Annotated in this window: 194 protein-coding genes and 2 tRNA genes (1 of these 196 only partly in view); 113 read left to right on the top strand and 83 right to left on the bottom strand. The window is 34.3% G+C overall.

Annotated features, from left to right (window positions below):
* The 11 genes from U6A24_RS11845 to U6A24_RS11895 form a co-directional block, all read right to left on the bottom strand.
* Positions 1-932, bottom strand: partial view of a M12 family metallopeptidase gene (locus U6A24_RS11845; RefSeq protein ID WP_324180183.1) — the 5' portion only. The gene continues 100 nt to the left of window position 1, outside the view; 932 of the gene's 1,032 nt are visible here — the first part of the coding sequence; it begins with the start codon at positions 930-932; the stop codon falls past the left edge of the window.
* 202 nt (positions 933-1,134) lie between these two features.
* On the bottom strand, positions 1,135-1,620 hold the full coding sequence (locus U6A24_RS11850) for a hypothetical protein (protein ID WP_324180184.1): 486 nt from the start codon (positions 1,618-1,620) through the stop codon (positions 1,135-1,137).
* Between the two features lie 114 nt (positions 1,621-1,734).
* Positions 1,735-3,045, bottom strand: a complete 1,311-nt coding sequence (locus U6A24_RS11855) for a lytic polysaccharide monooxygenase (RefSeq protein WP_324180185.1) — start codon at positions 3,043-3,045, stop codon at positions 1,735-1,737.
* A 60-nt stretch (positions 3,046-3,105) separates the two neighbouring features.
* Entirely contained in the window at positions 3,106-4,803 is a 1,698-nt protein-coding gene (locus tag U6A24_RS11860; RefSeq protein WP_324180186.1) for a carbohydrate-binding protein, read from the bottom strand.
* A gap of 34 nt (positions 4,804-4,837) precedes the next feature.
* On the bottom strand, positions 4,838-8,473 hold the full coding sequence (locus U6A24_RS11865) for a cellulase family glycosylhydrolase (RefSeq protein ID WP_324180187.1): 3,636 nt from the start codon (positions 8,471-8,473) through the stop codon (positions 4,838-4,840).
* A 101-nt stretch (positions 8,474-8,574) separates the two neighbouring features.
* Positions 8,575-14,406, bottom strand: coding sequence for an Ig-like domain-containing protein (locus U6A24_RS11870; RefSeq protein ID WP_324180188.1), 5,832 nt, complete (start codon positions 14,404-14,406; stop codon positions 8,575-8,577).
* A gap of 184 nt (positions 14,407-14,590) precedes the next feature.
* A complete protein-coding gene (locus tag U6A24_RS11875) occupies positions 14,591-16,642 on the bottom strand; it encodes a beta-N-acetylhexosaminidase (RefSeq protein ID WP_324180189.1) in 2,052 nt (683 codons plus the stop codon).
* A gap of 9 nt (positions 16,643-16,651) precedes the next feature.
* Entirely contained in the window at positions 16,652-18,619 is a 1,968-nt protein-coding gene (nagB, locus tag U6A24_RS11880) for a glucosamine-6-phosphate deaminase (RefSeq protein WP_324180190.1), read from the bottom strand.
* 244 nt (positions 18,620-18,863) lie between these two features.
* Positions 18,864-20,708 carry an Ig-like domain-containing protein gene (locus U6A24_RS11885; protein WP_324180191.1) on the bottom strand — a complete coding sequence of 615 codons (1,845 nt, stop codon included), beginning with the start codon at positions 20,706-20,708 and terminating at the stop codon, positions 18,864-18,866.
* A gap of 109 nt (positions 20,709-20,817) precedes the next feature.
* Complete coding sequence (locus tag U6A24_RS11890) at positions 20,818-22,410, bottom strand: RagB/SusD family nutrient uptake outer membrane protein (protein ID WP_324180192.1); 1,593 nt, start codon at positions 22,408-22,410, stop codon at positions 20,818-20,820.
* Positions 22,411-22,420: 10 nt separating this feature from the next.
* Complete coding sequence (locus U6A24_RS11895) at positions 22,421-25,414, bottom strand: TonB-dependent receptor plug domain-containing protein (RefSeq protein ID WP_324180193.1); 2,994 nt, start codon at positions 25,412-25,414, stop codon at positions 22,421-22,423.
* A gap of 238 nt (positions 25,415-25,652) precedes the next feature.
* Between U6A24_RS11895 and U6A24_RS11900 the strand changes: the two genes are divergently transcribed.
* From U6A24_RS11900 to U6A24_RS11960, 13 genes are all read left to right on the top strand, one after another.
* Positions 25,653-26,702: a sensor histidine kinase gene (locus U6A24_RS11900; protein ID WP_324180194.1), complete on the top strand. Its 1,050-nt coding sequence runs from the start codon at positions 25,653-25,655 to the stop codon at positions 26,700-26,702.
* Positions 26,699-27,424, top strand: coding sequence for a LytR/AlgR family response regulator transcription factor (locus U6A24_RS11905; protein ID WP_324180195.1), 726 nt, complete (start codon positions 26,699-26,701; stop codon positions 27,422-27,424). Before U6A24_RS11900 ends, U6A24_RS11905 begins: the two co-directional genes overlap by 4 nt.
* Before the next feature lie 12 nt (positions 27,425-27,436).
* The gene (locus U6A24_RS11910; protein ID WP_324180196.1) at positions 27,437-29,377 is read left to right on the top strand and encodes a sodium:solute symporter family protein; all 1,941 of its coding nucleotides are present in this window, start codon (positions 27,437-27,439) and stop codon (positions 29,375-29,377) included.
* Positions 29,378-29,395: 18 nt separating this feature from the next.
* Complete coding sequence (locus U6A24_RS11915; RefSeq protein ID WP_324180197.1) at positions 29,396-31,018, top strand: M1 family metallopeptidase; 1,623 nt, start codon at positions 29,396-29,398, stop codon at positions 31,016-31,018.
* Positions 31,018-31,536, top strand: coding sequence for a DUF2867 domain-containing protein (locus U6A24_RS11920; RefSeq protein WP_324180198.1), 519 nt, complete (start codon positions 31,018-31,020; stop codon positions 31,534-31,536). The genes U6A24_RS11915 and U6A24_RS11920 overlap by 1 nt, the downstream gene beginning before the upstream one ends.
* 17 nt (positions 31,537-31,553) lie before the next feature.
* Positions 31,554-32,360 carry an arginase family protein gene (locus U6A24_RS11925; protein WP_324180199.1) on the top strand — a complete coding sequence of 269 codons (807 nt, stop codon included), beginning with the start codon at positions 31,554-31,556 and terminating at the stop codon, positions 32,358-32,360.
* Between the two features lie 6 nt (positions 32,361-32,366).
* Positions 32,367-33,305 (top strand): carbon-nitrogen hydrolase family protein, encoded by a 939-nt coding sequence (locus U6A24_RS11930; protein ID WP_324180200.1) that lies wholly within the window; start codon positions 32,367-32,369, stop codon positions 33,303-33,305.
* Between the two features lie 5 nt (positions 33,306-33,310).
* Positions 33,311-33,979 carry an FMN-binding protein gene (locus U6A24_RS11935; protein WP_324180201.1) on the top strand — a complete coding sequence of 223 codons (669 nt, stop codon included), beginning with the start codon at positions 33,311-33,313 and terminating at the stop codon, positions 33,977-33,979.
* 12 nt (positions 33,980-33,991) lie between these two features.
* Positions 33,992-34,906, top strand: a complete 915-nt coding sequence (locus U6A24_RS11940) for a DUF4350 domain-containing protein (protein ID WP_324180202.1) — start codon at positions 33,992-33,994, stop codon at positions 34,904-34,906.
* 17 nt (positions 34,907-34,923) lie between these two features.
* A complete protein-coding gene (locus U6A24_RS11945; protein ID WP_324180203.1) occupies positions 34,924-35,466 on the top strand; it encodes a GNAT family N-acetyltransferase in 543 nt (180 codons plus the stop codon).
* On the top strand, positions 35,463-35,924 hold the full coding sequence (locus U6A24_RS11950; protein WP_324180204.1) for a nuclear transport factor 2 family protein: 462 nt from the start codon (positions 35,463-35,465) through the stop codon (positions 35,922-35,924). Before U6A24_RS11945 ends, U6A24_RS11950 begins: the two co-directional genes overlap by 4 nt.
* 86 nt (positions 35,925-36,010) lie before the next feature.
* Entirely contained in the window at positions 36,011-36,994 is a 984-nt protein-coding gene (locus tag U6A24_RS11955; protein ID WP_324180205.1) for a toll/interleukin-1 receptor domain-containing protein, read from the top strand.
* A gap of 161 nt (positions 36,995-37,155) precedes the next feature.
* The gene (locus U6A24_RS11960; RefSeq protein ID WP_324180206.1) at positions 37,156-37,524 is read left to right on the top strand and encodes a superinfection immunity protein; all 369 of its coding nucleotides are present in this window, start codon (positions 37,156-37,158) and stop codon (positions 37,522-37,524) included.
* A gap of 96 nt (positions 37,525-37,620) precedes the next feature.
* Here the strand turns inward: U6A24_RS11960 and U6A24_RS11965 are convergent, their stop codons facing one another.
* The 3 genes from U6A24_RS11965 to U6A24_RS11975 are packed head-to-tail and all read right to left on the bottom strand — an operon-like array spanning position 37,621 to position 40,317.
* Positions 37,621-38,466 carry a DUF2911 domain-containing protein gene (locus U6A24_RS11965; RefSeq protein ID WP_324180207.1) on the bottom strand — a complete coding sequence of 282 codons (846 nt, stop codon included), beginning with the start codon at positions 38,464-38,466 and terminating at the stop codon, positions 37,621-37,623.
* Positions 38,467-38,476: 10 nt separating this feature from the next.
* Positions 38,477-39,586: an AraC family transcriptional regulator gene (locus U6A24_RS11970; RefSeq protein ID WP_324180208.1), complete on the bottom strand. Its 1,110-nt coding sequence runs from the start codon at positions 39,584-39,586 to the stop codon at positions 38,477-38,479.
* A 32-nt stretch (positions 39,587-39,618) separates the two neighbouring features.
* Positions 39,619-40,317 (bottom strand): hypothetical protein, encoded by a 699-nt coding sequence (locus tag U6A24_RS11975; protein ID WP_324180209.1) that lies wholly within the window; start codon positions 40,315-40,317, stop codon positions 39,619-39,621.
* A gap of 272 nt (positions 40,318-40,589) precedes the next feature.
* On the opposite strand from U6A24_RS11975, the gene U6A24_RS11980 reads away from it, so the two are divergent.
* The 8 genes from U6A24_RS11980 (at position 40,590) to U6A24_RS12015 (ending at position 47,706) form a co-directional block, all read left to right on the top strand.
* The gene (locus U6A24_RS11980) at positions 40,590-41,057 is read left to right on the top strand and encodes a nuclear transport factor 2-like protein (RefSeq protein WP_324180210.1); all 468 of its coding nucleotides are present in this window, start codon (positions 40,590-40,592) and stop codon (positions 41,055-41,057) included.
* A gap of 40 nt (positions 41,058-41,097) precedes the next feature.
* Positions 41,098-41,547, top strand: a complete 450-nt coding sequence (locus U6A24_RS11985; protein WP_324180211.1) for a nuclear transport factor 2 family protein — start codon at positions 41,098-41,100, stop codon at positions 41,545-41,547.
* 21 nt (positions 41,548-41,568) lie between these two features.
* Positions 41,569-42,864 carry an alpha/beta hydrolase-fold protein gene (locus tag U6A24_RS11990; RefSeq protein ID WP_324180212.1) on the top strand — a complete coding sequence of 432 codons (1,296 nt, stop codon included), beginning with the start codon at positions 41,569-41,571 and terminating at the stop codon, positions 42,862-42,864.
* 12 nt (positions 42,865-42,876) lie between these two features.
* Entirely contained in the window at positions 42,877-43,386 is a 510-nt protein-coding gene (locus U6A24_RS11995) for a hypothetical protein (RefSeq protein ID WP_324180213.1), read from the top strand.
* A 146-nt stretch (positions 43,387-43,532) separates the two neighbouring features.
* The gene (locus tag U6A24_RS12000) at positions 43,533-44,384 is read left to right on the top strand and encodes an alpha/beta fold hydrolase (RefSeq protein ID WP_324180214.1); all 852 of its coding nucleotides are present in this window, start codon (positions 43,533-43,535) and stop codon (positions 44,382-44,384) included.
* Positions 44,377-44,871, top strand: a complete 495-nt coding sequence (locus tag U6A24_RS12005; protein ID WP_324180215.1) for an RNA polymerase sigma factor — start codon at positions 44,377-44,379, stop codon at positions 44,869-44,871. Before U6A24_RS12000 ends, U6A24_RS12005 begins: the two co-directional genes overlap by 8 nt.
* A complete protein-coding gene (locus U6A24_RS12010) occupies positions 44,864-45,466 on the top strand; it encodes a hypothetical protein (protein ID WP_324180216.1) in 603 nt (200 codons plus the stop codon). Before U6A24_RS12005 ends, U6A24_RS12010 begins: the two co-directional genes overlap by 8 nt.
* A 143-nt stretch (positions 45,467-45,609) precedes the next feature.
* Complete coding sequence (locus tag U6A24_RS12015; protein ID WP_324180217.1) at positions 45,610-47,706, top strand: serine hydrolase; 2,097 nt, start codon at positions 45,610-45,612, stop codon at positions 47,704-47,706.
* Between the two features lie 105 nt (positions 47,707-47,811).
* Here the strand turns inward: U6A24_RS12015 and U6A24_RS12020 are convergent, their stop codons facing one another.
* Complete coding sequence (locus U6A24_RS12020) at positions 47,812-48,288, bottom strand: hypothetical protein (RefSeq protein ID WP_324180218.1); 477 nt, start codon at positions 48,286-48,288, stop codon at positions 47,812-47,814.
* 228 nt (positions 48,289-48,516) lie between these two features.
* On the opposite strand from U6A24_RS12020, the gene U6A24_RS12025 reads away from it, so the two are divergent.
* The 7 genes from U6A24_RS12025 to U6A24_RS12055 all read left to right on the top strand — a co-directional run bounded on the left by U6A24_RS12025 (position 48,517) and on the right by U6A24_RS12055 (position 55,222).
* A complete protein-coding gene (locus U6A24_RS12025) occupies positions 48,517-49,095 on the top strand; it encodes a YdeI/OmpD-associated family protein (RefSeq protein WP_324180219.1) in 579 nt (192 codons plus the stop codon).
* 257 nt (positions 49,096-49,352) lie between these two features.
* Positions 49,353-49,811: a DUF3291 domain-containing protein gene (locus U6A24_RS12030; RefSeq protein ID WP_324180220.1), complete on the top strand. Its 459-nt coding sequence runs from the start codon at positions 49,353-49,355 to the stop codon at positions 49,809-49,811.
* A gap of 12 nt (positions 49,812-49,823) precedes the next feature.
* Positions 49,824-50,408: a hypothetical protein gene (locus U6A24_RS12035; protein ID WP_324180221.1), complete on the top strand. Its 585-nt coding sequence runs from the start codon at positions 49,824-49,826 to the stop codon at positions 50,406-50,408.
* A 16-nt stretch (positions 50,409-50,424) separates the two neighbouring features.
* Positions 50,425-51,111 carry a DUF2490 domain-containing protein gene (locus tag U6A24_RS12040; RefSeq protein ID WP_324180222.1) on the top strand — a complete coding sequence of 229 codons (687 nt, stop codon included), beginning with the start codon at positions 50,425-50,427 and terminating at the stop codon, positions 51,109-51,111.
* Between the two features lie 77 nt (positions 51,112-51,188).
* Positions 51,189-52,199 carry a pirin family protein gene (locus U6A24_RS12045; protein ID WP_324180223.1) on the top strand — a complete coding sequence of 337 codons (1,011 nt, stop codon included), beginning with the start codon at positions 51,189-51,191 and terminating at the stop codon, positions 52,197-52,199.
* A gap of 204 nt (positions 52,200-52,403) precedes the next feature.
* Positions 52,404-54,392: a hybrid sensor histidine kinase/response regulator gene (locus U6A24_RS12050; RefSeq protein WP_324180224.1), complete on the top strand. Its 1,989-nt coding sequence runs from the start codon at positions 52,404-52,406 to the stop codon at positions 54,390-54,392.
* An 11-nt stretch (positions 54,393-54,403) separates the two neighbouring features.
* Positions 54,404-55,222: a DUF1853 family protein gene (locus tag U6A24_RS12055; protein ID WP_324180225.1), complete on the top strand. Its 819-nt coding sequence runs from the start codon at positions 54,404-54,406 to the stop codon at positions 55,220-55,222.
* A 17-nt stretch (positions 55,223-55,239) separates the two neighbouring features.
* Here U6A24_RS12055 and U6A24_RS12060 read toward each other — a convergent pair whose 3' ends face one another.
* Together U6A24_RS12060 and U6A24_RS12065 are read right to left on the bottom strand one after the other, a co-directional pair.
* A complete protein-coding gene (locus U6A24_RS12060) occupies positions 55,240-56,703 on the bottom strand; it encodes a magnesium chelatase (protein WP_324180226.1) in 1,464 nt (487 codons plus the stop codon).
* A 38-nt stretch (positions 56,704-56,741) separates the two neighbouring features.
* Entirely contained in the window at positions 56,742-57,872 is a 1,131-nt protein-coding gene (locus U6A24_RS12065; RefSeq protein WP_324180227.1) for a vWA domain-containing protein, read from the bottom strand.
* Positions 57,873-58,159: 287 nt separating this feature from the next.
* Between U6A24_RS12065 and U6A24_RS12070 the strand changes: the two genes are divergently transcribed.
* On the top strand, positions 58,160-59,299 hold the full coding sequence (locus tag U6A24_RS12070) for a serine hydrolase (RefSeq protein ID WP_324180228.1): 1,140 nt from the start codon (positions 58,160-58,162) through the stop codon (positions 59,297-59,299).
* A gap of 256 nt (positions 59,300-59,555) precedes the next feature.
* Positions 59,556-59,924, top strand: coding sequence for a hypothetical protein (locus U6A24_RS12075; protein WP_324180229.1), 369 nt, complete (start codon positions 59,556-59,558; stop codon positions 59,922-59,924).
* Positions 59,925-59,950: 26 nt separating this feature from the next.
* Here the strand turns inward: U6A24_RS12075 and U6A24_RS12080 are convergent, their stop codons facing one another.
* Positions 59,951-60,190: a hypothetical protein gene (locus tag U6A24_RS12080; RefSeq protein WP_324180230.1), complete on the bottom strand. Its 240-nt coding sequence runs from the start codon at positions 60,188-60,190 to the stop codon at positions 59,951-59,953.
* Positions 60,191-60,298: 108 nt separating this feature from the next.
* Between U6A24_RS12080 and U6A24_RS12085 the strand changes: the two genes are divergently transcribed.
* Genes U6A24_RS12085 through U6A24_RS12105 form a run of 5 tightly spaced genes read left to right on the top strand, consistent with a single transcriptional unit; the run spans position 60,299 to position 67,553 of the window.
* A complete protein-coding gene (locus U6A24_RS12085) occupies positions 60,299-61,072 on the top strand; it encodes an MBL fold metallo-hydrolase (RefSeq protein ID WP_324180231.1) in 774 nt (257 codons plus the stop codon).
* A gap of 18 nt (positions 61,073-61,090) precedes the next feature.
* Entirely contained in the window at positions 61,091-64,306 is a 3,216-nt protein-coding gene (locus U6A24_RS12090; protein WP_324180232.1) for a VPS10 domain-containing protein, read from the top strand.
* 17 nt (positions 64,307-64,323) lie between these two features.
* Positions 64,324-66,276: a S9 family peptidase gene (locus tag U6A24_RS12095; protein WP_324180233.1), complete on the top strand. Its 1,953-nt coding sequence runs from the start codon at positions 64,324-64,326 to the stop codon at positions 66,274-66,276.
* Between the two features lie 22 nt (positions 66,277-66,298).
* Entirely contained in the window at positions 66,299-66,982 is a 684-nt protein-coding gene (locus U6A24_RS12100; RefSeq protein WP_324180234.1) for a DUF2490 domain-containing protein, read from the top strand.
* Positions 66,983-66,986: 4 nt separating this feature from the next.
* Positions 66,987-67,553, top strand: a complete 567-nt coding sequence (locus U6A24_RS12105; RefSeq protein WP_324180235.1) for a cysteine hydrolase family protein — start codon at positions 66,987-66,989, stop codon at positions 67,551-67,553.
* A gap of 90 nt (positions 67,554-67,643) precedes the next feature.
* Here U6A24_RS12105 and U6A24_RS12110 read toward each other — a convergent pair whose 3' ends face one another.
* Entirely contained in the window at positions 67,644-69,083 is a 1,440-nt protein-coding gene (locus tag U6A24_RS12110; RefSeq protein WP_324180236.1) for a serine hydrolase domain-containing protein, read from the bottom strand.
* A gap of 200 nt (positions 69,084-69,283) precedes the next feature.
* On the opposite strand from U6A24_RS12110, the gene U6A24_RS12115 reads away from it, so the two are divergent.
* Together U6A24_RS12115 and U6A24_RS12120 are read left to right on the top strand one after the other, a co-directional pair.
* Entirely contained in the window at positions 69,284-70,357 is a 1,074-nt protein-coding gene (locus U6A24_RS12115) for a sensor histidine kinase (protein WP_324180237.1), read from the top strand.
* The gene (locus U6A24_RS12120) at positions 70,357-71,046 is read left to right on the top strand and encodes a LytR/AlgR family response regulator transcription factor (protein ID WP_324180238.1); all 690 of its coding nucleotides are present in this window, start codon (positions 70,357-70,359) and stop codon (positions 71,044-71,046) included. Before U6A24_RS12115 ends, U6A24_RS12120 begins: the two co-directional genes overlap by 1 nt.
* Before the next feature lie 61 nt (positions 71,047-71,107).
* Here U6A24_RS12120 and U6A24_RS12125 read toward each other — a convergent pair whose 3' ends face one another.
* Positions 71,108-72,211 (bottom strand): helix-turn-helix domain-containing protein, encoded by a 1,104-nt coding sequence (locus U6A24_RS12125; protein WP_324180239.1) that lies wholly within the window; start codon positions 72,209-72,211, stop codon positions 71,108-71,110.
* Between the two features lie 147 nt (positions 72,212-72,358).
* Here U6A24_RS12125 and U6A24_RS12130 point away from each other — a divergent pair, with 147 nt between their 5' ends.
* The 5 genes from U6A24_RS12130 to U6A24_RS12150 all read left to right on the top strand — a co-directional run bounded on the left by U6A24_RS12130 (position 72,359) and on the right by U6A24_RS12150 (position 76,588).
* On the top strand, positions 72,359-72,907 hold the full coding sequence (locus U6A24_RS12130) for a type II toxin-antitoxin system RatA family toxin (protein WP_324180240.1): 549 nt from the start codon (positions 72,359-72,361) through the stop codon (positions 72,905-72,907).
* 25 nt (positions 72,908-72,932) lie between these two features.
* Positions 72,933-73,802, top strand: coding sequence for a VOC family protein (locus tag U6A24_RS12135; protein ID WP_324180241.1), 870 nt, complete (start codon positions 72,933-72,935; stop codon positions 73,800-73,802).
* Positions 73,803-73,926: 124 nt separating this feature from the next.
* Positions 73,927-75,141, top strand: coding sequence for a bifunctional alpha/beta hydrolase/OsmC family protein (locus tag U6A24_RS12140; RefSeq protein ID WP_324180242.1), 1,215 nt, complete (start codon positions 73,927-73,929; stop codon positions 75,139-75,141).
* Positions 75,142-75,215: 74 nt separating this feature from the next.
* Complete coding sequence (locus tag U6A24_RS12145; protein WP_324180243.1) at positions 75,216-75,977, top strand: type 1 glutamine amidotransferase domain-containing protein; 762 nt, start codon at positions 75,216-75,218, stop codon at positions 75,975-75,977.
* Positions 75,978-76,093: 116 nt separating this feature from the next.
* On the top strand, positions 76,094-76,588 hold the full coding sequence (locus U6A24_RS12150; RefSeq protein ID WP_324180244.1) for a GNAT family N-acetyltransferase: 495 nt from the start codon (positions 76,094-76,096) through the stop codon (positions 76,586-76,588).
* Positions 76,589-76,648: 60 nt separating this feature from the next.
* Here U6A24_RS12150 and U6A24_RS12155 read toward each other — a convergent pair whose 3' ends face one another.
* Both U6A24_RS12155 and U6A24_RS12160 read right to left on the bottom strand, forming a co-directional pair.
* Entirely contained in the window at positions 76,649-76,807 is a 159-nt protein-coding gene (locus U6A24_RS12155; protein WP_324180245.1) for a hypothetical protein, read from the bottom strand.
* A gap of 59 nt (positions 76,808-76,866) precedes the next feature.
* Complete coding sequence (locus U6A24_RS12160; protein ID WP_324180246.1) at positions 76,867-78,381, bottom strand: NADP-dependent isocitrate dehydrogenase; 1,515 nt, start codon at positions 78,379-78,381, stop codon at positions 76,867-76,869.
* A 226-nt stretch (positions 78,382-78,607) separates the two neighbouring features.
* On the opposite strand from U6A24_RS12160, the gene U6A24_RS12165 reads away from it, so the two are divergent.
* Positions 78,608-79,057, top strand: a complete 450-nt coding sequence (locus U6A24_RS12165) for a GNAT family N-acetyltransferase (RefSeq protein ID WP_324180247.1) — start codon at positions 78,608-78,610, stop codon at positions 79,055-79,057.
* A gap of 39 nt (positions 79,058-79,096) precedes the next feature.
* A complete protein-coding gene (locus U6A24_RS12170) occupies positions 79,097-79,438 on the top strand; it encodes a VOC family protein (protein WP_324180248.1) in 342 nt (113 codons plus the stop codon).
* A 66-nt stretch (positions 79,439-79,504) separates the two neighbouring features.
* Here the strand turns inward: U6A24_RS12170 and U6A24_RS12175 are convergent, their stop codons facing one another.
* Positions 79,505-81,763, bottom strand: a complete 2,259-nt coding sequence (locus U6A24_RS12175; protein WP_324180249.1) for a fibronectin type III domain-containing protein — start codon at positions 81,761-81,763, stop codon at positions 79,505-79,507.
* A gap of 433 nt (positions 81,764-82,196) precedes the next feature.
* On the opposite strand from U6A24_RS12175, the gene U6A24_RS12180 reads away from it, so the two are divergent.
* The gene (locus U6A24_RS12180) at positions 82,197-83,084 is read left to right on the top strand and encodes a DoxX-like family protein (RefSeq protein ID WP_324180250.1); all 888 of its coding nucleotides are present in this window, start codon (positions 82,197-82,199) and stop codon (positions 83,082-83,084) included.
* 163 nt (positions 83,085-83,247) lie between these two features.
* Here the strand turns inward: U6A24_RS12180 and U6A24_RS12185 are convergent, their stop codons facing one another.
* Positions 83,248-86,508 (bottom strand): M36 family metallopeptidase, encoded by a 3,261-nt coding sequence (locus tag U6A24_RS12185; RefSeq protein ID WP_324180251.1) that lies wholly within the window; start codon positions 86,506-86,508, stop codon positions 83,248-83,250.
* 417 nt (positions 86,509-86,925) lie between these two features.
* Between U6A24_RS12185 and U6A24_RS12190 the strand changes: the two genes are divergently transcribed.
* From U6A24_RS12190 to U6A24_RS12200, 3 genes are all read left to right on the top strand, one after another.
* Positions 86,926-87,408, top strand: coding sequence for a YdeI/OmpD-associated family protein (locus U6A24_RS12190; RefSeq protein WP_324180252.1), 483 nt, complete (start codon positions 86,926-86,928; stop codon positions 87,406-87,408).
* A gap of 142 nt (positions 87,409-87,550) precedes the next feature.
* On the top strand, positions 87,551-88,126 hold the full coding sequence (locus U6A24_RS12195) for a superoxide dismutase family protein (RefSeq protein WP_324180253.1): 576 nt from the start codon (positions 87,551-87,553) through the stop codon (positions 88,124-88,126).
* A gap of 122 nt (positions 88,127-88,248) precedes the next feature.
* Entirely contained in the window at positions 88,249-89,433 is a 1,185-nt protein-coding gene (locus U6A24_RS12200; protein ID WP_324180254.1) for an LETM1-related biofilm-associated protein, read from the top strand.
* 1 nt (position 89,434) lies between these two features.
* Here the strand turns inward: U6A24_RS12200 and U6A24_RS12205 are convergent, their stop codons facing one another.
* Positions 89,435-90,055, bottom strand: coding sequence for a hypothetical protein (locus U6A24_RS12205; RefSeq protein WP_324180255.1), 621 nt, complete (start codon positions 90,053-90,055; stop codon positions 89,435-89,437).
* Between the two features lie 6 nt (positions 90,056-90,061).
* Positions 90,062-90,556 (bottom strand): RNA polymerase sigma factor, encoded by a 495-nt coding sequence (locus U6A24_RS12210; protein ID WP_324180256.1) that lies wholly within the window; start codon positions 90,554-90,556, stop codon positions 90,062-90,064.
* 146 nt (positions 90,557-90,702) lie between these two features.
* On the opposite strand from U6A24_RS12210, the gene U6A24_RS12215 reads away from it, so the two are divergent.
* Entirely contained in the window at positions 90,703-91,998 is a 1,296-nt protein-coding gene (locus tag U6A24_RS12215) for an NAD(P)/FAD-dependent oxidoreductase (protein WP_324180257.1), read from the top strand.
* A gap of 6 nt (positions 91,999-92,004) precedes the next feature.
* Here U6A24_RS12215 and U6A24_RS12220 read toward each other — a convergent pair whose 3' ends face one another.
* Positions 92,005-92,799, bottom strand: a complete 795-nt coding sequence (locus U6A24_RS12220) for a GLPGLI family protein (protein WP_324180258.1) — start codon at positions 92,797-92,799, stop codon at positions 92,005-92,007.
* A gap of 184 nt (positions 92,800-92,983) precedes the next feature.
* Here U6A24_RS12220 and U6A24_RS12225 point away from each other — a divergent pair, with 184 nt between their 5' ends.
* The 14 genes from U6A24_RS12225 (at position 92,984) to U6A24_RS12290 (ending at position 103,620) form a co-directional block, all read left to right on the top strand.
* Entirely contained in the window at positions 92,984-95,137 is a 2,154-nt protein-coding gene (locus U6A24_RS12225; RefSeq protein WP_324180259.1) for a TonB-dependent receptor, read from the top strand.
* A 12-nt stretch (positions 95,138-95,149) separates the two neighbouring features.
* Positions 95,150-95,572 carry a DUF2141 domain-containing protein gene (locus U6A24_RS12230; protein ID WP_324180260.1) on the top strand — a complete coding sequence of 141 codons (423 nt, stop codon included), beginning with the start codon at positions 95,150-95,152 and terminating at the stop codon, positions 95,570-95,572.
* Between the two features lie 107 nt (positions 95,573-95,679).
* Positions 95,680-96,303 carry a hypothetical protein gene (locus U6A24_RS12235; RefSeq protein WP_324180261.1) on the top strand — a complete coding sequence of 208 codons (624 nt, stop codon included), beginning with the start codon at positions 95,680-95,682 and terminating at the stop codon, positions 96,301-96,303.
* 14 nt (positions 96,304-96,317) lie between these two features.
* Complete coding sequence (locus U6A24_RS12240) at positions 96,318-97,706, top strand: 2TM domain-containing protein (RefSeq protein ID WP_324180262.1); 1,389 nt, start codon at positions 96,318-96,320, stop codon at positions 97,704-97,706.
* Positions 97,693-97,995 carry a 2TM domain-containing protein gene (locus tag U6A24_RS12245; RefSeq protein ID WP_324180263.1) on the top strand — a complete coding sequence of 101 codons (303 nt, stop codon included), beginning with the start codon at positions 97,693-97,695 and terminating at the stop codon, positions 97,993-97,995. The genes U6A24_RS12240 and U6A24_RS12245 overlap by 14 nt, the downstream gene beginning before the upstream one ends.
* On the top strand, positions 97,985-98,353 hold the full coding sequence (locus tag U6A24_RS12250; RefSeq protein ID WP_324180264.1) for a 2TM domain-containing protein: 369 nt from the start codon (positions 97,985-97,987) through the stop codon (positions 98,351-98,353). Before U6A24_RS12245 ends, U6A24_RS12250 begins: the two co-directional genes overlap by 11 nt.
* A gap of 12 nt (positions 98,354-98,365) precedes the next feature.
* Entirely contained in the window at positions 98,366-98,674 is a 309-nt protein-coding gene (locus U6A24_RS12255) for a 2TM domain-containing protein (RefSeq protein ID WP_324180265.1), read from the top strand.
* A 45-nt stretch (positions 98,675-98,719) separates the two neighbouring features.
* Complete coding sequence (locus U6A24_RS12260; protein ID WP_324180266.1) at positions 98,720-99,859, top strand: amidohydrolase family protein; 1,140 nt, start codon at positions 98,720-98,722, stop codon at positions 99,857-99,859.
* An 11-nt stretch (positions 99,860-99,870) separates the two neighbouring features.
* Positions 99,871-100,626, top strand: a complete 756-nt coding sequence (locus U6A24_RS12265; protein WP_324180267.1) for a LytR/AlgR family response regulator transcription factor — start codon at positions 99,871-99,873, stop codon at positions 100,624-100,626.
* Positions 100,627-100,750: 124 nt separating this feature from the next.
* On the top strand, positions 100,751-102,373 hold the full coding sequence (locus U6A24_RS12270; protein WP_324180268.1) for a helix-turn-helix domain-containing protein: 1,623 nt from the start codon (positions 100,751-100,753) through the stop codon (positions 102,371-102,373).
* 146 nt (positions 102,374-102,519) lie between these two features.
* Positions 102,520-102,684, top strand: a complete 165-nt coding sequence (locus U6A24_RS12275) for a hypothetical protein (RefSeq protein ID WP_324180269.1) — start codon at positions 102,520-102,522, stop codon at positions 102,682-102,684.
* A gap of 204 nt (positions 102,685-102,888) precedes the next feature.
* Positions 102,889-103,041 (top strand): hypothetical protein, encoded by a 153-nt coding sequence (locus U6A24_RS12280; RefSeq protein WP_324180270.1) that lies wholly within the window; start codon positions 102,889-102,891, stop codon positions 103,039-103,041.
* A 69-nt stretch (positions 103,042-103,110) separates the two neighbouring features.
* Positions 103,111-103,311 (top strand): hypothetical protein, encoded by a 201-nt coding sequence (locus U6A24_RS12285; protein WP_324180271.1) that lies wholly within the window; start codon positions 103,111-103,113, stop codon positions 103,309-103,311.
* Between the two features lie 126 nt (positions 103,312-103,437).
* Positions 103,438-103,620, top strand: a complete 183-nt coding sequence (locus tag U6A24_RS12290; protein ID WP_324180272.1) for a hypothetical protein — start codon at positions 103,438-103,440, stop codon at positions 103,618-103,620.
* A 94-nt stretch (positions 103,621-103,714) separates the two neighbouring features.
* On the opposite strand, the gene U6A24_RS12295 is transcribed toward U6A24_RS12290, so the two are convergent.
* Complete coding sequence (locus tag U6A24_RS12295; RefSeq protein ID WP_324180273.1) at positions 103,715-104,518, bottom strand: lysophospholipid acyltransferase family protein; 804 nt, start codon at positions 104,516-104,518, stop codon at positions 103,715-103,717.
* A gap of 156 nt (positions 104,519-104,674) precedes the next feature.
* Positions 104,675-105,271 carry an NUDIX hydrolase gene (locus U6A24_RS12300; RefSeq protein WP_324180274.1) on the bottom strand — a complete coding sequence of 199 codons (597 nt, stop codon included), beginning with the start codon at positions 105,269-105,271 and terminating at the stop codon, positions 104,675-104,677.
* A 38-nt stretch (positions 105,272-105,309) separates the two neighbouring features.
* Here U6A24_RS12300 and U6A24_RS12305 point away from each other — a divergent pair, with 38 nt between their 5' ends.
* Positions 105,310-106,059 carry a peptidylprolyl isomerase gene (locus tag U6A24_RS12305; RefSeq protein ID WP_324180275.1) on the top strand — a complete coding sequence of 250 codons (750 nt, stop codon included), beginning with the start codon at positions 105,310-105,312 and terminating at the stop codon, positions 106,057-106,059.
* A 29-nt stretch (positions 106,060-106,088) separates the two neighbouring features.
* Here U6A24_RS12305 and U6A24_RS12310 read toward each other — a convergent pair whose 3' ends face one another.
* The 3 genes from U6A24_RS12310 to U6A24_RS12320 form a co-directional block, all read right to left on the bottom strand.
* Positions 106,089-106,250, bottom strand: a complete 162-nt coding sequence (locus U6A24_RS12310) for a hypothetical protein (protein WP_324180276.1) — start codon at positions 106,248-106,250, stop codon at positions 106,089-106,091.
* 425 nt (positions 106,251-106,675) lie between these two features.
* Positions 106,676-107,236: a hypothetical protein gene (locus U6A24_RS12315; protein ID WP_324180277.1), complete on the bottom strand. Its 561-nt coding sequence runs from the start codon at positions 107,234-107,236 to the stop codon at positions 106,676-106,678.
* 200 nt (positions 107,237-107,436) lie between these two features.
* A complete protein-coding gene (locus tag U6A24_RS12320) occupies positions 107,437-108,153 on the bottom strand; it encodes an RDD family protein (RefSeq protein ID WP_324180278.1) in 717 nt (238 codons plus the stop codon).
* A gap of 36 nt (positions 108,154-108,189) precedes the next feature.
* Here U6A24_RS12320 and U6A24_RS12325 point away from each other — a divergent pair, with 36 nt between their 5' ends.
* From U6A24_RS12325 to U6A24_RS12390, 14 genes are all read left to right on the top strand, one after another.
* Complete coding sequence (locus tag U6A24_RS12325; protein ID WP_324180279.1) at positions 108,190-109,149, top strand: stage II sporulation protein M; 960 nt, start codon at positions 108,190-108,192, stop codon at positions 109,147-109,149.
* On the top strand, positions 109,146-110,021 hold the full coding sequence (locus U6A24_RS12330; RefSeq protein WP_324180280.1) for a hypothetical protein: 876 nt from the start codon (positions 109,146-109,148) through the stop codon (positions 110,019-110,021). The genes U6A24_RS12325 and U6A24_RS12330 overlap by 4 nt, the downstream gene beginning before the upstream one ends.
* A 64-nt stretch (positions 110,022-110,085) precedes the next feature.
* Positions 110,086-110,832: a DUF4129 domain-containing protein gene (locus U6A24_RS12335; RefSeq protein ID WP_324180281.1), complete on the top strand. Its 747-nt coding sequence runs from the start codon at positions 110,086-110,088 to the stop codon at positions 110,830-110,832.
* Positions 110,833-110,838: 6 nt separating this feature from the next.
* Entirely contained in the window at positions 110,839-112,050 is a 1,212-nt protein-coding gene (locus tag U6A24_RS12340) for a DUF4350 domain-containing protein (RefSeq protein ID WP_324180282.1), read from the top strand.
* 29 nt (positions 112,051-112,079) lie between these two features.
* Entirely contained in the window at positions 112,080-113,120 is a 1,041-nt protein-coding gene (locus tag U6A24_RS12345; RefSeq protein WP_324180283.1) for an AAA family ATPase, read from the top strand.
* Positions 113,121-113,125: 5 nt separating this feature from the next.
* A complete protein-coding gene (locus U6A24_RS12350) occupies positions 113,126-114,457 on the top strand; it encodes a DUF58 domain-containing protein (protein WP_324180381.1) in 1,332 nt (443 codons plus the stop codon).
* Positions 114,458-114,626: 169 nt separating this feature from the next.
* On the top strand, positions 114,627-115,145 hold the full coding sequence (locus U6A24_RS12355; protein ID WP_324180284.1) for a GNAT family N-acetyltransferase: 519 nt from the start codon (positions 114,627-114,629) through the stop codon (positions 115,143-115,145).
* A gap of 212 nt (positions 115,146-115,357) precedes the next feature.
* Positions 115,358-116,116 carry an NYN domain-containing protein gene (locus tag U6A24_RS12360; protein WP_324180285.1) on the top strand — a complete coding sequence of 253 codons (759 nt, stop codon included), beginning with the start codon at positions 115,358-115,360 and terminating at the stop codon, positions 116,114-116,116.
* 176 nt (positions 116,117-116,292) lie between these two features.
* Positions 116,293-118,218, top strand: a complete 1,926-nt coding sequence (locus U6A24_RS12365) for a S9 family peptidase (RefSeq protein WP_324180286.1) — start codon at positions 116,293-116,295, stop codon at positions 118,216-118,218.
* 463 nt (positions 118,219-118,681) lie between these two features.
* Positions 118,682-119,812, top strand: coding sequence for a helix-turn-helix domain-containing protein (locus U6A24_RS12370; RefSeq protein WP_324180287.1), 1,131 nt, complete (start codon positions 118,682-118,684; stop codon positions 119,810-119,812).
* A gap of 110 nt (positions 119,813-119,922) precedes the next feature.
* The gene (locus U6A24_RS12375) at positions 119,923-120,510 is read left to right on the top strand and encodes a hypothetical protein (RefSeq protein ID WP_324180288.1); all 588 of its coding nucleotides are present in this window, start codon (positions 119,923-119,925) and stop codon (positions 120,508-120,510) included.
* A 94-nt stretch (positions 120,511-120,604) separates the two neighbouring features.
* Complete coding sequence (locus U6A24_RS12380; RefSeq protein WP_324180289.1) at positions 120,605-121,339, top strand: hypothetical protein; 735 nt, start codon at positions 120,605-120,607, stop codon at positions 121,337-121,339.
* Positions 121,340-121,526: 187 nt separating this feature from the next.
* Entirely contained in the window at positions 121,527-121,949 is a 423-nt protein-coding gene (locus U6A24_RS12385; RefSeq protein WP_324180290.1) for a DUF2141 domain-containing protein, read from the top strand.
* 152 nt (positions 121,950-122,101) lie between these two features.
* Entirely contained in the window at positions 122,102-123,052 is a 951-nt protein-coding gene (locus U6A24_RS12390) for a LysR family transcriptional regulator (RefSeq protein WP_324180291.1), read from the top strand.
* 15 nt (positions 123,053-123,067) lie between these two features.
* On the opposite strand, the gene U6A24_RS12395 is transcribed toward U6A24_RS12390, so the two are convergent.
* From U6A24_RS12395 to U6A24_RS12405, 3 genes are all read right to left on the bottom strand, one after another.
* Positions 123,068-123,265, bottom strand: coding sequence for a hypothetical protein (locus U6A24_RS12395; protein ID WP_324180292.1), 198 nt, complete (start codon positions 123,263-123,265; stop codon positions 123,068-123,070).
* 132 nt (positions 123,266-123,397) lie between these two features.
* Positions 123,398-124,198 carry a TIGR00266 family protein gene (locus U6A24_RS12400; RefSeq protein WP_324180293.1) on the bottom strand — a complete coding sequence of 267 codons (801 nt, stop codon included), beginning with the start codon at positions 124,196-124,198 and terminating at the stop codon, positions 123,398-123,400.
* Between the two features lie 89 nt (positions 124,199-124,287).
* Positions 124,288-124,743: a DUF4442 domain-containing protein gene (locus tag U6A24_RS12405; protein WP_324180294.1), complete on the bottom strand. Its 456-nt coding sequence runs from the start codon at positions 124,741-124,743 to the stop codon at positions 124,288-124,290.
* A gap of 154 nt (positions 124,744-124,897) precedes the next feature.
* On the opposite strand from U6A24_RS12405, the gene U6A24_RS12410 reads away from it, so the two are divergent.
* The 5 genes from U6A24_RS12410 to U6A24_RS12430 all read left to right on the top strand — a co-directional run bounded on the left by U6A24_RS12410 (position 124,898) and on the right by U6A24_RS12430 (position 129,315).
* Positions 124,898-125,350 carry a DUF4870 domain-containing protein gene (locus U6A24_RS12410; protein WP_324180295.1) on the top strand — a complete coding sequence of 151 codons (453 nt, stop codon included), beginning with the start codon at positions 124,898-124,900 and terminating at the stop codon, positions 125,348-125,350.
* Between the two features lie 60 nt (positions 125,351-125,410).
* Positions 125,411-125,746 (top strand): PadR family transcriptional regulator, encoded by a 336-nt coding sequence (locus U6A24_RS12415; protein ID WP_324180296.1) that lies wholly within the window; start codon positions 125,411-125,413, stop codon positions 125,744-125,746.
* A gap of 1 nt (position 125,747) precedes the next feature.
* Positions 125,748-127,502 carry a PspC domain-containing protein gene (locus tag U6A24_RS12420; protein WP_324180297.1) on the top strand — a complete coding sequence of 585 codons (1,755 nt, stop codon included), beginning with the start codon at positions 125,748-125,750 and terminating at the stop codon, positions 127,500-127,502.
* Between the two features lie 48 nt (positions 127,503-127,550).
* Entirely contained in the window at positions 127,551-128,270 is a 720-nt protein-coding gene (locus U6A24_RS12425; RefSeq protein WP_324180298.1) for a head GIN domain-containing protein, read from the top strand.
* A 184-nt stretch (positions 128,271-128,454) separates the two neighbouring features.
* On the top strand, positions 128,455-129,315 hold the full coding sequence (locus tag U6A24_RS12430) for a GIN domain-containing protein (RefSeq protein WP_324180299.1): 861 nt from the start codon (positions 128,455-128,457) through the stop codon (positions 129,313-129,315).
* Positions 129,316-129,372: 57 nt separating this feature from the next.
* On the opposite strand, the gene trxB is transcribed toward U6A24_RS12430, so the two are convergent.
* Positions 129,373-130,341, bottom strand: coding sequence for a thioredoxin-disulfide reductase (trxB, locus tag U6A24_RS12435; RefSeq protein WP_324180300.1), 969 nt, complete (start codon positions 130,339-130,341; stop codon positions 129,373-129,375).
* A 166-nt stretch (positions 130,342-130,507) separates the two neighbouring features.
* Between trxB and U6A24_RS12440 the strand changes: the two genes are divergently transcribed.
* The 7 genes from U6A24_RS12440 (at position 130,508) to U6A24_RS12470 (ending at position 135,904) form a co-directional block, all read left to right on the top strand.
* On the top strand, positions 130,508-132,193 hold the full coding sequence (locus U6A24_RS12440; protein ID WP_324180301.1) for a tetratricopeptide repeat protein: 1,686 nt from the start codon (positions 130,508-130,510) through the stop codon (positions 132,191-132,193).
* Between the two features lie 243 nt (positions 132,194-132,436).
* Positions 132,437-133,210 carry a sterol desaturase family protein gene (locus U6A24_RS12445; RefSeq protein ID WP_324180302.1) on the top strand — a complete coding sequence of 258 codons (774 nt, stop codon included), beginning with the start codon at positions 132,437-132,439 and terminating at the stop codon, positions 133,208-133,210.
* 97 nt (positions 133,211-133,307) lie between these two features.
* Positions 133,308-133,703 carry a hypothetical protein gene (locus tag U6A24_RS12450; protein WP_324180303.1) on the top strand — a complete coding sequence of 132 codons (396 nt, stop codon included), beginning with the start codon at positions 133,308-133,310 and terminating at the stop codon, positions 133,701-133,703.
* Positions 133,703-134,044, top strand: coding sequence for a YdhR family protein (locus U6A24_RS12455; protein WP_324180304.1), 342 nt, complete (start codon positions 133,703-133,705; stop codon positions 134,042-134,044). Before U6A24_RS12450 ends, U6A24_RS12455 begins: the two co-directional genes overlap by 1 nt.
* A 31-nt stretch (positions 134,045-134,075) precedes the next feature.
* Positions 134,076-134,693 carry a trimeric intracellular cation channel family protein gene (locus tag U6A24_RS12460; RefSeq protein ID WP_324180305.1) on the top strand — a complete coding sequence of 206 codons (618 nt, stop codon included), beginning with the start codon at positions 134,076-134,078 and terminating at the stop codon, positions 134,691-134,693.
* Positions 134,694-134,761: 68 nt separating this feature from the next.
* Entirely contained in the window at positions 134,762-135,415 is a 654-nt protein-coding gene (locus U6A24_RS12465; RefSeq protein WP_324180306.1) for a DinB family protein, read from the top strand.
* 99 nt (positions 135,416-135,514) lie between these two features.
* Positions 135,515-135,904 (top strand): PaaI family thioesterase, encoded by a 390-nt coding sequence (locus U6A24_RS12470; protein ID WP_324180307.1) that lies wholly within the window; start codon positions 135,515-135,517, stop codon positions 135,902-135,904.
* Between the two features lie 48 nt (positions 135,905-135,952).
* Here U6A24_RS12470 and U6A24_RS12475 read toward each other — a convergent pair whose 3' ends face one another.
* Positions 135,953-136,474, bottom strand: coding sequence for a fasciclin domain-containing protein (locus U6A24_RS12475; RefSeq protein WP_324180308.1), 522 nt, complete (start codon positions 136,472-136,474; stop codon positions 135,953-135,955).
* Between the two features lie 122 nt (positions 136,475-136,596).
* On the opposite strand from U6A24_RS12475, the gene U6A24_RS12480 reads away from it, so the two are divergent.
* The 11 genes from U6A24_RS12480 to U6A24_RS12530 all read left to right on the top strand — a co-directional run bounded on the left by U6A24_RS12480 (position 136,597) and on the right by U6A24_RS12530 (position 146,288).
* On the top strand, positions 136,597-137,151 hold the full coding sequence (locus U6A24_RS12480) for an RNA polymerase sigma factor (protein ID WP_324180309.1): 555 nt from the start codon (positions 136,597-136,599) through the stop codon (positions 137,149-137,151).
* Complete coding sequence (locus tag U6A24_RS12485; RefSeq protein WP_324180310.1) at positions 137,148-137,939, top strand: anti-sigma factor; 792 nt, start codon at positions 137,148-137,150, stop codon at positions 137,937-137,939. Before U6A24_RS12480 ends, U6A24_RS12485 begins: the two co-directional genes overlap by 4 nt.
* Before the next feature lie 137 nt (positions 137,940-138,076).
* Positions 138,077-138,463, top strand: a complete 387-nt coding sequence (locus tag U6A24_RS12490; protein WP_324180311.1) for a hypothetical protein — start codon at positions 138,077-138,079, stop codon at positions 138,461-138,463.
* A 153-nt stretch (positions 138,464-138,616) separates the two neighbouring features.
* On the top strand, positions 138,617-140,767 hold the full coding sequence (locus U6A24_RS12495) for a TonB-dependent receptor (RefSeq protein WP_324180312.1): 2,151 nt from the start codon (positions 138,617-138,619) through the stop codon (positions 140,765-140,767).
* Positions 140,768-140,816: 49 nt separating this feature from the next.
* Entirely contained in the window at positions 140,817-142,076 is a 1,260-nt protein-coding gene (locus tag U6A24_RS12500) for a PepSY-associated TM helix domain-containing protein (protein ID WP_324180313.1), read from the top strand.
* A 19-nt stretch (positions 142,077-142,095) separates the two neighbouring features.
* Positions 142,096-142,839: a PepSY domain-containing protein gene (locus U6A24_RS12505; RefSeq protein WP_324180314.1), complete on the top strand. Its 744-nt coding sequence runs from the start codon at positions 142,096-142,098 to the stop codon at positions 142,837-142,839.
* The gene (locus U6A24_RS12510; RefSeq protein WP_324180315.1) at positions 142,836-143,732 is read left to right on the top strand and encodes a DJ-1/PfpI family protein; all 897 of its coding nucleotides are present in this window, start codon (positions 142,836-142,838) and stop codon (positions 143,730-143,732) included. Before U6A24_RS12505 ends, U6A24_RS12510 begins: the two co-directional genes overlap by 4 nt.
* Positions 143,733-143,753: 21 nt before the next feature.
* On the top strand, positions 143,754-143,882 hold the full coding sequence (locus U6A24_RS12515) for a hypothetical protein (protein ID WP_324180316.1): 129 nt from the start codon (positions 143,754-143,756) through the stop codon (positions 143,880-143,882).
* A gap of 27 nt (positions 143,883-143,909) precedes the next feature.
* On the top strand, positions 143,910-144,335 hold the full coding sequence (locus tag U6A24_RS12520) for a hypothetical protein (RefSeq protein WP_324180317.1): 426 nt from the start codon (positions 143,910-143,912) through the stop codon (positions 144,333-144,335).
* 69 nt (positions 144,336-144,404) lie between these two features.
* Complete coding sequence (locus U6A24_RS12525) at positions 144,405-145,229, top strand: OmpA family protein (RefSeq protein ID WP_324180318.1); 825 nt, start codon at positions 144,405-144,407, stop codon at positions 145,227-145,229.
* Between the two features lie 108 nt (positions 145,230-145,337).
* The gene (locus U6A24_RS12530; RefSeq protein WP_324180319.1) at positions 145,338-146,288 is read left to right on the top strand and encodes a bifunctional helix-turn-helix transcriptional regulator/GNAT family N-acetyltransferase; all 951 of its coding nucleotides are present in this window, start codon (positions 145,338-145,340) and stop codon (positions 146,286-146,288) included.
* Positions 146,289-146,459: 171 nt separating this feature from the next.
* On the opposite strand, the gene U6A24_RS12535 is transcribed toward U6A24_RS12530, so the two are convergent.
* Positions 146,460-147,800, bottom strand: coding sequence for a GntP family permease (locus tag U6A24_RS12535; RefSeq protein ID WP_324180320.1), 1,341 nt, complete (start codon positions 147,798-147,800; stop codon positions 146,460-146,462).
* 140 nt (positions 147,801-147,940) lie between these two features.
* Between U6A24_RS12535 and U6A24_RS12540 the strand changes: the two genes are divergently transcribed.
* Both U6A24_RS12540 and rraA read left to right on the top strand, forming a co-directional pair.
* The gene (locus tag U6A24_RS12540) at positions 147,941-149,065 is read left to right on the top strand and encodes a glycerate kinase family protein (protein ID WP_324180321.1); all 1,125 of its coding nucleotides are present in this window, start codon (positions 147,941-147,943) and stop codon (positions 149,063-149,065) included.
* Positions 149,066-149,115: 50 nt separating this feature from the next.
* Positions 149,116-149,604 carry a ribonuclease E activity regulator RraA gene (gene rraA, locus U6A24_RS12545; RefSeq protein ID WP_324180322.1) on the top strand — a complete coding sequence of 163 codons (489 nt, stop codon included), beginning with the start codon at positions 149,116-149,118 and terminating at the stop codon, positions 149,602-149,604.
* A 201-nt stretch (positions 149,605-149,805) separates the two neighbouring features.
* On the opposite strand, the gene U6A24_RS12550 is transcribed toward rraA, so the two are convergent.
* From U6A24_RS12550 to U6A24_RS12560, 3 genes are all read right to left on the bottom strand, one after another.
* Complete coding sequence (locus U6A24_RS12550) at positions 149,806-151,002, bottom strand: DUF418 domain-containing protein (protein ID WP_324180323.1); 1,197 nt, start codon at positions 151,000-151,002, stop codon at positions 149,806-149,808.
* Positions 151,003-151,021: 19 nt separating this feature from the next.
* The gene (locus U6A24_RS12555) at positions 151,022-151,471 is read right to left on the bottom strand and encodes a DUF1801 domain-containing protein (RefSeq protein WP_324180324.1); all 450 of its coding nucleotides are present in this window, start codon (positions 151,469-151,471) and stop codon (positions 151,022-151,024) included.
* Between the two features lie 103 nt (positions 151,472-151,574).
* Positions 151,575-152,198 (bottom strand): hypothetical protein, encoded by a 624-nt coding sequence (locus U6A24_RS12560; protein WP_324180325.1) that lies wholly within the window; start codon positions 152,196-152,198, stop codon positions 151,575-151,577.
* 233 nt (positions 152,199-152,431) lie between these two features.
* Between U6A24_RS12560 and U6A24_RS12565 the strand changes: the two genes are divergently transcribed.
* From U6A24_RS12565 to U6A24_RS12575, 3 genes are all read left to right on the top strand, one after another.
* Positions 152,432-152,881: a hypothetical protein gene (locus U6A24_RS12565; protein WP_324180326.1), complete on the top strand. Its 450-nt coding sequence runs from the start codon at positions 152,432-152,434 to the stop codon at positions 152,879-152,881.
* 194 nt (positions 152,882-153,075) lie between these two features.
* Positions 153,076-153,150 (top strand) — tRNA-Pro (locus tag U6A24_RS12570).
* Positions 153,151-153,299: 149 nt separating this feature from the next.
* Positions 153,300-154,547, top strand: a complete 1,248-nt coding sequence (locus tag U6A24_RS12575) for a phage integrase SAM-like domain-containing protein (RefSeq protein WP_324180327.1) — start codon at positions 153,300-153,302, stop codon at positions 154,545-154,547.
* A 413-nt stretch (positions 154,548-154,960) separates the two neighbouring features.
* On the opposite strand, the gene U6A24_RS12580 is transcribed toward U6A24_RS12575, so the two are convergent.
* The 18 genes from U6A24_RS12580 to U6A24_RS12665 all read right to left on the bottom strand — a co-directional run bounded on the left by U6A24_RS12580 (position 154,961) and on the right by U6A24_RS12665 (position 166,858).
* Entirely contained in the window at positions 154,961-155,560 is a 600-nt protein-coding gene (locus tag U6A24_RS12580; protein WP_324180328.1) for a hypothetical protein, read from the bottom strand.
* The gene (locus U6A24_RS12585; protein ID WP_324180329.1) at positions 155,514-157,541 is read right to left on the bottom strand and encodes a hypothetical protein; all 2,028 of its coding nucleotides are present in this window, start codon (positions 157,539-157,541) and stop codon (positions 155,514-155,516) included. Before U6A24_RS12585 ends, U6A24_RS12580 begins: the two co-directional genes overlap by 47 nt.
* A gap of 274 nt (positions 157,542-157,815) precedes the next feature.
* The gene (locus U6A24_RS12590) at positions 157,816-158,982 is read right to left on the bottom strand and encodes a hypothetical protein (protein WP_324180330.1); all 1,167 of its coding nucleotides are present in this window, start codon (positions 158,980-158,982) and stop codon (positions 157,816-157,818) included.
* 5 nt (positions 158,983-158,987) lie between these two features.
* A complete protein-coding gene (locus U6A24_RS12595) occupies positions 158,988-159,449 on the bottom strand; it encodes a hypothetical protein (RefSeq protein WP_324180331.1) in 462 nt (153 codons plus the stop codon).
* Positions 159,446-159,673 (bottom strand): hypothetical protein, encoded by a 228-nt coding sequence (locus U6A24_RS12600; RefSeq protein ID WP_324180332.1) that lies wholly within the window; start codon positions 159,671-159,673, stop codon positions 159,446-159,448. Before U6A24_RS12600 ends, U6A24_RS12595 begins: the two co-directional genes overlap by 4 nt.
* 39 nt (positions 159,674-159,712) lie before the next feature.
* Positions 159,713-159,946 carry a hypothetical protein gene (locus U6A24_RS12605; RefSeq protein ID WP_324180333.1) on the bottom strand — a complete coding sequence of 78 codons (234 nt, stop codon included), beginning with the start codon at positions 159,944-159,946 and terminating at the stop codon, positions 159,713-159,715.
* Positions 159,947-159,958: 12 nt separating this feature from the next.
* Positions 159,959-160,492, bottom strand: coding sequence for a hypothetical protein (locus U6A24_RS12610; RefSeq protein WP_324180334.1), 534 nt, complete (start codon positions 160,490-160,492; stop codon positions 159,959-159,961).
* Entirely contained in the window at positions 160,492-160,707 is a 216-nt protein-coding gene (locus tag U6A24_RS12615; protein ID WP_324180335.1) for a hypothetical protein, read from the bottom strand. The genes U6A24_RS12610 and U6A24_RS12615 overlap by 1 nt, the downstream gene beginning before the upstream one ends.
* 10 nt (positions 160,708-160,717) lie before the next feature.
* Positions 160,718-161,251: a M15 family metallopeptidase gene (locus U6A24_RS12620; RefSeq protein ID WP_324180336.1), complete on the bottom strand. Its 534-nt coding sequence runs from the start codon at positions 161,249-161,251 to the stop codon at positions 160,718-160,720.
* 4 nt (positions 161,252-161,255) lie between these two features.
* Positions 161,256-161,672, bottom strand: a complete 417-nt coding sequence (locus tag U6A24_RS12625) for a hypothetical protein (protein ID WP_324180337.1) — start codon at positions 161,670-161,672, stop codon at positions 161,256-161,258.
* Between the two features lie 12 nt (positions 161,673-161,684).
* A complete protein-coding gene (locus U6A24_RS12630; RefSeq protein WP_324180338.1) occupies positions 161,685-162,290 on the bottom strand; it encodes a hypothetical protein in 606 nt (201 codons plus the stop codon).
* A gap of 2 nt (positions 162,291-162,292) precedes the next feature.
* Positions 162,293-162,481, bottom strand: a complete 189-nt coding sequence (locus tag U6A24_RS12635) for a hypothetical protein (protein WP_324180339.1) — start codon at positions 162,479-162,481, stop codon at positions 162,293-162,295.
* Positions 162,450-163,268 (bottom strand): hypothetical protein, encoded by an 819-nt coding sequence (locus U6A24_RS12640; RefSeq protein ID WP_324180340.1) that lies wholly within the window; start codon positions 163,266-163,268, stop codon positions 162,450-162,452. The genes U6A24_RS12635 and U6A24_RS12640 overlap by 32 nt, the downstream gene beginning before the upstream one ends.
* 1 nt (position 163,269) lies before the next feature.
* The gene (locus tag U6A24_RS12645; RefSeq protein ID WP_324180341.1) at positions 163,270-163,542 is read right to left on the bottom strand and encodes a hypothetical protein; all 273 of its coding nucleotides are present in this window, start codon (positions 163,540-163,542) and stop codon (positions 163,270-163,272) included.
* 14 nt (positions 163,543-163,556) lie between these two features.
* Entirely contained in the window at positions 163,557-163,925 is a 369-nt protein-coding gene (locus U6A24_RS12650; protein WP_324180342.1) for a hypothetical protein, read from the bottom strand.
* A gap of 89 nt (positions 163,926-164,014) precedes the next feature.
* Entirely contained in the window at positions 164,015-164,623 is a 609-nt protein-coding gene (locus U6A24_RS12655; protein WP_324180343.1) for a hypothetical protein, read from the bottom strand.
* 38 nt (positions 164,624-164,661) lie between these two features.
* Positions 164,662-165,132: a hypothetical protein gene (locus tag U6A24_RS12660; RefSeq protein ID WP_324180344.1), complete on the bottom strand. Its 471-nt coding sequence runs from the start codon at positions 165,130-165,132 to the stop codon at positions 164,662-164,664.
* Between the two features lie 64 nt (positions 165,133-165,196).
* Positions 165,197-166,858 (bottom strand): hypothetical protein, encoded by a 1,662-nt coding sequence (locus tag U6A24_RS12665; RefSeq protein ID WP_324180345.1) that lies wholly within the window; start codon positions 166,856-166,858, stop codon positions 165,197-165,199.
* Between the two features lie 258 nt (positions 166,859-167,116).
* Between U6A24_RS12665 and U6A24_RS12670 the strand changes: the two genes are divergently transcribed.
* Positions 167,117-167,428: a hypothetical protein gene (locus U6A24_RS12670; RefSeq protein ID WP_324180346.1), complete on the top strand. Its 312-nt coding sequence runs from the start codon at positions 167,117-167,119 to the stop codon at positions 167,426-167,428.
* Between the two features lie 172 nt (positions 167,429-167,600).
* Here the strand turns inward: U6A24_RS12670 and U6A24_RS12675 are convergent, their stop codons facing one another.
* From U6A24_RS12675 to U6A24_RS12740, 14 genes are all read right to left on the bottom strand, one after another.
* On the bottom strand, positions 167,601-167,759 hold the full coding sequence (locus U6A24_RS12675; RefSeq protein ID WP_324180347.1) for a hypothetical protein: 159 nt from the start codon (positions 167,757-167,759) through the stop codon (positions 167,601-167,603).
* 107 nt (positions 167,760-167,866) lie between these two features.
* Positions 167,867-169,468, bottom strand: coding sequence for a DNA cytosine methyltransferase (locus tag U6A24_RS12680; protein WP_324180348.1), 1,602 nt, complete (start codon positions 169,466-169,468; stop codon positions 167,867-167,869).
* 2 nt (positions 169,469-169,470) lie between these two features.
* The gene (locus U6A24_RS12685; protein ID WP_324180349.1) at positions 169,471-169,818 is read right to left on the bottom strand and encodes a hypothetical protein; all 348 of its coding nucleotides are present in this window, start codon (positions 169,816-169,818) and stop codon (positions 169,471-169,473) included.
* A gap of 20 nt (positions 169,819-169,838) precedes the next feature.
* Positions 169,839-170,705, bottom strand: a complete 867-nt coding sequence (locus U6A24_RS12690; RefSeq protein WP_324180350.1) for a DNA adenine methylase — start codon at positions 170,703-170,705, stop codon at positions 169,839-169,841.
* The gene (locus U6A24_RS12695; protein ID WP_324180351.1) at positions 170,705-171,331 is read right to left on the bottom strand and encodes a hypothetical protein; all 627 of its coding nucleotides are present in this window, start codon (positions 171,329-171,331) and stop codon (positions 170,705-170,707) included. The genes U6A24_RS12690 and U6A24_RS12695 overlap by 1 nt, the downstream gene beginning before the upstream one ends.
* A 31-nt stretch (positions 171,332-171,362) precedes the next feature.
* Positions 171,363-171,857 carry a hypothetical protein gene (locus tag U6A24_RS12700; RefSeq protein WP_324180352.1) on the bottom strand — a complete coding sequence of 165 codons (495 nt, stop codon included), beginning with the start codon at positions 171,855-171,857 and terminating at the stop codon, positions 171,363-171,365.
* Between the two features lie 120 nt (positions 171,858-171,977).
* Positions 171,978-172,238, bottom strand: coding sequence for an RNA-binding protein (locus U6A24_RS12705; protein WP_324180353.1), 261 nt, complete (start codon positions 172,236-172,238; stop codon positions 171,978-171,980).
* Positions 172,231-172,503: a hypothetical protein gene (locus U6A24_RS12710; protein ID WP_324180354.1), complete on the bottom strand. Its 273-nt coding sequence runs from the start codon at positions 172,501-172,503 to the stop codon at positions 172,231-172,233. The genes U6A24_RS12705 and U6A24_RS12710 overlap by 8 nt, the downstream gene beginning before the upstream one ends.
* Positions 172,504-172,553: 50 nt before the next feature.
* A complete protein-coding gene (locus U6A24_RS12715; protein WP_324180355.1) occupies positions 172,554-172,820 on the bottom strand; it encodes a hypothetical protein in 267 nt (88 codons plus the stop codon).
* A gap of 9 nt (positions 172,821-172,829) precedes the next feature.
* Positions 172,830-175,718, bottom strand: a complete 2,889-nt coding sequence (locus U6A24_RS12720) for a primase-helicase family protein (RefSeq protein ID WP_324180356.1) — start codon at positions 175,716-175,718, stop codon at positions 172,830-172,832.
* Complete coding sequence (locus U6A24_RS12725) at positions 175,718-175,942, bottom strand: hypothetical protein (protein WP_324180357.1); 225 nt, start codon at positions 175,940-175,942, stop codon at positions 175,718-175,720. Before U6A24_RS12725 ends, U6A24_RS12720 begins: the two co-directional genes overlap by 1 nt.
* A 10-nt stretch (positions 175,943-175,952) precedes the next feature.
* A complete protein-coding gene (locus U6A24_RS12730; RefSeq protein WP_324180358.1) occupies positions 175,953-176,384 on the bottom strand; it encodes a hypothetical protein in 432 nt (143 codons plus the stop codon).
* 280 nt (positions 176,385-176,664) lie between these two features.
* Positions 176,665-176,937 (bottom strand): hypothetical protein, encoded by a 273-nt coding sequence (locus U6A24_RS12735; protein WP_324180359.1) that lies wholly within the window; start codon positions 176,935-176,937, stop codon positions 176,665-176,667.
* Between the two features lie 2 nt (positions 176,938-176,939).
* The gene (locus U6A24_RS12740; RefSeq protein WP_324180360.1) at positions 176,940-177,173 is read right to left on the bottom strand and encodes a hypothetical protein; all 234 of its coding nucleotides are present in this window, start codon (positions 177,171-177,173) and stop codon (positions 176,940-176,942) included.
* A 213-nt stretch (positions 177,174-177,386) separates the two neighbouring features.
* Here U6A24_RS12740 and U6A24_RS12745 point away from each other — a divergent pair, with 213 nt between their 5' ends.
* Positions 177,387-177,788 carry a hypothetical protein gene (locus tag U6A24_RS12745; RefSeq protein ID WP_324180361.1) on the top strand — a complete coding sequence of 134 codons (402 nt, stop codon included), beginning with the start codon at positions 177,387-177,389 and terminating at the stop codon, positions 177,786-177,788.
* On the opposite strand, the gene U6A24_RS12750 is transcribed toward U6A24_RS12745, so the two are convergent.
* The 8 genes from U6A24_RS12750 to U6A24_RS12785 form a co-directional block, all read right to left on the bottom strand.
* Entirely contained in the window at positions 177,774-178,031 is a 258-nt protein-coding gene (locus U6A24_RS12750; RefSeq protein WP_324180362.1) for a hypothetical protein, read from the bottom strand. The two genes, U6A24_RS12745 and U6A24_RS12750, sit on opposite strands and share 15 nt — an antisense overlap.
* On the bottom strand, positions 178,024-178,572 hold the full coding sequence (locus U6A24_RS12755; protein ID WP_324180363.1) for a hypothetical protein: 549 nt from the start codon (positions 178,570-178,572) through the stop codon (positions 178,024-178,026). Before U6A24_RS12755 ends, U6A24_RS12750 begins: the two co-directional genes overlap by 8 nt.
* Entirely contained in the window at positions 178,550-178,717 is a 168-nt protein-coding gene (locus U6A24_RS12760; RefSeq protein ID WP_324180364.1) for a hypothetical protein, read from the bottom strand. The genes U6A24_RS12755 and U6A24_RS12760 overlap by 23 nt, the downstream gene beginning before the upstream one ends.
* A gap of 1,084 nt (positions 178,718-179,801) precedes the next feature.
* Positions 179,802-181,346, bottom strand: coding sequence for a DUF6770 family protein (locus tag U6A24_RS12765; RefSeq protein WP_324180365.1), 1,545 nt, complete (start codon positions 181,344-181,346; stop codon positions 179,802-179,804).
* A 19-nt stretch (positions 181,347-181,365) separates the two neighbouring features.
* Positions 181,366-182,715, bottom strand: a complete 1,350-nt coding sequence (locus U6A24_RS12770) for a M48 family metallopeptidase (protein ID WP_324180366.1) — start codon at positions 182,713-182,715, stop codon at positions 181,366-181,368.
* Positions 182,716-182,815: 100 nt separating this feature from the next.
* The gene (locus tag U6A24_RS12775) at positions 182,816-183,835 is read right to left on the bottom strand and encodes a cytochrome d ubiquinol oxidase subunit II (protein WP_324180367.1); all 1,020 of its coding nucleotides are present in this window, start codon (positions 183,833-183,835) and stop codon (positions 182,816-182,818) included.
* 2 nt (positions 183,836-183,837) lie between these two features.
* On the bottom strand, positions 183,838-185,139 hold the full coding sequence (locus U6A24_RS12780) for a cytochrome ubiquinol oxidase subunit I (RefSeq protein WP_324180368.1): 1,302 nt from the start codon (positions 185,137-185,139) through the stop codon (positions 183,838-183,840).
* Positions 185,140-185,316: 177 nt separating this feature from the next.
* Entirely contained in the window at positions 185,317-188,451 is a 3,135-nt protein-coding gene (locus U6A24_RS12785; protein ID WP_324180369.1) for a starch-binding protein, read from the bottom strand.
* A 390-nt stretch (positions 188,452-188,841) separates the two neighbouring features.
* Here U6A24_RS12785 and U6A24_RS12790 point away from each other — a divergent pair.
* The 5 genes from U6A24_RS12790 (at position 188,842) to U6A24_RS12810 (ending at position 195,358) form a co-directional block, all read left to right on the top strand.
* Positions 188,842-188,916, top strand: a tRNA-Pro gene (locus U6A24_RS12790).
* A 218-nt stretch (positions 188,917-189,134) separates the two neighbouring features.
* Positions 189,135-190,376, top strand: a complete 1,242-nt coding sequence (locus U6A24_RS12795; protein ID WP_324180370.1) for a site-specific integrase — start codon at positions 189,135-189,137, stop codon at positions 190,374-190,376.
* Positions 190,377-191,174: 798 nt separating this feature from the next.
* On the top strand, positions 191,175-192,290 hold the full coding sequence (locus U6A24_RS12800; RefSeq protein WP_324180371.1) for a hypothetical protein: 1,116 nt from the start codon (positions 191,175-191,177) through the stop codon (positions 192,288-192,290).
* A gap of 195 nt (positions 192,291-192,485) precedes the next feature.
* Positions 192,486-194,663 carry a carbohydrate binding family 9 domain-containing protein gene (locus tag U6A24_RS12805; protein ID WP_324180372.1) on the top strand — a complete coding sequence of 726 codons (2,178 nt, stop codon included), beginning with the start codon at positions 192,486-192,488 and terminating at the stop codon, positions 194,661-194,663.
* Between the two features lie 20 nt (positions 194,664-194,683).
* A complete protein-coding gene (locus U6A24_RS12810) occupies positions 194,684-195,358 on the top strand; it encodes an MBL fold metallo-hydrolase (RefSeq protein ID WP_324180373.1) in 675 nt (224 codons plus the stop codon).
* Positions 195,359-196,898: 1,540 nt separating this feature from the next.
* Here U6A24_RS12810 and U6A24_RS12815 read toward each other — a convergent pair.
* On the bottom strand, positions 196,899-199,250 hold the full coding sequence (locus tag U6A24_RS12815; protein WP_324180374.1) for a TonB-dependent receptor: 2,352 nt from the start codon (positions 199,248-199,250) through the stop codon (positions 196,899-196,901).
* Positions 199,251-199,341: 91 nt separating this feature from the next.
* Positions 199,342-200,028, bottom strand: coding sequence for a lipocalin-like domain-containing protein (locus U6A24_RS12820; RefSeq protein ID WP_324180375.1), 687 nt, complete (start codon positions 200,026-200,028; stop codon positions 199,342-199,344).
* Positions 200,029-200,074: the final 46 nt, after the last annotated feature.

Consider the following 200,074-nt stretch of genomic DNA (forward strand, 5'->3'; position numbering starts at 1 on the left):
CGTACTCCATAAATGGTGTAATAGTTCCCGTTCTCATATTGTTCACCACCTCCATTACCAGGATACATTTTATTAATTCCTTCGAGGTCTCCAGAAGACAATCCGCTTCTTTGCGTACTGTAACCGCTACCATCTTTCTTTGTAATGGTGCGTTGATTATTTTTAGAAAAAGCTCTTGAGCTATACATCATAATAGATCCAAAGTCTAGACTATTGGTATACTCATCACCGTCTCTTCCTCGTTGTACATACGTTTGAAAATTGTGTTCTTTTCCTGATTGAATGTTTTGCCATTGAATTGTGATCCAATTATCTCTATCGGCACGGCTCTGTTCATGCCATAAACCAACGGCATGACCAATTTCATGAATTGTGCTTCCGGTAGAACAACCATCGGCCAAATTGATGTTTTGACGACCACCTATCATTCCTACACTAGACGAGCAACCAGATCCTTTTCTAAAACGAACATAATTACTTTGATTGGTACGCTGTATAAATTTTAATGAAGTATTCGCTTCCCAATGGGCTATGGCGTCGGTAACTCGATACTTTTTTGGAAGATCACTATCAATTGTATAATAAACCGTATTGTTGGGCCATCTTCCACCGGTTCTCCCAACACTTTTATTTACCGGGGCCTCTCCTTCTTCAAAAACAAGTTTTTGAGGTGTTTTGGATAACATGTCTTTCTCAAAAATGATATCTCCTTCGTAAACAAATTTTCCATTAACTTCTTCTATGGCCAATTGTTCACCCGCATGATACATATCTAAAACATTTCCTGTTTGATCTGGAAATGCTATCTCTACAGTTTCATTCTTTGCAGATTCGTTCACTGCATTAATGGATTCATCAAACTGTTCGTTACTACATGAGGAAATTAGTAGCCCTATGAGCAACCATTGTACGAATTTCATTTTAGTCTTCATAATTTGAATTTGTGTTAGGTTTAATTTATTAAGGTTTGTGTATTAATTAATTATCTTATAAAAGTATGTCTGATACTCTATTTATAGTAGTGCTCATTTAGAATTCGGCGTCATCTTTTTAGTATTCGATGACATATGACTTTTTTGAGTTAAATTCTATAAAGTTTTGTATATTAACGGTTTAATCACATCTATTGTAAATTCATTGGGGTACTCTGCAATATTTTTCAATGTTGAAGTAATCTACTTTTAACTCCTCGATCTTCTCTACTCCTTTGGTTATTAAAGTATCACCGCGTATTGTATACTCAAATTCAAAACTATTGCCCTCCCATGCTCTATTATTGAAATACTCAAGATATTCTACATATATATTGTTTTTTAAAAAATACTTCCCTCCACCTGCAACAAATATTGCGGTACTATCTTGTCCCTTGTTCAAATCATGTCTTAAAAACGCAAAATGTGTCTCGTTAATAATTTTTATCATTTCCTGTTGTTGGGTATAATCTATGACCACTGTATCATTACCTTTTATAGTAGTGCCAGATATCAATTTCCAGGTTCCTATTATAGGGTGAGATTCGTTTAATACTTTTTTATGCTCTTCCTTTCTTTCAGAACAGGAACTGCCTAAAATTAGTAGTGCTATAAAAAGATTAAAGGTTATTAATTTTTTACTATTCATCTTTTTTTATTATTATCAACACTCAACTCAATAATAGTGCATGGATAACCATGAATTGTGGAGCAACATATCCATGTACTAAGTTTCATATAGCTTATCTGAATTCCAGTTTTTCTATCTAATGATTATTTTAAATGATGCCAAGGCTCCATTATGATCCTCTAGAATGCATAAATAGATTCCTGGCGATAAGCTTTTAGTATTAAAAGAATGTTCGTATTCTCCAGATAATGTAGGTTCATTTTCGAACAGTTTAAGTACCGTTTGATTGGATAAATTGCGAATAGTCATGGTCAACCTTCTTGGGCTATCTACTTGGTAATTTATAATTGAAACATTTTCAAACAAACTTGATACACTTTTGATTGTGAAAGATTCCTTTATCGAAGTCCTGTTTCTTGTAACACTAGTGCAATCTCCAATATTCTTCCATACTTCCCAAGGGCCAGAAAATTGTTCAGGGTTATTGCCCTTTGTCCACCATTTTGCTTCATATTCTATTCCATTATATGAAACTCTATCGCCTCCTACGTAGATAGCCATGGATAACCAGATCGTTAAGCCATCACAACCATCTCCACCATTACCAACACAAGTTCCTGTAGAAGCATAAGTTGATTGATCACAGATCACGGTAAAATTATTTATCAGATTCCCAGAAACCTCACGAGCCTGCCATTGACTTCCGACAATAGTATTTGTAGTATACGAATCTCCCGCATTGGCTGACCCTTGTAATACATTATTCTGAAAATATTGTAGCGTACAATTTGTAGTATTGGTAAAAGTAACACCTACGGTATCACCCGTAATGCAACCATCTTGACCATTAACCAATATATCACTTACCGAATAAAATGCCTCATGACTCTCATTGTAATCTCTTTGCCATACACTTACCAAAGCTGCTCTTTTACCAATATAAGAATCAGGAATAAAAGATTTAACGATAGTAAATGATGTTGCCGGGCTCGGACCGACATGACCAATTTCTAATAGTTCATTCCATCTTAAAGGTTTTGTGGGATCCCATCCCAAGGGAGTGATATAAACTTTATAATATTGTGTTTTATGAGGCGCCGTATTTTCCCATTTAACATCGATATATCCATGATTGACCCTTGTTGCTGACCAGGCTGTAGTTAAAACATCAAGACAACTAAAATCTATTCCACCACCATTACCTCCGCTAGCAATTTGGCCATCAGGAACGTAATCAGAATGTTTGCCGAAATTGGTATCAGGTTGTAATACTCCCATCCAATTATAAATTGCATCCCCACAAGGTTGACATACACCTGTAGAAGGGTTATTATAACAATGGTATATTCGACTAGGAGGCCAAATAACGGTACCGTGAGAAAATACAGGTTTTGAAAGGCTTATTAAAAACAGAAAAAACAGGAATACTTTGATTTTTTTCATAACATTAAAAATTTGGATTAAAAAATAGTTAAGAAGTAAACTTCGAATAGCATTTTTCATTTATTGCTTTGCAAAACGAGTAGCTTTACCTGTCTTAAAATCTCTAACAATATATAATCCTGACTGTAAACCACTTACATCCAAAATCATCAAATCTTCTTTCCCTTTTACTTCTGTTTCCAGAATAAGTTTTCCGTTGATATCATAAATTCCAAGTAAAGATTTCGGTGTTAAACCTCTTACAGTTAAGGTATTTGAAGTAGGGATTGGATATGCAATTAGTTTGCCATCTCTGATTGTTATATCTTTTGAAATAGCCTTCAATCCATCATTAGTGGTACTGCTTATTCTTAACCAATTGATATTCAATCCCCCAGAAAGCGCTTTTATTGCAATTTGTTGTGCTCCAGCAATTAGGTTTACTGTATGTTGAACCGTAGTCCAGTTTTGCCACCCTCCTGTATTGGGAATATCTAGTATACCATATACCGGTACACCACCAGCTTTTTCCAATTGAAGCGTTCTACCAGTATTAGGACTTGAAACCCTGTATTCAACGGTATAGTTGCCAGTATTAGGTATATTTACATCCCATACCATCCAATCGTTGGTATCGATCCAACCTACATTTAGCCCTCCTTCAGAACAAGCTTCGGTTTGGGTTCCAGATTGTACCACTGTATCTTCTGCTTCAATTAAAATTGACCATAAAGGTGTAGTCGTTTTTGATACTTTAGCAGAACTCATGATATCATTAAACCCTTCATTTACCAAACAATCATCATTAGCAGTCATAGTCAAAGAAGCGCCTGTAAAATTATCATGCTCATAAATGGTGATCTGATATCCATCTTGTACTTGTATCGAAGAAATATCATTATCTACAAACCCTAAAGCTTGTAATTGACTCATGGTATAACTCCCTTCATTAAGAGAAACTGCATAACCATCATAATCACAATGCTGAAAAAGGGTAACCGGACCTGAAGGTGCAACGGTTCTTTGATAAACACGAACATAATCAACCAACATTCGAGCCGGAAATGCTGTATTATCAATATTAAATCCCGGCCAATTCCCCCCAATTGCCATATTGAGCAAAATAAAAAAGTTGTTATGAAACTCTGACGTTCCATTCACTCCATTGGCAATACTGGCTTCGTGATAAAGATTTCCGTCTACAAACCATTTGATTGCCAAAGCATCCCACTCAATAGTATACACATGAAAATTTGTAACTGAATTTACAGGAGTAGCACCTGAATAGTTTGCATAGGTATTATTATGATCTTGCCAGTGAATGGTGCCATGGGTTTGTGTTTCAGTATTCACATGTTCCATGATATCTATTTCGCCACAAGCAGGCCAACCCACAGCTGATATATTGTCTCCTAACATCCAAAAAGCAGGCCATGATCCTATGAATGATGGCATAGCAATTCTGGCTTCAACTTTACCATATTTCCAGGATCTTCTTCCCTGGGTTTTCATTCTGGTCGATGTATAATTAAATCCTCCAATACTCTCACGTCTTGCTGTAATAACAAGATTTCCATTTTCGACTGTAGCATTTTCACGTTTGTAATACTGTAATTCATTATTACCCCATCCAGAATTTCCATTTCCTATTTCGAAAATCCAATCATTACTTATTCCGTTGGTGAATTCATCTTGCCATACCAAAGTCCAATTTTGTGCAAATGCAGTATAACACAATATGAAGGCAAGAAAAGTTAATCTTCTTTGTATTCTATTCATTTTCATACTCATAAGTTTTAACGGTTCCTCATTCTTATTTCTTGATTAACCTTCCACTGTAACTCTTGCTATTTATAGAAGTGGTATAGAAATATAAACCTGGTTCTAAATCTTCCAGATTCAATTTGATAGACGAATTAGGTTTCTTAATATCAAATCTTTTTTGTTTAAAAACCTGAATCCCAACCATATTATATATTTCGATTTCGAAATCAATAATTGGAGAATCTTGAGCAAAGTGAACATAATCTTTTACTGGATTTGGAAACGCCGTAAAGATTTTCATATTAGTAGCTATTGTGTTTACACCTTCCAAGCTTCTACTACCAAGCCCATCAAGATAGGCTCTTACAGCATTTGAAAAGTTTTTATTCTCAAATGCATCCCAATTTATTGACCAACTCATTACTCCGCGTAAAGAAGGGTATGTTTGTGTAAGTGTGTATTGCCCTCCAAAGGCATTTCCTTTAATCAAATAATCTAATGCAGTAGTCACGCCCTGAGCACCCGTATGACCGTTACCTGCATTTACCGTAGCCGGAACGCCAATTAAGATTTGATCTGGTCGCAAAGCAGGAAAAAATTTATTCTGATCTCTTGTAATCGGAAAACCTTTGAGTAACATATCTACTAGAGATACATAAAAATCTGAATTTCCCATACCATAAAATTGATCATCTAGTGCTGTAATAGGCCCTGAGTTATAATACTGAACCTGTAAAAATGTAAGTTTATCTCGTAAGGCATGAATCAAAGGTAAATAAGCTCCCGCTCTACGATCTGCTCCTGTAGAAATACCTCCGTAAAAAGAATACCCCAATTGCACAAAGAATGTCTCAGGTGCCATGGTAAGTATGAAATTGTTACCAAAATGATCGCAAACATTTCTAACGGCATCTATTGTATTTACAATTACGGGAGTAGTTGGATTTTCAAAATCTGTATCCCCTAGATTAAAGGATAGTGATTGTCCTTCAAAATCTATATCCATCCCATCAAAATTATATTCCTCGATGATTGAAATCATAGAAGAAATAAATTTATCGCGTGCAGCAGTGGTATTCAATTGCACCTGTCCTTCGGCTCCTCCAATAGAAATGATTACTTTTTTTCCTTGACCTTGTAAGAATTGAATATCTGATTTTAATTCAGCATCTGTATAGCCAATAGCATCAAAATCTGAAGATAATTCGAATCCAATCTCTCCATCGGTAGGTGAAACTTTGGAAACAGCAAAAGACACATTAATCACATCCCAATTTGGCGATACATCCTTTAATTTTATAAGTCCAGAGCCATTTTGAAAATTATGCCAATATCCATTTAAAACTCTTACAGGTAATCCTGTGGTGGGTGGTGGTGAAACAGTTCCAACTGAAATCATAATTGGAGACGAATCTGTCGATGCATTATCATCATCAGTGGCTTTGGTGGTTAATGTATAATTTCCTGAAGACACGTTATTCCAGGTAATACTATATGGAGCAGAGGTGTCTTCTCCTATTTTAACTCCATTTCTGAAGAACTCAACCAAAACAATATCACCGTCGGTATCTGAAGCAGAGGCTGTAATAGCAATTGAGCTTCCCGACGCAAAAGATTGCCCGTTAGAAGGCGAAGTAATAGCCGTTGTAGGAGGTTCGTTACCATCGGGAGGGTTGCCTCCGCTACATTCACCTACTAGTGTCCAGGCATCTTGCCAATACGCTCCTTCTCCCGGAGCATAGGCCCATGCTGCTCCATTACACCATCCGGAAAATGGATAAGGTTTACACTCGTATTTATTGCCATTGTTTTGAACGACACTACCAGCAACATATCCTCCACTTTCTACATATTGTGGTTCGCTACAGCTAGTGCCACCAGTATCACTTTCTACCAAAATAGTAACTGATGAAGCCGTAGTACTTGCATTGTCGTTATCGATTGCAATAGCAGAAATTGAATGATTTCCAGCAGTAGACAACCATGTGGTCTCGAATGGAGATGAACTAGCTGTGGCTATTATATTTCCATCAACCAGAAAATCAACACTATCAACGTTACCATCACTATCAGCTGCATTAGCGGTAATGATAATAGTTTGTCCTTCAGTATATGTAGTCCCCTCTTGCGGAGCGGTAATGGATATTGTTGGCGGTAGATTATCGGGCACCGTTGATTCTTCCTTAAACGTTATTCGATGTAAATTTAGGTCATCACTATCCATTACAACCCTGAGCACTTGTTGACCAGAGGAAAGGGAAACATTAGCAGAAATCGTCTGCCAAACTTGCCAACCTCCTGTATTAGGAACCACCATGGGACCACTAATGTTTTGGTTATCTATTTCTAAATGAAATTGTCTTCCTGAAGATATTGCCGCTACTCTAGCTTCAACCGTATACATTTTTGTCTCCTGAACATTTACTGTATATTCTAACCATTCGCCTTGTCTTACCCAGCCTATATTGAATCCTCCTTCTGAGCAAGGTTCGATATCCACCTCATCGGTGCGATAAGATCCTCCTTGATTTGAAGGGGTAAGATCATTATAAGCCACGGCAGTACCTCCTAAGTCATAGTTTTCGGCTTCAATAGTACCTGGAATTGAAGCCGGAGTTCCTAAATAAGGAGATTGTGCATCCCCGGAACTTCCTCCTGGAAAATCATCTTCTGGGAATTTAATTTTATCCCGTATCCAGCTTCCTGCTTCTTTTAATCGACTTGTAGTCCATGGGCCTCCAGAGCAAGTTCCGGTTTGCCATACTGCACCCGACCTAAAATCGTCAGAATAATTCCAACTGGTCCAACTTATTTTCTTTTGGCGCATCAAATCAATAAAACGTTGAGTCATTTCAAAATCATTGGGTCCGTCTCCGGTAAATTCTTGACTTCCAAATTCAGTTACAAAAACAGGGAGCTGAGAAGAGGCTTGATCTAAAGTGTTCAAATATGCTTCTTGATGACTTTTTGCATAAAAGTGAAACGTATACATTACATTATCAAACTGCAAAGGGTTATCAATAACATCCTGCAAGTTTCCTTCTCCTGACACTCCAAAAGTTGCCCAACCATGAGTTCCAACTAATACTACTGCATCGTTATCAACACCACGAATTACCGGAATAATTTGATCCGCATAGGTTTTAATTCGGTTCCAATTTACGCCTGTGCCATTAGGTTCATTACACACATCATAAATAATATTGTTTTTATCCCTATGAAGATTAGCAATATCGGTAAAGAATCTTTTTGCATTTTCAAGATTTACATTGGGATCTCCCGGGTTAAGTTGATGCCAATCTACCAGAGCATACATTCCTCTTTCAGTCGCTTCGTTTATTAATCGGCTTACTTGATTTGTAAATCCAACAGGGTCAGTTTCATATCCTCCTTCCTGAACATATAAAGAAATTCGAAGAATATCGGCTTCCCAATCATACGCCAAGGCGTCTAACGAAGATTCGGTTAAACAGTCACCCCAGCCATACCATTGTATACCATGGGTGCTCATACCTCTAAGCTGGATTGGCTTGTTGTATTGATTGCAAAGTTGTGTTCCGCACACTTTAAGTTGACCATTTAATGCTACAGGGGTATTTTGCGCCATAGTCGTAATACCAAAAAGCATGCTGAACACAAATGAAATCAAAATAACATAATTGGCTAATGTATTTTGTGTTTTCATAAATAAGGTTTTAAGATTGAGACATCTACATCAAATAGATGTAAAAAGAATCACCCGAAGACACTTTAATTAATATCATCGGGTGATTAAAATATAGGGGCTTAACGTTTAATAAGCTTTCCTGTAGATTTTCCTGTTGAAGTGGAAATTGTATAGAAGTATAAACCTTCTTCTAGTTTACTCACATCAAAGGTGTTTAGATTACTTCCTTTCTGAAGTTTGGTATTTCGATATTGCAATACCTGGATACCTGTTGCATTAAATATTTGTAGATCAAAAGTTGAGTTTGATACTTCACTTTCTATTTGTAAGTTGATCACATCCCCTGTTACTGGGTTTGGTGAAAGTGTCCCGGTCATGGTATTTTGAGTTTGTATAAGACTGGTTCTACCATCCAAGCCATCTAAATATGCTCTATGCGGATTAGAAAAGCTAAATCCAGCTGCAATATCCCAATTAATCGACCACGTCATTAATCCTCTGAAGTCGGCATAACCTGATGGATTTCTAAGTGTATATCCACCTCCAAAAGACTGACCTTTAATCAAATAATCCAATGCTTTGTGGACTTCGGCTGCAGGAGTAAAACCACCACTTGGTGCGGCAGGTCCGTTAGCCGGTAATCCTATCATTACCTGATCCTGACGTAATGCGGGGAATTGAATTCCATTAACCGGAAATCCTTGTAATAGCATTTCTGCCATAGCCACATGAAAATCTGCTGTAGCCTGTGCATACACCTTATCGTCTAATGCCCGCATAGTTCCTGAATTATAATGCTGTACATGAATATAATCCAAGTTATTACGCAGTGCATAAATCACCGGCAGATATGCCCCGAAAGTGCTGCCGTAAGCAGAATAACCTCCTTGAACAAATGCTGTTTCGGGTGCCATTGATAGTATAAAATCAGAACCGAATTGTGCAAGAATAGACTGGAAAGCATCTATCAAGTGAACTACCTTTGGTCCAACAGGGTTTCTAAAGTCTGTATCTCCCGATCCAAGTACAATAGAACTTCCTTCAAAATCAATATCCATCCCATCGAAGCCATATTCTCTAATTATATTGACCATAGAGCTACTAAAGGTCTGCGCATCAGCAGGACTATCTACATCGACTGCTCCGGTAGCACCTCCCATAGAGATTACAACCTTCTTACCTCTACTTTGTAATAATGCTACGTCATTTTTAAACTCTTGTGCATTTGCATATAAGGCAGGATCTGGTGTAAAAGTCATATTGGCTCCACCAGGTACTGTTGGTATAGTAAAAGCAACATTAATTACATCCCATTTATCCGACACCTCTCTTAACTTAGGAAATGAAGAACCATTGTCAAAGTTATGCCAGTACCCTACTAATAACCTTTTTGGCAAATCTCCTCCAGGATTTGGTGGGTTTGTAGATCCTACTGAAATATTTACCGGAGTAGACTCGCTCGTCGCACTATCATCATCTGTTGCTTTTGCAGTAAGTGTATAACTTCCACTCGCAGCGTTATTCCAGGTAAAACTATACGGACTTGTTGTATCCTCTCCTATTTTAGTTCCATTTCTGAAAAACTCTACTTTAGTTATATTTCCGTCACTATCAGATGCCGAAGCATTTATAGTAATTGTACTTCCTACAGTAAAATTTTGTCCTGTACCAGGCTGGGTAATACTTACTGTAGGAGGAACATTTCCTGGAGGATTGCCTCCACCACATTCACCAACCAATGTCCAGGCATCTTCCCAATAGGTTCCTTCTCCAGGAGCATATGCCCATGCAGCACCATTACACCATCCTGAGAACGGATAAGGTTTACATTCGTAAACATTTCCATTATTTTGTACTTGACTACCAGCGATATACCCACCACTTTCTACATATTGAGGTTCGTTACACTCCCCTCCTGTATCAGTTTGAACGGTAATATTTATTGCAGAAGATGTAGTCGAAGCATTATCATCATCGGTTGCCATAGCTGTGATACTATGATTCCCCGATGTTGCAGTCCAACTCGCTGTAAAAGGCGCCGAGGTATCTTCACTAATCATAGTACCATCAATGTAGAAAGAAACTTTGGTTACATTGCCATCTGTATCATTAGCATTTGCACTAATATTTATATCTTGACCGACAGTAAAAGAAGCTCCTTCTGATGGGTCGGTTACATTTACTGATGGAGGAGTATTATCTCCTGTCGAAACAGTAATTGTAACTGGGGTAGAAGTTGTAACTGCACCGTCATTATCCGTAGCTTTGGCTGTAATTGTATGATTTCCCACAATAGCAGACCAATTTGAACCATAAGGAGATGATGTATCAGAACTAATCAAATTTCCATCAACATAAAAATCCACTTTGGTCACACTACCATCACTATCCGAGGCATTTGCCGTGATATTCACATTAGCTCCCGGCGTATACGTTGTTCCTGTAGCAGGAGCAGTAATTGTTACTTGAGGTGCCACATTATCCGGACCACAAGGGTTACCTGCTACCTCGCTAATTGCAGCTAATAAAGAAGTGTTAGGGTCTGTAGTATCATGAGATAACTCCCACATCATAATACCACCCGCACGATCTAATGCCATTTGAGTTTTAGCTTTTATTGTTGGAATCCCATTGTAGTTATTCCCTTGGAAAGAATCGCTATTTGGATCTGCTCCCTGTGCCAATAATGAAGCATAGCTTTGTGCTTGTGGGCGACTATAAAAAGGCACACCCAATATAGCTTTTTCTTTGGGTAATCCACGACCTAACCAATAATCTAGCCCGCCAGTGGCCTGAGCCATAGATCCATGATTAGGACCATCATATGCCATGATATTTAAGAAGTCGACATCATCAAATACTCCATTAAGTACACCATCAGCATTCCATCCCGAAACTACTACAGCAGCCGTAAGTAATTTACCTCTACTGTGCATCGCCTGACCAAGCTCTTGCATCAATAGCTCAAAATGTTGAGGTTCGTTACCTTCACGTGGATATTCCCAATCCATATCTACACCATCAAGATTGTACTGATTTACAAAATTGACTAGATTGTTGATGAAAGCTGTTCTTGTAGATGGATTTGCTGCCAAAGTAGTAAAGGCAGAATCATTACCATCCATCCATCCTCCTACAGCAATCAATACCTTCACTCCTTGTGCATGTCCAAGCGAAACAATTTGTTGCATTTTTGCCACATTATCAAGAGGTCGTAAGCTACCATCGCTATTTGGTAAAAGGAAAGAGTAATTGATATGAGTTAACTTGTCATATTGTATTGAATTCGCATCTCCTTGCCAACTTGGCGAATATCCTACTACCTTAAAGTTACCGGCTCCATCACAACCTCCACCACCATCAGTAGTCACACTAATATTTACAGCAGTTGAAGTCGTTGTTTTATTTGAATCATCTGTGGCTTTAGCAGTGATACTGTGATTACCTAAAGTAGCCGTCCAACTTGTTGAATATGGCGCTGAAGTATCTTCGGCTATCATGTTTCCATCTACATAAAATTCTACTTTTGAAACCGTACCATCGGCATCTGAAGCATTAGCACTAATGGTAATATTATTACCAACGATAAAGGACTGACCAACGCTTGGCGAGGTAATTGAAACTTGTGGAGCAGCTTGTCCATCTCCGCATGGACCTATTAGCTTCCAGACATTTTCTCTATTGGTAACCGGATCATTATTTTGTGTCCACCACTTTGCTTCATATTCATTGCCTTGATAAGAAACTCTATCACCTCCTGTATACACTTGTCCAGGAACATATGCGGGTGCAGTACAAGAACCTCCTGTTCCTGTTATCTCTATTGAAACAGAGGTAGAACCTACGCCATTTTCATTGTCTGTAGCTTTTACATTTATAGTATGACTTCCTGTAGCTGCATTGTTCCAATTATAATTGTAAGGTGCTGTTGTATCTTCACCTAGAAGCACTTCGCCATCAAAAAATTCTACTTTATTGATAGTTCCGTCAACATCAGAAGCGTTTGCCGAAATTGTTATAGCCGTACCTGCAGAAAATGAATCCCCATTTTGAGGAGAAGTTATCGAAACCGATGGCAGTTCATTTCCTCCAGTTCCAGTAACAGTTATAGCAATCGTAGCCGTAGTACTCGCACCTTTATCATCATAAGCTTTTGCTATTATTGAATAACTCCCCGCAGATACATTAGTCCACGAATAAGAATATGGAGCTGAAGTATCTTCTGATAATAATGTTGTTCCTTGATAAAATTGCACCCTAGTGATACTTCCATCTGGATCACTTGCACTTGCAGAAATATTAATAGTAGAACCAGCAGAAAAGGTTTCGCCCTCATTAGGAGATGTTATGGACACCTCCGGTGGTTGATTACCAACACCACCGCTAGCAAAAACTTCATTTAATGTATTCACTAATGGAGATTTTACATTGGACCATCTTTTTAATTTTGTACCAAAAGACTGGGCAGAACCACTAAATTCAAGATCACCAAATACTGTCCAAATTATGGTTCCGGCTAGGTTATTTGTATTAATAAATTTGGCTTTTTCGGTTATTGATTCTTCATCATCATAGCTTAAAAAGAAATTTCCTTTTACCATATAAGGAACTTTGGCTTGATCATCCCATTTTCTGGTCCAGCCAGTGCCTGGCCCCGTTTTTTGTTTAATAAAAAAATGATTTGGAGTACCGTCATACACTTCTAGAGGCCAATTTGTATAATCGGCAGCTGTGCTTATAGGGCCATCGGGTTGTATGGTAACATTCCTCTTTACCGTCGGAGCATTTAAATCTGCTGTCCCATCTGTGACAACACCTCTACCATAAAAAGGAGCTCCAAAATTAATTTTATATGTAGGCACTCCCATACCTATCATTCTAGTTAATAATGTTTGCCAGTTAAAATCTGGAGCTTCAGCCCCATCATAAGGATATACAGGAGCATTATGTCCTGCAATATTTGACCAACCACCATTAAAATCATAGGTCATCATATTGAAATAATCCATGGTATTGGATAGTCTGGACCAATTGAATCCTTCCAGCTTTTTATAATCTGCGGCCATGGCAGCTGTTATTAACTTGTCTGGACCTATAGCCGCTCTAATTTCTTCTACTAGATTTTCAAAATTTGCATAATCTGCATTGGTTCCTGTAAAATTCATTCCGGGAAAAGGTCCTGGATATTCCCAATCTAAATCAATACCATCAAAGCCCATATTAATAAGCTTTTTACAATCTTCTATGAAGCGTGCTCTTTTAACAGGATCTGCCGCCATTTCGGGAAAATGTTTACACATACTCCATCCGCCTATAGAAGCCATTACTTTAACTCCATTATCATGGGCCAGTTCTAATAAACCTTTGGCTCCACTACCTTCTTTAGGTAAAGGTAATGGCAATACACCACTGAGTCCCCATTCTGGATGTGTCCAGGTATTACCGCCAACTGTAACTTGAAATCCCAGAGCTTCGGCTCTTAGTTTTACTTCTTCATTAATCCATTGAATGGGTTCAATTTCACCAAATAAGATATGAAAATCCCAACTACTATAAACATCTCCATATAGTAAATCGGCAGGTTCTTGAACCGCTCCAGGTTGGTATATATTTTTGTTTCTTAAATCTCCACTATGTAGAGAACCGTCGACTGCTACCCCAAAAAAGGAATAATTTAAGATGGTATATTTTGAATAATCAATGTTTAAATGTGTTAATGCTCCTGCAGAAGGTACTCCTGCGTTAGCCGCTTTCCAGGCATCCCAGTTGGTAATATACCCAATAACTTGTTTGTTATGGTTTGCAGTTGTAGCACTACCCCCGGTATTTACCTGTGCCATTAACAGGTTACCAGTAAGAAATAATAAAATGATTGGAAAAATTTTGAACAATTGGGCCGATCTTTTGGGGATAGCATTCCTCAACCAGTCCCTAGTAGCGATTAGTTTCATGAGTTTATATGGTTTGTGTTTATAATTAAGTCTATGTTAAAAGTATTAACCACAAACCCTAATGCGTAATTTTTTATACAGAAGCACTAAAATGATAGCTAAACAACCTCATTTTTATTACTAATGACATATACGTCAAAACTTTAGCTAAAAGAATAGAAATAGGATAATAAAGTATCAGTCATCACAATTCATTTTTTTTCAAATAGGTAAACAACTTCATAAATGTCCCATAAGCAACAATCTCTACATCGGCATACGGTTCTTTTACTTTAGTCATTAGCTTCATAAATTCGTTACTATCTACTTTTGACACTCCTTCTTGTTTTAGAACTTTAAGAAAGAACGCTGAAATATCTTTAAGTGCAGATGATAGTTCCAGCAATTCACTTACCAAAGGTGTCTTTCCATTAAGCTCTAATAATCCCTCGTGATTTTCGACCCATTGATGCAACATAGGCTCTAATAGCTTTTTAGACATTTTAGGGTTAACAACAAATGTATTTACTCTTTCGTCAAACTTGAATGCATCTGGCGCATCGGTTGTACATGCATCGGCAAATAAGGTAAACGGTGAATACGATTTATATTCTGTACCTCCTTTATTACGGCTATATTTTTGTAAAGGCTGACAGACTTTGGCCAATTTTATAAGTGCATCAATATCATATCCATTAGCAATATTTCTCAATATTACATTTCGGTTTTTTAAATGGGTTAATCCCAATTCTTCTAACCGAAAACTTATAACCGAAAGTCTTTTTCGCATATGAGTTATATCCACAACTGAAGCCGGAGACCAGAATCTTTCGGCTATAGCAGCTGTTCTTGGCCAAATCCTGGAATCTATCGTCAATGGGGTTACCAACTCTCCCCACATAGTAACTTCACCTCCTAATACCTTTTTTTGTTCCTCTTTTGTCAAATCGGAAGATTTTGGCAGGGGGTCAACAAGATAATGATGAGCTATATCGTGCATGCGGTCTATATAATACCCTGTAGACAATATAGAATAATGCCCTTTTTTTGCAGCTATTATCAGTGACTCTCCTGGTTGTAAGCCTTCTTCAACTCCTCTCCAAGAATGAATCACTGCCGATGTTGGCATATCGGGAGTCATAATCTCTTCCCAGCCCACTAATTTTTTATCCAATTTTTCTAATATCTTTTGTAATCTGAGATTGAAATAGGTCTGTAAATCATGATTGGATTCAAAACCATGCTTTTTCTTAAAAGCCATAATTTCTGGATTTTCATCCCAATGTTTTCCTTCATTTTCATCACCCCCAATGTGCACATAAGGATCTGGAAATAAACTAGCTACTTCTTTGAACAAGTCAGAAAGCAACTCATAAGTCTTCTCATTGGTTGGATCTAAAGTAGGATCAAATACACCTGCATATCGTTCTATGTTATATTTGGTATCCTTTTTACTTCCCAATTCGGGATAGGCTGTTAATATAGCCGAGGCATGCCCAGGGACATCCAACTCGGGAACCACTCTAATTCCTCTGTCTGCTGCGTATTGAACTATCTCTTTGATTTCTTCCTGTGTATAATACTGACCATCAGATCCTAATTCGTGTAATTTTGGATGAGATTTAGATTCTATTCGAAAACCCTGATCATCTGTTAAGTGCCAATGGAATACATTTAGTTTTACTGCTGCCATAGCATCCAAATTTCTTTTTAGGACCTCTATTGGTTGATAATGCCTGGCTACATCAATCATTAACCCTCTCCAGGGAAACCTTGGAGAGTCTCTTATTACTAATTCGGGCAAGTAAAAATGATCTTTTTTCGGCGTTGCAAGTTGAAGTAGCGTTTCCAAACCGCGTATTGCTCCGATATCTGTTTCAGACTCCAACATGATGTTGTTAACTGAAATATTTAAAGTATAAGATTCGTTTTCTTCTATAGCTAATTTCCCTCTGCGCTTTACATTAATTATCAAAGAGGGTGTATTTTCCTTTTGTTGGGGAAAACCTTTTTCGAAAAATACACCCGTTCTTCCGCTTAATCGTCTTAAAAAACGCGTAGCTGCAGCGCGTAACCGCTTAGTGGATTCTTTAGGTATTGATACTGTAAAATCTTCTTTAACTATAAATTCTGCTTGCCCTAAGTTAATCTCCTTGGGCCATGGCATCAAATTATATGAATTGTAATCTACTGATTGTGCACTTGTAATTTGTATTGCTGTTAATAACAATAATGTGGCTTTAAACAATTTTCTCATTCAATTTTTTTAAAAATGGTATCTCCTAAATGCTTCTATGGCTTCATATTCGGCTAAGCCCAGTTTATGATATCTTTGAGCGGTTTGCTGATTACGTTCTTCGGCTCTGACCCAAAATTCTCGGGAATCATCCCCTTGAAACATAACACCATCTTTTTGAGATTGGTGAAAAAATATAGCCTTACGTTTTTTAAGCACCTCATCGGGACTCAAAGGCACAGCCATTTCTATATCATGAATATCCCATTCTTGCCACGCTCCCCGATATAGCCACACCCAACAATCTTTCATAAATTCTTCTTCCTTTAATTGTTTCAATACATCAAACAAAATATCCAAACAGACTTTGTGGGTTCCATGTGGATCTGCCAAATCTCCAGCAGCATATATCTGATGTGGCTTTACCTTCTTAATTAGTTTTAAAAGTATGTTCTTATCTTCTTTTCCGTATGGTTTCTTTTTAACGGTTCCGGTTTCATAAAAAGGAAGGTTCAAGAAATGAACATAGGCATCTGGTAATCCCAAAAAACGTGTAGCTCCATAAGATTCTCCCCTTCTAATTAGTCCTTTTAAGTTTCTTACTTCAATAGCATCTATAGCTCGTTCTTGCTTCTTTTTTAGCTCCATAATAATAGAACTTATCTCTTCTTTGTCTTTATCGGGGGTCATATTTCGGATTACTTCGGCATACTTCATAGCCTCTGCATCAGATACCGCTATGTTTCCAGAAGTTTGATATGCGACATGAACTGTATGCTCTTGTTCTATTAAACGAAGAAAAGTTCCTCCCATTGATATCACATCGTCATCGGGATGTGGACTCAATATCAGTATTCGTTTTTTATGAGGAGTGTTACGTTCTGGTCTATATGTGTCATCGGCGTTTGGTTTACCTCCTGGCCATCCCGTAATAGTATGTTGTAACGTATTAAACATTCTTATATTTAGCTCGTATGATGAGCCTTCTTCGGCCAAAAGCCCGGACATTCCATAATCATTATAATCTTTATCTGTTAGTTTTAGTATAGGTTTTTGAACTTTTTGACTCAACCAAATAATTGCCTTATTCTTTACTTTATCGGTCCATCGGCAAGGTCCTACTAACCAAGGAGTTTTAATTCGAGTAAGCTCATTGGCTGCTTCTTTATCTAATACAAAAGTGGTATTGTTATGTCTTTGCAAATATGACGCTGGAACGTCAGAGGTAATTTTACCTTCTATAGTTTCTTTAACGATTTCGGCCTTTTTATGCCCCCAGGCCATGATCACAATTCGTTTTGCCTTCTTAATGGTCCCAATTCCCATTGTAATAGCTTTTTTAGGTACATTTTCGATACCAAAAAACGAGGGAGCGGCATCTGATCGAGTGAGATGATCCAACGTAATACTTCGAGTTACCGAATTATAGTGAGAACCCGGCTCATTAAAACCGATATGACCTGTTCTGCCAATTCCTAGTAATTGAAAATCTAAACCTCCAAAAGAGTTAATCTTCAATTCGTAATCGATGCAGTATTGATGTAAATTTTGTTGCAAAACCGTGCCATCTGGAATGTGTATATTTTCTGGCAAAATATCAACATGATCAAACAGATGCTCATACATAAAATAGTGGTAACTTTGTACATTACTTTTATCCATAGGGTAATACTCGTCCAGGTTAAATGTGACGACATTTGCAAAGCTTAGCCCTTCTTCTTTATGTAATCTTACCAATTCGTCATACACCTTGATTGGTGAAGAGCCTGTTGCCAATCCCAAAACACAATGCTCTTGACGGGCTTGTTTTTCTTTTATTAATTGAGCTATTTCATTGGCAATGATTACTGAAGCATAATCTGAGCTCTTAAAAATAACGTTGTGAATTTTTTCAAATCTCGTCTCCTCAAATTTTCCCGCTTCTCTATAAGTAATATCTTTATAATACGGACCGGTATTATTACTATTGGAAGTATTATATCTTATTTCTGTGCTCATTGTGTAACTTAAGTTATGTTGTTTAATAGCTTATAGAAATTGAAGCTATCATCTATATCATTTTTATGAAAAGTTTTTCGACAGATGACATAAAAGCAATTATAAATGACTTAAAAACCAGATCATACGGTATAGAGAAATATTGTATAATGTTTCGAAAAAAGGAAAACCTCAATAATAGTAGCCACATAACTATTATCAAGGTCTCCCATAATCAAAATACTAATTTGTATGAAAAGCGTAATTAGTTACAAGTCGCAATAGTCTTCCACCAGTGTTCTCCGCTACCGGGAGTTACCCAAAGAGGGCCAGTTTGTGCCTCATATAGTACCCCTTGATAAATAGCTTGGTCACCTTGATTATATATTTTTGGATATGGTTCCCAAGACGCAACTCCACTACAGGAACCAGTACCTCCTCCTGATGATTGAACATTAACAATGACTATTGCAGAAGTTGTCGTTGCTCCCAAATTATCTGTAGCCACAGCAGAAATATTATAATTTCCAACGGAAACATTAGACCAATTATACTGGTACGGACTTACAGTATCTTCTCCCAATTTTGTATTTCCTTGATAAAATTCCACTTTGGTTACATTTCCATCACTATCTGAAGCATTTGCAGAAATACTAATGGTTTCACCTTCAGTGAAAGTTGTATTATTGGATGGCGAGGTTATACTAACAGATGGAGCTTGATTTCCTGTACCACCTCCGTCTCCACAGTTCTTAATAAATTCCCATGGTTTTCCGTCTCCGGTATTCGATGAAGGGACATCTCCTTGTGTCCACCACTTTGCTCTATACAGCTTGTTTTCGTAAACTACTTCTTGACTAGCTGAATATGCGGTAGTTGAGACCCATTGTGAAGAATTACAATCGGTACCTCCACCACCACCTCCGTCCCCACCTCCGGTGTAAGGAGATTCTGGGTAATTTTCTGCATTAGCTATAGCTTGAGATTGAGAAACTCCATCCAGTACCTGACTCGCCGTATACAAATATCCGTATGCCGACGAGACTCCGTCACCCAATAACAATTGCCATATCATTATACCATCATTATTAGAATTATTTACTCTAATATGGCCAGAAAGCTCAGCTACGTTTTGATATGTGTACGTATAGTATGGACCCCAAGGTTCATTGGGGTAATGTGTTCCCGCTGCAATGGAAAATCCATATTGATCTGCATAATACTTATAAGCATCATACATAATTTTTCTGTTACTTGCTGCTCCCGTATTATAACCTTGATATGCAATTAAATCAATTTTGTTTCCAACGGCATTCATAACCGGTATCATATGTCCCGTTGTAGCAAATCCATATAAACTAATAGCTTCATTTGGCGAAGTTGCATTATACAAATTGGCATCAGATTCTCCTGTAACCGTATTTCTTTTGTTATAGGCAAAAGGAGATGAAGGATCATCATTATTTAATCCTCCCAGAGCTCCTACTCCCGCAGGAGCACAAGCCAATAAGTATTGTCCCTTTGGCATAATAGCCCTGGAGTTATTAAAAAAATCAATAAATCGCTGCACATTAATAGGCTCTCCTATAGTAGCAAAGCTTCCATTAGGTTCAAAATCCCAGTCAATTCCTTCGAACCCCATATCATCAACAAGATCCTTTATTTGTTGATAATTGATATCGTATGCAGCATTGGATCCCCAATATGTCTCACCACCAACCGATAAAATTACTTTAATACCTTTTGATTTTAATACCGACACAGATTCTTTCAATGTTGCTCCTCCATACGGAGTCTGAATCCCGGTATTTGTAATATCCAGAGACCCTTTTTGATACCTTAGATTTGGTCTTGCAAAAGCCAAAAAAACATGAGTAACATGTTTAGGGATATCTCTTAATTTTGATCCCTGACCGGTAGTCGTCCAACTTTCGGACCATGACGGAAAATATCCCAAAATAATGGGCTGGATAAGAGAAGTTTTATTTGCTTGTGAGAAAGCCGTAGAATTTTCAATTTCTAAAGGGTCTTCAAGAAAATTTTCGTTGGTACAGGAGAAAAAACAAACCTGTAATAGTATAAGTATCGAAATTTTTTTAAGTAGTTTCATAGTTTAAATTAATATTTGTGTTACGCTTGATTTCGTTTTGTTTGAGGCTTTGAAGAAAAAGAGAGAAATAAAACGTATCTCTCCCTTTTAAAACACATAACAAACTGAGTTAAAAATTTCCTCCTGGGACATCCCACCATAATCGAGTTCCTGCATCATCTGGTCCTCCCAATTTAATTACGGCGTCTGCTACCCCATCAGGATTGGTTTGTAGTTCGCTATCCACAAATGGAATCCTACGAATCTGAATATCGGTATCAACAACACCAGCACTTTGATTACTTACTACTGGAAAAATTTTCGGATATCCCGTACGTCTATACTCGCTCCAGGCCTCTTGTCCTTCAGGAAATATAGCAATCCATTTTTGAGTAATAATACGCTCTAGCTTTTCTTCATTACTGGCTCCTTCATCCCAGGCAATTGTGATATTACTTAGTGCGGTAATATTATTTGATGGAGTTACAGGGTCCACATAATCCTTAGGGGTGAGTGTAGAGTTTGCAATATAATTTGATGATCCACTCAAACCATATTGTTGAAAAGAAGTACTAATTCCTTGTTCATAATTAGCCTGGGCCGTTCCTGCACCTGTCCACCCTCTTAAAGCTGCTTCTGCTTTTAAGAAAAATACTTCTGAGGCTGTCATAAGCTGAACACTTGAAGTTAGCACCTGATCTGATAATAATGAAAAATCCACATAGTCTGCTTTCTGTGCAAGTTCATCATCATAACCTGGCAGTAATGGTAAACCGTTTCTTATTCCTTTATGTTCACCCTCAATTACTCCTGAAACATTAAAGTAACTTTCTATCCTAGGGTCTTCATACCCGCCTAAAATAGACTCCATAGAGGCGTTCATTCGTATATCTCCCCAAGAATTATTAATAGTTTTAATTGGGTGATCCAATGTTCCGTTTACAAAAAAACTATCTTCATTGGTTTGAAAAACCCCAACAGGATGATTTAAGGATTTTTCTCCTTCACTTTTTGCTTTGGAAGGGTTTACTTTTGAAATTCGAATAGCCAAACGTAACCGAAGGGAATTCGCATATTTAATCCACTTTTCATAACTGCCTCCATAAGACAAATCAAAAGCTGTAAACCTTGGGCTATCAATATTATTGGATAAGATCTGTACGGCTTCTTCAAGATCAGTAAAAAATGCATCATAAACCTCTTCTTGAGAGTCATATTCACTTGTAGTAGCCGATTCTCCAAATTTTGTATACACTATGGGACCAAAAACATCTGATACTCTGTGCATCGCCGTCACTTTTAAAATTTGTGAAATAGCAAAAAGTTCAGGAAACTTATCCTTGGTTTCATTTTCAATTGTTCTGGCATTATTCATCACATTAGAGTAAGGAACACTCCAGATAAAATTATTCCAACCACTTACCAAATTATATGTGGTATTGTTTGCTCCTGCTACAAAAGGCCTTGGATTCGTCATGTATCCAGAAAACACATCTGCATTTAAGTTCTGCTGTAACTGGTAAGACCATGCCGGGGTGTATTGATAAATATTTTCGAATATCGGCTTATAAAGAGAGCCTACATTCTGAAAATCTACCTCTAATTGCTCCTGGCTAATATTTCTTGGGTTTTCGTCGATATCATCCAACCCTTCGGTACAGGAAGACAACAATAGAGAAAGTGCCATTAAACCAGATAAAAATATGTTATTAGTATTTTTCATTGTAATTTTTTTAAAAACTTAGATTAACATTTAATCCCCAACTTCTAGTAGATGGGAGTCCTAATACGTCAACACCTTGTAACGCATTTCCTGTACTTAATGATACATTAGGATCGTGAGGCGCATCTTTATAAAAGAAGAATAAATTATTACCTATTAATGATGCTTTTATACCTCTGAAAAAGGAATTTTCTGATAGTTTGAAATTGTAACCAACGGCAAATTCGGCTAGACGAACATTGGTGGCACTATAAACATATTCTCCCGTAAATCCATTTCTTCCTCCAGCAAGCCCATAATATTCTTGTGCAGTAAGTGTAGAAACATCACCCGCAAGGTTTACCACTTCGATACTCCCATTGCTTGTCTCTCTTTGAGTATTGTTACTAAGTCCTTCAACAATTGCTTCTGTCATACTTATGGTTTCTCCACCAAATTTTCCATCAATAAGAAAATCAAGACTAATATTCTTGAAAGTGATTGAATTATTCCACCCTAAAGTAAAATCTGGGTTTGCATTTCCTACTTTTTCTAACCCTGCAATAGTGTTATCGGGATTTTCATCATTAATAACGATAGCACCACCTTCAACAACAGGTCTACCATCATTATCACGTTTTACTACCTGGGCATAAATATCCCCATACGAACCTCCTTCTACCAGATATGAAGCAAATGTATTTACTCCAGGTGGCGAAATTACCTGATTATCAATCTGTACATCATCAGATGGATTGCTAATTTCTTTTACCTCATTATCATTTGCCGCAAAATTTATATTTGCAGTCCATTTGAAGTTTTCAGTTTGAATAGGCGCAACAAAAATGGAAGCTTCAAACCCTTGGTTTATAATGTCTCCAGAATTAACACCAACAGTTACTGAGCCTGTTCCAGTAGATACAGGGACTTGAAAATATTGATCTACGGTACTGGTATTATAATACCCCAGATCGAATCCAAATCGATTGTTCCAAAATCGCCATTCTGTCCCTACTTCAAAGGACTTCTGTTGTTCTGGTCGAACCTCTCCCAAGGGTCTTACCGGGTCTAACGGATCCAGTCCTCCACCAAATAATATTCGACGCTCTGGAAATACAGTATTTGCGGGCACATCATTACCAACCTCGGCATATGAACCTCTTACTTTTCCGAAGGTTGCATCTCCCAAACCAAAGATCTCGCTTAATATCCCGGTAACACCTACCGATGGATAGAAGTATGAATTATTATTTGATGGCAAGGACGAAGACCAATCATTACGTGCCGTAAGGTCAACAAACAACTTTTCATTAAAGCCAATAGTTGTGCTAGCAAATAAAGAGTTTACTCTTTTTTCTAAAGATGATTGTGAAATTGCAACGCCAGGATTGGCATTAAAATTCTGAATGGAAAAGACATTTGCAAACTGCAGCCCGCCATTGGTTCCAGAATCTGCATTAAAAATCTCGGTAGAATTTCTAGTCGTACTGGCACCTACATTGGCGGATATAGAAATGGTATTAAATTGTTTATTTATGGTAGCAATTATATCTCCATAGATTTGACGGATATCTTGTTCGTTAAAAATATATCTTCCGTTTTCTGGTGCCAATGTTGCATCAGTAGTAGCATGCACTTCTTTATCATATCCTAAAAAAGTTTGATCATATGTTCCACGAGTTTGTATAGATATCCAATCATTAATCTTGAAGTTTAAACTCATCGAAGCCAGAAGTTTTCTATTAGTATCTTCATTGGCATTTCTATTTAATATCCAATATGGATTTTGTTCAATATCTGAAGTGGCTCTAAACCAACGTTGACTTTGAATATTTCGATCGGGATCCAACTGCTCAAAGTTTCTGTAATCTGAAAGTTGTTCTCCCGGGGAATCAAAATTGTATGCCCCTACCAACGGATTAAAATATAATCCCGAAACTGGTCGATTATCAATAGTTTGAGTCGTTGCCAAAACACTTGCATTGACTGTTAACACCCCGTCAAAGAATTTTGCTGTTTCGCGAATATTAATAGTATGTTGTTTTAAATCATTCGTTGGTAATATCCCAGTAGCAAAGGTATTTGAGTATGAAAAGTACGTTTGTGCATTTTCTGTTCCTCCAGAAGCCGATACCGAAGTAATTGATGTAACTCCGGTATCAAAAAAATCTTCAATGTTACTTTCAGCTTCATCATTCAGATCTATATAGTACGCAGCATTTTCAACAATTACATTTGAAGAGAAATCTACTTTAAAACTCCCTGATCGTCCTTTTTTGGTAGTAATCAATATCACCCCGTTTAATCCTGCACTACCATATAAGGCAGATGCCGATGCCCCTTTTAAAACAGTCAATGATTCGATATCATCTGGATTAATAAGAGATAAGACATCTCCACCATCTCGGTTACCTCCATTAATATCCCCAAATGTTTCTAAAGGTTGGCCTCCTGTTGGATTGGATAAAGGGACACCATCTACTACATATAATGGTTGATTATTACCTAATGAAGAATTACCTCGTAATGTAACTTTTACAGATCCCCCTGTACCAGAAGAACTACGATTGATAACTACTCCTGAAACCTTTCCTGATAAGCTGTTTACAGGGTTGGTTTGCTTTACTTTACTAAGTTCTTCTGCATTAATATCCTGTGCAGCATAGGTTAAAGATTTTCGGCTTTTTTGAATTCCTAATGCCGTTACCACTACATCTTCAAGTTGCTCCAGGTTTTCTTCCATAGTAACATCTATTACATCCGATGTTCCTACCGTTACAGAAACTGAAGTAAGACCAACATAACTAAACTCCAATACATCTCCCAAAGATGCATTTATGGTATATTTACCATCAAAATCTGTTTGTGCTCCAATTGTTTTTCCTTTTACAATTATATTAACTCCAGGGAGCGGCATTGCATTCTCACCACTGGAAGTTACTGTTCCCGAAATTATTTTTTCTTGCGCATGAACCCCTATAAAAAAGGATAAAAAGACAGAAAAAATTAAAATACTTTTTCTCATGTAAATTAAGATTGATTTGTTTATTTATTCTGATTTAAAGGTTTTAGGAATAAAATTGAAAAAGAAATTAAATATCTAAACAGCACAAAAAAAACAATAAACGACATGTTTCTACATATTAGCGTTTTTTGAAATGAATGCTTTTTAAAATATTCTCTAAAGTATTTTGTTTTTAACCAAAAAAACGCATAATTTTTTCACGTTTTTTAACAATTTGTCATAAAAAACTATAAAAACTATGACCGACAAAATAACAAAATATGATGGTTACAGTATTCCCAGAAAGTATCATTTTATTTTCTGGATAGGATACTTCATGATCAATTTTATTCGATGGGGAAGTTATTTTGATGACTACATGTATTCATTTAAGTCAAACTTGGTAGAGTTTTTTATTCATATTCCAATTACCTACTTTCATATTTATTATTTGATTCCAAAGTTTATATTAAAAAAAAGAGTAGTTCTATACTTTATTTCGGCTATTCTTACATTGGGGTTAGTATACATTGTAAGAACAGAGCTAAATCTTTTATTAGTAACCAGTAACATTTGGCCAGAAGCCATTGGAATTCAAAAAGCCTATAGTTTTAATCATATCGTCGCTGTGACAATAGGAGAAGTTTATGTTGTTGCTTTGGCAACTGCAATAAAGCTAACCATGGACTGGATCGCAGAGAGGAGAAAGAATGCTCAACTAAAACAATTACAACTCAAAACAGAATTAAAATACCTAAAATCTCAAATACAACCTCACTTCTTTTTTAATACGTTAAATAACTTATACTATCTAACCATTGAAAAATCTGACAAGGCTTCAGATGTTGTTCTAAAACTATCCGAGATTATGCAATATGTATTGTACGATGTAAAAGAGCCAAAAATTGGTTTATTAAATGAGATTAATTATATACAAAGTTATCTAGAGTTAGAACGATTGCGACATGGAGAAAAAATAAACTCTCAGATTGAAATCAAAGGAAACATTGATGACATTTCTATCCCTCCTTTATTACTTCTTCCTTTTATTGAAAACTGTTTTAAACATGGCAGCAAGAATAATGATTCGGTAAACTTAGATATTCACTTCGAAAATAAAAAAAACCAACAACTCGTTTTCAGTGCGAAAAACAACTTCAATACCAATAATAATAACGAAAAGAAAAGAGGTATAGGTATTGAAAATGTACGAAGAAGATTAGAGCTATTGTATAAAAACAATTACTCTTTAGAAACCAAAATAATAGATAATACGTTTAATGTATTACTAAAAATCCCCATATTATGATTGTCAAATGCATAATAATTGATGATGAGCCTTTTGCGATAAAAATCATAGAATCGCACCTGGCATCATTCAAAAACATAGAACTTCTTGGATCCTTTAATAACCCTATTGAAGCTCTGGAAGTTATCGAGCAAGGAGAGGTAGATGCCATTTTTTTGGATATCAATATGCCTGGCATGAGCGGGTTGGATTTCATTAAAAATAGCAGAAATGATTACCAAATTATTATCACTACTGCTTATCGAGAATATGCCGTTGAAAGTTTTGAACTAGATGTACTTGATTATCTGGTAAAACCAATTCCTTTCAATCGTTTTCTAAAAACTATCAATAAATTAAATCAAGTTATCAACCAGAATCAATCAAAAAATGAAGAATATATAGGCAATAAAGAACCTTTTATATTCCTGAAAGTTGATAAAAAACTAGTAAAAATCCTGTTAAAAGACATTTTGTTTATTGAAAGTCTTAAAGACTACATTAAGGTAATCACCACTCATGGCAACTATTTGGTTCACAAATCTTTAACTGGAATAACCGAAGAGTTACCAAATTCAAACTTTATTCGCGTTCATCGATCATATACCATTGCTATAGATAAAATAAAATCTGTTGAAGGTAATTTGATAGAAATAGATTCGAAAAGAATTCCTATTGGACGCAACTATGTAAAACACGTAAAAGACACTATTTTTAGCAACAACAAAGACTTACACATTTAAAAAATCATCTTCATGATCACACTTTCGACGCTGGACCTTGTTCTAATCTTTTCCTTTTTTGCCATAACACTAGCTATAGGCATTTGGGTTTCCAAAAAATCAGGAAAAAACACAAGCGAATTTTTTCTTTCTGGACGTAATATGCCTTGGTGGCTATTAGGTTTATCTATGGTAGCAACTACTTTTTCTACTGATACCCCAAACCTGGTAACCGATATTGTAAGAAAAGGAGGAGTTTCTGGCAATTGGGCCTGGTGGGCTTTTTTAATTACGGGATTACTAACTGTATTTGTGTATGCCAAATTATGGAGAAAATCGAATGTAAATACAGACATAGAATTTTATGATCTACGGTATGGGGGAAAACCAGCTCATTTCTTAAGAGGTTTTAGAGCGATTTATCTAGGGGTTATTTTTAATGTACTTGCCATGTCTGGAGTTACATTGGCAGCAATAAAGATTAGTCAGGTCATGCTTGGTCTTGATCCCTTATATACCGTTGGTATTGCAGCTCTGATTACGGTGACTTTTAGCGCTGTTGGAGGTTTCAGAGGTGTGGTTTATACAGACTTTGTTCTATTTTTTACGGCCATGATTGGTGCTATAGGAGCAGCCTATTATTGTGTTAACCTTCCAGAAGTAGATGGCATTTCAAACCTAATTGTGCACCCACAAGTAATCGATAAAATCTCTTTACTACCTGATTTTGACAACACAGAATTATTAATTACGCTATTAATAATTCCTTTGGCAGTACAATGGTGGAGTTCTTGGTATCCTGGTGGTGAGCCCGGTGGTGGTGGATATATTGCCCAAAGAATGTTGGCTGCAAAAGATGAAAATCACGCCATTGGTGCTACTTTTTTCTTCAATATTATGCATTACGCATTGCGCCCATGGCCATGGATTTTGGTGGCCTTGGCCTCTTTGGTCCTTTATCCAAAAGATGATACCAATACCATGGAAGCCGCAAAGCATAATTATATTGAAATGCAAAAACTGGAAGGCACCAGAGCTTTAACTGTAGAAGAAAAAGAACGAATGGACACCTACTATTTCGCTTCTGAGGGATTGACTGCCATTAGAGAAGCATTCCCCGAAGAGAAAGTACAAAAGGATAAAATTGGCCATGACCTAGCCTACTCAGCAATGCTTACTCGACTACCATCTGGTTTATTAGGACTTGTTCTTGCTTCATTAATAGCGGCATTCATGTCTACAATCTCTACACACCTTAATTGGGGATCTTCATACATTGTAAACGATTTCTATATACAACAAGTCAATAAAAATGCTTCAGAAAAAGAACTTGTGCTAGTTGGAAGAATTTCAACAGCGGTATTAATGCTCATAAGCACAGTGCTAGCTCTGAAACTCACAAATGCCAAGCAAATTTTTGACTATATCATTATGTTTGGAGCGGGAACAGGATTAATATTTATATTGCGATGGTTTTGGTGGCGCATAAATGCCTGGAGTGAGATCTCGGGTATGTTTGCCTCGGGAATTGTATCTATAATTTTCAATCTAGAATCGGTTAATCTGGTTTTATTTGAAGAAGGACCGTTGCCTGGATGGTCAAAATATCTTTTAGTTGTTGGTATTACTACAATAATTTGGTTGGCCGTAACTTTTTTAACCAAACCCGAAGATTCTAAAGTATTGTTCAATTTTTATAAGAAAACTCAACCCGGCGGACCCGGTTGGAGTAAGACGCTACAAGCCGCAAAAAAGCAAAATATAGATATTAAAACTGATTTTGCACAGTGGAGCGTTCCTTCGGGTATTCTAGCAATGTTGGTAGGCTGTGTTTTAATTTATGGTGTGCTTTTTGCAACTGGGTATTGGATTTACGGAAAATATTTATCAGCCACGATTTTAACAATAGTTGTGATTATAGCGACTTATATTTTAAATAAGTTGTGGAAGAAAATAAAGTCCACTATTTTGTAGGTTTAAAAATTATATTGAATGAATAAAGCAATTCTGTCTCTACTATTTGTGTTTCAATCATTTTTCTTAACAGCACAAGAAAAAACATATACAAGACAGGATACTCCTAGAGGTTCAATTACTCCAGAAAGAGCATGGTGGGACCTTTCATACTATCACCTGGATATAAGCATAGATCCCGATGAGAAATCGATCAAAGGGAAAAATACTATACATTATAAAATAGTAAAGGAACATGATATCCTTCAGATTGATTTGCAACCTCCCTTGAAAATCGAAAAAGTACTTCAGGATGGTAAAGAGTTAAATGTAAAATCTGAAGGTAATGCTCATTTTATTAAGCTTTCCAAAGAACAAAAAAAGGGTAACCTCGATAGTATACAGGTTTTTTATTATGGAAAACCAAGAGAAGCTATTCGCGCACCGTGGGATGGCGGAATCTCCTGGAAAAAAGATGTAAATGGCAAACATTTCATTGCATCATCATGTCAAGGTTTGGGTGCAAGTGTTTGGTGGCCCAATAAAGATCATATGTATGACGAAGTCGATAGCATGCTAATAAGCGTTAATGTACCAAAGGATTTGATAAATGTTTCTAATGGAAGATTACGAAAAGTAGAGGAACATAATAACAATACAAAAACATTCCATTGGTTTGTGAGCAATCCTATAAATAACTATGGCGTGAATATCAATATAGGCGACTATGTTCATTTTGGAGAAAAATATGAAGGAGAAAAAGGCGCTCTTGATATGGATTATTATGTTTTAAAAGATAATCTTGAAAGGGCAAAAAAACAATTTAAAGACGCTCCAAAAACGATTAAAGCTTTTGAACACTGGTTTGGTCCCTATCCCTTTTATGAAGATAGTTTTAAACTTGTCGAAGTACCCTATTTGGGAATGGAGCATCAAAGCTCGGTTACGTATGGGAACAAATATGTAAATGGTTATTTAGGAAACGACTTATCGGGTTCTGGATGGGGTTTAAAATTCGATTATATAATAATTCATGAAACTGGTCACGAGTGGTTTGCCAACAACATTACATACAAGGATATAGCAGATATGTGGATTCATGAAAGTTTCACTTGTTATTCTGAAAGTTTATTTCTTGATTATTATTATGGCCAAAAAGCTTCCCAGGAATATGTAGTAGGGATAAGAAAAAAGATTCAAAATGACATCCCTATTATAGGTACGTATAATGTAAACAAAGAGGGGTCTGTTGATGTTTATTACAAAGGCGCCAATATGCTTCATACCTTGAGACAATTGATTGGAGACGACAAAAAATGGCGATCAATTTTAAGAGGCCTCAACAAAACATTTTATCATCAAACCGTTACCTCTAAACAAATTGAAGATTACATTTGCCAAGAAACAAAAATTGATCTTACCCACTTTTTTGACCAATATCTTAGAACTACCAAAATTCCCACTTTAGAATATTCCTTTAAAGGAGGGAAATTAAAATATAGGTATGTCGATGTTATTGAAGGCTATAATACTCCTGTTCGTATTTTTATCGGGGATAATCCATATTGGATACAACCCAGTGCTGAATGGCGAACAAAAGAATTTAAAGGAGATCGCATAATTATAGACCCCAATTTTTATATCTATGTGAAGCCACTCTGATGAAAATTAAAAAGGTTACTTTTCCCGAAAAATCCATATTATTTAATCATAATTATGATTACTCAGATAGTTATTCAGGAAATCTAGGCAAAAAAAATAGCTTGGTTACCTCTACTGATATAGGAAGAGCTTTCTTTATATCTTCACCAAAATGGATAGGTCTGTTAATGACATTGCGCAATAAAATAGTTTCTATTGTCGGGCTGAAAACCGGGACTACTACTAATCAAAAAGAGTTATCTAAAAAGGATCTTAATTTCAATAAAGGAGATCATATCGGAGTATTCAAAGTATTTAATAAAACTGAAACAGAATTAATCCTAGGCGAGGATGACAAACACCTTAATTTCAGAGTTTCTCTTTTTATTGTACCCAATTCTATGCATAAAGAAAAGTTAATCATCTCGACAATAGTAATATTTAATAATTGGTTTGGTAAATTGTACTTCTTACCTGTAAAGGTTTTCCACAGGTTTATAGTGAAAAGCATGCTAAAGAAAACGATAAAATCTCTTTAACCAAATCATTTCAATTCATGAATGTTTACTTTCCCCAATGGCAAGGATCTGGCAACGGTAAAACAATTGAATCCGGTGCAAATACAATATTAAAACACCTTAACGATCAAGAATTTATAGAGATACCTCTATCTAAAATTGAGGCAGGTGAAAAAGGTATCCAAAAATTTAGAATTAATAATTACGATGCTCTTTTTGATCAGTTGACTCGTTTCAAAAAACATCTAATCAATAAGCAGCCAAAGTCTATTAAAACCATTGGAGGCGATTGTGGATTAGAAATCATCCCTGTATCGTATCTCAATCAAAAATATCCCAATCTTGGTATCATTTGGTTTGATGCCCATGCCGATATCAATCATCCTTGTGATTCGCCAAGTTGTAATTTTCATGGAATGCCTTTACGAACGCTATTAGGCGAAGGTGAAGAACAAATGAACAACCTTATATTCTCTACAATTAATGCTTCACAAATTCATTATATTGGTTTGCGAGATATTGATGCCAAAGAACAAGAAAGAATTGATCTTGATACCATTTATTGTCCTTTAAAGTTGGACATTGATGATCTAATTGATACTCTAAAATCAAAAAAAATAATTAAGCTCTATCTTCATTTTGATTTTGACTGTTTGGATCCCGAAGACTACAACCAAACTTACTATAATATTCCTAATGGTATAAAAATCAAGAATGCAGAAACTTATATTAAAGCTTTAAAAGAAAAGTTTGACATTGTAGGGTCTAGTGTATTAGAATCTATAGCCACTATTCCTTCAGAGTTAAAACCAATTGAAGGAATAGTTAATTTGCTTATGAAATAATAAAGTATGAAAGTAAAAGTTGGCGTTGTTCAGGATAGTCCCATTTTTTTTGATAAAGATCAAACTATCAAAAAAATTGAAGAGATTACCCAAAAATGTGCAAAACAAGGCTGTGAGTTATTGGTCTTTCCAGAGTCATTTGTACCGGGATATCCACGAGGTTTTTCTTTTGGAGCAACCATTGGTAATAGAACAGAACAAGGTCGGAAATTATTTGCAGAATATCATGAAAACAGCCTTGACCTAGAGAGCGAAGACCTTAAAAGACTTGAAAAGCTTGCTAATACTCAAAACATATATTTGGTTATTGGTGTAACCGAAAAACAAGAAAATAACGGCAGCTTATATTGTTCTATGCTCTATATTTCTCCAACAGAAGGACTATTAGGAGTTCACAGAAAAATAAAACCAACGGGAACCGAAAGAATCGTTTGGGGTGAAGCCGATGGAGAATCACTCGTTACTTTCAAAACAAAAATTGGAAAACTGGGCGGATTGATATGCTGGGAAAACTATATGCCTTTGGCAAGAATGTCCATGTACCAAAAAGGAATTGAAATTCACATTGCCCCTACCGCCGACTCGAGGCCAGCATGGACCGCAACAATGCAAAACATAGCACTCGAAGGGCGATGTTTCGTTTTGGGTTGCAACCAATATTATACAAAATCAATGTATCCAAAAAGATTTCAGTCTTTGGTAAAAGACGAGCCAGAAAATATGTGCCCCGGTGGAAGTGTGATTGTTTCTCCCATGGGAAAAATAATAGCTGGACCTCTTTTTGATGAGGCCGGAGTGTTAATTGCCGAACTCGATATGAATGAGATAAATGAGAGTAAACTTGATTTTGATGTTATCGGCCATTATTCACGAAATGATATTTTTAGGTTTGAAGCAAAAAATCAACCAGAAATAAAAATCGAAAACAATACTTCAAAAAAGTAAAAATTATGAAACCAGTCTATTATCTAATTTTTCTTTTTCTAGTGGTAGGGTGTAAACAACAAGCAAGTAATAATGCATCATCTGACACAGAAAAAACCAAACCAGAAGTCAAAGAAACCCTACAAATACCATCTTTAGTAAAAGAACTGACCACTTTTGCAAATATTACTATTAACGAGAAAACAAATCTTGCCGAAGTATTTGTTGTAAAGCAAATTGATGAAGAGGGTGAAATAACATCTATAGATTTGAAAAGTGGGACCACCTTATATAAAAAAGCACTTTCCAATCAGTCAAATAACAGACCAATATTTGAGGTCATAAATTCAAACAACATTATTCTTATGACCAAAAGCAATGGATACACTGGAGCGATATGGTCCAAAATTCTGGTGGATAAGAGTACTCTGGAAATCCTGAAAGTTCAATTTGATCACAAAGGTGAGTCTGAAGGTTATGGTGCAGATTTCACATTAAGTTCTTTTGAAAATAAATTTGTAGGAAATAAAATATCTTTCAGGTCAAAAACTTTTGGTTTGACCCAAGATGACAAGTTATTGGTTCAAGGGGAGCATAAAATAGATGGGATTTCGGGGGCTACAATAACAAGTAAGGCTGCTGTCGAGATGATGAACAACGGATTATTAAAATATAAGGGTTACCTACAAAAATAACACCACCATAAAATGAGACTTTTCTATTTTTTCGCACTTCTAATCTTCTATCATACGTCATTTGCTCAGCAAGTAAGTGACCCCTATTATAAACCCAACATACAAAATCCCGAATATGAGGCAGGAAAAGGTTCAATTGTGTTCATTGATGAAGGTCATTATAACTTTCATACGAAAAGTGGCCGATACAAAGGATTTTCTAACGTTTTGGAAGCCGATGGTTATATAGTAAAACCATATACAGGATTGTTTGAAAAAGAAAAACTGGAAAAAGGAAAAATTCTTGTTATATCGAACGCCTTACACAAGGCCAATGTCCAAAACTGGTATCTCCCAAATCCTTCAGCGTTTACCAAAGTTGAGATAGAAATAGTTAAAAAATGGGTAAATGATGGAGGGAGTTTATTTCTTATTGCCGATCATATGCCTATGGGCGGGGCAGCAAAAGACCTTGCAGCTGCTTTTGGATTTGAATTTACCAATGCATTTGCATTAGACACATTAGGCCGTGGACCAGCTTACTTTACTATAAAAGAAGGTACTCTTATTAAAAATAATATTTCTAGCGGTAGAAATACTGGGGAAAAAGTAAAACAGGTTGCAACATTTACTGGGCAAGCTTTTAAAATACCAAAAGATGCAACCCCAATTCTAGTTTTTAATGAAAGATTTGTTAATAAATTACCCGATACGGCTTGGGTATTTAATTCTAAAACAAAAACGTATAATGTAAAAGGATGGTCTCAAGGTGCTTATAAGAAATATGGAAAAGGAAGAATTGTTGCTTTTGGCGAAGCAGCAATGTTTACAACACAATTAGCTGGTCCTAATAAGAGAAAAGTTGGTATGAATAGTGAGGATGCCAAAGAAAACTATAAATTACTTTTAAATATCATACATTGGTTAGATCACAAATTTGATGAATAGAAATTTATTGTTATATAATGATTGAAACGCTTCTAAAACTAAACACAAAAAGATTAACACTGAGGCAAATAGCATATAGTGATAGTAAAGAAATCCTCTTTTTAAGGTCGAATGAGATCGTAAACACCTATGTAAACAGGCCAAAAACGCAAACTTTGGAAGAGACCATTGCCTTTATTGATAAAATCAACAATGGTATTAAAGAAGATGATTGGCTTTTTTGGGGAATCACTTTAAAAAGTAATCCCAAACTTATAGGCACCATTTGCTTATGGAATTTTTCAGATCACCATAAAATTGCTGAAATTGGGTATGATTTGCATCCTGATTTTCATGGACAAGGTATTATGAACGAGGCTTTGATTCGAGTTCTTAACTACGGATTTCAAGATCTGAAACTCGATCAAATTGAAGCGTACACGCATAAAGACAATGAAGCTTCAAAAGGACTGTTGAAAAAAAATAACTTCATATTGGAAGAGAACAGAAAGGATAATGAAAATGAAAACAATATTGTATTTATACTTCAGAAAAGTAATTTAATCAATAACCAATCATGAAAAAGTATCATTATATCAAATCAATAATCATAATTACCATTTTATTAGTATCGCAATTTGTAAATTCTCAGGAAGAAAAAAAAGATGTATTAGAAACCATCGAAGAGTTTAATACCGCATTTAAAGAAGGAAATGTTGATAAGCTTTCATCGATGATAACCAAAGATTACATACACACTAATAGCAATGCAAAACCTATTGATAAAGAAACTTGGTTAGCCTATCTCAAGAAAAGAAAAGAAGAAATCGACACTCAAAAACTTGAGGTGCATTCATACGAGATGAATGAAACCAAAATTCAACAATATGATAACATGGTCATAGTAAGCGCCAAAATAACTACCTCAAGCACCAAAAATGGCATATTAACAACCAATGAATATAGAGTTACTAATATTTGGGTGCTAGAAGATGGAGCTTGGAAAAGAGCTGGATTTCACGATGGAAAAATAAAATAATTATCCTTGGTAATAATAAAAAATATTTCGTTAAAGGTGCTATCTTTATTATCGATAAACTATAAGTAAAACCACCAATACGATTTATGCAGCTTATTTCTGAATTAAAGATATCAGATAACAAATCACTTCAATTATTTAAAGGAGACCTAACTCAAATACCCTATGACCAAAAGGTAGATTTCTTGGTGCTTTCTGCTTTTCCTGATAATTATTTACCTACAACGACATCTCTTATTGGAGCGTTGTATCGCAAAGGATTGAGCGTAGAAAAATTAGCCCAAGAAAAAGAACTGGATTTAAGGGCCTATTCGCATTGTTGGATATCAAAGGAAATTAGTTATCCAAACATAAAAAGAATATTATGTTTTGAGCCCAAGCCAGATCCATTTGCCAATCCGTATTCGCAAATTGCCGAGATATTTCAGAGCTTAACATTAATATCAAAAAGTCACTCTATAAAATCTATAGGTCTTCCGTTACTAATGACAGGGGAACAAAATTACTCTGTTGACAAAGTAATAGATGAGCTTGTAAACACAAGTCTTTTGTGGTTAGAAAAACAACCATTTGAAACCATTAAAATCGTTGAACTAAGTGATAAAAAAGTAATGCTTTTAAAGAAAGCTATTGAAAAAAAAGCTGAACTTTTCAAAAAAGATATGAATGATAATAATTATGATTTCTTTGTAAGCTATAGTAGGAAAAATGAAAAAGAAATAGAGATTATCAGAAAGGAATTAGGAAATAAGTTTAAACTATTTATCGATACTCAAGAAATTGGGATAGGAACCAATTGGTTAGATAAAATCAATAAGGCCATGGCTGGCTCCAAACGCTTTATAGTCTGTTTATCTGATACCTATATTCAGTCTAAAGTGTGCAAATATGAGTACTCCTTCTGTAATTTGAAATATATTCAAGAAGGAGATGAGGCCGTATTACCTCTATATCTATACTCGGCAGATCTTCCTTTTGAAATGAGTATTCTCAATTTTTACAATGCAAGAGAAGGCAACACAAAAAAGATAAACGATTTTTGCAGGTTGATTCTTCAAAAGTATTCTTGATTCTTAATTAAGAAATCGATTTACCACGTAGCTCCCTCTCTGGCTTTAGATATTTTTTTCAAGGGTTTTTTAAGAAAATTTGGTAGATTAGTATCCAAATGCATAAAATTCATTCTCCCCGCTTATTTTATGTGCTATACGTAATTATAAATACTTTTTCTATGAACTTATTGTTTCAATCCAAATCCGGCTTGTCTGAGCAGGATACCGTTTTGGTTATTATGCTTGTTGTGGGCGTAGTGGCCTATTTCATACCATCTATTATTGCTCTACTACGAATGAAAAAAAATTTAATTGCAATCATCGCGCTAAATTTTTTTTTAGGGTGGAGCCTTATAGGTTGGGTAGTTTCATTAGTTTGGAGTCTTTCTAGTGATAGTAAACCACAAAAAATAATCGTTAATCAGCAAATACCAAAGACTAAAGAAGATAGCATTGACAAGCTAACCAAATTGAAAAAGCTTTTAGATGAAGGCGCTATTACTAAAGAAGAGTTTGATCAACAAAAAGCATCTATTCTCAAGGGATAAATAGTTATAATTATATTCATTTCTTAAAAAGTTAAATTTTCTACCCTGATTTGAAAATACTTAGTTTTAAACCAGGGTAGTTATTATACTACTTAGTTAATCTGAAAGTTTTTGTATTAATTTTTCATTTAACCTTATAAAGTCCTTGTTATTAGCTTGCTTAGAGAGTTGAAGTGATAATTTTGCAACTTGCATTGCTTCTTTTTTTCTATTGAGATCTGCTAAAATAAGTGCTTCACGATGCACTTGAAAAAACAAGGCTTTATCACTTTTTGTCACTTTTTGTATATAAACAAGTGCTTCTTCAAGGTTGGTTTTGGTTTCGTGCAAAAATAACGCTGCCTGAAAATAATCAGCGTTACTTGGTCCATTCATTGTCTTCTTTATATTGTTTAAGACCTTTTCTTTTACAGCCACACGTATAGGTATTTTTACCTGTGTTTGCTCCCACGCTATAATCAAATTTGCATTTTCAAATGTTACCTCATCAAAACCTATGGTAAGTGTCTCTACCATATTTTGTAACGCTTTCTTTTTAATAGTTAAAACAACTTTTGGTTTCAGCTTTACATAAGTGTTCCAGTTTCTACTGTTGTAAGGATAAAAGTTTACTTCCCAATTCTCATCACCGGGTTTTGTAAGAATTGTATAAGTCCCTTTTTCTAAATTCTTATCACCTACAAATACATCATCATCAAAAATTATCTTGGTTGCACTATTGGCACCTGTTCTCCAAAATTCATTAAAAGGCACCAATCCATTGGCACCAAAAATCTTTCGGTTTTTGCGATTTGGTCTAGAATATTGTATTTCGATAGTAGTTAACCCCAGAGTTTGTTTTATCTCTGAAGAAGAACTTAATGCTGGTACTTTTAATTGAGCTACACCTATAGTAGTAGATCCAAAAATAAAAGACAGTATTATGAATGCTTTTTGTAACATAATTCGATTTTTATTGAAGTTCTTTGTTAAAATATTCTGACGGAGAAGTTCCCATCAATTTTTTGAATGATTTATTAAATGTGGTTTTAGAATTAAAGCCCGCTTCTTGTGCAAGCCCATAAAAAGTTAAATTTTTGTATTTATTGTTTTGAGCCAGCGACACAAATTCTTTAATGCGATAATAGTTTACATATTCAAAAAAATTCATGCCAATACTTTCGTTAAGTAACCGTGCCAATTCAGGATTACTTAATCCAAGCATTTCGGCCAACTCGGCTTTAAGAAGTTTATTATTAAGATAAGGCTTCTTTTCCTGCATTAGCATTTCTAATTGTGTTTTTAATTTCTCCAGATCAGAAGTACTAAGCTTTGATTGTGCATATTTTTTGGTAACAGGTACTTGTTTAATTTTAAACAATTCGGGGGCAATCATTTTATAATAAGAAATAAACAAAATGATAAATGCGATCCCTAACCAGATGAATTGCCGGGCCTGTCTTTCTATTTTTGGCAAGCCAATGATACTAATGAAATATATGATAAGCCAAACAACCAAACATAGACCTATTGCCATTAAAAAATTTAAAAAGAATTGTGTCTTTACAGTATAACTTAATTCGTTTTTAAGATTTTCTCGAAAACGCAAAAAATATCGCAGACTAAAAAACCAGTACCCAATATTAAAAATTAGACTTATACCTATGATTAACGTAACAACCTTAAATAGTTCTCCGCTATTCACTTTTTCCTGAATAATTTCTCTAGAAGGTAGCATATAGTAGCCTACTATAAACAAAATATATAAGACCCCAGGAATAAAATGAATTAGATCTTTGAGTGAAAAACGTCTATTTTCTAAAGAAGACCTGGTAAATAAAAATACCGTTGACCCAAAAAATAAGGTAGCAAACTCTGAAAAAGCAATAAGTCTATGGGTTTTCCCAAACACCTCTGATATGTATAAAACCCTTCCGCTTAACCCTAATAACAATACAAAAATCAAAAATGCAACATAACCATTGATATTTTTTCGGTTTTTTTTTGAGAATAAATAAATCCCTAATAAAAATAGGCTTTGAAAAAAAGTAAAGTATACAAATTGATTCAGTAATGTTTGCATGTAAAAAGGATTATTTGAAACTTTAAAAGTACTTACTTAATTACAAATTGATTTACATGTTGTAAACCTTTATGATTCATTTCGAGGCTTTTTTTCTTAAAGTTTTCAAACTTCTCCTTATTATCCCATTGTGTAATAACCATATAATCTGGATTGTAATAATAACCATACGGTGATTTACCGTTCTTAAGTTCGATAATGGTTTTTCCCCCAGAATTAATGACTTTATTCAACCATTCATTTTTGAATTCAGAAAACATTGTATTATTGTTATACCAATAGGCTGTAACTACATTATACTTACTTCTATCCACACTAAAATTCACATCTTCTTTAATCTCATAATAGGTCAAACCAAAAAAAGAAAAGATATCCCTACGTTGCTCATGAAAATCTGGAACCTCTTCATCAATATCAACTAAAAATTTCTCTCGTTTATCAATACTTCCCCATTTACCAAGTATAAATCCTTTTGGATGATGATTACCTGCTACATTTTCATCAATTTTAAAACCAGGTAACGATTGATAACTCATTTTAAAAGCTACTGGAAACGCAGTTTTCTTATATCTCTCAAATAATGAACTCGTTTCGGGTTTGGAAGTTAACACCAAAATATCAAGAACTTCACCTTTCTTGAATGAATATGATGTAATTTTTGATTGCGCATTGGTTTCACTAACCCATGAGCAAAGTAAAAGAGAAAGCATTACAAATTTCAACTGTTTCATAAATACATTGTTTTTAGAATTCATAAATATTATTTCTCTCAAAAGTAGAAGGCTTCAGCTTTATGATAAAGAAAAAACAGGGTGTTTAGGTACACATACGGTATTTGTACTCTTTTCTAAAATTTTCATATCAAAATTTAATGAATGTAATGACCGATAAACAAAAGTACTCCATAAGTTTACTACTCTTTTCCCGTAACTTTTAAGATAAATTTCAAACTTAATTGACAGATATGCTATATTTTAGGTGAGTAAACCATGAATTACTATAAATGAGTACCGTCGTCAATACTTTTTGTGCAACATTATTCTGTCTTTTATTTAGTTTAAAAATAAATTCCCAAAGTACAAATCAAGTACAAAAAGATTCCTTAGTAAATTTGGTAAACACCTACTATTCCCAAAACATAAAAATATTTGCCGCTAATTCTTCTGTAGAAGATATTAACAACGTTTTTGATTTATTTACAAACGACTTTGTTTATGTTCATCCTAAGTATGGCGGCACCTATTCAAGACAAAAATTATATGATGGTTATATTCGTAATCAAAAAAATGGTGGATATGATGGCAGTGTGATAGATATTAAAATAGTTAATATGATTACCGGACTCAATGCTATTGCAGTAGAAAGAAAGTATATAACCAAAACCGAAAGTGGTATTAAAGATGGTGATTATCAAATGACTCTTTTTGAATTTAAAAATGGTAAAATATCTAAGATATTTGAATACTGGTAATGTAACTCATTTTATAACAACTCAATCAAAAACCAAATCAATGAAATCACATTTCGTCTTTTTTGCCTTCTTTGCGATAATATCTTCAAGTGCCTTTTCACAAACAAAACAAGATTCACTAGACATAAAGCAAGTAGCACTAGATTATATCGAGGCACAACACAATTTAAATCCAGAGCAGTTCGAACGTGCTGCACACCCCAGAATGGTGAAAAGAACATTTTGGAAAGATAAAACTTCAAAAAAAGAATACCTTGGTGAAACCTTCACAGACTATATGGTTATGCTTTCCGAAGTTTATAATCGTAATGGAGATCGTTTTCCTAAAAAACCTAAAAAGGAAGTTATATTACTGGATGTATCTGACCGAACTGCATCGGTAAAATTAATTGCCGATGAATGGATCGATTACATGCACATTATAAAAATAAATGATGCATGGAAAATTGTAAATGTCTTATGGCAATACAACGATACCACAAAACATTAAACCAACCTATTTCCCTACATCATGTTACCCAAAAACACACTATCGTCAATTATTTTAATTCTTATTTCTCATTTTGTTCTGGCTCAAACGCATGAAGGCAAGATTGTGAATAAAGAAGTTACGTCGACTCCACTAGCCTTTGTTCAGCAACATAAACTTATTTCCAAGTTTCTTGAACAAGAAGTTGCTATTGATATTTATTTACCTGAATCCTACAATAAAGATTGCAATTTGCATACATATCCATTGATCGTACTACTCGAAAATGAGTTTTTTTATCAGATAACAGGAATTGCCAAACACCTCAGTTCAGTAAGTAGTATGCCAGAATCTATTGTAATAAGTTTCCCAGATGGATTTGAAAAGTTTTACGCACCCAAAATCTATACCAACAACAGCAATTTTTGGCCCAAAAGCTGGACACAAATGCCATTTGATGGAGCTCCTGGAAAATTTGTCGATTTCTTTAAAGAAGAACTTTTTAACTACCTCGAAACTCAATATCGTATTGCAGACTATCGCATTATCGTTGGCACCTCCCCTACTTCAACCTTTCCTTTGCATGCTTTTTGTAAAGAACCTAATTTATTTCAAGGGCATATCGCAATTGCAGCAGGAGATATCATTGGTATGGGGTACACTCCAAATGAAACTTTTATAGATGCCATTATTGATGCAGTTAAGCGAAATCCAGGAACTAGAGCCCATCTTTATGTTACATCGGCTGATGAGGATTCGGATTATGATACAGTAATTGGAAAAAATCTTGAAGAACTTCAGCGCCAAATGCAAGCTTTTACATCTAACCATTTAAAACTGAAAGCCGAAGTGTTCCCAAACGAAAGTCATTATGGTGTGGTCATTCCAGCCTTTATTTCAGCAATGGAGACCTTCTTTCCAAAAAAAAAATGGAACCGGGATTTTAGAGATTTTGAAAAGCAACCGGGTAACACTCTAGACAATATAGATCAGTATTATTTAAAGCTTTCCACAGAATATGGATATGCTGTACTACCTAAGGCCGAAAGATGGAATAGTGGAAATAGCCTAAGAGCCAGTGCCAATAGATTATTACGACAAAAACGTTTTGAGGAGTCTATAGAAGTATATAAACGTTTGGTTGAATATCGACCTAAATCTGCTGAAGCTTTAAGCACTCTTGCTTCGGCACTTGAATACAATAAAAATCTAAAAGAAGCTTTTGTAGTACAAAAGAAAGCCATAGAACTAGCAAAAAAATATGACAAAGAGCATCTAGAATATTATACAGAACATATGGAAGAAATTGCTTCCAAAATAGAAGACTCCAAAGAATAAATCTTAATAATAGTGAACAAAGTATCTATTTATATAGCCATTTTGTTTGTTTGCTTTTCTTGCCATAAGGTGAAGCAATCAGCATCTTACTGGTCTCCTATTTATAAAAATGACAAACAAGGAAATACTGTATTTGGCAATAAAAAGGACCTGATTAATGCTATTCGTAAAGGAGCTTTGGTACGTATTGGTTGGGGAGCAAAAGGGAAAAATCATTCTATTGAACATCTAAGTGACCCTATTTGGATTGCTATACTTGATGAAACCGAAGTAATCGTCCATCTTGATCCCCAGGTCTTATCTGCTATTGACTGGGAAAATCTAACCGCAAATTATGCAGATTCAACATTAATAGAAAAAGAATGGAGAGTAGTTTTGGATACCAAAGGGAACTTTGATGCTATCTGGTACGACCCGGTAACCAGAAAAACTATCGAACACAGACCACAAAATCAAACTATAACATGGTTTGTAAAAGGTATTGATACAAAAACTGATATAAAATCACTATTCGAAGAATAATTCACAAACAAAATAACCCATTAATAATCAATACAATAATCTCTTAAGTAATATTATTTTTAATTTTTTTTGATGCTTCCTGTAACAATTTTCGTGGTTCTGCATCAAAGGGAAAAGTCAAAACATAAAATCATAAAAATAATATTATGAAAACATTCAAAATCACCCTTGTATTATTAACTATTGTAAGTTTCACCTTTGGTCAAACCTCAGCAATTAAGTCCGAAGTGATAGGAACAGGTTCTCCAATTTTATTTTTACCTGGATTCACCACTCCTGGGTCTATATTTAAAGATACTGTTGATCACTTAACCATTCAAAACGAAGCACATCTAATTTCATATGCTGGCTTTAATGGAAACGAGCCAATCAAGATTAACAATGAATCATCATGGTATGGCACCATTAAAAAAGAACTAGTGACTTATCTCAGAAATAAAAACCTGAAAAGTGTTATTATTATAGGGCACAGTATGGGAGGAAATTTGGCCACAGATCTTGCTGCCGAACTACCAGACACCATCAGCAAGATTGTAATCATTGATGCTATACCATGCATGAGAGAACTTATGATGCCAGGGGTACCTGCCAATAGTTTACAATATGAAAGTCCATATAACAAACAAATGCTCGCCATGGAAGAAACTCAATTTAAGCAAACAGCTACAATGATGTCTCAAAACATGACCAATAATAAAGAAAAAGTAGAAACCCTGATCAATTGGATTATGGAAGCCGATCGTCAAACCTATGTCTATGGTTATACCGACCTTCTTAAGCTGGACTTAAGAACTGTATTAGATAAAATAAAAGCACAAACCTTAATTTTGGGAGCCTCGTTCCCATCTGTAGAAATAGCAAAATCCAATTACGAAAAGCAATATGCTAACTTAGCAAACAAAACCATTCAAATGGCTTCAGATAGCAAACATTTTATTATGTTCGATCAACCCGAATGGTATTATAAACAAATTAATGCTTTCCTTTCTAATGAGTAAGAAAAATCAATTGCTTTTTGAGGATATTTACCAACAATGTTTTCCTATGGTACTGCAAATGTGCCTGGGTTTTATGAAAGGAGATAAAGATTTGGCAAATGATCTTTCTCAAGAAGTGTTTATTAATATCTGGAAATCTGTTGATAACTTCAAAGGAAAATCTACTTATAAAACCTGGGTATATCGAATTACGGTAAATACATGCCTTCAATACATCCGAAAAGAAAAGAAAAATAACAAACTAGCCATCGAGAAAGTTGAGCATACTTTAATGGTAGAATCTCAAGAATCAGTAAACGATCAAAATCAAACTTTATATCGTGCTATTGGGAAACTAGAAGAGCTAGATAGATTGATAATCATGATGGTATTAGAAGGACAAGATTATGAGAATATAGCACATGTAATGGGGATTAAACCGACCAATGTAAGAGTCAAGATCCACAGAATAAAAAAACGACTAAAAAAAATATTGAACGATGAATAATGGGTTTGAAGATTTGCAACGTAAGTGGCAAAAAAATAAAGAAGAGCTTAAAAACGATCCAAAAAGCACAACTGAAATGTTGTCTGCAATCAAGGCAAAGAAAAAATCAAGTGTTGAATTTCAATATGGTAATATTATAGTGTTGACAATCACTTTATTCGTAATTTCAGCTTTTTTTTACTATGTGGCTCCCGTAAAACAAGTTCTTAGCAGGATTGGAGTTGGAATGATGATTGGAGGGTTGTTGTTAAGAATTATTATTGAGTTTATAAGCGTTACAAGATCAAAAAAAATAGATATTGTAGATAATGTTCTATCCACTACAGAAAACACTATTTCATATTATAATTTCAGAAAAAAAATTCATGGCCCCATTACTATAATAATTATTGGTTTATATAGCATTGGTTTTTTTATGATCACCCCAGAATTCAGCCTCTATTTTACAACTTGGCAAATGATTTTGATTGATGGTTCTTATATCATAGGCGCAGCTATTTTTATTCCAATCATTAGAAAAAGTATTAAACAAGAAGTAAAAACGCTCTTGGAGATTATTGAATTGAGAAAAAAAATGGTCGATGAGAATTCTTGATAAAGATTTCTTTTAACGAAATGATGAATAAAAAAGAAATGTAAACTGTAACAATAGTTTTAAAAGTATATCTATAGATAAGAAAATGTAGAGAACATTTTCTTATCTATATTTTATACATCTTCATTATTAAACTAATTATTATGGGTTTATTCAATTCTTCTTCCATCTTACAATATTTTGTAACGTTCATTTTTATAACCTTGTTCGTTTTTACAACTTTTGGTAATACATCAGTTTCAAAAAAACATTCGAAGTACTATGAAGACATATCCAATGGAGCCATAGCCTATGCATACCCCATCTCAAATATAAAAATTGATGGTGATATTTCAGATTGGCCAAAAAATCTCACCAAGTATCCTATAAATAAACTCCCTTACGGTAATGCTCCAAAAGATCAAAATGATTTTGATGCTTATTTTCATATAGGTTACAATACTTCAGAACAGGCTATATACGTAATGGTTGTAGTGACAGATGATTCGTATATAGTAGATACTTCAGAAAAATCTGATTGGAATACACAAGATACTTTTAATTTTTATGTGGATCTGCTACATTCGCCTAACGGTTCGGGTGTAGATCTATACCAATATGGAGAAAATTATAAAGACACAAATAATCAGTCGATAAGTTGGGATCCTTCAAAAACAAAGACTAACTGGGATAACGTAAAGATTATATCCAAAAGAAAAGGTAACACTACAATTTATGAATGTAAGGTAAAAGCGACCAATCAATTAACTGAAAATAAAACAATTGGAATCGATTATGTATTTATAGATAAGGATGCCGATGATTCTGAAGGGAGAAATTCATTTATAGCTTGGGGTAATGGAGGTGGAAAAAGTAGCGGTCCAGGAAGATTGGGAGATGTTATTCTGTTGAAAGAAAAACAAAAGACCCAAACCATTACAGGCCAACTAAAATGGAAAAATGATACCATCAAAAAATTTCCAAATAAAATTCGTTTTACAACAATAGATAATCCTATGCTTTGGACTCAGGTTATTATCGACTCTACAGGGAATTATAAAACAGAACTGCCCATAGGAAAATATAGCATATCTCCAGTAAATGACATCATTTATGACGACCCCAATATTATAAGAATTGACACAGAAAACATAAAAACAAATGTAATTGTAAGTGAAAATAATGCTGACAAAAACAATGTTTTAGAATTAGCAAGAAAAACAAAACCCGATATGATTGGGTCAAAAGGAGTTTTACAGGATTTTAATCCCAAAAACTCAAAAAAAATAGATGAATTCATTAAAACATATCAAGACCATTATAAAATACCTGGCGTTTCACTAGCGCTTATTAAGAACGGTAAAATTGCATACCATAAAACCTATGGAGTAAAAAACACATTTACAAAAGAAAAGATAAGTAATACTACGTTGTTTGAAGCAGCTTCAATAACTAAACCTGTATTTGGTTTTGCCGTAATGCGATTGGTAGAACGCGGTATTATTGATCTTGACAAACCATTGCATGAATATCTCCCATTTGAAGAAATTGCTCATGATGACAGGTACAAACTAATAACCGCCAGACATGTACTAACACATAAAACAGGATTTCCAAACTGGGCTTATATGAATGAAGATGGAAAAATTGATATTAAATTTACTCCGGGCACAAAATATGGGTATTCAGGTGAAGGATTCGAATATCTTAAAAGAGTAGTAGCCCATATTACCAAAAAGGATATTGATGATTTATTGAAAGAAGAAGTTCTTACACCATTAGGACTGGAGAACACCTATTTTTCTAAAAATGATTACTTGACCAAAGTAGTTGCCAACGGGCATTTTGATAACATGCCTACCCAAGCTTCTTTACCAAATGAACCCGGCATGGCCTGGAGTATGCATACAGAGGCCAAAACATTTACTAATTTTTTGTTAGGCATTTCAGACAAAAAAGGCTTAAAATCGGAGACCTATAAACAAATGTTCTCACTCGAGACAGAGATCCCAAAAGGGGATAACGACCCCATTCCCGAAGAATATAAAAATTACTTTGGATTAAGTCTATCTATTCAAAAATCTCCTTTTGGATTAGCTTTTGGACATGGTGGCAATAATGGAGATTTTAAGTGCCTTGCACTAATGTATCAGGATTTGGATATGGGATTTGTAATATTTACCAATAGCAACACAGGAGATCGATTGCATGACGACCTTGTAGAGTATCTAATTACAGGTAAACGAAATAAGGATAAGTAAACCACATTTTATAAACTTAATAAGACAAGTCCTAAAAGAAACATACTATATATGATCTTTTAGGACTTTTGTATTCGCTACTCCCTAGCGTTTATTATTGTATTCTCATTTTTTCTTCCACTTTCCCGATCCTCCAACTTCAAACAAGGCAATCCCAATGGCCGGTCCATTAAACTGACCAATTGGAATACCTTTTTTATTAAAGAAATTAATTTGAAATATCCCTCCTGCTTTGGCGATTCCCTGGGCATGATAACTGGTAGTATTTTTCCATAGACTATTCCAACTATCATATGCGGTATACAAAAGTCCCACAGACCTTACCCCGGCAGCACCAACTCCCCAGGATTTTCGTTTAAATATATAGGGTCTATCCATAGGCTCGCAAACCACTTCGCCAAAAATACCAACAAAAATAATACCTCCTGTAGCTGCAATGGGTGCTGGAGCATTTACTCCTCTGATAGATTCCAAAAAATCATTAATCTTCTCATTTTCAAATTTCCCTTCAAAAGCTTTTTTAGTGGCAGCATCAGCTGCATCAACAAGCTGTTCTGTCGTAATTTGGTTATCACTAATCATATTTCAATAATTTTAAGATGATCCTACTCTTTTTTCTTAGGCTTTTCGGATTACACCTAGATCATAAAATGCAACAGCTGCTTGTATATCTTTTTATATAAGCAAAGATCATAACGCAAAACAAATTATAACAGACCAGAAATACGGTTTTTAAAAAACACGTAAAAATACGGGGATCAGATCTGAAATTATTATCTTGAATCAACAATAACAATCAAATACATCTCGATGTCTGAAAAACCAGAACTATACTTCAAAAATGACCGGGAATGGCGAAGATGGTTGCACGACAACTATAACCAATTCCAGGGAGTATATCTAATTTTTTATAAAGTCGAAAGTAATCAACCCAGCATGCGATGGGAAGAAGCTGTAAAAGTAGCTCTATGCTATGGTTGGATCGATTCTACAGTTAAAAGATTAGATCACGAACGACGAAGACAATACTTTTGCCCAAGAAAACCTAAAAGCGTATGGAGTAAAGTCAATAAGAATCATGTTATTGATCTTATAAAAAACCAATTGATGCATCAAAGTGGTCTTACAAGTATCCAAATAGCAAAAGATAATGGTTCCTGGACTGCACTGGATGATGTCGAAAATGGAGTGATTCCTCAAGATTTGCAAAAGGCATTTAATGCCAATCCGAAAGCCTTTAAAAATTACCAAAATTTTGCCCAAGGGTATAGAAAAAGTTATCTATATTGGTTAAATCAAGCCAAAAGACAAGAAACCCGGGAGAAAAGAATTATAGAAATCATTACGTTTTGTAAGGCTAACCAGAAAACCAGGGGAAATTGGGGATAATCTACTACAACAATCCAAAAAAACTCAAAACTAATGGTAGAAGACTACTTCTCCATTAACACCACTTTAAGATATATTTTTTGATAAATCCTTATTTTCGGATGACATAAAATACACATCAAGCTCAGATACAATATAGCTATCGTACGATCAGGGGTGTTTTTAACTTTAACTATACAGGTACAGAAAAAGAAAAAACATAAGAAAGAAGAAGGAAATTCCTGAAAATTAAGCTAGAAACTAATAAATACTACTATATGCATTTAGCTCAAGTAAATATTGCCGAAATGATCGCTCCTATTAATGATCCTGTAATGGCCGATTTTGTAAACAATCTAGATCGTATTAATGCCCTTGCAGAAGGTAGCCCGGGTTTTGTTTGGAGACTCAAAGATGAAGAAGGAAATGCAACAGCCATAAGAGTTTTTGAATATGATTTTTTAATTATTAATATGTCTGTTTGGCAAGATATTGATACGTTATTTGACTTCACCTACAAAACGGCACATGTCGAAATCTTAAAACGTAAAAAAGAATGGTTTCATAATATGAAACAAATGCACATGGCCTTTTGGTATGTAGAAAAGGGACATCATCCCTCGCCAGAAGAAGCTAAAGAAAGGTTAAACTATATTAGAAAACATGGTGAAACCCCTTATGCTTTTACCTTTAAGAGTAGATTTACCATTGAAGATTTAAAAGCGTATAAAAAGTAATTCTTATCAGCCATGAATTCATATTTCTTCAAACTCAAAATTCTATCATTTTCAATGTTTTGCTTTGGTATTACATTACAAGCTCAGACTAAATTTGAAAGGGAGTATAGAATCAAGAAACATGAAGCGCCCAAAGCCGCAGTAGCTTTTATAAGCAAAGGGTTTTCAGAAAAAAAAGTAAAATGGTATGTTGAAGAAAGTCAGGACGGGAAAACTTTTGAAGCCAAAACTAATTACAAAAAAAACAAATATAGTATTGAGTTTGACACATTAGGCAATATACTGGATATTGAAAAAAAAGTATCTTTTCAATCTTTACAGAATGTGTTAAAAAGCAAAATCATCTCTTCTCTCAATTCACTTTTTGTAAAGCATAAAATTCTTAAGGTTCAAATTCAATGGAAGGGAGATCAAGAAAATCTTTTGAAATTAATAAAAGATACGAAAAAAGAGAACTATTCCGAATTGTATGAGATAGTCATCAAAGGCAAAAAGCAGCGTACTTTTAAAATGTATGAAATCCTCTTTGATTCTGAAGGAAAAGCCTTGAAGGTATTGGAAATTATTCAACGCCCTTCAGATAACTTAGAATTGTAGTTAAGTAAGCAAGATTATGAAAAGTGTTCTTTTTCTTTGTTTATTTGTTTTTATTGGGCCGTTATTCTATGGCCAATCTTCATTCTCTTCAGGAATATTACCCAAGGTACGTGTATCTTATAAATTAACAGATCAAATAAAATGGATCAATGGTATAGAATCCAGACAATTATTAATAGATGACACCAATGATGATTCTTTTAATTACGATTATGTTCTTACCGATATTTCTTCTCTGCTGTCATTCCGGATTGGAGCTCATGGCGTACTAAATGGAGGATATTTACTTCGAATAAAGGATGAAAAGCTTTTTCATAGGACCATTCAGCAATACAACTTGGTTTTTAATTATGATACCTTCAGGATTGGACATCGTTTTGCAACAGATCAAACCTTTAATTCTCAAGAATCTGTAGAATTAAGAGGACGCTATAGAATTACTCTAGAAAAACCTCTTTCTGGAAACAATATAGATCAAGGTGAATTTTATTTAAAATTAGGAAACGAATACATTTTTAAATTTCAAGATGACAAATCAGATCTAGAAATGAGAGTATTGCCTTTTTTGGGGTATGAAATTAACACAAAGAATAAAATAGAAATTGGTCTAGATTATCGACTTGACAAGTTATTAAATTCTGGAGCCGAAAATGATTTATGGCTTAGTATTAATTGGTTTTATACAATTAAAAGAGGCGAGTGATTTGTAAAAAGGATTAACCCTTTTTTGTGAAATGTTTAAATGCAAAAACGATATTTTTAGAAATATAAATAAAAGTAATGTCTTCAATTATTAAAATAAAACCTTTAGGTTTTCCATGGGAAACCAGCGATCCATTTTTGTTTTGCGCCTATCACGAAGATCAATACCCAAAAGGAAACGGGAAATTAGGTCCAAATGCTTCACTAGAGGGTCGCAATATTGGTCAAGATTTTGCTCCAAAAGATGGGTGGCGCATGTACCATGGCACCAAAGTACCAGGGTTTCCTGCGCATCCGCACCGAGGTTTCGAAACTGTTACTATTGCCCAAAAAGGTTTAGTAGATCACTCAGACTCGCTGGGTGCTGCGGGACGTTTTGGAAATGGAGATGTACAATGGATGACCTCCGGTAAAGGTGTTCAACATTCTGAAATGTTTCCTTTACTAAACACCGAAAAAGAAAACCCTTTTCTGCTTTTTCAAATCTGGCTCAATCTTCCCAGGGATAAAAAAATGGTTAATCCGCATTTTAAAATGCTCTGGAATGAGGAAATCCCTAAATTAACTTTGAGAGATGAAAATAAAAAGATTATAGAAATTACTTTAATTTCAGGAGCACTTAATAACAAAATCGCTCCTACTCCAGCTCCAGATTCTTGGGCAGCCGACCCCAAAAATGAAGTTAACATTTGGCTCATAAAAATGGACCCTGAAGCCATTTACAGTTTCCCTAAAGCTTCTGAAAAAATTAATAGGTCTTTGTATTTCTTTAAAGGGGAAGAGCTTTTTACCGAGGGATATACTATACCCGAAAATCATGAAATTATTCTGAAAGCAAATGAGGCGTTCCAAATTTCAAATGGTAATTCCGAAGCACATTTATTAATGCTTCAGGGAAAACCTATTGGTGAACCGGTTGTTAAACATGGCCCTTTTGTAATGAATAGTCAAATAGAAATTAGAGAAGCGATACAAGAATATCAACAAACCGAGTTTGGAGGTTGGCCATGGCCAACCTATGATCACGTACATGATAAATCCAGAGGAAGGTTTGCATTATATCCCGATGGAAATGAAATTCTTAAATAGCTAGGCTTTTATCATAAAAAATAGTTACAAGTTATTTTCTTTACATTACATTTTTAAAAGTGTTACTATTATAGTATCTTTATTAAAAAACTGTTAAAAGCCTCTTGCTAGAAACTACGAAAAATGTTTTGCAAATATCCCCTTCTTGTACTTGTAATACTTATTACTATTATAGTTTCATCTTCTTGTTCAAGACACAGTATATTGAATGAAGAGGAAAATGCATGGTTGCAAGAGCAAGATAGTATTACCGTTGCAATATATCCTTATCACCCGCCTTATCAAATTATTAACAAAGAAGGAAATGTTGATGGTATTTTTTCGGAATACATGGAGTTAATCGAGCAAAAGATTGGGTATACTTTTAAAAAAAACATTTACGACACCTGGCCATCTTTAATGGATGATGTAGAAAAGGGAAAAGTAGACATCGTAGTCGAAATGCATCCCACAAAAAATCGTGAAGCGTATTTAAACTTTTATGCACTCCTATTTGAAAGTCCACAGGTAGTTGTTACTCGAAAAAATAAATTCTCTGGAAGGAAGTTATCCGACTTTAAGAATAAAACTATTATTCTTCCTGAAGATTATGCCATCGCAGAAATCATTAAACAAAAAGAACCTGAAATTGTCTTGGCAACGGGAAAAGATGATTTATCTTGTTTGCAAGAATTAAACCATGGAAAATATGATGCCTATATAGGTCCAAGAGCCGTTGTAAATTATATTATTCGCGCTAACAACCTAAACGATCTAGAAATTACCGGTGAAACACAATTCAATTACAATTCGGGAATTGCAGTTTTTAAAGAAAATAAAACGCTCAATGCTATTTTTTCTAAAGCTACCAAAAGTATTACGAGATCGGAAAAACAGGCAATTTTAGACAATTGGATATTTAATGTAGTTACTCCATTTTATCAGAAAACATCGTTTTGGGTGCTCCTTTCAGCAATCATATTATTTGCAACTTTAGTAATAAGCCTAATCAATCGATACTTAAAATACAAAATCCGTCAGAAAACAAAAGAACTAAGAATAGCCAAAGAATTAGCCGAAGAAAGTAATCAATTAAAAACAGCATTTATCCATAATATATCACACGAAGTAAGGACTCCAATGAATGGAATTATCGGATTTTCTGAATTACTGAATGATCCTGGAACAACCCCCGAGAAACAACGAGAGTATTCTAAAATAATCATAGAAAGTAGTCATCAACTAATTCGCATTATAGACGATATTATAGAAATTTCAAAACTACAAACCAACCAGGTAGAGTTACAACTTGAAGAAGTAAATCTTAATGAACTACTTGAAACACTGTTTTCTCAATTTCAGAATTTAGCTATTGATAAAAAGATTGCTATTCATCTAGATAATAAACTAACAGAAGAAGAGGGAACCATTTTAATGGATAAATCCAAAATCAGGAAAATTCTAACAAATCTAATTGATAATGCGATAAAATTTACACAAAAAGGACTTGTTGAAATTTCGAGTGAAGTAAAAGCTAATAAACTTTTTATTACTATAAGGGATACAGGAATAGGGATTAATACCAAAGACCAGGAGATTATTTTTAAAAATTTCTCTCAATCCGAAAAGGAAGTCACCAAAAGCTATGATGGACTTGGTTTGGGGTTATCAATTGCAAAAAAAAATGCAGAATTATTAAAAGGGAATATAACATTTAATTCGATTCTGGGTAAAGGATCCACTTTTACATTAGAAGTACCACATCACCCAATTTTTGATCCTGGAAAAGATAACAGGAATATGAATACCAGCACCACTCAAGAACTACCAATCAAACAAGTAATTTTAATAGTTGAGGATGGAGACGTTAACTTTTTGTTTCTCAAAACAATTTTGCTAAAAATGCTTGGATATAAATTTGTGATTCATCGGGCTGAAAATGGAAAAGAAGCTGTAGACATTTGTGAAAACAATAAAGATATTGATTTGGTTCTTATGGATATTAGAATGCCAGTTATGGATGGATATACCGCCACCAAAAAAATAAAAAAAATGCGCCCAGGTTTACCTGTGGTCGCCCAAACTGCCTATTCTACCGAAGAAGATATACAAAAAGCATTGGATGCCGGCTGCGATGATTTCGTTTCCAAACCTGTTGATCGCAAACTTCTTAGACCAATTATTGGAAGATATTTCTCTAGTTTCTCTCAATAAACTCTTATCAAATGTCTATTGAAGATCAGTACTTAGGTTTTTTACATAGTAAACCTCTTCAAGAAGTTGAATTTCTTCTAGACCTACCTCTTTTCGACTTCCAAGAACTATCCACAACGCTACAAAAATTAGAAGAAGCAAAAATAGTTATTAGAGAAAATGAAGTGCTAGGTAAGCGCATCGAACATTTCTTTGAATATAGCATTGTAAATTCGAAAAGATATGATCTAATATCAAAGAATATTCAGATTTTTGATAATAAAATTACCATTGGAGAATTAGATTTTATCGTAAAAGATCTTTTAAAAAAAGAAATTACGCATATTGAATTGGTATATAAATTCTATCTCTATGATCCCAATATTGATCAAGAATTACATCGATGGGTTGGTCCCAATCGCAAAGATGCTTTTCTATACAAAGTTGAGAAATTAAAAAATCATCAATTTCCATTACTTTATAAAAAGGAAACTTCTTCAATATTAAAAGAATTAAAACTTGAATCACATGAAATAAAGCAAGAAGTATGTTTTTTAGCCAATCTTTTCATTCCTATGTCCAGCAAAGAAAAGAATATCTCGCTATCTAATAATGTGATGGGGTACTGGATAAAACACAATGAATTTACTTCAGAAAAATTTGGTGCTTTTCAATTCTTCATACCCCAAAAACATGATTGGGTGGTTAACCCAAAATCTAATCTTGTTTGGTTTTCCTACGAGGATATAATAATGCATGTAAATGCAAGGTTAGAGCAAAAAAAATCTCCACTTCTTTGGGTAAAAAGAAGTGAAGATACTTTTGACCGTTTTTTTATAGTATGGTGGTAATCATCTTGACAAGAAATCTACAATCCACTAATATAACTTCCGTAAAGATCTTTGAAATGAAAACCTTCAGAAAGCCTATGTTTACTAAGTTTTTTATACTCTACCAATCCCCACAACAGGAATTCTTTCATAAAATAGCTATCATTTTGACCAATATCAGGTTGATATTGTTTTATAAGATTGTTTATAGGTCCTACAGAGTCAAGCTTTGATATATACTCCTTTTCGGGTATATCGTCCAGCAATTCAAATCCACTTTCTTCAAAAAACCAACTTATAAGATCTTGATAAGGACTTTCATAATCTTCTTTCTCTAGTTTTTCGATAGCAGGAAAATACTCTGGAAATAATGATTTTACCGACGCTGCAATTAATGAATGTGCTACCGATGATGCTCCCTCTTGTTCACCTTCATAAACCAATTCTACCTTTCCTGTTATGGCAGGAATTACTCCAATAAAGTCACTCAATCGTAATAGTGTTTTATCGTCACCCGATCGCAAAGCTCTATGCTCTGCGGTGCTGAGTAGGTTTTCATAAGCTGTAATACTCATTCGGGCACTAATACCACTTTTATGATCTATAAACTCACTTTGTCGCGCCTGAAAACTAATTTGCTCTAAAAGATCTTTTGCAATTTCGGGAACATATACCAAATCACTTTGTCTAGAATCTAATTTAGCTTCTTGTTGAGTAATCGTTTTTGCGATTTCAATGTTTTCGGGATAATGAGTAAGAATTTGAGAGCCTATTCTGTCTTTAAGAGGTGTTACGATACTACCACGATTTGTATAATCTTCAGGGTTTGCGGTAAAAACAAATTGAATATCCAAAGGAAGTCTTAACTTAAACCCTCTAATTTGAATGTCTCCTTCTTGTAAAATATTAAATAGTGCTACCTGGATACGTGCTTGCAAATCGGGTAATTCATTTATTACAAAAATACTACGATTTGCTCTTGGGATCATCCCAAAATGAATTACACGATCATCGGCATAACTCAATTTTAAGTTTGCCGCTTTAATAGGATCCACATCTCCAATTATATCGGCAACAGTAACATCGGGAGTGGCCAATTTCTCTGCAAAACGTTCTGATCTATGTAACCATGCTATAGGAGTGTTATCTCCCTTTTCATTAAGTATGGTTGTAGCATATCTCGAAATAGGATTAAAGGGATCGTCATTAATTTCAGATCCTTCTATAATAGGAATCCATTCATCCAACAAATTTATCATCTGTCTAGCCAAACGAGTCTTTGCCTGTCCTCTTAATCCCAATAAATTAATATTATGCCTAGATAATATAGCTCTCTCTAATTCTGGAATTACGGTATTTTCATATCCGTGTATTCCCACAAATGTTTCCTCATTATTTTTTATTCTATCTCTTAAGTTATCTCTTAACTCATCCTTAATCGATTTACTTTTATATCCTATTTTTTTTAACTCTCCAAATGTTTTTATTTCTGATAATTTCATATTTCTTCTTTTCACAAAACAATTAATTCTTAATCGAGTTATCCTCTAATTCTTTTTTTTCGGTTGGTTTCATAATCTTCGAAAATCATTTCTCCTAATCCTTTTAAGCCTGTATAAAAAGCTTTTCCCTGGTTTGCATAGGTGAACTCCCTTACGAATTGCATTAGATAGGGGTCCTGGGCAATCATAAATGTGGTTATAGGAATATGTAATTTTCTTGCCTGTTGCGCCATCATATAACACCTGTTTACAATATGTCTGTCCAGACCATTGCTATTTTTATAATATTGACCATCGGGCATACGCATACAACTTGGTTTACCATCGGTAATCATAAAAATTTGCTTATTGGTATTACGTTTTCTTCGTAACATATCCATTCCTAATTGTAAACCCGCAATAGTATTTGTATGATAAGGCCCGACTTGTAAATATGGTAAATCCTTTATTGCGATGGGCCAGGCATCATTCCCAAAAACCAATATATCTAGTGTATCCTTTGGATATCGAGTAGTAATAAGCTCTGCTAGGGCCATTGCTACTTTTTTGGCTGGGGTAATTCTGTCTTCACCATATAAAATCATGCTATGGCTAATATCAATCATCAAAACCGTGCTCATCTGAGCCTTATATTGCGTTTCTTCTACCACCAAGTCATCTTCGGTAAGATGAAGATCTCCTATACCATGATTAATTTGTGCATTTTTAAGGCTCTCGGTAATGGATATTCGTTCTAAAGAATCTCCATATTGATAGTTTCTAAACTCTCCCGCATGCTCATCTCCTCTACCTGTATAATTTGTTCTATGATTACCGGCTCCGCTACGCTTCAACTTTCCAAAAATCTGATCAAGTGCTCTTTTTCGAATCGCTTGCTCAGTTTTTGCTGTAATGGACATTCCTCCTTTTCCATCAGGTTTTATCTCTTCACGTATGTAACCTTTCTTTTTTAGATCTTCAACAAAATCATCAAGAGTATACTCTTCATCGGTTAACTGATATTCTTTATCAAGCTCCCTCATCCAATCAAGCGCTTCATCCAAATCACCCGAAGTATGAGTTATAATTTCTTGAAAAATATCAAAAAGCTTTTCGAACGGGGACTGTTCTTTTATTTCATAAGGTTTAAAAGCAAAGCCTTTTTTGAACATTTTCTTTTTCTCTTTCATAAGATAAAGTTAGTACATTTTAAATAAGATAAGCACCTAAACAAAGGTTAAGCAACAAGAATTAACATTTGTTTTACAGAATTTTACTTCAAAAAAACATGTTGATTAATATAACCCACAATTCTTATCTTTGAAAACAATGAATACCCAAAACACATAATAACACTCTCTAAAAATTCAATCGCTTACAGTATCTTAATTATGAAAAACCTTTTTAGATAGAAGATGAAAAGTACTATGACGCCGATAAAAAGTTATACCAAGATTAAATTATGTACCCATCGTAAATGAGAATTTTATTAGCCTTGTTAATCGTTGCCCTTGTTGCTTGTTCGAAGGAATCCCCCTTGGATGAAATCCTTAACTCAAATTCGTTTGCCATAGAACGTGTAATGAAAAACCTCAAGAAACATGAGGTACAAATTATCTATACCCAAATAGATCGAGATGATAATGGCAAAATAAAATTTACAGATTTCGAATTCAATGTTAATGACAGCGTTTATTTTTATCCTGCTAGTTCTGTAAAATTACCGATTGCTTTAATGGCATTGGAAAAGGTTAATGAGTTACACGAACAGGGAATTAATATTGACCGAAATACGATTTTCATTACACAAAGTGATACCTTGCATACAACAATTGAGAAAGAAATTATTAAAATTTTTGCTGTAAGCAGTAACAAGGCTTATAATAGGTTGTTCGAATTTCTTGGCCAGGATGAAATCAACAAAAGACTAAAATCAAAAAAGCTTGTTGGAAGAATTTCTCATCGATTATCTGCATTTCATTCTCATAATTTAAAAACTCAGTCAATTACCTTCAAAAAACATATCGAAGATAGTCTACCATTATACCAACAGAAAAGTGTAGAAAATCAACAATTACCTAAATTATCATTAAAAAAACAACTAAAGGGTAAAGGACATGTTTATAACGATTCTTTGATACCCCAACCTAAAGATTTTTCTGAGAAAAATTACCTACCCTTACGATCACTACATGGGATAATGAAACGTATTCAATTTCCAGAATCATTTGAGGATTTTCAACGCTTTATTTTGAAACCAGAGGATCGTGATTATGTTCTTAACGCTATGAGTGCTTTACCCCATGAAAAAGGGTACAATAAGAAAAAGTACTATGATAGTTATGTTAAATTTTTTATTTATGGAGATACCAAGAAAAGCATCCCCGAACATATTAAAATTTATAATAAAGTTGGGTATGCTTACGGATATCTTACAGACTGCGCTTACGTAAAAGATTCAAAAAATGAAATAGAATTTATGTTATCTGCCACGATACATGTTAATAACAATAAAATATATAATGACGATACTTATGAATATGATGAAATCGGCATTCCGTTTTTGGCAGAACTAGGAAGAAAAATATATGATTTGGAAAAGCAACGTAAAAACTAATGCTTCTTCTAAAATTCAGATTTCACTCTTAAAACGAAGTATTCTACATCCAAAAACACAGCTTTTTAAGAGAATCCTTATCATTTTTAACAAAACAATATCATAATAAGGCCTATTTAAGCGTTAACTTTATATTACCCTTAGTTGAGACCATTGTCAAAACGCTTTACAAATACATTATGACAACAAACAAAACCCCAAAATGATCACATAATATGTGAATATCATAATATGTGATTTGCTAAAACCCCATATTATGAAAAATTACATACTACCCCTACTATTGTTTTCCACCTTTTTACTATTCTCAAGTTTTTCTTCGGAAAATTTTTCAACTATACCTCTAGACAAAGTTCAAAATCAAAGTGATCGTAAACTTTCACCAGAAGAAGTTAAGCAACGTGGAATCGATCTTTTGGTTAATGAAATTGTAGAACAGATTGATGAAATTGATCTACGCAAAATGGCAAGATCGGCAATTTTTGAAACATCATATGGTTTTAGATGGAAGATGGTAAATCTTCATACCGGAAAAAAAATAATCATTAAAGTTGATAAAGACTTTAAACTTATATCGGCAAGAACTGGTGATAATATCAAAATTATGATACCAGGGTCCTGTTAAAAACAATTTATATTTTGAAACTTATCTTAGACAGAAAGCATCATCTTTACCTGGGCATAATCCTCTTCATATTCCCAATAAATGATTCTGTCATAGGCATATTTGACAAGAATATACTTCTCACTTACCGATAAGATTCTATCTATCGCTACTAGTTTTTTTGAGGCCTCTGCAACCTCAACATCTTCTGTTACCTCTTTATTTCGAGCATCAAAACCATGTACAATGGTATGATTTTTAAGAGTTAGCTCAACAAACTTTATCATGATCTATGTTTTATTCAAAATTACAAGATTTTCACCTTAACACGCCTTTAAGACTTTGGCATTTTCATTTTATTTACTTTAGACGTTTCACTATCAATCAAACAAAAAGTGCCAAAATTACTTTTTCTAATAACCATCTCTTTCCTAAGTTTTTTTACCAGAACTCAAGAAAATATTTCGATTACATATACAGGAAATATGGGTGTATATATTTCTGGCCCTCAATCTTCGGTTCTAATTGATGGCCTTCATACACAATATGGAGATGATTATTTATTCCCTACAGAAGAATTAGTACATAAAATCACTTCTCAGTTAAGACCCAATGCTATTTTATTTACCCATTACCACGGCGACCATTATAGCAAGAAATTATCTGAAAGTTATCTTAATTCAAACAAAAAATCGGTTTTGTTTGGTGCAAACCAAATTACAAAGAAAATAGAAGCATCTAACAATCAAGTGTATTCCATCCAAACTGAAGATTATACAAAACAAAAATTTGAATTAGGAAGTATAGAAATAACAGGAATAAAAATAAATCATGCTGGAAAAAGACATGTCACCGTAGAGAATGTGGGATACATTGTAAACATAAACAACACTAAGATCTTGCATGTTGGTGATACTAATTGGTTGGAAGAAATAGATTTGTTTGATCAATTAAAATTATCAAAAGAGGAAATTGATATAGCAATTCTACCCTATTGGATGCTTATTCAAGAAAATGCCTCAGAACTCATCAAAAAATATATTAATCCCAAACAAGTTATTGCTACCCATATTTCTCCAAGAATTAAAAATAATGAACTTTCTGAATTAAAAAGAAGATATCCAAAAACGCACTTTTTTACACAGCTCGAACAGCAAATACAACTATAATTAACTCACTTACATAAAATGAAAAAGGTACTATCAATTATTGTATTATTAATTACCTCTACGGTATTGGGTCAAGAATTCTCTATGGATCTCATTAAAGATCTAACACCTAGAAACATTGGTCCTGGTGGTATGAGTGGTCGAGTAACGGCTATCGATGTAGTTACTTCAAACCCCAGTATTATATATGCAGGAACAGCATCTGGTGGACTATGGAAATCTACCTCTGGAGGTATAAAATGGGAACCCATTTTTGATAAGCAAGTTACAGCTTCTATTGGTGCAGTTGCCATACAACAATCCAACCCTTCTGTAATATGGGTGGGTACCGGAGAAGGAAATCCCAGGAATAGCCTTAACGGAGGTTATGGGATTTTTAAGTCACTAGACGGGGGTAAAAGCTGGAAAAGTATGGGACTTGAAAAAACCAGGCACATTCATAGAGTAATAATTGATCCTACCGATTCAAATACCGTTTATGTAGCGGCAATTGGTTCTCCCTGGGGAGAACATCCCGAAAGAGGAGTTTTTAAAACTACCGATGGAGGAGTTACATGGAAAAAAATCCTATTTGCAAATAACAAAACTGGTGCAGCCGATCTAATTATGGACCCAACAAATCCAAATAAATTAATTGCAGCCATGTGGGAACATAAGCGTGATCCATGGTTTTTTAATTCTGGAGGGAAAGGATCTGGCTTACACATCACACATGATGGTGGAAAAACATGGGAAAAACGTACAGAAAAAGAAGGGTTACCAAAAGGAGAACTTGGTAGAATTGGTTTGGCCATTGCAGCCAATAAACCGAATATCATTTATGCGCTAATAGAATCTAAAAAGAATGCCCTTTACAAATCAACAGATGGTGGTTTCAAATGGGATAAAGTAAACGACAAGAATGATATTGGAAATCGTCCTTTTTACTATTCTGATATATTCGTGGATCCACAAAATGAAAATAGAGTATATTCTGTTTTTACTTACGTTAATGTTTCTGAAGATGGTGGTAAAAACTTTTCTCAATTGATGCCAGCTTATGGCGTTGATAATGGTGTACATCCAGATCATCATGCCTGGTGGATACATCCAAACAACGGTAATTATATGATCGATGGTAATGACGGAGGTTTAAATATTACCCGAGATGGAGGAAAAACCTGGCGTTTTATAGGTAATCTTCCTGTTGCCCAGTTCTATCATATTAATGTAGATAACGAATTTCCTTACAACGTGTATGGTGGAATGCAAGATAATGGAAGTTGGAGAGGGCCAGCCTATGTATGGAAAGACCAGGGAATAAGAAATTCTTACTGGCAAGAGATTTCTTTTGGTGATGGTTTTGATGTTGTACCAGATAAGGATGATTCACGTTTTGGTTGGTCTATGAGCCAGCAGGGGTATGTGAGTCGATATGATTGGATGACCGGAAACAATTATACCGTGCGTCCTACTCATCCGGATCCAAAAATAAAGCTTCGCTTTAATTGGAACGCAGCCATTAACATTGACCCATACGATAATAATACTATTTACTTTGGAAGTCAATTTATTCATAAAAGCACCGACAAAGGCCTTACTTGGGAGATTATTTCTCCTGATTTAACAACAAATGATCCTGAAAAACAGAAACAAGATGAAAGCGGCGGACTAACAATGGATGCTACCGGAGCTGAAAATCATTGTACCGTATTGGTTATCGAACCTTCTCCATTAGAACAAAACATGTTGTGGGTAGGGACCGATGATGGACGTGTGCATATTACACAAAATGGAGGTGCCAATTGGACTGATATTTCCAAAAACATAAAAGGACTACCACAAGGAAGCTGGATCGTTCAGATAAAGGCTTCTAATAAAAGAAAAGGTGAAGCATTACTGGTTGCAAATGATTATAGGAGATTTAATTATACGCCATATGCTTTCAGAACAACAGATTATGGTAAAACCTGGAAACGTATTGTGGACCTAAATGATGTAAAAAGTTATACACTCAGTATTGTTGAGGATCCAATTGAAAAAAACCTCTTATTCCTGGGTACAGATGATGGGTTATATATTTCTATTAATGCAGGGAATACATGGACAAAATGGACAAAGGGATTCCCTACCGTATCTGTAAAAGACTTGGTAATTCAACCTAGAGAGCATGATTTGGTAATAGGGACTTTTGGTAGAGCGGCCTGGGTATTAGATGATATCAGACCTCTTAGGGCGCTAGCAAAAGACAATACAATTCTAAATCAGAAATTACAACTTTTTGAACCTCCTACGGCATATCAATCAGCATATCAACAACCAACCGGAACTCGCTTTGGAGGTGATGCACTTTATAATGGAGAGAATCGCGATTACGGGGCTCTAATCTCTTATTATCTGAAAGTAGATGAAAAGAAAAAAGAAGAAACCGAAAAGGGCGATAAAGATGAGAGCGAAGACGAAGTAGAAAATGACGAAAAAGAAGAAGCAAAAGTGAAATGGGATTCTGTTCATCTGAAAATCTATGACGGAGATCGTCTAATTAGAACCTTAAAACGAAAAACTCCAGATTCTACCGGTTTTCATAAAACAAAATGGTTTATGGATGAAAAAGGCGTAGATCGCCCTGCTCGAAAAATCCAAAAACAAAAGAAAGAGCCAAGTGGAGTCTCAGTAAAACCGGGCAAGTACAAATTAATCATGACCTATGGAGATCAAACTTCAGAGACAACGATCGAAGTAAAATCTGATCCTAGGTTAAAGGTATCTCAAAAAAATATTGACGAAATCTATGCGGCTTCCAAAGATTTAGAAAAAATGCAACAAACAGCTGCCGATGCAGTAAAACAACTGGTCGAAAGTAAAGAGATTGCCTCCAAATATCAAAAAGAACTCAAAGAATTAGACAAAAAGAAATACAAGGATCAAATCAAGTTGTCAAAAAATATTACCAAAAAAATTGATAGCGTGATTGCTCTATATATTGGTAAAGAAGATAAACGACAAGGAATTACTCGCAATCCAGAGGTGACTTTCATGCAGCGTTTACGCACAGCAGATTGGTATGTAGGTAGTAGACAAAATGGACTAACAACTACAGAGAACATACTTATCAAACAAGCAAAAGATGACCTTCAAAAAGCTTTACAAAAAACGAATTCATTCTTTAATGATAGCTGGAAACCATACCGAGAAGAAATTGAAAAACTTGAAGTTTCTCCATTTAAAAAAACACAAAACTTTAGTTTAGATTAACAAATACATAAGTACTTATGAAAAAACTCGCATTATTATTTTTAACCATTCTTCTTGTTTACTCATGTAAACAAGAAAAAAAAGATGAAACTGCCCAAACGATTAAAGTAGAAAAATACACTATCGAGCAGTTCATGGATAATGAAAATGCATTCTCTAATGGATTTTCCCCAGATAAATCTACAGTTTTAATGACTAGTAATAGATCAGGAATCTATAACATGTATACAACACCAGCCGAAGGCGGTGAACTAATACCTGTGACCAAATCCGACAGTTCTTCTGTATTTGGAATCTCATATTTTCCGGAAGACGACCGAATCCTTTTTAGAATGGATGGTAATGGGGATGAGATTTTTAAAATTTTTGTAAAAGATAGCTCAGGCATTAAAAGACTTACACCAGAAAAAAATGTTAGAGCCTTGTTTAGAGGTTGGGCCAAAGACGGGAAAAGTTTCTTTTATGGAAGTAATGAGCGTAACCCGAAGTTCATGGATCATTATGAAATGGACATCTCCAACAATTTTGAATCTAAAATCATTTATGAAAACAAAGAAGGATTAGACTTTACAGGAATGTCTGATGACAGAAAGTATGTAGCATTACGAAAGTCAATAAACACAAATGACTCTGATTTATACATTCTTAATACGAAGACAAAAGAAAAAATCAAAATAAATGATAATGTAAGCGGTAACTCTGCCCGGGATTTTTCTCCAGATGGTAAATATTTCTATTATACTACAGATGATAATTCTGAATATGCATATCTAATGCGCTACAATCTTCAAGATGGAACCAAAGAAAAGGTAATTGAAAAAAAATGGGATATTTCTGCCTTTTATTTTACTAGAAATGGTAAATATCAGGTAATGTTTACAAATGAAGATGCAAAGACGGTAATGACCGTTACCGAGGTTGCCACAGGAAATATAATAGAATTCCCTTCTATAGATAATCAACAAATATTAAGTGCAGGTTTCTCTAGAGATGAAACAATGGTGCTTTTGAGAGTAGGAGGATCCAATACCCCTACTAATTCTTATGCCTATGATCTTTCTACTAAAAAATATTATAAATTAACAGATGTATTGAATAAAGATATTGATCCGGATCACTTAGTAACTTCTGAAGTAATAAGATATAAGTCTTTTGATGGATTAGAAATTCCTGCGATCTATTATAAACCAAAACAAGCATCAGCTAGCGATAAGGTCCCAGCTTTGGTATGGGTGCATGGGGGGCCTGGAGGACAATCTCGACTAGGGTTTAATTCTATAATCCAATACCTTGTAAATCATGGATATGCTGTTCTTGCCGTAAATAATAGAGGAAGTAGTGGTTATGGAAAGACGTTTTATAAGATGGATGATCAAAATCATGGGGATAAAGACCTAAAAGATTGTGTTGCAGGAAAAGATTGGTTGGCGCAACAAGATATTGTTGATCCTTCAAAAATAGGAATAATTGGTGGTTCATATGGCGGTTACATGACTATGGCGGCACTAACCTACACTCCCGAAGAGTTTAAAGTAGGTGTCAATATATTTGGAGTAACCAACTGGTTAAGAACACTAAAAAATATTCCGCCGTGGTGGGAATCTTTTAAGGAAGCATTATATACCGAAATGGGAGATCCAAATACTGCTGACTCCATTCGTTTACGTAAAATTTCCCCGTTATTTCACACTGAAAAAGTTACAAAACCTCTTATAGTACTTCAAGGAGCAAAAGATCCAAGAGTTCTTAAGGTAGAATCGGATGAAATTGTTGAAGGAGTTAGAAAAAATGGGGTTCCTGTTGAATATGTTTTATTTGAAGATGAAGGCCATGGATTTGTTAAAAAAGAAAATCAGATTGAAGCCTATGGAAGAATTTTAAAATTCTTAGATAAATACCTCAAAGGTACTAATGCTGAAGTAATAAATGACGGCGAAACCAATTCTACCAAAATAGATAAAGAATCATAAATAATAGCATTGAAATAGATAGATGAAACATGTATTTTTTTCGTTAATACTCTTTTTATTTCTAAATACAACTACCAGCGCCCAGGAAACCGGAGAGGATGAATGGGGCGCTTGGTATATGTATTTTGGAACTAACAAGGTGAGTGATAAATTAAGTATACATACCGAAGCACAATTTCGTTTTTACGAAGTAACTTCTACCTTCAACCAACTACTATTAAGAACAGGGTTAAACTACCATATTAATGACAATGCCATTGCTATACTAGGTTATGGCTACATCAATACGGATGGAACTTTTGAAGATATTCCCGATGAGGAAAACTCTAATGAACACAGGATTTTTCAACAATTTATTCTCAAAAATGTGGTAGGTAAATTTAAGTTTGAACATAGATACCGGCTGGAACAAAGGTTTATAAACACTCAAATAGACGATTTTACAGAACATAGAGCTCGTTATCGATTACAACTTACTTACCCTATTAATGAAAAATGGTTCTTAAATGCTTATGACGAAGTATTTATCAATTTACAGGAACCAATATTTGGGCAAAATCGTTTGTATGGCGCTGTAGGTTATAATGTACAGAAAAATTTCAACGTTCAATTGGGATATCTTAAAAATCATTTTACGGGAATCAATTTTGATCGTTTACAGTTAGGAGTAATCTACAATACCGACTTTAGAAAAAGTAAACCATAATATTATGACAATTTCCAAAGAAGATAATCCGGCTTTACTTCTTATCGATATCCAAAAAGGTTTTGAAGATATTGAGTATTGGGGAGGGGAGCGTAATAATCCAAGTGCAGAAATGAATATGGAGGCACTTCTTAAATTATGGAGAACGAATAATCTACCTGTTTTCCATATTAAACATTGCTCTACAAATCCTAATTCTCCTTTGACCAAAGGCAAACCGGGTAATGACTTTATGGATTTTAATATTCCTCTAAATAATGAACCCATAATTGAAAAAGATGTCAACAGTGCTTTTATAGGAACCAATCTTAAGGAGCAATTACAAGACAAAAGTATTAATACACTAGTTATTGTTGGCCTAACTACAGATCATTGTATCTCAACAACTACCAGAATGGCAGGAAACCTAGGGTTTACTACTTATTTGGTAGAAGATGCAGTGGCCACCTTTAACAAAATAGGAACCAAAGGACAAAACTATAGTGCACAACTTATTCATGATACTGCTATTGCAAGCCTAAAAGATGAATTTGCAACGATTATAACAACAAATTCTATTTTGAAAATGTAATCAATTCAGAAAAAATTAAACTGAATTTGAAAATTACAGGTTTGAGTCTCGAATATCTCAAACCTGTAATTTTATACGGAAACAATTAATTTACATTTGTATTCCTTCAATTTTGAACTTGTCTTTTGCGTCCATCGCGATTCCAAAATTGACAACGCTTATTTCATCATTAATTTTTACATGAAAAACGACTTCATTTTCTTGTAACTTAATTTGCACCACTTCGCCTCCACCAAGGTTATCATGAAATTCTTTAAAGTAGTTTAAATGCTGTTCCATCGGGAAAGAATTCATGAAATGAGATGCCGTATGTGTTTCAATAAAAGTTTTCCATACCTTCTTATCACTGCTTGCAATAGAAGCCATAAATTTTTCTATAAGTTGGTCTACTAGTTCCTCTTCAATTTCCTTATTACCCAGGTCTTTGGTAACATTAGGATCAAAACCGGGCTTCAATAAAATTCCCGCAACGTTTGAAGCAATTCTTTCTACTTTTCGATTTACTGCATTGGTCATTATAATGATTGTAATATCTTCTTCAAGATATCGCCACATATCAGCAAAAAAGATACCGTTTCCGCCATTATGAGCAATAAGTTCTGTATTTCGTGGCGTCGGAAAAATTGCCCAACCATATCCATAATACGAATTGGCTCCTTCTCCTTCTTCAATATGTTTTGTAAAATATTTTGCTTTCGCTTTTGAATCTAATATTTCGTTATTCAGCAATGCTAAATGCCATTTGTACATATCTTGCACGGTCGAGAGTACACCCCCATTAGCTTTAAGGTGCCAATATGGACCATTATCAGACCATTCTTTTTCGGTTGGTCTCCCCCATTTTTTGTTATTCTTATATCCAACAGCAATTTCTCTAAACTCAGGTTTTTTATAGCCAGTTTGTTTCATTCTCGCTGGGGTCCAAAGGTTTTTAGCCAGATACTCTTCATAAGAAACGCCCGAAACCTTCTCAATAATAATTCCTAAGATACTATACCCTACATTAGAATACTCATAAGCACTTCCTGGTTTAAATAATAGTTTTTTACCAAAAGCTTCATTCACAAATTTCTGAGTACTAATTTCTGTATAATCGTCTCCTATTCCAGGTGGCAATCCTGAGGAATGAGTCAGCAACTGATGCAATGTAATATCGCTTTTATCTTTTGGCAGATCTGAAAAATAAGAAGACACTTTATCTTGTACAGATAATTTCCCTTGCATTTCTAATTTTAAAATAGCCGCTCCCGTGAATTGTTTTGTTATGGATCCAATGTCAAACACTGTCGAAGGCGTACATGATACATTTTCATCACGATTGGCATAACCATACCCTTTTTCTAATAGTATTTTTCCTTTTTGAGCGACCAAAATACTTCCTGAAAAACCATTTTTTTCTAACCGATTTAGATAGGTGTTCAGTTTTTCACTGACATTTGAGTTTTCGCTGCCGCTCTGGGCTTTGACAGATGTTTGTTTACATGAAGCTAGCAAACATACAATACTTAGTATTTTTATAAAATTTCTCATATTTTTTCGTTTTATACCTCAATACTAAGATGATTTCTCTTGGCATAAAAGAAAAAGTTATGTATCTGTAAACAAAGTGATTAGCTGTTTCCAAATTGTTATGAATCTAATTTATAACATAATACTAATATTCATCACAAAAACTCAAATTAGATCACTTTTGATATTATGAATCATAGATAATTAGATACATTTGAACTATGAATCTAAAAAAAACTTCGTTACAAAAGTCTGTAGAGATTCTTCTTAACATCATCTTTTGGGTAGCCTCTATAATAATACTGTTAAAGACCACCCAAACTGGAATAATTGAAAATGTTATTGAAGATGAGAATGGAAAAATCATTCAAGAAACCATAGAGATGGGACCTTTTGCTCTGCAAAACTTTATCGGAATGATCGCCATTATTCCAATATTTTATTTAACGGCCTTTTACCTTACTTCCAAGTTTTATGCTACGAAAAAATATCTTCTCTATGTCTTATATCTATTTCTTGGTGTAGTCTTTTTAATAAGTCTTGAGTTGATAATTGTTTCCTTTCAACGATATGTATTGCATTCAATGATGATACGGTTTTTTCTGTTTTATAATCTATTTTTTATGGCTATTGCTGTAGTCTATGGAATTATAAGACATCAATTGAAAATGGAATCCCACCAAGAAACACTTGAAAAAGAAAAAATCAAAGCAGAATTAAAACTCATGCAATCTCAGATAAACCCACATTTTATGTTTAATGCATTAAACAATTTGTTGGCGATCTCTGAACGTTCTGACACTCCCGAAACCTCATCTGGAATTACACAGCTATCTGATCTTTTGCGATTTATGATATACGACACACAAGCTGAAAAGATTCTTCTTTCTAAGGAAATTGAGTTTATTCAAAATTTTATCAGTTTGCAACAATTAAGGTATACCGAAACTGATCCGTTAACGATTAATTTTGATGTAATCACCAATAATTTTAATCCCAATATTGCTCCTACCCTTCTGGTTCCATTTGTTGAAAATGCCTTTAAACATGGTATCGATATTCAATCTGAGTCTTTTGTGAATATTCAATTAAAGGTGCTAGATAACACCTTACATTTTGAGGTGAAAAATTCGAAACATCATTCAAAAAGAACAGAGTTTGATAAGAAGTACTCGGGAATAGGGCTAGAAAATGTAAAAAAGCGGCTGAATTTGATATATCCTAACACCCATAATTTGGATATTATCCAAGATGAACATACCTTCTTTGTCAAATTAAATATTGATCTTGTATAATGATTAAGGCAGTAATTATAGATGATGAACCAAAAGCCATTGAGCTGCTACAAGGATACATAGATAAGGTTCCTTTTATATCATGTTCTAACAGCTTTCGGAACCCTATTGAAGCCCTGGTATACCTTGAAGAATATACTGTTGATCTTATTTTTTTGGACATTAACATGCCTCAACTTTCAGGAATGTCCTTACTAAAGACCTTGAAAAATCCACCAGAGATTATTCTCACAACGGCCTACTCTGAATATGCTGTAGAAAGTTATGAATATAAAGTAACAGACTACTTGTTAAAACCTATAGCATTTGATCGATTTCTTAAAGCAGTACTTAAATTAAAGGGAATCGATAACACTGAAAAAAAATCAAAAAACCCAAAGGATACGATATTTATTAAAAGTGGCCATCAACAGTATAAGATCAATCCGAGTGATATTTTGTATTTACAAAAAGACGGAAATTATATTACGTATTACACTTCAAATAAAACTATTCTGGCTAGACAAAGCACCAAAGAAGCCTTAGAAATATTAGGAGATAGGTTTGTACAAATACATAAATCGACAATTGTAAATCTGGATCATATTACTTCATTTGATACTACATCTGTAATCATAAACACTACAAAACTATCTATTGGTCAATCGTATAAGGTAACTCTAATGAATATATTAACTACAGAGAAATGATGATTATTTTTCTTTATTTTTCTAACGTTTGAACATTAAAACTTATAGAATCAGAAGTAGATCAAGATAATGTTTCGATATACTGCGTAGGTGTCATAGACGTTACTTTCTTAAAAGCACGATAAAAACTGGTTTTACTACTAAATCCGCACTCTTCACCTATTGCCTGTATGGATAGTTTTTGCAAAGCCCCAGATTGTAGCATTTCTTTAGCTTTTTCTATGCGATACTGATTAAGAATTTCATAAAAACTAGAATTCATGTTTTCATTCAGCACCTGTGAAATGTGATGTGATGGAACATCAATGGTCCTGGATAAATCAATAATCTTTAGGTTAGGATTCAGAAACTTTTGATCCTTATCAAAAAAGGATTGTATTTGTTGTTGAATTTCCATTGATCGAGTTTCAGACAAGGGAGACGTTTTATACTTTTTACCTTCTAAAACAGGTAGCACTTGCTTAATGTCTACAATCCAATACCCTAATAACAATATTGTAATCGACATAAAACCCGACAGAATAATCTCTGTAGTAATTGCTGATGCTCCTGTAAGTATAAATCCCGTTTGTAGAACAAGTTCTATTATTGCCAATGACATCAAAAGTGCACCAAAACGTTTTAGCGACGCATTATTTTTATTATCTCGTTTATACACAACAAATATTGCTGCAATAGCATATACCAACAAAAGAACGAGATGCAAACTAGCTTGCAGCCAATCTGAAAATGCAACTGGTCCATTAGGCAAAATATCATAGTAATATTGAATTACTGCTTGTTTTTCTTCAATACTTCCCAAATATCTGGGTATAAAAAGCACCAACATCACCAAAAATGGCACTGTATGAAGTAAATCAAACTTTTTCAATTTAAATGAAGAGTCCCCATAACTCTTTACAAAAAAATAAAAACAGGGACCAACCACAAACAATAGTGGAAAACCTATTCCCAACAGGTGCGGCCACTGTTTGATGAGTTGCGTTGTAAATAACAAATACGTAAACAAATGCTGTATTAAGCCAAAAATGGCCAATGCCAAAAAATAACGAGATTGTTTTAACGAAGTACTTTTTAAAACAACCAAAATAATGAAACACCCTATAAGGATTACCCCACCAAGTAAAAATGTAATAATAAAAGCAAAAGACTCAATACTGTTCATAGGATAAAAATAGTGCTACTTAATTAAATGAAAAAACCAACTCATGATGATAGTACTAGAAATGAGTTTCAATTAATTGAGAGCCCTCAATTTTGGTTTCATTCAAGTAGTTTGTTGGGTACTTTTATAGCACAAAAACGAACAGTTATGATACGTAAAATTTTAAAAGGAATCGCACTATTTTTGGTGCTAGACATTGTAATAATACTGGTGTATGGATTTGTACAATATCCCAAGGCTAAAGGAGAACAACACTTTATTGCAGAGCGAATCATTCATGCTCCCAAAGAAAAAGTCTGGGATGTAATATCCGATGTAGGTAACTATCATAAAGTGACAGCGCCTAATATTCATCATGTAGAAATCATTTCTGGGCAAGGCTTAGGGATGAAACGCATATGTAGTGCACCCGATGGAAGGAGCTGGGAAGAAACTTGTACCATTTGGACTCCTGGAGAAGAGTATAAATTTGAAGTAAATACTCAAAGAGAAGATTATCCTTTTCCTCTTAAATCACTATCTGGCACCTGGAAAGTCGAAACTGTAAGTCCCATACAATCTAGAATTTTTATGGACTTTGTCTATGAGTTTAAAAGCCCTTTTCTAAGTGGTTACTTCTTGTCTATGGGAATGAAACAAGCTAAAGAGGACACCGAATACCTGCTAGATAATTGGCAAAGATTGGCAGAAAACTAAAAAACAACCTTATAAATAAGTAAAAATGAGAACAAGTATAATCATTTTAGCATCAGTAATAATCTTAAATATCTCTTCAGCCCAACAAAAGATTCCGGATTGGTTTCTTCAAAACATGGAGCAATCAATCGGTACTTGGATTACTGATAACGCTGTGTACAAAAATGAAAATGAGCCTTTTGACCAATACGGCATGGATTGGCAATGGAGTATTGGTAAACAAAGTATCACAGGTAAACTCTACGGTATTATCAACGGAAAGAAGCAAGGTGTATTTTGGGAGTTTAGGCAGTACTGGGATTTTGACACAAATAAAGGAATAGTAGCCCAATATGGCACAGATGGAACCATTGGTATCGGTCCAATCGTCAACAAAGAAAATTATCAAACCGAGATGATTCAAAAATTCGTAAGCCCTAATGGAAGTAAAACAAAACATGGGCATCGTTCTACATTGAAAAATGGCAAATTAACAACCTCATCTTTTGACATTTCAGAAAACGGTAATTGGAAAAAAAGAAGATCCTACATTTGGTATATCACTAAAAACAAAAAAGATATGGACCTAGGTACTTTTTCACTCTCACTTGCAGTAAAAGACATCACAACTTCAAAAGGTTTTTATGAAAAACTTGGCTTTACCATGATCGATGGTAATCTGGATCAAAAATGGGCGATTCTTAAGAACGGAAATTCCAAAATAGGTTTGTTTCAAGGAATGTTCCCTACCAATACACTAACTTTTAGCCCCGAAAATTCCCGAAGTATTCATGATATAGTTAAAAAAGAAGGGATCGCCATCGTAATGTCCAATGCGATGGATCAAAAAGAAGGGCCAGCTTCTTTTATGGTAACCGATCCCGATGGCAATCCAATTTTAATAGATCAGCATTGACAAAAAGAAAACAATTCTATTTTGAAATAGTTAGCATATGGATTAGGTAACTTTGGTTTGAAAAATTTATCTTTAAGGAAGCATAAATAATTTCGACCGACTTTTAAAAATAAATAATTCTATAATGAGTTTATCCAAAGTTACTTTTACTAATACCGAAGGTCAAACGCTCTCTGGGCGATTAGAACTTCCCGCAGATCAACATCCACATAACTTCGTGCTATTTGCGCATTGCTTCACATGTAATAAAAATCTAGGCGCTGTAAGAAACATAAGTCGCGGACTCACCTCTCAAGGATTTGCCGTATTGCGATTTGATTTTACCGGATTAGGAGAAAGCGAAGGTGATTTTGCAGACACCAATTTTTCTGGTAATGTTGAAGATCTGGTGGTTGCAGCAGATTTCTTAAAAAAAGAATATCGAGCCCCTACCCTTTTGGTTGGACATTCCCTAGGTGGAGCAGCGGCAATCTTTGCTGCTGCACAAATTGATTCGATTAAGGCAGTAGCGACAATTGGAGCTCCTTCTAATCCCAAACATGTAAAACATCTACTAAAAAGTGGTATTGAAGAAATTGAAACCAATGGGAAGGCTGTTGTAAATCTAAGTGGCAGAGATTTCACTATCAAAAAGCAATTTTTGGATGATCTGGAAACCAAATCATTGCCGGAAGTTGCTCAAAACCTTAACAAAGCACTACTTGTGATGCATTCGCCACAAGATACTACAGTCGCAATTAAAAATGCTGAAGAAATCTATGTGGCGGCCAGACACCCTAAAAGTTTTGTAACTCTAGATGGTGCCGATCATTTATTGATGCAAAAAGGTGACTCTATCTATGCCGGAAAAGTAATTGCGGGTTGGTCATCCCGGTATGTAGATCTTCCCGAAGAGCCTAAAATAAGTAGTAAGCATCATGTAGTTGCCAGTTTGCATGGTGGTGAGGGGTACACCACACAAATGAAAGTAGGAAATCATTATATGGTTGCCGACGAACCTGAAAGTGTAGGTGGTAATGATTTTGGTCCTTCACCTTATGAATTTGTATCTGCTGGATTATCGGCATGTACGGCTATGACCATAAAAATGTATGTCGCTCGTAAAGGCTGGGATCTACAAAATATAGAAGTGCATACCAGCTATGGTAAGATTCACGCGGTAGATTGCGAAAATTGTGAAGATCCCACAGCAAAAATTGACACATTCGAGCGAGAGATTAAACTCGAAGGTAATCTAGACGAAAAGCAAATTGCCAGAATTCTACAAATTGCTGATAAATGCCCCGTGCACAGAACCTTGCATAGCGAAACACAGGTAATCACTACTTTGGTACAATAAGAATAGTCCAAACATGTAAATAGAAACAATTATGTCTTAACCTTGGCATCAACCATCTTTACAAAAACAGAAGTATGAATAAACTTTTTGGACTCCTGATACTCCTTTTTTTATCGATTTCCTGTACTAAGAACAATAAAAGAAATAAAATTCTTTTCATTACAACTAACATTGATCAAATTAAAAATGAACCAAATGGAACTTATCTAATTGAATTAGCGGTTCCCTTTTATCAGTTCTTAAAAGAAAGTTTGGATGTTGATATTGTATCTCCCAAAGGAGGAAAAATCCCGATTTATCATAACGCAGATACTTCTAGTATAGTAAAATCTGTTATCCAAAGTGCAGCATTTAAAAGTAAAACAGAAAATAGTTTAAAACCTACCGAAATTGATTTTGAAGATTATTCAGCTATTATTATTCCTGGCGGATATGGCCAGTTTTGGGATACTCACAAGGATAAGAACATTCTCAATATTATATCAAAAGTTTATGAATCAGGAGGTGTTATTGGCACAATTGGTCATGGCACAGCAACACTAATCGATGTGAAACTAAAATCTGGAAAGTATTTGGTAAAAAATAAAACAATGACATGTTTTCCAACCTGGAATGAAAAAAACATAATGGAACAATCTGATTTTGGAAAATTATTACCTTATGACATGGAAATGGAACTGCTAAAAAGAGGTGCCAATTTAAAAGTATATGATCATCAAAAAAGAATAAATTATGAAGTAGTAGATTCTATAAATAGATTGATAACAGCCTCTTTTGCCAATAGTGGAAAATTTGTAGCAGACGAGGTCATAAAATTGATTAACGCACAAAAATAAAACTCCAGACTATTAAGGAGAAAAACAACAACCACCTTAAAGAGATTAAAAACTTAGAAATTTTTATTTCACATAGATATCATGTAGGATAAAAAGGCAGTATTAAAACAGTATCAATGATCCAAATACAAAAGGTAAATAACACGTTAGAATTTGAAACAATAGAAAAATTGGCATTTGAAATTTTACATGAAGTTTATGATCCCATAATACCTAGTGCTCATACTGAATATTTTTTAAAGAAATTTCAATCTGCGTCTGTTATCAAAAATCAAATTAAAAATGAAGATTTCAGATATTTTCTCCTTAATTTCAACAAGCTTCACGTAGGATACCTGGGTATTCAAAAAAATAAAGAAAAATTGATTCTAAGTAAACTCTATATTCGTAAATCTTTTCGAGGTAAAAAGATCGGAAAAGTGGCATTAGAATTTGTTCAACAATATACCATCGAAAATAGATTTAAAAAAATTGAACTTATTGTTAATCAACAAAATCAAGATACTATTAATATCTATCAAAAATTTGGATTTAAGATTACAGAATCTATGGTAAATTCATTCCCAAATGGACATTTTGTTAGAGATTACAAAATGGAAAAAATCGTATAACAATGCTACTATGATGAAAACGCACAGCCTAATATAGTCTGCGCGTTTATCGATTAAAATTTAACAATATTTAGTTACCTCGTCGCACAATCCAGCATTTGTCCAGCATCCATTTTCGGTACCATCATATTCTCCACAAGGTGCATTAATACTTTCAATTATTCCACCACCACGTATAGCCTTCTTATTTTTCAGTATAGCAATGTTTATTTTATTCAATGTTAATCTTTTTAATTTTTTCTTTTTCATGATATTATAGTTTTAGATTAAACTTTTTCTTATTCGCCCTGTCCTAATGAAAAATCACGTTTTCCATCAAATTCGTATAAGTTCTCAGTTTTTATTATGTCACATCCCAAGTTAAACAAAGTAGATAGTAAGGCGACAACCTGTTCAAAATCTATACCGGCATATCGGGGCTCTACACTATTTATTTTGGCATCTACCCCAACAAATCGACATCGCCAATGATCTGTACAAAACGTTTCTTTTAATCCTTTGGGATAAACTTTAACCCCCCGATTGGTTATCATTTTCAATTTCAGTTTGTAAACATTTAGTTTTGACAGGGCATCTCCTAGTTCATTAGGATCATTGCCTTGCCAATCTAAAAATACATCTACTCCTACCAATTCTTTTTGTTGTCTTTTACGGATATACTCTGGTATTTTAATTTTTCCATTTCCATTTGCAAGGATACTCTTGGTTATACTTTTTGGAATTTGTCCCAAGTTTTCAATAACCTTATCTGCAAATCTTTGAGTTCCTACTTTTTCAATACTTCTTCCTTCCTGATAAATGTCTTCGGTATGATAGCCTTGTTCTAAGGTCGTGAACCATGCATTTTTAATCTTATCTCCTATTTCAGACTGTCCGATATGAGCCAGCATGGATACAGCAGCATTTATAAGCCCCGACGGATTAGCTATTCCCTTTCCTTCAATATCTTGTGCAGAACCGTGAATAGCTTCAAACATAGCAACATTTTTTCCGATATTTGCAGAACCACACATGCCAACCGAACCACCAATTTCTGCTGCAATATCCGAAATGATATCTCCATAAAGATTTGGCGTTACAATGACATCATAATTTTCGGGGCTAGCGGCCAATTTTGCAGAACCTATATCTATAATTTGCGTATCATTTCTAATTTCCGGATACTCTAACGCTATTTCATTAAAAACTTGATGAAACAATCCATCCGTTAGTTTCATGATGTTATCCTTTACCATGCACGTGACTTTCTTTCTTCCAAATGCTTTAGCGTACTCAAAAGCATAACGAACAATACGCTCACAACCTGGTCGGGTTATAAGTTTTAAGCATTGATATACATCCTGCGTTTGTCGGTGCTCTATACCCGCGTATAGGTCTTCTTCATTTTCCCTAATAATTACAAGATTCATATTAGGAAAATTAGTAGGGACGTAAGGATACAAAGCTGTAACTGGTCTTACGTTTGCAAATAATCCCAGTGATTTTCTCAGAGTGACATTTAAACTTTTGTATCCCTTTCCTTGCGGTGTGGTAATTGGGGCTTTAAAGATAACTTTACTATTATTAATAGCTTCCCAACCCCTAGAATTTATACCTGAAGTATTTCCAGACAAATATACCTTTTCACCCAATTCTATAAACTCTGGTTCTATATTCGCTCCAGCCGCATCCAAGATTCGTAAAGTAGCTTTCATGATTTCTGGTCCAATACCATCTCCATGCGCTACTGCTACTTTTACCGGCTTGTCAAGTTTTTTTCTCGACAGTTGTCTAGTCAATACCTTTGTACTCATCTAAGTTTGGTTTTAATGTTTCGAACACAAAGATGAGAAGAATTATATATAAATTATTATTTAATTATTTTACATATATCATAAACATTTATTATACTATAAATTAAAACACTGTCTATTATTTAGAAAAAATGGATTAGAAATTAAAGAATCTATTATAAATTCGTTTCATAAAATAAGCCTGTACCAGATCACAATGGAAAAATCACTCTAAAGAAGAACAATTATGAAACTAATACGAACTAATTCTATGAATAAAGACTTTGTTGAATTAGTAAAACAATTGGATGCCGATTTGGCCATACGAGACGGAGATGATCATTCATTTTACAATCAATTTAATGGTATTGATAATATTAAGTATGTAGTGGTGGTATACCATAAAAATTTGGCCGTGGGGTGCGGTGCGATCAAGGAATATGACAAAAATACCATGGAAATAAAACGAATGTATACCTCTGTCCAAAGTCGTGGAAAGGGAATTGCTTCAAAAATTCTTACCGAATTAGAAAAATGGGCAACCGAACTATCATACAAAAAATGTATTTTAGAAACCGGTATCAAACAACCAGAAGCAATTGCTTTATATGAGAAAAATGGATATCTATTAATTGATAATTATGGGCAATACACTGGAATAAAAACCAGTAAATGTTTTCAAAAAATTATAAAATAGAAATACATATAATCTATACCTTCTAATAATGTAAACATAATGAAGAATACACAAATCAACTATGTAGAGTTTAAAGCTAATGATCTGGAAGCTATAAAGAGGTTTTATAACCAAACATTTGGTTGGAGTTTTACCGATTATGGGCCAACTTATACTGCTTTTTCAGAAAGTGGTCTTGAAGGAGGTTTTGAAAAAACGGAAGATCCTATAGTAAATGGAGTCTTGGTGGTTCTATATCATGAAAACCTTGAAGACATTCAAAATCACGTTCTAAAAACTGGAGGAAAGATTTCAAAAGAAATTTTTTCATTTCCCGGTGGCCGCAGATTTCATTTTTTGGACCCTTCGGGAAATGAATTGGCAATTTGGTCTGATAAGTAAAAAGAAAAAGCTGCTGACCCTTTAGTGAATCAGCAGTTTATCTTTTCTAGTATACCGGGTAATTTCTTATTCCCTAATTAATCGTTCTGTTTTTAATACATTGTTATTTCCATCCTTAATAGATAGCAAATAAACACCTGAACGCTCAATACCCGGATTAATCACTTTAGTTTCAGAATCAATGTTTCCTTTATATACTTCCTGGCCAGAAAGATTATATATACTCACATTGTACGATTCCCCTTTTCTAAATGGTAAAGATGAAATAATAATATCTGCTGTAAAGGGGTTAGGATGAATTTCAAAGCCGTCTTTAATTGTTTCATCTAGCGGGGGGTATTTAATTCTCTTATCTCCTTTAGTAATACGAGTAGATCCACAAGCTCCAATAAAATCCCATCCTGATGCCGCACGCTCGAATAAATTACCTTGATAGGTAACCTTATCTCCCACAGCATAAGAAACTCCACTTTGCCAAGGGGCTATACTTGCACAAATATCAGGTACCGATCCAGTTGTATAATTTACAATTAGTCTTGCCGCTTTACCCTCACCTCCTTCATAAGAATCGGCTACTCTTTTGGCAGATGTATTATTCAGACTAGTACCTTTACCTTTGATTAAAAAGCTTACATTGTTTCCAGGGGTCCATCCGCTCATATTTACAAGGCTCTGTACCATAGCTTTAAGATCCGGTGTACGTTGTGCATTACCACTTTGATTACTCGACCATGAAGCAGGTTGCCACATCACTATATTAGAAAAAGTATTTCGGTCTGATACATTATTAGAAGATGAAAATGCAGGGGAATTGGCACTATTATGCAATGAAATTTCTAATTCGGTAGCAGTACTATTACTTTCATCTGCGGTAAACTGCAAATACGCACTGGTAATTGTTACATTTTTGGGTAATTGAATTGACCTAAATCGTAAACCTATTTTCTGATATCCATTTCCATTGTAACTATCATATACCATTTCAAGATCGCTGCTATTTGTATATAAAGAACCATTTTGTTTTTCTTCAACATCATCACTTCCAGAAGTAATGGCGACATCGATACTCCCGTTATCAGGATCAGGGTCAACGACAGTTCCTTTATTAATGGTAACTACACTTCCATTCGACGGACTCCAAATATCAAGATTATTAGGTATGGTGAAAGGGTTATCATTGGATACCGATCCTACTTGCGACGCATTATCTACTTTAACGGTACGTGTCTCAATTTTATTTTCGTCTACAAAAATCCATTTGAACTGGTTAAAACGTGCAGAATTACGTGTCCAACTCTTATTATCATTATTAGACCTTAATGGGGCACCCCAACATCCTTCACCGGCATACACTGTTCCGTTTTGGTCATCTCTTACAAAACCTTCGTCACTTCCCGATTCGGTTGAAGGACGAACGGGCCACGTAGTTTTTACGGTATGTGCATCGCATTCTATAACTAGTTTTACGTTCTTATCATAGAATAACTGAGCCCAATTATTATATTGATTATTTCCCTCTGATTTTGAGGAAACATGTGGACGCATTGGCTTATGATATTGTGCCATTTTCCAGATAGCATTGGGGTTGGCATTGAGATCATTTTGCAACCAGGTAGTTTGATTTCCAGAAATAGAAATCTCAGTATTTAAGGTATACGTTCTTACCAAATTATCTCCAAAAGTGATGGCATAATAAACGTTTGGCGAAGGCACATCGAAAAGATTGTAAATACTGTTATTACTATCCTCATGATTTCCCCGGGTAGCAACTATAGGAAACATTCTGTTATCACTGGCAATCGTTAATTGCCAATCATTAAACCAATCTCTCCATTCACCATTACTGTCGCCATTAGTCATGTCACCACCAAATAAAACTGCGTGGGGTTTTAGTTTTGCAACTAAACGATTTGCATTCTGTCTGGGTGTTCGATTGTTTCGAGAATCTCCACCAGCAATAAAGGACAATCTGCTGTTATCTGCCGGAGCTGTTTTAAACCAAAAACGTTCGCTAGTACCTTGGCTATCTCTTATTACAAAGTAATACGCCGTATTTGGGGTTAATCCAGTAAGACGAGCAAAATTATTATCCATTCCTTTGTAATAAATAGTTCTATCTGGAGATTTCGAATTTGGATAATCGCTATAATTAGTTCCAAAATCTGTAGTTCCATAATGAACAACAGGGGTAGTTCCTGAGGTTTGATCCCAACCAATTACGATTGAGGTCGCGGGGTCATCTCGTAAGGTCAAACGGTATTTACCATTTGACGCATACGAATTAATTGTTAACAAAGAAATTAACAACAAAAGGATTTTTTTCATCTTGTGTGAATTAAAAGTTAGTATTTATATTAAGTTAATCTACTTTAAGTTCATTTAATCTTAATATTCACTCCAAATACATCAATCACGTTGAAGTGAAAATGTTGTTTACTACTGCAAAATAATTCACTGACTACGATAAAATTTTTCTAATTCAAAGTTTTAACCGAGAATTAAAATTGGTAACTAAAGCTTATAGAAAAATTAATCTAATACAATAACTTTGATTAACATCATTTATTTTATCTACTTATAAAGACGAATAATATCAAGGTCTCCCCTATTAAAATTTTGCCTTTTTATTCTTTATATATTTAAAAACCTATTTTAAAAACAATTCTTACCCTTAAACCTCAATAAAAAATCTAAAGACTATTCAAAGCATAATAATAAATTCAAATAATAGTATCATTAATACGTTTTACTTTGTACCATGAAAAACTCTAAAACCTTATTACTCCTAAAAATCTCTGTTTTCTTAATTTTTATTGGTCGAGCCTGGCAACATTTATTCTGGGATGCTCCTTATCGATCTTTTTTTTGGGATGAAGCTTTGCTTAAGCCCTTAATTGAAGGATTTTTTACTATTTCTTGGACAGAATATGTTACTAGCAATCAAACTGATAGTTTTATTCAGAATAGTATTCGTGCAAATGGAATCCTCTATGTAATTGCAAGTATTTGTTCTTTAAGTCTTACAAAGAATAACAAAAGATGGACGCGTATTCCCATATTCCTTGGGGGAATTTCTCTTTTGATTTTAACAACTCTTTTAACCAAAGAAAAGTTCTATCATGTAGCCCAGTTTTTTGAACACAGCATTCAATTTGGACTACCTTTTGTCTTATTATATCAGCACAAGGATTTTGACGAAAAAAAACATATTTTAATCTTGAAGATATTAATTGCTGTTACATTTTTTTCTCATGGTTTATATGCCTTTGGTTTTTACCCTGTTCCCGGTAAGTTTGTAGATATGGTTATACAAATCTTTGGATTTTCAGAACCAACAGCTATTACTTTTTTATACATCGCCGGAATTCTAGATTTTGTCTTGGCAGTGTTAATTTTTATACCGAAGACCGCTATATATGCTTTGTGGTATGCCATCTTTTGGGGTTTACTTACTGCCCTAGCGAGGATTGTTTCCAATTTTCACTTAGAATTTCCACTGAATTCCATTCATCAAAATTTACATGAAACACTCTATAGAATTCCACATGGTCTTACCCCACTCATAGTATTATTACTCATCAAGAAACATCTATACTTTACTCTGAAGCCATTTACAGTAAAGGTTAGAAACGTTTTACGGTTTTAAATTAAATGGATCTAAAAAATCATAAAAGAAAAAGGCCGTCATATAACGGCCTTTTAAATCTAGAAATTCTCAACAAATCAATTATATTAATAATCAAACTATTTACTGGCGTCTGATTGCTCTAGATTCTTTGTGCATACTTCTATGCACTACTCACAATAATCTATTGTATTATTAATTTTTGTGTCACAGATTCTTCTCCATCCATTTCAATCTTAATTAAATAGATGCCCGAACGTAACGATAAACTCTTTGCAGATATCGTATTGCTCCCTGGGTTTAATTGAATCTTAGATTTCTCACTTCCTAACAAAGTATAGATTGTAGCAGTCGCATTTTTAGCGGTTGTTTTACCAATACTAAGCACAAAACTATCTTTTGCCGGATTAGGCCACATTTCAATCGATGAGAGTGCTCCTTCACCCTCAGTTCCAAGAATTGCGGTTGTCTGACCAAAATCTGCAACTAGTGCTGCGGTTCCTCCACAAGATCCCTCATAGATTTTCACATTAGAAAAAGTAGAGTTGTTACCAGAACCTGCATCATTGTCATTAATAAATACCAATCGATCCATAGACCCAGTATAGAAATTACCTACGGGAATCACATATTTTGTAGTCCCGCCAGAATAATTATCATAGTTGGTAACTCCATAATTTTGCGTACCATGAACTTTGAAATATCTGGATGATGTAAGTGTATTATCATTTTCGAATCCAACAGCATGGATCTCTCCTTGTGATGAACTGTTGAAATCAAACTCTACAACAGTATTGGCTGTTACATTATAATTAAGAACAATGTATTTCCAAGTATTATTGGTTAATGTAAGCGCTGCCCCACTACTTCCAATAGAGAAGTTTCCGGCTGCATCCTGATTAGAGAATGAAGTAATAGTGAAATCATTGAAGTTTATAGCATCACAAGTAGGATCTGGACCTGGACCTGTAGATCCATTTTGGATACTTACCGCATCGATTGCTATATCACTTTGCCACCCTTGTGAGCCACTACCAGTTACCACATTAAATCTTAACTGTACGCTAGCTTCTCCTGCATAAGCCGAAAGATCTACATCTGCAGCATTCCAGTTACTTCCCTGCGCTCCTGTTTTATTGAAAACACTTGTCCAGGCACCATCATTGTTTGTTCTAGCTTCAACCGTTAAACTATTAATTGCGCTTCCAAGCATATGATATTGGAAAGAAAGGTTTGGCTCTGTAAGGCTACTGAAATTCAAACAAGGAGAATTTAGAATTGCTCTTTTATTAGGGTACCCGGTACCGTTTCCTGAGGCTTCAACATAAAGATAGAAATTACCATCTGCTCCACTACTTGGTCCTGTACCATTTGAAGGAGTTCCTCCAGAATCTCTTGTCCAATCCAAATCATCTCCAGAAGTTTCCTGAGACCATTCTCCTAGATTAGTTTCAAAGCTTTCACTGAATGGGAATGAGGTAACATCTCCCGTACACTCTCCTGTTCCAGGTCCTGGACCAGGGCCTCCGTCACATGGATTCGTAAATGAAACGGTCTGGTCTGTCTGACCATTAGAACCTCCGTTATTGTTTTCATTCGCACCTTCTCCTACCCCTCTTTCGGCAAATGCTTTCCAGATTAAACAACTATACTGTCCACCATATAGGTCCTGATCTGCTTGAAGAATTCCATCTCGACCAGAAACGAATCCAGGGTTATTGGCAGTATTTTTAAGTCCTTCAACAACCAAAGCCATAGCAATATTATTCCCACCGGTACCATTATAAAAATCAGGATCAAAACCTTCTTGATCGATTAACAACCAGGTCATATCCCAAAGTATTGTCGCAAATGCATAACCTACACCATGTGGTCTGGCAAGTCCACCTATATCTGCATAATCGGTATCATTTATAGATCTGTCTGTAGAGTATCGAGTAGGTCTGATTCCTGCGCCATTAGTTCCTTGACCAAGAACATAGGCCCCTACACCTCTACCATCGGTTCCTACATCACCTGCTTTCATGGTTAACATTAATCCAAAATAATCAGACCAACCTTCTCCCATTTGCTCTGACCCTCCAAGTGTATTTGAAGAGGGCCCTCCTACTAATCTAATAGAAATACCATGTCCGTACTCATGTACAATGATTACGTTATCAAAGGATCCGTCTCTACCTGGATTTGTTCTGTTCCATAAAAACATTTGCATTCTCGGATTACCTCCATCGCCAGGAGTCGAGAAATTTGCATTATTGGTTCCGCTTCCATCTTGAGCATCTGCATTTACAGAATCGCTTCCTGCTCCACCATTCCCATAGTTATTTTCCTGGAAGTTTCCGCTTGCTTCGTTAAAACCATACTCATAAAAAACGTCATGTATAATATTGTTCCAATAAAATAAATTGGCAACAGATGCACTTCTATAAGCACTTGGTTGTTGGCTTAAATCTACAGGAAAATCGAAATCTAAACTTGCTCCTCCATCAGGGGCAAATCCTGTTCCGTTATTACCATTACTATCGTCTTGTGCCCAAACATTATTACCACGAGTAATCGTATATTCAGCTCCCGGACTTCCATTAGTATCGTGCCATCCAAATGGCGATGCCGAAGTTGCTGGATTGGTCACAATAGATCTATTACCGTGAATTGGACTCTCTATTGGCATTGGATACACATTATACGAATCTGGTGCAAGTGGTGCCATCGCTTCTGCTTTTGTCATTGGCCCAATGATGTTGCTATCAAAAAGAACAGACTCATGATTATGAGATCCATGCCCCTCTGGTGCATCAAAACTACATTTGATCACCCAGTTATGCTCTCTTAAAATTTTGTTAGTTGAAGCGTCAACATAAGCGTTCCACCAATTTTGACCACCCTTTTCATACAAACTAACATTCCAGGTTAATCGAAGCTCTTTTTCATGTAAAATATACACTTGTTTTGCTTCAATAGGTTGATCCGAAAGCGCAATCCCAGAATTCTTATAAACAAAAACATTATTCCCCTGAGATGATTTACTTACCGTGCGCGAAAGATTTGCAGCTTTTGACAACCTATGAGCATCAATTACTGCTCCTATAGCATTCTCGGGAGTGGTTGTAGCCTTTGTTAACGTAGCTTTTGCATTTAGTTCTTTTACAAATTGATCCAGCTCATAAGTCACTTTATTGTTTTGTACCGTTAATTTATAAGTTCCATCTTCGACAGGAATACCCTTATAGTATTGTTTTACATATACATGCATAATTCCTGCTTTAAGAGAAGGAACTTGATCGGTTATCCTCCACTCTGTAAAATCATTAAGCGTTGTTGATGATTTCGAAGAAGTTGTTAGCGCGTCGCTAAAGTGATTTTGGACAATTGAAGTCATGTCCTGAGCTAAAATTGTTTGCCCTGTGAGAAATAATAAAAGGGCAAACGAGTAGACATTTTTCATAAAAATAAGTATTTGAGTTTGTGTATTGCAAAATTAACAAAAACAAAAGGATTTATAATAAAAACCTATAAATCCATATTTAATTATCATAAATTAACATTTATATTATATTTTTTTCATCTTATTAGTTAAATGTATAATTTTTGTTAATTAACATTAACTTAACCGTTGTAAACACTACATGTAACAAAAACTAGTCTACAAAAAAGCCAAACACTTGAAAATCAAAAAGAATACAAATACCACTATGTGATTACGGTAAAAGTGTCAAAAATTTTTAGTCATTTTTATCAAAAATATTATTCATTATCAACAAAAATTTTCAATTTGATTAACAAAATTCCTTAAAACCTAAACAAGATATTCGTAAATTGTTCTGTAAAAACCAAAGTGTTTTTTTGAAAAAACTTTATTCAAATGAATAGTATAAATTTTGAAACTTCACTACAATCTAATCACAGTATTGAAGTGCCCGATAATGTGGTAAAAATATTTCTTGACAAAGGCCAGAAGCGTGTAGTTGTTAAAATTTCTTTTCAAGACACCTCGGTAGTCTTTCATGCGGCTTTGCAAAAATACCTTGGCAGGTATCATATAACCTTTAACAAAGTAAATCAAAAAAAACTGGGGATATTTCCCAACGATTACTTCAAAGTTGAGTTATCCGAGGATACTTCGAAATATGGTGTCGAAATGCCAGAAGAATTCGAAGCTGTTTTATTAAGCGATCTGGAAGCTTTTAAGATTTTTGAAAACCTTACCGATGGGAAAAAACGTAGCCTAATCTATTATATTCTGAAAATTAAAAATTCACAAACCAGAATCGACAAAGCACTTATAATTACTGAAAATCTAAAAAGAGGAATACGAGACAATCGTGAATTAATCAAAAAACTGTAATCTATATTCGTGCTATTTGTTTCATAAAACAACTTCTAAAACGAGTAATCTTTACAACAACTCTGCGTTTCCCAAATAAATTCTTTGCTATAAAAGAAAACTACATTATCTTAGGAAATGAATTACAACAAATCACAAAACTATGAAAACGCTACAATTGATAGTATTAACTTTTTTATCTATAACTATTTTTAGCTGTAAAGGGAAAAAAGATCAGGAGAATACTACCGAAACTGTTAAAGTTGAGAAAAAAGAAGAACAAGAAACCAAGACTTTAGAAATCGCTCTCGAGCCAAAAAGTGACAGCAAAGCACATGGAAAAATTGTTTTTACCGAGTCTGATGGTATGGTAACCATGGTGGCCAATTTAACAGGTTTAAGTGAAGGAGAACATGCCATACATATTCATGAAAAAGCCGATTGCTCTTCACCCGATGGAAAATCAACTGGCGGTCACTGGAACCCAACTATGGAACCTCATGGGAAATGGGGTGCCAAAGAAGGATACCACAAAGGAGATATTGGTAATTTTAAAGCAGATGTCAATGGTAATGGAAACATCACGTTTGCTACCAACGACTGGTGTATCGATTGTGATGACCCTAAAAAGAATATTGTTGGTAAGGCCATCATAGTTCACCAAGGTGTTGATGATTTTAAATCCCAGCCATCTGGAGCAGCCGGAAGCAGAATAAGCTGTGGGGCTATTATTCAGTAATCATTAAGACACAATAAAATAAGAGAGGTTGTTATACAACCTCTTTTTTGTTTTATAATTTGATAACAAGAGATAAATAATTTAAAAAAAATAAAATTTAACTTTGTATTAAACCTTAACAAATGAATCCTTCAACTTCAGGTTGGATAGAAAAGTTTTTGAAAGACCCAGATTATGACCAACAAATCTCGAAATGGTCTATTGATGAACTATATTCTAATCTTAGAAAAACAGGATTCATTTATGGTACTTCTATGGAGACTTTAATCTCTAACAAGTCAGATATTGTATATTCTGAAGAAGAAAAGACAAAAATCAATTTGTTTACTGCGTTAAAAGTAACCTACTACGACACTATTGAAAATGCTAATGAGGAGGACTGTATAAAGGCATTAGTTCAATTTTATAATTTTCTAGATACTAAAAAGTCATTTTTTTCTTTCATAAATGTTCTTCCTTCTAACAACAGTGAAAAACTCGAAAAGATAATTCATACTCGAATACAAACAAATGAATCTATTTTTAAAAAGAATTTTAGTCATCTACTAACAAATGCATTGCTATTTATAGATGTATTGGCTTTTGATTATTTTTTGATCCACGATAAAAATCCTTTTGAGTATGCAGCCAAGTTAGAAGAAACCCTTACTAATACAGTTTTTTTGGCGCTTAAGTCTAAAGAAGAACAAGACGACCACGACGAATTATTGGTTAAACTTTTTGCATCATCGGTTAGGTATACCGACATCTCAAACGAGGAAGACGCAAGTTTTGATTACATAGAATTGGATCCATATACCGATGAAATAGAAAAAAGATATATACTTGATCTAACCAGTATGGCCGTTTGGAATGATAAAAAACTGGATAAGAGAGAACAAACTTTCATGTCTGCACTTGGAGCAGAATTAGAAATCCCAGAGAGCGTTGTCCATGAATCAGTCAATTTAGTTCAGGATTTTATAAATAAGCATAAAGAACATATTTCTTATTTTAATTATTCCCATCCTGCTCTACATTTTTATCAACAAACCTCTAGAACCGTAAGTGTATTGATTTTAAGAAATAAAAAGCGTTTAATTAAAGAAATTTCAGAAAGTAAAGATTTAATGATATTGTTGGGACAATCTACAATCAGAGATTTATCTAAAGAAGAAAAAAAGCAAGTTAAGCAACAACTTTTGGATATTTGTAAAACTATACCTTCTCTAGCTATTTTTATCCTTCCTGGAGGTAGCTTGTTACTACCTCTTTTGGTCAAGTTTATCCCTCAGTTATTACCTTCTGCTTTTAATGAGAATAAGTGATTTATATTTCCAACTTTTCTAATTCCTTATAATTTCTTTTCAGTCTTCGGGTCAAAATCCCATAGATTAACCTGTAGAAAAGTGCTATTATACCAACAAACACACCTATAGTTATCAATGTAACCACAATGATTAACCAAATAGGAGTTTCACCTCCTCCGTTTTTCTGGAATTCCTCTGTAAAGAAAACCATATATAGTGTAGTCCCAAACATTAAAGTAGCAAAGAAACTAATGTTTATCCAAATATATTGTTTTACCGTCCTTCTTGTTCTTATGATGTTTTCCATAAGCACTTTTGTAGAATCGGTTGACTGTATTTTTTTATAGTTTAAATAAAACCTAATTATAAAATAGATCAAGATCACATAGGATAATATTGAAGCAATCAAAGAAAAGGTCCCCATAGATTCTTTTTCTACTTCAGCATGCACCCCTGTTACCCTAAAGATAATATCCAAAGAAGCCCATAGCAAAAACTCGATGATACTAATAACAAAAATCCATTTCACTATCGAAGATGACTTTTTTAAAATCATTTGATAAATCTCTTTATATGATAATTTTGGAAGCACATCTTCTTGCCTCTTCCAGCCTTGCTTTAATAATTCTAATTCGTCCATATGGGGTTAAGGATTTAATATTTTTTTCAATTTTGTCTTTACACGATTCATCTTCACCCTGGCGTTTACTTCGCTAATACCCATGGTTTCGGCAATTTCTTTATAAGATTTATCTTCTAGATATAAAAAAACCAAAGCTTTTTCAATATCGTTTAACTGCTTTACGGCTGCATACATAAGTTTCAACTGTTGCTCTACCTCATCATCATATTCTTCGGCTTTTATCTTAAAATCTATCGATTCTATATCGGTAGTATTTAAACTTCTCTTAGACCTTCTATACAAAGTAATAGCCGTATTTAGTGCTACCCGATACATCCAGGTGCTAAACTTTGCATCTCCCCTAAATTTGGGGTACGCCTTCCAGAGTTGAATTGTAATTTCCTGAAACAAATCATTGTGCGAGTCAGGATCATTCGTATATATTCTACAAACCTTGTGCACAATGTTCTGATTTTGCTCAAGGTTAGTTACAAAACTATGTTCTAATTCTTTATTCACTTTTGATAGTTACATCTTATAAGTAGTAACCGATACCAATCTGTTACAAACAAAATTAATTTTATATCAATTTTATCACAAAAACTCATATTCTATAGGCCAAATAGTTTTTAGATTTTACCTTTGTAAAACAATTGTAATGGACTATGAATATACCTTTCTCTAATTTACCAAGATTGGTAATTATAGGTGGTGGTTTTGCCGGAGTTGCACTTGCCAGAAAAATGGTAAAAGAAGATGTACAGCTGGTATTATTGGACCGTCATAACTATCATACTTTTCAACCTCTTCTTTATCAAGTATCTACATCATCTCTGGAACCTGATTCAATAGCATATCCTCTTCGAAAAATTATCAAAAGGGGTAAAAATACTTACTTTAGGATGACCGAAGTAGAGGCTATTGACCCTGAAAGTCAAAAAGTACATACTAACATTGGTACCATCTCTTATGATTATTTGGTAATCGCCACAGGTGCAAAAACTAATTTTTTTGGAAACACCGCTATCGAAAATAATGCAATGCGTATGAAAAACTTACCGCAAGCATTAAATCTTCGTAGCCTTATGCTTGAAAACCTGGAACAAGCTGTAATTACGACCGATACCGAAAAAAGAAAAGAATTACTAAGCTTTGTACTCGCGGGGGCCGGACCCACCGGAGTTGAGCTCGCTGGTGGTATTGCCGAATTAAAGTTAAATGTATTACCAAAAGACTATCCAGATATGGATTTTAGTGATATGGAGATTCATTTGATAGAAGGCGCTTCACGTGTTTTACCTCCTATGAGTGAAAATGCTTCCAAAAAAGCAGCCAAATTTTTAGAAAAACTTGGTGTACATATACATTTAAACACTCAAGTAACCAACTATCAAAACAATGTGGTCAACACAAATACCGATCTTACATTAAAAACTGCTACATTTATTTGGTCTGCTGGTGTTACCGGTTCGCCTATTGCAGGTATTAAGGCAGAATCTTTGATTCCTAGGGCAAACCGATATAAAGTAAACCAATTTAATCAAATAAACGGGTATGAAAATGTTTTTGCCATTGGTGATATCTCTGTTATGGAAACAAAAAAATATCCCAAAGGTCATCCAATGGTTGCCCAACCAGCTATACAGCAAGGAACACATTTGGCCAAAAATTTAAAAAGGTATTTTAAGGGTAAAACTATGATTCCTTTTGAATATTTTGATAAAGGCTCTATGGCGACTATAGGACGCAATAAAGCGGTTGTCGATATAGGTAAGTTTAGATTTGGCGGCTTTTTTGCCTGGTTTATCTGGATGTTTATTCACTTATGGTTTCTGGTAGGTTTCAGAAATAGATTTGTTACTTTTTTTAATTGGACCTATAACTATATCAACTATGATAAGGCTGCCAGATTAATAGTAAGACCCTTTAAAAATGATAATGGTTCGATAGAAAGAGTTTGAAAGTTCTTAATTCTCCATAAATTCTAAAATAGGAAGGTTTTTAAAACCTTCTCTAGAAATCTTTTTACCTTGCATTGGTGGCTTTATCTTAAAATCTCCCAAGTCATATACTATTTTATCAAATAGTATGTAGTTAGATCCTGCTTTAATTTCAAGAATAAGGCCTGGCAATCCCCAGTATCCCAAAGGGCCATGGCTGGATTTTATATCTTCGGTAAACCAAACTTCTATAATATCAATATGTTCATGATCATTTGCATATAAATCAGAATCATCATGCAGATGCACGAAAATTGCTTTTCTACATGTATACCTACCAATGGTTTTTTTTTCATTTGTAATTTTCCAGTCCAGCTCCTCTAGTTTTTCAGAAATCAAATAATCTTTCCCCGAGTATCGATCAGTACTAACTTTTGTTCTTGAATCCAAATCCATATAGGTGACAGTATAACTTTTCTGAGATACTTCTCTACTTATAAAAGTATGTCCATTCTCACCATATTCAATAGAGTTATTGATAGTATCATTTACTATTTCATTTAGAGGATAATGAATAGATTTATAACTATCTACTCTCAGAATACTTGTATATTCATACATAAGAAGTTCCTTTTCATGTGTTTTGGCTTTATCTTTTATGAGATCACTAATTTCTTTCCCTCCGTTATGCTCTGCTTCCCATTCACTGGATCTAAGACTATGGTAATTAGCTTTTCTAACTTCTTTATAAAACACTGTAAACTCTTGCCCATTCGCGCCTAGCGAGAATAGCGCAATAACTAGTAATCCTATTTTTCTCATGATTTGATTGATGAATGTGATGACTCAAAAGTAATTCATATTCTTTTAACTAAAAAATTAGTTAAAAGAATAATTACTCTAATCATACAATTCATCACCCTATTCTGACAATTGAGAAATTTTCAATTTCAATTTCACCAATCTTCATAGACTTTTGAATCATCAATCAAAATAGTACCACAAAATGAAACTAATACTAACCATTTCTTTTTTACTTATTTCATTTATCTCTAATGCACAAATCATCATTAGCGGCCAGGTTACAGACACCAAAGGTATACCCATTATTGGAGCCAATGTTTATCTTGACGGAACTTACGATGGTAGCTCCTCTGATGAAGATGGAAGTTTTTCTTTTACTTCTTCAGAAACTGATCAACAAACCTTAATCGTATCCTTTTTATCCTTTGAAACATATTATCTAACTGCCGAAATCAAAGAGATGAAGGATTTAAACATCAAATTAAAAGAAGATGTAAACTCCCTAGGCAGTGTTGTGCTTAATGCAGGATCTTTTTCTGCAGGTGATAATAGCAAAGCCTCTGTATTAACTCCCCTGGATATTGTTACAACAGCAGGGTCTGCAGGAGATTATATTGCTGCCCTACAAACTTTGCCAGGAACATCAAATGTTTCTGAAGACGGCCGACTTTTTGTTCGCGGAGGTGACGCCAATGAAACCAATATTTATATTGATGGTTTACAAGTTTTTCAACCTTTTTTGGCAACCACTAATAACATCCCTACTCGTGGTCGTTTTTCTTCCTTCCTTTTCAAAGGAACAAATTTTTCAACAGGTGGGTATTCTGCAGAGTTTGGAGATGCACTATCGAGCGTATTGCTTCTTAATACCATTGATGAACCTGATCAAGAAAAAACAGACTTTCAATTTATCAATGTGGGACTAGGCGGAGGGAATACACAAAAGTGGAAAAACAGCTCCCTAAGTGTAAATGCTTTTTATGTAAACCTAAAACCGTATCAAGATATTATAGAACAACGAGTAGAGTGGTTAAAACCATATGAATCCCTATCTGGAGAAGCCGTATATCGCCATAAACTAGGTGACGGACTTTTAAAAGTATATGGTGGACTCAATTATGCCAACTTCGATCTTATACAAGAAGACATCGATGTTGCAGAAGGAATCAATTTTGGGCTAAAAAATCGAAACCTGTACCTTAATACTTCTTACAAAGGTAACCTTGGAAACGACTGGGATATTACCGCAGGAGCAAGCTTTGCAAATGATTATAATGATGTAAAAATTATAAACACCGATGTAACAGACGATGAAAACAATTTTCATCTTAAAGTTAAACTGAGAAAGCGCTTCAGCAATCGATTTAAACTTAATTTTGGAGCAGAACAATTTATAAATTCTTTCTCTGAAAAAGCCCAAGGCCCAGACTTTGATACTTTCAGAACAAAACATGATAATAACAGTACAGCTCTTTTTACCGAAGCCAATATTTTCTTTAGTAAAAAACTAGCGATGCAAATAGGCGGAAGAGGTGTTCATAACACTTTATTAGAGTACTCCAAAATATCACCAAGAGCTTCTTTGGCTTATAAAACTTCAGCTACATCTCAAATTTCATTGGCCTATGGAGATTTCTATCAAGCAGCTCAAAATGAAGTATTAAAATTTAATACAACATTAGAACCCGAAAAATCTTCTCATTATATACTTAATTACTTATATCAAAAAAACGGAAGAACTTTTAGAGCAGAAGGCTATTATAAAACATATGATAACTTAATAAAATTTGATACTGAACGCCCTCAATTTGACAGCAATTTTAATAATAACGGAGACGGTTATGCCACCGGTATTGATCTTTTCTGGAGAGACAACAAGTCTATCAAAAATCTTGAATATTGGGCTAGTTATTCTTATCTGGATACAGAGAGAAATTATAGAAATTATCCCAACAGCGCTACTCCAAACTTTGCTGCAACTCACAACTTATCATTAGTCACCAAATACTGGATTGGTGATTGGAAATCCTTATTAAGCACTACCTATAATTTTGCTTCAGGAAGACCATATAACGACCCTAATACTGGTGTTTTTCAAAATCAAAAAACCAGAACATTTAACTCCTTAAACTTTAGTTGGGCTTATTTGATTAGTCAACAAAAAATCTTGTATTTCTCAGTTTCAAACGTACTTGATTTTAATAATGTATTCAATTATCAATATGCAAGTACTCCCGATATAAACGGGGATTTTGCAAGACGGGCAATTCGACCTAATGCAGATCAATTTTTTATTCTAGGTTTCTTCTGGACCATAAGTGACAACAAAACCGATAATCAATTAGATAACTTATAAAATCAAACAATTATGAAAACTACACTTCTTGTATTAACAACGTTATTTTTAGCTTTTTCGACACCTGGCTTTGCTCAAGAAAACAATCCATCTATAGAGGTTCATGTAACCAATATAAAATCAAACAAAGGCAATATATCGGTTGGACTCTATAAAGGGAAAGATAATTTCTTACGGAAAACATATAAATCTATTAAAGTGAAGGCAAATAAAAGTGGAGTAACTGTTACTTTCGAAGATATTATGCCAGGCGAATATGCCATTTCATTATATCATGACGAGGATGAAAACGAAAAATTAAATACATTTTTAAGAATTCCAACCGAGCCATATGGAGTAAGTAATAATGCCAAAGGACAATTTGGCCCTCCAAAATGGGAAGGTGCAAAGTTCAATGTTGAAAGCGAAATTGTAGTGCAAAACATAAAACTATAACAGCAGATAACATTTCATCTATAAAAAATAACAACTCGGCCATAAAAACTATAATTACACCTCGCTCCTATTGATCTTTACATCATAAACATAAAACAAAAACAACTATGAAGACTTTAGCTATGATACTAACCCTGATAACAGCAGTAGCAGTAAACTCACAAACTAGCTACGAAAAAGGAATGAAAAAAGCATTTGAGTTATGGGGGGACAAAAAACCTGATGAAGCAATTAACCTATTCGAGCGAATAGCAAGAGCAGAAAAAGAGAATTGGTTGCCATTTTATTATGCGGGGCAAGTTCATATAATAACTACTTTTGGGCTTAAAGATGCAACAGAAATCGAGACACGTTTAAAAAAAGCTCAGGATTTCTTAAATGAAGCCAAAACTTTCTCAAAAGACAATGCAGAAATTCTAATTATGGAAGCTATGCTTAATACTGCTTATGTGGTATACAATCCTTCAGTATATGGTATGACACACTCTGCAAAAGTTGAAGAGCTTTATCAAAAAGCAAAGGCTTTAGAACCTAAAAATCCTAGAGCCATGTTGTATCATGCCGAATGGAAAATGGGTGGTGCAAAATTCTGGGGTAAAGACCCAAAAGCCTTTTGTCCTGAAATAGAAAAAGCTATCTTGTACTTTGAAAACGAAACCAAACGTGACATTCCATTTTATCCTAAATGGGGATTGGATCAGGTAGAGAGAATCCAACAAAATTGTAAATAGAAGACTGTAGTAAAATGAGCCATCAAAATTTCATAAAAGGAAGTATCTTAAAAATAGTGCGAATTAGCTTTGTTATTGCAATAGTTATTGAGTTAGCTTTTTTACTATTCAAAATAGGAAAACCAATAATATGGCAAAAAGAGCTTGAAAACTTATTAATCCATTTTATGTTCGCCTTCCCCCTAACGATAGTTAATGGATACTTCTTTGATTTTGTAGACAAATGGTATACCTGGGAAAAACAACCACAAAAAAGATTGTGGTTTGGGGCTATTGGCTCTATCATTTTAACAATGATCACTCTGGCTATAGTAAGAGTTGTACTAGTAGTTGGTATTTATGGAAAACCCCTTGATAAATTTCTTCAAGATGAAACGTTGGGTTTTTATCTCACCGGATTCACTATTACAATGATAGCTTCACTCTTTTTTCATGCATTTTACTTTTACAAAGAGTTACAAAAGCAAAAAATTACAGAGCAAAAGATTATCGCCGGAACAGCTTCTGCCAAGTTTGCTGCCCTAAAAAATCAATTGGATCCACACTTTTTATTTAATAGCCTTAATGTATTGACCTCATTAATTGAAGAAAACCCAAAAATGGCTCAAAAGTTTACTACATCCCTATCCAAAGTATATAGGTATGTTTTAGAACAAAAAGATAAAGAACTGGTAACAGTAGATGAAGAACTAAAATTTGCCAGAACTTACATGACATTGGTTCAGTTACGCTTTGAAGACAGTATTGTATTCGATATCCCCGAAAAGGCATCAAACCTTGAAGCAAAGGTGGTACCGCTTTCATTACAAATTTTACTTGAAAATACCGTTAAGCACAATGTAGTAATGCCAGAAAGACCTTTACACATTAAAATTTATGAAGATAATGGGTTTCTTATTGTAGAAAACAACCTTCAACCCAAAGAAGTAATAAAACCAAGCAGTGGTGTTGGGCTAGGAAATGTAAAACAACGATACGCTCTTCTTACAAAACGAGAATTTGCCGTGTACAAAACAGAAAAAGCTTTCGTAGCAAAGCTTCCGATATTAACCAAAAAAATAACATTTGCAGATATGGAAATATCACAAAATATACAAAGTATTGAAATGGCTAAAAGTCTAAAATATGAACGTGCCAAAGAGCAAGTAAAGAAAATGAAAGAATTTTATGCAAACCTTACTTCCTATTGTATCGTAATTCCATTCCTGGTATTCATTAATTACAATACTACTGGTTTTGATATACCCTGGGTTATTTTCCCTACTATTGGTTGGGGAATTGGAGTAGTATTTCATTACATGGAAGCTTTTGATCACCATCTAATATTTGGTAAAAGCTGGGAAACAAAGAAGATTAAAAAATACATGGAAGAATCAAAAAGCAACTATCATGAAAGATTATAAAAACAACAAGGCTTATGAACGAGCGAAAGAAAGAGTAGAAAAAGAAAAAGGGTTTTATTCGCATCTCACAGCTTATATTATTATCAATATTGCGTTGTTATTTCTCAATGCAGACTTTGGAGAACCTGATCTTAATAATTGGTTTCGTTGGAACATGCTTCTAACACCAGCTTTATGGGGAATAGGACTTCTATTTCATGGAATATCTGTTTTTGGAAAAACGCCTTCATTTGGTAAAAAATGGGAAGAAAAAAAGATCAAAGAATTAATGGATAAAGATGATTTTTAATTGCAATACCATCCATATGGAAGACATCGAAAAGCACAATAAGAACTATAAAAGAGCCAAAAAAAGGGTTGAAGATGAAAAAGGATTTCATATTCACCTGGTGATTTACATTTTGATAAATATAGCCATCTTGTTTTTTAGATATAGGATCTTAGTATATATAAATGCAGATACCAAAGATGAAGATTTCTTTTTCTGGTGGAGATTCGGGACTATTATTACACCGGTATCATGGGGCATTGGCTTATTTTTTCATTGGTTGTGGGCTTACAAAAAGACATTTTTATTTAATAAAAAATGGGAGAAGAAAAAGATTAAAAAAATACTAGAAGAAGAAGAAGAAAAAAAGAGATTTTAAAACACTAATATTATGAAAAACTTTGACGAACAAAAAAGATATGAGCGTGCAAGAGAGCGTGTACAAGAGTTAAAGAAATTTTACAACAATCTGATATCATACATTTTGGTAATAGGGTTTTTGGCCGGAATAAATTATTATCAAAATGAATGGCACTACCCTTGGTTTTTATGGGCCGCATTTGGTTGGGGAATAGGTTTGGCTTTTCACGCCGTAAAGGCTTATCGATTAAACCCAATGTTTAACAAAGACTGGGAAGAACGAAAAATCAGAAAATACATGGAAGAAGATGAAAATGATCAAAAGCAACTTTGGGAGTAACATAAATCTCATTTTGTTAACAACAACTTATAATCAATCAAAAAAATGAAATCAATACTCAATATATTTCTTGTGTTTTTCTTAGGTTTAACCTATGCGCAAGAATCTTTTATAGTCCAGAATGTGACGCTGTTTGACGGAGAAAAAATCACAAAAGAAGTTTCTGTACTCATTCAGGACGGAACCATAAAAAAAATTGCAAAAAAAATAAACAGCAATAACAAGGTGATCGATGGAACAGGTAAATTTCTTATGCCAGGAATGACCAATGCTCATGTGCACGCCTGGGCCTCCATGTCGTTAAATCAGGCTGCCAAAGCCGGCGTTCTAAACCTACTAGATATGCACGGTGTCGAGCCTTATCAAACCAAAATGAAATCTATGAGGGACTCTACGAACTATGCAAGATTTTATGTAGCAGGTTATGCTGCAACTGCTCCAGAAGGACACGGAACACAATATGGTTTTCCCGTACCTACCCTATCGAAACCTGGGGATGCCATAAAATTTGTAGAAGATCGTGTTAATGCTAATGTCGATCATATTAAAATAATCGTGGAGCCCTGGAAACCAACCTTGTCACACGAAACGGTAAAAGCCGTGATCGATGAAGGACATAAAAAAGGAAAAAAAGTAGTGGTACACGTCTCTAAAGTAGAAGACGGTTATCAGGTGATTAACAATAATGCCGATGGATTAGTACATATTTGGCACGACAAATCATTAACAGATGACAAACTGAAACAACTATCAAAAGATAAGAACTTTTTTGTGATTCCTACATTGCTTACTACGATTTTGGTTCAAAAAAACCTTTTGAAAAAAACTGAGAAAGAAGTAGCCGATAAAAAAGCCTTTTTGTTGGCTGAAGTACAGCGGTTGCATAAAGCAGGAATACCTATTCTAGCGGGTACAGATCCTCCTAATGCTAATATTAATTATGGTAGTGATTTATACAAAGAGCTTGTATTATTGTCTGAAGCCAAGATACCAAATATTGATATTCTAAAAGGAGCAACTTCATATCCGGCAGACCATTTTGAATTGGGTAAATTGGGATACATTAAGGAAGGATACATAGCTGATATGTTGTTGTTAGAGAAAAGCCCAATTGAAGATATTAAAAACATTGAGACTATTAGCTCAGTATGGAAAGCCGGTAAAAAAGTAGAATTAAAACAATAATCCCTCTTAAAATGAACGTAATTATTATAGAAGACGAAAAACCTGCTGCGAGACGGCTTAATAGAATGCTAGCAGATTTAAACATTACTGTACACACCATGCTTCATTCTGTGCAGGAATCTATCGAATGGTTTAGTAACAATGAGCATCCGGACCTTATTTTTCTGGATATCCAATTAAGTGACGGGCTTTCTTTCGAGATTTTTGATGTAGTTACGATAAAAAGCTCAATAATATTTACCACAGCTTATGATGAGTATGCTCTTAAAGCTTTTAAATTAAATAGTATTGATTATTTGCTAAAACCAATAGATGATGAAGAGTTAGATATTGCTGTAAAGAAGTATCAAGAACAGTTACCCAAAATGCAACAATTGCAAGTGGATTTTGAAGATATCAAAAAATTGTTGATCAACCCAATGGATCGCACTTATAAAAAACGATTTACTGCCAAAGTGGGTCAGCACCTCAAGATCTTTTCGGTAGAGGATATCGAGTGTTTTTATTCTGAAAACAAAGGCACTTATCTTCATACTACAGATAATAGAAATTATTTGATTGATACCACCTTAGAATCGCTCGAAGAAGAACTAAACCCTCAGCAATTCTTTAGGGTAAGTCGAAAATTCTATATCAATATAAATGCTATTAAAGATATTATCTCGTATACCAACTCAAGACTTCAGATTAAATTAAATCATTTCAATGAACAAGAAGTTATTGTTGCTCGCGAACGTGTAAAGGACTTTAAAATGTGGTTAGAATAATAGAGAGCCACATTTTAAAGTCCTAATATCCCTTTCCTTTTTTTAGTCGTTATGAGTGTTGGATATAAATATTCTGGAAAAATAAAAGTATTACTTACATTTGGCAATACACACATCCATCATAATGACAACTCGCAACATACCCTACTTTGGTAAATATTATCTGGTACCATTATTTGTCTTAATCTTCAACTCTATTAATTTTTGTGCTCAGGACAGTGGTATTCAAAATGTTCTGGCATATATCAAACAGGCCTCAATATATTACGGAGAAGAAGATTATGAAGCAAGCATGTCATATTTTGATCAAGCAGAAGAAATAGCTAAAGAAATACGTCATGATTCTTTATTATCTGTTATATATACCAGAAAAGGTCATATCCATCTAAGAGATGGAAAAAACAAAAATGCGTTAACTGCTTATACAAAAGCATTAGATATTGCAGAATTAACAGAGTATAAAGAATTAGAAATAACTGCCAATTCAGGCCTTATTGTTATTCTAAGAAGAATGAATCGATTAGATAAAGCTCTAAAAATTGCACATCGTTCTCTTAAATTGATACCCCACACCAAATTTTATAAAAAAGAGGGGCACGCCAGTATTGTTATTCTTGCAAGCGAAGTGCATTTAGATCAAGAACAATATGATTCTACATTACACTATATAGAAAAAGGATTAGAGATAAGCAAAGAACTGGGATATCAAGAAGCCATTTTAGACTTATACATTAAAAAGGGAATGGTATACTATTACCAAAAAAAATATGATAAATCCCTGAGTTTTTTAGTTCAAGCCAAAGACATTCTATCCCAAAAAGAAATAGAGAATAAGTCTTTCCCTTTAATAAACACTAGCTATTTCATTGCAAGCTGTTATTATCAACAAGGGTATTATGACCTAGCAATTAGTATATTACTGGATAGCATCAATAGGTTTGAAAAAAATGATCTTTTTAAACCCCCCGCAATTCGATCGCACCTACTACTAGCCAATTGTTATAATGAAAAAAAAGAGTATGAGAAAGCAAATCAATGGCGCAGTACATACGTAAAACTTAATGAATCTTATCAAAATGACAAAGATCAAACTGTAGATATCATTCATGAAAGGGAAACTAAAAAGCTTCAAAAAGAAATAACACATATAAGAGCAGATCAAATCAAAGATAAGCAAGCCAAAAATCAAATATTTTGGATTCTTTTGCTTACCACAACGGCATTGATATGTTTTGTTTTTATGTATTTTAAAAGGCAAAGATCTAATAGAACTTTGTTTAACAAATTAATACAAGAAATCAATGATTTAGAGTCGATAAGTCAAGGCGCAATTAACAAGGAAGAATCGCGCAAAGAAATTATCATTGATGATCAGAAAGTTCAGGAAATTATTAAGGGTCTGGAAAAATTAGAAATTCAGGAATATTTTCTAAAATCTGAATGCAATCTACGATCAATGGCAAAAAAGTTAAAAACCAATGCCACTTATTTATCCAAAATCATAAACATCCACAAAGAAAAAAACTTTACAGACTATATCAATGAACTAAGGATCGAGTATGTCATAAAAAGACTAAAAGATGACAACAAGTTTAGGTCTTTTTCTATTCAATCCATTGCCAAAGAAATTGGATATAAGAGCAGTTATTCACTAGTTAAGCACTTTAAGGCAAAAACGGGAATCAACCCATCCTTTTATATTAAAAGTCTTGACAAACAGCATGTAGACTCAAAAATTAACGTATAATCCATGACCATTTTAAACAATTTAGCCATACAGAATTACTAGAAAACCTTAAAATAAAATATATTTCTAACGAAATACATTTTTCTTGATCATCATACACTTCACAATCAAGAAAAAATCAAGTAAATAACTAAATCGTTTTAACAATGAAAAAAAAAGGAATGCAAAACATCGATCTCAAAAAGATAACAATAGCAAGGATTAACACAGATGCTATGAAAAACATAGAAGGAGGAAGCAGTGTTTTAACCAGCGAATATTTTGAAAACGCAAACGGAGTCGTCGTTGATCATTGTTATCATGAAAAATAAACATCATTTTTAGAATGTAAATTATCCTGCCAATGTGCAGGTTTTTTTTATGGCTATTTTGTTTAAAATGGTCATACTTCATTTTCAATACCCCCAATTGCTACATACTTTAGTTTCAGCATCAAAACATCTTTAGCGATTGTTTTTGATAAAGGGGCAGCCGAAAACCTTATCTATTAGAGTAGGCAATTAAAACTTATCATCATGCTTAATACCATTTTAGATGTAAAAGGAGCAACTCCATTAAACAAAAAAGAACAACAAACAATCAAAGCAGGTACATACTATGGCGATCAATGTCTTAGCCATTGCAGTGGCCGTTGCTCTTTTGGACGCTGTTTTGAGCAGTTGGACTAAATAGTAATTTCCCTAAGGTCAAAGCCTTGGGGATTTTTGTTGTATTTCTAATTTAAACTATCACGTAAAATGATTCACAAAATTTTAAAAGTAAACGGAGTTAAGGTACTTAAAAAACAATATCAGAAATCAATTCAAGGTGGTTCTCATGGATGCCAAAATGTAGCAAGAAAATGTATCGTAAATAGTGATTGCTGTTCGGGAAACTGTGGAGTAGAAAGAATAATCAATGGAAACATAGTACACCTTTCTATATGTTCATTTTTATGACTACAGGGCTTTATTTTTCAAACACATCGTAAAGGTTAAAAATAAAGTAGTCATCACAATAACAGACAGAACAGTGCAACTGTCTTAAAACGTTTGCCATAATAACAACTAATAATTTCTAACAAGATGAAAAAATTAATGCAACTAAAAGGCTCCCAAATTTTGAACAAAAAAGAGCAAAAGTCAATAAATGGAGGTAACACAGGAATGCGATGTTATAGTCATGCCGATTGTAGTGCTTTAAATTCGATTCCCGGTTTTGAGCACGAAGAATTCTTCTGCTTTTGGGGAATGTGCCAAATAATGTAATAGATTATTTATTACGATTACATTATCATAAAAAAGTCAAGAGATTATTTGATCTTTTGGCTTTTATAAAAAAACGATCTCACTAACATTTAGATTAATACTCCCATTGACGTTTTTTATTAAGCTCTTCTTCTGCTTCGAGTTCTTCTTGAGGAATCACTTTTAAGAAAGATGGGTGTTGCTCGATTGCATATTCAAGTTTGGCAACGATATCATCGATAGAATCATTTTCATAATCGATATCCAACGGTTCTTTAATCACCATAGACTGTAGAATACCTCTTTTTTTGATGCGTATACCTTTTTTATCAAAAGATCTTCTAAAACCATCAATAACAATAGGGATTACTATGGGTTTGTATTGTCTTATGATATGTGCAGTACCTTTACGAATCGGTTTAAAGGGTTTTGTTGTTCCTTGCGGAAATGTAATCACCCAGCCATCTTCTAGAGCTCTTTTGATATTAGTAATATCACTCATTTTTACTTGCCGATTGATATCTTTTCCTGCTGCCCTCCAGGTACGTTCTACGGTAATTGCACCGGCATATGCCAAAATTCTAGCCAATAAACCCGCACGCATTGTTTCTTTTGCAGCTACATAGTATAAATTAAGCTTTGGTTTCCATAGATACCCAATATTCTTTATAGAATCTGTGCGACCACTTAAACTTGCATTAAACACATGAAACATAGCAACTACATCAGCAAAATACGTCTGATGATTTGATACAAATAGCACGTTATTATCTGGAAGTTCTTTAAAAATTTCACTTCCTTCGATTTGCAACTCATTAAACCCCCTGTAACGCCTATGCGTCATAGCTCCCATAATTCGGATTAGCCAAGTTTTTAAAAACAATATATGTCCAAATGGATTTCTTTTAAATAATCCCATAGATTTTTTATTTATCAAAAACGCATTGATGAGAGAAGTTTAAAAAGAGCTTGTTTGCTTGTATTAAAACTAATCAAAATTCATCAAATAATTAGATCATTTCTGGCTTTATTCTATAAATTTCGTAGAAAAAGCGGTGCAAAATATACAAAATCATTACACTATCATAGATTTGAGGAAAATTTTGAGTTCGCTAAGCATCATAGCTGTAGCACCCCAAACCGTATAACCATTTAATTTAAAGGAAGGTACCTCTATATTATTTGCATATGAAGTAGATAATTTTTGTGAAGTTACATTATGATCACTAAGTAATTCTGCCAAAGGAACCTCGATAACTTTGGCCACTTCTTCTTTTTGAAGCACAAAATCTGGTCTTCTTTCGGTAAACCCCATAAAAGGATGAACCCAAAAATTGGATGGAGGTATATATACCCTGGTAAGCGGTTTTACTACCTTAATAGTATTCATCATTACCCCTACTTCTTCCTGGGTTTCTCGCAATGCAGTATCGATATAACTATGATCAAAAGTTTCGGCCTTGCCACCTGGTAGTGCTATCTGACCCGAATGTACACCTTCGTACTCGGGGCGAAGAATTAAAGCAATATGAGCAAGTGCTTCTTTGGGGTAAAAAAGCATCATTACGGCAGCATTTCTGGGATTTCTTTCTTCAATTTTAAGCATATTCAATTCCCTCATTCTCATCTCGGGGGCCATAATAAAATGTGACGATTCTCCCGGTACTGACATTTTCTGTATTTTTGGAATTAAATTTTTAAATGTTTCAAATGTCATTTGTTCGATCTATTTTTTTCTTTTTCGTATGCATCATAGTATTCTCTAATTGTGAAGATACACATTCTAAAAAAAATAAACAGAATACTTCAAAAAATGCCGATTCTGTTACCATAGATGTCAAAGAAACTAAGCAAGAATCCAAAAAAGAGGAGAACATCAAGGTGCCCGGAGCAAAATCGGAAGAAGAACCCTTCAAACTTACCAATAAGAACTTAAGAGAGTTTATGGCTCAATATGGAAAGGAAAACCCTGAAACTCTAGTAAGAATTACTACAAAATTTGGCAAAATAGATATTCAATTATATAAAGAAACCCCGCTTCACAGAGCCAATTTTATTTACCTCGTAAAACAGAAGTATTTTGATGAAACTTTTTTCTATCGCGTAGCCAAAGGGTTTGTTATTCAAGGTGGTAATAGCGATCGACAACAAATGGCAAAAAAACGTTTTGAGATTGGTGACTATACAATTCCGCAAGAACCGGTCAAAGGATTAAAACATGTACGTGGAGCTGTAGCTTTGTCGAAACAATGGGTTGACAATCCATCAAATCGCTCTACCCCCTATGAGTTTTTCATTGTAATTGCAAAAAAAGGTGCCGATCATCTAGATGGGGAGCATACCATTTTTGGAAAAGTTATTCGTGGCATGAACGTAGCAGACAAAATATCTAATGTTCCTGTAGACGGCAGTGAATGGCCCAAAGAGAATATCTTTATCAAGGCCGAAGTAATTAAATAAAAGCGGACCCGAAGTCCGCCTTTACAATTTTAGCAAGGTGAAGCTATAGTTTCACATTGACAAGTGTTTCTGGTACCTACATACCATTTTACACGCTCCTTATACTCTCCCATAGGATGTGCCAAACCACCTTTTAAGCGTGCTACTGTTTCTCTGTTTAATTGTAACTTCTTGAAGTTTTCTTTTTTCATGATATAAAAGTTTTATGATTTATACCATTATATCAACAAGAAAGAAAAATTGTTACCCTATAAATGGGATTTATTTCTCTTTTCGTCAAAAGTAAAATCACCGACCGCACACATTGTTATCGACCAACGGCACTTGGCAGGTGTTCTGCACAGGTAGGTGACCCGCCCGCGCACTGGGTTTATCGATCAGCGGTAAAAGGAGACCTTCCCGCACAGGGTAAAAACCAACCCGCGCACCAGGGTGAGGCGTCCGCACGGCGCGGAGACCCCAACCCAGTGCGCGGGCCAGTAATAATGCGGTTTTTTAAAAAGCCCTGGTAATCGAAGTGTATCTGATTTGGATAATTATTGACTATCAACTACATCATAATTTCTGGGTATGGCCTTTAGGGTTGCAAACTAACTAACCAGAAATTAAAATAATGTTACGATTCTATTTCGATTTCTACAGTACAATCCTCTACTTCTACACATCCTCCCCATTTTTCGCATGAAAATCCAAAAAAACTTTCTCCTTCAGGTTTAGAGGTGGCACGACATGTTACTTTTATCTTAATCTTTAATGCCCTTGCTTCTAGTAATCCATCTAATCTATCTTCGTATTTAAAGTTTTCGTTTGTGGCCAATTTTGCTTCTAAGACATCAGTTTGTTCAGAAACTACCTGTGCTGTATAAATACCATCTCCTTTCTTCGCGTCAAATCCTTCTCCTGAATCCACAAAACTTTTTCCATTAACATCATAGGAATCTAATTTTTTATAATCGCTATCAAAACTTACTAATTCAACGGTTTCAATATTACGCCCTGCTAATATTGAATCTGTATTGATTAAGAATGCCACAGATTCATTTAATAATTGTCTCTGCACTCTTAGCTCTTCTGCTTCAATTACAGCGATGTCCATAACTTCATCATCCTTAGCACATCCAATAAGTGCAACTATAAATAAGAATAATAATAAATTGTTTAAAATTGAATTTTTCATTGTTTTAAATTTTTTAGGTTTTTATACCTCTATATCAACAACAACAAAAATTGTTACCCCTAAACACAAAAAAGTTTTTGTAATACGTACTATATATACATATCTACAAAAACTTTTGATTTATTAATTGATTAAAAAGCTTATGCTTTTTTTAGAAAGCTATTGTATTGATTCACTCTAATTATCAACTATTGACTACATCACAATTTCTGGGTATAATAATTGTAATCTGCAATCACCCGATCGACAAAATGCAGTGGTTTTTCTTGAGGATTAACATCCATCAAAGCGCTCACTTTATTTGAAAGCTGTAAAATTACATTATGATCTGCATCCCTCCTGGCTTCAGTATAAATAGTTTTAATTTTACGCATCTCAGCATCACTAAATACGGTTACTTGCGGATATATTGGAGTATAATCATCTGGAATATCAACCAGTATCGTTTGATTAAACTGTACTCGTTGACGTTCGCTAATTACTGTTGTTCCGGCCGCCATATCGCCAAGGCGTTGTCCTCTTCCGCTTAATAAAATAGCTACCACAGCTACACCTCCAGAGGCCAATGAGATATCAAGTAATCGAAGTAACCAACGTATTAAATAATTCGAAAAAGCCGGCCTCGAGCCGTCCAAACGAACCACTTTTAATTTCATCGCAGCTTTACCTGGTGTTTTTCCGTCCCAAAACGTTTCCCATAAAAGAAAATATAAAAAGGGTGGTATTCCTAAAATTAGCCAAAACGCCCATTGATCTCCCATATCAATATCCAAAGCTCCTATTACAAAAATGATCGCAATAAAATATGCTATGAAAATCAACAAATCAATAAGATATGCCAATATACGCTCTCCTATTCCTGCAGCATTTTGTTGTATACTAACATTTTGAGCAGTTTCTATTTGAAAATTATCCATTAATTCTGTTTCTTTGAGCCTCTTAATCTATGATACATGCGCGAGGCTGCTTTTGTGAGGCAAAATAAAGATAAATGGTTAAAATTTGAAAGTGTTCTGGTTAATAATGCATTAATCGCACCAGATGAGCTTTCCGATTTGTATATAGAAATCACCGATCATCTAAGCTACGCTCAAACATTTTATCCCAATAGTCAAACCCTTAATTACCTTAATGGTTTGGCCTCAAGTGCGCATCAAAAGATTTACAAAACCAAAAAAGAGAAAAAAAATCGATTTTATTCATTTTGGGTAAAAGAGTTTCCACTTGAGTTTTACAAATACCAAAAACAGCTTTTAATAACCTTTTTGATTGCGGCTCTTTTTACTGCAATTGGGGTATATTCGTCGGCTACAGATGGTGCTTTTGTGCGATCTATACTTGGCGACAGTTATGTTAATATGACCTTAGAAAATATTGCCAATGATGATCCTATGGCGGTCTATAAGCAAATGGGAGAAACCAATATGTTTTTGGGTATAACGATTAACAATATACGTGTTGCTTTAAATTGCTTTATACTTGGTGTTATGTTTGGTATAGGGACCATTTATATGCTTATGCAAAATTTTATCATGTTAGGCTCTTTTCAGTATTTTTTCTATGATAAAGGTTTGTTATGGGAAAGCGTTCGCACCATCTGGATCCATGGTACTATAGAAATTTCGGTAATTATTATTGCCGGGTGTGCCGGCTTGGTAGTTGGTAATGCTATTTTATTTCCCAGAACATATACACGTCTTACTTCTTTTGTAAGAGGTGTTAAAGCAGGACTGAAAATTGTAATAAGTACTGTTCCATTCTTTATTGTTGCCGGATTTTTGGAAGGTTTTGTAACCAGACATACAGAAATGCCCGATTGGTTGGCTATTTTTATCATATTAGGGTCTTTATCCCTTATTCTTTTTTATTATGTAATTTACCCCAGACAACTATATAACAAATCAAAAAAATGAATACAAATAAATACATAGAATTTAAAAAAAAGAGAGAACTTGGTGATATTCTTACAGATACTTTTGCTTTTTTAAGAAACGAAGGAAAATCGTTGTTTTCGGTTTTAATGAAAACATGTGGAATTCCATTTGTACTACTCTTGTTGGCTTCTGCTTACTATACCTATGCTTCTTCAAACTTATTTGATCCGGTAAGTATAAGTAATGGAGATATGTTTAATTCTGGAGCGATGCTCATATCATTATTTTTAATGTTGGCAGCTTTGCTAGCTTTTTATGGTTTGCTCTTTGGAAGTGTTCTGCACTATATCAAGTCTTATGTAACCAACAATGGGATCGTTGATTACGAATCGGTGACCAAAGGAGTGAAAGAAGATTTTGGAAGTATTCTTGGCTTAGGAGTTCTTTCTGGTATCATCATCTTTTTTGGGTTTATGCTATGTGTTTTACCTGGAATTTATCTTTATGTACCAATGAGTCTGGTATTTGCCATATTGGTATTTCGCAATGTAAGCGTTTCAGATTCTATAAGTGAAAGTTTCCAGCTTGTAAAAAATGAATGGTGGATCACCTTTGCAACCCTTTTTGTATTAGGTATCATCATTTGGGTGATTAGCATGGTATTTTCTATTCCTGCACTTGTGTACACATTTAGCAAAACATTTACAGCAGCTTCTGAAGGTACATATGCAGACCCTTCTGCTATGGTAGATTGGGTTTTTATCGCGTTGAATACCATTTCATCGGCTGCACAATATGCATTATATGTTATTACTGCAATTGCCAGTGCTTTTATATATTTTAATCTAAATGAAAGAAAATATTCAACTGGAGCTTTAGAACAAATTGATTCTTTAGGAAACAATTCATAATAACTTGGCGTGGTGGTTAATAATGTATTCCACCTGGACAAAATCCCTTGAAATACCCAGTAAATTGAGAATTTTTTATTGCTTTTTATTAATCATAATTTCTTCTTTTCCTGTAAAGGCTCAGGATAGTATCGCTATTGCTAATACTGAAGAAATCGTTTACGATCTTGATTCTCAAAAAGAAATAAAGGAGTTTGATCAAGAGCAATTACAAGAATATCGCAATCAAGAAGATTTTAATTATACCGAATACGAAGAAGTAGAGAACTGGTGGACACAGTTTAAAAAATGGGTAGGACAGCTGCTTCAAAGATTCTTCAGATGGCTATCTGGAGGGGAAATTACAGGTTTTTGGGCCTTTGTTCTTAAGATATTACCCTATATCATAGTGATAGCCGTATTGTTCTTATTGGGGTGGTTGTTTCTTAAAGTAAATCCAACCGATATGCTTCTAGAAAAACAAGATCCTCCGCAGATCGAACTCACCGAAGATGAAGATATAATTCAAAACCAGGATATTCAACAATTAATACATCTGGCATTGCAAAACAATAATTATCGTTTGGCAATTCGATATTATTACTTGTTTGTATTAAAAAAGTTATCCGATCTTGAGTTCATCGAATGGGAGTCCCAAAAAACGAATACCGATTATATCAAAGAATTAAGTGATGTTGGCCTAAAAGATCAATTTAAGATAATCACAAAACTTTATGATTACATCTGGTACGGAAGCTTTGAGGTAAATGAAAAATCATATAAAAAGGCTGAAAAAGAATTTTTGTCTATAAGTAATCAAATTGAACGCTAATTATCAATGAGCAAAAACGCCAAAATATTCATTATACTCATTGTTGCAGTAATTGGCTTGCTTACCTATCTGGAAGCTAGCGAACCAGAACCTATTAATTGGTTTCCTAGCTATGCCAAATCAGACAAAATCCCTCTGGGTACGTATGTATCTCATAAGGCTATTAAAAAAGTATTTGGTGATCATAATGTTAAAGATATCAATACTCCTCCTTACGAGTTTCTTACCGATAATGATACCGTTGCCGGAACATACTTTTTTGTAAACGGTACTGTGAATTTTGGTAAAGATGAATTAAACAAAGTATTACGATGGGTAGAAAAAGGGAATACGCTATTTATTTCGGCAAAATCGATAGAATCGCAACTTTTAGACACGCTTCATCTAGAAAGTGATAATCTTTTATCTCTCGATGACATCTCAACAAAGCCCATTGTCGAACTTACCAATTCATATCTAAAAGGAAACTCACCTTTTTTGTATGATCGAGATACATCGAACCCATATTTCAGTGCTATAGATACTATAAACACTACAGCACTTGGGGTTATGCAATTATATAATGATACTTTAAAAATAAAAGAGCCACAAGTCAATTATATAAAACAGGCTTTTGGAGAAGGCGAAATACTATTGCATACCTTTCCAGAAGCATTTGGAAATTACTTCATGTTAAAGGACCAAAATTTTGAGTATACTCAAAATCTTTTAAGTTATATAAACCCAAGGCAAAAAATTCTTTGGGACAATTATTATAAAGCAGGTAAAACATTTTATACCTCTCCCCTTTTCTTACTGTTAAGCAACAGATATTTGAAATGGGCCTATTACTTTGTTCTTATTGGTGTTTTGTTATTTGTGTTTTTTGAAGGAAAGCGAAAACAACGAAGTATTCCAATAATCACGCCTCTAAAAAATCAAACCCTGGCTTTTACGCGTACCATTAGCGGGATGTATTTTGAAAAAGAAAAGCATAAAGAAATAGCAACCAAGCAAAATTTGTTGTTTCTTGATTATGTTAGAAACACCTTAAGGGTACCTACCGATCATTTGGATGAAAAAACATTAATTGATATTTCGGCAAGAAGTAATAATGATCTTGAAACTACCAAAAAGTTATTCAGGTATTTTGATGAGTTGCACAAAAAGCAGAAAATAGAAAAAGAAGAACTAACCAGACTTTATGAATTGATAACCGATTTCAAAAGTCGAGTATGATATACTATATATTTTAAACAAATTATATAATGGAAAACGAAGAAACTACAAATAATATAAACCCAGGGCAATCGCAGGAAACTGAAGCTACAAATCAGGATCTAAACTTTAAGAATAGAATTGATTTTGGTGAGTTGCAAGAAACTACCGAAAAGTTAAAAGCACAACTTGCAAAAGTAATTGTGGGACAACAAGATTTTATAGAGTTATTGATCGTTTCTCTGTTATCCAATGGCCATGTTTTGATTGAAGGCGTACCAGGGATAGCAAAAACAATTACTGCAAAACTATTTGCCAAAACATTGGATACCCAATTTAACCGTATTCAGTTCACCCCAGATCTTATGCCAAGTGACGTATTAGGAACCTCGGTATTGAATATGAAAACCAGTGACTTTGAGTTTAAAAAAGGCCCAATTTTTTCTAATATGGTACTTATCGATGAAATTAACCGGGCTCCGGCCAAAACTCAAGCCGCTTTGTTTGAGGTTATGGAAGAAAGACAGGTAACCATCGATGGGATTAGATATCCAATGGAACCTCCTTTTATGGTACTGGCTACTCAAAACCCAATAGAACAAGAAGGAACCTATGCCCTGCCCGAGGCTCAACTGGATCGTTTTTTATTCAAAATCAAGGTAGACTACCCAGCTCTTGAAGATGAAATCAATATCCTTAAAACACACCACGAAAGAAAGGCACAAAAACCACTCGAAATGGTGGAAGCGGTATTGACGCCTTCAAAGCTGAAAGAATTTAAAACAAAAACACAAGAGGTAATTGTAGAAGAAAAGATCTTAAGCTATATCGCCGAGATCGTAACCAAAACCAGAACACATCCACACCTGTATTTGGGTGGTTCTCCTAGAGCATCAATTGCCGTGATGAATGCCTCAAAAGCCTTTGCTGCTATTAACGGAAGAGATTTTGTAACTCCCGAGGATATTAAAAAAGCATTGTTCCCAGTGCTAAGACATCGTATCATTTTATCTCCAGAACGTGAGATGGAAGGAATGACAACCGAAAATGTGATTGAAATGATCCTGCAATCTGTAGAAATACCACGATAGTGTTGATCAAGTTTTTAAAATCGCTATATCTAAGCTCCAGAGTATTTTATATACTCACAGCCATATCGACACTGTTTTTGTTGTCGTATTGGTTTACTGGTTTGTACCCAATAGCGTGGTTATTGGTATGGGGACTATTCATTACTTTTCTATTTGACATTGTTATTCTATACAACACAAAAAATGGTATAGATGCCAGCAGAATACTCCCCGATAAATTCTCTAACAGCGATTTTAATGCAGTCCCGGTACGAGTTAAAAACAATTATAGTTTTACTGCCAGAATAGAAATTATCGATGAGATCCCGGTACAGTTTCAAAAACGAGATTTTATAAAAACGGGTACCATACCGGCAAAATCAGTTTTTGATTTTGAATATTCGTTGCGACCCGTGAAACGTGGAGAATATGTATTCGGGAATCTTCATATATACACCATGACACGGCTGGGGCTAGTCAAAAAAAGATACAGTTTTGATAAATCGGCTATGGTAAAGGTATACCCTTCATTTATACAAATGAAGAAATACGATTTCCTGGCAATTGATAATAAACTCACCCAAATAGGATTAAAAAAAATACGTCGCATTGGGCATACTATGGAGTTTGAGCAGATCAAAGAATATGTTATTGGTGATGATGTGCGCACCATCAACTGGAAAGCCACTGCCAAGCATGGTAATTTGATGATTAATCAATTTCAGGACGAGAAATCACAACCGATATACTCTATCATCGATGCCAGCCGGGTGATGAAAATGCCTTTTAACGAGTTGAGCTTGCTCGATTATGCCGTAAACAGTACGCTGGCTTTTTCTAATATCGCCTTAAAAAAACATGATAAAGTAGGGATGCTTACGTTTTCTAACATCGTAAATGACTTTTTACCCGATAGTGGTAAGAAAACATATATTAACAATATCTCTGAAACCTTATACAATGTAAAAACACAGTTTTTGGATTCTGATTTTGGATTGTTGTATGCGCACGTTAAACGGCAAATAACACACCGTAGTTTGTTATTGTTGTATACCAATTTTGAACATATATCGTCTTTAAAACGACAACTCCCCTATTTACAGGCCTTGGCCAAAAAGCATCTGTTGGTCGTGATTTTCTTTGAGAATACAGAATTGGATAACCTGATCCACAAAAAAGCCGAGGACCTGCAAACCATATACGACCAAACCATCGCACAGCAGTTTGCCTATGACAAAAAAGTAATGGTAAAAGAGCTACAAAAACACGGTATCCAAACGGTGCTAACCGCCCCTGAGGATCTTACCGTAAATACCATCAATAAATATCTGGAGATTAAAGCCCGGGGGCTTTTATAGTTTGGGATTATTATAGTAACTTTCGATAAAGAAGTATCGAGTAAACCTTTATGATACGTTTACAAATAGGTATAAACGAATACAAACGGAAATATATGTAGTGGTACGTATATTCCTTAGTTGTGCGTCATACAAGAAAACAGGAAAACAATTATAATCTGAACTAAAAATGAACGAAATTTCATTCGGAAAGGCGAAACTTTCAGACTCTTTAAGAATATCTGTTTTACTTAAAACTGTCTACATTCAGACATACGCAGTTGACGGAGTAACATTTGAGTTTTCGAACTTTATAACCAAGAGATTCTCACCAGAACTTATTGAGAAAACTATAAAAGAAAATCCAAGTCGCCTAATTATTGCTTATCAGAATGGAAATCCCATTGGAGTTGCTGAAATAATTTATGACAGTAATTGTCCGATTAGAAAAATATCTGTTCCTGAATTAAGTAAATTGTATGTCTTAGAAAGGTTTTACGGAAAAGGAATCGGTTACGGATTAATGAACGAGGCGGAAAAAGAAGTACGGGAAAATGGATTTACGGAATTTAATCTTGAGGTTTATATAAATAATAAAAGAGCAATAGCTTTTTACGAAAGACAAGGTTATAAATCAATTGGCAATGTAGATTTTCCAATGGAATCTAATACTTATGAGAATTTAGTAATGAACAAAGAGCTGAATTGAAAAGTACGAACGCACAACACGGTGTATAAAACATAGCTAATAAATGCTCAATCTAAGGGTTGTGTTTATTTGCGAAGACCGCCAAATTTTAATTTGGCGTTTACTAAAAATGATAAAAGCAAAATATTTATATTTGACTTAGTACCAATCCGAAACGTATCGCTTATCACCTGCCCTACGTTTCTTAACGAACATTCCTGTAAAAATATAAAATGAACGAAAACATAAATATAGCTGTCTTAATTGACGGTGACAATATACCATCTGCGAATGTCAAAGAGATGATGGAGGAGATAGCCAAATATGGTAACCCTACCATAAAAAGAATATATGGGGATTGGACCAGACCTGGATTAAACAAATGGAAAAATCTATTATTAGAAAATGCCATAACTCCAATACAGCAATATGGCTATACAACGGGTAAAAATGCAACTGATTCTGCTATGATAATTGACGCCATGGATATACTTTACAGCAATAAAGTGAATGGCTTTTGTCTTGTCTCTAGTGATAGTGATTTTACCAAATTGGCAACAAGGCTAAGAGAGGCAGGAATGTTAGTCATCGGAATTGGAGAGAAAAAGACACCTAACCCATTCATTGTTGCATGTGATAAGTTTATTTACATAGAGATTCTTAGGAAGCAATCCGAAGATAAAACTGACCCAAAAGAAACTACTAAATCTTCAGTTGATAAAATTACCAACAAAGAGATTAGCTTAATTTCCTCTTCAATCAATGATTTATCAGATGAAGAAGGATGGGCTTTCCTTGGAGATGTTGGAAGTTTAATACAGAAAAAACGACCCAATTTCGACTCTAGAAATTACGGATTTGAAAAACTTACACCACTTATTAAATCAATTAATAAGTTCGAAATAGAACAACGAGAAAATCCAAAAGGAAGAAGCAAATTGATTTATGTTAAAATAAAAGAAAAACATATAACAAAGGCTAAAAAATCATAACCACCCTTTTAGGATGGCAACGCTTTTTAGCCAAACGTTAATCATATTAAAAACAGATTTATTAACCAGGAGTTTTTACACTAATTCCTTATTCAAAGTTTAGATAAAAGCAAAAATAGTATTTAGGTTTAATGCAAATTCTTAACTTCACCATCCAAACTTTAATACCATTGACAATGAAAAAGAAATTGCTTTTAACATTATGTTGCCTCTACATTGTAAATTTTGGAATTAGTCAATCTAAAGTAATGACGCCAGAGCAGCTAATTGAATTAAATAGAGTTTCTGCTGTGGGTTTAAGCAATGATGGGAAGCAGGTAATTTACAAAACATCGACTTTTGATCTAAAAACTAACCAACGCTCGAGTAAAACATATTCGGTATCGATACATGGTGGAGATGTGAAATCTTTGGATGAAGTTGGGAAGTGGGTGAACGACAAAAATATATCTCCAGACGGAAAGTGGAAATTGGTAGCCAAAGAAGTGAAACTCCAGAAAGTAAGTGGTAATGATCATTATAGTGATGTCCCAAATTCAAATGTTTTCATATACGATCAACTCAACTACAGGCATTGGGACACTTGGGAAGATGGATCTTATAGCCATATATTTGTACAATCTGCAACCGATACCCTGAATAGTGGAATTGATTTGATGGAAGGCCAACCTTTTGATTGCCCGCAGAAACCATTTGGTGGTAACGAAGATTATATATGGAGTCCTGACTCTAAAAAAGTATTATACGTTACTAAAAAATTAGCTGGTACCGAATATTCGGTCAGTACTAATTCAGATATCTATGAGTACAATATAGAAACCAAGCAAACGATTAACCTTACAGAAAACAATAAAGGTTATGATACGCATCCTGCATTTTCTTCCAAAGGTACTCTCGCCTGGTTGCAAATGCAAAGAGATGGCTATGAATCTGATAAAAATGATATAATCGTAAGGCTACCTGATGGAGACATGAATCTTACTAAAGATTGGGATGGTACTGTCAATGGATTTATTTGGAGTAAAGATGGAACCAAAATTTATTATAATGCTCCCATTGGCGGAACAGTCCAAACCTTTCAAATCGATGTTCCAGATGGCAAAAAAAACAAGTCAAAGCCTAAACAAATTTCTGAAGGTCAATTTGATATCAATGGTATTATAGGTCAAAGTGGAAATCATTTAATTGTGTATAGAAGAGATATGAATCATGCAACAGAGATTTATAATCTGAATATAACAAGCGGTGAGATGAAGCAATTGTCTGAAGCAAATAATAAAATATATAAAGACATTAAAATGTCTAATATAGAAAAGAGGGTTATCAAAACAACCGATGGGAAAAATATGGTTACGTGGGTGATTTATCCACCAGATTTTGACCCGTCTAAAAAATACCCCACACTTCTTTATTGTCAAGGAGGGCCTCAAGGTGCCCTATCCCAGTTTTATTCTTTCAGATGGAATTTTCAACTTATGGCCGCAAATGGTTATATTATTGTTGCTCCCAACAGAAGAGGTATGCCCGGCCATGGCATCGAATGGAATGAGCAAATCTCAAAAGATTATGGAGGACAAAACATGAACGACTACCTTTCTGCGATTGATGATGTCGCAAAAGAGCCCTATGTAGATGCAGATAGATTGGGATGTGTTGGAGCGAGCTATGGAGGGTACTCTGTTTTTTATTTGGCCTCAAGACATGAAGGTAGATTTAAGTCATTTATATCACACGATGGTATTTTCAATTGGAGATCTATGTATGGAACCACCGAAGAATTGTTTTTTGTGAATTGGGATCTTGGGGGAGCTTATTGGAATAAAGAAAATACTGCTGCTCAAAAATCTTATAACGAATTTAACCCGGTAAATTTTGTAGACAAATGGGATTCCCCAATTCTTATTATTCAAGGAGGAAAAGATTTTAGGGTACCTATTGGACAGGGGTTAGAAGCGTTTCAGGCGGCGCAATTACAAGGCATAAAATCAAAACTTTTGTTTTTTCCAGATGAAAACCATTGGGTGCTTTCGGCACAAAACAGCTTAGTTTGGCAGAGAGAATTCTTTAAATGGTTAGAAGAGACAGTTAAAAACGTTCAATAAATAGTGGAAAAAAGCCAGCTTACGACTTGTTGTGATGATTAATTGAGCTAATTGATACTATTGCGAATATATAATATGACGCAATATTCCCTGTGATTATATTGCGTGTATAATCGTTCGTTGTACCACAGTTAAATTATTAAAAACGGAAAATGATCCTTTAATTTTTGAATGTAAACGATATCAACAATGACAGAACACTATTAACAAAAATAATGTAATCCATTTGCTTGTTATACCTCTTATAATTTATAAAAGTACCGCAACAATTTGCTTTTTAGTTTGTCTTTGAGTTGAACCGATATACTAATCAATGAAAAAAGTGCCGACACTTTTAATAGTATTCACCTTATTTCTATTGCATGCCCAACAGAGAAAAAGAGACCGGCATTATATTTTTTGCAATAGCATATAGTAAAATACAGGCAACCTTTCAAAAATAAAAAAAGACAGCGTTTTATTGATGGATTTAATTTTAGATTTCTTTTTAGTAAGTGGTATTGTAATCATAGCAATAATCCTTTTACAACTATTCAAAGTAAAACATAAAGAACTACCCCAAAAAGTATTGATTGTACTTTTTTTACTTCTTTTTTTTGTTGCTATTCACTTTTATGCGTTACTACATAACATTATATGGTTAATACATCTTTGTTTTTTGCCCAATGATATAACCACAACTATCTTAGGGCCTTTGTTGTTTCTATACGTAAAAACTTTGTTTTTAAAAGAAGATGGTTTAGTAAAAAATACTTTGGGTCATTTTATTCCTGCTTTCTTATTTGCTCTGGGCATTACAATACCAACAATGCTTTTTAATATTTTTAAGATTGATACCCTAGCATATACGCACACAAATTTTATTCGTACAATCATAAGGTTTGAAAGCTTATACTTCACACTTTATTTATTTATTTCCCTACAATTGTTATCCAGGTATCGAAAATTGTCAAAACAAAAATATTCAAACCTTACGCAATATGATTTTAATTGGATCAAGATCATGTTTTTATCTGCACTTTTCATTATGAGTATCGACATAGGAATTAAATTGTATGAATCCTTTTGGGGAGACTTGTCATGGAATGCCGATTACATTTCTGTTTTATGTATGATTGTTTTGGTTTCTTTTCTAGGGTATTATGGTGTAAACCAATCAAAAGTATTATTACCATCTTTTTTATTGAATAAAGAAAAGGCACTTAACATTGAGAAAACAAAAGATAAAACACTATCCCCTAACAAAAAAGAAGAGTTTGAAACCTTGAAACATAAACTAGAGCAGGTCTTACATACAGATCGCCCCTATCTGGACGAAGATTTAACATTGGGTAAATTGGCACAACAAGTTTCAACAAAAGATAAAATACTTTCTACCCTATTAAATCAATATTTGAATACTACATTTTATGATTTAATCAATAAATATCGTGTAGACGCTGTAAAAGAAAAGATCAACCTGGATAGTTACAAAAACTATAGTCTCTTTGGAATTGCATGCGAATGTGGTTTTAAATCAAGAACAAGTTTTAATAGAATTTTTAAAAAACATACTGGGTTTTCTCCTTCAGAGTTTAAAAACAACACTCTGTAAAAATCATATCGTATTTTTTTAACATATAATAACGTACCATTGCTTCTATTGGTCAATTTGGGTCATGATTAATTTATTCATTTGTCATCAAATCGATAAACTTAAACAAAATGAAAAAAATCATATTGACCGTACTTTTTTGTGCATTTACGCTAATGGTAAAATCACAAAACATAACTGAAGAATCATCAAAGGCGAGTGTAGAAAAATCAATTTTAGGGATTCAAACGGGGTTTGCCGGATTATGGGTTTACAATGAACTAAAAGTGTCAAATCAAATCGCGTTGCGAACCGAATTAGGTCTGGACGCCTATGAAAATGATGATTTTTATCCCGATGCGGGTTTCTTGTTGACAACTGCTATCATAGTAGAACCTCGCTGGTATTACAACCTAAATAAAAGAATACGTAAATCAAAAAGAATTGATAATAACAGTGGTAATTTCTTTGCGCTTAGAACAAATTTTCGCTCAGACGACCTACTTATTAAGTTTGGAGACGATGAAAATGCAAAAATAGTAACTAACCTGTCTATAATACCAACTTGGGGAATTAGAAGAACCCTTGGAAAACACTTTAATTATGAAACTGGAATCGGAGTTGGCTATATTCATTACTTTTCAAAAAACGCGGGATTTGAAGAAGATGAAGGGGAAGTGGCCATAAATATACACTTGCGTATTGGGTATAAATTCTGAAGGAAATAGTATATTAGAAAATATGATTTAGTTACAGCTTATCCAAATTTCCAGGTGTTCGCGAAATATTTATATTTGATATAAGATAGATCCGATGAAATTCGAATTAATACCCATACTTGATTTTATAGAAGATTTATACAACAAACCACGGTCTCAAAATAGATTTAAGGAATACCTTTTTAAATTACAAGGGAATAGTAAAGACGGCCTTGATCTACCTATAATGGGTTTCAACCCTATGGGAAAGGAGCATGCACTTCAAAAAATTGAAGAATTAAAATATCTTGAGGCTGAAGATATAATTAGAAAAACATTAAACGAATTAAACTCAAAACTTAATAATCAAAATTCTAAAACCATAAAAGTGGTACTCAATCTAGCAGATAATCTTGGTGGCGCGTGGACCAATCGTTATGCAACAGATTTTGATAGTAAGTTTAAAATAAATGCCTTGGTTGCCCGTAATTTCTGCACTCCTTATTTTTGGACCAGTGAAAGTTATCATAAAGCCCTTGTCAAAAAGAGAACATTAGAATATGCATATCGCACCGTTTATTGGTTAGAAAACGTAGGCCCAAGCACCTTAGAAGATCATGTAAAACAAGAAATCTTTGTACACAAACAAATCGGTAATACTTCTATACAAGGTAAAAAAAAAATGTTTGATACTATTCAAAAGTTTTATGAAGCGTATAGATATGAAGATGAATATAGCGTTCTTTTCAACTTTTTTTATGGCGATGCTGCTTCCTCTTCTTTAGGTTATCCTACCTATGGGATTAAAGAAGTCAATGGGTTTGATTATGCTAAAAAATTAGCCAGTTAATATAACTCCCAATATGTAATTATACTACAAATTTCCTAAAACGTGTCCTCCTGAAACTGCAATGTATTATCAAAAAATACATTCCATCCTCGAAAATTTACAGTTCGGTAGTTTAGTTTATAAAAAGCTCATCGATTTATAGACATTTGAATCATCAATAATCAAATAACTATAAAACTGTAAGCATATGAAAACTCTAGCATTATTAGTTACTCTTCTAATTTCTAACTTTATTATTAACGCACAGGAAGATCCTAAAGGTGTAACTATTACCGTAACCGTACCAAATGTAACCAGTTCTGAAGGTGAAGTCCTTTTTGGATTGTATGATGAAAACACATTTATGAAAGCCGCACCAATACAAGGGCAAAAAAGTAAAATAGAAAATGGTGTAGCCAAAATCACATTTGTCAATGTTCCCAAAGGCGTATTTGCTATCTCATGTTTTCATGATAAAAATGGAAACAATAGAATGGATTTTGAAGAAAACGGAATGCCAAAAGAAAGTTATGGAGTATCTAATAACAACATGAACTACGGGCCTCCGATCTGGGGTGATGCAAAATTTCAAGTAGGTACAGAAGATCTGGATTTAGAAATTAGAATGTAAAAAAATATAATATTCATCAATCAATCGAAATTGCGCTTTAGGGCGCAATTTCTTGTTATAAAATACAAATAATAGATAAAATAAATTTTTTATAAATATTTAATAAATTTTATCGATAGCTTTTTATATTTTTGTTGTTCAAAATATAACTTATGACCATTACGCAACTAAAATATGTACTTGCGGTAGCAGAACATCAAAACTTTACCAAAGCAGCAGAAAAAACATTTGTAACTCAGCCTACATTAAGTATGCAAATTCAAAAACTCGAAGAGGAATTAGATATCCTTATTTTTGATCGGGGTAAAAAACCTATTGCGCTTACCGAAGTAGGTAGCAAACTGGTTCAACAAGCCAGAAACATTGTAAACGAGAGCGAACGCATACAAGATATCGTAGACCAGCAAAAAGGATTTATAGGAGGAGAATTTAAGCTTGGCGTGATCCCAACTGTGATGCCTACTTTATTGCCAATGTTTTTAAATAATTTCATCAAGAAATACCCAAAAGTCAAACTAAAAATAGAAGAGTTAAACACAGAAGCCATTATTGAGCGTCTTCAGGAAGGACATTTGGATGCCGCTATTGCAGCCACTCCTTTAGAAAATGAAGGAATCAAAGAACGCGTTTTATATTATGAACCTTTTGTGGGCTATATTCCTCCTTCACATAGATTAAATCAGAAGAAAAAGATAGACATAACAGATCTGGATATTGATGACATGCTTTTGTTAGAGGATGGTCACTGCTTCAGAGATGGGATCATCAATCTTTGTAAAACTCAAAAAAGTTATGACGATGACCATTTCCAACTTGAAAGTGGTAGCTTTGAAACTCTTATTAAACTAGCCAATGAAGGATTAGGAATGACGCTCTTACCCTACTTGCATACACTGGATATTAAGGATAACGAGAAGAATAACTTACATTATTTTAATGAACCTTCTCCTGCACGAGAGGTTAGTTTAATCTATAATAAAAGTGAGTTAAAAATGCAGATTATTGAAGCTCTACATACCACAATAGCGGGTGTTATTAAAGGAGCCATTGCTTTTCAAAACGTTCAAATTATAAGCCCTATTACAAAAATAAAAAGCGACTAAAAAGTCGCTTTTTGATTATGTTTTTAAATAAATTAAACAAGATTGTAATTCTGGTTGTTTTACTGTTAGTGATTGAATCCATATTTTTAGTTCTTCAATCTCGTGTGGAAGTAATCTGTTTAGTGCTTTAAGAACTTCCTTTGTAAAAAGATTAACATCAAAACTTACTTTTTTAAGCACAGTTTTAGTGTAATCAAACATCGCTCTAGCCATAAATTAATAGGGGTTTAAATGTTGGTTTAAACAAAGTATTTGTAGGAATAAGCTTACGTTTTTAAAAGTTGTTTATGCTAATATATGTAAATAAAACCAAAAAATTGGTCATTTAGCGCTTATTTAACATTATTAAAAACTATTATCGCCATCCAAAATATCTCCTAAACCTCCAAGAATACTACCTTCTCCTTTCCTTTTTCCTCCAGCTCTAGGTGCCAAAGCAAGCACTCTATTTGCGAGTCGGCTAAACGGTAATGATTGTATGTAAACAACTCCAGGCCCTGTTAAAGTTGCAAAAAACAACCCTTCTCCGCCAAAAATGGTATTTTTTATTCCTCCTACAAATTCTATATCATAATTTACCCCTTTAGAGAATCCTATAATACAACCTGTATCGATTTTAAGTTTTTCTCCGGGTTGTAACTCTTTGCGTGCAGTTGTACCTCCGGCATGAACAAAAGCCATTCCGTCACCTTCAAGCTTTTGCATAATAAATCCTTCACCTCCAAATAGTCCCCTTCCTAATTTTCTAGAGAATTCAATACCTATTGAAACTCCTTTGGCGGCACATAAAAATGCATCTTTTTGACAAATAAATTTCCCTCCATACCTAGTCAAGTCTATTGGGATGATCTTTCCCGGATATGGTGAAGCAAAACTCACTCTCTTTTTACCCGAAACTTGATTGTAAAAAGCTGTCATGAATAAACTTTCCCCGGTCAACAAGCGTTTTCCTGCTCCAAATATCTTACCCAAAACTCCTTGATCTTTGGCAGAACCATCTCCAAAAATGGTATCCATTTTTATTCCATCGTCCATCATCATAAAACTTCCTGCTTCGGCAATTACACCTTCATTAGGGTCAAGTTCTATTTCCACATATTGCATTTCTTCTCCTATGATCTCGTAGTCGATTTCATGTGCTGTCATACTATAAATATTTTGTTTTATTGATTAATGAATACTTTATAGTATTAGTAAATCTTTTTCCAAAATGTTACATTTCAAAATATCAATACCTAGCTTTTTACTTTCACCGTCCATTCAAAATTAAAGGTAGATACTTCTACTCCATCTTGGTTGGTCCCCACAGATTTCATCCATACGGTCTGACCCTCACCTGTTTCAATAGTTTTATTAATGGCATCTTCTACCAAATGGCCGTCATTACAAACAAAGGTGATTCTACCGGTAGCTTTTTTGGTAAATGTTGCGTTATTGTTTGCGACCAGCATAGATATCTTCTTACCACTATCTCGAATGTATCCTGTCACCATAGCCCCAGTAGTTAACTCGGCAGCCATTCCCTGTACTGCCCAAAACATAGATTTGAAAGGATTTTGATTAATCCATCTGTGTTTTACCGTAACAGTACAACTGCTTCTATCAATTTTTTCTACCCGGATTCCGCACATCCAGGCAGAAGGCAATTTGAACAATAAAAATGTGTTAAGTTTTCCTGGAGTAATATTCATTAGTAAAATTTTTAATTATCACAATATAGGCAAAAGTACAATGGTAATCTAACGGCTTAAATCTTAAATTTATGTTAAATTATGGTACTATGTTTTGCATAATACCTTTTTTTAGATATATATTTGCATAAGAAACTATTATATACTTTTAAAAATGTTGAATAACAACCACAAAAATATAGCCACTTTTATGCACCTGGGAATATTCTCAAGGTATATAATCCCCTTCGGAAATTATATAGTACCAATACTATTATGGAGTGTTAACAAGGATAAGTCAAAGTTTATCGACAGACATGGAAAAGAGGCAATTAACTTTCAGTTAAGTATTCTTTTATATACTATTATCTTAGGAACTCTTTCTATTCCATTCTTTATCTTCAACATTTTTGGAGATGCAACTTTTTATGATTTTATTCATTTTGACGATATACATATTGATATTTCTGAACCTGGAGGGTTTAGAACATTAATAGGTGCTTCCTTTATTGGGGTTATTGCCTTGATTGGTTTTTTCCTAGAGATTGTTTTCATAATATCTGCAGCAATAAAGGCTAATAAAGGAGAAGAGTACAAATACCCTTTAACCATAAGGTTTATAAAATAATTCATCAATCATTAATCATCAATCAAAAAATGAACAGTTTAACTTTTAAAAATTAGTTTTATGAAGATCGAAAACACAAAAGCGCAGATGCGCAAAGGTGTTCTGGAATATTGCATACTTTCTATCCTTAAGGACGATGATGCCTATGTAGCCGAAATTTTGGAAACCCTTAAAGATGCAAAGATGCTTGTGGTAGAAGGTACTATTTACCCCTTACTTACCAGATTAAAAAACGCTGGACTGCTTAGCTATCGCTGGGAAGAATCTACCTCTGGACCGCCACGTAAATATTATGGCCTTACAGAAACCGGAAAATTGTTTCTAAAAGAATTAAACACCACTTGGGATGAATTGAGAAATGCTGTAAATGTGGTAACCAAACAAAAAAAGAAGTAAAATGAACAAGACAGTTAATATAAATTTAGCAGGTATATTTTTTCATATTGATGAAGATGCATATTTAAAAATGCAACGATATCTTGATGCCATAAAACGCTCCTTCACAGATTCTCAAGGAAGGGATGAAATTATTGCCGATATCGAAGCCCGTATAGCTGAGCTTTTTAGCGAAAAAATAAAGGATGAAAGACAGGTAATAGGTATCAAAGAGGTTGACGAAGTAATTGCCATCATGGGGCAACCCGAAGATTATCGATTAGATGAAGAAATCTTTGAAGATGAACCAAGGGCCTCTCAAAAAGCGAAACCATCAAGACAACTTTTTAGAGATACAACAAACTCTTATGTTGGAGGTGTAAGTTCTGGATTAGGGCATTATTTGGGTATAGATTCAATTTGGTTACGCTTGGCATGGATTCTTTTTACTTTGCTTTCGTCAGGCTTCTTTATAATACTATACATCATATTATGGATTGTAATTCCTGAGGCTAAGACGACATCAGATTTTTTGGCAATGAAAGGTGAAGCCGTCAATATTAGCAACATCGAAAAAAAAATTAAAGAAGGATTTGATGACGTAGCCGATACTGTAAAAAATGTAGATTATCAAAAATATAGTAGTAAGGTTAAAAGCAGCTCTACCACCTTTTTTGAAGCTTTGGGTGATGTGATGCTATTCTTATTAAAGATTTTCGTAAAATTCATTGGTGTAATTCTACTTATTACAGCGGGAATTACCCTAGTAGGTTTATTTATAGGACTATTCACTTTAGGAACATTTGGTTTTATGGATATGCCATGGGTCGAGTATTTTGAAGTAGGTAGCCACCCAGAAGTTCCACTTTGGCTATTATCACTGCTGTCATTTTTTGCAGTAGGGATCCCATTCTTCTTCTTACTCATACTAGGACTGAAGATTCTGATTACCAATCTAAAATCTATTGGAACCCCAGCAAAATTAGGATTATTAGGAGTTTGGATAATTTCAATAATAGGTTTGATTGTTATCGGCCTAAGACAAGCTACACTGGAAGCTTATGATGCAGAAGTAATCATAGAGGAAAAAATGATTCCGGTAAGTAGTAATGACACATTAACTATCAAAATGAAAGGAAATAACCGATATGCAAAATACCTTCGCCATAGAAATGATTATAGAATCAAAAGAGATGAACAAGGGAATAAGTTAATCGTAATTCAAGATATCGAGTTATACCTTAAAACGGCAAGAAGAGATTCTGCCGTAGGAATTGTTATTGAAAAGAAGGCTGAAGGAAGATCTTATGAGGAAGCCGCACGAAGAGCTGAGGAACTAAAATATGCTTATGAACTAGAAGGAAACACATTGTTATTAGATGGCTATGCCATCACAGACTACACTAGTAAGTATAGAGACCAGGAAGTAAAAGTAATATTAACGCTTCCCGAAGGACTTACAATATTTGCAGACAACAATACTTCGGGATATAATAACTCTTGGAAATACGATGATTATGTCACCATTGATGGAAAAGAAGGAGAATATATTAAAGTTATCGATGGTAAATTAGAGTGCGAAAACTGCCCAAAAATAGAAAATAATGATGAATGGGAATATAATGAATGGGAAGACGATGATGTTAACATTAATATCAATTCAGATAATTCTAACGCAAACCTAAAAATCGATGATGAAGGAGTACAACTTAAAAGCGAAGAAGTTGATATAAAAATAGACGAGAACGGAATAGAAATAAAAACCGATAAAAACTAAACATCAAATCAAAAAACGAACAGTTAAACACTTTAAAACAAAACAATTATGACCACACTAGCCAAAATTTTAGTTACACTATGCCTATCCTTGGCATGTTGCTCTTGTAATGTAGTTTTCGATGGAATTCGAGGAGAAGGAGAAGTAGTTCGCAAAGAGAGAACCATAAACGCAGACTTTGATGCTGTAAAAGCAAGTCGCGGATTAGATGTAATTCTAGTAAATGATGGAGACAATAAAGTTATTGTAGAAGCCAATAAAAATTTACATGAACATATTGAAGTATATGTAAAAGAAAATACTCTACACGTTACTTCAGATCAAAACATCTATTCGGCAGACGAAAAAAATGTATTCGTTTCTTATGATAAAATAAACCAGTTGAAAGTAAACAGTGGTGCAAGTATTAGCGCTCAGGAACCTGTAGTGCAAAAGGAACTTAATTTAAGCGCAACCAGCGGTGCAGACATTAGATTAAATGTAAAAGCAGAAACATTAAGCAGTTCGGTAACAAGTGGTGCTATGATAGACCTCAGCGGAAAAGTAAATAACCACAAAGCCAGTGCAACCAGCGGAGCCAATATTCGAGCAAAAGATTTATTAAGCTTAGTGTCTGAGGCCAAAGCAACCAGTGGAGCATCAATAAGAATTCATGCAAAAAATGAATTTAAAGGTAAAGCGACTAGCGGTGCAGATGTAGTATACTATGGAAAACCCGAAACAGTATCTGAAGAGGATAACTCAGGTGGAAATGTAAGACGACATTAATCCTCCTATCTAACCAATCAATAAAATAACCAACCAAAAGTAAAGACCTCTTTTTTTTAAGAGGTCTTTATCATTATGTAACTTCTTTTCTAAAAAGTAGTCATTTATATTTGTAACAAGTTTTGGATACAACTATACTTAAAAGTAAAATAATCTGTTTATACAATATAAATTACACACAAATATGAGAATATCAATGCTGTTGCTATGTTCATTTCTGTTTTTAGGAAATATTTATGGACAAAAAGAAAAAGTAAGAGGGAATAAAATTGTAAGTACCGAAGAGCATGAATTAGAAGGATTTCACACCATCGAAATTTATGAAAATTTCGAAGTGTCTATAGACGAGAGTAGTGATAACCTAATCAAAGTTGAAACCGACAGCAACTTGCACGATTTAATCCAGATAACGGTTCAGGATAGTGTTTTGTCAATTAAATCAGATAAAGATTTGCGCCGTGCAAAAGCATTAAACCTCGATATTTTTTATTCATCAGAAGTGAAAAGAATTCTTATTTATGATAAAGTGCAACTAAAATCTTTATCTCCAGTTACTTCAGGTAACCTCAAAGTAGAAGTAAATGATAATTCTGAAGTTTTTCTTACTGTAGATACAGGCAAACTAGAATGCATCGCTTATGGAAAGGCCACAGGAGAATTTCATATTACAGCCAAAGAAGTAAGCTACCAGATTAATGACAATACAGAAATAAAGGGGATTGTAACTACCGATGATTTAAAAGTTGACCTTTACCAAAAAGGATCCGCAAAACTTGAAGGTGAAGTACAATCGATGCGAATAAGGGCAGACAATGAAACTGATTTTTTTGGTGAAAAACTCAATGCTTCAAAAACTTTTTTGGTTGCTGAAGGATCCAGTGATTGCTATGTTCTAACTAATGAAGAAATAACAATAGATGCGCATGATAAAGCAGAAATTTTTCTATTAGGTGAACCAAAAGTTACTATTCAGGCTTTTACTGGTGAAGTAAGTTTGTATAAGAAAAACATTGATTATGTCCCTAGCAGGCTAAGATTGAATTAAAAAAATATCCGCCAAAAAGCGGATATTTTTTTAATTATATTATGTTTGAATATCTTTTTATGCAGAAACTTCTTCACTTGTTTCTACTGTCGCCAGGTAACGTTCTGCATCAAGTGCCGCCATACATCCTGTTCCAGCCGCAGTAATTGCCTGTCTGTATTCTTTATCTTGAACATCTCCAGACGCAAACACTCCAGGGATATTAGTTTTTGTGGATTTACCTTCGGTAATAATATAACCGGTTTCGTCCATTTCTACCTGGCCTTTGAAGATTTGGGTATTTGGCGTGTGACCTATAGCAATAAATAATCCAGTAATTTCGATTTCAGTCTTCTCTCCAGTTTGATTATTTACCATTCGTAAACCTTCTACAACCTGGTCACCAATTACTTCGTCAACTTCAGTATTATACATAACCTTTAAGTTGGGTGTTTTTTCTACTCTATGTTGCATAGCTTTAGATGCACGCATATGATCTTTACGAACCAACATTGTAACATTGGAACATATATTTGCAAGATATGTTGCCTCTTCTGCGGCGGTATCTCCACCTCCAACGATTGCAACATCCTGTCCTTTATAAAAGAACCCGTCGCAAACCGCACAAGCAGAAACTCCTCCTCCACGTAACTTTTGTTCACTAGGTAAGCCAAGATATTTTGCGGTCGCTCCAGTAGAAATTATAACGGTTTCTGCTTCAATTTCTTTAGAATTATCAACAGTCACTTTGTGTATACCTCCTACTTCGGTACTAAAATCAACAGCGGTCACCATCCCAATACGAACTTCAGTTCCAAATCTTTCGGCTTGCTGTTGTAACTGTACCATCATGGTTGGTCCATCGATTCCTTCAGGGTATCCAGGGAAATTATCCACCTCTGTAGTGGTCGTTAATTGTCCTCCAGGCTCCATTCCTGTGTACATAACTGGTTTAAGATCAGCTCTTGCTGCATATATTGCCGCGGTATATCCCGCAGGTCCCGAACCTACAATAAGGCATTTTATTCTCTCGATTGTATCAGACATAGTCATTTCTTTTTTATCTGTTGTAAAAGTAGCAATTTGATCAGAAACCTTACAGTAAAGTTATTAAGAATTGTTATTAACCTATAGACATCTTAAATAAATATTAAATATCAACGTATTACCCATTACAACCATATATTTGTAGGAGAACCAATCAATAATGAGAGTGAAGAGTTTTTTTTTTGTTGCTGTGGTAATTTTATGCACTAACATCTATTCGCAGAATAAAAAAGCGGACAGCTTAAAAAACATTCTTGACCAATATCAAAAAAATGATACCACCAAAGTAAAATTGCTAAATGATATCGGTTTTGAATATTGGATTACCGATGCTAATGAATCAATTTCGTACGGTCAAAATGCATTACAATTATCAAAAGAATTAAGATATTCTTTTGGAATTGCTACTGCAAATAGAATTATTGGGGTTGCCTATTGGGCCCAAGGGCATCCAGATATGGCCCTCAAATATCTTATGAATTCTAATAAAGAATTCGAACAAATTAATAATAAAGAAGGTATTGCCAATACAGTATTAAATATAGGTATGGTATATGCAGATCTTAAAGAGTACGATAAAGCCCTTCAAAATTATAATCTTGCCATAGATCATTTTACTGCGTTAAACCTAAAAAGTCGTATAGCAACTGCATTTACCAAAATAGGTACAGTTTATATTGAAAAAGGGCTGTTGAATGATGCACGTTTTTACATAAGTGATGCACTTGAATTACATAATCAAAACGACTTTACATATGGTATTGCCGAGGCTCATAATCGTTTAGGAATTCTTTATACAGAAAAAAAAGAATTTGCTCAAGCTGAATATCACATTTTAAGGTCGCTGTCTACAGGAAGAAAAATTGATGATAAAGACGGGATGACGAGTAACTTAATTCAATATGGTAAATTACTTCGCCTTAAGAATAACCTTGATGCTTCGAATATTCATTTAGAACTTGGACTTAAGAGAGCTAAAAAAAGTAACCTTAAAAAGTATGAGCTTCAGGCCTATGAGGAACTTAAGGAATTAAGAAAACAACAACAAAACCATGAGGAGGCTCTTTTGTTTTATGATCGGTACATTTCTCTAAAGGATTCTATTTTTAATATAGAAAAGGCCAAACAAATAGCTTATCTAGAATTTAAGAATCAAATAGAGCAAAAAGATAAAGAGCTAGTATTCCTGCAAGATAAAGAAAAAACAGATACACTAATTAAGTCCAGTTTGTTACTCGGAATTTTGGTCTTATTCCTAGGAAGTTTTTTCATTCTTAAAAATATTAGACAGCGATCACAAAAAGAAAAAGAATTGCTCGAAAAAAGTAATGAACTTCTACAATCAAAAGAAGATTTAAATCAAAAAGCTATAGAAAATGCAACCCTTAAACAACAAGAATTAAAACAAGAATTGGCTTTTAAAAACAAAGAACTCACCTCGTACACCCTCAACTTTGTGCAGAAAAATGAATTATTAGAAAAGTTGAAAGATATTACATTAGAAGCAAAAAAAGCGGCTCCAAAAGAAAAAGACAGATTAATAAATGACCTTCACAAAACTATACGTCAAAACCTGGCAATAGATAAAGATTGGGAAGATTTTAAACGTTTTTTTGAAGAAGTGCATATTGGTTTTTATTCAAAACTAAATGCCAAGCATCCAGATTTAAGTGCAAATGATCTTAAACTATGTTCACTCACCCGTCTTAATTTAAACATTAAAGAAACCGCGAGTATGCTTGGAATATCTCCGGAAAGCGCAAAAACTGCTCGTTATCGTCTTAGAAAAAAGTTAAACCTTAACTCTGATCAAGAAATTTTCACTTATTTATTGAATATTGAAAATGAATAAAGGCTTCATTTGTACTTGTTACCACTCTTTTTCGCATTAAAACCTAAAGATCGTAAGTACTTAAAAAACAATACTTTAAAAAAATCAGTCTACTTGTTGTTTACTTTTTTTAATACCTAAAAACTACTTGTCTACATAAAATAAGGAGGTGCATACTTTTAGTACCCCTTTGTTATTTTCAATTAGATCTCATCTACAATATTTTTGATCAGAAAACAAAAAGTAAACAAAAAAAATATCGAGATGCAAGAGTTATTAAGAACATTACCAACCCCATTTGAAATTTTATTAGATCCAATATCGGCCGTGGTCCTAGGGATGTACGTGATATTAATTATTTGGGAGGTCATTGCCCCTGCACGCCCTCTTCCAATGGTAAAGTACTGGAAATGTAAAGGAATAATAGCCTTTATAATCTTTTTCTACCTATCTACCTATTTTCCATTGCTTTGGGATGGATATTTAGCCAAATATCAAATATTCGATCTTACCAACCTCGGAACAATTTGGGGAGCAATTGTAGGGATTTTTATCTATGAACTAGGCTTATATATATGGCATAGAACAATGCATAATAACGACACTCTATGGCGGGTTTTCCACCAAATGCATCATAGCGCAGAAAGATTAGATAGTTATGGCGCCTTTTACTTCAGTCCAATGGACATGATTGGTTTTACTTTCCTAGGTAGTTTATGCTTGGTATTGGTTGCTGGTTTTACTCCCGAAGCAACTACTTTAATAATACTAGGAACTACGTTCTTGGCTATTTTTCAACACAGTAACATCAAGACACCCAGCTGGCTAGGATACATCATACAGCGACCCGAGGCACATAACTACCACCATGCTAAAGGAATACATGCCAATAACTATTCTGATTTTCCAATTATCGATATCATTTTTGGCACATTTCGTAATCCAAAGACTTATGATTATCAAACAGGCTTTTACGATGGAGCTTCAAACAAAATAACAGATATGTTACTGTTTAAAGACGTATCTAAAGAAAGGTAATGGGTTGAGTTCTGCAAAAACTATTCTTGGATTCTCGGGTTAAAATCCAGGGTAGCTTTTTTGCTAAAAATGATAAACATCAATAATGAAAACAACAATGAATTTTACTAAAAAAATCAAGAATAAAATTTTGGATATACGTACCTTATTTAGTGCTATACTATATTCTACGCTATTAATCTTGATTACGCTTTCGAATGATTCTGACTCTATAGAGTATTTGTATCTTGAAGTTTACAATATTACCCTATTGTATATCATAATCAACATGCTTTTATTCTCAAAGGATATTTTATGGCCGAAAACAGAACATATTTTCTCCAAAGAGTTTATAGAAGTCTTATTAATTACAGTTGTCTCTACAATTCTTATAATTTCACTATTTAGCTTAAAAAATACTAGTAATACAGAAACCCTGAGTAAAACATTAATAAAAATCATCGCAGTATTAGTGATTATAATTTCTGTTTTTGTTATGAGAAAAAATCGATAATGCTTGAAGAAAAAACTATTGTAAACGTACAGTTTAAATCTACATTATCTCATGAAAAGCTTTATGAGATATCCAATAAGAACAAAAGTGAAATGGCCAGTGTAAAGGGGTTAATAATTAAATACTACTATATAAACCCTGAAACAAATGTAATTGGAGGCACTTACCTTTTCGAAAATATAGGGTTTGCGCGAGATTATCTTCGGTTTTTCTTTTTAAAAGGAATAGGTCTCAAATATGGCATTATACCAGAAACACTGAAAATGGAAATTGGAAATGTTAATCTTGAAATAAAAGGTAACAATACAAAATACAGCCTGAAGGATTATAATTCGAGTTAGATATCCTACATTAGATCTAAAATAGAGCAAAATGACTTTTTTTGACGCATTGGATATTTTAGGTACAGTAGCATTTGCAATATCAGGTGCCTTGAGTGCAATGAACCGTAAATTAGATCTTTTCGGTATTTTCATTATCGCATTTGTTACCGCCATTGGAGGTGGTACAATTAGAGACATATTGATAGGGAACACCCCTGTATCTTGGATGCAAAATACTACAAATCTATACTTAATAGGAGGAGTTACCACCATGTCAATTATCCTTAGAAATAAATTAGATTACCTCAAGAAGTCTTTGTTCCTTTTTGACACTATTGGATTAGGGATTTTTACCATAATTGGTGTTGAAATTGGAATCAAAGCGGGGCTAGAACCCATAATTTGTGTAGCCTTGGGAACAATGACTGGGTGTTTTGGCGGCGTGGTGCGAGACATTTTATGTAATGAAATCCCTGTAATTTTCAGAAAAGAAATATATGCTACAGCTTCAATAGCAGGAGGAATTTGTTTTATCAGTCTCTATAATGCTAATATTGATCAAAACATCATATATGTATCTACTGCTTTGTTGATTATTATTATCCGATTAATTGTTGTTAAATATCGAATCTCGCTACCACTTTTTACGATTAAAACTAAAAAATGATGTTAAATGAGAAAGTACTACAAACAATAAGCAGTACTTTGAAGTAATTTTCTTTAAAATACTACACCATGAGTCACATCAATCAATTATTTAATCGAAGAACTTTTATTAAAACAACTTCTACAGCTGTTTTCGGAACTACTGGTATGCTCGCTTTTCCGTTGAAAACAGAACTACCCCTTCCAGTAATCAATCAAGAAAATATTAATATTGTTGGACCCAAAAAAGGATTTTCTCCACAGATAGGAACATTAGTATCTATGATGAATTGGATGAGATCGGTAGTTTTAGGGTCTGTAAGAAGAATGAATATAAAAGAACTTGATTATATTCATGATAAAGATGCTAACTCTATAGGTGCAATGTTATTGCATTTAGGGGCTACAGAACGTTTCTATCAAATCAATACCTTTGAAGGTAAAAGGTGGGGCGATTGGAGTTCTGAAGATCGCAAAAATTGGAGTATTCCTTCTGGTCTGGGTGAAAGGGCAAGACAGACAATAAAAGGTCATCCTTTGGATTATTATCTTGACAAGCTTAAAGAAGTTAGAGAATATACACTAAGAGAGTTTGCAAAACGTGATGATGATTGGCTAATGGCCGTTGACGAAAACTGGGGCTGGGGTCCTACAAACAATTATTGCAAATGGTTTCATGTATGCGAACATGAATCTAATCATAACGGACAAATTAAGTGGATAAGAAATAGATTACCTGTATAAAAACAACTTGAGATATTAGGTTTATTGTTCATGGAGTTTCAGCCAAAAAACACACATTATAAAGCCAGAGTTCGAGAAAGTTTTGAACGACAAAACTTCATGAAACTTATCAATGCGCAATTAATAGACATTCGACCGGGATATTGTGAAATTCACATACCTTATGACAAAAATTTGACACAACAGCATGGCTTCTTTCATGCAGGTATAATCAGTACAATTGCAGATAATAGTGCGGGTTACGCAGCTTTTTCGTTAATGGAACAAGATTCGTCTGTACTAACAGTAGAATTCAAAATCAACTTAATTTCTCCAGGTGATGGCAAACTTTTAATCGGAAAATCTACCGTGCTAAAAAATGGTCGAACATTAACAATATGCAAATCTGAAGTTTTTACAGTTAAAAATAGTATTGAAAAATTGTGTGCAGTAGCCCAACTTACTTTGATAGAGCTTAAAAACAGTTCTGATCAGAAAAATGGAAACTAAAAAAGCACTGCATATTACAGTGCTTTTTCACATCTAAACGAACTAACCCTATTTAGGCATAACCACATCACTAATTACATGAATTACACCATTTTTGGCCATCACATCTGTTTTAACAATTTGGCTGTATTTCCCATTTTGATCCTTTAACCAGATCTTACCATCTTTTTGGATTACTTTTAACTTTGCTCCTCCTAGAGTTGCAACTTCAGTCTTCCCGTTACCTTTTTTAAGAGCATTAACCACGTCTCCAGCTGCAAGTTTACCACTCACAACATGATATGTTAAAATTGAGGTAAGTTTTCCTTTATTAGCTGGTTCTAGTAAGGAATTCAAAGTTTTTGAATCAATTTTTCCAAAAGCGTCATTGGTTGGCGCAAATACGGTAAAAGGACCGTCTCCTTTCAAGGCATCGACAAGATCTGCGGCTTTTAAAGCTGTAACCAACGTCGAGAAATCATCAACAGACACCGCTACATCAACGATATCTTTATTTGTTTTTTGAGCCGATACTGATTGTGCAAGTAAAAATAAAATAAGTGTTGATGCAATAAAAACTAACTTTTTCATGATATTTATTTTAATAATTAAACAATTTTAAGCGCGCTTTACATTTACATATACACATGTTTAAACCTTTTGGATGAGGTTAGCTCTTTTTTTTCTTAAATTTGAGTAATCCTATCAATAAAATGCGAGACGATTTAGAGCTAATAATCCGATTACAAAACAAAGAAAGCAAAGCGCTTTCTGCAATATATGATCGGTATTCTGGAGCTTTATACGGTGTGATTTTACGCATCTGTAAAAATGAAGAATTAGCTCAAGATCTATTGCAAGAAACTTTTTTAAAAATCTGGGAAAAATCTAATCAATACAACCCAGAAAAAGGAAAATTCTTTACATGGGCTTATCGCATAGCAAAGAATATTACGTTAAATACACTTCGAAAACCTTCAAAACTCATCCAAAATGAAGATTTAGGTGTATATATCGATAAAGAAGCAAATGAACCAAAGCAAAATCTATTACAATTAGATGGTTCATTAAAAAAATTAGAACCTCATCATCAAAAAGCATTAGAACTGGTTTACTTTAATGGACTTACACATCGCGAAGCACATGAAGAAATGGATGTACCTTTGGGAACATTCAAATCGTATATAAGACAAGCGTTAAAAAAACTAAGAGAGACCTATCAAAAAGAACTCTTTTTGTTTTGGATTATAATTGAGAAGATGATATGATGGACAGGAATACGATAAAAGATAATGGGATATTAGAGCAATATTTGCTTGGAGAACTTTCAAAAGATCAACGCATCGAGATTGAAAACATTTTGAAAGAAGACCAACAATTGCGAGAATATTTCAATAAAATAGAAGACGATTTTGAAAAATTGGCCTTCGAAAATGCTATTACCCCTCCAACTCATGTAAAAAAATCAATATTAAACTCAATAAACGAAAACTCTTTATCATCAAAAGACACTCATGTTATTGCAATCAACAAAAACAATAACCGTTCTTTATATCTAAGTATTGCTGCAAGTTTGGCTGTACTTTTTATGTTAAGTTCTGGTTGGTTGTATAATCAATGGCAGGATTCAAAAAACAACCTTCAAATAATACAGGATGAAACTCTCGATTTGCGAAACCGTCTGGTACTTCTTGAAGAAAATCTAAAAGAAACAAATGCCTGGTATACAGCTATCAATAATCCCAATACTATTCAATTGATGTTGAAAGGAAATGAAATCTCACCCACTTCAACGGCAATTACTTATGTAAATCACAAGGATAAAACTGTTATCCTAAATCCTAAAGGTCTTGCTAAATTAGATAAAGATAAAACGTATCAAATGTGGGCCGATGTAGATGGAGTGATGATCGATATGGGTGTGATCCCATCTGATGAAGAAATGATTGCCATGAAATATATAGAAAATGCTGAGTCTATTAATATTACCATCGAACCTGAAGGAGGAAATGATCATCCAACTGTTGAAAGATTAATTTCTAATGTTTTGTTATGAATTCTGCATTAAGAAACTATCCGAGTTGAAATAGTAATTACCTTTTTTAATTTCATATTTTAACAACACCTTATTTAATTTTTGGGATGAAAGAATATTTCTAATTCGTATTTTTGCGCGAAATTTAACCTGTGCTGATGAGAATATTATTCTCTTTACTACTATTTTCTGCTTTTGCCATACGACCTGCTATGGAAATCAGTACGGTTATGTATTACCAACTCAATATCGACTATATTGTCGAAAAATACTGTGTAAATAAGGAGCGACCAAGACTTAATTGTAATGGTAAATGTTATTTAATGAGTCAGATGAAAGCCAAAACGCAGCCTGGAAATAAAAAATCAGATACTATTATCATAACTGAGGCTTTTATTCCTCTTTTTTTTCAAGAAAACAATATTCAAATAAAAAACACAAATCCAATACTTTCTGAACAAATTCAGAATTGGAAATCGAAACGTCTTCATTTAAAAACCGTTTCAAAAGACATTGATCACCCACCAGAAGATTCTCTTTCTTAATCGATTACAACTTTTTTTGAATTCAATTATGAATAGGCTACTTCATGCTTATTCTAGACGTTGTAATACCTGAAATTTAAAATAAAAAATTAAGACAACCTCTTTTGTAAGAATAAACAAATTAGGAAGTGTCTCTATAATTCATACTAAAAAATGAAAAAATATATTTATGCCCTTTTATTAGTGGCATCGCAAGTGCTGTCTGCTCAAGAAGTTTATCAACAAACTTTGAAAGATAGTATTTCTTCCGAAGAAGTACTAGAGGAAGTTTTGGTGACTTCGGCCAATAGAGAATTACAAAAACGTTCTGAGGTACCTGGATCCATTGCTACTATAAATGCAAAAAACATAAAAGAAACCAAGGCATTTGGTCTTGATCAATTGGTAAATCAAGTACCAGGAGTATTTATGTCTACATCCAGAGCTGCCAGTAATGAACAACACTTTATGGCAGTGCGTTCTCCTATTTCAACAAAAGCATTGTTTTTATACCTAGAAGATGGTTTACAAATAAGGCCCACTTCGGTCTTTAATCATAATGCCCTGTTAGAAATGAATGATATTTCTTATGGACGCGTAGAAGTTCTTAAAGGACCAGCATCTAGTACATATGGTAGTGAAGCGATTGGCGGAAGTTTTAACTTTATCACCAAAAAGCCCACAAAAGATTTAAGTGGAAGTGTTGGTTTTCAAACCAATGATCTGGGGCTTACACGATATGAGTTTGAAGTATCTGACCAACCCAGTAAAAAGTTTGGTTTTTATTTGGGAGGTCATTATGCCGATCGCCAAGATGGACCTATTGAACACAGTGATTATGAAAAAACCGCAATTACTTTTAAAACGGTCTACAACATTAATGAATCTACAAATTGGACAGCCGTTATTGATCTTATAGATTATCGATCTGATATGAGTGGCTCCTTAAGCGAAATCGATTATACCGGTGGTAATTTTGAAAGCGATCAAACCTTTACCGAAAGAGAGGCACTGGCATTTAGAGTTAGAAACACTTTTGAGAAATTTTGGAACGATGATAATAAAACTTCTTTCAATTTTATTGTAAGAGATAATACGATGGATCAAAATCCTTCTTACAGAATCAGACAATTCAGAAACCAAGGGCAATTAACCGGTTTCGGATCAGGGGAGGTAAATTCAAATCAGTTTAGAAGTTATGTTGGACTGGTACAACACAAACTAGATTTCAATTTTGCAAATTCCTCCTTGATCATTGGAGGAACCGCAGATTATTCTCCTCAAAAATATGTATCAGAAACTACCGAGGTTATTGTAGATCCTGAAACCGGAAGGAACATCGATTTCAGAATCAATTTTGGAGATTTCATCCTAAACTATGAGGCCAATATATTCAATTATGCAGGTTTCTTTCAGTACGAAGTATCACCAATAGAGGCTTTGAAGGTTACTGCTGCATTGCGTTATGATGGTTTTGAATATGATTACGATAATCTGGCAGATGGCATTGTTGGTGTAGAAGATGTTGTAGATAATTTTAATAACCTTACTCCTAAGCTTGGAGTTAATTATAATTTTAATGATAGATCAGGAATTTATGCCAATTATTCACAAGGATTTACCCCTCCCCAGGTATCAACCCTGTACAGAAATCGAAACGAATTGCGAGGTATCAAACCGAGTCGATATCACAATTATGAGATTGGCGGATATATGGCTTCTTCTTCAAAATTAAAGTTAGATGGTGCTATTTATCTGCTCGAAGGAGAAAACACCCTGATCACATTACGAGACGAAGATGACAATTTCTTTAATACCAATGCCGGAAAAACCAGATCTTATGGCGTTGAGTACGGAATCACATGGATGCCCGTAAAAGCAATATCAATAACTCATAATGGTAGTTATACTATGCATGAATATGTTGAATTCTTTGATCGTGGAATAGATTATTCTGATACCGATAGAGAAACTGCACCAAACTTATTGGGTACTTCTCTCATCACTTATCGCAAAAACTTCAATAAAGATCTTGGATTTAGTATTACTGCAGAACATGAATTGGTTGGAGAGTACAACACAAGTTTTGAAGGCCAGGTAGAAAATGAAGATGGCACTACTGAAACTGCAACCTATGACGGACATAATGTATTTAACCTTAGAGCAAATGTTACCTATAAAGGTTTTGAATTATGGGGACATGCCTTGAATGTTTTTGATGAATTGTATGCAGCACGTGCATCTTTTAATCGATTTAGAGGCGAGAATAGTTTTACTATTGGTAATCCTCTTGCATTTCATTTTGGTGCGAGATATAATTTCTAAAAACACACCTCACAGGCTTCAAAACCTGTGAGGTATAATTTCTTTTCTTATGAAAAAAAATGAAAAGCTTAACAAATGGCTCTGGAAATGGCATTTTATTGCAGGCTTGGTTTCTCTCCCCTTTATACTTTTACTCTCTATCACAGGAGGAATCTATCTTTTCAAAGCTGATTATGAAACACCCAAACAACAACATATCAAAGAAGTATTCATACAAGGAACCCCTATTTCCCTAGAGCAACAATGGCAAATCGCCAACAAAAATGCAATTAAAAAACCGAATTCGGTTGTTATTGGTGCCAAAGCCAATCAAGCGACTGAGTTTGTATCAGGCCGTTTTGGTGGAAAAAGCAGTTTGTATGTCAACCCCTATACCGGAGCGGTTTCTGGCGAGATAATCTCTAAAAAAACTGACATGTTCAAGGTGCGAAAATTACATGGTGAGTTACTCATGGGTAAATTTGGCACCACAATCGTAGAACTTATAGCCAGTTGGATGGTAGTTTTGATCCTAACCGGGCTTTATATCTGGTGGCCAGCAAGAAAATGGAATTTTAAGGGTTTCTTCGTGCCAAGAATTAAAGAAGGAAAACGTACATTTTATCGAGATGTACATGCCATAACCGGATTTTGGATTTCTGGATTATTACTGTTGATTCTTGCAGGTGGTTTTCCCTGGACCGATGTTTTTGGAGAGAATTTTAAACAAGTTCAAAAGATTACAAATACCGGATTTCCGTCTTCTTGGGAAGGTCGCAATCTATTATCATCCCAAAATGGAAACCCCATTACATTAGATCAAATGGTCATAATTGCAAAGGATCTTAATCTCCCGGGTACGGTTACGGTTCATTTTCCCAAAGGTCCTAAAGGAGTTTTTAGTGTTTCGAATCAGAACCCTTCAGACTTAGAAACTCAAAAGAAAATTCATTTTGATCAATATACAGGCAAGCAAATATTAGCAAACCATTGGAACGATGTTGGGGTATTGATGCGCGGACGAATGTGGGTCATGGCTTTTCATCAAGGTGAGTTTGGTTTTTGGAACTGGTTATTGATGCTATTCACCGTTATTGCTCTTACCGTAATGAGTATTTCGGCACTTGTTTCTTATATTCTTCGTAAAAGAAAAGGTAACTGGGGAGTTCCTAAAGTTCCGGCTGCATTCAACGTGGGTTATGGAGTAATTGTCATTATAGGAGTTTTGGCATTAATATTTCCTTTATTCGGAATAAGTCTAGCGGTTTTATTACTTATTGAATATATAAGAAAGAAAAAACGCAAAGAAAAAGCAATACTTTCTACGTAAATTTTAATTAGAGGATCATATGAAAAAAAGTAAAGTAATACGGTTAACTCGTAAATGGCATCGCTATCTAGGTGTCATCTTGGGAATTCAGTTTTTATTATGGACTATTGGAGGTCTTTATTTCAGCTGGACCAATTTAGATGAAATAAGAGGAGATCATCTAAAAAAAGAACAATTATTTATACCTAAAGCTAACACTTATGTTTCTCCTTCAGAATTCTTGCCTAAATATCTAAAACAAGAAGAGCATCTTATTTCAATTGAACTTACAACTATAATTCAAAAACCAATGTATCGCATTCTATTCTCTTCCAAAGAAAAGAAAGAAGTGATATTGGTTGACGCACAAAATGGAAAACTTAGAAAATCGCTAAATAAAAAAGAGGCTGTCGAGGTAGCTCAAAACAAACTCAATCTTGAGGCACCAGTTACTGGCGTATCGTATTTAACTCAAACTGGTAGTCATCATGAATATCGCGGACGCCCTTTACCTGCTTATGCTGTTACTTTTGACAAGCCTGCGAACACTACTATATATGTTTCAACTACCTATGGAAATGCGCAAACGTTTAGAAATGACCAATGGCGCATTTTCGATTTTTTATGGATGCTTCATACCATGGATTACCAAGAACGAGATGATTTTAATAATGTACTATTAAGAGCATTTTCCCTTTTTGGGATTTTTACAATTCTTTCAGGGTTCTTTCTTTACATACTTACATCAAAAACTCTAAACCAAAAGAAAAAATATAAATCATGAAAAAACTAATTTTTACTTTTTGTCTTATTGCTATCTCCATTAGCTGTAATCAACAAAAAACACCTAATAAAAACATAGTTAATGATCTAGACCAAAAAGGTATTACAAACCAAACTCCTGCAATAAAAAAAGACTATAACCTAAAAGCTGATGGTTCTGTTTATACCGATCAAGAATTAGAAGCGATGTCACATGACGAATTAATAGCAGTCTTTCGGGAACCACCAAAAGATACCGTACAAACCATAGGTATACTTTTATATGATGGGTATTTCATGCTGGATGCAATGGGGCCATTATCCGTATTAAACCACATCCCCGCAAAAAAAATATTGATTGGTAGAAATAAAGGAATTGTGACAAGTAGTGATAAAGTAAAAATAGAGGTAGATCATAGTATAGAAGAAATTGATCAACTTGATATTTTACTCGTTCCAGGTGGAGTTATTGAGACCTATAATGCAACCAAAGATCAAATACTATTGGATTGGATTAAAAAAATTGATCAAAAAAGTAAATATACTTTAAGTGTTTGTACAGGAGCATGGATTCTTGGAGCCGCCGGATTATTGGAAGGCAAAGAAGCAACAACAAATTGGTACAGAGCCAAAGAAAAGTTAAATCAATTTGGAGCTACGTTTGTGCAAAAAAGATATACAAATGATGGAAAGTATTGGACAAGTGCGGGGGTATCTGCAGGAATTGATATGAGTTTGGCATTAATCGATCATATTTTAGGAAGAAATTATGCTGCTTTTACTGCCTTAAATCTTGAATATGATCCACAACCCCCTTTTGAAGGCGGGCATCCAGACAAGACAGATCGAGTAGTAAACTTTATGACAAAAAAAATGTATGACCACATGCTTGAACCCCTAATAACCAAAGATTGAAAGACGTAAAAACAACAAACTATGCTAACATTTATTTTAATCACTGCAATTTCTTTTTGCTTTTTTCAGATTATTATTCAGATTCGAAAAATGAATAAAATTGAAAAACAATATAAGGCCACAAAGTTTCGACAAGCCAATGAAAAATAATACTTTTACACTTTAAAATTAAAACCTATGAAATCGTCCTTTTTTTTTACTGCATTGCTAACATTTTTATTTATTTCTTGTAATCAATTAAGTGAAGAAGAGCAGAAATTTGATGCTCTTATGGAAAATGTAATTAGTATACATGATGAAGTAATGCCCAAAATGGGCGAGATTAGTTCATTAATAAAAGATCTCGAACCCAAAATTGATACTACACAAACTGGAAAATCTTATGCCAAGGCGCAACAAGACCTAAAAGATTCATATGATTTCATGATGACATGGATGAGTGATTTTAGTGAAAAATTCCCTCATGATGAAGGGGAAATGGAAACAAAAGATATCTCTTCTCAAATTAAGTTGCTCAAAGAGGAAGAAGTTGAAGTAAGAGAATTAAGGGATCAAATTAATAGTAGCATTGATAATGCAAAGCGCTTACTAGAAAAGTCGTAAAAAATTCTATTTACCATAATTTGTAAAAAAGTTTTACTTTAGCAGCTGCAACAAATCACTTAAACACCAATGAGAAAAATTATTTTATTTGCAACTGTATTGTTTATTTCAACCGCTTCAATACAGGCACAGAAGAAAAAAGATCTTTTAGATGAGATTGATAAATTAAGAAAAGAACTTAAAACTACGAAAGCGGAATTAAGCGATTCCAAAAAAAAGGAAAAAGCAACTTTAACCCAAGTTGCGACTATGGAAGCACAAGTTAAGGACCTAAAAGAAACTAATGCTTCTCTCTTAAGCAATATGGGAAGTTTTACAGAACTTTCTAAGAAGAAGGCACAAAACCTTGAAAAATCCTTAGAAAGTCTTCAACAAAAAGATAAGCAACTTAAGTCAATTAATGATGCCATCAGTAAAGGTGATTCTATTAAGTTGGCAACTTTAACGGTTGTTAAACAAGCACTAGGTAGCGATGCAAAAATAGGAGTACAAAATGGTGCTGTTATTCTTTCAATTCCCAACACCGTACTTTTTGGTGAAAATGACAAAAGTATCACACTTGAAGATAAAGCAAAAGGCATACTTGGTAAGTTGGCTACTGCCTTAAATTCTAAGCCGGATTTAAAAATTATTGTCGAAGGAAATAGCAATGCCCTTAACTTTAAAGATAAAACCCTTAATGATAACTGGGATCTTAGCTCAAGACAAGCAGCCGTTATAGTAAAGACATTACAGAAAGAATATAAGGTGGATCCAAAAAGAATGACCGTTTTAGGAAAAAGTGAATACGGATCGGATAGTATTGAAACAGCCACCAGAATCATCATCGATCCAAAATTCGATGAATTCTACGGCCTAGTAAAAGAGAATATGAAAAATGCTTCTAAAGGATAAGAACATTTTTTTTTAATACTAAAATCCGGTCTTATGATCGGATTTTTTTGATATCAATACATAAAAGTTTATATTTACGTAACTGGTTACGTAAATATAAACATAGATATGAATTTTTTCGATAATGCAGGAGTTATGGCCATTGGCACAAGGCTTAGAATGCTAAGTGAAAAGCTGACCGAAGACGCTTCAAGAATTTATGAAATGTATGAAGTAGCTTTAAAGCCAAAATGGTTTCCAGTTTTTTATGTTCTATCTCAAAATGGCCAAAAATCCATTACAACTATCGCCAATGAAATTGGTCACTCCCACCCTTCTGTAAGCAAAATTGTTCGCGAAATGGTAAAAGAAGGAATACTATCTGAAAAAAAAGATAGTAAAGATGGTAGAAAAAACAATATAGTCCTTACTGCCAGAGGTAAAAACATCGCTAATCAAATTCTAGAGCAATATCATGATGTTGAACATGCGGTACAAGCCATGCTGGATCAAAGCCGGCATAATATGTGGCAAGCTATTGAAGAATTTGAATTTTTATTAGAGCAAAAATCCATGTTAAAACGTGTGACAGAAGAAAAAAAACAAAGAGAAGCACTAAAAGTTCAGATTGTAAACTACGAACCAAAATACCATCCATTTTTTAAAAGTATTAATGAAGATTGGATCAATACTCATTTTGTTATGGAAGAAGCCGATCGTCGATCCCTAGAAAATCCCAAAGAATATATCTTGGATAAAGGAGGGGATATTTTGGTTGCTTTGTATGACGGTGAGCCTGCGGGTGTATGTGCATTAATAAAAATGAACGACCCCGAATATGATTATGAACTCGCCAAAATGGCGGTTTCATCCAAAGCAAAAGGAAAAGGTATTGGTTGGTTGTTAGGAAAAGCAGTAGAAAATCAAGCACGTGCAATGGGAGCACGAAAAATTTATTTAGAAAGTAATACTATTCTAAAACCTGCAATCAACCTATATCACAAATTAGGTTTCAAAAAGGTTATAGGTCATACAACGCCATATAAAAGATGTAACATTCAAATGGAATTAGAACTTTAAGCAATAAATAGTTTTCGGCGGTGGTACGGAGTTGCCTTTAATCCAATCATAATGGATTTGTTTAAAATGTTTTATTACAACTCCGCCCCGCTGATTATTATCTTTTACATCATAAAATTAGACAGCAACTGCTATATACCCGAAACCATATTATCTAAATCCATAATGGGTCTAAACGAAAATCACCCACCCTAAAACAGAAAGTAAAAGCACTGTAACTCCTTGTATACCCGTTATTAACGTAAAAGTTCGATTGGTATCTTTCGCACTCATCCCACTAAATTGAGATACCACCCAGAAATAACTATCATTAAAGTGTGATACGGTCATGGCGCCTCCACCAATAACCAGTACTGCCAACGAAAATTGAATAGCCGAATCCCATCCCAAAGCCGGGATTAAAGGTGCCAAAAGCGAAGAAGTAATCACCATAGCACTAGTAGACGATCCTTGTGCAGATTTTAAAACGGCGGCAATGAGAAAAATCAATAATAAAATTAAAATATCATCTGATTCCCCAGAGGTCATCCATTGCCCTACATATTCTGCGAGCGGTGTAGTTTTTAGTACTCCACCAAACGCGCCTCCTGCTGCAGTAATAATTAATATTGGTCCAGAAACTTTTACAGCCTCTGCAAACCAACCTTTGATATTATCTTTGCTCTTAGGTCGTAATAGAAACATTGCTAATAGAGCTCCTATAAAAATTGCCACAACAGGTGCACTTATAAAATTAATCCATTCATACGCTACTCCTATAAAACGCAATATCGTTCCTACCGCTATCAAAATAATCGGCACCAATAAAGGAATTATTGAGTTGCGCAATGAAGGGATCTTTATAGAATCGTTTTGTTTTTTCTCTTCGACAGAGTGTTTTTCATTGGCAACAATACTTTTACCTAATTTTTTTGATAGAAATTGAGTCATCAGCAAAACTGGAATACTAAAACAAAGTCCTATCAAAATCATAGTTCCCAAGTAACCCGAAGCACCAATATTTCCAGCTGCTGCAATAGGGCCGGGAGTTGGGGGAACCAAAGTATGGGTCGTATACAGCCCCGTAGCCAAGGAAAGACTTAAACTTGCTTTATTTGTGTTACTAAGTTTACTGATCTTATCGGCCAAACCAGAAAGCAAAATGAAACCACTATCACAAAAAACAGGAATGCTCACTACTGCTCCAATTAAAGAAATAGCTGAAATTGTTTTTTTCTGCCCTGTAAGTTTAATAATACTCTGCGCAATTTTTAAAGCACCTCCAGATTTTTCTAAAAAAACCCCTATTACACTTCCAAAAACAACGATCATCCCAATATAACTCATAATACCGCCAAAGCCTTTTTCCATAGACTTTACAATTTCCGGTAATGGAATTCCAACAGTTATTCCTAGAAAGAAACATGCCACAATCAATGCTAAGAAAGGATGTAATTTGAACTTTGCAGTTAATACAATGATTACAAGAATTGATGCTAATATGAGTAGTAATAATGAAGGTCCGGTGATCATAACTACTAAATTATGAATATTTCTGTTAACCTAACTGTTTTGTTATGCTTAAAGAAACCTATTGCCTTATAATTTATTAGTACATTTGAGAAGAAACTTAATAAAAAAGACTTCCAACAGATTATCTAAAAAATAATTTGATGAAAATTCTAGTTGCACCAGATAAATTTAAAGGCTCTTTAAGTTCTAAAGAACTTTGTGAAGCTATCGCTATTGGAATAAAAAAATATGATGATAACATCAACGTAATTACACATCCTCTAGCAGATGGAGGCGACGGGTCGCTAGAAGTACTTGAACAACACCTTAACCTTGAAACTATTACTCTAAAAGTTAATGATCCCTTGTTTAGGCCAATTAATGCCAGTTATAAAAAGACCAAAGATTCGGCTTATATCGAAATGGCAACTGCATCTGGTCTTGTACTTCTTGCTCCAAATGAGCAAAACTGCATGTTTACAACAACCTATGGTACAGGAGAACTTATTTTGGATGCCATAAAACGAGGGGTTACAAAAGTTTATTTATCAATTGGTGGATCCGCTACATGCGATGCGGGTATTGGGATCGCTGCAGCTTTGGGTTTTTCTTTCAAAGATCAGAATAACGAAATACTAAAGCCTATAGGTAAGAACCTCGAAAAAATTGCCTTTATTTCACCTCCAAATGATACAACGTTGATAAATAGAGTGAAGTTTAATACCCTTTGTGATGTAAACAATCCTTTATTTGGAAAACAAGGAGCAGCTTATGTTTTTGCAGCTCAAAAAGGTGCAAATCGAAAAGAAATCAAAATATTGGATCGAGGTCTAAAACATTTTTCTGAACTCGTTAAACAACAATTACATAAAGAAATAGCACTTACACCAGGTGCTGGTGCTGCTGGGGGTTTAGGTGGAGGGAGTGTTGCTTTTTTGAATGCGACCTTGCAATCAGGTACAGATATGATGTTTAGGGTTACAAAATTTCCTGAAGCACTAAAAAATACTGATCTTATCTTTACCGGAGAAGGTAAAATAGACCAACAAACTCTAAATGGCAAGGTAATCTATGGAGTTTCAAAATTGGCCAAAACAAAAAACATCCCGGTATATGTGATCTCTGGAGCTTCAGACCTATCCAAATCTGAATTAGAACATTTAGGCATAGAACAACTAAGAACTGTAGTATCTGCAAGCACAAGTGAAGAAGAAGCATTTAGTAATACCAAAAACATTGTAGCAAAATTAGCGTATGAAATGACTAGAGATAGATTATCAGAATAAACTTCTTTATTTTAGAGGTTCAAAACAACTATTAATCTACTTCAATACATATGGCCGAGCTTACTTTTCAAACTGCCGATTTATCCGACCAATACCCAAATGACCTTTTGTGTGCAAGTCCAATATTTAAATCCTTTGGCAAAAAAACTGCCTTTTGGGGAGAAATTACCACTATAAAACTCTTTGAAGACAACTCATTTGTTAGACAACAATTAGGGACCGATGGAACTGGCAAAGTTTTGGTTGTTGATGGCGGAGGATCACTACGATGCGCATTGGTTGGTGATCGATTGGCTCAACTTGCAATCGATAACAATTGGGAAGGTATCATCGTATATGGATGTATTCGAGATAGTCGTATCATAAATGAAATGAATGTAGGAATTAGAGCTATCAACACTTGTCCTATCAAAAGTATAAAGCGAAATATTGGAGAACTGGATATCCCGGTGAAGTTTGCCGAAATTGAATTTACACCTGGAAATTTTATATATGTGGATGAAGATGGAATTTTGACGAGCCCAAAGAAACTTTTATAAGTAGTGTGTATAATATCTTTTTAAGGTACCTACCTTGTCGATAGTTTTTATGAGCTTCAAATGACGGATTTCTATCATGGTCTTATCATCCAATTTTAGTGCAAAATACAATGCTTAACAGTAAACCATTGAAAAAATACCATGAAAAAAATTAATTAGATTCTTGAATTAAATTCAACACTACTTAATAATTTGTTAGCTCTATTTCTTCATTGGCAATAACTTCTTATACGTAAAACATCTCCAAACCCACTCTAACGGACCGAATTTAAAATACCTAAGCCACAACTTGCTATATAGTATTTGGACACAAAATACTACCAGCGCAGTAAAAAGGGTTTCAGATGGACTCATAGTTTCATACAACGAAAATCCAATCGAGGAAAACAATAGTAACCCAATGAAACTATGCATGATGTAATTAGTAAGTGCCATTCTACCTACATATTTTAATGGACTTATTATTTTTCTCGCATTAGTATGATACCATAACCAAGCTAGAAGCCATAAATAGAATAACCCCATAACTACATCTGATAAAAACATAAGTTTTAAAAACACAGGTCTGGCTACTGGGCTTTTATATATTTCAAACCCTGGTAAAAAGAATAAAAATATTATACGATACAGGTTTGTTATAATCGCAATGATTATCACAGGTTTTTTAAGTAGATCAACCAATACATTCATCTTGGTTATCAGACTATTCTTTCCAAAATATAATCCTAATAAAAACATAGATAAAGCTACCGGGGCCAAAAATGTAAACAACATGGGGATATTTGCCATATACTCATTAGCTCTTAATCGAATTCCATCAACATAAGAACCATTTCTAATGGTTTCAACAATAGTTTCTGGCATATACCCGCTTAGATAACTTTCTGGTTGATATTTCATTAATTGAAATGCGTATGCAGCTATTTGATCATAAAATGGAAAAATCAAAAACAAAACTGATAGTCCAATAATTAGACGGTTAGATTTCTTAATCAATAAAGTCACAAACAAACCTAAAATCGCATATAAATGAATCACATCACCCGACCACAATAATAGTATATGCAATACCCCGAAAAAGAACAATATAAGCATGCGCCTGGCAAAGAATGAAAAGGTAAGTTCATTTTTTTGAGACATACTCAAAGCTTGCATACTAATACCCAATCCAAATAAGAATGAAAAAATTGGAAAAAACTTGCTGTAAAAGAATAATTGAAATATTCGTGTCGTAAGTGTATCGATTGGATCTGTCCATTGTTTACTAAAAACATCTTGATTCATAAACACACAGTTCATGATCTCAATGTTTACGACAAAAATTCCAAATACGGCAAATCCTCTAAAAACATCTAATAGCTCGATTCTTTTTTTAGGTTGTACAGGTAATTTATTCACTTAGTCTTGTTTTAATAATCTAATACTTCAAAATCACCTCTTTATTAAGCCCCAATAGTGGTAGGTGTTTTACATTATGATATGTAAGCGCCAAAGAAACGCAATGACATAACTGTTCCTTCGGTATTTCGTCATCGATGTTAAATACGATAGCCCTATTTCCTTCAAAACTGAAAGCGTCTTTATAGATAACTCTGAATGTGGGCACTAATTTACTAGTACATTGAAAATACATTGCATATTGGTTAGGACCAGAATCTGAAGCTTTTGCATTAATACGAATAGTACTACCTTTTTTTGTAAGATAACTCGGTTCACCCCATTTTAAAGTCTCCTCAAGTTCTAATATAGAGGGGATCGTATTGGCTGTTTCAAGAATGAGTTTTCGCAAGTTGATCAGTTTTTCTTTCATCTCGATCGGATATTCATCAAACTTTTTGGGAACTCTTGAATCTGTTTTTAGTTTCATTTTCCTAAGTATATCAATCTATTAAAAGTATTATTTTATTTATCAAATCTTTTGAAACAGAAAATACATTTACACTTAATAACATTCATGAGTAAATGCCCTTTTAATTCGAAAGACATTCAATGTTTAATGAAATTTCCTGAAGTTCTTTCCATATACCATGCGTACTTTCTTGAGGAGACAAATAAAACCAAACCAAATATCGTTCTTTGGCCGGACAATATTCACTTATAATTTTCGCATTAAGCTTTATCATTTTTTTTGCAAAAAATTCGTCATAAAGATGTATCGAACCTCCGAAAGTATCATTTTCAATTCGTTGAATAGAAGATTTGGTTTCAGGGATATCTTTAAAGAAATTAAAATTGGTTATTGCTCCTGTATTCATTAATCCATCAAAATAGATATTCATAGCGTTTTCTAATTTTGAGGAATTAAGGTTCGGGTTATCTTCAATAATCCATAAAAAAGCATAGGAAAAATAATCTTCACTATTCGCCTCACCCCAACCTGGCGCAAATCGAATATGTTCTTCACCTTTATAATCCAAATCCCCAGCAAATATTAATGGAAACTCCATAACCTCACTACGCCAATCATTTTTTGCATCAAGTACATTATCTATATTGTTATGCAACCTAAAATATAGATACCCTGCTCCAACTGCCAGAACAATGACAATAAGAAGTAATACTTTTAATATCCTTTTTAAAACTTTTTTATTCAAAATCAATTTGTTTAAAGTGACTAATCTAACTTAAGAATGCTAATTTTAATATGCAAAGTATACATCCTGCTTTTAAATAAGAGCATTCTTCCAATAATACCATATTTAAACCAAAAATAAACCGTAATCTATTCATAATCAAATTTTAAATAAATGATAAAAGCATTTTGAACTCGATCTTTCTGATAAAATTTTTGTAACTTAAAGAAGTCTAGATCGTAAACCTCTCAATAATGAAAAACGTAATCATACTTCTAATAGGGATGTCTTCTTTTCTTGCGATCACTCAGGAGAAAAAAGCGACCACAATCGAACCTTATAACCTCGAAGGTGTTTGGGAACTTAAACATCAGTTCTTATATAATGAAAACAATAAGATAATTGATACAGTTCTAAATCAAAATGGATATCGCCAGATAAAAATGTATAGCAAAGGAAAAGTCATGTGGACTCGATTTGATCCCAAAGACAGTAATGAGTGGTTTGGTTATGGTACATACACAATCAAAGACGGTGTTCTCGAAGAAAGATTAGAATATGCGTCGGGCCCAATGATGAAAATTGTAGACACTACCCAAGTGTTTAAGTTTGATCTGGTAATGGGAAAAAATTCATATCAGCAAATTGATGTTGATGAAGACGGCCATTATATACTGGCAGAAAACTATGCTCAAATTAAATAAACACGGTTTATAATCTATAAACTCTTCTATAAAGGAGCCCCTGGAGGGGGCTTTTTTTTGTTTATCACAATACTAACCCAGCTTATAAAATCTTCAATACAGATTACAAAACTGAACTATAAAAATATGTTGTATTAATCAAAAATCGATTCAAAAAATTAGAATAAAAAACTATATTTGCAATCCAATTTTTTCGGGTAGTAGCTTAGTCCGGTTAAAGTGCACGTCTGGGGGGCGTGAGATCGGAGGTTCGAATCCTCTCTACCCGACACCTCGAAAACCCTTGTTTCACAGGGGTTTTCGCAATTAAAGAAGCTCTATTCTTGAGTTTATTTCTTCTGAAAAATTACCGTTTTTTATCGTTTTTTATCACATTTTTATAGATTTGTTATCGAAAAGTCATCGAAAAATAAATATCATGATCCAAGGTGAATTGGAGGTTTACACACATTATCGAGGTAAAAAAGGTTATTTAATTAGAATAAAACTGTACAATAACAGAAAATACCTCTTTATAAAAACGGATTTATACCAAAATCAAAAGAAATTAAAGCATACAGGTCAAATTAAAGAAAGACAAGAAAAGCTCGATAAACAAATTGATTACTGTAATAATTCGAGAATGGATCTAAATCAAGCTTATGAATTTATTAAAAATGATTCTGATCCTATCAACAACAAAGATTTGGAGATATTTCTACTCAAAAAAAAACTAGAAGAATTAGAAAAGAACAACACAATTGGAATACTTGAATTTTTTGATATTAGAATTCAAGAGTTAAAAGACCAGGGAAAATCTTTAACAGCTTACCAGGACACAAAAAATCAAATCAGTAATTTCCTATTAGACGAGGACATTTCTATTAACAATATAGACTACGAATGGTTAAATAAATTTGTCATATTTAAGCAAAAATACGGTAAAGGAAATGGTAATGTCCCATTTCTTCTTAAAACTCTTAGAGCATTGTATAAAGAGGCACAACGCAGGGAGTCATTAAACATTAAGCCGGATAATCCCTTTTTAGGTTTAATCAAAAATACTCGAATAAAAGATGTGCCAGACTTCTCAGTAGCTGACATTAAAAAACTTTTTAGTTATTCTCCAAAAAAATCTACTACAACAAAAAGTCTTTTTACGTCACAACGCCATATTGATATTTTTCTATTTCAATTCGCAATAGGTGGACATGACTACGCGGACATTGCCAATTTAAAGTGGGGAAACATCAGGAGTGGGAGAGTTATCTTTAAACGATTTAAAAATAGGAACAAACCGAATGGTGGAGAAAAAGTAGATAATCTGTTAAATGAGTTTGCACTTAATGTTTTAGACAAATATGGCGACAGAAATAGCGAAAAAGTATTTTCGCACCTTCCCTATCCAACAAACATTGATAGTTATGGCAACAAAAGACAAAATGCCAACCAATCATTGAAAAGAATTTCAGACACATTAGGTTTTGCTACAGCCCTAACTTCTAAAACTCCAAGATATCTTTTCAGATCTTTCGGTGGTGAGTTGTTGATTAATGATTTAATTCTAATGCAATTGCAAGCACATAAAAAAACTGGAGTAACATTTAACTATCAAAGGAAAATACCAAATGAAATACTAGACAAGGAACACAAAAAAATATTGGACAGTTTATTTGAAGAACTTTAAACGTTATTTTTAAAATCGCCTATTTTTAAAATTATAAATTTTTAAAAAGTTGTTAGTTTTTGGATATTTCTGTAATTCTGTAATTTTAATTTTTAATTTACTGAATTTCAAATAATTAATACGTTACAAAACGATGTTTAAAAACTGTAATTGTATTACAGAATTACAAAATCAAGGTATTTTCTATCAACATTTGTACTAATTTCGATATTAATAACGGAAATATACCTAAAACAGAAAATTTAACTTTGAACCTGTAGCGTTGTTTTTTTTAAATGATTTGATGAATTCTTATAAAATTAATAAGAAAAAAACAGCTAAAAGCTGAATAACTTTAAGCTGTTTTCTTTTGTTTTCGTGTGACTAAAATTAGATTAGTACAATTTCAGTTATCTCTTCATATAAAATAACTTTTAATCAAATGTTGACACCCAAAGAACAATTTCATACGCAAGATTCCATTTCCCCTCTTCTTTAAAAAAAATATAAATAGATGAATTATGGGGGTTAAGCGTTCTGAAAACAGATATATTATCCACTATAACTGGCTTTGATAACCTATACACATCATTTAGATCTTGAAATCTATCAAAATGACTAACCAATTTAACATTCTTAAATCGTTTGGTATCTAATTTAATAGCTTTTTTAGTATATATAATTTTCCTTTTAATCTTAAGCAGCATATCGTCATTTAAGGTTTCTCGAAGATTTTCGTAAGAGATTTTTGAAGCTAAACCACTATTTTTTTTTGCATATTCGAACACTCTAGGGTCAAAATATAGAGACCAAGAACTGTCAAAAAATGTTCTTTGGTATATTTTCGGTTTAATATCATAAGGATAATTATATAAAGAATTGTAAACCTCATAATGCTCATTTGAAATAACACCTGAACTAGAAGTATTCTTTTGAGCTCTTGTTGAAAAAGTTAAAAAAAGAAACATTAGTAACAAATAAATGTTTCTATGGACATGTCTCACCTTTCGCACCTGATCTATTATTTCTCTCATTTTGTATAGCGTTTTGAATATTAGTTTTTTCAGCTTCTGATAATCTTTGATATGCTACGGAGGTTTCTAACCCACCCCAAGATAACATTTTATAATAATCTATCGACTGTTTATGAAAATCCCAAGATGCTAATGACATAGCTAGTGCCTCTACATAATTACTTATAAATTCGTGTTCACTCATGTTCCAAGCAGTTCTTGGTGTGTTATCAGCGGCATATGTTTGATATAAGGATCTAATTGTCTGATGTATCGTGCTACTAAAGTCATTATAATATGTATGCTGTATAAAAGCATGCATACTTTCGTGAATTATCGTTTTGGCCATAAATAATTGTGTAGCATCATTTACTAGATCTTCATCAATAGTTATTGTTATAATATTTCCATTTTTATGAGTTCTACCATTTAACTCATTTCCATTAGAAAGCCCTAATTGCTCAACGTTAAACACTAAATGATGATTCGGATTGGCGTCGAACATATCAAGAATGAATTGTGATATATGACTGTTACCTCCGTTAAAAATATCTGGATTTACAGAACCATGAGTATCTTTTAACTTTAATCTGTTAATAATGTCACTGGCACAATCATTTACACTTGGATCAATGATAATTTCATCCTCAAGATCAACGTCTCCGCCACCTTCCCAAGCATCTAAAGCAGCTTCACCAAACTTATCCGATTCTTCAGAAGAATTGTTTTGGTTTATATAATATAATATCTGCATCCCTTCTACTTCATTAACTTTTCCAGTTTTTTCAGCATCCTGTATTTTCTTAGCAAACGATTCTTGGCCGCCTGCAAATCTGAAATCCACTAGTGGTGTTAAAAACGCTCTATGTTGTTCTAACCAACTACGATCAAGTGATGACCAAAAATGATTTAGCGACTCTAATCTAAGGTCTGTTAAATTAAGTCCTACATAATCTATGGGTTCGCAAACTGTTCTATTAGAAAAGGCGCTTAGATTGGCATCATCACCAATATCAACACAATCAATAACAGTCAACACATGGCCATCGACATCTGTATGATGCGTTATACTACAGGGAGAACCTATACCTCCGCCACCACCTGGATTAGGATTACCAGCAGGGGGCGACGATACTCCAACATTTATGGAAAGTGATGCGGTGGTATTGTTGGCAGAGCTTATAATATTGCCTGTATAGTCTAAGTTCGGTGGTTGAAAGCTACTTTCAATATTACGAACATTTGTTTCTACAGATACGGTGCTTGTCTCAGAATCTTCGTCCGTATCATCAGTAACGTTTGAGGTAAATATGTACGTAACATTAGAGTTTAAAGTAGTACCACCAAATACTGATGTTGTTCCATTGTTGGTAAATGATTGATTTGGTTGCATAGTAGGATATTCCCCGGGATCTGCACCCAAAGACCCTGTGCCTGAACAACCATTTGCTCCAAATTTGGCAGCATCTTTGTTTTTTAAGAAATCCCCAAAATCATAAAACGCATAATCTGCTTTAAAATACCTGTAATCGATCTCTCCATCATTGGCCAGTACATAGTCAAAAGCTTTTTGGCTCATTGTGTATTTTATCATAATTGGCTCTTCAATGCTTCCATCGGTATTTTGATCGATCGATAACATAAACAACTCATTAGGTAATGATCCTTCGACCGATACAGGAAAGGTATAATTGGTATGTTGTCCTTTGATAGAAAGGTTTTTTATCTTATCAAGATAAATAGAGATCCCGTTATCCTGAATTTTATTAATACTGTATACGCTTTTTGTAGGCATTTTACTTTTTAGACTCGCCATAACATCAGGAATTTCCTCCTGAGACACAAAGCCTTTTTTGTGAAATATCGAGCCTCGTGTTATGACCGTCTCTGTTGTTTGTTCGGTTTCCTCCGGTAGTAATTCTTCTTCATGACACCCTGTAAAAAAGAGCAAGAACATCAAGGGCAAAAAGGTCATTGAATGACTTTTAAAATAAACTTTCATAATGATTTGTGTGTTTTAATTATTAATGATTTACATATTGTTGAGTTACAATAATAATTGTCGTCAGTTTCATTTTTTGAAACTCAAAAAACTTTAACAATTACGTATGGACCATTCTATAAATCATTATTTTACAACTGGTTAATTAATATTAATACGCAAAATAGAAAATTCATAGCACTATGCCTTACGGAAAACCGTAATACACCTTAATCTTAACAATAAAAAAACCCGACCAATATGGCCGGGCTTACTCAACAACAAAAAACACCTTTTACAGCGAACGAACAAATAAATTAGGTTTTGGAGTTAGATTATGATTTGTACTACCTCCTATTTCTTCTTCATGATCCTGAATAGTATGTTGATTAAAAATGCTATACTTGATCATAGGTTTATCGTTATATCTATTTTTACGGGCTATTACAAAATTATCCCTGTAGTCTTCAGTTGGTTTTTCAACCTGTAGGATCACATCACCATCAAATTCGGAATCAGAACCACCACGCATGGTTTTGCCCGTTGTTCTCTGGAAAATCAAAAAGAATAATTTACCATCAAACATTTTACGAATATGCTCGTCCAATTCAAGTTTAAAGGATTTAATAAGTCTTTTCAACTTCCCGAAACTATCTACAAAGATTACATCATGAAGCGCAACCAACTTTTTGAAATCCTCATAATCTTTGATTTCATCAATAACGGTTATGTTTTGGTAATTCTCTGGAGTAATGTATTGGTTTCTCTTTTTCTTAAACAAATCACTTTGTGAATGTTCTTCTAAAGTAAAAAAGAGACATCTTTTACCATCATTGGCGTAGTCTTGCATAGCCTGAAAAAACAATCGGGTTTTACCAGATCCTGCGGGAGCATCTAAGGTAACCACAACACTGTGTTTTGGTTTTTTCTCCAGTTCCCCTAAAAACAAACCCAATTCTGTAGGCAAAGCAAAAGTTTCTAATGGTTTTTCGTAATGATCAAGATCCGCCATAGTGGGTAATCCGTTAATATTTTGTTTCACTACTTTTTGAACTGGAGCTTTTAAACCCTTCGGAACTACTGTTTCAGTATTTAACCTTTTTGGCTCCGGTTTTGGAGCTTCAATAACAGTAGTCGTAATTTTTTGCGGAATACTTTTTCTGCGTAAACAGATCCTTGGCATTTGCAATCCTCTTACCTCCAATTCCGGTTTATTTTCTTTAGGCTTTGCAACTGCTTTTTCATTCTTGTCTTTTACCCGCTTTACCTTTCGCTTAACTGGTTTTAGTCTTTTAGTAATTCGAACATAAAAAGTTGATTCCTTATACGTTCGTAAAAGAGCATCTAGTTTGTTAGCTACTTTAAACTCCTGCTCCCTCTTGGCATCTAATAACAGTTCCTCTAAAGTATTCCGGCTAACTTCAGTATTGTGTAATTTGTTGTATCGTTCAATGGTGTTCATGTTTCCTAAATAGTGTAGAGTTTCCCCAAAGATTCGATTTCAGCTTTTACCTGAAGCTTCGAAGGATCTATAAACAGGCCAATAGCATTATTAATCAAAGTGCCGATATTCCCGGTATCGATATGCGTCCTTAAATTCGCTATGTTTATCGTACCATTGGCAGGTATTTCTATACCCGTCAGATTAGGAAAGGATTGCCCAATAAATTCCCCTTGATCGGTATAAAATAATAAACGCCTAAGCGTTATCATGTTTCCGGTCTGAAGGTTCAAATTCTCCGTGGTGGGATTGGTAATATTAAGATCGATATCAAAATTCAAGCCCGTAAGGTCAAACTTGAAATTTCGAATGCCATTCACTCGTAAAATTAAAGAGTCGATTACATTTCTGATTTCGGTAATCTTTTGTTTTCCAAAGTAGGTAGAGGCCAAGAATGCAGCTCCCCCAAGTAACAATAGTTTTTTCATTTCTTTTTTCTTAAGGTTAATTTAAACCAGTTTTTACGTTTGAATAGATCTTTCCAGTTGGTTCGTTTTAAAAATAATTCCCAACAATAGGCAATGGTGGTTCCAAATACCATCGCTACGGTAGTCATTAGTATTTTAAGCACAAAATCTTCGAAGAATGTACCGGATAAAAATCCGAGGATACAGATATAAAATTCGATAGGTTTATACATGGGTGTAGTCATTATTATCAATTTACGTTTGACGTAGTATTGATTTTGGGGTTATTTTCGTCTAAGAGGATTCAGTTTTCGGATAAGAAACCGTACTTTGTTTTTTATCTCATTGGGTAAAAACAACAATCCTATTGCTGTTATTAGCAACCATATATCACGCAATTGAAAATTAAAACCACTATCAAATACATAGTAATTGACTACCGCAAATATTTGACCCAGTACGATCAACGCACCCAGTATCCATAGTAATGCGTTGGCTATTTTATTCCATTTTGCCATTGTTTATCCTATTTAAAATCCAAAAGGATTATTAAAAATAATATCGCCTCCTCCACCGGCAGCACCTTCAACTGCATTTGTGGTATACTCTAATAGAAACTCATAACTTACATTCGACTCTATGATACCATCGATTTCACTTCCTTCAAAATAAATTGCATTTGGCGTATACAGTATGTTTTTACTTCCAAATACATCGGCAACCGAGTGAAATCCTCCACCTAATGGATCTCCATCTGCAGCTCCTGTTTTCTTTACTTTGGTTATGACATAATCCTTTACATCTAGCCCATGTTGAAGGCCTGAATTATATCCCAGAGGACGGGGACCAAAAAGCAATTGCGCAGATCCGACAATTATCAAATTCCTATATATTTTCCTATCCGCTAGTCTTCCTCCTGTGAAAACTTCTCCTATAGTCGGAATATCCAACGTAGGAACAGGTTTGTAATCCTCAATTTGGATGATGTTCGCCTTTGTTACTTGGGTACCATCAAGGCCACCTAACCGGGTGGCATCTATATTAATTAAGAATGATATTTCCATTATGTGTCTTGCCTTTTTGAGTACTTAACCTTAAAAACAGGTAATTGATTAGGCTCTAAAATCACTCCCCGGCTATTGATAGCAATCGCCAATTCGTCTTTTGTTGGTGTCTCCCCCGCAATTTGAATAGATCCTAAATCAATTTCAATAGGGGTTTTTCCTCCGCTACCCTCTACGCTTGGCAGTCTATATGCTGTTTTTCCTAGTAATAACATCGTTTCTTATTTATACTATAACATAGCCGTTTTGAACCTGTTTCTTTAATACTTTGTTTTGTAGTTCTGCTATAGAATTCCCAAAAGTCATGTGAAAATGTGGCTTATCGGACAGGTTTTTAAAATCTCCTCCCCAGGTAAACCCTAACGACTTTCCAATTCGAGCCATCTTTTGGTAATCATCTTTATAGTTAGGTCTGCCATTAACCATTGGAACGACATCTACCGCTAAACCATAATTGTGATAGGATTGCCCGGCCTTTGCATTCGTTACAATCTTGCCGGGTTTCGTTCGGCCTTGCGCGTATAGGTCGTCTTGCTCCTGAAACGTTCGTAAACCATCCGTAACCCTTAATTGAATTCCTTCCTTTTCGGCTCGATTAATAAAGGTTCTCACCTTGTTTTGTATCGCAGGGTGCAACTTCTTGATTCGGTTTTCTGAAACCAGATCCCAAACTGCGGAGGCTATTTTATTACGCATTAAAAAAAGAATTCCCGCAAAAGCGATTCCTGTACCAATTATTATTTTCGTTTTTACCTTCAATTGCTTACAAGTTTACCGTTCTAGGTTGCTTCTTTTTGTTCTTAGACCATAAATACAGCCCTCCTGCACTTAGCCCTAAAATCCAGATCCATAAATTGTCTTTTTTAGGTTTTACGGCACTTATAATCACTTCCTCCAGATCCTCGATAGCATCTTTTAGAATCACCACATTACTAAGCTGCGAAAAAGCAATTTTCTCTGTAACCTTTCCGACATGTGAAAACGTAATTTCTTCTGATCCATGAGATTGAATAATCGCCTCACCTTTTCCGTCCGTAATCGTATTATGAACCGATCCTATAACGTGAACACCTTCCAAAGGAGTTCCGAAAACATCTAGTACTATGATTCTTTTTTCTGGCATAACTGTTTTTGTAATTGTTTCTGTCTTAGGTTTTATTGTACAGGCAAATTGTCTCATGTGCTTATTATTTTAAAATGCAAATCCGGCATCATTTAAGGTTTGTTTTACTACTCTATATACTTCACCGTCACTAGGACTTAATTCTGCGTTTAGCCAATACACCAAGTCACGAGGTTGATAACTATCCAGATTAGCCAATATTCCAGTAGGTGGAGAATTGTAACCGTTATAATCCTTTTTCCCAAAGGCGTTGTATACGATCTTAAAATCTTCTGGAGTAATTTTCTTGAACACCTGCAAAATGGTCTCTTCATCAGTCCCCCAGAAAGGCGCACCATGATTCATAGCATCCAGTAATTGTTGCGCATAAATCTTGGCTTGCTGTATGCCTATCCTAGATCCGGACGTATCCAAATCACCCACATCGATCGAATTATCGATATCAGGATTTAAAATGTTTTGGGCTACATCAGCTCCTGTTCTCAATGTTTTGATAAGTACATAGGCTAAATAACCAACAACAACCCCTCCAACCACATACAAGGCTGTTTTAGGATTCTTGGCAACAAAATCTCCTGTTTTGTTTATCCCTTTCTTTGCTGCGGATGCCGATTTTGAAGCAAGCTCTTTGGCTTTCTGCTTAGTCTCTTTTTTGGTTAAAGTGGTTGTGCCCATAATTACATAAATGCTATTTTGATAGTCGTCCAGTTCGTCTGGAGTGCTTTTCTCGATTTATCAGATTTTGATAACTGGTATAATTTGTTTAATTCATCATCGGTAAGATGATCTTGCATGTATTGTAATGCATTTGCGCGTTCATTCTCTGCTATAGGGTTACTCCCCTGTATCGTTATTGTCTTTGCCATTGCTAATAAAGTTGTGTTTGTAAAAGAGTTGTTGTAAATCGTTTATAAATTCCTCGTTCTTATTCCCGTATCCTTGCAGTACATAATAGGCCGATAGCAACTGTTGATCTGTCACGCCTTGGGCATCCACAATCACCTTGATCAACTGCCCCTTTAATCCTTCTGGTAAAACAAAAGAATCATTGGACGTTGCAGGTGCAGCAAGACCCGGACCTTTCATGGTGGTAAATATTCCTGTTAATGCGGGTGCAGTTTCCTTAATAAGTCCACTCCAAAACTCCTTGATGTCGCTACTTTTTTCTAACTGTCGCAACTTTTCCTCCAGTTCCCTGTTTTCTTTTTCTAAGCGTTCGGTTTTTTGCTTTTCTGCCTGTAGATCATTTTTAGTTAAAGCTAACATGCTGCGGTCTACATGCAAATTGATCATTTCCGGCATCCCTAGTCCCGGCATTGCCAATCCCTGTGCCTGTTGTATCATAGGAACTTCGTTTTTCTTTGGTTCGTTATCCGAGACCGGCTTACCTAATTCAAAGTTATAGGCGATTCCTTCGCGTACACAAGCATTACCTTGTTTACGGTGTAACTGGATCTGAATCTTATCTGCCCCTTTTTCCTGAAGTGCAGTAAACCATTCTTCGATACCGCCCGAAGTCTCAATCATCTTGGTTCCATCCAATCGGTCAGTAATAGGGACAATAGCATCGCCAGTAGTGTAATCCTTGATTTCTACACAAATCTTGTTGTTCGTTTTTAATCGGTGTATAATGTTGTTGAATTCTGCGTTCATCTTAGCATTCTTTTTTAACTAGTGAATTGTAGATGCAAACCAGTTTACCGCCTTCTGGCATGATAATATTAATTGTTCCTTGCATTGGAAAAGTAGTTGCCGAACAATTGAACATTTCCCCTGGTTTAACTACTACGTTTAGGATCGTAACTTCGGTAGTCCCTTCATTGTGAAATCTAGGCGCTATCTTTCCTTCTAGGGTATAGTTATCTTCAGTTTCAAGAATAGTATCCGATGAAACTGTAGTTTGATACCCTGTAAGGAAAGTCACCATATTTTTAATCACCCCTAACATACGCGCTCTTGTGCTACTACAAATACAATTTGCACATTTACGGCGCTCGTTAACGCACCGTTAGGTGTAATTAACCTTGCTTCAATCTCTGAACTACCATCAGAATTAACTGGCACAAAACCATCAATCATATGATTTCCTATTTCACGATCCCTCCAAAAACTGATATCTATCGGAGTGTTAATTTCCTGTCCCTGCTCAAATAATCCAAGGTTTAAAAATTTATTTGGATCTCCTTTTACCTTGGCCGCTGCTGCGATCATTGCCCCTTTTGGAAGTTCAATCGTTTTACTCACCTGTGTGTTACCCGCAGGTAAATCAAGAGTCAGGGTTTTAAAGAGATACTTATATGCTGTATTCATGGTATTTTGTGTTTTTTAATTAAAAAATGCCCTGCCTTTTACGATAGGCAAGGCATTTTTATTGAACTAATTAACCAATTATGAAAGTGTTATCCGATATTCTTGATGGTCTTGAAACCTTTGATAAATACTTCAAGATAGTGTGCTTTTCCGGCAGCAGGTGCAGGCATTGACTCTCCCGCAGGAAACTTTAATTGCCATTCCATTTCTTCATCGTCTACCAAAAAGGCTAAACCACCTAATTTGTAGTACTTTTCTGAAGAGCTTAGACTCGTTCCTGAAGGTCTTAACAAATCCGCAACTGGAATACTTACTACTTCCCTGTTATTTTGAGTGATTACAAAAGTGGCATTTCTAAGGGCTGCAATGTTTGTACTTCCATAAGTTGCACCTCCTTCTTTATTTGGATCTGCTTCTGCATATCCTAAAGCGATTTGACTAAATACTACCGCCTGATTTTTGGTTAAACGCGTACCTTTGATACTGGATACTCCGTCAATCTTTTCCGTAGTGGCGTCAATCACATCAAAATTGGAAGAGGCTCCGGTAATGTTCTTACGTACGAAAATTGTATGATCAGTCAATCGAACACGTTGTTGTTCAATCAACCCTTGTAATTCTGAACTTAATATAGCACTCACACTCTTTAAGAATGTCCAAGCCAATGTAATCAATGATAAATTTTTAAGTGTTTGCATTTTTATATGAATTTTGAATTTATTTCTAAAGTTTGTTTTTAAGCGAAAGAATTATCTAATTCCTCTTCTTCCAGTTCTTCAAATACGGTGTCGTATTCTGGCATTTGCAACGAAGGAACATAGGCTGCATCATATACTAGTGCATCATTTCGGTATTGACACCCTCCGTCTGGACAGGCCAAGCCAATAGCTCCCGCGATTAACTTATCGCTTGCAGGACTGGCATCGGTAATAGCATACCTCTTTTTAAGTGCATCCTGTAGCAAATCCATCCCTTGACGGATAGCGACTCCAGACAATACTTTAGTACTTGACTTCAATTGTTTGTTTCCGGCTTGGGTAGCAGCAGCCACTATAATACTAGCGCCTAGCATTACGCCTTTAACCAATTTCTTACGGTTTTCAGGCACAAGTGCAACTACAGCTCCTGATCCTGCCCAACCGATTCCGGGTAATAACACATTTTCTACTGTGCTACTAACATTTTCTAGATTTAGATCTTTTGTCATGTTTATTAATTTTAATTTTTATCTATGATAGTGTGCTTTTGCGGTTGGACACCGATAGCAACGTTTATCCTTTCTTTTTACTTAGTGCTTCCTTAATTTTTGGACCTGCAAAAATGGCTAATGCTATTGTGCCTAAAACCAATCCCGTGGACGCATTCGAAGATTTTGGGGTTGGATCTACCGTAGCCACCGGGGTAACGGGTGCAGGCGTTGGGGTTGGCCTTGGGGTTACTACGGGTACAACAGGCGTAGGCGTTGGCCTTGGTGTAGGGTTTACCACAGGTACAACAGGTGTAGGGGTAGGCCTCGGTGTTGGTCTTGGAAATGGTTGTACGGGTGGTTTTATAACAGGGGTTGGCTTTGGAAACGGTTTAGGGAAACTAGATTGTTGCGATCGTAACCTGTAATATGTGTATTTATACGGCGCATTTCGCCCACCCCATACATAGGTAATTCCTCTACGATATCCGGGCAATCCCCCTTCTATTCTAACCGATCCTTCACGTTGTCCGGCAGGTGTTACCGTATAGCCTAATTTTACAGAAGACATTACCTCTTGGATCAAACTATTAATTGCCTGCTCTCTTAATCTATGTCCTTTTCTGGTACATTTGGCAAACTTTGACTTTTGGCCGTTTTTGGCGTCCGCTTTATAAGCTTCCGCGAGATTGAGAAACTTATTAAGGTTCGTCTCATTAATTGTATTGTTTAACCCGCTATATTCAAGAATAAATGGAATATCTAATTGTACGTCTTGCTTGGCCTTGGTCTCGTTATACGAAGATCCCCAACAAGACACGTCAAAACCATTGGCGAAAATAGCCCCAAATGTCTTTTTGAAGAAATCACTTTTTAAGATTACCTTGGAAGCCGAAGCAATGGCCCCTGTAGAAAGTGGTTCACCCAATCCGTGGTTAGGAGTAAACGGGAAGAACTTTCTTTCTACAATGATTCCGTTATCGACAATATCGAATTCTGGATCGATCCCATTGCGTAAATGCATTTGCACTTCCTTACGAAGGGCACTAGCTAGTGCGGTTGAAACTCCTTTACTTTTAATGTATGAAAGGAAATCCTCAAATCCTTGATTTACTTGATTTGGCATTTGTAAACCTCCGTAAACCGAACGGTTGTGTGCGCCATTTAATCCTACATGTGGTAATGTTTGCATAAACATATCTTTTTTCTCTAGGAATACTACTTCCGTATTTTCATGCTTGGTAGCATCAATCACGTAGTAATCTCCATGAGTGTTATTTTTACCCTTTTTGGGTACGATTACATAAACATGGGTATATTGATCTGGGTAAAAATTTGGCTGTTTGACCTTGCGTATATAATGGTCAATACCTAGATTCTTTAGGATGCAGCTTGCAAATATGCTATAGCTTTTACAATCGACTCCCTCGTATCGTTGCTTCCATGCACAGGCAGGAGAACGTAATTGTTGTTCTACACCGTCCGCACGATACTGTATATGATGATACAGGAAGGTATAAATACTATCGACCGTACCTTTAAGGGTACTGCGTTTTAACTTTGGCGACAGCTTTACGGTTTGTTTGTGATGTTTATTGACCCAATCCGTCATGTGATTTACCGTAGTGTCTGTATTACCTTTCGTTAAACGTGTTGTTGTACACTTAGAATCTGGTATAAGACCAACGTACTCACGCCCATCTAATAATGGGCGTTTGAGTAGGTTAAAATTTTGGCTTTCCTCCAAATCAATCAACTTTTGTTAATGAACATGGGTGCAAGATCTACATAAAAACAAGTGGGTTCTTCGCGAAGTGACAGGTGGCGTTGTGTAGTCGTATTTACTGTGAGTTAACAACGGTTAACCGTGTTTAGGGTTGGCTAGTAACAGGTAATGTTGTTTAGCAAGGTTTACTAAGACCTAGGCCTTATTGTTTATAAATATTTACGGTAATACCGTATAATTTTTGGAATATTTCCTAATTTTGGGAACATTTCCATTGACATGAATTACCAATCCGAAACCGTTATTTTACATGAAACCTTTATCGATGAAATGATCGATAGCTGTTTTACGGTGGATAAATATGTCAAAGTACGGGACAAAGGTAGTTATTGGGCAGAATTACGATATAGGAAATACACTTTCCATAATCAGCAAGGTACATTTACCAAACAAAAGAATGTCCTACAGCTTAAAAGGATATTCCATAAGCTTATTGCCAAATACAATGCTTTTGAGCATGAAGGATATGATTATTATAGACATAACGGGCAATGGTATAAGTATAAGATCCGTAAAAATATCAACGGTTAAGGGCACAATCAAAATTCGTTGTGGCAAATTCTGTCTTCGTGATATTGTTGGTAAATCTCTTGTCCCTCAATGGCCTCAAATTCTTCTCGTTCAATTTCTTCTTTACTCATAATTTTCATTTGTTTTAACCGCCCAAGATCAAAACCCGGGCGGTTGCAGTAACTAAGCACTTTTACTCTTCTACCGGACGGACTTCAACACAGTTCCACTCCCAAATACCCGTCACATAATTAAACCAAGTTTGCATATAGCAAGTACCTCCTTTAATTGGTTGTTTTTCTTCTCTGGTAAGCTTTCTTACTCCCTCAATGTTTAAAATAGATTTTTTCATTTTTAGAATATTTAAATTATATTCCATCGAATTTATCGGCGATGGATTCCGATTGCATACCGCCCTGCTCAAACTTTTTAGCGACTGTTGGCAGGGTGGTTTTATGTTTATGCAACTTTTTCAAGTTTAGCCTTTAACGAATTACTGATAGCTTTTCCAATAGCCTTTGCCATTGGAGGACAAACACTATTCCCTATATACTTTTTTGCTCTTGTTACTCCTCCCTCAAGTTTATAATCATCAGGAAAACCCTGTATCCTTAATAGTTCATCCACTTCGAGCGGTCTTATTTTTATATCAAAAATTCCATGTTCCCGCATAAAACTCCTTAGAAGTGTTTTTACTTCATTATCGCCTTGTTTTGGAATAGAATGGTTGGTTAATCCATAATTATTGGCAGAGGCTACATAAAGAGGTTTTTTATCTTGTCTGGCGATTATGGTCGGACATGGTTTGTCAACTGAATTACCTGTGTTTTTAAATTGATGATCAAACAGCCATTTCGTTGTAACAAGATTATGCTTTGGGTTTGTTGTAATTGAATTAGCCGGTTCATTTAAATTAGAATGATTGCCTTTACCATTATTTGTATAGGAGTACTGTAAAAAATGTAACGCAAATCGGTCTTTGGTTGTTATGGTGTTGCACGGCTCATCTAGACTATGAACCCCGTTACCATCTTTCGATTGACCATAGTAGCTTGTTAAAAAAACGGGGTGTATCAAACTATGTACGCTATTAGTAAGGATAGTTCCAAGAGGATTATTAAGTGACTTACTTTTCTCCTTAAGATTTCCTCCATTATATCTTATGGTAAAACACCCTTCCTTATGAAATTTTATCAATCCATGATACACCCTCCAAAATGTCGCTTCACTATATTCTTTTCCATGATGCGTCAATCCAAACAAAGACTTTCCTTCGTTCTCCAAGTTTAGTTTTTCACGCACGGCATTATGAGGCTTTAATTCTGGATGTAGATGCAGCTTCTTTCTAGAAACGTGTGTAGGATCTGGAAAACAAATAGGTAAACAGTTAGCGGTAAACATTCCAAAATATCTTTTTCTGGAAGTATACGCCCCAAAATCAGCCGCATTAAGTATTTTGTAATCGTATTGAAAACCGAGCGATTCGAACTCTGAAACCCATCTATTATAATCAACCGCCTTTAAATCCTTAACAGGTTTCCCATTTTCATCAACTGGCCCCCAGGTTAAAAACTCTTCTACGTTTTCGATTGTTATATAATCAGGATTAAAACACAAATATTTGAATAAATGATCTGCTAACGTTCTGGAGTCTGCATCGCGCGCTAAACCTCCTTTGGCTTTACTAAAGTGGGTGCATTCTAAACTAGCATGCAATCCTATATATGCTTCTGGAAAATGACTTCTTAATTGATTGATCAAAGATTGAATCTTCCAAATTACTGTCCAGTCTCTAATATCTTCGGTATAATGTATACACTTTGGATGATTTGCATGATGAGACTTAATAGCGAATGGATCATGATTTACACAAGCTACAATAAAATTGTTTTCGTTTTGACTGTATCCCTCGGTTACACCGCCACAACCGCAAAATAAATCAACCCATAAAATCAAAGGTGCATTATCACTTTTATTCGCTCTAATATGGTCGATTAGCTTAACCGCGTCATGCTCGGTAAATAAATTTAAATCGCCATTACTTACAATCGATTTTTTCATGCTTATACCAGTTTTATATCTTCTTGAAACAATAAATGAATGTACTCTGCATGCATGGGTATTTCACGTTCAGGATCTACTAAACAATGAAAAAGTAAATGGGACAAGCCATAATCCCCATAAGACTCTCTGTATTCATGACGTTCTTTGTTCTTAAACCAATAAATAAAAGAACTCAAATGGCCTATTTCGCCTATTTTTTGAGGATTCTTTAAGCATTTTTTAAACTCTTCCAGACTCATTAAAGCATATTCGTTATACTTTCTCTTACAATAATTGTAATCAAGAGTATGGTTGTATGTCGCTAGAGGATATTTACCTATTTCCCTTCTTTGTATTTCGTATTTCATACCGCTCATTCTTTATACATTTAGATAACAATTGATTTTTCAAACAGCTTTAATTGTGCTTTGACTGTTAAATGTTCTGGATAGCTAAACCAAATCACTTCTTGCACTTCAGAAGATCGGATATTGTTCTTTTTCTTAGGTAGTTTGATTCGAGTCCAGTCTCCATATAATTCATTCATTAAATCACAATCATAACCGCTCACCATACCATAACCCTTTGTTGTATGGGCTATCTTTGATAATTCTCTATGATTGTCGTCTGTAAATTCAAATCGATAGTCATTATAACTTTTTCGGCATTCTTTCGGATAAGGTGGATCGTAATAGAAAAATGTACCTGGAGTGTCAGTTTTCTTTATGGCAACCTTGTAATCATGGTTTATGATTTGAAATTCATTTCGCAATACTTCCGCAACTTCAAATAGTTTAGGTATGGCATTATTCCACTTACTGACCGTTTCACCTCCATTTGCATTAAGGCAAGATTTAGCCATATGCCAACCTTTGTTTTTTCTTTGAGCGCCTAAACCATAAAATGATTGTCTAACCCTTACAAAATATCGTCTGGCATTCTCAATGTTGTCTGTGGGGTGCGTCGACCAACAACGGTTATATTCTTCCTCGCTGCAAGGAGTAAGTAATAATCGTTCTATCAATTCCTCGGTTTGATCCCGTAAAACTGTAAAAAAATTGGTTACTTCTCCATTGATCTCATTGGCCGTTTTAATTACATTACCCTTATAGTTTAGACTCATCGCAAATGACCCAGCGAATACATCTACCAAGTGTGTAAACTTAGCAGGAAAATAAGGGTATATTTCATCACAATGAGAAAACTTCCCCCCGAAGTAATTAAAGGCTATTAGTTTTGATTTGTTTCCACTCATTACTTTTGATTCTTTGGATTCATTTTACATTTAGCTTCGTGGCGCTTTCGGTTGCTTGGAGAGTTAAGCACGTCACCACAATGTTGGCAAGGGAATTGAACTTTTTGAAGTTCTTCTTTAGTGCGTGAAAGTTCATTCTTAGTTCGTGAAAGTTCGCTTTGAACTTTGTTGAACTTTGATGTTAACGTATCCAGTTCAAGAGTACGGTTAATACTGCTATTTTGCTGCTCACACTTTCTTACAAACATCTTTGAAAAAACATACTCCAGTAAAGCCAAAAAGGAAGCAAGAAAAACCCTTTTAAAATACCATGTCCAATGTCTGATTTCAGGTTCAAAAACTTTGAAGGCAATAAGCATAAGTATTAAGCTGCATACGGCAAAGGCTTCCGGAAAACTAAATTTACTTTCCTTCTCTTGGTTACGAAACAACTTCGAATTAACACTAACGGCCAACATAGTAAGTGATGTAGCTCCAGCAAAGAGCGCTGAAGCAATTAACTTTAAATCAGGATTAGGTATTTCAAAAATATCATAGAACAACGATGCTTCTTTAATCGTAAAAGCAATCATAATCGATAGCATTGCTATTGTGACTATGGTTATTGAATTGAGAAATTTTTCCATGTTTGAGGTACTTGATTTGATTTTGGATAATCTAGTAGGTGTAATCGGTTCCAGGGCCGAGTAACATATCTTCCCAACTTAAAGCAGTATATCCACACTTATGTTTCCAAACTATTTTTTGATCTTGACTGAATCCTAAATCGTCCGGTCCATTATTGTCGAAATCATAACACCCAAAAGTTTCAGATCTGAAAAAAGTAACTTGTATTATCAAAGTTGGAATCCCCCATTTCTTATCATCCTTTAATTTCAAAGCAGTTTCTTTGGCTTCTTTTAAAGTGTCAAACACAGCGCGCTTATTACGAAAGTAACCGTGCCGTTCACTATACCCACAAACCGCATATACGATTCTTGTTTCTGGCTTCCCCATTTTAAGCTCAATAGGAACCACCACATTTTTATGATGCTCTGAAAAAGCATAATATCGAGCTAAATACGCTTCGCCTTTCCTTTCCTCACCAGTCAAAGCATTTAATGCTTCTCGCTCCCTATCTCTTTCCAGAATTATTTGTTCGTAGTTTTTCATTAATCTTCAATTTTTGGTTTTCCTAAATACTTTTTGCAATCACAACAATACTGTTGGGTTATCTCGATAGTTGCAATGGCATCCAAGACAGCTGTAGCAGTATTCTTGTGCTTGCACCTTCTAAACAGGTTCTTGAAAAAATCCATCCGGTGCATAATATCCCTGGGGAATTCCAAACAGTTTAACAATCGCTACGAATTCAGGATGAAAAAGTATTCTTTTGTTTTTCACTTGATCCCTTGTTTTTTTCCTGTGTTGCATCATAACTTCCCAGATTTCATCTTGAACTACTACTTTATTGAGCTTCACATAAATTCTTAACACATCTGACTTTGTAGGAGACCACGGTAAGGGTCTCTTTTTTATCGTAGTATTATCCATATATCCCAGATCTTTTATTATTTTGAAAAATTATTTGCGCATCCTTATAGCTTCTGGCCCAAACCTTAACCGATTTTGTGCGTTTTCCACTAGGAAAGAAATTGAACGGTTTTAAGCCTTTTTTTCTTAATTCAAGTTCATTCTCCGTACTTACTTTTACAGCTTTCTTATACTTATGAATTCTCCATTTCTTCAGTAATACACTAACTACTATTACCAAGAAGAAAAGAGATAAGGTTGATGTGATAATTAAAATAGTTTTCATTCTTATTTATTTTGGTTTATGATGATGATTAGATTTCTTATTGATTATTATTACTTTCCTATATTATCTTTTATCCGTAAGGCCATTATCTTGTATAGTTCATGTATCTTTTCATACACTCCTAATTTTATCTTTTTGCCTTTGTTTTCCTTATCGAATTCTGGTTCCAATGGAAACACTTCTGTACCTATTTTTGGCGCTTTACCTTCTCTCTTTATCGCAAGCTTATATTTTCCTCTTGCGTAAACGATGGGATAAATAGATATACCGTGTTTAAGGCATAAACTCATATAATATGATTGATCTCTAGCATTCATAGCTCTATTTTAATAGGGTATATCGTTAGTAGGGTCAAAATCATTAGGCAAATTGTCTTGTGGTTCTATATTAACCGTAATTAGAGGACTACTTTTGATATAAATAAACTCCCTCGCGGTTCCTTGATGATTATGCTTATTATGTCCTTGCTTATTAAGTACTTCATCCGGGTTGTATTCGTAGCCATGAAATTTGCACCACTCTTTTATACATGACTTAAATTTTTGTGAAGTCCACCGAAGATTAGTTTTAGCTTCAAAATCATCCGATGCCATCTTTTTTACAACTTGTACATCCCGTCTGTTTTCGAAGTAAAAATCTGCCCAATCTTTAAAAGCGTCTCCCATTGTTTGTAGACTGTTACGTTTACTTACATTTCCAGTTGGCGGACCTATTTTTTCATCATTTGCGATATGAAATTGTATGGCTTCTGCACAAAAATTGAAGTAATCGTTCCATTCATTTTCATCAAAATCTTTAAACAATAACTTTCCCATGTCCATAGCAATGGTATGTTCAGTATCATCCAGATCACTCTTATAATGGTAATAATCACTAAAAACGGTATACAAAATCCTTCTTTCAGTACTACTGTCCGGCTTGAACAATCCAAAATTGGAGGTAACCGCAAATTTTGGTGATTTCTCAAAGGGAATCGAAAATGCCGATCTATGTTTCGCATTTACATTAAAATCCCCTGTTACTTCCGTAAATACACGGGTCATGGGGAAATAAGGGTCGGCATCGTCAAACAATACATAATCTGTTTGTTCTGAAACACCATCATACATAAATTGGCTTTTTAAAACCTCTTTATCTCGTCCTGCAATGACCTTACTATTGAGTAATACTTGTCTAATCGCTCTATTAAACATCACCGATTTACCAGATCCTCCATTACTATCGGCTATATCACTAATACGATTATCCATTGCAAAGACCAACCACGGTTTATCGTCTCTCTTTTCTTTATGTAATAGATATCCGAAAGCAAAAATCTTATTAACTAATTGATCTTTTTGTTCTTGAATTTGTTCTGGAGACAATCCTTCTTCTTCTAGCTCAAATTGATTTTTAAGCCTGTATTCTTCTTTCTCTTCCAGAATTTTGTGGATTAACTGTATACGCTTTAAAGGATCGGTTTCCCTTATATTTTTTATTCTCTTCTTAAAAGGAGCATCGCCACATACCCGCCAATGAACGCGACTTGTATTGATAAGATAATTAAGAAACAGATTGTCTTTTTGAAGTATTTTTATATCATATATAGTCGATTTATCCTGTCTTTTGCCAATAGGAGTAATCTCAAAGCTTTTGGTTTTATTTACACTAACATTATGCTGAATTATTTTATGTTCCCACACATACGCGTCAATGTTACCGTAACGATATTCTTCTATAGCGTCCTTATTTACTTTCCAGATTTTATTTTTAAAGAATAATAGTTGATGATCTACCCCGCAATCTTTAAAATCGATCTTTTTTTCAGGAATTTTGGATAATGAGCTTTCTTTTAACTGTGCGCTTCTGTGTATAAAATCTACTAAAGGTATTGGCTTACGTTTAGATTTGATATAGTTGGCAGGAAAGTTATTAAGGTCTCTATAAAACACTTTTTTTACGACACCATTTGAAACTTTGACGTAGTCAAATTCTGGTTGGTCCGGTAACTCTTTATAGATATAAAAACCGTTATATGTAAGAAAACGGTATAGACGTTCATTACTAAGCGTATACTTTTTAAACTTTCCCTTTTCATCGGTCACCACGTCCCAAAACCGTGCGGGTTGCGCATCGGTAATGATGCCATTAAAAGCACTAAATACTTTCCCGGCTTTTTTTGGATTAGGATCATACACTAGATTTATCCAATCTGTAAAATCTTTTCTGGGTTTTCCCCGGTATGATTTCTCCTTAATCCAATCCGGTAACCATCCGATTTTTATATCAATGTTCGAAAGAGCCAGTTTAATTGTTTGATTAATTCCTGTTTCATCCAGATCACCTATATAAATTACCTCTTTCGCATACTCGGTAAGTTTTCTATAATCCTCATAAGATAATAAGGCGGTTTCGCTGTTTTGCCAAACCACAGGCTCATTAAGTGACGCGATATTTAATGAATCTCTATCCCCTGCACCAATAAATACTCTAGGTAGTCTATCGTCATCGTCATCTGGATCGGGTATGAAATCGTTATGTTCTTTGATCAAATTATCGATTCCAAAGATGTAATCCTTTGGTTTCTTTCCCGCGTACCGGAAACGGTATTGTTTTTCAATATTTAGCGGTTGATATATTTTTTGCCAAGAACCGTTATCAATTACAAAAATTGGGTACTTATCGGTACTTTTAGTGATAATCTGGGTTAATTTAGTTTTTCCCGTTTCTTTATCGTTTACGTTCTTGATCTGGGTAAATTCTCTACAGCTCTTAACATTATATTTCTGGCACACAGCATTAGTTACCAATGGCCCTAATACTTTTAAATGTTCCTCTGATATCGTTTCATGATATTCAAAATAGTATTCACCGTGTTCCTGATGTTTTTTGGCCGCTTTAAAATCTATATTAGGCTTGTTAAATTGTACACTTAACCCCTCGATACTTAATTCTGAAGCAATCCATTTACAGGCTTCTCCAAAATCTTTTAACCCCTCCTTTTCTATAAGAGCATCAAAACAGTTTTTTGCTTTACCATCACCACCAAAATTGGTCATCATATAGATGCCATTATTCATTTTTTTGACCATGGTACTTGGGGTATCCTCATTGTGAGTTTTAAAATGAACTAAACGCCCGTTTTTCTCGCAATCTGGATACATGAGTCTAAAAACATCTAAGCCTCCATTGGTCTTATCTAGAATTGTATTTTTATCGTATTTAAAATTACTCATTAAACCGTCTCTAAACTGTTTACGTTAATGTCACTTGCTTTAAGGGTATCTACTTTCTTTTGGTAGTAATCAATTTTACGTTCTAAAAATTCACGGGTAATGCTGTATTTTTTGATTGAATAATGTCTTAGTTGTTCTGTGTTGAGTTTAAGTAGTTTTTCTAATCTTGATTGATATCCTGAAAGGATTGATTCTAATTGCTCAATAGTTTTGTGGTGCTTCATGAGATTTTGTTTAAAAGAGTCTATCGTTAATAAAAACCTTATCCTTATGTACTCCCGCTATTTTTGTTATTGAAGCTTCAATAAGAGAAATCCGCCTTAAAAGTGACGTATCAATAATTCTTTGAAATGAGTAAATAGGGTCTATCATTTCAATTATTACTTTAGGCATACTTAATGTGTATCTTTCATGTCCTCTTTTCTCTATTACCATTTTATCATCTAATAAAATCGGACACAACTTTTTAAAATGGTCAACACTACAATTATGAAAGGCAATGACGTCTGTTTGTTTGGTGACTTCTGAAAAAATGAAAGGATTCATTATTTCTTCTTCTTTGAGAAAAACACCTACAGGATTTTGAAAGGCTAGAAGCATGTTTTTTATAAGGAAGGATTTTCCTTGACAATGTTTCTTGGAAGCGACAATAGTAACTTTTTTCATGGCACTAAAAATTTAGAATTAACGATTATTTTCAAGTATTGATAAATAGTAACACGAATACCCCAGCCAAATCAAAAAGATTACAATCACGAAACAATTGAAAATTATAGATTGTTTTGAGGGTATTATCTTTCCCAAATGATTAACTGTATATGTTTTATCCTTTAAAAAGACATATGAAATCGCAAATCCTATTCCTATTAATAGGATCATTAGCCAGATTTCTGGAGCGAATAATTTAGTGTTCAATAACATAGTGTATTTGTTTTAAGAGATAGATTTATTTTAATCGTTCACGTTCTGCGTAGATACTTTCCAAAATGTACTTACCACTAACACCAGATTTTCTTATCTTACTCTTTGGATCTTTTTGCATTTGATAGAATTTTGTTGTTCCACATCCCAATATTTTTTTTGCGGTCTCTGAATTACATGTAGATCCAGATAATTCATTTTTATTTTTTAGATATGCACGGTATACCAAATCTTTCATAACTTCCTTATCTACGATATACACTTCTTTACCATTTACTTTTATTGTATCAGATGCCATGCTTATATACTATTTACCTTACCTATTAAACCTGTCAACTCTTCGATTTGCTCTTTTATCGTTTCTTCAAGCAAATCAATTACAATTTGTAAATACTTTCGGGGTATAGAACCACTATGAAACCAGTGGTTTTGTAATGATCTCGGATTCTTATTATCTACTTTTTCAGATAGCTTTTTAAGGAACCCTTGTTTGTCCCAAACTTTTCCGTACATCATTTTAACTAGATCTATCATTACGAGGGGGAATTAATTGAGGTAACACTTTGATTTATGGACAAATAATCAGATACGAAATCATTTAATTTTGATTCGTAAATAGCGTATCTTTTAGGAAGAGATTTCATATATTTGGCGTATTGTTGTTGAATTACACCACAAATATCGAAATTTTTTCGATAAAAACGAATATTTTTCGAATAAATCGAAAATTAATAGGTAATTGCTATTATGAATACAGTCAATAGTCGAATAGACACTATAGTTAGTGAATTGAAATTAAGCAATCAAGAATTCGGTGATTCTATTGGTGTCACAGAAGCCACTATAAGGAATTTAAGACGAAAAGGTAATGTATCAGATATCTATGTAGAAGTAATTTCCTTGAAATATAATTACAGTAAGAACTGGATAAAGTCTGGAGAAGGAGAAAAGAAACTTAACAGCCAGAAAGAAGTACTTTTAAGTATTCCAAAATTATCCGAAGAATGTATTAAAAACTGGGATAAATTGTTAGAAGATCCCTTATTTAAGGCTAAATTAGAAAACGAAGCTACGAAAGTCGCATACGAAATTACTCCAAGGATAATTGAACAATTCAGGCAAGAATGGGAAAAATCAAATGTCAGATAAATTATGTACACAAATCCTCCCCGATAAATTTGTAAAAATAATATTCTGAATATGCTCAATTTCATACCCCTCTTCTAGCATTCTAAATACTTTTGATTTGAATTTGTTTTCAATATTATTTCGTTCTTCCTTTTCTTTTCTATACAATTCATCGTAATCATTACCATAGACTTCAATGAACTCATCCGGAAACAAATCAGTATTCTTTAACCTCTCTAGTCTTTTGGATTTTATGTTACTCATTTTCAATCGCCTTATCCGTTAATTCTAATCTCATTCTTCTGAAATCATCTCTTTTTACTGGATCTATAAGTTGGTTTTCTTCAGCATCTTTGTATAAAAAAGTGAAGAAATCCCTTATGATTAAAGTAAGACGTTTCAATTTTATCTCTCTCATTCTTCTCAAGCTGTAGAATAAAATAGAAACAAAGATTAGAAAAATAAAGGCCAAAATTGTAAACCCACCTGCATATAAATGCAGTAACGGATCATCAATTTTTAATGTAGGATCAAAAATCCAATAAATTTGTATAAAATAAATGTATAAAGGTACAGAATGGGCAAATTTATAAGGTTTCAACATAGATGATAAACCCCAAATTATGGGACTTAAAGATTGACATAAAACCCAAATAAAAGTTTTGGTACTTTTAAAACCGTAGGTCTCTGTAATACCAAAAGTAGTAACCTTATCAGTGAATAATACAAAACCTGATAAGATTACTAAAGTAGAAGCAAATATTTTTAAAGATATGGGGTAATTATTGGTTCCCTCCTTGTTCACCAGGTCGTTCGATTTCTTCTTTATCCACTTGATAAATTTCAAGTTCTTCGTTTTGGAAAGATAATTCTTCATTTAATTCTTCTTTTTCACAACTTGCCAAAGACATTCCAAAAACTACTACTGACAATAATACTATTTTTTTCATCTTATATATTTTAAGGGTTGTTACAAATTTATAACTATTAAATCCCGTAGATAAAACAAAAGCTAATTAAATAGTATATGACACTCTTATAATAGTAGTTTTATATCATACAATGGTAAATTACATTTTATTTAGGTTTCAAATTTAACACTTACTTACTATAAATCGTATACGGTTAAACCGCAAAATTCATTCGAAAAACCTTTATTTTATTGAGGTTTCCCGCATTTTTCTTCTTTTAACATCAATGTTCTAGGGGTATTCGCATATGTGCAAACATCTATCAACATTTTAGCAAATAAATAAAAATGGAGTCACTTTGAATCATACAAAGTCGATTGAATCAAAGTTGTTTTAGGGGTAGGGCGCGAATCTAGTAAAAATTGCATCAATAACGCCCCATGAAGTAAAAAAAATTAGAGTAATATTTATTACGAATTACAAAATCAAAAATTCTGTAATTCTGTAATTTCTGTAATTTTTTTTGTAATAAAGTAAACCATTGTTTTTCAATAACTTATATCTATAATTACAGAATTACAAAAATATCTTTAAAAAACTATAAATAAATAAAAATAATATTAATAAAGAAAAACCGAGGGTTCTGTATTGATGAGTAAAGGAATAGTCCAAAGCTTTAATCTCAAATTTTGCGTCTTTATATACTCGTTTCTAACGGCGTTTTCTTGATCAATAATTCATAACTCAAAACGGCAAAATTTTTGAATTAAAATTGTGCGGTTTTGTGACCTTATTACAGTTTTTCCCGTTATAAAAATTTGGGGGTGCGGGGGTAAAAGAGAAAGAAAATTCAAGAGGTTTTTTACAACAATTAGGGTAAAAAACTCAAAATGTTATCGAAAAGTTATCGAAAATCAATATTATTTTCCATAACTAATTGATTATCAATATTAATTTATTCGTCTGGGGGGCGTGAGATCGGAGGTTCGAATCCTCTCTACCCGACCATTAAAACCCATTTCCTTTGAAAAATGGTTTTTTTATACACAAAAGGCTCTCAAAATATTTTGAGAGCCTTTTTGTATGCTTAAACTTTTATTTGGTAAAAACCAAAAGGTATTGATTATTGCACGTTCAACTTTTCTAAATGTAGCTGAACCGTTTTGTCCTTCTTGTTATACTCTAATAACATTACATTACCAAGTTTACCCGGCATTACACGATATTGCGTTCTACCTTTATCTTCTTGCAAGTAAATCTTATCTTCAGAAAAACTACCCGCATTATACATTACCGTTTTAAATGCCGTTTTGTTTTTCTGCCCTTTTAATCTTTCATAATCAATAAAAGTAGCATAGAAACGATCACGTTTTTGGTCTAACTGTGTAAATTCATAATCAAACGCACCAAATGATTTTAATACGTGAGCATTTAATTGTGGGCTCCCAAAATCGGTTATACTTGGAGCTCTCGATTTTCCTTTTTCAAATACTTTTATATCTGTAAGGTTAAATTTCTCGTCAAACTCAAAAATCGCTGCATTGGTGATTGTTAATTGCGTAACAGAATTTCCAGATCTTCCTCCACTTAAAGCCATAGCGGCAATACCACCTGCACTTGCAGTTTTACGGTAACGCTCTCCAATAGCATAATAGGTTCCTTTTTGTGTTCTTACAATATCGTGAAAATAGATATACCCTCTTTTTTTCTTTTTCTTTCCATCGATCTCTGCCGGCATCATCGGGTCAATTTTGTCTACCCAGCTTATTTTAGAATCGCTAACTATGTTTCCTTTAAGATCCAAAGTTTCAGAAAATAATCCAAGACTTTTGTCCTTCATGATATTATCTCCTGCTTCAAAATACTCTCCTAGCAATACCAAGTTCTTTTCTGGTGTTAAAAAAGCATTTGTAACCAAACGTGGATTGTCTTTTCTATCAAACTTGCTTTCAAATAAGAACGCTCCCGTTTTAATATCTAATACAATTACTTTGTAATTGATTGTCTGGCTTAATAGAGATTTTTTAGTTCCTTCTAAGGCTACAACAACCTCTTCATTGGCTTCGATTGGATTTAAGGTATGGATTAATTTAGAATCTTCTGGAGAATTATAATCCCAACCTGTACCTCCATCGGTTGGTACGTATTTTAACCCGTATCCTAATTTACTATTGTCTCTCACATAGTTAAACAAAAAACCTTTGTTATCTACCGGAAAAAGGAAGTTGAAGTTTCCGGTTTGCTTCATGGCATTAAGCCATCTCATTTCCTTTTTGGAAACAGGAATTTGAATGTTTTCAACTTGATTAGCCTGTCTGTCAAAAGTAATAAGTTTGTAGAACTTCTCTTTGTAATTGGTCATTGCAAAAATCAATGCCTGGTTGTTGAACTTACTTTGTACCAAAAAGGTATTCTTATTGTCTACATACGACTTTGTAGCCACATCGTTAAGGTTGTTATCAAGAATCTGAATTGCATATTCTTTTTGGCCTTTTTTAAGTTTATCGACTTCATAAAAGAAATAATACCCATCTACATTGTTGGTTTTATCCATTAATGTACCAGAGTTTCTGATCTTGAATGATGTGATTTCGTTAATAGTTTTTTCTTGTGCGCTTGCAAAACTAAGGCACAGTAACATTAAAAATAAAGTGATCGTTTTTTTCATGTTTATTGATTGTGATTGATTAATTTAAATTTTTAAAAAATTGATATATAGATTCGAACTTTTTATGGTTTGTAATTTTGGATTGATTTGTACCACAAAAGGCCAAACCAATTTCTTTTATTTCGGTTAGCTCTAGATTATGCAAAAAGAGCCGTATTTGGTTAAGAACTTTTTCATCAGAAAAAGAGTTTTTATGAGGAACATGCTTACCCAATTTATGATCTCTCTTGGCGATATAAACTCTTTCTAATACCTTGGCCATAGTGGTATAATAATAATCTGCATCAATTATCTTATTATTGAATTTATGTACCAATTGATAAATCGAAAGATCCAAAAACTTAAGATCGATTGTGAATTGTACACTTTGCGGGACAGTTATTTCATGAATATCAGATAAAGACGTAGTTAAAGCTCCTGAGGCTACATCTGGTTTGAAGTTATTTTTTATTCTATCCACCCTAAACTGCAATTCTGGGTGCGTCTTTAAGGTATCTGAAGAAAGCTGAAAATCATTGATTTCTTCTTTTATATCGAATAGTGATATTTCTTCTTCAAGCCAATGTGGCTTAAACGAATACCCTTCAAAATTAAAAATACTATCAAGCTTTACTTCATAGTTGTACACCATATCATCTACCTTTTTTAGTTTTAGTAGAGAAGACATTGATGCACTTTTTTTATAACCGGTTTTAGAAAATAATAAATATCCCAAAGAATCTGCCTCTACCTCGGCATCTCTAGAATGATCCAACATATCTATGTTAAGCTCATCTAATAATGAAAGTCCGGCTTTGGTTTGACCATACCTGCGACTTTTAATTTCTCTCACTTTTTTACGTGTTTCTTTCGAATTTAGATCTATTACTCTTTTGGTCACACGCTTTAATGAATGTTGCAATAGCTGATGTGCTATTTCATGGCACAATACAAAAGCCAATTCGTCTTCACTTTCAAAATTGGTAAACAATCCCAGGTTTACTTCAAAAGTACCATCGCCATAACTTCCTGCATTGGGTACCATAGAGTTTCGTACGAAAAAGTAAAAATCTTCAGCATTTATCTGAGGATTTGCTACATAAATCTTTTTTAAAACCGAAGAAAGATGATCATCAAGCTCTTTGCTGAAAAAATAAGCACTGTCTTCGATGGCTTCAACCATCTTTTCATCACGTTTTTTGAACGCTTTTTTAATTTTTGAAGAAAATTTTCCTTCGATAGCATCTATACGAGCTTTATTCACATTATGTAAATAGACTTTTAATGCCGCTATATTTTCGGGTATATAATTATTAGAAGGATTCTCTTGTGCCTGTGTTTGCACAAAAGAAAGCCATACTATGATAATAGTAACGTATATTTTTTTCAAGCTCATGATTTTTGCGGGGAAGGCCACAAAGATAGTTATTCAGTTATAAAATGCAAATGAACAGACTTTTTCTGCTATCAAAAACATTTCAAACATGAGCTTATTGCTCCAAAATCTTAATCATTTTAAACGATTTCAGTAAATGAAACAAACCTGGAAGAATAACCGAACCTCCTATGATAAGTGAGATTCCCAAGACTTTTATAACACTATCCGGGGCTATATTTTCCAAAAGACTTATGCTTGAGGTTTGAGTTATAATAATGTCGGGAAAATGAGAAACCAATGCCGCTAATAGTATCAGGAATACCTGTAAACCAGCAAAGAACCGACTTAACACCCTTCTCCCTTTTTTTATGGTAACTCTAAGCGGCATTAACAATACCCCAGAAAATAACATTAAGGAGACTGCAAAACCATTATGAAGAAAATCTCTCACAAACACATAGTCAAAAAGATATCCATAAATAAACGTTACTAACCCAACAATAAAAACCACAACCGTAGCAATACCTGCTTTGCGTATGTATATTTTTGACACTTCTTTTTCAGATTCTCCGATTAGCAACACGGCCGATAAGAATGCGCAAAGTGCGGCAAAAAACAAGCCTACCAGCACACTAAAAACATTAAACCAAGGCCTCACAAAAGCTTCATAAAAGGTTAAACTACTAATATCTTCGACAACTTTAATTTCACCACTTATTAATGCTCCAAAGACCATCCCCAAAAAGACCGGAGTAACTAAACTTGATATCTTAAACATACTATCGTAAAGTTTTTGTGATTTGTCGATTACGGCATCATAATGCCTAAAAACAAAGGCCACCCCACGTAAAGTCACACCTAATAAAACAATGGTTAAAGGAATGTGCAGATGTACCACCATGATATTATAATAAGCAGGAAAAGCAATCCAAAGAATAACTATTAGAATAATAATCCAAATATGGTTGGCCTCCCAAACAGGCCCCATTACTCTATAAATGGTTTTTTTGGTAATTTTTTGATTTTCTTCTGAAGAAAACAACTCTACAATTCCAGCTCCATAGTCGGCCCCGCCTAATACTACGTACAGATACAATGAAAACATCAGAAAAAATAAAACAACATACAACATACTTATTGACTTGAATGGTTTAAAACTTTTATTTGTCGCAACATAAGCCAGGTAACGGCTACAGAAAGAGTAAGATATACCACAATATACGTATAAAAACTAACCACTATCCCGGGCATTGGAGTAACTGCATCTTTGGTTCTCATAATTTTATGAATAATCCAGGGTTGTCTACCCACCTCGGTTACAATCCAACCAGCTTCCAGGGCTATAAATCCCATTGGAGCAAGTAACACGAACAAAAGCCAATATTTATTATTATTCAGCCATTTTTTACGTTTTAATGATACAAAATACAGTATTCCGGCAAGAAGCAATATAGAACCAATCCCCACCATAACTTGAAAGGCATAATGTACCATGGCTACATTGGGTCGTTCATCTTCTGGAAAGTCATTAAGTCCTTTTACTTCTGCATCAAAATCGCCAAATGCAAGAAAAGACAACATCCCAGGAAGTGCTATTTTATAAGTAACCTCCTGTTTTTTGTTATCCACCAAACCTCCGATATACAAGGGTGCTCCTTTTTCTGTATTATAATGTGCCTCCATAGCTGCCAGTTTTACAGGCTGTCTTTTGGCTATATCTTTTGCTGAAATATCGCCACTAATAGGTTGTAATATTGCAGCTATTGCACCAAAGGTAATGGCAATTTTAAATGCTTTTCTATGTAGTTCAACCCTACGTTTTTTATACACTTGATATGCATGAATACCGGCAACAGCAAACCCAGTCGCCGTAAAAGCTGCCAAAGTCATATGTAATGCCTGTGTGAACCATGCAGGGTTAAGCATAGCCTTAACAGGATCAATGTTTAAAAATTCACCATTTATGTAATCAAATCCAGTGGGAGAATTCATCCACCCATTGGCTGCTACAACCAAAATACCCGATGCCACTCCCGATAGTCCAATTATAATACCCGTTACCCAATGAAACTTTTCTGGTAACTTATTCCACCCATATAGGTAAAAACCCAAGGCTATTGCCTCTACAAAAAAAGCAGCCCCCTCTAAAGAAAAAGGCATACCAATAATAGGACCGGCATGTTTCATAAATTCTGGCCATAATAAACCTAACTCAAAGGATAAAGCAGTTCCCGAAACAGCTCCGGTAACAAAAAATATTGCAACTCCTTTTTGCCAGGACTTTGTCAAAGTTAAATACGTTTGATCTCGTGTCTTCAACCATTTGTAGTGAGATACTACCATAAAAAAAGGCATAACCATACCAATACATGCAAAAACAATATGAAAAATAAGTGTAAATGCCATTTGGAGTCTTGCCGCATCAAGGTTTTCCATAGATAAAATTTAGAGAAGAAATTGGTTTCCAATTAACGATATAAAGATACAATCCAACACTGACTTAATTAATAAACAACAAGCACTATTTTTATCAAAAAACTTGAATCGACATAAAAAAAACCGCTAACGATATTGATCATTAGCGGTTTTGTAAAAAAGCTATAATATTTTTTATTACTTCACCAATTTAATTACCTCTGAAGTATTATTCGAAATCACTCTAATCATATAAATCCCTTTTGGTAATTCTGAGGTATCTATAGTTAAAGTACTTGTCTTCATTTCTTGGTTTGGAATAAGTTTTGTTCTTTTTCCTGTGATATCGTACATAGCTACTCGAACAGGATTTTCAGAAACGTTTCCTGCAAAAGATAGTGTTAATGTATTACCAAATGGATTTGGATATGCTTTTACAACTGCATTAAATTCACTTAGCGTTTTAGCCCTAGCCCTACCCGAAGCTGGGCAATCACTTGGACAACTATCAAACCATTGATTGTCATACCATCCTTCAGCTGTTCTAAACAAGTCATCGGTTTGTGCCCCTGCATTATCATTAAATACAATACCTACTTCAACAGATTCGTCTATAGTATAAGCGTACCAAGGAGTACCAGCAATTGAATTCATAGACACCCCAGGCCAAGCAGGTGCTCCTGGAATTGCCGAATTTGAATTTTTATCATACACATAAATAAAGGCATTGTTCCACGAAGATGGTTTTTTAAAGTATACCTTGAAAGAAGTATCTATAATATCTCCCGGGCAATCCCCTGGGCATGTATTGGTCCATTGGTTATCATACCACCCTTCAGTTGTTCTAAACAAATCGTCGGTTTGTGCTCCCCCATTATCATTAAATACAATACCAACTTCTACGGTTTGATCTACGATATATTTAAACCAAGGTGAAGTTCCTTCTTGTTGCATTTCGACTCCGGGCCATGCCGGGAACCCAGGGATAGCTGCATTAGAATTTTTATCATATAGGTATACATAGGCAGCATTCCAACCGCTTGGTTTTTTAAAATGCACATCAAAAGAAGTATCTATAATATCTCCAGGACACTCATTGGGACACTCGTTGAACCATTGACTATCATACCAACCTGCTGCCGCTCTGGTAAGGTCATCGGTTTGATCTGCACCATTATCGTTAAAAACAATTCCCACCTGTACATTTTGATCTACATTATATTTATACCAAGGAGACGTTCCCTCTTGTTGCATTACAGCTCCCGGCCACGCTGGGAATCCCGGTAAAGGTTCTCCTGTATTTTGATTAAACAAATACACGTAAGCAGAAGACCAACTTGATGGTTTTTTGAAATAAATATCAAAAGGTGCACCGTCACTTATAGCATAATCTCTAGTAATTACTGAAGATTCATTGCCTTCAGAATCTATAGCAATTGCCTTGACCGTTGCAGTAGCATCTACCGTGAAGGCGCTAGTGTATGGTATACTTGTAGCAGACGGGGTAGAACTATCTGTAGTATAGTAAATATTTACCGCAGCTCCCTGAACAGTAGATGAGGCTGTCATTTCAACACTTATTGCCCCATTATATGATCCCGAAGCTGGATTAACAGATAAGCTTACCGAATCAGAAATATTTAACGGTTCTCCAATTAATACTAGTCCGAAAGTAGTTCCAAAAGAAATAGTGCCGTTGGAAACGGTCGCAGTAAGATCTGAAAAGTAATCTTTAAGCTCGGTCCCATCGGGCCACATACCAAAAACATTAATTGCTCCGGCAAAATCTCCATCTTGTCCTTGTAGCACTAATACTTTATCACTTTCGCCATTGCGATTATACTCTCTTTTGAAAATATATGGAGAATCACTTAGTTTTTGGTGCGATCCTGCTCCAACTGAAGTATGCTCTCTTCTAAATGTTCCTAATTTTCTCCAATGAAACAACATTGCTTCATCAATAGAATCCCAGTTCATATCTCCTCGATACCCGGCATCAACATAGGTTTGTGAATCAAAAAATTGTCTTCCGGACTCATCTCCATAATAAATTTGCACACCTCCAGGGGAAAGTAATAATGTTGTTCCGCCATAAAACATGTTCCCAGTATAAAACTCACTAAAATCATGAGATCTTAAATAGCTAATCATATTATATTCACCATTGGTGCCAAAGCCTCCATCCTGATTAAGCTTTTCTGCAAAAGAGCTAAAAATTGCTTCCTGCCCCATTTCGGTATATGCTCTCTTAGGAGACTGGAAGTTAATCATACTATTGAATTTACTCACCGTAAAATCTTCTGGCAAGGGATCACTTGCATTTTCTTTAATATTAAGTCCAGAATCTTCTCCCGTCATATAAAAGTCAAGATCATCGAGCTTCTTTGTTGGGTTATTCTGTTTCCACTCTCTTAATGCCAGAACTGCTTCATCTTTAAGGTCTCTCCATGCATCTGCTCTAACATGGCGCTCTGTATCTACTCTGAAACCATCAATACCATACTCTCTTACCCAATCGGTCAACCACTTAATTAAATAATATCTGGGTGTTCTAGGTTTACCCGTTCTCGCAAAGTATGCATTTAATTCATCCAATTCTTGTTGTCTTCTTCCTTCGGTATCCCATTTATCTAATAACCATTGTGGAAGAGCAACTTCATTAAAAGATTCTGTTCTCACATCGGGTAATCCATATAGAGGAGTCGAATAATCGTCACATGGCAATTCTCCATTATTAGGTTTGCCGTCTTCCTGACACTGCAATCGAACCCAATCATTTGGATAATCTTCATCGACAAACTCAAGATTACCATTTACTTCTTTGTAGGTACGATAACCTGTATGATTCATCACGATATCTACAAGTATTCTTATCCCATGATTGTGTGCTTCATCGATAAACTCTTCAAACTGCTCTGCCGTCGTAAAGTTAGGATCAAATGCCGTCCAATCATTGGTATGATAACCGTGATATGGGTAATCTCTAAATGTAGGATCATTGGCAGGGGGATTGTTAAAACCATGTCTGTTTTCTACTACCGGAGTCACCCAGATTGCACTTACACCAAGTTCATCAAAGTATCCCTCCCTGATCTTTTGTGTAACACCGGGTATATCGCCTCCATGAAAATCTAATTCGTTATTTCTACTATTTTGTTGGCGATCAAAACTGGTATCGTTTGTTGGATCTCCATTATTAAATCGATCGGTAATAAGGAAATAAATTGTCACATTATCCCAAGAAAAAGGTAAATTCCTAAGGGATTGCGCGTTCATTACATTTGGGAGTAATAAGCATAACAGCATCCCAAAATAGAGTAAGCGTTTTTTCATAATTAATGTTTTTAGTTTGTGTGTTTGTAATACATCGTTTGAAAAATTGTGTTTTTGATAATTCTCAAACGATGTATTAAATATTTCTAAAAAAAATTGGGTTTCAAACAACGCCAAGCACATCAATTTTTCGCGAAAACGTTTGAGTGTTGATATTTTATATTCTTTTATGTTAAAACCGTAATGAGTTAGCAAAAAACGGAAGGTTTTTTAGCAAACTATATGATTTAATTTAGTTCATTTTGAAGCCCCTGGAAGTATCGTTTATTAAATTCAAAAAAATTCAAGTAAACGTTAGAGATTATATCCTGTTAAAGTATTTTATTACTTTATATTTTTATTTAAATGATTTACCTATATTTGCACCCTCTTAAAAAGAGATTATAGCTACGGGGTGTAGCGTAGCCCGGTTATCGCGCCGCGTTTGGGACGCGGAGGTCGCAGGTTCGAATCCTGCCACCCCGACGAACCTAGAAATAGGGAATATTAAAACACTGTTAACTGTATGGTTTTCAGTGTTTTTTGTTTTTTATGACATCAATTGAAATCATTTAATATCACAAAAAAGGTGTGCAATTCGGTGTGCACTTTTTCATTGAAATTGTTGTAGTTTTATAGGACTTTTTAGAAACGATTTGACTTTCGTCTTTGCAAGAATTATTGTTTAATTAAAGACGTTTAACATGCAGTCAAACAACACTTTCACAATTATTTTCTTTACCAGAAAATCACGAAGCAATCTGAAAATTTTAAATATTTACTGTCGCATAACAGTAAATGGAAAACGTTCAGAAATCAGTCTAAAAAGGAGCATATCGGTGTACAATTGGGACGTTTCTAAGGGTAAAGCTCGTGGCACTTCAACTAATATTAGAGTTTTAAACAATTATCTTGATAGTGTCTATACCAAATTGCTCAACTGTCACAAACAGCTTTTGGAAGAAAATAAAGTGATTTCTTCACATGCAATTAAATCACGTTTTCTTGGAAAAGATTCTGTCTCCAAAACTTTAAAAGAACTGATTGAGTATCATAATACAACTATGATTACTGTATTAAAACCAGGCACTATAAAGAACTACTTTACTACAGAAAAGTATTTGTTTACGTTTTTAGCGAAAAAGAAAAAGATAGACGATATTTTCCTAAAGCAATTGAATTATCAATTTATTATTGATTTTGAGCGATTTCTTAGAGGTGCAAGAAGCAAGAAAAAGCAACTGATGTTATCTAATAATGGTGTTATGAAACATCTGGAACGTTTTAAAAAGATGGTTAATCTAGCAATTAAACTTGAATGGATAACCAAGAATCCTTTTCAACAATTTCAATTGAAGTTTGATAAATATGATAGGGAATACTTGACGGAAAGAGAACTTTCTATGTTAGAGAACACCAGTTTTAAGAATAAAAGATTAGAAAAAATCAAGGATTGCTTCCTTTTTTCTTGTTATACTGGGTTATCCTATATCGATGCAAAAGAACTTACTCTTAACCAAATAACAAAAGGCATTGACAGTAATTATTGGATATTTACTAAACGAGAAAAAACCAATGAAACAATTAAAGTTCCTTTATTGCCTAAAGCTCTAATAATTCTAGATAAGTATAAATATAATGTAAGCGATTTTTTACTTCCAATACCTTCGAATCAGAAAATAAACTCTTACCTAAAGGAAATCATGAAAGATTGTGGTATTTATAAGAATATTACATTTCATGTAGCCAGACACACATTTGCAACTACAGTAATGCTTTCTAATGGTGTTCCTATTGAAACCGTATCAAAACTTTTAGGGCATACTAAATTATCCACTACTCAAATCTATGCAAGGGTTGTAGAATCAAAAATTAGTGAAGATATCAGCAATTTATTGGAACGATTTAAGGCTCAAGAGAAAACAAAGAAAACGTTTTTAAAGTGATGGATTCAGAGGCTGGGTATCATTGATACCTTTCTATTAGTTCTAAGTTAGCGCGAGGAGAATCCATCACTTTAAAAATGAAACAAACGAGCCTTAAAGCGAGTGCGTTAGCTTTTTTCAAAACGTATCAAAACAATTCAAATTTTCATTTTTTCATAAAAAATTCCCTGATTTTACTGGGCTGAGAGCATTTTTTAGTAAAAAATGAAATTCTTGTAATTTTTAAATTGGTTGTAAAGTTTAAAATAAACCAAAATGAAGCAATTATAATAGACTGGTAACTTTTTCACGGAAAAATTCCCCAATTTTATTGAGTTCAGCGCATTTTTCCGTGAAAAATGTTTCTTTATGATTAGTTTTATAACATATAATCACCACTAATCCAAAGGGTTATGAAACAGTAACATCGCGTAGCGTGTTACCCTCTTGCTTTTCCTATTACATTTGTTTCACAAATTCTATAGTAAAACTATAAACGTTATAGAAGGCTGTGAGAATATATACTTTAGATTCTCTATATTTAAGTGTAAATTTATGTAATGAAAAAAAGATTGAAAAATATTTACCTCAAAAATAAAGTGAATGATTGATTTTTCGGATAAAGGGAAAGATAAGCAGCAATACTAGAACACTAAGATTTACCAACATTACAATATGGATAGTAATAGCACTATTAATTTACTTAAGATAACTCACCTAATTCTTATTGTTTTTGGGTTTCTGCTATTACTTTCTTTATGGATAAAACAAAATAATAATTCAAAAAGTAATACAAAGTCCTCGTTACCCATACTATTTATGTCACTCGCTATATTAATGTGGATCGCCATTGAACTAGCACGTTTTTTATTTGAAAATACTTTGGTAAACTCAGGTATTGACAAAGAGCACCAAAAATGGCTTTTTATTAGTATTTTCTCTACCTTCAATAATACATTTATACTTGCAGCCGTTCCTTTTTTTAAGGATGTATTAGACAATTCAAAGTTTAAATTTTTCAAGTTTTTAAAATGGGAACATTGGACACTATTGATTTTCATAGTGAATACCCTTATCGTACTTCTATATATTGTTTTCTGGATGTTTCAAATTCAATTAGGTAGTACTTTAGTACCTTTTCTAGATCACATATATTCACTCATCGCAATCTCTTTTTTCTTATATGGAGCCATTCATGCTTTAAAACGAAGCAAAAACTTTGGTACAACTGGTGTAGCGATATTTATAATGGTTGCCTTCATTCTTATCATAGTTCAGTACATCGTATTCCCTGCCTATTCAATTAGTCAGAACTATCGATTTATTTCGCTTTATACTTCACATATAATGATTATTATCTTCATGTTGCTTGCTGTTATGGCTATGCATCACTTCAAAATGCAACAAGCATTAAAGCATGAAAATGATGCAGTAAGAAGTACAAACGAGGCACTACAATCTAAAATATTGGCTCTTGATAAACGTGATAGGATGCCTGATGTAAATGAATCGTTAGGTTATAGTAGGTATTTAGAATTTTATAAAAAAGATAAAAGTTTGGTGATCGAGCTAACCATGTTGGACAAAGGAATTGTAAAGTTTCCTATTTATTGTTCCGTGGTAAATAGAGAATACAAAGATTTACTTCGTTTTGCAGTTTATAAGAAAAAAGGAGAAACTATAAAAGCTTACAGTGGTACACATCCAGGATTTGGTGATATATATAAATCTATATTAGATATTCGAAAACGTTTCATAAATAAACATCTCGATAATGCTGGATATAAAACTTTGAAGGCAAATGAACTTATCGTTCAACGAATAAAGGGCTCTGGATTATATGAATTGGATTGTCTTGAAAAGAATATTGAAATAGATATTTCTAGCTTATTAGAAGTTAAAGAACTTACCGAAATATTGAGAATACTATCTTAAGCTCTCACAACTTTAATTTTTCAATAGTCTAATTATCAGATTTTTATACCTGAAATGCTCCTGAAAAAATAATAGAGTTCATGAAATCTGCTTTTCTATTCGGTTATCAGTTAAGATCTTTGCTTCATGAAAGAAAAGCGGTTTCACAAATTCTTAAAGATTTTTGGATCAGGTGTGCTGTTAATGTGCTGCTGCATGAAACTATCCGCTCAGGTTGATCTAAAAATGAAATTGGAAGCGGAATTTTTAAATGAACCCATATCAGTCGATGGCTTACTCGATGAACCCATTTGGAAAAAAGCAGAAAAAACAACCACTTTTTATATGAATTTTCCAAAAAGCGGAATTGCAACTCCAGATTCCATTCAAACCCAAGTGCAAGTTGCTTACACAACCTCTACTTTATATATAAGTGCCATTTGCTATGGTAAACTTCAAAACGGAGTATTCTCGCTTAAAAGAGACGATCCCGTCTTTTGGGAAGGCGATATCTTTGGTGTAGTGTTAGATCCTATTAACACCAAGAATAGCGCTTACCTATTTGCCACTAACCCAAAGGGCGTTCAAGCCGATGCTATTATGGATAATCAGAATATTGGCCGTAATTCCACGCTGACAAGAGTACTCAATACCTCTTGGAATACCATTTGGCAGTCTGCAACCCAAATTAATGATACAAACTGGACAATGGAAATAGCTATTCCTTTTAAAGTGCTACGGTATACCAATACTGGTGAATGGGGGCTTAATTTTTTTAGAAGGGACGTTCGTACTAACACAAACCATACTTGGGCACCTGTGCCAGTGCAATTTCAGGAAATGCATCTAGATTATACTGGAAGGTTAAGATGGCCTATACCAATTAAGAAATCAAAATTCAATTTTGCTATAAGCCCATATACTTTGGTTAGAAACTCTAAGAATTACCAATCTGATAATAGTAGTGAAACAACATTTGATTTTGGAGGTAATATACGCATGGGCATTAGTAAAGGACTCAACCTTGATATTACCATTAATCCAGATTTTTCGCAGGTAGATGTCGATAGACAAGTAACTAACCTAACAACCGTTAACATACGATTTCCCGAACAACGATTATTTTTCCTTGAAAACAGTGACATCTTTTCCAATTTCGGTATTCCACCCATGCGTCCTTTTTTTTCCCGCCGTGTAGGATTAGACAGTGATAATAACCCGATACCAATTCAATTCGGTGCGCGATTGAGTGGTTCTGTAAATAAAAATTTACGGATTGGGGTGATGAATGTACAAACCGATAGATCTGAAAATCAAGCTTCTACAAATTATACGTCCCTTGCTGCTAATCAGAGGGTTTTAAAACAATTTCTGCTGAAAGGATATCTTCATAATATTCAGGCAACAGATACAGAAAATGTAGCCGACGAAGACGAGTTCAATCGCGTTGGCGGGCTTGAACTAGACTACCGTTCTAAAGACGGTAAGTATAGAGGATCTTGGGGTTATGGTTTATCTGATACACCTGAGGTAAATACCAAAAACGGTTTTCATAAAATGGAATTAGCTTATAATGGTAGAAATCTAAATTTTTTCACAGATATAGCTGGAGTGGGAAACAATTATATTAATAGAATAGGTTTCTTTCCTAGAAATTTCCATGTAGATGCTGTTAGGGATACAACCATTCGCTTAGGTTTTGATCACTTCTATACGCGACTCAATTACATCATATACCCTAAGAATAGAAAAATCAACTTTCATAACCTTGGTGTAAGACAAATTTATACTGTTACAAAAGACGGTAGGCCTTTTAGATATGAGTGGATTCCCAATTATACCATACAATGGAAGAATACCAACAAACTGGATATTTCCTATAATGTTATGCGTCCACAATTATTGTTTCCATTTGCTTTTACCGATGGTGAACCGTTACCATCAGGTTTTTATCATTACAATTTTGGTAGTGTCTCGTATTCATCGGACAGGCGAAAGAATTTAATTTATACACTTGGATTACAGAATGGTGGATTTTATAATGGAACACGAACGCAATATCGTTTAGACTTAACCTATCGTATTAAACCATGGGGTGTATATGCTATGAATACTTCCTTGGATGATCTTAAATTTCCTGAACCCTATGGAAGTGCAAAGTACTGGCTTATTGGTAACAAAACAGAAATAAGCTTTTCCAAAAAATTATTTTGGACAACCTTTATACAGTATAACACCCAACGAGACAATTTTAACATTAACTCACGATTTCAATGGCAAATTAATGCCCTATCGAATCTATTTATAGTGTATACTGATAATTATTCTGTAAATACTTGGGAAAAGAAAAACAAATCACTCGTTATCAAACTAAACTATTGGTTAGACTTATAATTTAATAAAATGTAATAACTATGAAATTTATCTATCTTATTTTGAGCATCTTTTTGGGTTTCAATTCTTGTCAGTCCCAAATTCCTGTAGCTACAGAACTCCATCCTAAGATTTACCTTATTAATAATCAATATTTCTATTCAGAAAAAGTAGGCACATACCTCATTGAATTAGATGATAAAATTTTACTTTTTGATATTCCAACACATACAAAAGAAGTCGAAGAGTTTATTAAATCTTTCAAAAAACCTGCCTTTGCAATACTATCACATGGCTCATGCGGAATATCAGACGGAACGAAATGGCAAAAGGAAATAGGACTAAAAGTCTATGCTCATAAAGCAGATATAAATCACCCTTGGCTTAGAATGAAACCCGATGTGTTTTTTACCGAAATGCCTGAATTTGGAAAAGACATAGAAGTCATTCATACGCCTGGACACAGTGCGGGAGCAATTTGTGTATTAGAGAAATCGTCGAAATCTTTATTTACGGGAGACACCTTCTATGGTGACAAGAACGGAGAGATTAAAGATTTTACCCAAGAACGTTCAGAAGATTATGAAAACCCTATAGATAGAATTGAAAGTTGTAAAAAGCTATTAAAATATGATTTTGAAAATGTATATCCTTTTCACTATCAAGCTATAATAGGTAATGCCAAAGAAAAATTAGCAGCATATTTAAATAGATAAATGTATAGTAGGGTATAAATAATGAGTGTATGATATTCAAGAAACCAGAAAATATAAAACTTTCATTGCTACAATTACCCTGTTATGATATAATTTCCGAAGCTATTTTTTAAAATTATCAAATATTTTCAAACTTATAACGGCTATATAAAAAAGTATAATTTATTTCATATTTTTTTATATGAAATTGTATATTTGCCCACCGTAAAGGCAAATTAAATTTGTTTTTAAATCGTTCTTTTTGATTTTAGTGTGCAATTAGGTGAACACATATAGTTAAAAGTATTTAATATATTAAAAAACAAGGGGTTACAGAATTTTAATTAATCCTGCCACCCCGACCAACAAAATCCAATCACGAAAGTGGTTGGATTTTTTATTTGATGCAGCTTTAAAACGAAATACCACTCCGCAAAGTCACCTGACTTTGAGCAATCATTATGTTCTCTTTTTATTTATTCTACACCTATTTTTCTGTTTATTTTTAGGTGGTTTACGTTTGTCTTTGATTGTTCTGCAAAGTCATCTGACTTTGCAGAACGAGTATATTGCTTTTTTAAAATTTTGAAAGGCTTTATCAAAAATTGACGCTACCGAGTTAAAACTTAGCACTTCCCGAGGATGCTATGGGCCGTTTTAACCTTCTTGAGGGCCATTTTTACGAAGTGTTAGACTTTAATAGCCTTAAACAGAGAACATCTTGCCTAAATTTTAATTGCTTAGGTCTAATTTTGAGCCATTACGACTCAATTTTTAACGCCCCGGGTCCAAATTTAATCGTATTGAGTCTAATAGAAGTCCTTTTTGGCCCAACAGAAGATCTTTCTGGCCCAACGCATTACAGGCATCCTTGATATCTGGCCTTGTCCCACAAAAAATGAAGGGGACCGTTGTTTCCGATCCTCGCCGCTGGTATAAAACTTAACCGTAAATGAAAAAACTTTACTCTTATAAAACCAATGGTCTATCCGGCTTCAGACCATCACTCCATTGCACATACTTTCTATTGTATAGCCCCTTGTTAGAAACAAAGGCGGAGTTTTAGTACAAGACCCAAGATAAAAAGTGCCCATATCGGCCGATGCTTGGGATGGCACTCATAAAGGCACTCTGGTTCCCGTGGATTCCTATGTATGTGTCATAGACTATAACGAACCGGGGCTGGGTCACGAGACAAAAATGATATATATTATTATTGATTACTCTTTTTGCTTCTTTAATGGTCGGTGGTAATAACAAAAGAAATTAAGAGGTTCAAGATTTTATCAATACCGAATGATATAATAAGCATAAAAGAGTTCGATTTCAGAAAATGATGTCTTTTTATTTACGATCTCAGGAAAGATATATAGACATGGCTTTACAATAGCCAACCTGATTTTGAGGACTTATTGGCAAGGATCAAAGCGTATAACTGGAAAATGATAATCTCTTTATTTTTTTGGAGTTTCCATGGGAAATCATAACTCAGACAATAGTTATATCTAACTTTGGCAGGCTTATTTTTATCTATTTGAACCAACATAAGTTTATATTCTTTCTAGTTTTCCTTTAGTACTTTATGAAATAAATCGGCCAACCGTATTTCTATATAGGTAATGATTTTATCTTCTGGTTTTTCTTTAAGGTACATTGTGTAGATTTTCTTGATATAATGCCCCTTCATTTTCTTTAATTCCCCCTGCGGTTTACGGATATCTTCTGGAGTTAATTTCCATTTTTTGATAGAAAATAACATAGTGGTATGGGCATCAAATTTTTTCTCAATAACAATAAGGGCTTCAATATCTTCAGGTTTTTTATACGTATTAACCTTTGCCTTTAATATGGTATATTCTTGTTGTATTTCAGAATTCACTGCTTCTCCTTCCTTAATTAATTTTAAATAGGCCTCATAAATCCAGGCGTCATATTTGTCAAGAAAATCTTCATAGAAAAATAATGTCTTTAAATACTCCAATGCTGCGCTTTTATAGAACTTTTTATGGCTTTTTTCAGATTTTTTAACGGCTCTGGCTAGCAGTCGCAATTCGTCCTTTTTTTGCTGTACCATTGCATCGGCTTCTTTTTCTTTGGCTATGGCTTTTAATTGTGGAGTAATCTCCCACGGAGTTCCTTCAAAAGTGCGTTTCCGGTATGAAAAACGTAACCAGGCATTATCTTTTCTATTAAAATTCAGTTTTTTAATCCCAAATCGATAATTGTATCCAAATGTGGTTGTTAGCTCACTTAAATGATCAGTGGTTGTTCCGCTTCTAAACAGTTGGATTGCGCTTACACTAAAATTATGACGTTCTTTTAAAACATAACTCAAATTGATCCGGGCATTTGCCACCTGTGTTTTTCCGGTAGTGCTTTGAGATTTGTTATACGATAATCCAAGGCGCGTACTTAGTTTCTTTTCAAAGAATCGTTTACCAACACCAAGATTCGGTCCCCAGGTAGTTGCATTTTCTCTACCTATAATATTATAGGTCCCATTGATTGCTGTATTAATACTAAGGTTATGCTCTGTAAAATTAATGCTATGTGTTACATTGATATTATGGAAACTAGAGGCATCCCCAACTCGCACAATGCCCCCTTGCTCATTGGCAGCATCATTTAATGCATAATTAAAACTTAGGTTTTGTCTGGATGACTTCTTATTTGATAAGATGTAGTTGATGTTTGCATTCGCGCTTTGGGATAACTGTCTAAAATCCAGGTTTTCTAATTCTTCATCTAGTAGATCTGCATCATTAATCTCATCAAACTGGTTGGGTTTTATATTGGTAAAGGTAGAAAAGTTGGAATATGAGCCTGCAATAGTCAATCGCTCTGTAAGATTTAAAGTAGCATTCACTGCACCTACTGTTCTATTGGTGCTATTGGCTTTTAGGTTATCCAAATCATCGCGTTGGTACCCAAAATTTACTACCAGCGTGAGTTTATCTTTAAAAAATGTATTGGAAGCATCTACGGTAATGTTTTCAAAATCGTTGTTAAAAAAATAGGCTCCCAGCGTTTCGTATCCAGGATCTACGCGTTCGTAAGAAAGACCAACACTAGTTCTTCCTGCTGTATAGCCAAATCTTGTTTTTATGGCATTATAGTATTCTGTAGAGGCGCGATTGTTAAATAATGAACCTAAAGGCGAAGTACCGGGATTGTTTACTTCTTCTGCGCGTAAGTCTTTGGTAATTGCCGTAACGGCATATTCTGCCTGTAGGGTATAGTTTTTTGCTAATTTAGCTTCTCCTAATATACTTACTGCCAAATTCTCTTGAGGGAGTACTCCTTTTGCTTCTGGAATAGCATCAATAGAGTTTTGATTGTCTTTGGCATAAAAACCAATCAATCCTATTTTAAACTTTTCTTTTTCAAAGGCTGTTTTAAGACCGTATCCCATTCTACTAAAGCCAGGTACCGTACGCTCATCTCCATCATCGGGAGTTGCTCTTAATAATTCTCCTGCCATTGCACTTATTTTAAATGCTCCCGGTGGAGTTATATCTACTCCCCCTCCAGTAAACTGGTGCCCATTCAACGTGTATGTAGAGAATGTCATTGCAACATTACCAATATGTCCTGTTATCCATTTATATTTTGGGTGTAAACTAATACGATTGAAATTAAAAGGTAACGCATAATCCAGATTTTCTCCTTGATTGGTAAAACTATACGATGCTGGGATTGCAAAACCATAAATGCTCACATTTAGATTTCCTCTTAAAAAATAAGTAAAAGGTTCTCGGTTACTGTTTTGATTTGAGTTATAATATACCCCACTAGCCGATACTTCACCACTCACCTTAATGGGCTTAGCTTTACCTACACTCTCAAAATCAATGTTTTGAGCGGTAGCTAATGTAGAAACAAACATAAAAAACAGTAGGGTATAGTTTTTCAATACCTTGTAATTTTTCCGTTATTTTTTTAAAAAGAGAAATAAAATTGCTATTCATACATATCAAAATGAGCTGTAGCTCACCAAAAAAGATTTAAGATTTTGTATATACGTCTGTAAAAACTTTTCCTGCTTCTGTATCTTCTATAATCAGTTTTCCTTCAGACAACATAAAGGTGGTCGTATAGGTTTCTATATCATCAGCAAAAGTCCCTGAATACGTACCATCATCGTTTTTAGTCCAGGTTCCCACTCCTTTTACGAGGTCACATTGCGAATTAGCACCATCCTTATAAAAATTATCTTCTGAAGTATTGTCTAAATTGAAAACATAATTTCCTCTTTTTTCACAATCGCTTAGTGCAACCTCCTGGCCGTCTTCTAGAGATTGTGTATAGTTCCAGGTCCCTACAATTGGATCTTCTTCTATTACAATTTCATTACTCTCTGAAAAACCTCCGTTTTGATCTTGTGCAATCACCTTAAAAGTAATCGGAAATACTAAATCCAAATGATCTCGGGTAATAAACGTATATTTCAAACGCTCTATGTTTTCTTTTAAGGTTATAGCGTTTGCTTTAATATCATAAGTTACAACATCTCCATCTGGATCTGTAGCAGCATTCCAGATAAAATCTATGGAGGAACTAGCATTTCGATTTGCTATTTCAAGGATTACTGCTGAAGGTTTATTATTAACTTCGTCATTGTCATCATCACTACCACAAGAAATTGATAATGCACTTAAAAATACGGTGGTTACTAAAATTGCTTTTTTCATAGTTTTAAAAAATTAGGTTTGTAAATATTTGTTATTGTTTTTTGTT

The organism is Aquimarina gracilis (genome assembly GCF_035285365.1).
Lineage (GTDB): Bacteria > Bacteroidota > Bacteroidia > Flavobacteriales > Flavobacteriaceae > Aquimarina > Aquimarina gracilis.

What these genes read in the sequence shown, in the direction of transcription:
- U6A24_RS12575 (WP_324180327.1), top strand. Translation starts at nt 153,300, where the DNA reads ATGATCCAAGGTGAATTGGAGGTTTACACACATTATCGAGGTAAAAAA.
- U6A24_RS11865 (WP_324180187.1), bottom strand. Translation starts at nt 8,473, where the DNA reads ATGAAAACACAAAATACATTAGCCAATTATGTTATTTTGATTTCATTT.
- U6A24_RS12060 (WP_324180226.1), bottom strand. Translation starts at nt 56,703, where the DNA reads ATGAAATTATCAGAAATAAAAACATTTGGAGAGTTAAAAAAAATAGGA.
- U6A24_RS12535 (WP_324180320.1), bottom strand. Translation starts at nt 147,800, where the DNA reads ATGATCACCGGACCTTCATTATTACTACTCATATTAGCATCAATTCTT.
- U6A24_RS12105 (WP_324180235.1), top strand. Translation starts at nt 66,987, where the DNA reads ATGACAATTTCCAAAGAAGATAATCCGGCTTTACTTCTTATCGATATC.
- U6A24_RS12040 (WP_324180222.1), top strand. Translation starts at nt 50,425, where the DNA reads ATGAAAAGTGTTCTTTTTCTTTGTTTATTTGTTTTTATTGGGCCGTTA.
- U6A24_RS12610 (WP_324180334.1), bottom strand. Translation starts at nt 160,492, where the DNA reads ATGGAAATATCATTCTTAATTAATATAGATGCCACCCGGTTAGGTGGC.
- U6A24_RS12645 (WP_324180341.1), bottom strand. Translation starts at nt 163,542, where the DNA reads ATGGTGACTTTCCTTACAGGGTATCAAACTACAGTTTCATCGGATACT.
- U6A24_RS12455 (WP_324180304.1), top strand. Translation starts at nt 133,703, where the DNA reads ATGCTTGAAGAAAAAACTATTGTAAACGTACAGTTTAAATCTACATTA.
- U6A24_RS11925 (WP_324180199.1), top strand. Translation starts at nt 31,554, where the DNA reads ATGAATGTTTACTTTCCCCAATGGCAAGGATCTGGCAACGGTAAAACA.
- U6A24_RS12395 (WP_324180292.1), bottom strand. Translation starts at nt 123,265, where the DNA reads ATGGCTAGAGCGATGTTTGATTACACTAAAACTGTGCTTAAAAAAGTA.
- U6A24_RS12290 (WP_324180272.1), top strand. Translation starts at nt 103,438, where the DNA reads ATGAAAAAATTAATGCAACTAAAAGGCTCCCAAATTTTGAACAAAAAA.
- U6A24_RS12690 (WP_324180350.1), bottom strand. Translation starts at nt 170,705, where the DNA reads ATGAGTGGAAACAAATCAAAACTAATAGCCTTTAATTACTTCGGGGGG.
- U6A24_RS12315 (WP_324180277.1), bottom strand. Translation starts at nt 107,236, where the DNA reads ATGAAAAATTCAATTTTAAACAATTTATTATTATTCTTATTTATAGTT.
- U6A24_RS11885 (WP_324180191.1), bottom strand. Translation starts at nt 20,708, where the DNA reads ATGAAACTACTTAAAAAAATTTCGATACTTATACTATTACAGGTTTGT.
- U6A24_RS12225 (WP_324180259.1), top strand. Translation starts at nt 92,984, where the DNA reads ATGAAACTAATACTAACCATTTCTTTTTTACTTATTTCATTTATCTCT.
- U6A24_RS12585 (WP_324180329.1), bottom strand. Translation starts at nt 157,541, where the DNA reads ATGAAAGTTTATTTTAAAAGTCATTCAATGACCTTTTTGCCCTTGATG.
- U6A24_RS11965 (WP_324180207.1), bottom strand. Translation starts at nt 38,466, where the DNA reads ATGTTACAAAAAGCATTCATAATACTGTCTTTTATTTTTGGATCTACT.
- U6A24_RS12140 (WP_324180242.1), top strand. Translation starts at nt 73,927, where the DNA reads ATGAGTTTATCCAAAGTTACTTTTACTAATACCGAAGGTCAAACGCTC.
- U6A24_RS12150 (WP_324180244.1), top strand. Translation starts at nt 76,094, where the DNA reads ATGATCCAAATACAAAAGGTAAATAACACGTTAGAATTTGAAACAATA.
- U6A24_RS12190 (WP_324180252.1), top strand. Translation starts at nt 86,926, where the DNA reads ATGAATAGTATAAATTTTGAAACTTCACTACAATCTAATCACAGTATT.
- U6A24_RS12710 (WP_324180354.1), bottom strand. Translation starts at nt 172,503, where the DNA reads ATGAAAACTATTTTAATTATCACATCAACCTTATCTCTTTTCTTCTTG.
- U6A24_RS12785 (WP_324180369.1), bottom strand. Translation starts at nt 188,451, where the DNA reads ATGAAAAAACGCTTACTCTATTTTGGGATGCTGTTATGCTTATTACTC.
- U6A24_RS12595 (WP_324180331.1), bottom strand. Translation starts at nt 159,449, where the DNA reads ATGAAAAAACTATTGTTACTTGGGGGAGCTGCATTCTTGGCCTCTACC.
- U6A24_RS11945 (WP_324180203.1), top strand. Translation starts at nt 34,924, where the DNA reads ATGATTGAAACGCTTCTAAAACTAAACACAAAAAGATTAACACTGAGG.
- trxB (WP_324180300.1), bottom strand. Translation starts at nt 130,341, where the DNA reads ATGTCTGATACAATCGAGAGAATAAAATGCCTTATTGTAGGTTCGGGA.
- U6A24_RS12775 (WP_324180367.1), bottom strand. Translation starts at nt 183,835, where the DNA reads ATGTTGTATGTTGTTTTATTTTTTCTGATGTTTTCATTGTATCTGTAC.
- U6A24_RS11950 (WP_324180204.1), top strand. Translation starts at nt 35,463, where the DNA reads ATGAAAAAGTATCATTATATCAAATCAATAATCATAATTACCATTTTA.
- U6A24_RS12505 (WP_324180314.1), top strand. Translation starts at nt 142,096, where the DNA reads ATGAAAAAAAGTAAAGTAATACGGTTAACTCGTAAATGGCATCGCTAT.
- U6A24_RS12100 (WP_324180234.1), top strand. Translation starts at nt 66,299, where the DNA reads ATGAAACATGTATTTTTTTCGTTAATACTCTTTTTATTTCTAAATACA.
- U6A24_RS11960 (WP_324180206.1), top strand. Translation starts at nt 37,156, where the DNA reads ATGAACTTATTGTTTCAATCCAAATCCGGCTTGTCTGAGCAGGATACC.
- U6A24_RS12820 (WP_324180375.1), bottom strand. Translation starts at nt 200,028, where the DNA reads ATGAAAAAAGCAATTTTAGTAACCACCGTATTTTTAAGTGCATTATCA.
- U6A24_RS11955 (WP_324180205.1), top strand. Translation starts at nt 36,011, where the DNA reads ATGCAGCTTATTTCTGAATTAAAGATATCAGATAACAAATCACTTCAA.
- U6A24_RS12365 (WP_324180286.1), top strand. Translation starts at nt 116,293, where the DNA reads ATGAAAAAGAAATTGCTTTTAACATTATGTTGCCTCTACATTGTAAAT.
- U6A24_RS12635 (WP_324180339.1), bottom strand. Translation starts at nt 162,481, where the DNA reads ATGGCAAAGACAATAACGATACAGGGGAGTAACCCTATAGCAGAGAAT.
- U6A24_RS12805 (WP_324180372.1), top strand. Translation starts at nt 192,486, where the DNA reads ATGAAACTATCCGCTCAGGTTGATCTAAAAATGAAATTGGAAGCGGAA.
- U6A24_RS12250 (WP_324180264.1), top strand. Translation starts at nt 97,985, where the DNA reads ATGATTTTTAATTGCAATACCATCCATATGGAAGACATCGAAAAGCAC.
- U6A24_RS12800 (WP_324180371.1), top strand. Translation starts at nt 191,175, where the DNA reads ATGTCACTCGCTATATTAATGTGGATCGCCATTGAACTAGCACGTTTT.
- U6A24_RS12000 (WP_324180214.1), top strand. Translation starts at nt 43,533, where the DNA reads ATGAAAACATTCAAAATCACCCTTGTATTATTAACTATTGTAAGTTTC.
- U6A24_RS12030 (WP_324180220.1), top strand. Translation starts at nt 49,353, where the DNA reads ATGCATTTAGCTCAAGTAAATATTGCCGAAATGATCGCTCCTATTAAT.
- U6A24_RS12015 (WP_324180217.1), top strand. Translation starts at nt 45,610, where the DNA reads ATGGGTTTATTCAATTCTTCTTCCATCTTACAATATTTTGTAACGTTC.
- U6A24_RS12630 (WP_324180338.1), bottom strand. Translation starts at nt 162,290, where the DNA reads ATGGGCACAACCACTTTAACCAAAAAAGAGACTAAGCAGAAAGCCAAA.
- U6A24_RS12390 (WP_324180291.1), top strand. Translation starts at nt 122,102, where the DNA reads ATGACCATTACGCAACTAAAATATGTACTTGCGGTAGCAGAACATCAA.
- U6A24_RS12145 (WP_324180243.1), top strand. Translation starts at nt 75,216, where the DNA reads ATGAATAAACTTTTTGGACTCCTGATACTCCTTTTTTTATCGATTTCC.
- U6A24_RS11900 (WP_324180194.1), top strand. Translation starts at nt 25,653, where the DNA reads ATGACCGACAAAATAACAAAATATGATGGTTACAGTATTCCCAGAAAG.
- U6A24_RS11910 (WP_324180196.1), top strand. Translation starts at nt 27,437, where the DNA reads ATGATCACACTTTCGACGCTGGACCTTGTTCTAATCTTTTCCTTTTTT.
- nagB (WP_324180190.1), bottom strand. Translation starts at nt 18,619, where the DNA reads ATGAGCACAGAAATAAGATATAATACTTCCAATAGTAATAATACCGGT.
- U6A24_RS12095 (WP_324180233.1), top strand. Translation starts at nt 64,324, where the DNA reads ATGAAAAAACTCGCATTATTATTTTTAACCATTCTTCTTGTTTACTCA.
- U6A24_RS12605 (WP_324180333.1), bottom strand. Translation starts at nt 159,946, where the DNA reads ATGGCAAAATGGAATAAAATAGCCAACGCATTACTATGGATACTGGGT.
- U6A24_RS11980 (WP_324180210.1), top strand. Translation starts at nt 40,590, where the DNA reads ATGAGTACCGTCGTCAATACTTTTTGTGCAACATTATTCTGTCTTTTA.
- U6A24_RS12125 (WP_324180239.1), bottom strand. Translation starts at nt 72,211, where the DNA reads ATGAACAGTATTGAGTCTTTTGCTTTTATTATTACATTTTTACTTGGT.
- U6A24_RS11970 (WP_324180208.1), bottom strand. Translation starts at nt 39,586, where the DNA reads ATGCAAACATTACTGAATCAATTTGTATACTTTACTTTTTTTCAAAGC.
- U6A24_RS12305 (WP_324180275.1), top strand. Translation starts at nt 105,310, where the DNA reads ATGTCATTTGTTCGATCTATTTTTTTCTTTTTCGTATGCATCATAGTA.
- U6A24_RS12555 (WP_324180324.1), bottom strand. Translation starts at nt 151,471, where the DNA reads ATGAAACTAAAAACAGATTCAAGAGTTCCCAAAAAGTTTGATGAATAT.
- U6A24_RS12515 (WP_324180316.1), top strand. Translation starts at nt 143,754, where the DNA reads ATGCTAACATTTATTTTAATCACTGCAATTTCTTTTTGCTTTTTTCAG.
- U6A24_RS12475 (WP_324180308.1), bottom strand. Translation starts at nt 136,474, where the DNA reads ATGAAAAAGTTAGTTTTTATTGCATCAACACTTATTTTATTTTTACTT.
- U6A24_RS12280 (WP_324180270.1), top strand. Translation starts at nt 102,889, where the DNA reads ATGCTTAATACCATTTTAGATGTAAAAGGAGCAACTCCATTAAACAAA.
- U6A24_RS12045 (WP_324180223.1), top strand. Translation starts at nt 51,189, where the DNA reads ATGTCTTCAATTATTAAAATAAAACCTTTAGGTTTTCCATGGGAAACC.
- U6A24_RS12330 (WP_324180280.1), top strand. Translation starts at nt 109,146, where the DNA reads ATGAATACAAATAAATACATAGAATTTAAAAAAAAGAGAGAACTTGGT.
- U6A24_RS12270 (WP_324180268.1), top strand. Translation starts at nt 100,751, where the DNA reads ATGACAACTCGCAACATACCCTACTTTGGTAAATATTATCTGGTACCA.
- U6A24_RS12005 (WP_324180215.1), top strand. Translation starts at nt 44,377, where the DNA reads ATGAGTAAGAAAAATCAATTGCTTTTTGAGGATATTTACCAACAATGT.
- U6A24_RS12170 (WP_324180248.1), top strand. Translation starts at nt 79,097, where the DNA reads ATGAAGAATACACAAATCAACTATGTAGAGTTTAAAGCTAATGATCTG.
- U6A24_RS12400 (WP_324180293.1), bottom strand. Translation starts at nt 124,198, where the DNA reads ATGACAGCACATGAAATCGACTACGAGATCATAGGAGAAGAAATGCAA.
- U6A24_RS12300 (WP_324180274.1), bottom strand. Translation starts at nt 105,271, where the DNA reads ATGTCAGTACCGGGAGAATCGTCACATTTTATTATGGCCCCCGAGATG.
- U6A24_RS12735 (WP_324180359.1), bottom strand. Translation starts at nt 176,937, where the DNA reads ATGGCATCTGATACAATAAAAGTAAATGGTAAAGAAGTGTATATCGTA.
- U6A24_RS12510 (WP_324180315.1), top strand. Translation starts at nt 142,836, where the DNA reads ATGAAAAAACTAATTTTTACTTTTTGTCTTATTGCTATCTCCATTAGC.
- U6A24_RS11850 (WP_324180184.1), bottom strand. Translation starts at nt 1,620, where the DNA reads ATGAATAGTAAAAAATTAATAACCTTTAATCTTTTTATAGCACTACTA.
- U6A24_RS12160 (WP_324180246.1), bottom strand. Translation starts at nt 78,381, where the DNA reads ATGAGTACAAAGGTATTGACTAGACAACTGTCGAGAAAAAAACTTGAC.
- U6A24_RS12320 (WP_324180278.1), bottom strand. Translation starts at nt 108,153, where the DNA reads ATGGATAATTTTCAAATAGAAACTGCTCAAAATGTTAGTATACAACAA.
- U6A24_RS12115 (WP_324180237.1), top strand. Translation starts at nt 69,284, where the DNA reads ATGAATCTAAAAAAAACTTCGTTACAAAAGTCTGTAGAGATTCTTCTT.
- U6A24_RS11870 (WP_324180188.1), bottom strand. Translation starts at nt 14,406, where the DNA reads ATGAAACTAATCGCTACTAGGGACTGGTTGAGGAATGCTATCCCCAAA.
- U6A24_RS12235 (WP_324180261.1), top strand. Translation starts at nt 95,680, where the DNA reads ATGAAGACTTTAGCTATGATACTAACCCTGATAACAGCAGTAGCAGTA.
- U6A24_RS12065 (WP_324180227.1), bottom strand. Translation starts at nt 57,872, where the DNA reads ATGAAAGAGAAAAAGAAAATGTTCAAAAAAGGCTTTGCTTTTAAACCT.
- U6A24_RS12640 (WP_324180340.1), bottom strand. Translation starts at nt 163,268, where the DNA reads ATGAACGCAGAATTCAACAACATTATACACCGATTAAAAACGAACAAC.
- U6A24_RS12670 (WP_324180346.1), top strand. Translation starts at nt 167,117, where the DNA reads ATGAATTACCAATCCGAAACCGTTATTTTACATGAAACCTTTATCGAT.
- U6A24_RS12650 (WP_324180342.1), bottom strand. Translation starts at nt 163,925, where the DNA reads ATGAATACAGCATATAAGTATCTCTTTAAAACCCTGACTCTTGATTTA.
- U6A24_RS11985 (WP_324180211.1), top strand. Translation starts at nt 41,098, where the DNA reads ATGAAATCACATTTCGTCTTTTTTGCCTTCTTTGCGATAATATCTTCA.
- U6A24_RS12325 (WP_324180279.1), top strand. Translation starts at nt 108,190, where the DNA reads ATGCGCGAGGCTGCTTTTGTGAGGCAAAATAAAGATAAATGGTTAAAA.
- U6A24_RS12520 (WP_324180317.1), top strand. Translation starts at nt 143,910, where the DNA reads ATGAAATCGTCCTTTTTTTTTACTGCATTGCTAACATTTTTATTTATT.
- U6A24_RS12615 (WP_324180335.1), bottom strand. Translation starts at nt 160,707, where the DNA reads ATGTTATTACTAGGAAAAACAGCATATAGACTGCCAAGCGTAGAGGGT.
- U6A24_RS12020 (WP_324180218.1), bottom strand. Translation starts at nt 48,288, where the DNA reads ATGATTAGTGATAACCAAATTACGACAGAACAGCTTGTTGATGCAGCT.
- U6A24_RS12230 (WP_324180260.1), top strand. Translation starts at nt 95,150, where the DNA reads ATGAAAACTACACTTCTTGTATTAACAACGTTATTTTTAGCTTTTTCG.
- U6A24_RS12795 (WP_324180370.1), top strand. Translation starts at nt 189,135, where the DNA reads ATGCAGTCAAACAACACTTTCACAATTATTTTCTTTACCAGAAAATCA.
- U6A24_RS12685 (WP_324180349.1), bottom strand. Translation starts at nt 169,818, where the DNA reads ATGAAATACGAAATACAAAGAAGGGAAATAGGTAAATATCCTCTAGCG.
- U6A24_RS12460 (WP_324180305.1), top strand. Translation starts at nt 134,076, where the DNA reads ATGACTTTTTTTGACGCATTGGATATTTTAGGTACAGTAGCATTTGCA.
- U6A24_RS12500 (WP_324180313.1), top strand. Translation starts at nt 140,817, where the DNA reads ATGAAAAAAAATGAAAAGCTTAACAAATGGCTCTGGAAATGGCATTTT.
- U6A24_RS12490 (WP_324180311.1), top strand. Translation starts at nt 138,077, where the DNA reads ATGAGAATATTATTCTCTTTACTACTATTTTCTGCTTTTGCCATACGA.
- U6A24_RS12385 (WP_324180290.1), top strand. Translation starts at nt 121,527, where the DNA reads ATGAAAACTCTAGCATTATTAGTTACTCTTCTAATTTCTAACTTTATT.
- U6A24_RS12780 (WP_324180368.1), bottom strand. Translation starts at nt 185,139, where the DNA reads ATGGAAAACCTTGATGCGGCAAGACTCCAAATGGCATTTACACTTATT.
- U6A24_RS12220 (WP_324180258.1), bottom strand. Translation starts at nt 92,799, where the DNA reads ATGAGAAAAATAGGATTACTAGTTATTGCGCTATTCTCGCTAGGCGCG.
- U6A24_RS12660 (WP_324180344.1), bottom strand. Translation starts at nt 165,132, where the DNA reads ATGACAAAAGATCTAAATCTAGAAAATGTTAGTAGCACAGTAGAAAAT.
- U6A24_RS12680 (WP_324180348.1), bottom strand. Translation starts at nt 169,468, where the DNA reads ATGAAAAAATCGATTGTAAGTAATGGCGATTTAAATTTATTTACCGAG.
- U6A24_RS12540 (WP_324180321.1), top strand. Translation starts at nt 147,941, where the DNA reads ATGAAAATTCTAGTTGCACCAGATAAATTTAAAGGCTCTTTAAGTTCT.
- U6A24_RS12525 (WP_324180318.1), top strand. Translation starts at nt 144,405, where the DNA reads ATGAGAAAAATTATTTTATTTGCAACTGTATTGTTTATTTCAACCGCT.
- U6A24_RS12175 (WP_324180249.1), bottom strand. Translation starts at nt 81,763, where the DNA reads ATGAAAAAAATCCTTTTGTTGTTAATTTCTTTGTTAACAATTAATTCG.
- U6A24_RS12295 (WP_324180273.1), bottom strand. Translation starts at nt 104,518, where the DNA reads ATGGGATTATTTAAAAGAAATCCATTTGGACATATATTGTTTTTAAAA.
- U6A24_RS12260 (WP_324180266.1), top strand. Translation starts at nt 98,720, where the DNA reads ATGAAATCAATACTCAATATATTTCTTGTGTTTTTCTTAGGTTTAACC.
- U6A24_RS12380 (WP_324180289.1), top strand. Translation starts at nt 120,605, where the DNA reads ATGAAATTCGAATTAATACCCATACTTGATTTTATAGAAGATTTATAC.
- U6A24_RS12740 (WP_324180360.1), bottom strand. Translation starts at nt 177,173, where the DNA reads ATGATAGATCTAGTTAAAATGATGTACGGAAAAGTTTGGGACAAACAA.
- U6A24_RS11940 (WP_324180202.1), top strand. Translation starts at nt 33,992, where the DNA reads ATGAGACTTTTCTATTTTTTCGCACTTCTAATCTTCTATCATACGTCA.
- U6A24_RS12375 (WP_324180288.1), top strand. Translation starts at nt 119,923, where the DNA reads ATGAAAAAAATCATATTGACCGTACTTTTTTGTGCATTTACGCTAATG.
- U6A24_RS12180 (WP_324180250.1), top strand. Translation starts at nt 82,197, where the DNA reads ATGAAAAACTCTAAAACCTTATTACTCCTAAAAATCTCTGTTTTCTTA.
- U6A24_RS12255 (WP_324180265.1), top strand. Translation starts at nt 98,366, where the DNA reads ATGAAAAACTTTGACGAACAAAAAAGATATGAGCGTGCAAGAGAGCGT.
- U6A24_RS12415 (WP_324180296.1), top strand. Translation starts at nt 125,411, where the DNA reads ATGAAGATCGAAAACACAAAAGCGCAGATGCGCAAAGGTGTTCTGGAA.
- U6A24_RS11935 (WP_324180201.1), top strand. Translation starts at nt 33,311, where the DNA reads ATGAAACCAGTCTATTATCTAATTTTTCTTTTTCTAGTGGTAGGGTGT.
- U6A24_RS12165 (WP_324180247.1), top strand. Translation starts at nt 78,608, where the DNA reads ATGAAACTAATACGAACTAATTCTATGAATAAAGACTTTGTTGAATTA.
- U6A24_RS12580 (WP_324180328.1), bottom strand. Translation starts at nt 155,560, where the DNA reads ATGAGAGAAATAATAGATCAGGTGCGAAAGGTGAGACATGTCCATAGA.
- U6A24_RS12195 (WP_324180253.1), top strand. Translation starts at nt 87,551, where the DNA reads ATGAAAACGCTACAATTGATAGTATTAACTTTTTTATCTATAACTATT.
- U6A24_RS12355 (WP_324180284.1), top strand. Translation starts at nt 114,627, where the DNA reads ATGAACGAAATTTCATTCGGAAAGGCGAAACTTTCAGACTCTTTAAGA.
- U6A24_RS12590 (WP_324180330.1), bottom strand. Translation starts at nt 158,982, where the DNA reads ATGAACACCATTGAACGATACAACAAATTACACAATACTGAAGTTAGC.
- U6A24_RS12075 (WP_324180229.1), top strand. Translation starts at nt 59,556, where the DNA reads ATGAAAAATTACATACTACCCCTACTATTGTTTTCCACCTTTTTACTA.
- U6A24_RS12110 (WP_324180236.1), bottom strand. Translation starts at nt 69,083, where the DNA reads ATGAGAAATTTTATAAAAATACTAAGTATTGTATGTTTGCTAGCTTCA.
- U6A24_RS11930 (WP_324180200.1), top strand. Translation starts at nt 32,367, where the DNA reads ATGAAAGTAAAAGTTGGCGTTGTTCAGGATAGTCCCATTTTTTTTGAT.
- U6A24_RS12275 (WP_324180269.1), top strand. Translation starts at nt 102,520, where the DNA reads ATGAAAAAAAAAGGAATGCAAAACATCGATCTCAAAAAGATAACAATA.
- U6A24_RS12700 (WP_324180352.1), bottom strand. Translation starts at nt 171,857, where the DNA reads ATGAAAAACTACGAACAAATAATTCTGGAAAGAGATAGGGAGCGAGAA.
- U6A24_RS12340 (WP_324180282.1), top strand. Translation starts at nt 110,839, where the DNA reads ATGAGCAAAAACGCCAAAATATTCATTATACTCATTGTTGCAGTAATT.
- U6A24_RS12750 (WP_324180362.1), bottom strand. Translation starts at nt 178,031, where the DNA reads ATGAGTAACATAAAATCCAAAAGACTAGAGAGGTTAAAGAATACTGAT.
- U6A24_RS12025 (WP_324180219.1), top strand. Translation starts at nt 48,517, where the DNA reads ATGTCTGAAAAACCAGAACTATACTTCAAAAATGACCGGGAATGGCGA.
- U6A24_RS12760 (WP_324180364.1), bottom strand. Translation starts at nt 178,717, where the DNA reads ATGAAAAAAATAGTATTATTGTCAGTAGTAGTTTTTGGAATGTCTTTG.
- U6A24_RS12130 (WP_324180240.1), top strand. Translation starts at nt 72,359, where the DNA reads ATGATACGTAAAATTTTAAAAGGAATCGCACTATTTTTGGTGCTAGAC.
- U6A24_RS11860 (WP_324180186.1), bottom strand. Translation starts at nt 4,803, where the DNA reads ATGAATAGAATACAAAGAAGATTAACTTTTCTTGCCTTCATATTGTGT.
- U6A24_RS11890 (WP_324180192.1), bottom strand. Translation starts at nt 22,410, where the DNA reads ATGAAAAATACTAATAACATATTTTTATCTGGTTTAATGGCACTTTCT.
- U6A24_RS11905 (WP_324180195.1), top strand. Translation starts at nt 26,699, where the DNA reads ATGATTGTCAAATGCATAATAATTGATGATGAGCCTTTTGCGATAAAA.
- U6A24_RS12470 (WP_324180307.1), top strand. Translation starts at nt 135,515, where the DNA reads ATGAAACTTATCAATGCGCAATTAATAGACATTCGACCGGGATATTGT.
- U6A24_RS12090 (WP_324180232.1), top strand. Translation starts at nt 61,091, where the DNA reads ATGAAAAAGGTACTATCAATTATTGTATTATTAATTACCTCTACGGTA.
- U6A24_RS12485 (WP_324180310.1), top strand. Translation starts at nt 137,148, where the DNA reads ATGATGGACAGGAATACGATAAAAGATAATGGGATATTAGAGCAATAT.
- U6A24_RS12695 (WP_324180351.1), bottom strand. Translation starts at nt 171,331, where the DNA reads ATGGAAAAATTTCTCAATTCAATAACCATAGTCACAATAGCAATGCTA.
- U6A24_RS12445 (WP_324180302.1), top strand. Translation starts at nt 132,437, where the DNA reads ATGCAAGAGTTATTAAGAACATTACCAACCCCATTTGAAATTTTATTA.
- U6A24_RS12810 (WP_324180373.1), top strand. Translation starts at nt 194,684, where the DNA reads ATGAAATTTATCTATCTTATTTTGAGCATCTTTTTGGGTTTCAATTCT.
- U6A24_RS12410 (WP_324180295.1), top strand. Translation starts at nt 124,898, where the DNA reads ATGTTGAATAACAACCACAAAAATATAGCCACTTTTATGCACCTGGGA.
- U6A24_RS12010 (WP_324180216.1), top strand. Translation starts at nt 44,864, where the DNA reads ATGAATAATGGGTTTGAAGATTTGCAACGTAAGTGGCAAAAAAATAAA.
- U6A24_RS11915 (WP_324180197.1), top strand. Translation starts at nt 29,396, where the DNA reads ATGAATAAAGCAATTCTGTCTCTACTATTTGTGTTTCAATCATTTTTC.
- U6A24_RS12345 (WP_324180283.1), top strand. Translation starts at nt 112,080, where the DNA reads ATGGAAAACGAAGAAACTACAAATAATATAAACCCAGGGCAATCGCAG.
- U6A24_RS12565 (WP_324180326.1), top strand. Translation starts at nt 152,432, where the DNA reads ATGAAAAACGTAATCATACTTCTAATAGGGATGTCTTCTTTTCTTGCG.
- U6A24_RS12720 (WP_324180356.1), bottom strand. Translation starts at nt 175,718, where the DNA reads ATGAGTAATTTTAAATACGATAAAAATACAATTCTAGATAAGACCAAT.
- U6A24_RS12450 (WP_324180303.1), top strand. Translation starts at nt 133,308, where the DNA reads ATGAATTTTACTAAAAAAATCAAGAATAAAATTTTGGATATACGTACC.
- U6A24_RS12035 (WP_324180221.1), top strand. Translation starts at nt 49,824, where the DNA reads ATGAATTCATATTTCTTCAAACTCAAAATTCTATCATTTTCAATGTTT.
- U6A24_RS12625 (WP_324180337.1), bottom strand. Translation starts at nt 161,672, where the DNA reads ATGAGACAATTTGCCTGTACAATAAAACCTAAGACAGAAACAATTACA.
- U6A24_RS12430 (WP_324180299.1), top strand. Translation starts at nt 128,455, where the DNA reads ATGAGAATATCAATGCTGTTGCTATGTTCATTTCTGTTTTTAGGAAAT.
- U6A24_RS12495 (WP_324180312.1), top strand. Translation starts at nt 138,617, where the DNA reads ATGAAAAAATATATTTATGCCCTTTTATTAGTGGCATCGCAAGTGCTG.
- U6A24_RS12370 (WP_324180287.1), top strand. Translation starts at nt 118,682, where the DNA reads ATGGATTTAATTTTAGATTTCTTTTTAGTAAGTGGTATTGTAATCATA.
- U6A24_RS12120 (WP_324180238.1), top strand. Translation starts at nt 70,357, where the DNA reads ATGATTAAGGCAGTAATTATAGATGATGAACCAAAAGCCATTGAGCTG.
- U6A24_RS12765 (WP_324180365.1), bottom strand. Translation starts at nt 181,346, where the DNA reads ATGAAAAAAACGATCACTTTATTTTTAATGTTACTGTGCCTTAGTTTT.
- U6A24_RS12425 (WP_324180298.1), top strand. Translation starts at nt 127,551, where the DNA reads ATGACCACACTAGCCAAAATTTTAGTTACACTATGCCTATCCTTGGCA.
- U6A24_RS12730 (WP_324180358.1), bottom strand. Translation starts at nt 176,384, where the DNA reads ATGAAAAAAGTTACTATTGTCGCTTCCAAGAAACATTGTCAAGGAAAA.
- U6A24_RS11855 (WP_324180185.1), bottom strand. Translation starts at nt 3,045, where the DNA reads ATGAAAAAAATCAAAGTATTCCTGTTTTTTCTGTTTTTAATAAGCCTT.
- U6A24_RS12480 (WP_324180309.1), top strand. Translation starts at nt 136,597, where the DNA reads ATGCGAGACGATTTAGAGCTAATAATCCGATTACAAAACAAAGAAAGC.
- U6A24_RS12240 (WP_324180262.1), top strand. Translation starts at nt 96,318, where the DNA reads ATGAGCCATCAAAATTTCATAAAAGGAAGTATCTTAAAAATAGTGCGA.
- U6A24_RS12715 (WP_324180355.1), bottom strand. Translation starts at nt 172,820, where the DNA reads ATGAATGCTAGAGATCAATCATATTATATGAGTTTATGCCTTAAACAC.
- U6A24_RS12080 (WP_324180230.1), bottom strand. Translation starts at nt 60,190, where the DNA reads ATGATAAAGTTTGTTGAGCTAACTCTTAAAAATCATACCATTGTACAT.
- U6A24_RS12185 (WP_324180251.1), bottom strand. Translation starts at nt 86,508, where the DNA reads ATGAAAAATGTCTACTCGTTTGCCCTTTTATTATTTCTCACAGGGCAA.
- U6A24_RS11990 (WP_324180212.1), top strand. Translation starts at nt 41,569, where the DNA reads ATGTTACCCAAAAACACACTATCGTCAATTATTTTAATTCTTATTTCT.
- U6A24_RS12420 (WP_324180297.1), top strand. Translation starts at nt 125,748, where the DNA reads ATGAACAAGACAGTTAATATAAATTTAGCAGGTATATTTTTTCATATT.
- U6A24_RS12745 (WP_324180361.1), top strand. Translation starts at nt 177,387, where the DNA reads ATGAATACAGTCAATAGTCGAATAGACACTATAGTTAGTGAATTGAAA.
- U6A24_RS12405 (WP_324180294.1), bottom strand. Translation starts at nt 124,743, where the DNA reads ATGAATATTACTCCAGGAAAACTTAACACATTTTTATTGTTCAAATTG.
- U6A24_RS12245 (WP_324180263.1), top strand. Translation starts at nt 97,693, where the DNA reads ATGAAAGATTATAAAAACAACAAGGCTTATGAACGAGCGAAAGAAAGA.
- U6A24_RS12310 (WP_324180276.1), bottom strand. Translation starts at nt 106,250, where the DNA reads ATGAAAAAAGAAAACTTCAAGAAGTTACAATTAAACAGAGAAACAGTA.
- U6A24_RS12285 (WP_324180271.1), top strand. Translation starts at nt 103,111, where the DNA reads ATGATTCACAAAATTTTAAAAGTAAACGGAGTTAAGGTACTTAAAAAA.
- U6A24_RS12360 (WP_324180285.1), top strand. Translation starts at nt 115,358, where the DNA reads ATGAACGAAAACATAAATATAGCTGTCTTAATTGACGGTGACAATATA.
- U6A24_RS12530 (WP_324180319.1), top strand. Translation starts at nt 145,338, where the DNA reads ATGAATTTTTTCGATAATGCAGGAGTTATGGCCATTGGCACAAGGCTT.
- U6A24_RS11975 (WP_324180209.1), bottom strand. Translation starts at nt 40,317, where the DNA reads ATGAAACAGTTGAAATTTGTAATGCTTTCTCTTTTACTTTGCTCATGG.
- U6A24_RS12205 (WP_324180255.1), bottom strand. Translation starts at nt 90,055, where the DNA reads ATGGACGAATTAGAATTATTAAAGCAAGGCTGGAAGAGGCAAGAAGAT.
- U6A24_RS12070 (WP_324180228.1), top strand. Translation starts at nt 58,160, where the DNA reads ATGAGAATTTTATTAGCCTTGTTAATCGTTGCCCTTGTTGCTTGTTCG.
- U6A24_RS12725 (WP_324180357.1), bottom strand. Translation starts at nt 175,942, where the DNA reads ATGAAGCACCACAAAACTATTGAGCAATTAGAATCAATCCTTTCAGGA.
- U6A24_RS12265 (WP_324180267.1), top strand. Translation starts at nt 99,871, where the DNA reads ATGAACGTAATTATTATAGAAGACGAAAAACCTGCTGCGAGACGGCTT.
- U6A24_RS12465 (WP_324180306.1), top strand. Translation starts at nt 134,762, where the DNA reads ATGAGTCACATCAATCAATTATTTAATCGAAGAACTTTTATTAAAACA.
- U6A24_RS12675 (WP_324180347.1), bottom strand. Translation starts at nt 167,759, where the DNA reads ATGAAAAAATCTATTTTAAACATTGAGGGAGTAAGAAAGCTTACCAGA.
- U6A24_RS12215 (WP_324180257.1), top strand. Translation starts at nt 90,703, where the DNA reads ATGAATATACCTTTCTCTAATTTACCAAGATTGGTAATTATAGGTGGT.
- rraA (WP_324180322.1), top strand. Translation starts at nt 149,116, where the DNA reads ATGGCCGAGCTTACTTTTCAAACTGCCGATTTATCCGACCAATACCCA.
- U6A24_RS12135 (WP_324180241.1), top strand. Translation starts at nt 72,933, where the DNA reads ATGAGAACAAGTATAATCATTTTAGCATCAGTAATAATCTTAAATATC.
- U6A24_RS12600 (WP_324180332.1), bottom strand. Translation starts at nt 159,673, where the DNA reads ATGACTACACCCATGTATAAACCTATCGAATTTTATATCTGTATCCTC.
- U6A24_RS11895 (WP_324180193.1), bottom strand. Translation starts at nt 25,414, where the DNA reads ATGAGAAAAAGTATTTTAATTTTTTCTGTCTTTTTATCCTTTTTTATA.
- U6A24_RS12705 (WP_324180353.1), bottom strand. Translation starts at nt 172,238, where the DNA reads ATGGATAATACTACGATAAAAAAGAGACCCTTACCGTGGTCTCCTACA.
- U6A24_RS11920 (WP_324180198.1), top strand. Translation starts at nt 31,018, where the DNA reads ATGAAAATTAAAAAGGTTACTTTTCCCGAAAAATCCATATTATTTAAT.
- U6A24_RS12055 (WP_324180225.1), top strand. Translation starts at nt 54,404, where the DNA reads ATGTCTATTGAAGATCAGTACTTAGGTTTTTTACATAGTAAACCTCTT.
- U6A24_RS11875 (WP_324180189.1), bottom strand. Translation starts at nt 16,642, where the DNA reads ATGAGAAAATTGTTTAAAGCCACATTATTGTTATTAACAGCAATACAA.
- U6A24_RS12655 (WP_324180343.1), bottom strand. Translation starts at nt 164,623, where the DNA reads ATGCAAACACTTAAAAATTTATCATTGATTACATTGGCTTGGACATTC.
- U6A24_RS12200 (WP_324180254.1), top strand. Translation starts at nt 88,249, where the DNA reads ATGAATCCTTCAACTTCAGGTTGGATAGAAAAGTTTTTGAAAGACCCA.